Source organism: Arthrobacter sp. AG258 (assembly GCF_004364695.1).
Taxonomy (GTDB): Bacteria; Actinomycetota; Actinomycetes; order Actinomycetales; family Micrococcaceae; genus Arthrobacter.
In genome coordinates this window covers 1-230,686 of record NZ_SOBI01000006.1, presented here as the reverse complement: position 1 = coordinate 230,686, position 230,686 = coordinate 1, and the positions used below count along the sequence as shown (strand labels likewise).

204 protein-coding genes and 1 tRNA gene (1 of these 205 cut by a window edge) are annotated in these 230,686 nt (G+C 65.7%); 87 read left to right on the top strand and 118 right to left on the bottom strand.

Annotated features, from left to right (window positions below; translation table 11 throughout):
- Positions 1-384: the 3' end of a galactokinase gene (gene galK, locus DFO47_RS14600; protein WP_133832128.1), read on the top strand. It extends 798 nt beyond the left edge of the window; the window shows 384 of its 1,182 coding nt (coding positions 799-1,182); its start codon lies beyond the left edge, outside the window; its stop codon occupies positions 382-384.
- A 109-nt stretch (positions 385-493) separates the two neighbouring features.
- Here the strand turns inward: galK and DFO47_RS14595 are convergent, their stop codons facing one another.
- The 28 genes from DFO47_RS14595 to DFO47_RS14460 form a co-directional block, all read right to left on the bottom strand.
- A complete protein-coding gene (locus DFO47_RS14595; protein ID WP_133832127.1) occupies positions 494-1,393 on the bottom strand; it encodes a Bax inhibitor-1/YccA family protein in 900 nt (299 codons plus the stop codon).
- Positions 1,394-1,541: 148 nt separating this feature from the next.
- Positions 1,542-2,255: an ABC transporter ATP-binding protein gene (locus tag DFO47_RS14590; protein WP_018761901.1), complete on the bottom strand. Its 714-nt coding sequence runs from the start codon at positions 2,253-2,255 to the stop codon at positions 1,542-1,544.
- Positions 2,242-3,189 carry an ABC transporter ATP-binding protein gene (locus DFO47_RS14585; RefSeq protein ID WP_133832126.1) on the bottom strand — a complete coding sequence of 316 codons (948 nt, stop codon included), beginning with the start codon at positions 3,187-3,189 and terminating at the stop codon, positions 2,242-2,244. The genes DFO47_RS14590 and DFO47_RS14585 overlap by 14 nt, the downstream gene beginning before the upstream one ends.
- Positions 3,186-4,430 (bottom strand): branched-chain amino acid ABC transporter permease, encoded by a 1,245-nt coding sequence (locus DFO47_RS14580; protein WP_133832125.1) that lies wholly within the window; start codon positions 4,428-4,430, stop codon positions 3,186-3,188. Before DFO47_RS14580 ends, DFO47_RS14585 begins: the two co-directional genes overlap by 4 nt.
- Entirely contained in the window at positions 4,427-5,434 is a 1,008-nt protein-coding gene (locus tag DFO47_RS14575; RefSeq protein WP_018761904.1) for a branched-chain amino acid ABC transporter permease, read from the bottom strand. Before DFO47_RS14575 ends, DFO47_RS14580 begins: the two co-directional genes overlap by 4 nt.
- A gap of 153 nt (positions 5,435-5,587) precedes the next feature.
- Positions 5,588-6,820 (bottom strand): branched-chain amino acid ABC transporter substrate-binding protein, encoded by a 1,233-nt coding sequence (locus DFO47_RS14570; RefSeq protein ID WP_018761905.1) that lies wholly within the window; start codon positions 6,818-6,820, stop codon positions 5,588-5,590.
- Between the two features lie 246 nt (positions 6,821-7,066).
- Positions 7,067-7,140 (bottom strand) — tRNA-Leu (locus tag DFO47_RS14565).
- A 97-nt stretch (positions 7,141-7,237) separates the two neighbouring features.
- On the bottom strand, positions 7,238-8,704 hold the full coding sequence (locus DFO47_RS14560) for an FAD-dependent oxidoreductase (protein WP_018761906.1): 1,467 nt from the start codon (positions 8,702-8,704) through the stop codon (positions 7,238-7,240).
- A gap of 34 nt (positions 8,705-8,738) precedes the next feature.
- Positions 8,739-10,154, bottom strand: coding sequence for a S8 family serine peptidase (locus DFO47_RS14555; RefSeq protein ID WP_133832124.1), 1,416 nt, complete (start codon positions 10,152-10,154; stop codon positions 8,739-8,741).
- 4 nt (positions 10,155-10,158) lie between these two features.
- Positions 10,159-11,106, bottom strand: a complete 948-nt coding sequence (locus DFO47_RS14550) for a Ppx/GppA phosphatase family protein (RefSeq protein ID WP_133832123.1) — start codon at positions 11,104-11,106, stop codon at positions 10,159-10,161.
- Complete coding sequence (locus DFO47_RS14545; protein ID WP_133832122.1) at positions 11,103-11,774, bottom strand: DUF501 domain-containing protein; 672 nt, start codon at positions 11,772-11,774, stop codon at positions 11,103-11,105. The genes DFO47_RS14550 and DFO47_RS14545 overlap by 4 nt, the downstream gene beginning before the upstream one ends.
- A gap of 27 nt (positions 11,775-11,801) precedes the next feature.
- Positions 11,802-12,482 (bottom strand): septum formation initiator family protein, encoded by a 681-nt coding sequence (locus tag DFO47_RS14540; RefSeq protein ID WP_133832121.1) that lies wholly within the window; start codon positions 12,480-12,482, stop codon positions 11,802-11,804.
- Between the two features lie 137 nt (positions 12,483-12,619).
- A complete protein-coding gene (gene eno / locus DFO47_RS14535; RefSeq protein ID WP_018761911.1) occupies positions 12,620-13,900 on the bottom strand; it encodes a phosphopyruvate hydratase in 1,281 nt (426 codons plus the stop codon).
- Positions 13,901-14,018: 118 nt separating this feature from the next.
- Entirely contained in the window at positions 14,019-14,591 is a 573-nt protein-coding gene (locus DFO47_RS14530) for a MazG nucleotide pyrophosphohydrolase domain-containing protein (RefSeq protein WP_081624148.1), read from the bottom strand.
- A 79-nt stretch (positions 14,592-14,670) separates the two neighbouring features.
- Positions 14,671-15,807, bottom strand: a complete 1,137-nt coding sequence (locus DFO47_RS14525) for an adenosine deaminase (RefSeq protein ID WP_018761913.1) — start codon at positions 15,805-15,807, stop codon at positions 14,671-14,673.
- 39 nt (positions 15,808-15,846) lie between these two features.
- Positions 15,847-16,578 carry a DedA family protein gene (locus DFO47_RS14520; RefSeq protein WP_018761914.1) on the bottom strand — a complete coding sequence of 244 codons (732 nt, stop codon included), beginning with the start codon at positions 16,576-16,578 and terminating at the stop codon, positions 15,847-15,849.
- Positions 16,579-16,713: 135 nt separating this feature from the next.
- Complete coding sequence (locus DFO47_RS14515; RefSeq protein WP_133832120.1) at positions 16,714-17,343, bottom strand: VTT domain-containing protein; 630 nt, start codon at positions 17,341-17,343, stop codon at positions 16,714-16,716.
- Positions 17,344-17,349: 6 nt separating this feature from the next.
- Positions 17,350-18,672 (bottom strand): thymidine phosphorylase, encoded by a 1,323-nt coding sequence (locus DFO47_RS14510; RefSeq protein WP_018761916.1) that lies wholly within the window; start codon positions 18,670-18,672, stop codon positions 17,350-17,352.
- Positions 18,669-19,112 carry a cytidine deaminase gene (locus tag DFO47_RS14505; RefSeq protein ID WP_279586712.1) on the bottom strand — a complete coding sequence of 148 codons (444 nt, stop codon included), beginning with the start codon at positions 19,110-19,112 and terminating at the stop codon, positions 18,669-18,671. Before DFO47_RS14505 ends, DFO47_RS14510 begins: the two co-directional genes overlap by 4 nt.
- 5 nt (positions 19,113-19,117) lie before the next feature.
- Positions 19,118-20,626, bottom strand: a complete 1,509-nt coding sequence (locus DFO47_RS14500) for an ABC transporter permease (protein ID WP_109863480.1) — start codon at positions 20,624-20,626, stop codon at positions 19,118-19,120.
- On the bottom strand, positions 20,623-22,017 hold the full coding sequence (locus DFO47_RS14495) for an ABC transporter permease (RefSeq protein ID WP_018761919.1): 1,395 nt from the start codon (positions 22,015-22,017) through the stop codon (positions 20,623-20,625). The genes DFO47_RS14500 and DFO47_RS14495 overlap by 4 nt, the downstream gene beginning before the upstream one ends.
- Positions 22,010-23,605, bottom strand: a complete 1,596-nt coding sequence (locus tag DFO47_RS14490; protein ID WP_133832118.1) for an ABC transporter ATP-binding protein — start codon at positions 23,603-23,605, stop codon at positions 22,010-22,012. The genes DFO47_RS14495 and DFO47_RS14490 overlap by 8 nt, the downstream gene beginning before the upstream one ends.
- Positions 23,606-23,830: 225 nt before the next feature.
- On the bottom strand, positions 23,831-24,943 hold the full coding sequence (locus DFO47_RS14485; protein ID WP_133832117.1) for a BMP family ABC transporter substrate-binding protein: 1,113 nt from the start codon (positions 24,941-24,943) through the stop codon (positions 23,831-23,833).
- 264 nt (positions 24,944-25,207) lie between these two features.
- Entirely contained in the window at positions 25,208-26,224 is a 1,017-nt protein-coding gene (locus DFO47_RS14480; RefSeq protein WP_133832116.1) for an NADP-dependent oxidoreductase, read from the bottom strand.
- On the bottom strand, positions 26,221-26,652 hold the full coding sequence (locus DFO47_RS14475; RefSeq protein ID WP_133832115.1) for an organic hydroperoxide resistance protein: 432 nt from the start codon (positions 26,650-26,652) through the stop codon (positions 26,221-26,223). Before DFO47_RS14475 ends, DFO47_RS14480 begins: the two co-directional genes overlap by 4 nt.
- A gap of 47 nt (positions 26,653-26,699) precedes the next feature.
- Positions 26,700-27,134: a MarR family transcriptional regulator gene (locus DFO47_RS14470; protein ID WP_133832114.1), complete on the bottom strand. Its 435-nt coding sequence runs from the start codon at positions 27,132-27,134 to the stop codon at positions 26,700-26,702.
- A gap of 152 nt (positions 27,135-27,286) precedes the next feature.
- Positions 27,287-28,504, bottom strand: coding sequence for an amidohydrolase (locus DFO47_RS14465; RefSeq protein ID WP_109863486.1), 1,218 nt, complete (start codon positions 28,502-28,504; stop codon positions 27,287-27,289).
- A gap of 100 nt (positions 28,505-28,604) precedes the next feature.
- Positions 28,605-29,738: a mannose-1-phosphate guanylyltransferase gene (locus DFO47_RS14460; protein WP_026264626.1), complete on the bottom strand. Its 1,134-nt coding sequence runs from the start codon at positions 29,736-29,738 to the stop codon at positions 28,605-28,607.
- A 282-nt stretch (positions 29,739-30,020) separates the two neighbouring features.
- Here DFO47_RS14460 and sdhC point away from each other — a divergent pair, with 282 nt between their 5' ends.
- From sdhC to DFO47_RS14435, 5 genes are all read left to right on the top strand, one after another.
- Entirely contained in the window at positions 30,021-30,401 is a 381-nt protein-coding gene (gene sdhC / locus DFO47_RS14455) for a succinate dehydrogenase, cytochrome b556 subunit (protein ID WP_081624141.1), read from the top strand.
- 3 nt (positions 30,402-30,404) lie between these two features.
- The gene (locus DFO47_RS14450) at positions 30,405-30,866 is read left to right on the top strand and encodes a succinate dehydrogenase hydrophobic membrane anchor subunit (RefSeq protein ID WP_018761927.1); all 462 of its coding nucleotides are present in this window, start codon (positions 30,405-30,407) and stop codon (positions 30,864-30,866) included.
- 108 nt (positions 30,867-30,974) lie between these two features.
- Positions 30,975-32,774 (top strand): succinate dehydrogenase flavoprotein subunit, encoded by a 1,800-nt coding sequence (sdhA, locus tag DFO47_RS14445; RefSeq protein WP_018761928.1) that lies wholly within the window; start codon positions 30,975-30,977, stop codon positions 32,772-32,774.
- A 1-nt stretch (position 32,775) separates the two neighbouring features.
- Positions 32,776-33,558: a succinate dehydrogenase iron-sulfur subunit gene (locus DFO47_RS14440; RefSeq protein ID WP_018761929.1), complete on the top strand. Its 783-nt coding sequence runs from the start codon at positions 32,776-32,778 to the stop codon at positions 33,556-33,558.
- Positions 33,559-33,719: 161 nt separating this feature from the next.
- Complete coding sequence (locus DFO47_RS14435; RefSeq protein ID WP_133832113.1) at positions 33,720-34,484, top strand: alpha/beta hydrolase; 765 nt, start codon at positions 33,720-33,722, stop codon at positions 34,482-34,484.
- 37 nt (positions 34,485-34,521) lie between these two features.
- Here DFO47_RS14435 and DFO47_RS14430 read toward each other — a convergent pair whose 3' ends face one another.
- Positions 34,522-35,823 carry an extracellular solute-binding protein gene (locus tag DFO47_RS14430; protein WP_133832112.1) on the bottom strand — a complete coding sequence of 434 codons (1,302 nt, stop codon included), beginning with the start codon at positions 35,821-35,823 and terminating at the stop codon, positions 34,522-34,524.
- Positions 35,824-36,298: 475 nt separating this feature from the next.
- On the opposite strand from DFO47_RS14430, the gene DFO47_RS14425 reads away from it, so the two are divergent.
- Positions 36,299-38,401 (top strand): hypothetical protein, encoded by a 2,103-nt coding sequence (locus DFO47_RS14425; protein ID WP_243835495.1) that lies wholly within the window; start codon positions 36,299-36,301, stop codon positions 38,399-38,401.
- A gap of 17 nt (positions 38,402-38,418) precedes the next feature.
- Here the strand turns inward: DFO47_RS14425 and DFO47_RS14420 are convergent, their stop codons facing one another.
- The 10 genes from DFO47_RS14420 to glyA all read right to left on the bottom strand — a co-directional run bounded on the left by DFO47_RS14420 (position 38,419) and on the right by glyA (position 47,671).
- A complete protein-coding gene (locus DFO47_RS14420) occupies positions 38,419-39,342 on the bottom strand; it encodes a YihY/virulence factor BrkB family protein (RefSeq protein ID WP_208294410.1) in 924 nt (307 codons plus the stop codon).
- Between the two features lie 106 nt (positions 39,343-39,448).
- Complete coding sequence (locus tag DFO47_RS14415) at positions 39,449-40,153, bottom strand: 2'-5' RNA ligase family protein (protein ID WP_133832111.1); 705 nt, start codon at positions 40,151-40,153, stop codon at positions 39,449-39,451.
- 4 nt (positions 40,154-40,157) lie between these two features.
- Positions 40,158-41,201, bottom strand: a complete 1,044-nt coding sequence (trpS, locus tag DFO47_RS14410; RefSeq protein WP_018761936.1) for a tryptophan--tRNA ligase — start codon at positions 41,199-41,201, stop codon at positions 40,158-40,160.
- 16 nt (positions 41,202-41,217) lie between these two features.
- A complete protein-coding gene (locus DFO47_RS14405; RefSeq protein ID WP_026264634.1) occupies positions 41,218-42,051 on the bottom strand; it encodes an exodeoxyribonuclease III in 834 nt (277 codons plus the stop codon).
- A gap of 10 nt (positions 42,052-42,061) precedes the next feature.
- Positions 42,062-42,625: a hypothetical protein gene (locus DFO47_RS14400; RefSeq protein WP_133832110.1), complete on the bottom strand. Its 564-nt coding sequence runs from the start codon at positions 42,623-42,625 to the stop codon at positions 42,062-42,064.
- A 65-nt stretch (positions 42,626-42,690) separates the two neighbouring features.
- Positions 42,691-43,527 (bottom strand): ABC transporter permease, encoded by an 837-nt coding sequence (locus tag DFO47_RS14395; protein ID WP_109863490.1) that lies wholly within the window; start codon positions 43,525-43,527, stop codon positions 42,691-42,693.
- Positions 43,524-44,372 (bottom strand): ABC transporter permease, encoded by an 849-nt coding sequence (locus DFO47_RS14390; RefSeq protein WP_133832109.1) that lies wholly within the window; start codon positions 44,370-44,372, stop codon positions 43,524-43,526. Before DFO47_RS14390 ends, DFO47_RS14395 begins: the two co-directional genes overlap by 4 nt.
- Entirely contained in the window at positions 44,365-45,306 is a 942-nt protein-coding gene (locus DFO47_RS14385) for an ABC transporter ATP-binding protein (RefSeq protein ID WP_208294415.1), read from the bottom strand. Before DFO47_RS14385 ends, DFO47_RS14390 begins: the two co-directional genes overlap by 8 nt.
- A 160-nt stretch (positions 45,307-45,466) precedes the next feature.
- Complete coding sequence (locus DFO47_RS14380; RefSeq protein ID WP_018761942.1) at positions 45,467-46,369, bottom strand: bifunctional methylenetetrahydrofolate dehydrogenase/methenyltetrahydrofolate cyclohydrolase; 903 nt, start codon at positions 46,367-46,369, stop codon at positions 45,467-45,469.
- Positions 46,370-46,372: 3 nt separating this feature from the next.
- Complete coding sequence (gene glyA, locus DFO47_RS14375) at positions 46,373-47,671, bottom strand: serine hydroxymethyltransferase (RefSeq protein WP_133832107.1); 1,299 nt, start codon at positions 47,669-47,671, stop codon at positions 46,373-46,375.
- 277 nt (positions 47,672-47,948) lie between these two features.
- On the opposite strand from glyA, the gene purU reads away from it, so the two are divergent.
- Both purU and DFO47_RS14365 read left to right on the top strand, forming a co-directional pair.
- Positions 47,949-48,809 (top strand): formyltetrahydrofolate deformylase, encoded by an 861-nt coding sequence (gene purU / locus DFO47_RS14370; protein ID WP_018761944.1) that lies wholly within the window; start codon positions 47,949-47,951, stop codon positions 48,807-48,809.
- 108 nt (positions 48,810-48,917) lie between these two features.
- A complete protein-coding gene (locus DFO47_RS14365; protein WP_133832106.1) occupies positions 48,918-49,436 on the top strand; it encodes a gamma carbonic anhydrase family protein in 519 nt (172 codons plus the stop codon).
- Positions 49,437-49,456: 20 nt separating this feature from the next.
- Here the strand turns inward: DFO47_RS14365 and DFO47_RS14360 are convergent, their stop codons facing one another.
- Together DFO47_RS14360 and DFO47_RS14355 are read right to left on the bottom strand one after the other, a co-directional pair.
- Positions 49,457-51,190 (bottom strand): NAD(P)/FAD-dependent oxidoreductase, encoded by a 1,734-nt coding sequence (locus tag DFO47_RS14360; protein WP_208294409.1) that lies wholly within the window; start codon positions 51,188-51,190, stop codon positions 49,457-49,459.
- On the bottom strand, positions 51,187-52,617 hold the full coding sequence (locus DFO47_RS14355) for an amino acid permease (RefSeq protein ID WP_243835494.1): 1,431 nt from the start codon (positions 52,615-52,617) through the stop codon (positions 51,187-51,189). The genes DFO47_RS14360 and DFO47_RS14355 overlap by 4 nt, the downstream gene beginning before the upstream one ends.
- 268 nt (positions 52,618-52,885) lie before the next feature.
- Here DFO47_RS14355 and DFO47_RS14350 point away from each other — a divergent pair, with 268 nt between their 5' ends.
- Complete coding sequence (locus DFO47_RS14350) at positions 52,886-54,499, top strand: PucR family transcriptional regulator (RefSeq protein WP_133832104.1); 1,614 nt, start codon at positions 52,886-52,888, stop codon at positions 54,497-54,499.
- On the opposite strand, the gene DFO47_RS14345 is transcribed toward DFO47_RS14350, so the two are convergent.
- The gene (locus DFO47_RS14345; protein ID WP_133832103.1) at positions 54,496-55,404 is read right to left on the bottom strand and encodes a nitrilase-related carbon-nitrogen hydrolase; all 909 of its coding nucleotides are present in this window, start codon (positions 55,402-55,404) and stop codon (positions 54,496-54,498) included. The two genes, DFO47_RS14350 and DFO47_RS14345, sit on opposite strands and share 4 nt — an antisense overlap.
- 237 nt (positions 55,405-55,641) lie before the next feature.
- Between DFO47_RS14345 and DFO47_RS14340 the strand changes: the two genes are divergently transcribed.
- The 4 genes from DFO47_RS14340 to DFO47_RS14325 all read left to right on the top strand — a co-directional run bounded on the left by DFO47_RS14340 (position 55,642) and on the right by DFO47_RS14325 (position 60,996).
- Positions 55,642-56,832 (top strand): ROK family transcriptional regulator, encoded by a 1,191-nt coding sequence (locus DFO47_RS14340; protein WP_018761950.1) that lies wholly within the window; start codon positions 55,642-55,644, stop codon positions 56,830-56,832.
- Positions 56,833-56,963: 131 nt separating this feature from the next.
- Complete coding sequence (mmsA, locus tag DFO47_RS14335; protein WP_018761951.1) at positions 56,964-58,523, top strand: multiple monosaccharide ABC transporter ATP-binding protein; 1,560 nt, start codon at positions 56,964-56,966, stop codon at positions 58,521-58,523.
- Positions 58,524-58,568: 45 nt separating this feature from the next.
- Positions 58,569-59,852, top strand: a complete 1,284-nt coding sequence (gene mmsB / locus DFO47_RS14330) for a multiple monosaccharide ABC transporter permease (protein ID WP_018761952.1) — start codon at positions 58,569-58,571, stop codon at positions 59,850-59,852.
- Positions 59,853-59,901: 49 nt separating this feature from the next.
- On the top strand, positions 59,902-60,996 hold the full coding sequence (locus tag DFO47_RS14325) for a sugar-binding protein (protein ID WP_043424015.1): 1,095 nt from the start codon (positions 59,902-59,904) through the stop codon (positions 60,994-60,996).
- 77 nt (positions 60,997-61,073) lie between these two features.
- Here DFO47_RS14325 and DFO47_RS14320 read toward each other — a convergent pair whose 3' ends face one another.
- Positions 61,074-62,567 carry a polysaccharide lyase family 1 protein gene (locus DFO47_RS14320; protein ID WP_243835490.1) on the bottom strand — a complete coding sequence of 498 codons (1,494 nt, stop codon included), beginning with the start codon at positions 62,565-62,567 and terminating at the stop codon, positions 61,074-61,076.
- A 243-nt stretch (positions 62,568-62,810) separates the two neighbouring features.
- Here DFO47_RS14320 and DFO47_RS14315 point away from each other — a divergent pair, with 243 nt between their 5' ends.
- The 7 genes from DFO47_RS14315 to DFO47_RS14285 all read left to right on the top strand — a co-directional run bounded on the left by DFO47_RS14315 (position 62,811) and on the right by DFO47_RS14285 (position 70,220).
- Positions 62,811-64,256, top strand: coding sequence for an FtsX-like permease family protein (locus tag DFO47_RS14315; protein ID WP_133832102.1), 1,446 nt, complete (start codon positions 62,811-62,813; stop codon positions 64,254-64,256).
- Between the two features lie 2 nt (positions 64,257-64,258).
- Positions 64,259-64,966 carry an ABC transporter ATP-binding protein gene (locus DFO47_RS14310; protein WP_133832101.1) on the top strand — a complete coding sequence of 236 codons (708 nt, stop codon included), beginning with the start codon at positions 64,259-64,261 and terminating at the stop codon, positions 64,964-64,966.
- Between the two features lie 119 nt (positions 64,967-65,085).
- On the top strand, positions 65,086-66,156 hold the full coding sequence (locus tag DFO47_RS14305) for a Gfo/Idh/MocA family oxidoreductase (RefSeq protein ID WP_133832100.1): 1,071 nt from the start codon (positions 65,086-65,088) through the stop codon (positions 66,154-66,156).
- A 270-nt stretch (positions 66,157-66,426) separates the two neighbouring features.
- The gene (locus DFO47_RS14300; RefSeq protein WP_243835485.1) at positions 66,427-67,221 is read left to right on the top strand and encodes a hypothetical protein; all 795 of its coding nucleotides are present in this window, start codon (positions 66,427-66,429) and stop codon (positions 67,219-67,221) included.
- Positions 67,222-67,312: 91 nt separating this feature from the next.
- The gene (locus DFO47_RS14295) at positions 67,313-68,260 is read left to right on the top strand and encodes a hypothetical protein (protein ID WP_166651723.1); all 948 of its coding nucleotides are present in this window, start codon (positions 67,313-67,315) and stop codon (positions 68,258-68,260) included.
- 272 nt (positions 68,261-68,532) lie between these two features.
- Complete coding sequence (locus tag DFO47_RS14290) at positions 68,533-69,729, top strand: serine/threonine-protein kinase (protein WP_133832098.1); 1,197 nt, start codon at positions 68,533-68,535, stop codon at positions 69,727-69,729.
- Entirely contained in the window at positions 69,726-70,220 is a 495-nt protein-coding gene (locus DFO47_RS14285; protein ID WP_133832097.1) for a hypothetical protein, read from the top strand. Before DFO47_RS14290 ends, DFO47_RS14285 begins: the two co-directional genes overlap by 4 nt.
- An 88-nt stretch (positions 70,221-70,308) precedes the next feature.
- Here DFO47_RS14285 and DFO47_RS14280 read toward each other — a convergent pair whose 3' ends face one another.
- Complete coding sequence (locus DFO47_RS14280) at positions 70,309-72,528, bottom strand: NADP-dependent isocitrate dehydrogenase (RefSeq protein ID WP_133832096.1); 2,220 nt, start codon at positions 72,526-72,528, stop codon at positions 70,309-70,311.
- 325 nt (positions 72,529-72,853) lie between these two features.
- Here DFO47_RS14280 and DFO47_RS14275 point away from each other — a divergent pair, with 325 nt between their 5' ends.
- Positions 72,854-73,816 (top strand): hypothetical protein, encoded by a 963-nt coding sequence (locus tag DFO47_RS14275; RefSeq protein WP_018761962.1) that lies wholly within the window; start codon positions 72,854-72,856, stop codon positions 73,814-73,816.
- The gene (locus tag DFO47_RS21135; protein ID WP_166651730.1) at positions 73,800-73,973 is read left to right on the top strand and encodes a hypothetical protein; all 174 of its coding nucleotides are present in this window, start codon (positions 73,800-73,802) and stop codon (positions 73,971-73,973) included. Before DFO47_RS14275 ends, DFO47_RS21135 begins: the two co-directional genes overlap by 17 nt.
- A gap of 109 nt (positions 73,974-74,082) precedes the next feature.
- Here DFO47_RS21135 and purH read toward each other — a convergent pair whose 3' ends face one another.
- Complete coding sequence (gene purH / locus DFO47_RS14270; RefSeq protein ID WP_133832095.1) at positions 74,083-75,768, bottom strand: bifunctional phosphoribosylaminoimidazolecarboxamide formyltransferase/IMP cyclohydrolase; 1,686 nt, start codon at positions 75,766-75,768, stop codon at positions 74,083-74,085.
- Positions 75,769-75,911: 143 nt separating this feature from the next.
- Here purH and DFO47_RS14265 point away from each other — a divergent pair, with 143 nt between their 5' ends.
- Entirely contained in the window at positions 75,912-77,264 is a 1,353-nt protein-coding gene (locus DFO47_RS14265) for an MFS transporter (protein WP_133832094.1), read from the top strand.
- Positions 77,265-77,273: 9 nt separating this feature from the next.
- Here DFO47_RS14265 and purN read toward each other — a convergent pair whose 3' ends face one another.
- Positions 77,274-77,849: a phosphoribosylglycinamide formyltransferase gene (purN, locus tag DFO47_RS14260; protein WP_133832093.1), complete on the bottom strand. Its 576-nt coding sequence runs from the start codon at positions 77,847-77,849 to the stop codon at positions 77,274-77,276.
- A 39-nt stretch (positions 77,850-77,888) separates the two neighbouring features.
- Between purN and DFO47_RS14255 the strand changes: the two genes are divergently transcribed.
- A complete protein-coding gene (locus tag DFO47_RS14255) occupies positions 77,889-78,320 on the top strand; it encodes a hypothetical protein (protein WP_133832092.1) in 432 nt (143 codons plus the stop codon).
- A 16-nt stretch (positions 78,321-78,336) separates the two neighbouring features.
- Here the strand turns inward: DFO47_RS14255 and DFO47_RS14250 are convergent, their stop codons facing one another.
- Positions 78,337-79,653: a DUF6350 family protein gene (locus DFO47_RS14250; RefSeq protein WP_133832091.1), complete on the bottom strand. Its 1,317-nt coding sequence runs from the start codon at positions 79,651-79,653 to the stop codon at positions 78,337-78,339.
- A gap of 380 nt (positions 79,654-80,033) precedes the next feature.
- On the bottom strand, positions 80,034-80,501 hold the full coding sequence (locus DFO47_RS14245) for a PRC-barrel domain-containing protein (RefSeq protein ID WP_133832090.1): 468 nt from the start codon (positions 80,499-80,501) through the stop codon (positions 80,034-80,036).
- A 255-nt stretch (positions 80,502-80,756) separates the two neighbouring features.
- Between DFO47_RS14245 and DFO47_RS14240 the strand changes: the two genes are divergently transcribed.
- Together DFO47_RS14240 and DFO47_RS14235 are read left to right on the top strand one after the other, a co-directional pair.
- Positions 80,757-81,911: a glycosyltransferase family 1 protein gene (locus DFO47_RS14240; protein WP_026264643.1), complete on the top strand. Its 1,155-nt coding sequence runs from the start codon at positions 80,757-80,759 to the stop codon at positions 81,909-81,911.
- Complete coding sequence (locus tag DFO47_RS14235) at positions 81,908-83,275, top strand: UDP-glucose/GDP-mannose dehydrogenase family protein (protein ID WP_133832089.1); 1,368 nt, start codon at positions 81,908-81,910, stop codon at positions 83,273-83,275. The genes DFO47_RS14240 and DFO47_RS14235 overlap by 4 nt, the downstream gene beginning before the upstream one ends.
- A gap of 3 nt (positions 83,276-83,278) precedes the next feature.
- Here DFO47_RS14235 and DFO47_RS14230 read toward each other — a convergent pair whose 3' ends face one another.
- The gene (locus DFO47_RS14230) at positions 83,279-84,142 is read right to left on the bottom strand and encodes an HAD family hydrolase (RefSeq protein WP_133832088.1); all 864 of its coding nucleotides are present in this window, start codon (positions 84,140-84,142) and stop codon (positions 83,279-83,281) included.
- A 203-nt stretch (positions 84,143-84,345) separates the two neighbouring features.
- Between DFO47_RS14230 and DFO47_RS14225 the strand changes: the two genes are divergently transcribed.
- Positions 84,346-84,615, top strand: coding sequence for a GlsB/YeaQ/YmgE family stress response membrane protein (locus tag DFO47_RS14225; RefSeq protein WP_133832087.1), 270 nt, complete (start codon positions 84,346-84,348; stop codon positions 84,613-84,615).
- A 172-nt stretch (positions 84,616-84,787) separates the two neighbouring features.
- Positions 84,788-86,959 (top strand): EAL domain-containing protein, encoded by a 2,172-nt coding sequence (locus DFO47_RS14220; protein ID WP_279586711.1) that lies wholly within the window; start codon positions 84,788-84,790, stop codon positions 86,957-86,959.
- An 11-nt stretch (positions 86,960-86,970) separates the two neighbouring features.
- On the opposite strand, the gene DFO47_RS14215 is transcribed toward DFO47_RS14220, so the two are convergent.
- A complete protein-coding gene (locus DFO47_RS14215; RefSeq protein ID WP_133832085.1) occupies positions 86,971-87,411 on the bottom strand; it encodes a hypothetical protein in 441 nt (146 codons plus the stop codon).
- Between the two features lie 220 nt (positions 87,412-87,631).
- Between DFO47_RS14215 and DFO47_RS14210 the strand changes: the two genes are divergently transcribed.
- The gene (locus DFO47_RS14210; protein ID WP_133832084.1) at positions 87,632-88,183 is read left to right on the top strand and encodes a dihydrofolate reductase family protein; all 552 of its coding nucleotides are present in this window, start codon (positions 87,632-87,634) and stop codon (positions 88,181-88,183) included.
- A 1-nt stretch (position 88,184) separates the two neighbouring features.
- Here DFO47_RS14210 and DFO47_RS14205 read toward each other — a convergent pair whose 3' ends face one another.
- Positions 88,185-88,535 (bottom strand): hypothetical protein, encoded by a 351-nt coding sequence (locus DFO47_RS14205; RefSeq protein WP_109863508.1) that lies wholly within the window; start codon positions 88,533-88,535, stop codon positions 88,185-88,187.
- A gap of 85 nt (positions 88,536-88,620) precedes the next feature.
- Positions 88,621-89,562 (bottom strand): homocysteine S-methyltransferase, encoded by a 942-nt coding sequence (gene mmuM, locus DFO47_RS14200; protein ID WP_133832083.1) that lies wholly within the window; start codon positions 89,560-89,562, stop codon positions 88,621-88,623.
- 116 nt (positions 89,563-89,678) lie between these two features.
- On the opposite strand from mmuM, the gene DFO47_RS14195 reads away from it, so the two are divergent.
- Genes DFO47_RS14195 through DFO47_RS14185 form a run of 3 tightly spaced genes read left to right on the top strand, consistent with a single transcriptional unit; the run spans position 89,679 to position 91,678 of the window.
- On the top strand, positions 89,679-90,125 hold the full coding sequence (locus tag DFO47_RS14195; protein WP_243835483.1) for a hypothetical protein: 447 nt from the start codon (positions 89,679-89,681) through the stop codon (positions 90,123-90,125).
- Positions 90,122-90,871: a cyclase family protein gene (locus tag DFO47_RS14190; RefSeq protein WP_133832081.1), complete on the top strand. Its 750-nt coding sequence runs from the start codon at positions 90,122-90,124 to the stop codon at positions 90,869-90,871. Before DFO47_RS14195 ends, DFO47_RS14190 begins: the two co-directional genes overlap by 4 nt.
- 30 nt (positions 90,872-90,901) lie before the next feature.
- Positions 90,902-91,678 carry an IclR family transcriptional regulator gene (locus DFO47_RS14185; protein WP_166651729.1) on the top strand — a complete coding sequence of 259 codons (777 nt, stop codon included), beginning with the start codon at positions 90,902-90,904 and terminating at the stop codon, positions 91,676-91,678.
- Positions 91,679-91,693: 15 nt separating this feature from the next.
- Here DFO47_RS14185 and DFO47_RS14180 read toward each other — a convergent pair whose 3' ends face one another.
- Together DFO47_RS14180 and DFO47_RS14175 are read right to left on the bottom strand one after the other, a co-directional pair.
- Positions 91,694-92,467 carry an IclR family transcriptional regulator C-terminal domain-containing protein gene (locus DFO47_RS14180; RefSeq protein WP_018761982.1) on the bottom strand — a complete coding sequence of 258 codons (774 nt, stop codon included), beginning with the start codon at positions 92,465-92,467 and terminating at the stop codon, positions 91,694-91,696.
- A 148-nt stretch (positions 92,468-92,615) separates the two neighbouring features.
- The gene (locus tag DFO47_RS14175) at positions 92,616-94,055 is read right to left on the bottom strand and encodes an amino acid permease (protein WP_133832080.1); all 1,440 of its coding nucleotides are present in this window, start codon (positions 94,053-94,055) and stop codon (positions 92,616-92,618) included.
- Between the two features lie 289 nt (positions 94,056-94,344).
- Here DFO47_RS14175 and DFO47_RS14170 point away from each other — a divergent pair, with 289 nt between their 5' ends.
- Genes DFO47_RS14170 through DFO47_RS14160 form a run of 3 tightly spaced genes read left to right on the top strand, consistent with a single transcriptional unit; the run spans position 94,345 to position 98,273 of the window.
- Positions 94,345-95,397, top strand: a complete 1,053-nt coding sequence (locus DFO47_RS14170; RefSeq protein WP_018761984.1) for a homoserine dehydrogenase — start codon at positions 94,345-94,347, stop codon at positions 95,395-95,397.
- A complete protein-coding gene (locus DFO47_RS14165; protein WP_133832079.1) occupies positions 95,390-96,805 on the top strand; it encodes an aldehyde dehydrogenase family protein in 1,416 nt (471 codons plus the stop codon). The genes DFO47_RS14170 and DFO47_RS14165 overlap by 8 nt, the downstream gene beginning before the upstream one ends.
- Positions 96,806-96,860: 55 nt before the next feature.
- A complete protein-coding gene (locus DFO47_RS14160) occupies positions 96,861-98,273 on the top strand; it encodes an aspartate ammonia-lyase (protein WP_133832078.1) in 1,413 nt (470 codons plus the stop codon).
- Here DFO47_RS14160 and DFO47_RS14155 read toward each other — a convergent pair.
- The gene (locus tag DFO47_RS14155; RefSeq protein WP_018761987.1) at positions 98,270-98,731 is read right to left on the bottom strand and encodes an Lrp/AsnC family transcriptional regulator; all 462 of its coding nucleotides are present in this window, start codon (positions 98,729-98,731) and stop codon (positions 98,270-98,272) included. The genes DFO47_RS14160 and DFO47_RS14155 overlap by 4 nt on opposite strands.
- Positions 98,732-98,804: 73 nt before the next feature.
- Between DFO47_RS14155 and DFO47_RS14150 the strand changes: the two genes are divergently transcribed.
- Both DFO47_RS14150 and rlmC read left to right on the top strand, forming a co-directional pair.
- Positions 98,805-99,539 carry an HAD hydrolase-like protein gene (locus DFO47_RS14150; protein ID WP_133832077.1) on the top strand — a complete coding sequence of 245 codons (735 nt, stop codon included), beginning with the start codon at positions 98,805-98,807 and terminating at the stop codon, positions 99,537-99,539.
- Between the two features lie 85 nt (positions 99,540-99,624).
- Positions 99,625-100,752 (top strand): 23S rRNA (uracil(747)-C(5))-methyltransferase RlmC, encoded by a 1,128-nt coding sequence (rlmC, locus tag DFO47_RS14145; RefSeq protein WP_133832076.1) that lies wholly within the window; start codon positions 99,625-99,627, stop codon positions 100,750-100,752.
- A gap of 12 nt (positions 100,753-100,764) precedes the next feature.
- Here the strand turns inward: rlmC and DFO47_RS14140 are convergent, their stop codons facing one another.
- On the bottom strand, positions 100,765-101,388 hold the full coding sequence (locus tag DFO47_RS14140; protein ID WP_133832075.1) for an FMN-binding negative transcriptional regulator: 624 nt from the start codon (positions 101,386-101,388) through the stop codon (positions 100,765-100,767).
- A gap of 17 nt (positions 101,389-101,405) precedes the next feature.
- Positions 101,406-102,335, bottom strand: coding sequence for a DMT family transporter (locus DFO47_RS14135; protein ID WP_133832074.1), 930 nt, complete (start codon positions 102,333-102,335; stop codon positions 101,406-101,408).
- Between DFO47_RS14135 and DFO47_RS14130 the strand changes: the two genes are divergently transcribed.
- The 3 genes from DFO47_RS14130 (at position 102,334) to DFO47_RS14120 (ending at position 106,682) form a co-directional block, all read left to right on the top strand.
- Positions 102,334-103,746 (top strand): PLP-dependent aminotransferase family protein, encoded by a 1,413-nt coding sequence (locus tag DFO47_RS14130; RefSeq protein WP_133832073.1) that lies wholly within the window; start codon positions 102,334-102,336, stop codon positions 103,744-103,746. The two genes, DFO47_RS14135 and DFO47_RS14130, sit on opposite strands and share 2 nt — an antisense overlap.
- A gap of 139 nt (positions 103,747-103,885) precedes the next feature.
- Positions 103,886-104,902 (top strand): DUF6454 family protein, encoded by a 1,017-nt coding sequence (locus DFO47_RS14125; RefSeq protein ID WP_133832072.1) that lies wholly within the window; start codon positions 103,886-103,888, stop codon positions 104,900-104,902.
- Between the two features lie 61 nt (positions 104,903-104,963).
- On the top strand, positions 104,964-106,682 hold the full coding sequence (locus tag DFO47_RS14120) for an alkaline phosphatase family protein (RefSeq protein WP_133832071.1): 1,719 nt from the start codon (positions 104,964-104,966) through the stop codon (positions 106,680-106,682).
- Positions 106,683-107,083: 401 nt separating this feature from the next.
- Here DFO47_RS14120 and DFO47_RS14115 read toward each other — a convergent pair whose 3' ends face one another.
- A complete protein-coding gene (locus tag DFO47_RS14115; RefSeq protein ID WP_133832070.1) occupies positions 107,084-107,908 on the bottom strand; it encodes an SDR family NAD(P)-dependent oxidoreductase in 825 nt (274 codons plus the stop codon).
- 190 nt (positions 107,909-108,098) lie between these two features.
- Positions 108,099-109,052 (bottom strand): plastocyanin/azurin family copper-binding protein, encoded by a 954-nt coding sequence (locus DFO47_RS14110; protein ID WP_018761997.1) that lies wholly within the window; start codon positions 109,050-109,052, stop codon positions 108,099-108,101.
- A gap of 387 nt (positions 109,053-109,439) precedes the next feature.
- Here DFO47_RS14110 and DFO47_RS14105 point away from each other — a divergent pair, with 387 nt between their 5' ends.
- A complete protein-coding gene (locus DFO47_RS14105) occupies positions 109,440-110,705 on the top strand; it encodes an MFS transporter (protein WP_208294413.1) in 1,266 nt (421 codons plus the stop codon).
- Positions 110,706-110,839: 134 nt separating this feature from the next.
- Positions 110,840-111,274 (top strand): YdeI/OmpD-associated family protein, encoded by a 435-nt coding sequence (locus tag DFO47_RS14100; protein ID WP_133832069.1) that lies wholly within the window; start codon positions 110,840-110,842, stop codon positions 111,272-111,274.
- A 204-nt stretch (positions 111,275-111,478) separates the two neighbouring features.
- On the opposite strand, the gene DFO47_RS14095 is transcribed toward DFO47_RS14100, so the two are convergent.
- On the bottom strand, positions 111,479-111,682 hold the full coding sequence (locus tag DFO47_RS14095) for a cold-shock protein (RefSeq protein WP_009372930.1): 204 nt from the start codon (positions 111,680-111,682) through the stop codon (positions 111,479-111,481).
- Positions 111,683-112,035: 353 nt separating this feature from the next.
- Here DFO47_RS14095 and DFO47_RS14090 point away from each other — a divergent pair, with 353 nt between their 5' ends.
- Both DFO47_RS14090 and DFO47_RS14085 read left to right on the top strand, forming a co-directional pair.
- On the top strand, positions 112,036-112,437 hold the full coding sequence (locus DFO47_RS14090) for a TfoX/Sxy family protein (protein WP_133832068.1): 402 nt from the start codon (positions 112,036-112,038) through the stop codon (positions 112,435-112,437).
- A 2-nt stretch (positions 112,438-112,439) separates the two neighbouring features.
- Positions 112,440-113,705 carry an NAD(P)/FAD-dependent oxidoreductase gene (locus DFO47_RS14085; protein ID WP_133832067.1) on the top strand — a complete coding sequence of 422 codons (1,266 nt, stop codon included), beginning with the start codon at positions 112,440-112,442 and terminating at the stop codon, positions 113,703-113,705.
- 59 nt (positions 113,706-113,764) lie between these two features.
- Here the strand turns inward: DFO47_RS14085 and DFO47_RS14080 are convergent, their stop codons facing one another.
- Positions 113,765-114,469, bottom strand: coding sequence for a hypothetical protein (locus tag DFO47_RS14080; protein WP_133832066.1), 705 nt, complete (start codon positions 114,467-114,469; stop codon positions 113,765-113,767).
- 253 nt (positions 114,470-114,722) lie between these two features.
- Here DFO47_RS14080 and DFO47_RS14075 point away from each other — a divergent pair, with 253 nt between their 5' ends.
- The gene (locus DFO47_RS14075) at positions 114,723-115,406 is read left to right on the top strand and encodes a response regulator transcription factor (RefSeq protein ID WP_166651728.1); all 684 of its coding nucleotides are present in this window, start codon (positions 114,723-114,725) and stop codon (positions 115,404-115,406) included.
- A 27-nt stretch (positions 115,407-115,433) separates the two neighbouring features.
- Here DFO47_RS14075 and DFO47_RS14070 read toward each other — a convergent pair whose 3' ends face one another.
- The 3 genes from DFO47_RS14070 to DFO47_RS21335 all read right to left on the bottom strand — a co-directional run bounded on the left by DFO47_RS14070 (position 115,434) and on the right by DFO47_RS21335 (position 120,770).
- A complete protein-coding gene (locus DFO47_RS14070) occupies positions 115,434-117,110 on the bottom strand; it encodes a GAF domain-containing protein (protein WP_133832065.1) in 1,677 nt (558 codons plus the stop codon).
- A gap of 95 nt (positions 117,111-117,205) precedes the next feature.
- Complete coding sequence (mgtA, locus tag DFO47_RS14065; protein WP_133832064.1) at positions 117,206-119,953, bottom strand: magnesium-translocating P-type ATPase; 2,748 nt, start codon at positions 119,951-119,953, stop codon at positions 117,206-117,208.
- A 109-nt stretch (positions 119,954-120,062) separates the two neighbouring features.
- Positions 120,063-120,770: a hypothetical protein gene (locus DFO47_RS21335; RefSeq protein WP_243835482.1), complete on the bottom strand. Its 708-nt coding sequence runs from the start codon at positions 120,768-120,770 to the stop codon at positions 120,063-120,065.
- A gap of 202 nt (positions 120,771-120,972) precedes the next feature.
- Between DFO47_RS21335 and DFO47_RS14055 the strand changes: the two genes are divergently transcribed.
- Complete coding sequence (locus DFO47_RS14055) at positions 120,973-122,562, top strand: alkaline phosphatase D family protein (protein ID WP_133832063.1); 1,590 nt, start codon at positions 120,973-120,975, stop codon at positions 122,560-122,562.
- A gap of 127 nt (positions 122,563-122,689) precedes the next feature.
- Positions 122,690-123,415 carry a hemerythrin domain-containing protein gene (locus DFO47_RS14050; RefSeq protein WP_133832062.1) on the top strand — a complete coding sequence of 242 codons (726 nt, stop codon included), beginning with the start codon at positions 122,690-122,692 and terminating at the stop codon, positions 123,413-123,415.
- 93 nt (positions 123,416-123,508) lie between these two features.
- Here DFO47_RS14050 and DFO47_RS14045 read toward each other — a convergent pair whose 3' ends face one another.
- The 3 genes from DFO47_RS14045 to DFO47_RS14035 form a co-directional block, all read right to left on the bottom strand.
- Positions 123,509-124,351 (bottom strand): alpha/beta fold hydrolase, encoded by an 843-nt coding sequence (locus DFO47_RS14045; protein ID WP_133832061.1) that lies wholly within the window; start codon positions 124,349-124,351, stop codon positions 123,509-123,511.
- 420 nt (positions 124,352-124,771) lie between these two features.
- Entirely contained in the window at positions 124,772-125,809 is a 1,038-nt protein-coding gene (locus tag DFO47_RS14040) for an AAA family ATPase (protein ID WP_133832060.1), read from the bottom strand.
- Between the two features lie 96 nt (positions 125,810-125,905).
- On the bottom strand, positions 125,906-126,919 hold the full coding sequence (locus DFO47_RS14035) for a hypothetical protein (protein WP_133832059.1): 1,014 nt from the start codon (positions 126,917-126,919) through the stop codon (positions 125,906-125,908).
- A gap of 446 nt (positions 126,920-127,365) precedes the next feature.
- Here DFO47_RS14035 and DFO47_RS14030 point away from each other — a divergent pair, with 446 nt between their 5' ends.
- On the top strand, positions 127,366-127,872 hold the full coding sequence (locus DFO47_RS14030; protein WP_133832058.1) for a hypothetical protein: 507 nt from the start codon (positions 127,366-127,368) through the stop codon (positions 127,870-127,872).
- A gap of 78 nt (positions 127,873-127,950) precedes the next feature.
- On the opposite strand, the gene DFO47_RS14025 is transcribed toward DFO47_RS14030, so the two are convergent.
- Both DFO47_RS14025 and DFO47_RS14020 read right to left on the bottom strand, forming a co-directional pair.
- Entirely contained in the window at positions 127,951-128,262 is a 312-nt protein-coding gene (locus DFO47_RS14025) for a putative quinol monooxygenase (RefSeq protein ID WP_133832057.1), read from the bottom strand.
- Positions 128,263-128,274: 12 nt separating this feature from the next.
- On the bottom strand, positions 128,275-129,309 hold the full coding sequence (locus DFO47_RS14020) for a LacI family DNA-binding transcriptional regulator (RefSeq protein WP_133832056.1): 1,035 nt from the start codon (positions 129,307-129,309) through the stop codon (positions 128,275-128,277).
- 237 nt (positions 129,310-129,546) lie between these two features.
- Here DFO47_RS14020 and DFO47_RS14015 point away from each other — a divergent pair, with 237 nt between their 5' ends.
- From DFO47_RS14015 to DFO47_RS14000, 4 genes are all read left to right on the top strand, one after another.
- Entirely contained in the window at positions 129,547-130,899 is a 1,353-nt protein-coding gene (locus tag DFO47_RS14015) for a Gfo/Idh/MocA family oxidoreductase (RefSeq protein ID WP_133832055.1), read from the top strand.
- Positions 130,900-130,944: 45 nt separating this feature from the next.
- Positions 130,945-131,979: a DctP family TRAP transporter solute-binding subunit gene (locus DFO47_RS14010; protein WP_133832054.1), complete on the top strand. Its 1,035-nt coding sequence runs from the start codon at positions 130,945-130,947 to the stop codon at positions 131,977-131,979.
- Between the two features lie 78 nt (positions 131,980-132,057).
- The gene (locus DFO47_RS14005) at positions 132,058-133,977 is read left to right on the top strand and encodes a TRAP transporter large permease subunit (RefSeq protein ID WP_133832053.1); all 1,920 of its coding nucleotides are present in this window, start codon (positions 132,058-132,060) and stop codon (positions 133,975-133,977) included.
- A gap of 5 nt (positions 133,978-133,982) precedes the next feature.
- Positions 133,983-134,891, top strand: a complete 909-nt coding sequence (locus DFO47_RS14000; RefSeq protein ID WP_133832052.1) for an NAD(P)-dependent oxidoreductase — start codon at positions 133,983-133,985, stop codon at positions 134,889-134,891.
- On the opposite strand, the gene DFO47_RS13995 is transcribed toward DFO47_RS14000, so the two are convergent.
- Both DFO47_RS13995 and DFO47_RS13990 read right to left on the bottom strand, forming a co-directional pair.
- Entirely contained in the window at positions 134,888-135,775 is an 888-nt protein-coding gene (locus DFO47_RS13995) for an SDR family oxidoreductase (protein WP_133832051.1), read from the bottom strand. The genes DFO47_RS14000 and DFO47_RS13995 overlap by 4 nt on opposite strands.
- The gene (locus DFO47_RS13990) at positions 135,772-136,221 is read right to left on the bottom strand and encodes a nuclear transport factor 2 family protein (RefSeq protein WP_133832050.1); all 450 of its coding nucleotides are present in this window, start codon (positions 136,219-136,221) and stop codon (positions 135,772-135,774) included. The genes DFO47_RS13995 and DFO47_RS13990 overlap by 4 nt, the downstream gene beginning before the upstream one ends.
- Positions 136,222-136,319: 98 nt before the next feature.
- Between DFO47_RS13990 and DFO47_RS13985 the strand changes: the two genes are divergently transcribed.
- Positions 136,320-136,988, top strand: coding sequence for a TetR/AcrR family transcriptional regulator (locus tag DFO47_RS13985; RefSeq protein WP_133832049.1), 669 nt, complete (start codon positions 136,320-136,322; stop codon positions 136,986-136,988).
- A gap of 82 nt (positions 136,989-137,070) precedes the next feature.
- On the top strand, positions 137,071-137,373 hold the full coding sequence (locus DFO47_RS13980) for a YciI-like protein (RefSeq protein ID WP_133832048.1): 303 nt from the start codon (positions 137,071-137,073) through the stop codon (positions 137,371-137,373).
- Between the two features lie 64 nt (positions 137,374-137,437).
- Here DFO47_RS13980 and DFO47_RS13975 read toward each other — a convergent pair whose 3' ends face one another.
- Positions 137,438-138,241, bottom strand: a complete 804-nt coding sequence (locus tag DFO47_RS13975; protein WP_133832047.1) for an IclR family transcriptional regulator — start codon at positions 138,239-138,241, stop codon at positions 137,438-137,440.
- A 58-nt stretch (positions 138,242-138,299) separates the two neighbouring features.
- Here DFO47_RS13975 and DFO47_RS13970 point away from each other — a divergent pair, with 58 nt between their 5' ends.
- The 5 genes from DFO47_RS13970 (at position 138,300) to DFO47_RS13950 (ending at position 143,525) form a co-directional block, all read left to right on the top strand.
- Complete coding sequence (locus DFO47_RS13970) at positions 138,300-139,322, top strand: 2-dehydro-3-deoxygalactonokinase (RefSeq protein ID WP_166651727.1); 1,023 nt, start codon at positions 138,300-138,302, stop codon at positions 139,320-139,322.
- Positions 139,323-139,331: 9 nt separating this feature from the next.
- On the top strand, positions 139,332-139,949 hold the full coding sequence (locus DFO47_RS13965) for a 2-dehydro-3-deoxy-6-phosphogalactonate aldolase (RefSeq protein WP_133832045.1): 618 nt from the start codon (positions 139,332-139,334) through the stop codon (positions 139,947-139,949).
- A gap of 36 nt (positions 139,950-139,985) precedes the next feature.
- Positions 139,986-141,134: a galactonate dehydratase gene (gene dgoD / locus DFO47_RS13960; RefSeq protein ID WP_133832044.1), complete on the top strand. Its 1,149-nt coding sequence runs from the start codon at positions 139,986-139,988 to the stop codon at positions 141,132-141,134.
- Positions 141,135-141,201: 67 nt separating this feature from the next.
- On the top strand, positions 141,202-142,557 hold the full coding sequence (locus DFO47_RS13955; protein ID WP_133832043.1) for an MFS transporter: 1,356 nt from the start codon (positions 141,202-141,204) through the stop codon (positions 142,555-142,557).
- Positions 142,554-143,525, top strand: coding sequence for a 2-hydroxyacid dehydrogenase (locus tag DFO47_RS13950; protein WP_133832042.1), 972 nt, complete (start codon positions 142,554-142,556; stop codon positions 143,523-143,525). Before DFO47_RS13955 ends, DFO47_RS13950 begins: the two co-directional genes overlap by 4 nt.
- 183 nt (positions 143,526-143,708) lie before the next feature.
- Here the strand turns inward: DFO47_RS13950 and DFO47_RS13945 are convergent, their stop codons facing one another.
- Positions 143,709-144,188, bottom strand: a complete 480-nt coding sequence (locus tag DFO47_RS13945) for a nucleoside deaminase (RefSeq protein WP_133832041.1) — start codon at positions 144,186-144,188, stop codon at positions 143,709-143,711.
- A complete protein-coding gene (locus tag DFO47_RS13940; protein ID WP_133832040.1) occupies positions 144,185-144,691 on the bottom strand; it encodes an SRPBCC family protein in 507 nt (168 codons plus the stop codon). Before DFO47_RS13940 ends, DFO47_RS13945 begins: the two co-directional genes overlap by 4 nt.
- Positions 144,692-144,883: 192 nt before the next feature.
- On the opposite strand from DFO47_RS13940, the gene DFO47_RS13935 reads away from it, so the two are divergent.
- Positions 144,884-145,459, top strand: a complete 576-nt coding sequence (locus tag DFO47_RS13935; protein WP_133832039.1) for an HNH endonuclease signature motif containing protein — start codon at positions 144,884-144,886, stop codon at positions 145,457-145,459.
- 27 nt (positions 145,460-145,486) lie between these two features.
- On the opposite strand, the gene DFO47_RS13930 is transcribed toward DFO47_RS13935, so the two are convergent.
- The 3 genes from DFO47_RS13930 to DFO47_RS13920 form a co-directional block, all read right to left on the bottom strand.
- Positions 145,487-146,368, bottom strand: a complete 882-nt coding sequence (locus DFO47_RS13930; RefSeq protein ID WP_133832038.1) for a class I SAM-dependent methyltransferase — start codon at positions 146,366-146,368, stop codon at positions 145,487-145,489.
- A 109-nt stretch (positions 146,369-146,477) separates the two neighbouring features.
- Entirely contained in the window at positions 146,478-147,533 is a 1,056-nt protein-coding gene (locus DFO47_RS13925; RefSeq protein ID WP_133832037.1) for a 2,3-butanediol dehydrogenase, read from the bottom strand.
- Positions 147,534-147,548: 15 nt separating this feature from the next.
- Positions 147,549-149,348, bottom strand: a complete 1,800-nt coding sequence (locus DFO47_RS13920; protein WP_133832036.1) for an NAD(P)/FAD-dependent oxidoreductase — start codon at positions 149,346-149,348, stop codon at positions 147,549-147,551.
- 167 nt (positions 149,349-149,515) lie between these two features.
- On the opposite strand from DFO47_RS13920, the gene DFO47_RS13915 reads away from it, so the two are divergent.
- A complete protein-coding gene (locus DFO47_RS13915; protein ID WP_133832035.1) occupies positions 149,516-150,796 on the top strand; it encodes a GAF domain-containing protein in 1,281 nt (426 codons plus the stop codon).
- Between the two features lie 307 nt (positions 150,797-151,103).
- On the opposite strand, the gene DFO47_RS13910 is transcribed toward DFO47_RS13915, so the two are convergent.
- The 6 genes from DFO47_RS13910 to DFO47_RS13885 all read right to left on the bottom strand — a co-directional run bounded on the left by DFO47_RS13910 (position 151,104) and on the right by DFO47_RS13885 (position 160,695).
- The gene (locus tag DFO47_RS13910; protein ID WP_133832034.1) at positions 151,104-151,970 is read right to left on the bottom strand and encodes a DUF5677 domain-containing protein; all 867 of its coding nucleotides are present in this window, start codon (positions 151,968-151,970) and stop codon (positions 151,104-151,106) included.
- A gap of 231 nt (positions 151,971-152,201) precedes the next feature.
- On the bottom strand, positions 152,202-153,287 hold the full coding sequence (locus DFO47_RS13905; RefSeq protein WP_133832033.1) for a PD-(D/E)XK motif protein: 1,086 nt from the start codon (positions 153,285-153,287) through the stop codon (positions 152,202-152,204).
- A 12-nt stretch (positions 153,288-153,299) separates the two neighbouring features.
- Positions 153,300-156,116, bottom strand: a complete 2,817-nt coding sequence (locus DFO47_RS13900) for a Z1 domain-containing protein (RefSeq protein WP_133832032.1) — start codon at positions 156,114-156,116, stop codon at positions 153,300-153,302.
- Positions 156,117-156,123: 7 nt separating this feature from the next.
- Entirely contained in the window at positions 156,124-158,022 is a 1,899-nt protein-coding gene (locus tag DFO47_RS13895; RefSeq protein WP_133832031.1) for a DUF262 domain-containing protein, read from the bottom strand.
- A 32-nt stretch (positions 158,023-158,054) separates the two neighbouring features.
- The gene (dcm, locus tag DFO47_RS13890) at positions 158,055-159,428 is read right to left on the bottom strand and encodes a DNA (cytosine-5-)-methyltransferase (protein WP_208294407.1); all 1,374 of its coding nucleotides are present in this window, start codon (positions 159,426-159,428) and stop codon (positions 158,055-158,057) included.
- Positions 159,429-159,825: 397 nt separating this feature from the next.
- Positions 159,826-160,695 (bottom strand): DUF3883 domain-containing protein, encoded by an 870-nt coding sequence (locus DFO47_RS13885; protein WP_133832029.1) that lies wholly within the window; start codon positions 160,693-160,695, stop codon positions 159,826-159,828.
- 306 nt (positions 160,696-161,001) lie between these two features.
- On the opposite strand from DFO47_RS13885, the gene DFO47_RS13880 reads away from it, so the two are divergent.
- Positions 161,002-164,412 (top strand): serine/threonine-protein kinase, encoded by a 3,411-nt coding sequence (locus DFO47_RS13880; protein ID WP_166651726.1) that lies wholly within the window; start codon positions 161,002-161,004, stop codon positions 164,410-164,412.
- Positions 164,409-165,785 carry a hypothetical protein gene (locus DFO47_RS13875; RefSeq protein WP_133832027.1) on the top strand — a complete coding sequence of 459 codons (1,377 nt, stop codon included), beginning with the start codon at positions 164,409-164,411 and terminating at the stop codon, positions 165,783-165,785. The genes DFO47_RS13880 and DFO47_RS13875 overlap by 4 nt, the downstream gene beginning before the upstream one ends.
- A gap of 714 nt (positions 165,786-166,499) precedes the next feature.
- Here DFO47_RS13875 and DFO47_RS13870 read toward each other — a convergent pair.
- The 5 genes from DFO47_RS13870 to DFO47_RS13845 all read right to left on the bottom strand — a co-directional run bounded on the left by DFO47_RS13870 (position 166,500) and on the right by DFO47_RS13845 (position 172,628).
- A complete protein-coding gene (locus DFO47_RS13870; protein ID WP_133832026.1) occupies positions 166,500-167,135 on the bottom strand; it encodes an HNH endonuclease in 636 nt (211 codons plus the stop codon).
- Entirely contained in the window at positions 167,125-168,390 is a 1,266-nt protein-coding gene (locus DFO47_RS13865) for an AAA family ATPase (protein WP_243835493.1), read from the bottom strand. The genes DFO47_RS13870 and DFO47_RS13865 overlap by 11 nt, the downstream gene beginning before the upstream one ends.
- Before the next feature lie 1,172 nt (positions 168,391-169,562).
- Positions 169,563-170,342, bottom strand: coding sequence for a carbon-nitrogen hydrolase family protein (locus DFO47_RS13855; protein ID WP_133832024.1), 780 nt, complete (start codon positions 170,340-170,342; stop codon positions 169,563-169,565).
- A 48-nt stretch (positions 170,343-170,390) separates the two neighbouring features.
- Positions 170,391-171,740 (bottom strand): APC family permease, encoded by a 1,350-nt coding sequence (locus tag DFO47_RS13850; RefSeq protein WP_133832023.1) that lies wholly within the window; start codon positions 171,738-171,740, stop codon positions 170,391-170,393.
- 9 nt (positions 171,741-171,749) lie between these two features.
- On the bottom strand, positions 171,750-172,628 hold the full coding sequence (locus DFO47_RS13845; protein WP_133832022.1) for a carbon-nitrogen hydrolase family protein: 879 nt from the start codon (positions 172,626-172,628) through the stop codon (positions 171,750-171,752).
- Positions 172,629-172,724: 96 nt separating this feature from the next.
- On the opposite strand from DFO47_RS13845, the gene DFO47_RS13840 reads away from it, so the two are divergent.
- The 3 genes from DFO47_RS13840 to DFO47_RS13830 all read left to right on the top strand — a co-directional run bounded on the left by DFO47_RS13840 (position 172,725) and on the right by DFO47_RS13830 (position 174,694).
- On the top strand, positions 172,725-173,474 hold the full coding sequence (locus tag DFO47_RS13840; protein ID WP_133832021.1) for an FCD domain-containing protein: 750 nt from the start codon (positions 172,725-172,727) through the stop codon (positions 173,472-173,474).
- 367 nt (positions 173,475-173,841) lie between these two features.
- The gene (locus DFO47_RS13835) at positions 173,842-174,327 is read left to right on the top strand and encodes a hypothetical protein (protein ID WP_133832020.1); all 486 of its coding nucleotides are present in this window, start codon (positions 173,842-173,844) and stop codon (positions 174,325-174,327) included.
- A 1-nt stretch (position 174,328) separates the two neighbouring features.
- The gene (locus tag DFO47_RS13830; protein ID WP_133832019.1) at positions 174,329-174,694 is read left to right on the top strand and encodes a hypothetical protein; all 366 of its coding nucleotides are present in this window, start codon (positions 174,329-174,331) and stop codon (positions 174,692-174,694) included.
- Positions 174,695-175,172: 478 nt separating this feature from the next.
- On the opposite strand, the gene DFO47_RS13825 is transcribed toward DFO47_RS13830, so the two are convergent.
- Together DFO47_RS13825 and hisC are read right to left on the bottom strand one after the other, a co-directional pair.
- The gene (locus DFO47_RS13825; RefSeq protein ID WP_133832018.1) at positions 175,173-176,582 is read right to left on the bottom strand and encodes an amino acid permease; all 1,410 of its coding nucleotides are present in this window, start codon (positions 176,580-176,582) and stop codon (positions 175,173-175,175) included.
- Between the two features lie 47 nt (positions 176,583-176,629).
- Complete coding sequence (gene hisC / locus DFO47_RS13820; RefSeq protein WP_133832017.1) at positions 176,630-177,739, bottom strand: histidinol-phosphate transaminase; 1,110 nt, start codon at positions 177,737-177,739, stop codon at positions 176,630-176,632.
- A 93-nt stretch (positions 177,740-177,832) separates the two neighbouring features.
- Here hisC and DFO47_RS13815 point away from each other — a divergent pair, with 93 nt between their 5' ends.
- From DFO47_RS13815 to DFO47_RS13790, 6 genes are all read left to right on the top strand, one after another.
- Positions 177,833-178,336, top strand: a complete 504-nt coding sequence (locus DFO47_RS13815) for an Lrp/AsnC family transcriptional regulator (RefSeq protein WP_133832016.1) — start codon at positions 177,833-177,835, stop codon at positions 178,334-178,336.
- 94 nt (positions 178,337-178,430) lie between these two features.
- On the top strand, positions 178,431-178,856 hold the full coding sequence (locus tag DFO47_RS13810) for an SRPBCC domain-containing protein (protein ID WP_133832015.1): 426 nt from the start codon (positions 178,431-178,433) through the stop codon (positions 178,854-178,856).
- Positions 178,857-178,966: 110 nt separating this feature from the next.
- A complete protein-coding gene (locus DFO47_RS13805; RefSeq protein ID WP_133832014.1) occupies positions 178,967-180,625 on the top strand; it encodes a thiamine pyrophosphate-binding protein in 1,659 nt (552 codons plus the stop codon).
- A gap of 65 nt (positions 180,626-180,690) precedes the next feature.
- The gene (locus DFO47_RS13800; protein WP_133832013.1) at positions 180,691-181,440 is read left to right on the top strand and encodes an NAD(P)H-binding protein; all 750 of its coding nucleotides are present in this window, start codon (positions 180,691-180,693) and stop codon (positions 181,438-181,440) included.
- 84 nt (positions 181,441-181,524) lie between these two features.
- Complete coding sequence (locus DFO47_RS13795) at positions 181,525-182,280, top strand: hypothetical protein (RefSeq protein WP_133832012.1); 756 nt, start codon at positions 181,525-181,527, stop codon at positions 182,278-182,280.
- Between the two features lie 60 nt (positions 182,281-182,340).
- Positions 182,341-183,882 carry an HD domain-containing phosphohydrolase gene (locus tag DFO47_RS13790; RefSeq protein WP_133832183.1) on the top strand — a complete coding sequence of 514 codons (1,542 nt, stop codon included), beginning with the start codon at positions 182,341-182,343 and terminating at the stop codon, positions 183,880-183,882.
- Positions 183,883-183,932: 50 nt separating this feature from the next.
- On the opposite strand, the gene DFO47_RS13785 is transcribed toward DFO47_RS13790, so the two are convergent.
- A complete protein-coding gene (locus DFO47_RS13785; protein WP_133832182.1) occupies positions 183,933-185,006 on the bottom strand; it encodes a class I SAM-dependent methyltransferase in 1,074 nt (357 codons plus the stop codon).
- Between the two features lie 360 nt (positions 185,007-185,366).
- On the opposite strand from DFO47_RS13785, the gene DFO47_RS13780 reads away from it, so the two are divergent.
- Together DFO47_RS13780 and DFO47_RS13775 are read left to right on the top strand one after the other, a co-directional pair.
- Positions 185,367-185,783: an SRPBCC family protein gene (locus DFO47_RS13780; RefSeq protein ID WP_133832011.1), complete on the top strand. Its 417-nt coding sequence runs from the start codon at positions 185,367-185,369 to the stop codon at positions 185,781-185,783.
- Entirely contained in the window at positions 185,783-186,265 is a 483-nt protein-coding gene (locus tag DFO47_RS13775) for a MarR family winged helix-turn-helix transcriptional regulator (protein WP_133832010.1), read from the top strand. The genes DFO47_RS13780 and DFO47_RS13775 overlap by 1 nt, the downstream gene beginning before the upstream one ends.
- On the opposite strand, the gene DFO47_RS13770 is transcribed toward DFO47_RS13775, so the two are convergent.
- From DFO47_RS13770 to DFO47_RS13730, 9 genes are all read right to left on the bottom strand, one after another.
- A complete protein-coding gene (locus tag DFO47_RS13770; protein ID WP_133832009.1) occupies positions 186,258-187,694 on the bottom strand; it encodes an MmgE/PrpD family protein in 1,437 nt (478 codons plus the stop codon). The genes DFO47_RS13775 and DFO47_RS13770 overlap by 8 nt on opposite strands.
- On the bottom strand, positions 187,691-188,599 hold the full coding sequence (locus DFO47_RS13765; protein ID WP_133832008.1) for a polysaccharide deacetylase: 909 nt from the start codon (positions 188,597-188,599) through the stop codon (positions 187,691-187,693). Before DFO47_RS13765 ends, DFO47_RS13770 begins: the two co-directional genes overlap by 4 nt.
- Positions 188,596-189,456 carry a polysaccharide deacetylase gene (locus DFO47_RS13760; protein WP_208294406.1) on the bottom strand — a complete coding sequence of 287 codons (861 nt, stop codon included), beginning with the start codon at positions 189,454-189,456 and terminating at the stop codon, positions 188,596-188,598. The genes DFO47_RS13765 and DFO47_RS13760 overlap by 4 nt, the downstream gene beginning before the upstream one ends.
- Positions 189,453-190,325: an ABC transporter substrate-binding protein gene (locus DFO47_RS13755; protein ID WP_018762061.1), complete on the bottom strand. Its 873-nt coding sequence runs from the start codon at positions 190,323-190,325 to the stop codon at positions 189,453-189,455. The genes DFO47_RS13760 and DFO47_RS13755 overlap by 4 nt, the downstream gene beginning before the upstream one ends.
- A 29-nt stretch (positions 190,326-190,354) precedes the next feature.
- The gene (locus tag DFO47_RS13750) at positions 190,355-191,122 is read right to left on the bottom strand and encodes an amino acid ABC transporter ATP-binding protein (protein ID WP_018762062.1); all 768 of its coding nucleotides are present in this window, start codon (positions 191,120-191,122) and stop codon (positions 190,355-190,357) included.
- Complete coding sequence (locus tag DFO47_RS13745) at positions 191,119-192,036, bottom strand: amino acid ABC transporter permease (RefSeq protein ID WP_133832007.1); 918 nt, start codon at positions 192,034-192,036, stop codon at positions 191,119-191,121. Before DFO47_RS13745 ends, DFO47_RS13750 begins: the two co-directional genes overlap by 4 nt.
- Positions 192,037-192,102: 66 nt before the next feature.
- Positions 192,103-193,545, bottom strand: coding sequence for an argininosuccinate lyase (gene argH, locus DFO47_RS13740; RefSeq protein ID WP_133832006.1), 1,443 nt, complete (start codon positions 193,543-193,545; stop codon positions 192,103-192,105).
- Positions 193,546-193,868: 323 nt separating this feature from the next.
- Positions 193,869-194,930 (bottom strand): LacI family DNA-binding transcriptional regulator, encoded by a 1,062-nt coding sequence (locus tag DFO47_RS13735; protein WP_133832005.1) that lies wholly within the window; start codon positions 194,928-194,930, stop codon positions 193,869-193,871.
- A gap of 575 nt (positions 194,931-195,505) precedes the next feature.
- Positions 195,506-196,729: a hypothetical protein gene (locus tag DFO47_RS13730; RefSeq protein ID WP_133832004.1), complete on the bottom strand. Its 1,224-nt coding sequence runs from the start codon at positions 196,727-196,729 to the stop codon at positions 195,506-195,508.
- Positions 196,730-196,977: 248 nt separating this feature from the next.
- Here DFO47_RS13730 and DFO47_RS13725 point away from each other — a divergent pair, with 248 nt between their 5' ends.
- On the top strand, positions 196,978-198,204 hold the full coding sequence (locus DFO47_RS13725) for an amidohydrolase (RefSeq protein WP_133832003.1): 1,227 nt from the start codon (positions 196,978-196,980) through the stop codon (positions 198,202-198,204).
- 1 nt (position 198,205) lies between these two features.
- Here DFO47_RS13725 and DFO47_RS13720 read toward each other — a convergent pair whose 3' ends face one another.
- Positions 198,206-198,472, bottom strand: a complete 267-nt coding sequence (locus DFO47_RS13720; RefSeq protein ID WP_133832002.1) for a hypothetical protein — start codon at positions 198,470-198,472, stop codon at positions 198,206-198,208.
- A gap of 164 nt (positions 198,473-198,636) precedes the next feature.
- Here DFO47_RS13720 and DFO47_RS13715 point away from each other — a divergent pair, with 164 nt between their 5' ends.
- Complete coding sequence (locus DFO47_RS13715; RefSeq protein WP_018762069.1) at positions 198,637-199,368, top strand: YoaK family protein; 732 nt, start codon at positions 198,637-198,639, stop codon at positions 199,366-199,368.
- A gap of 27 nt (positions 199,369-199,395) precedes the next feature.
- Here the strand turns inward: DFO47_RS13715 and DFO47_RS13710 are convergent, their stop codons facing one another.
- The 3 genes from DFO47_RS13710 to DFO47_RS13700 all read right to left on the bottom strand — a co-directional run bounded on the left by DFO47_RS13710 (position 199,396) and on the right by DFO47_RS13700 (position 202,065).
- Positions 199,396-200,412, bottom strand: coding sequence for a squalene cyclase (locus tag DFO47_RS13710; RefSeq protein WP_133832001.1), 1,017 nt, complete (start codon positions 200,410-200,412; stop codon positions 199,396-199,398).
- Between the two features lie 65 nt (positions 200,413-200,477).
- Positions 200,478-201,065: a hypothetical protein gene (locus DFO47_RS13705; RefSeq protein WP_243835481.1), complete on the bottom strand. Its 588-nt coding sequence runs from the start codon at positions 201,063-201,065 to the stop codon at positions 200,478-200,480.
- A gap of 130 nt (positions 201,066-201,195) precedes the next feature.
- Positions 201,196-202,065, bottom strand: a complete 870-nt coding sequence (locus DFO47_RS13700; RefSeq protein WP_018762072.1) for a DUF1295 domain-containing protein — start codon at positions 202,063-202,065, stop codon at positions 201,196-201,198.
- Positions 202,066-202,205: 140 nt separating this feature from the next.
- Here DFO47_RS13700 and DFO47_RS13695 point away from each other — a divergent pair, with 140 nt between their 5' ends.
- The 3 genes from DFO47_RS13695 to DFO47_RS13685 are packed head-to-tail and all read left to right on the top strand — an operon-like array spanning position 202,206 to position 204,957.
- Positions 202,206-202,664 carry a MarR family transcriptional regulator gene (locus DFO47_RS13695; protein WP_133832000.1) on the top strand — a complete coding sequence of 153 codons (459 nt, stop codon included), beginning with the start codon at positions 202,206-202,208 and terminating at the stop codon, positions 202,662-202,664.
- Positions 202,661-204,529, top strand: a complete 1,869-nt coding sequence (locus DFO47_RS13690) for an AMP-dependent synthetase/ligase (RefSeq protein WP_166651725.1) — start codon at positions 202,661-202,663, stop codon at positions 204,527-204,529. Before DFO47_RS13695 ends, DFO47_RS13690 begins: the two co-directional genes overlap by 4 nt.
- A complete protein-coding gene (locus DFO47_RS13685; RefSeq protein WP_133831999.1) occupies positions 204,526-204,957 on the top strand; it encodes a DUF2177 family protein in 432 nt (143 codons plus the stop codon). Before DFO47_RS13690 ends, DFO47_RS13685 begins: the two co-directional genes overlap by 4 nt.
- A 134-nt stretch (positions 204,958-205,091) precedes the next feature.
- On the opposite strand, the gene DFO47_RS21130 is transcribed toward DFO47_RS13685, so the two are convergent.
- Positions 205,092-205,235 carry a hypothetical protein gene (locus DFO47_RS21130; RefSeq protein WP_018762076.1) on the bottom strand — a complete coding sequence of 48 codons (144 nt, stop codon included), beginning with the start codon at positions 205,233-205,235 and terminating at the stop codon, positions 205,092-205,094.
- 1 nt (position 205,236) lies between these two features.
- Positions 205,237-206,622 (bottom strand): OFA family MFS transporter, encoded by a 1,386-nt coding sequence (locus DFO47_RS13680; protein WP_133831998.1) that lies wholly within the window; start codon positions 206,620-206,622, stop codon positions 205,237-205,239.
- Positions 206,623-206,903: 281 nt separating this feature from the next.
- Here DFO47_RS13680 and DFO47_RS13675 point away from each other — a divergent pair, with 281 nt between their 5' ends.
- The 3 genes from DFO47_RS13675 (at position 206,904) to DFO47_RS13665 (ending at position 208,478) form a co-directional block, all read left to right on the top strand.
- Positions 206,904-207,425 (top strand): hypothetical protein, encoded by a 522-nt coding sequence (locus DFO47_RS13675; protein ID WP_018762080.1) that lies wholly within the window; start codon positions 206,904-206,906, stop codon positions 207,423-207,425.
- A 256-nt stretch (positions 207,426-207,681) separates the two neighbouring features.
- Entirely contained in the window at positions 207,682-208,122 is a 441-nt protein-coding gene (locus DFO47_RS13670; protein WP_240617818.1) for a hypothetical protein, read from the top strand.
- Between the two features lie 98 nt (positions 208,123-208,220).
- Positions 208,221-208,478, top strand: coding sequence for a hypothetical protein (locus DFO47_RS13665; RefSeq protein ID WP_133831997.1), 258 nt, complete (start codon positions 208,221-208,223; stop codon positions 208,476-208,478).
- 65 nt (positions 208,479-208,543) lie between these two features.
- Here the strand turns inward: DFO47_RS13665 and DFO47_RS13660 are convergent, their stop codons facing one another.
- Positions 208,544-209,440: a diacylglycerol kinase family protein gene (locus DFO47_RS13660; protein WP_133831996.1), complete on the bottom strand. Its 897-nt coding sequence runs from the start codon at positions 209,438-209,440 to the stop codon at positions 208,544-208,546.
- A 124-nt stretch (positions 209,441-209,564) separates the two neighbouring features.
- Between DFO47_RS13660 and DFO47_RS13655 the strand changes: the two genes are divergently transcribed.
- Positions 209,565-211,241: an FAD-binding dehydrogenase gene (locus DFO47_RS13655; RefSeq protein WP_133832178.1), complete on the top strand. Its 1,677-nt coding sequence runs from the start codon at positions 209,565-209,567 to the stop codon at positions 211,239-211,241.
- A 34-nt stretch (positions 211,242-211,275) separates the two neighbouring features.
- The gene (locus tag DFO47_RS13650; RefSeq protein WP_109863600.1) at positions 211,276-211,782 is read left to right on the top strand and encodes a DinB family protein; all 507 of its coding nucleotides are present in this window, start codon (positions 211,276-211,278) and stop codon (positions 211,780-211,782) included.
- Positions 211,783-211,822: 40 nt separating this feature from the next.
- On the opposite strand, the gene ppsA is transcribed toward DFO47_RS13650, so the two are convergent.
- From ppsA to DFO47_RS13635, 3 genes are all read right to left on the bottom strand, one after another.
- Positions 211,823-214,243: a phosphoenolpyruvate synthase gene (ppsA, locus tag DFO47_RS13645; RefSeq protein ID WP_133831995.1), complete on the bottom strand. Its 2,421-nt coding sequence runs from the start codon at positions 214,241-214,243 to the stop codon at positions 211,823-211,825.
- 142 nt (positions 214,244-214,385) lie between these two features.
- A complete protein-coding gene (locus DFO47_RS13640; protein ID WP_026264675.1) occupies positions 214,386-215,204 on the bottom strand; it encodes a pyruvate, water dikinase regulatory protein in 819 nt (272 codons plus the stop codon).
- A 94-nt stretch (positions 215,205-215,298) separates the two neighbouring features.
- Positions 215,299-216,108 carry a slipin family protein gene (locus tag DFO47_RS13635; RefSeq protein WP_133831994.1) on the bottom strand — a complete coding sequence of 270 codons (810 nt, stop codon included), beginning with the start codon at positions 216,106-216,108 and terminating at the stop codon, positions 215,299-215,301.
- Positions 216,109-216,871: 763 nt separating this feature from the next.
- Between DFO47_RS13635 and DFO47_RS13625 the strand changes: the two genes are divergently transcribed.
- Complete coding sequence (locus DFO47_RS13625; protein ID WP_133831993.1) at positions 216,872-219,649, top strand: hypothetical protein; 2,778 nt, start codon at positions 216,872-216,874, stop codon at positions 219,647-219,649.
- A gap of 80 nt (positions 219,650-219,729) precedes the next feature.
- On the opposite strand, the gene DFO47_RS13620 is transcribed toward DFO47_RS13625, so the two are convergent.
- The 4 genes from DFO47_RS13620 to DFO47_RS13605 form a co-directional block, all read right to left on the bottom strand.
- A complete protein-coding gene (locus DFO47_RS13620; protein WP_133831992.1) occupies positions 219,730-220,827 on the bottom strand; it encodes a DUF2891 family protein in 1,098 nt (365 codons plus the stop codon).
- A 34-nt stretch (positions 220,828-220,861) separates the two neighbouring features.
- Positions 220,862-221,833, bottom strand: a complete 972-nt coding sequence (locus tag DFO47_RS13615) for a DUF979 domain-containing protein (protein ID WP_018762091.1) — start codon at positions 221,831-221,833, stop codon at positions 220,862-220,864.
- Positions 221,830-222,543, bottom strand: a complete 714-nt coding sequence (locus DFO47_RS13610) for a DUF969 domain-containing protein (RefSeq protein WP_018762092.1) — start codon at positions 222,541-222,543, stop codon at positions 221,830-221,832. Before DFO47_RS13610 ends, DFO47_RS13615 begins: the two co-directional genes overlap by 4 nt.
- 211 nt (positions 222,544-222,754) lie before the next feature.
- A complete protein-coding gene (locus DFO47_RS13605) occupies positions 222,755-223,432 on the bottom strand; it encodes a GntR family transcriptional regulator (protein ID WP_133831991.1) in 678 nt (225 codons plus the stop codon).
- A 59-nt stretch (positions 223,433-223,491) separates the two neighbouring features.
- Between DFO47_RS13605 and DFO47_RS13600 the strand changes: the two genes are divergently transcribed.
- Positions 223,492-224,505: a prenyltransferase/squalene oxidase repeat-containing protein gene (locus tag DFO47_RS13600; protein WP_243835479.1), complete on the top strand. Its 1,014-nt coding sequence runs from the start codon at positions 223,492-223,494 to the stop codon at positions 224,503-224,505.
- Here the strand turns inward: DFO47_RS13600 and DFO47_RS13595 are convergent.
- The 4 genes from DFO47_RS13595 to DFO47_RS13580 form a co-directional block, all read right to left on the bottom strand.
- Positions 224,502-226,250 (bottom strand): biotin carboxylase N-terminal domain-containing protein, encoded by a 1,749-nt coding sequence (locus DFO47_RS13595; protein ID WP_133831990.1) that lies wholly within the window; start codon positions 226,248-226,250, stop codon positions 224,502-224,504. The genes DFO47_RS13600 and DFO47_RS13595 overlap by 4 nt on opposite strands.
- Entirely contained in the window at positions 226,243-227,892 is a 1,650-nt protein-coding gene (locus DFO47_RS13590; RefSeq protein ID WP_133831989.1) for a 5-oxoprolinase/urea amidolyase family protein, read from the bottom strand. The genes DFO47_RS13595 and DFO47_RS13590 overlap by 8 nt, the downstream gene beginning before the upstream one ends.
- Positions 227,893-227,894: 2 nt before the next feature.
- On the bottom strand, positions 227,895-228,653 hold the full coding sequence (locus DFO47_RS13585; protein WP_133831988.1) for a 5-oxoprolinase subunit PxpA: 759 nt from the start codon (positions 228,651-228,653) through the stop codon (positions 227,895-227,897).
- A gap of 92 nt (positions 228,654-228,745) precedes the next feature.
- Entirely contained in the window at positions 228,746-230,185 is a 1,440-nt protein-coding gene (locus tag DFO47_RS13580) for a hypothetical protein (RefSeq protein ID WP_243835478.1), read from the bottom strand.
- Between the last annotated feature and the right edge of the window lie 501 nt (positions 230,186-230,686).

Here is a 230,686-nt window from a genome sequence, read left to right as displayed (position 1 = left end):
GGGCTGCTCGATGAGGTGACGTTCAGGCGGGTGCGGCACGTGGTGACTGAAAACGACAGGGTGCTCCAGACGGTCGAACTCCTGGACGGTGCCGGCCCGGTTGCCATCGGACCCCTGCTGGATGCCAGCCACGCCTCCATGCGGGATGATTTTGAAATTTCGTGCCCGGAGCTGGACCTGGCCGTGGACACGTCACGGGCGAACGGGGCCATCGGTGCCCGCATGACCGGAGGCGGGTTCGGCGGGGCAGCGATCGCCCTGACCCCCGTGGATGCGGAGCAGCAGGTTCGGACCGCCGTCGCGAAGGCCTTCTCCGACGCCGGCTTCACGGCACCGGACATCTTCACTGTGTCCCCTGCCGCCGGCGCCATGCGTATTGCCTAGGCGGGCGACCGCTCAGCCCTGACGCGCTGCGGACGCAAAAGGCCGTGGGCCCCATCGTTTGGTGGGGACCACGGCCTTTGCTGACGACGGCGGCAGTTGCCGCCGGTGCCTAGTCGTCGCCGCGCAGGATGGCCAGCAGGCGGATGATTTCCACGTACAGCCAGACCAGCGTGACGGTGAGGCCGAAGGCCGCCGTCCAGGAGAAGCGCTGCGGAGCGCCACTGCGGACTCCGGCCTCGATGCTGGTGAAGTCCATGACCAGCGAGAAGGCGGCAAGCCCAATCGCCAGCAGGCCGATGACGACGCCGATCATGCCGCTGCGCAGGCCGAAGGGCTCCTGCGTCAGGCCGGTCATCATCATGACAAGGTTGACGATGGAGAACAGGGCGTAGCCGCCGAGTGCGATCATGAAGAAGCGCATGGCCTTGGGTGTTGCACGCACCTTGCCACTCTTGAACAGCAGGAGGGTTACGGCGAAGACCGAAAGCGTGCCGACGACTGCCTGCAGGCCCACACCTGGGTACTGCGTGTCCAGGATCCGGGTCAGGCCGCCAAGGAAGAGTCCTTCCAGGGCGGCATAGGCGAGGATGAGTGCGGGCGAGGGCTGCTTCTTGAACGTGTTGACCAGGGCCAGCACGAAACCGCCCAGGGCTCCGACAATCATCAGCAGGGAGGCCAGCCCCAGGCCAACGGTCAGCGTGATGGCTGCGCCTACCAGCACGGCGCCGAGGCAGGCCGCGGTCTTCATGATGACGTCGTCGAACGTCATCCTGCCGGTGTCGGCGGGGCCGGCAGACGGCTGGTTGTACATCTGCTGGAGTTGTTCGTCCGTCATGCCCTGGGATTGGGTGCCCCACCCCTGCTGGCCGTAGGACGGCTGGCCGTACGGCTGCTGACCGTACGGCGCCTGGCCGTAAGGAGCACCGTACGGAGCCTGCGGGACAGGCGGTGCCTGGGTGGCGCCACGGAAACTCTGTCCGTTGAAGATCGGGTTGCCGCCAAGTGCCATTGCGGAATTCCTCCATGTGGGTGTGGGTGATGAGCTGATTGTTACGCTACCAAGTCCCACGTGGAGGCCGTGGTGAAAGTTCCCGCGGGGCCCGGTTGCAACCGAACCGTGACCGTTGCCTCCCGGACAACCGGGCCCCGCAGGGGAGCTATCCCACGCCCAGGTAGGCCTCTTTGATGGAGGGATCTTCCAGCAATTGCTTGCCGGTGCCACTGTGCGTGATCTCGCCGGTCTCCAGGACGAAGGCCCGGTGCGCTCCCGCCAGGGCCTGGTTGGCGTTCTGCTCCACCATCAGGACGGTGGTGCCTTGGTTGTTGATCTCCTTGATGATCTTGAAGATCTGCCGGATGAACTGCGGTGCCAGCCCCATGGACGGCTCGTCCAGCAGGAGCAGCTTCGGGTTGGACATCAGGGCCCGTCCGATGGCGAGCATCTGCTGCTCGCCCCCGGACATGGTTCCGCCGAACTGCTTTTCGCGTTCCTTCAGCCGCGGGAACAAGTCGAAGACGCGGTCCAGGTCCTTGGATACGCCGCTTCTGTCCTTGCGCCCGAAGGTGCCCATGTCGAGGTTTTCCATCACCGTCATGCCCGGGAAGATCCCACGGCCCTCGGGCGCCTGCGAAATCCCGTGCACCACCCGGATGTGCGCCTTCATCTTGGTGATGTCCTGGCCCGCGAAGGTGATCTTTCCCTCGGAGCAGTTCAACAGGCCGGAGATGGTGCGCATGGTGGTGGTCTTGCCGGCGCCGTTGGCGCCGATCAGCGCCACCACTTCGCCTTCTTCCACCGTGAAGGAGATGTTCCGCAGCGCCTGGATGCGGCCGTAGTGGACGGAAACGTCCTCAAGTTCAAGCAACGTCATCTTCGGGCTCTCCTAGGTAGGCGGCAATGACCCTCGGGTCTTCGCGGATCTCGCGCGGCAGTCCGTCCGCGATCTTCTTCCCGAACTCCAGCACCACGATCCGGTCGGTGACACCCATCACGAGCTTCATGTCGTGCTCGATCAGCAGTACGGTGTAACCCTCGTCCCTGATGGTGCGGATGAGCGCCATCAGCTCCTCTTTCTCGGCCGGGTTGAAGCCGGCGGCCGGCTCGTCGAGGCAGAGTACCTTCGGATCGGTAGCCAGTGCCCGGGCGATCTCCAGCCGGCGCTGGAAACCGTAAGGCAGCTGGCGGGACAGGACGTGGGCGTGGCTGCTGATGCCCACGAAGTCAAGCAGTGCCATGCCGCGCTCGATGGCGGACTTTTCCTCCTTGATGTGGGTGGGCAGTCGCAGCAGGGCCCCGCCAACGCTGGTCCGGTGCCGCGCGTCCAGGCCCACGACCACGTTTTCCAACGCCGTCATTTCGCCGAAGAGCCGGATGTTCTGGAAAGTGCGGGACAAGCCCAGGCGGGTGATCTTATGCTGCTTGATGCCGTTCAGGACCTGGCCCTCCAACACCACCTTCCCGCTGGTGGGCTTGTAGACCCCGGTCATGGCGTTGAAGCAGGTCGTCTTGCCGGCGCCGTTGGGACCGATAAGCCCCAGGATCTCGCCGCGCTTGATGTTGAAGCTGACGTTGTCCAATGCCACGAGGCCGCCGAACTTGATGGTGAGGTTCTGGACCTCCACGATGTTGTCGCCCACCGCAACCGCGATATCGCGGTCCTGTGCCACTTTCTCGGCCAGTTCCTGGTCCACCCCGGCTTCGGCCAGGGCTTCGATGTCCATTTCGGGTGCTGCAACTGCCGGGCTGCCCTTGTCCGGCTGCTCCTCGACGCTGCCGGAGCCGGCCTGCCGTTCCTCGGAACTCATGCCTCCGCTCCCCTCTCTCCGGCCGTGCGGGTCCCGGGGCCGGCTGTTGGATTGTCCGTGTCTTTGGTTTGCGTGTCCCGGGCCGTGACCTTGTTGAAAGCTGTCCGGCCATAGGCGAGCAGGCGCTGCCGTGCCGGGAGCAGCCCCTGCGAGCGGAAGATCATGATCAGGACCAGGGCGATGCCAAAGATCAGGTATTTGTACTCGGCGATGGCCGTGAACCTCAACGGAATGTAGCTGACCAGGGCCCCACCCAGGATGGCGCCGACCTTGTTGCCGGCCCCGCCGAGCACGACGGCAGCGAGGAACAGGATTGAGGTGGTGACGTCGAACTTCTGGTTATTGACGAACCCCACCTGCCCGGCAAAAAGCGCGCCGGAAAGGCCGCCGATCGCGGCGCCGATGGCAAATGCCCACACCTTGTACTTGAAGGTGGGAACACCCATGATTTCAGCTGCGTCCTCATCCTCGCGGATGGCGATCCAGGCGCGGCCAACCCGGCTGCGCTCCAGGTTGCCCACCAGGAGGGTGACGATGATGATGATGGTCAGGGTCAGCCAGTACCAGGGCACACCGTTCGAGTTGGAGAAGATGGGCGTACCGTCAGCTTCGGTACCGGGCGGATGGCCGACGTTCTGGAAACCGACCTGGCCCTTCATGGCGGGAATGATCGTGGCCAGGATGCGGACGATCTCACCAAATCCAAGCGTCACGATGGCCAGGTAGTCGCCCCGAAGCCGGAGGGTGGGGACACCCAGCACCACGCCGAAGAACATTGTCACGGCCATGGCCACCGGAATGGTCCACAGGTAAGGGATGTGCAGGAAGGGTGAATCGGGGCTGGTCAGCATCGCCGCACAGTATGAGCCAACGGCGAAGAAGGCAACATACCCAAGGTCCAGCAGGCCTGCGTATCCCACCACCACGTTGAGGCCTACCGCGATGAGGGCAAACCGTGCCATATCGAAGCATGCCAAGGCGAAATTGTTGCCCGGCTCGGTGGTGATGATGGGCGGGTTGAGCAGCGGGAGCAGGTAGGCCAGGACAACGACGATGACCAGGAATGCCCACTGCTGCTGGCGCGACAGGGCGTGCCACCGGTCGGAGAAGTACCCGGACTTGCGTTTCCCGCGCTGGCGCAGATCGCTCCTGCCGGCCGCCTTGGACGAGGCTTCCCGGTCCTCAGCAGCCTGTGCGGCGGCCGCCGTCTGCAGCGGCGTGGGTCCATCCGTCATGCTCATGCTTTGCTCCTTCCAAGGGACGTGCCCAGGATGCCTTCGGGCCGCAGCAGCAGCACGAGCACCAGCACCACGAAGGCCACGACGTCGGTCCACTGCGAGTTTCCGAGCAGGATCTGGCCGTAGTTGCCGATCAAGCCGAGCAGCAGTCCACCCAGCAGGGCGCCGCGGACGTTGCCGATGCCCCCGAGCACGGCTGCGGCGAAGGCCTTGATGCCGAGGACGAATCCGCCGCTGTACTGGACACCGGAGGGGATTTTCATGACGTAGAACAATGCTGCGGCTCCTGCGAGCAGGCCCCCGATGATGAAGGTGGTAATAATGATGCGCTCTTTGTTGACACCCATCAACGTCGCGGTGTCCGGGTCCTGGGCGACTGCCCTGATGCCGCGGCCGGTGCGGGACTTGCTGATGAAACGGTCGATGCCGACCATCATGATGACGGCTGCGATGATGATCACCAGCTGCTGGGAATCGACGATGGTGCCGAAGACATCAAAGATGGGGGTGGGCCGGAACATTGTCAGCGCAAGTTCGGGGCTGGGACCGCGCCACAGGTAGATGAGGTACTGGATGGTGAACGAGGCGCCAATGGCGGTGATCAGGAAGACCAGGCGCGGGGCGTTGCGTTGCCGGAGCGGTTTATAGGCAATGCGCTCAAGCAGGAAGGCCGTGACTGCGGAGGCCAGCATGGCAAGGACCAAGGCCAGCAGCAGGTTCAGGATGATGGCCCAGATGTCGAGGCGGGGAACGGACGGGCCGAAGCCCAGGCTGCTCAGGGTGAAGAAGACGGCGTAGCAGCCAACGATGAACACTTCAGAGTGTGCGAAGTTAATCAAGTTCAGGACGCCGTACACGAGGGTGTAGCCAAGGGCGACCAGCGCGTAGATGGCGCCGAACGTCAGGCCGTCAAAGGTGGCACTCCAGAAATTCTGGGCCAGGGACGGTATATCGAAAGTGATCCAGTCATTTTCAGTCGGGAGCAGTGGGACGAGAGAGGGAAGCATGGGAACATCCTGATCCAGTTGCACGGGGCCTTGTGGGCCCGGCCGAGGGACTTATGTCTAGTGACGTAGCTTGGTCCTGGGTTTGTTGCCAAGCGAAGAAAAGGCTGTGGGGGCCTGCAGTGCTGGCCCCCACAGCCGATTCCCGCCGGTTTGCTACTCCCCGATGGGGCCGATCGGAACGATCTTCCCGTTTTCCACCTTGTAGCCGTAGACGGTCGGAGCCTGGAGCTCGCCCTTGGCATCCCACTTGTAGTGCTTGCTGAAGCCGTCCTTGTCGTAGGACTTCACCCACGACAGCAGATCTGCGCGGCTCTGCTTGCCCGCGTCGATGCCGGACAGGAGCACCGTTGCGGCATCGTAGCCTTCGATGGAGTACGTACCGGGCTCGGCGCCCTTGGAGACGTCCTTGTAAGCGGATGCGAAGTCCGGGATCAGTTCACCCGGGAGGCAGGGGCAGGTGAAGTAGGCGTTGTTCGAGGCATCGCCTGCCTGCTTGATGAACTGGTCATCCTTGACACCGTCGGGTGCCACGAATGTTCCGGTGAATCCCTTTCCGACCAGCTGCTGGTCGAACGGTGCGCCTTCGGCGTAGTAGCCGGCGTAGAAGACGGCGTCGGCCTTGGCGTTCATGATCTTGGAAATGACTGCGGAGAAGTCCTTCTGCCCCGTGGTTACCTTCTCCGTGCCGGCCAGGGCGCTGCCCAGGCCTGCAGAGGTGGAGGTGCCCAGGCCGATGCCGTAGTCGGAGTCATCCTGGACCAGGTAGACCTTCTTGGCCCCGAGCTTGCCGGTGAGGAACTTCGCGGCGGCCGGGCCTTGGACGGCGTCGTTGCCGAGGCCGCGGAAGAAAGTGGTCCAGCCGTTTTCGGTCAGCGTGGGGTTGGTGGCCGACGGGGTGATGTGGACCAGGCCCTTCTGCTCGAAAATGTTGCCGGTTGCCTTGGACTCGCCGGAGAACGGCAGGCCGATGACACCAAGGATGTCGGGCTCGCTCACCAACTGGGTCACCGGACCGGTGGCCTTGTTCGGGTCACCTTCGGTGTCGAACTTCTTGAACTGGACCTGGCAGCCCGGATTGGCCTTGTTGTGCTGGTCGATGGCGAGCTGGATGCCGTTGAAGATGTTGACGCCCAGCTGTGCGTTCGGGCCGGTCTGAGCGCCGGCATAGGCCAGCGTGGTGGTGGCCGGGCAGGTTGCCTTGCCGTCGCCGGCCGGCTTCACCGCGCCGGAAGGAACATCCACCTTCGAAATGGCGGGGATGTTCACTTTGCTGGAGGAGCCGGAGCTTTCGGTGGTGCCGGGGCCCGCCTGGTTGGCGCAGGCCGACAGCAGCATGCTGAATGTGGCTGCTGCTGCCAACGAGGTGAGGACTTTCTTTCGGTACATTTGTCTGCCTTCCGAAACAGGGCCATGCGATGCGCGTGCGGATCAATGGGGCGCTGCGGCGCCCGAAAATGGGACCAGGTATTCCTGATTTAGGTTCAAGCTAGTGCATGGAAGGCAGCGAATCTAAGTGACTGAGGTCACAGCCTTATAACAGTCGTTGCCTATGTGGAATTAAATGGCGAAAGCCGCCTGCAATGCAGGCGGCTTTCGATGGTGGGGGCGTCAGTTCCCCGTGCGTGGCAGTTGTACCCCAGGTGGGACTCGAACCCACAACACGCGGATTTTAAGTCCGCTGCCTCTGCCAATTGGGCTACTGGGGCGCCGGGTCAATGGTACCTGCCGGCGGCGTATTGCCGGGAAACGCCGACGGCGGCCGTCCCCGGAAAGGGGGACAGCCGCCGTCGGCGTGCTGAAGCGCTACTTGGCGTTTGCCGCCACCGTTTCCTTAGGAGCGGTCGTGGCGGATGAACCGGAGCCGGACGCAGGAACGGCTGCGGGTGCAGCCGCAGGCTTGGGAGCCGGGGTGGCCGCCGCGACGAAGGCGCCGCGCGGGTTGTCCAGGTCCAGCAGCTGCGTGGTGTCGCGGCCGGCAAAGAAGCTGATGATCCAGTTCAGGATGACGCGGAACTTGCGCTCAACGGTGGGCATGGCCATGCCGTGGTAACCGCGGTGTGCCAGCCAGGCAAGACCGCCCTTGAGGCCGATCCGGCCCAGGAGATTGATGTTGGCAACACCCTTCCATTCGCCGAAGCCGGCCACGGCACCGAGGTTCTTGTGCTTGTAGTCCCCCAGCGGCTTTTCCCAGCGCGAGGCCCAGAGGTTCTTCGCGAGGCGCTTGGCCTGGCGGAGGGCGTGCTGGGCGTTCGGGACGCAGGTGCCGTCCGGGAGGCCCTTCCCGGTGAGGTCCGGAACAGCCGCGATGTCACCGGCTGCCCAGGCGTTCTCCACGATGCCTTCGTCGCCGGCGATGCGCAGGTCCGGCAGGACGCGGACGCGGCCGCGCGGCTCGAGCGGGAAGTCGGTGGAACGGACCATGGGGTTGGCCTGCACGCCTGCAGTCCACACCAGGGTGTCGGCCTCGAATTCCTGCGCGGGCGTCTTGTCCGGCAGGTTGATGAGTTTCAGGCTGCCCTCGGCGCTGTCCAGCGACGTGTTCAGCAGGACCTCGATGCCACGGCTGCGGAGGTGCTCCACGACCCAGTCGGCCTGCTTGGCGGTGACCTCGGGCATGATGCGGCCCATGGCTTCAACCAGGACGAAGCGGATTTCCTCCTGCTTGACGCGCGGGTTGTTGCGCACGGCGGCGCGGGCGAGGTCTTCCATTTCGGTAATGCACTCGATGCCGGCGAAGCCGCCGCCGACCACCACGAAGGTGAGGGCCTTGGCGCGAGCAGCGGGGTCCGTCATGGTGGAGGCAACTTCGATGCGCTCCAGCAGCTTGTTGCGCAGGGCAACGGCTTCTTCGATGGTCTTCAGGCCGATGCCCTTGTCCGCCAGGCCCTTGATGGGGAACGTGCGGGTGATGGCGCCGGCTGCGAGGACGACGTCGAAATAGGGAACCTCAAAGTTTTCGCCGCCGTCGGCGGGTGCCACCACAGCCGTCCGGTTGACGTGGTCGATCGAGGTGACGCGGCCCTGGATCAGTTCCGTCTGCTTGAGGTGCTGGCGGTGGGACACCACCGCGTGGCGGGCTTCGATGTTGCCGCCGGCCACTTCGGGAAGGAAGGGCTGGTAAGTCATGTAGGGCAGGGGATCAACGACGGTGACGATGCCACCGGCATTCGCGATCTTCTTCTGCAGTTTCAGTGCTACGTACAAGCCGACGTACCCGCCGCCGACGACGAGTACCCTGGGACGGTCCTGGAGCTGTGGGGTGGTTGCCATAGTTTAAGGATAGCGCAGTTTGTGAAAATCTTCACTAACTTGGTCGCTGGTCCGTAACGTGACGTTCCCGGGGCAGATCCACCCGTTCCACCACTCCTGTGTCCGGGTCCTCCCTGGCCAGGGCCGGGTTGCGGGATGCCCGCCTGAGCTGGAAGGCCGCTGCCGCGATGATGGCCACGAACAGGGCGGCGAAACCAATCACGACGGCGGCGCCGATGGCACTGTCGCGCTGCGAGGGGGCCTTGGCGGCGGGGACGGTTGCCTCCGGCAGGGTTGGCGCGGCGCTGGGCACCGGGGTGGCGGAGGGAAGCGGGGTTGCCGGTGCTGCGTTGCCGCGCCGGTGGACCCGGATCCATTCGGCAATGGTGCCCAGCGGGTTCACCGACACTTCCGGGACCTCTGCCTTGAGGGCGGCCTCCGCGTTGAGGATGCCGTAGCCGTACAGCGGGTCCTTTCCGGGGGCGCCGGCATCCTTCGCCGTTGAGACGATCCTGTTAATGACCTGCTCGGCACTCATGTCCGGCCATTTGGACCGGATCAGGGCGGCCACCCCGGCAACGATCGGCGTGGACCCTGACGTTCCGGCCCACTCCGCGTAGCTCCCGCCGGGGAGCCCGCCCACCAGGTTCTCCGCAGGCGCGGCCACCCCGATGCTGATCCCTTGCGAGGAAGCATCCACGCTGGCGGTGTTCTTGCGGTCCAGGCCGGCGACGGTGAGGACACCGGGAATGGTTGCGGGAGCGCCCACCTGGGTGTTGCCGCCTACCCGGTTGCCGGCCGCGGCCACGATGACCACGTCCTTTTGTTCGGCATACAGGAACGCCGCATCCCAGCTTTGGGGCCATTGGGGTGTGGTGCTGCCGAGCGAAATGTTGATGACCTTGGCACCGTTGTCCACGGCCCAGCGGACGGCCTCTGGAATCTGGTCCTGGTCGCTCTTGCCGGAAGGGTTCGGCGAACCCAGCCAGGTGGAAACGGAAAGGAGCTGCGCTTCCGGCGCCACGCCCATGATCCCGTCCGGCGGCGTGCCGGCGGGCCCGGGGCTGGGGCTGGGGCTGGGCGAGGGACTGGCCGGCTGGTGCCCGCGGCCTGCCAGCATGGTGGCCACCAAGGTGCCGTGTTCGGGCTTGGAACCGACGCTTTTCTGGCCGTCCGGCTGGCCGGATCCGGACGCGTCATGGCCGCCGGTGACCACACCTTTGAGGTCCGGGTGCTGGGCGTCTATGCCGCTGTCGATGACGGCTACCTTGACTCCGGCGCCCTTGGAGACCTCCCAGGCCTTGGTGATGCCGGAATCTGCCAGCCAATATTCCTTGTCGCGCCAATCGTCGGCCTTGGCGGCCGGGGCGGTAAAGAGGCCGGCGCACAGGCAACATGCTGCGAGCAGGACAGCGACAAGGGCCGCGGCGGCCCGGCGCGCAGGCGGGGTCGGAGCTGGGGTGGACTGCATGCGGCTAGCCCATGCCCAGGGCGATGCCGTCAAGGATGTCGTGCTCGCTCGCGGTGGCGGAGGTGATCCTGCCGCCGGTCAGCGTGCCCATCCGTTCCAGGATGCGGCGCCATACCAGTCCCCCGGCGCCAATCACATCCACCCGGCCCGGATGCATGTACGGCAGGTCCGCGCGCCGGGCGCGGGTCATCTCGAGCAGGTCACCGGCCGCGGCCGTGACGACCTCGATGGGCAGCTCAGCGCCGTGGATGGCCTGCGGCGAATATTCGGGCAGGCGGAGGGCGTGCGCAGTGATGGTGGTGACGGACCCGGCCACACCGACGACGGCGGTGGCGCGTTCGAGCGGAACGTCGCGTCCGGCGCGGGCCAGGGCTGCGTCAACGTCGGCTTCGGCGGCCGCCACCTGTTCGGCGGTGGGCGGATCATCGCGCAGGTGCCGCTCCGTGAGGCGGACACAGCCAATGTCCACGGACTTGGCGGCCGTGACCCCGGCCGCGGTGCCGAGGACGAATTCGGTGCTTCCGCCGCCGAGGTCGACCACCAGGACTTCGTGGCCGTCCAGGATGGGCAGCACACTGCTGGCGCCGGCGAAGGACAAGGCCGCTTCCTCATCACCGGAAATGACCTCCGGTTCAACTCCCAGCAGGTCCCGGATGCCGTCTACGAAGACGTCGCGGTTGCGTGCGTCGCGGGTTGCCGAGGTCGCAACGAACCGGGTGCGTTCCGCGCCGTGCTCACGGATGAGGCGGGCATAGTCTGCGGCGGCGGCAAAGGTGCGTTCCAGCGCTTCCGGAGCCAGTTCGCCGGTGGCGTCCACCCCCTGGCCCAGCCGGACCACGCGCATTTCCCGGACGACGTCGGTCAAGGCCGCACTGCCGCTGCTCCGGTCGATGTCCGCGATCAGGAGCCGGATGGAGTTGGTGCCGCAGTCGATGGCGGCCACGCGCGTCATTCCGCCACCCCGGCGTCGCGGGCAGGCTTTCGCACGGGCGCGGGGCGGCCAACGATGTCCGGCAGGCCCTGGGGGCCGTGGCGGCTGAGATCCCGGGACGGCGCTGCCCCGGTGGTGTCCCAGGCGCCGTCGCAGTAGCATTTGTCCGCCGTCCACCACTCGCTGATCATTCCAAGGGCCTGGTCGCCGAGCGGGTTGACGCCGGGACCGGACGCCAGGGAGTGGCCCACGAGGACGTGCAGGCACTTGACGCGTACGGGCATGCCGCCGGCCGAGACGCCGTCGATTTCCGGCACCGGGCCGATGCCGGAACGCTCTCCGATCGCATTCCGGGCGGCCAGGTATTCGTCATGGGCCGACCGGTAAGCCGCAGCGAGGGCGGGGTCCCCGGCGAGCTGGTCATTCATCTCATTCATGACGCCGGCGGCTTCCAGCCTGGACACCGCGGAGGTGATCACCGGATGGGTCAGGTAGAACGTGGTGGGGAACGGGGTCCCGTTGCTGAGACGGGGGGCGGTCGCGGCGACGAGCGGGTTGCCGCAGACGCACCGTGCCGGAATTTCCACGACATCGCGGACAGGACGTCCCAGCTGCCTGCTCAGTACGTCAAGGTCGTGTGCTGTCGGTTGGCGGGATTCGTCCCGGGCGGCTTCCGTGCTGTGTTCCATTGTCGCGGGCCGTCCTTCCTGTGCGGTTCAGTCTGTGGCCGCGCGCCTGATGGACTCCCACAGGGAATCCACCCACGGCAGATCGGCGGGGTCTTGTGCTGTTGCGCCGGCGGGGCTACTGCTCTCTCCGGCCGGTTCATCGCTGCCAAAAACCCAGTAGCCGGTTTCGCCCGGCATAACCATGTTAATGCGGTCGCGGGCCTGCTGCTTGACGTAGTTGGGGTCCTGCCACCGCGAAACCTGCTGCCGGAGGGCATCCCCCTGGGCCTGGCGTGCGGCGATATCGGCATTCAGCGCGTCGATTTCGGCCTTTTTGTCGAAGAAGATCTTCACCGTGGGCGCCAGCATGATGGTGATGGCCACCATCACCACGGCCAGGGCCAGCATGCGGCCGGAGAACGCTTTGGCGGGGACGGGGTGCTGATCGCCATCGCTGTCCCGGCCGTCCTTGCCGTCAATGGAGCTGCTGCCCTTGCGTCCGGCGGACGCCTTGGGCGTGGTTGGCTCCCCCGACTTTCCGGCCGGGCGGCCTGCAGTTCCGCGGCTGCCGGCGCCATGTCCCGGTGACGCGCCTGCTGCGCCGGTGTCCTTGGCCGGACGGAAATCCGCCCGGATGACCTCGGCCCCGCCGGAGGTACCGTCGTCGGCCGTATCCTTTGCCGGACGGGCGGGGGCGACCTTGGGAACTTTGGGGCGGCGGGTAGCCATGACACTCCTGAAACGCAGCCTCCCTGGGCCGCCACTATCTGTGCTGGACAAACACTGCTGGGACCATTGCTGCGAAAAGCAACAGCGGTGGCTATGGTCTTCCAACCATAGCCACCGCCGATGGGTTTAGCCGGTTACTAGCCCTTGAAACGCGGGAACGCGCTGCGGCCGGCGTAGCGTGCGGCGTCGTCGAGTTCCTCTTCGATGCGCAGCAGCTGGTTGTACTTGGCAACGCGCTCGGAGCGGGCAGGTGCGCCGGTCTTGATCTGGCCTGCGTTGGTGGCCACCGCGATGTCGGCGATGGTGGTGTCCTCGGTTTCACCGGAGCGGTGCGAGGTGATGGTGGTATAGCCGGCGCGCTGGGCCAGGCTGACGGCGTCCAGGGTCTCGGTCAGGGAACCGATCTGGTTGACCTTGACCAGCAGGGAGTTGGCCGTCTTGGTGTCGATGCCGCGCTGCAGGATGGACGGGTTGGTGACGAAGAGGTCATCGCCCACCAGCTGGACCTTGTCGCCGATGGCGTCGGTGAGGGTCTTCCAGCCTTCCCAGTCGTTCTCGTCCAGCGGGTCCTCGATGGACACCAGCGGGTAGTCGGCAACGAGTTCGGCGTAGTAGGCGCTCATCTCGCTGGCGGACAGGGCCTTGCCTTCGAACTGGTAGGCACCGTCCTTGAAGAACTCGGAGGAGGCGACGTCCAGGGCCAGGGCGATGTCCTTGCCCGGGGTGTAGCCGGCGTTCTTGATGGCTTCCTGGATCAGGTCCAGTGCCGCGCGGTTGGACGGCAGGTTCGGGGCGAAGCCGCCCTCGTCGCCCAGGCCGGTGGACAGGCCCTGTTCCTTCAGGACGGACTTGAGGTTGTGGTACACCTCAACGCCCCAGCGCAGGCCCTCGGAGAAGGTTTCGGCGCCGATGGGGGCGATCATGAATTCCTGGATGTCGACGTCGGAGTCGGCGTGGGACCCACCGTTGAGGATGTTCATCAGCGGCACGGGCAGGACGTGGGCGTTCGGGCCGCCCAGGTACTTGTAGAGGGGCAGGTCGGCGGATGCTGCGGCAGCGTTGGCGACGGCCAGGGAGACGCCCAGGATGGCGTTGGCGCCGAGTTTGCCCTTGTTGGGGGTGCCGTCCAGGTCCAGCATGGCCTGGTCGATGCTGCGCTGGTCGGTGGCGTCGAAGCCGGTCAGGGCGGGGGCGATCTGGTCGATCACGGCGTCGACGGCCTTCTGCACGCCCTTGCCGAGGTAGCGGCCCTTGTCGCCGTCGCGCAGTTCAACGGCTTCGTGCTCACCGGTGGAAGCACCGGAGGGAACTGCGGCGCGGCCGATCTGGCCGTCGGACAGCAGGACTTCAACTTCAACAGTGGGGTTGCCGCGGGAATCAAGGATCTCGCGGGCGTGGATGGCATCGATAAGCGCCATGAATTTGCTCCTTATGGGCGATTAACGGGGGGAATCAGGCAGAAAACTCGACGTACTCGTCAGGGACTAGCGTAGTCGAGAGTGCTCCGGGTTACTCAAACCGGTCAAGGCCCGGACGTCATGATGCCGCTTGGTCGCCGTGGTAGCGGCGTACGGCGGTACGGAGGGCGCGCTCGGCGTCCATGCCGCGGTCCCGGGCCGAACGCACGACGGCGAGCAGCAGGGTTCCCAGTTCTTCCTCGCTTTCGGGGACGGGAACCCCGTCGGGCAGCCCGAGCCCTGCCCGGGCCGCCCGGTCAAGGGATTTTTGCGCCTTGGCCAGCGCCGGGAGGGCAGCGGGGACTCCTTCGAAGGCATGGCGCCGCTCCGGGCGCTCTGCACGTTTGACCGCATCCCACGTCTGCTCGATTTCCGCCACCGTTGCGGGGAAGGTGTCCTGCAGGGAACCGTCGGGCCGGAAGACGTGGGGGTTCCGGCGGACCATTTTGGCAGCCAGTCCGCGCGCGACGTCGTCGAACGTGAACGCGCCTCGTTCCTCGGCAAGGCGGGCGTGCAGCACCACCTGGAGCAGGACGTCACCGAGCTCGCCCTGGAGTTCGGCGTCGGGGTGGCCCTCCTCGATGGTCTCAGCCACCTCGTAGGCCTCCTCGAGGAGGTATTCCACCAGCGAGGCGTGCGTCAGGGCACCCATCCAGGGGCAGTGCTCGCGCAGCTGGGCCATCTTTTCCAGCAGCTCCGCAGTGGCGGAGCTGCCGGGGGGAGGATCCTGGTCAGCCAAGGTTGGCGTAGGCGTCGTTGATGTATTCCACCAGTGCTTCCTTCTCCTCCAAGGGCAGGAAGGACGCCTCGGCCGCGTTCAGGGTCAGCTCCAGCAGGTCGTCAAGGTCGTAGTCGAACGTCTCCACCAGCAGGTTGAACTCGTCCGTCAGCGTGACGCCGCTCATCAGGCGGTTGTCGGTGTTGATGGTGACGTTGAAACCCAGCTGGTACAGCATGTCCAGCGGGTGGCTCTCGATACCCTCGCCAAATTCGGCGATGGCTCCGGTCTGGAGGTTGGAGGACGGGCAGATTTCCAGGGCGATGCCGCGGTCACGAACCCAGCTGGAGAGGTCGCCGAGGGTGACCAGGCCGACGGTGTCGCCGGCCTCGTCGTCATCGTCGAATTCCACCATGATGTCCTCGGCGATCCGGACGCCGTGCCCCAGGCGGAGGGCGCGGCCGTCCACCAGTGCAGACTGGATGCTCTCCAGCCCCGCAGCCTCGCCGGCGTGCACCGTGGCGGGGAAGTTGTGCTGGGCCAGGTAGGTGAACGCGTCCTTGAAACGGCTGGGCAGGAAGCCGTCCTCCGCCCCTGCGATGTCAAAGCCCACTGCGCCCTGGTTGCGGTGGCGCACGGCGAGTTCGGCGATTTCCTGGCCGCGGTCCGCGTGGCGCATGGCGGTGATCAGCTGGCCCACCTGGATCTCCCGGCCGCTCTCCGACACGGCCTCGACGCCGGCTTCCAGGCCGTCCTGGACCGCTTCCACGGCTTCATCCAGGCTGAGCCCCTTCTGCAGGTGCTGCTCCGGCGCCCACCGGACCTCGCCGTAGACCACGCCGTCATCCGCCAGGTCTTCGACGAACTCCTTGGCCACGCGGAACAGGCCGTCGTAGGTCTGCATTACGGCCACGGTGTGGTCGAAGGTTTCCAGGTAGCGGACCAGGGACCCGGAGTCGGCGGATTCGCGGAACCACTCCCCCAGGGCAACCGGGTCCGTCGAGGGGAGGGTGTGCCCCACGGCTTCCGCCAGCTCGATAATCGTGGCCGGACGGAGTCCCCCGTCCAAGTGGTCGTGAAGGGAAACCTTGGGCAGGCTCTTCAGGTCGAAATCAATGGCAGGGGCAGCGTCAAGAATGGGCTCAGTCACGTTCCCACCTTAGGGTGGGGCGGGGTTCAAAGCCAGCCGCTACTTGGCTGCGGGACCCGCATCGGCCGATGGCACCGTTAGGGGCCGGGTGCCGGGCCGTCCTTCCTGGCCCGGGGTGTTTTCGGCCCATCCGTCCACGTCGGCGTCAGCCTCGGGCGCATCGTGGCGTCCGAGCCGTTTGTGCCACCAGCGCAGGGCGTGGTCGATCACGACGCCCAGGACTATCGCGAAGACGACGGCGATGCCGGCGCTCAGGAGCGGGTTGTGGTGCAGCCATGGGAAGGAGCTGGCCAGCACCCCGATGCCCAGGGAGTAGCCCACCCATGTGACGCAGGCAAAGGCGTCGAAGACGAAGAACCTGCGGTGTGAGAACCCGGTGCTGCCGGCCACGTAGTTGACAGCCACCCGGCCCCAAGGGATGTACCGGGCGGTGAAGATGAGGACCGCCCCGCGCTTCTCGAGCTCGTAGCGGGCCCAGGCGAAGACTTTCCGGACCTTGGGCCGGCGCATCCACGCCCACCGGTCCAGTCCGATCTTTCGGCCGAGCATATAGGCCATGTTGTCGCCGCAGATCGCGCCGATCAGGGCGGTCAGACCAAGGATCCAAAGATTGGGTTCGCCGCTGTGCCGCGAGAAAGCCGCCAAAGCCACAATGAGGGTCTCACTGGGCACCACCATGGCGAAGCCGTCCACGAAGAAGAACACCAGCAGTACGGGGTAGATCCACCACTGGCCCGCTGCATGGAGCACGGCCTCATTAATAAACTCCACGCGGTGTTGCTCCTGTAAAAAAAATGGCACGGCCGAAGCGCCGCAGCCAAAGCGGAAATCGTTCCTAAGTGTCCCATGGCGGGGACGCAGTACGCTACGCCCCGGCGCCCGGAATTATCCGGTTAAACGCGGGGCTCAGGTCCCGGGTTCCCGGATCCGTTCCACCACGTTGGGTTTACCCCGGAATTTGTTGATCACCAGGTCCACCAGGATGCCCAGGGCTACGGCACAGACAATGGCGATCGCGGCGCCCAGGACGTGGTTGTCCTCGAACCATTGGCCGAAGAACAGCCCGATCGTCACGGAGTATCCGGCCCACAGGCTTGCGGAAAGGACCGTCAGACCCACGAACCGCAGGTGGGGATAGTGGGTGACTCCGGCGGTCAGGTTGACCGCCACGCGGCCGATCGGAACGAACCGGGCCACCAGGATCAGCGACGCCGGCCGTTTGCGCAGTTCCCGGCCCGCCCAGCGGAAGGCGGCCTGCATCCGCGGTCCGCGCATCCAGGCCCAGCGGGTGGTGCCCACCCGCTGGCCCAGGAGGTAGGCAATGTTGTCGCCCGCGAAGGCTCCGGCGGCAGCCACCCCGGCCAGGAGCAAGGGGTTGGGAACGTCCGCGGTGGCGGCGACGGCGGCGAGGCCCACCACCACGGATTCACTTGGCACGGGCGGGAAGAAGCCGTCAATGACGCAGCACGCCAGCACCAGGACCAGCACCCAGGGCTGTCCGGCTGCGGCGAGGATGAAGTCGTTGATGGCCTGCATTGGTACCTATGCTATGCGGTCAATGATGAGCTGCTGGGCAGGCCGTGAACCATCCGGCGCGATGACCACCGCGTGTTCGAGGGCTTCCCGGGCGCGGGCAAACCGGTCCGGTGTGTCCGTGAGCAGGGTCATCAAGGGTTCCCCGGCCCTGACGGTGGCGCCCGGTTTGGCGTGCATCCGCACCCCGGCTCCGGCTTGGACGGCATCCTCCTTGCGGGCACGGCCGGCCCCCAGCCGCCAGGCGGCCACCCCGACGGCCAGGGCGTCGAGTTCCACCAGCACTCCGTCTGCGGGGGCGTAGACGACATCGGATTCCCTGGCTGCCGGGAGGGGGGCATGCGGATCGCCACCCTGGGCGGAGATCATCCGGTTCCAGACGTCCATGGCGCGGCCGTCCTTGAGCGCGGCGGCGGGGTCGGCGTCGTGCACTCCCGCAGCGGCGAGCATCTCTTCGGCGAGCCTGACGGTCAACTCCACCACGTCTTCCGGTCCGCCACCGGCGAGGACCTCCACGGACTCCTCGACTTCGATGGCGTTGCCGGCTGTGAGGCCCAGTGGCGTGTTCATGTTGGTCAGCAGCGCAACCGTGTTGACGCCGGCGTCCTTGCCCAGGGCCACCATGGTCTCGGCCAGTTCCCGGGCCCGGGACTCATCCTTCATGAACGCTCCGCTGCCCACTTTGACGTCCAGGACCAGCGAGCCCGTGCCCTCGGCGATCTTCTTGCTCATGATGGACGAGGCGATGAGCGGGATGGCTTCCACGGTGCCGGTCACGTCACGCAGCGCGTAAAGCTTCTTGTCCGCCGGGGCCAGGCCTGCGCCGGCGGCGCAGATCACTGCCCCGACGTCCTGGAGTTGGGCCAGGATCTCACCGTTGGTCAGGTTTGCGCGCCACCCGGGAATCGACTCAAGCTTGTCCAGGGTGCCGCCCGTGTGGCCCAGGCCGCGGCCGGAGAGCTGCGGGACGGCGACGCCGAACACCGCCACGAGCGGGGCCAGCGGCAGGGTGATCTTGTCCCCTACCCCGCCGGTGGAGTGCTTGTCCGTGGTGTACTTCAGGCCGCCGTCGGGGCGCCGAAGGCTGGAGAAGTCCATTCGCTCCCCTGACGCGATCATGGCGGCGGTCCAGCGGGCAATTTCCGCCCGGTCCATGCCGTTGAGCAGGATGGCCATGTTCAAGGCCGCCATCTGTTCATCGGCAATGGCTCCACGCGTGTAGGCGTCGATGGTCCAGTCGATCTGTTCGGGGCTCAGAGTGCCTTTGTCCCGCTTGATGCGGATGATGTCCACGGCATCGAATGCCTCGGCGTTGCTGGTGGTTTGGGTCACCGGGTCTCCTCCAGATGTTGGGGGCCAAATGCGTCGGGCAGCACCTGATCCATCGTCCTGATGCCTTGGGTGGTCATGACTTCCATGTCCGGGGCGCGGAATTCGTACAGCAGCTGGCGGCAGCGGCCGCACGGCATCAGGACCGTGCCGCCGGCGTCGACGCAGTAGAAGGCGCGCAATTGGCCGCCGCCGGTCATGTGCAGATTGCCTACCAAGGCGCATTCGGCGCAGAGGGTGAGGCCGTAGCTGGCGTTCTCGACGTTGCAGCCGCTGACGATCCGGCCATCCGTGGTGAGGGCGGCCGCCCCCACCGCGAAATTCGAATACGGCGCGTAGGCATTTGCCATGGCGGCAACGGCGGCAGCCTCGAGGGCGGCCCAATCGACGCCGGTACCTCCGCCGGGCTTGCCTTGGTTGCCGGGGGCTCCGGTTTCTGTCACCGTGGTCACCCCTTGACGTACGGGATGCCGTCGGCCGCGGGCGGCCGGGAACGCCCCACCAGGCCTGCCACGGCGATGACGGTCAGGGCGTAGGGGAGCATCGCCATGAACTGGCTGGGCACTGGCGAGCCAATGATGGTGATGATGCTCTGCAGGTTGTCGGCGAACCCGAAGAGCAGGGCGGCCAGGAAGGCCCCGATGGGATTCCAGCGCCCGAAGATCATGGCGGCAAGGGCGATGTAGCCGCGACCGCCGGACATGTCCTTGCTGAAGGCGTCCACCGACACCAGGGTGAAGAAGGAACCGCCGATTCCAGCGATCGCGCCGCCCATCAGGACGTTGATGAAGCGGGTGCGGTTGACATTGATGCCCACGGTGTCCGCCGCCTGCGGGTGTTCGCCGACGGCGCGCACCCGCAGGCCCCATTTGGTGTGGAACAGCCCGACGTAGACCACGATCACGGCCACGTACATGAGGTAGCCCACCAGGGACTGGCGGAACAGGATGGGTCCGATGATCGGGATGTCGGCAAGGAACGGGATATCCACTGCCTGGAGCCGGCCGGGCTTGTTGAGGTGTTCCGGGTCCGCCGTGAGCAGGGTGGAGAACAGGAAGCTGGTGAGGCCGCTGATCAGGACGTTGAGGACCACGCCGACGATGATCTGGTTGACGAGGTACTTGATGCTCACCACGGCCAGGACCAGGGACACGAGTGCGCCGGCGACGGCCGCCGAAATGAGTCCCACGTAGACATTGCCTGTCACGGTGGCTACGACGGCGGCGGAGAACGCACCGAGCAGGAGCTGCCCTTCGATGGCGATGTTGACCACGCCGGCCCGTTCGCACAGCACTCCGGACAGCGAGCCGAACACCAGTGGTACGGCCAGTGTCACCGCTCCTGCCATCAGGCCGCCCAGGGAAATGGACGGTTCGGGGTCACGGCCGCCGGCGACGATCCAGATCATGAACCCGACCAGGAAGACGACGGCGAAGAGACCGCCCAGCCATCCGGGGGTGCGCCGCCGCTGCAGGGTCAGCAGGATGGCGTACCCGGCCAGGCCGAGCAGCAAGAGGGCGCAAATCCAGCCGAAGACCATCGAGGGCACGGTGATCTTCTCCACCTGGGCAACGCCGAGGGCCGCGAGGCCCAGGACGACGACGGCAGCGATGGTGGTGGCGGGAATCCAGCGGTCCACTCCCCCGCCCTCGCGGCGCTGGCTGATCCAGCGGTAGCCGAGGTATCCGGCGGCAGCCAGCGCCACGACAAGGGTGATCCAGGCTGCGGTGGACGAGGCGTTTGGGTCGCGGGCTTCGGCGATCCGGAACCCGGCGGATTTTGTGTTGGCGAGGAATCCAAACAGCACGGTGCCCAGGATGGCGAGCAGGCCCAGGCCGACGCCGGCCTTCCAGCTCACCAGTTCCGTTGTCCCTGCCCGGCCTGCGGCACGGTTGGCTCCGGTGGTTTTCCCGGTTCCAGGTTGTTTGCTCGCGGGAGATTGTGTGGTGGCGCTCATGCTGCCGCTCCGCTCTTGACGCCGCCGGTATGCGAACCTGCGGTCCCACTTGTGGTGGTCTTCTTCTTACGGGGGTTGAGTCCGAATATCGCACGGACCAGCGGCGGTGCTGCGATGAACAACACGATCAGGGACTGGATGACGAGCACAATGTCGATGGGGGTTTGCGTCTGTGCCTGCATTGCCACGCCGCCGGCGCGGAAGGCGCCGAACAGCAGGCCCGCAAAGAAGGTTCCCCACGGCGTGGAGCGTCCCAGCAGAGCGACGGTGATGGCGTCAAAGCCGATGGAAGCGGCCACACCGCCGGAGAGGTACTTTTCCGTGCCGGACACCTGCGCCACCCCGGCCAGGCCGGCCAGCGCACCCGCGATCGCCATCACCAGGATGGTGCTGCGGGCAACGTTGATTCCGGCGGTACGGGCCGCGTTCGGGTTCGCCCCAACGGCGCGGAACTCAAAACCGACCGTGGAGCGGTTCAACAGCCACCAGACGAAGGCGGTGGCCGCTATCGCAACCAGGAACCCGGCGTGCAGGCGGAACTGGGGTCCGAGCAGTTCGGGGAACAACGCGGTGGAGTCAAGGAACGGGGAGATCGGGTTGGTGGAACCCTTGCGCTGGAAAGCGGGGGTGGTGAGCAGGAAGAGCAGCAGGAAGTTGGCGATGTAGTTGAGCATGATGGTCACGATCACCTCGTGGGCGCCGGTCCGCGCCTTCAGCAGGCCCACGACGCCACCCCAGACCGCGCCGCCAACCAGGCCGGCGAGGATGACGACCAGCAGGTGCAGGCCGATGGGCAGGTGCCAGGCGAAGCCAACGTAGGCGCCGAAGAGCGCACCGAAGATGATCTGCCCCTGGGCGCCAATGTTGAACAGGCCGGCGCGGAACGCCAACGCGACGCCGAGCCCGGCACAAATAAGCGGAGTTGCGACCGTGAGGGTCTCGGTGATCGGGTACAGCTGGGCGGCCAGGTCGGCGCCGGCCCAGTTGAAGATGGACCCCTGCACCAGTGCGGTATAGGGACGGATGACCTCGGTCAGGAGGTCTCCGGGCTGGGCAAAAAAGTAACCGGCCGTGACGGCGACCTTGGGGTTGGTCACCGCCATCAGGATGCCGCCGAGCACGATGGCCAGCAGCACGGAGAGGAAGGAGACCATGGCGTTGCCGGTGAAGATCTGGTGCAGGACGGATCCGTCACCGTCCCGGTGGTCCCGGCCGCGCAGCTGGGTGGCCGCCGGAACGGCGGACGGCGGCATCTGGCCGCCGGCGGTGTCCAGCGCGACGTCGGAGGCGACGGCCTCGGAGGTGGTGCCGCCTGGCACCTGGGTCGGGGCGGGCTCCGGGGCGCTGTTATTGCCTGTGGCCAGCGGGTCCGGGGTTGTCTTCTCAGACATGGGTTTCTCCTTCGTGGCCGGCAGGCTCAGATACCGTCGGTGCGGCCGTTACGCCGGAAGCATGGGCGGAGGCGTTGGCTTCGGCTTCCGCGGCCGGGACACCGGCCATCATCAGGCCCAGGACGTCGCGGGACGTGGTGGCGGGGACGATTCCCACCAGCCGGCCGCGGTAGAGCACCGCGATCCGGTCTGCCAGCTGCAGTACTTCGTCAAGTTCCGTGGACACGATCATGACGGGCGTTCCGTGGTCGCGTTCGGCGATGACGCGCTTGTGGACGAATTCGATCGAGCCGACGTCAAGCCCGCGCGTGGGCTGCGAGGCAATAAACAGGCGGAGCGGGCGGGAGAGCTCACGGGCCAGGACGACCTTCTGCTGGTTGCCGCCGGAGAGGGTGCCCACCGCGGCGGATACGGAGGGCGTGCGGACATCGAATTCCTCGACCTTCTTGGCAGCGTTCTCCGCGATGACGCCCGGTTTCATCCCCACGCCGCGGGCGAAGGGTGCCTTGTCGTAGAGGTCCAGGATCATGTTCTCGGCGATGGTGAACGTGCCTACCAGGCCGTCAAGGGTGCGGTCCTCGGGGACGAAGCCCACACCCGCACCGAGCACATGCTTAACGCTCGCGCCCAACAATTCCTCGCCGTCGAGCGTGATGGACCCGGCCACGTGCGGCTGCACGCCAAGGATCGCCTCGGTCAGCTCCGTCTGGCCGTTGCCTTGCACTCCGGCGATGGCGAGCACCTCGCCCTTGGCGATGTCGAATGACAGGTCATCGACCACATGCTGTCCATTGTGGTCGGTGACGGTCAGGTTGCGGACCTTGAAGGTCACCTCACCCGTCTTGGCCGGCGCCTTGTCAAGCGTCAGGCTCACGGTGCGGCCCACCATGGCGGACGCCAGTTCGGTGGGGGAAGCTGTGGGGTCCGCCTGCCCCACCACCTTGCCGCGCCGGATGACTGTGATGGTGTCCGAGATGGCTTTGACTTCGCGCAGTTTGTGGGAGATGAAGACGATCGATTTCCCGTCGCGCTTCAGCTGCCGGATGATGTCCAGGAGTTCGTCGGTCTCCTGCGGCGTCAACACGGCGGTGGGTTCGTCGAGGATGAGCACCTCGGCATCTCGAACCAGTGCCTTGATGATCTCGACCCGCTGCTGGACGCCAACGGGCAGGTCCTCCACCATGGCGTCGGGGTCGACGTCGAAGCCGTACTGGTCCGAAATGCGGCGGATCTTCTCGCGCGTAGCTTCCAGGTTGAGCAGGCCGGCGGCCTTGGTGGTCTCATTGCCCAGCGCCACATTCTCGGCCACGCTGAAGACCGGGATGAGCATGAAGTGCTGGTGGACCATTCCGATGCCGGCCGCCATGGCCTCGCCGGGGTCTTTGAAGACGACAGGCTTGCCATCGACCAGGATTTCGCCTTCGGTCGGATCGTACAGGCCGTAGAGCACGTTCATCAGGGTGGATTTCCCTGCGCCGTTCTCGCCCAGGAGGCAGTGCACCTGCCCCGGTTCGACGACCAAATCGATGTGGTCATTGGCTACCAGGGACCCGAATCGCTTCGTGATCCCCTTCAGTTCGAGTTTCAAAACCCCAACCAATCTGTGTGTGTATGGATCTGCTCCGCCGCGCTGTCGGCGGCAAGGCAGCGGGTAGTCCCAGCCTAGTGTTACGGGTGGTTTCTGGGCAGGGCGGGCAGGCAGGAAAAGTAACGCCTGCATGGCGCTGGCAAGCGTGCGTTGCCAGCAAAACAGAACGCGCTGCCCTCCGGCCGGGGTAACGGCGGAAGGGCAGCGCGCCCCGCTGTTCAGTGCTTACTTGGTGGGGCTGGACTTCGACTCGACCTTGACGGTGCCGGAGATGATGTCCTTCTTCAGCTGGTCCAGTTCGCCCTTGAGGTCCGCCGGCACGGCGGAATCGAGGTCGTGGAAGGGAGCCAGGGCAACACCGCCGTTTGCAAGGGTTCCGATGTACGGCGAGGCGTCGAACTTGCCGTCCTTGTCGTCCTTGATGACCGTCTCCACAGCGGTGGCCATGGTCTTCTGGACAGAAGAAAGGATCACGGACTTGTAGTCGGGGGCCGTCAGGTAGCCATCGGAGTCAACCCAGATGAGCTTGGCATCCTTGCCCTTGGACTTGGCTTCGAGGATCGCGCTGCCCGCGCCGCTGCCGACGGGTCCGGCCACGGGAAGGACGATGTCTGCGCCCTGGTCGAGGAAGCCCTGGGTGAGGACCTTGCCCTTGTCCACCTGCTTGAAGTCGCCGACGAAGGTGCCGTCCTGCTTGTCCTTGTCCCAGCCGATGAGCTGGACGCTCTTGCCCTTCTTTTCGTTGTAGTACTTCACGCCGTCGGCAAAACCGTCCATGAAGATGGTGACGGTGGGGATGTTGATGCCGCCGAAGGTTGCCACCTTGCCGGTCTTGGACGTGCCTGCTGCCAGGTAGCCGGCCAGGAACGCGGCCTGGGCCGTGTCATAGACGATCGGCTTGACGTTCTTGGGGAAGGTGGGGTCGTTGTAGTCGATGATCGCGAAGTGGCTGTTCGGGTTGGCCGTCGCGATGGACTTGGTGGCATCGCCGAGCAGGAACCCGACGGTCACGGTGAGCTTGCAGCCCTGCTGGACCATGGAGCGGAGGTTCGGGTCGTAGTCGGTGTCAGCCTTGGACTGGACGTGCTTCTCCTTGATGCCAAGGTCCTTGACGGCGGCCTGCAGTCCCTCGTAGCCGGACTGGTTGAACGACTTGTCGTCGAATCCACCGGAGTCGGACACCATGCAGGCGGTGTAGTCCGAGGCGGTGGCTGAACCCGAGGGGCCGGACGCGGACGGGGCGGCCCCGCAGCCGGTCAGCAGCAAGGCGGACGCACCGAGGGTGGCCACACCGGCCATTGAACCGCGCTTGAAGCCGGCACGCAGTGATTTCTTCAATTTTCCTCCAGGGATGATGCGAGTGGCACTACGGGCTGAGATTCAATGAGTGTCCGTTTCGGCGCTGAAATTCTGTTTTCACTGAAGGCACGCAGCACTGCGCCGGAGCGCACTGATGGCACTTACTTTAGTGGCCTGCGCCACGTCCCCATAGCACGTCGGAAGCTGACCCCGAAGATTGTTTACAAGTTGTTACCAAGCAGTAGGGGCGCCTCCAAAGGAGGCGCCCCTACTGCTGATTGTTCTTTAGTTGTGAGCGCCGGGCTACAGCCGGACGAGCATCTTTCCGGTGTTCGCACCGTCCAGGAGATCCATGAACGCCTGCGGCGCGTTCTCCAGTCCGTCCACGATCGTCTCGTCGTAGCGCACGGTGCCGTCGGCCAGCCAGCCGGACATCTTCTCGGCAAACTCCGCCGCGTGCTGCCGCTGACCGCCTACCAGGAAGCCGCGGAGCGTCAGTTGCTTGCCGATGGCCTGCATCAGGTTGTGGGGCGCCGGAGTCGGTTCGGTGGAGTTGTACTGCGCGATGGCACCGCACATTGCCACCCGGCCGCCGACGTTGAGGACTGCCAGGGCCGCCTCGAGGTGTTCGCCGCCGACGTTGTCGAAGTAGACGTCGATGCCGGCTGGGCCGGCGGCCTTCTGCAGCTGGTCCAGCACGGGACCATCGTGGTAGTCGAAGGCTGCGTCGAAACCGAGCTCCAGCAGCCGGGCCACCTTGGCCGGCGAACCGGCGGAGCCGATCACGCGGGAGGCGCCCATGGCCTTGGCGATCTGGCCAACCAGGGAGCCCACCGCACCGGCGGCACCGGAGACGAACACGGCGTCCCCCGGCTTGAATTCGGCGACCTTCAAGAGGCCGGAGTAGGCGGTCAGCCCGGTCATGCCCAGGGCGCCAAGGAAGGCGGAAGCCGGGGCCAGGTCAGTTCGGGCCGGGGTGGCTGCAGCGCCGTCAACCACGGCGTACTCCCGCCAGCCGAGGGAATGCACGACGACGTCGCCCTCCTTGTGTGCCGACGAACGGGACGCGACCACCTCGCCTACCGCGCCGCCGTCGAGCGCCTTGCCCACGGCAAACGGCGCGGAGTAGGACTTCACATCATTCATCCGGCCCCGCATGTAGGGGTCGACCGACACGAAGAGGTTCCGGACCAGGATCTGGCCGTCCTCGAGGGCGGGCAGCGGGGACTCGGCGAGCTCGAAGTTATCGCTGGCAGGACGGCCTACAGGGCGCGAGGCCAGGCGGATTTCACGGGTGCTGGTGGCAAGTGCGGTGCTCATGCTGCGTACTCCAAAATCTTGATGTCGACGATGATGTTGCCCCGGGTGGCGTTCGAGTAGGGGCACACTTCATGCGCCTTGGCCACCAGTTCCTCGGCGGTGGAAAGGTCCAGCGCCGGGAGGGCGATTTCCAGTTCGGCGGCAAGCCCGAAGCCCGTTCCGCCGTCCAGCTGTCCCAGGTGGACTTTCGCCGCAACGGCCGAATCGGTGAGGTCGGCGCCTGCCTTGCGGCCCACCAGGCGCAGTGCGGAGTGGAAGCAGGCGGCGTACCCGGCGGCGAAAAGCTGTTCAGGGTTGGTCCCGCGGCCGCTGCCGCCCAACTCCGCGGGGCTGGCCAGGTCCACGGCCAGCTTGCCGTCATTGCTGCGTGCAGTGCCGTCACGGCCTTCGCCGGAGGCAAGCGCCTCGGCGGTGTAGAGAGTCTTCACGAAAAATGTCCGTCCTGTAGGTGGGATGGTGCAGGGTGGCGCGCCGCTTAGAGCGACTGGTGCAGTGCGGCCGTGAGCTTGCCCAGGGTGGCGCGCAGTTGTTCGAGCTCTCCGTGCGAGAGCCCTGCGGCGTCAGCCAGCCGCTGCGGGATGGCCCGGGCCGGGACGCTGAGTTCCCGGCCTGCCGTCGTGAGGTGAATGGCAACGCGCCGTTCGTCCTCGCCTGACCGGCGGCGTTCCACGAGCCCCAGTGCTTCCAGCCGCTTGAGAAGGGGCGACAGGGTCCCCGAGTCCAGCCCGAGCTCCCCGCCAAGTTTCTTGACCCCGCGGGGCTCGTCCTCCCACAGCACCAGCATCACCAAGTACTGCGGGTAAGTGAGCCCCAGTTCATCCAGCACTGGCCGGTACACGGCGGTGGCTGCCCGGGAAGCCGAATACAAGGCAAAACACACTTGGCGGTCCAGGCGGGGAGCTTCGGTCATGAGAAAACAATAGCCCACAATTAAATTGTGCACAACTCAACTGGCCTCAGGAGACCATCCCGTTGACCGTCGTCGTGATCCACCAGCGTTACCGGCGCCGGCGCAAACAAGCCGCCAAGGCACGGACGCGGCGTGGACGGTGTGCCGGGCGGCTACAGCGCGGGTGGCTGCTCGATGTCCCTGATGGTCCTCAACGCTGCCGCGGTGAGCACGCGGATCCCCAGGCCCAGCGATCGCTCGTCCAGGATGTAATCGCCGCGGTGGAGGTCGTAGTCCTCCCCGCCCGGCGTCTTGGTGCCCAGGCGCATCATGGCTCCCGGAAGTTCCGCAAGGAACCAGGCAAAGTCCTCGCCACCCATGGATTGCGGGGTCAGCACCACGGCGCTTTCGCCGATCTCTGCGCGCGCAGCCGCCTCGATAATTGCCGTTTCGTGTTCCGAGTTCACTACGGGCGGCACTCCCCTGGTGTGCTCCAGGTGGACGTCCACCCCATACGGCGCGGCCACCTGGTGGACCACCTCGTCGAGGAGTTCGCCGGCGGCGTGCCAGGCGTCACGGTCCAGGCAGCGCATGGTTCCGGCCATGTAGCCCGAGCCGGGAATGGCATTGGGCGCCGATCCGGCGGTGATCTGGCCCCACACCACGGACACGCCACTGCGGACGTCCACCCGGCGGGACAGGACGGCCGGAACGTTGACGGCGATCTGGGCAAGCGCGAAGACGAGGTCCTCGGTGAGGTGCGGTCGGGACGTGTGGCCGCCGCGGCCGGACAGTTCAATCCGGATGGTGTCCGAGGCCGAGGTGATGGCGCCAATCCGGGTTCCGACCTTGCCCACTTCGATGCGGGGGTCGCAGTGCAGCGCGAGGATCCGGGGAACTCCCTCCAGCACGCCCTGCTCAATGCACGCGTGCGCCCCGCCGGGCATGGTTTCCTCTGCGGGCTGGAAGATGATCCGCACCGTCGCGCCCAGGGGCGATTCCTGGTGCATGCGCTGCAACACCAGGGCAATGCCCAGCATGGTGGTGGTGTGCACGTCGTGGCCGCAGGCGTGGGTGACGCCGTGGTTCTTGGACGCGAAAGCCAGGCCGGTTTCCTCGATGATGGGGAGGGCGTCGATGTCACCCCGCAGCGCGGTGGCGATGGGGCCTTCGCCGACGTCCACGGTCAGGCCGGTGCCTTCGAGCCGGCGGGGGCTCAGCCCGGCGGCCTCCAGCCGCTCCGCAAGCTTGTCGGTGGTGCGGAACTCCTTGAAGGAAAGCTCCGGGTGCGCATGGAGGTCCCGCCGGAATTCGATCAGTTCCGGCAGGAGCGGTTCAAGCCACGGCGCCACCAAGGCGGTGGGCTCGGCTTCAGTAGTGTAATTGCGCACTGTTTTACTCTAGCGATCACGGCCCCGATAAGGGCCATTCACTGACGCCCCGTTACAACGTGAACCTGCCGGCGCCGTGACGCGCCGGCAGGTAGGGCGATCAAAGGACGTCCGTGTCCCCGCTGGCCTTGAGGGCGTCGACCGCTGCCTTGACCCGCTGGGAGTTGGCCATGGTGGTGACCAGCAGCGCGTCCGGCGTATCCACGATGACCACATCCTGGATGCCGATCAGGGCGATGACCCGCTTGGTGTCTGTGACCACCACACCGCTTGAGTTCTCCGTGAATACCCGCGCTCCTTCGCCCAGGACGGTGACGTCGTCCACTTCCTTGGCGCTGTTGAGCCGCCCGACGGAGGCAAAGTCGCCAACGTCGTCCCAGCGGAAGGTCCCGGGCACGACGGCGACGTCCCCGGCTTCGGCGGCGGGCTCGGCCACTGCGTAGTCGATGGCGATCTTGGGCAGGGTGGGCCAGATCCGGGCAGTGACCTCGTCGCGTTCGGGGGTGTCCCAGGCCTGCGCGATTTCCTGCAGGCCCTTGAACAGCTCCGGCTGGTTGGCCTCGAGGTGCTTGAGCATCAGTGCCACGGGGGCTACGAACATGCCGGCGTTCCACACGTAGTCACCGCTGTCGACGTACTGCTGGGCCACCACTTCGTCGGGCTTTTCGACGAATTCCACCACATCGTGGGCGCTCGGAGCTCCGTCGATGTGCAATTCCTTGCCGGAGCGGATGTACCCGAACCCGGTGGACGGGTGCGTGGGCTTGATGCCGATGGTCACGATCTTGCCGGCCGCGGCGGTATGGATTGCCTCCCGGACGGCGTCCTGGAAGAGGTGGTCCGGGCTGATCACCTGGTCGGCGGCGAAGGACCCCATGATGGTGTCCGGGTCCCGCGCGTGCAGGATGGCTGCGGCGAGGCCGATCGCCGCTGCGGAGTCCTTGGGCTCCGATTCCAGGACAAGGTCCGCGTCCTGGACCTCGGGAAGCTGGCGGCACACGGCGTCGCGGTGCGCTTTTCCGGTGACCACCAGCACCCGGCTGCCCGCGAGCGGGTGGAGCCGGTCGTAGGTGGCACGCAGCAGGGTGCTGCCCGATCCTGTGAGATCGTGAAGGAACTTGGGAGCTGCTGCTCGTGACAGGGGCCAGAGGCGGGTCCCCACTCCGCCTGCCGGAATCACCGCAATGAAGCGGTCAAGGGGTGAGGCCGGGCTTGTCACTTTGTCTGTACTCATCACCGCTACTTTAGCTGACGGCCCACGGCCGGCGGCGGCGGCCCGCCACGGGCTGTCTACCGGCGCGCTCCGTCATCGCATGGCCCAAATCACCACATCCGTGTGGCGTTCGTCTCATTCTCGCCGAAAAACCGCCCCAGCACTGGTCTCCAAGAATCTCCTAAATTGAATAAGCTGTAAGCGAAGCCTAGATTTAGGCCTGAGCTACGAGTGCTCTCGCAGCAGGCGTTCCCCCCGCATGGATCTCATGCCAGCGCCGCTGTGTTGCAGGGAGGTTTATCAGTGCCGACAAAACCAGCTGGCACCTTGTACCGCGGCCGTGAAGGCATGTGGTCCTGGGTAGGACACCGCATAACCGGTGTAGTGATCTTTTTCTTCTTGTTGGTCCACGTCCTGGACACCTCCTTGGTGCGTGTGTCGCCGGAGGCCTACACCGCTGTGATCGGCGCCTACAAGAACCCGCTGATGGCGCTGGGCGAGACCGGGCTTGTGGCCGCGATCGTGTTCCACGCCTTCAATGGCTTGCGGATCATCGCGGTCGACTTCTGGAAGAAGGGCGCCAAGTACCAGCGGCAGATGCTGTGGGCAGTCCTGGCCCTCTGGATCGTGACCATGCTTGCGTTCTCCATCCGCCACCTGTCCCTCGCCCTCGGAGGTCACTAAGCCATGACTGCAACCATCGAGAGCCCCCGCAGCGGCCGGGTAGCTCCCCAGTACCGCCGCAGCGGCGGTTCGCGCGGCAACTTCGAGATGATCGCCTGGCTGTTCATGCGCCTCTCCGGCGTGGTGCTGGTGGTCCTCATCTTCGGGCACCTGTTCGTGAACCTCATGGTCGGCGAAGGCATCCATGCCATTGACTTCGGTTTCGTCGCCGGCAAGTGGGCGGACCCGTTCTGGCAGTTCTGGGACCTGGCCATGCTGTGGCTGGCAATGCTGCACGGCACCAATGGCGTGCGGACCATCATTAACGACTACGCCGAAAAGACGGGGACGCGGCGCTGGTTGAAGACCGTCCTCTACGCAGCCGCCGTGGTCATCATCCTGCTGGGCACCCTGGTGATCTTCACCTTCAACCCCTGCCCCGTTGTGGACGGCGTGGCCCTTCCGGGCGGATTCTGCCCTGCCTAGTCCAGGCACAACCCCGGGCCCGCGGGCTTACCCGCGGGCCCTGTTTTGCGGAGCAGGCGAAGCCGCCCCGTTGTTTGATAGCGAATTTTGAGAGAAAGAGCGTCTGGTATGCAGGTCCATAAGTACGACGTCGTCATCGTCGGTGCCGGTGGCGCTGGCATGCGCGCCGCGATCGAGTCCGGTCAGCGCGCGCGCACAGCAGTACTGACCAAGCTCTACCCCACCCGCTCGCACACGGGTGCGGCGCAGGGTGGCATGTGTGCAGCCCTTGCCAATGTCGAGGAAGACAACTGGGAATGGCACACGTTCGACACCGTCAAGGGCGGCGACTACCTGGTTGACCAGGACGCTGCAGAGGTCATGGCGAAGGAAGCCATCGACGCCGTGCTGGACCTCGAGAAGATGGGCCTGCCGTTTAACCGCACGCCCGAGGGACGCATTGACCAGCGGCGCTTCGGCGGCCACACCCGCGACCACGGCAAGGCTCCCGTGCGCCGCGCCTGCTACGCCGCAGACCGCACCGGCCACATGATCCTGCAGACCCTGTACCAAAACTGTGTCAAGCACAACGTTGAGTTCTACAACGAGTACTACGTCCTGGACCTGCTGACGGTCGAAGAGGATGCTGTCCGCGAGGACGGCACGCCCTACAAGCAGAAGCGTGTGGCCGGCGTCGTGTCCTACGACCTCGCCTCCGGTGAACTGCACGTCTTCCAGGCCAAGTCCGTGGTCTTCGCCTCCGGCGGCGCCGGCAAGGTCTTCAAGACCACCTCGAACGCACACACCCTCACGGGTGACGGCATGGGCATCGCCTTCCGCCGCGGCATCCCGCTGGAGGACATGGAATTCTTCCAGTTCCACCCCACCGGCCTTGCCGGCCTCGGAATCCTGCTCTCCGAAGCAGCCCGTGGTGAAGGTGCCATCCTGCGCAACTCCGAGGGTGAGCGCTTCATGGAGCGCTACGCTCCCACCATCAAGGACCTGGCGCCCCGCGACATCGTGGCCCGCTCCATGGCCAACGAAGTCCGTGAAGGCCGCGGCTGCGGTCCGAACAAGGATTACGTGCTCCTGGACCTGACCCACCTGGAACCGGCGCACATTGACGCCAAGCTCCCGGACATCACCGAGTTCGCCCGGACCTACCTGGGGGTGGAACCGTACACCGAGCCCGTACCGGTGTTCCCCACGGCCCACTACGCCATGGGCGGTATTCCGACGAACATTCAAACCGAGGTACTGCAGGACAACGACACCGTGGTGCCGGGCCTCTACGCCGCCGGTGAAGTGGCATGCGTGTCCGTCCACGGTTCCAACCGCCTGGGCACCAACTCCCTGCTGGACATCAACGTTTTCGGCAAGCGGGCCGGCGTGGCCGCCGCCGAGTACGCGAAGACTGCCGACTTCGTGGAACTGCCGGAGAACCCGTTGGCTTACACCACCGAGCTTCTGGACATTGCCCGCAACGGCACCGGTGACGAAAAGGTTGCCCAGATCCGCAAGGAACTGCAGGACACCATGGACGCCAACATGCAGGTGTTCCGTACCGCCGATACCCTGAACCAGGTGCTGCGCGACATCGCCTCCTTCGAGGAGCGGTACAAGCGCATCAACGTCCAGGACAAGGGCAAGCGGTTCAACCTGGACCTGCTCGAGGCCGTTGAGCTCGGCTTCCTGCTGGAACTGGCCAAGGTGATGACCGTGGCTGCCCTGCACCGTGAGGAATCCCGCGGCGGCCACTTCCGCGAGGACTTCCCCGAGCGTGACGACGAGAAATTCATGAAGCACTCCATGGCGTACAAGGATGACCATGCGCCGGCCGACGGATCGGCGGAATCAATCGCCGGCATCCGCCTCGCCACCAAGCCGGTTGTCTTTACCCGCTACGAGCCGATGGTGAGGAAGTACTAAGATGACCGCTGAAATCGCTGAGCCAGCCTCAAAGGTTGAACTGCCTGCCGGCGTTGGCGGGGGCGGGGAAATCCCCACGTTCGATGTCCACCTGCGGGTCCGCCGGTACAACCCGGAGGTTTCCGAGGAAGCCACCTGGGACGACTTTCACCTCACCATGTACGGCACGGACCGTGTCCTGGACGCCCTGCACAAGGTGAAGTGGGAGACGGACGGAACCCTCTCCTTCCGGCGCTCCTGTGCCCACGGCGTGTGCGGTTCCGATGCCATGCGCATTAATGGCCGCAACCGCCTCGCGTGCAAGACCCTCCTGAAGGACCTGGATACGTCCAAGCCCATCACGGTGGAGCCCATCAAGGGCCTGCCGGTGGAGAAGGACTTGATCGTGGACATGGAGCCGTTCTTCCAGTCATACCGCGAAGTCATGCCCTTCCTGATCAACAAGGGCCACGAGCCCACCCGGGAGCGCCTGCAGTCCGCCGAGGACCGTGAACGCTTCGACGACACCACCAAGTGCATCCTGTGTGCTGCGTGCACGTCCTCCTGCCCGGTGTTCTGGACGGACGGGCAGTACTTCGGGCCCGCCGCGATCGTCAACGCCCACCGTTTCATCTTCGATTCCCGTGATGACGCCGGCGACATGCGCCTGGAGATCCTGAACGACAAGGAAGGCGTGTGGCGCTGCCGCACCACCTTCAACTGCTCAGAGGCTTGCCCCCGCGGCATCCAGGTGACCCAGGCCATCGCAGAGGTCAAGCAGGCCATCCTCGCCCGCAAGATCTAGCAAGTCCAACAACAGCAAGAACGGCCGACGGCGTCACTCACCACATGTGGTGGGGGCGCCGTCGTCGTTTCTCCCCACCCGTCCCCTGACCGTGCACGCCTGGCCCGGGAACCCGGCGGGCGTGGGCGCACAGCCATTCCTACCAAGCGAAAGGGAACAGCATGTCCCGCTCCGAAAAAGTATCCTTCGCAGGCTCAACCGGTGAGACGCTGTCCGGAATAATCGACGTCCCGGAAGGCGTGGTCAAGGGCTGGGGAGTGTTTTCGCATGGGTTCACGCTCGGCAAGGACAGCCCGTCCGCGTCCCGGATGTGCAAGGCACTGGCGGACAGCGGCATTGGCATGCTGCGGTTCGACAACCTTGGCCTGGGCGGCTCGGCCGGCGAATGGTCCGCCGGCTCGTTCAGCCACAAGGTGGCCGACACGGTGAAGGCCGCGGAGTTCATGCGTGCGGAGGGGAAGGAAATCTCCCTGTTGGTGGGCCATTCCTTTGGTGGTGCCGCCGTGCTGGCGGCCGCACGGGAGATCCCCGAGCTCGACGCCGTGGCGACGGTGGGCGCGCCCTTCTCCCCCAAGCATGTGGCACATGTCTTTGACGCCGCCCTGGACCGGATCCTCAGCGAGGGGAGCGCCGAGGTGGACCTGGGCGGGAAGCGGGTGGAGATCCGCCGGCACTTCGTGGAAGACCTGGAGAACGCCGACTTGACTGACTGCATCCGGCAGCTGCACAAACCGCTGATGGTGCTGCACTCCCCCACCGACAACACCGTGGGGATCGAGAACGCCAGCACGATTTTCCAGACCGCCCGGCACCCGCGCAATTTCGTCTCCCTCGAGGGTAGCGACCATCTGCTGACAGGCAAGGGCCAGGCCGCCCGCGCCGCCCGGATCATCGCGGCGTGGGCCGACCAGTACCTCGACGCCTGAATCACACCCCGTTCCAGGGAGCGCCCGGGCACCCGGTCTATTTGCCGATGGCAGCCTTGCTCTCGCTGATCCACTGCTCGGCGGCCTTGTCCGGCGCCAGCCTCTTGAACAGGACATCGGTGTTGATCCGGGCCGTGATTTCGGAGACGGCCGTCGAGCCGGTGGGTCCGATGTATGTGGGGGCGAAGTCCATCTTGCCGATCTGGTTGATGTAGTCGGCCTCCACCTTCCCCTGCGGCGTGAGCATGTCCTTGATGGCGTTGCGCATGTCGGCGTTACTGGGAACGCCCCGGTCGCTCTGGATGATTTTGGCCGCCGACTGGTCGTTGACCAGGAAGCTCACGAGCTTTGCCGCCGCGTCAGCGTGCTTGCTGCGGGCCGAGATGGTGTAGAACTGCGAGGACTGGAGCCAGATGCCGGGCGTGGGTTTTTCACCCGGGAGCTTGAGCAGCTTGAGGTCGGCGCCGGATGCCTTGCTGAGGGCGGACAACGAGTTGCTCCAGGTCAGCATCATGGCCGCTTTGCCCATGCCCAGGAGGGTTTGCTCGGTGCTGACGTTGAGCTTCTCGACGGTCTCGGAGGCGCTTGGGGCCGCCCCGGTTTCGCTCAACTTCAGTGAGTAGTCGAAGTAGTCCTGGACCGTTTCCTTGCCGAGCCCCAACTGACCGTCCTGGGTGTACAGCGATTCACCCCGCTGGCGGGCGAAGGCGTCCAGGGAGTCGTGTGTGAGCACGGTGGCGGTTCCGTAGGTCCCCTTGGGACTGTGGGCCGTGACATCCGCCGCGATCTTCGCGAAGTCCTCCCAGCTCCAGGAAGTATCGTCCGGCAGCGGGACTCCCGCCGCCGAGAACACCGCCGGATTGGCGACAATCGCCAGGGAATTGGCACCGGTGGACACCCCGTATTGCTTGCCCTTGACCTGACCGTTTTCCAGTGCGCCCTGGTCCATCCTTGACAGATCCAGCGGGCCCTTGACCGTGGCCAAATCCAGCAGGGCACCCCGGTTGGCGTACTCCGCCGGATAGGCGCCACCCATGGTGATGACGTCGGGAGCATCATTGGCCGCCACCTGGGTGGCAAGCTTGTCGAAGTATCCGCCGATGTCGCCGTACTCCGGCTTGACCTTGATGTTCGGGTTGGCCTTCTCGAATTCGGCGATGGCCTTGTTGGTCAGGTCGGCGCGGCCAGCGTTGCCCCACCAGGAGAAACGGATTTCGACAGGGCCGTCCTCAGGCTTGTTGGATGGGGTACTGGAGCATGCCGCGGTGAGGCCAAGGAGTGCCGCGGCCGTGAGGATGGCAGTTAATTTACGAAGGGTTCGGATAACTTTTCGCGTCATTGGGCAAGCTTCTTCCGAGATGAGAAAGCGATTTCGTGAAACGTATCAAAGGCCTGCTTCCGACGTCAAGGGCTCATTCCCACCCGAATGTGCACCATGGCTTCACCTGCCAATGCCGTGAGTTTTCTGACGCGCAAAACGCGTACCAAGGGTTGACAGTCGCCCCGGCGCGCCGCAAGGATAAAGGCGGGAAAACGCTTTCTGATTCCTCGCCTTTCCCGCACCACGCCTTTCCCGCAGGGTAAGTTACCCGTCAGGCGGCTTGTCGTAATGGTGCTTTACCCCCGCATTCCCCAGGAGGCCGTTCAGCGTGCACAGCCAAGGCACCACCGACCGCGCGGTGACGCCCAAAGCCTCGCCGGGCAGCACCGCGCCCATCGACAGGAGGGCCTTGGTCACGAGGCACAACGTCAGCCAGCGAACAGTGGACCCGCGAAGCCCGGTGTCGGTGGGCAACGGCGAGTTTGCCTTCACAATGGACCTGACCGGCGTCCAGACCTTCCCGGCCGACTATCCGGTGGGTGCCCGCGACGACGCCCTCCCGCCCGGGACACTCCTCGGTACGCAGTCCCAGTGGGGCTGGCATTCCCGTCCCGCCGAGGAACCCTACGGACTGGCCGGCTCCACCGTTTCCTACGATTCCCCCCGCGGGCCTGTGCCCTACGTGGACATGGTGGGAGACATCGTCAACGACCGCGAGACCGGTTCCTCGGCCGCCGAAACATGGCTGCGGGCCAATCCGCACCGGCTGGACCTGGCACGCATCGGCTTCATGCTGGCGCCAGGCTCAACCGAACAGGCCATCAGCCGAACAGACCTGGCAGGCACCGTGCAGACCCTCGACCTGTGGACTGGCACCGTCCACAGCCGCTTCACCCTTGGTGGCCGGCCGGTCGACGTCCTCACCGCATGCCATCCGCGTCGCGATGAACTGGGCCTCCACGTGGAATCACCCGCCCTCCACGAGGGGCTGGTGCTCTGCATTGATTTCCCTTACGGATCCGAGGCCTGGCACAACGCCGCCGACTGGAGCCGGCCCGAGGCCCATACCACCACCCTCGGGAAGCCTGTCGCGTCAGAGGTCCATCCCGGCTCGACAACGTGGACCGTTCACCGTGAACTGGACAACGCCCGGTACCGGATGGTGGTCAGCGGCAGCGGACTCGTCGTGGAGCAAACGGGCAGGCACCGGATCCGGATCAGCACATTGCCTGGGGAACCAGGAGTTCTGGACGTCGCGCTGGCCTTTGTACCCGCCGGCGACGGCGACTGTATCCCGCGACCCGGGGATGACGCCCTCCTGCCGGCGGACCTGCCGCGCGGAGACGCAAGGGCCAGTGCCGCCGTCGGGCCCCTCCCCGGCAGCAACAGCCCCGGCAACGGCATTGCCGCTGCCTCCGCGGCCCGTTGGGAGGGGTTTTGGACCACGGGCGCGGCCGTGGAACTGGGTGCGACCGGAGACGCCCGCGCCAAGGAACTCGAGCGCCGCATTGTCCTCTCCCAGTACCTGACGGCGGTCAACTGCGCCGGCTCCCTCCCGCCCCAGGAAACCGGGCTCGTCTGCAATTCGTGGCGCGGACGGTTCCATCTGGAGATGCATTGGTGGCACGCTGCACACTTCGCCCTCTGGGGCCGTTCGGAACTCCTGCTGCCGTCCCTGCGGTGGTACGCCACGGTCCTCGAAACATCGCGGCAGACGGCGAGGGCCCAAGGGTTCGACGGCGTCCGCTGGCCCAAGCAAGTGGGCCCGGACGGGCGGGAGAGCCCCAGTCCGATCGGCACCTTCCTTCTCTGGCAGCAGCCGCACCCCATCTACCTGGCAGAACTTGTCTATCGCGCCAATCCCTGCAAGGAGATCCTGGATGAGTTCGCGGAGATCGTGTTCGAGTCGGCCTCGTTCATGGCCAGCTTCGCGCACCCCACGGCGCGCGGATTCGAATTGGGGCCGCCCATCGTACCGGCCCAGGAAAGCTACGGCCCGATCCGGGCCTCCGTCACGAATCCCACCTTTGAACTGGCGTACTGGCAGTGGGGCCTCCGGACCGCCGCCTCATGGCGGGAACGGATGGGCCTGGAACCTGTGGCGGCGTGGCAGGACGTTGCGGGAGGACTCGTTCCGCCGCGGGTCATCGACGGCGCCTACGCAGCGATAGACGTGGAGCCGTTCACCATCAGGACCGACCACCCGTCAATGCTGTGCGCTTTGGGGGTCCTGCCGCGGACGGACCTCATTGACGAAGACATCATGCGGGCCACGCTGGCCGATGTCCTGGCCGGCTGGGATTGGGAAAGTACCTGGGGTTGGGATTACCCGGTCATGGCCATGACCGCTGCCCGCCTGGGCGATCCGGAGGCCGCTGTGGACGTCCTTTTGCAGGATGCGGGCAAGAATACGGTCCTGCCCAACGGGCACAACCGCCAAACCGATTCCTTGCCGTTGTACCTGCCCGGCAACGGCGGCCTCCTGGCCGCCACAGCATTGATGGCTGCCGGATGGGACAACGGCCCTGACCATCGCTCCCCCGGTTTCCCGCCGGGCTGGACGGTGCGGTGGGAAGGGCTGCTGCCCTTTCCCTAGGTGCCCGTTCGCCCGGGTCAGGTTTGGGGTGTCGCCCGGCGGGCACCAAGGATCGTCTTGCGGGGCTTGCCGCCGGACGCGAGGTCGGCCTCGCGCACCGCTGACCACCCTGCGGAGACGAGGTAGGCCTGGCTGACCAGGTTGAACCAGATGAGCAGGCCGATGATGATGGCAAACGGCGCCAGGATGGGGTTCCGGCTGGCTCCGCCCAGCAGTTCCGTGCTGAAGATCTGCAGCACGGTGGTGCCCACGGCAGCAAGGATGGTCCCCTCGAGCAGGGCCTGGCGGGAAAGCTTCAACCCGGCAGCCAGCCGGAACATGATCAGCGCGGTGACCCAGTTCAGGACCATTGGCACCACAATCTTGACGGACGTGGTCAGCGGGCCGGCCAAGGCGTCACTGAGATGCAGGAAATCGGCAACCCAACCTGCGGCGGTGCCGAACACCAGCGATGCGCCAGCGCTGATCACCAGCGCCACGCCCAGCAGGAGCAGGGTCCCGGCGTCGCGCAGCTTGAGCAGGATGGGATTGACCACCAGCGGAGGCAACTCAACAATCCCGCGGAGGCCGTCCCGGAGGCCGTTGATCCAGCCGAGCGAAGTAACCACGGTGACCACGGCGCTGATCACGGCCGTCCAGCCCAGTCCGCTGGGATCCAGCAAGTCCTTGGGGTCCACCAGGCCATCGCCGCCATTGACCTTCAACAGACCCGGGGCGCTCCTGGCCACGCTGCTGATGATGGTGTCCAGCAAGGCCGGCTGGCCGCGGAGTACCAGGCCGGCCACGGAAAAGCCGGTGGCCAGCAGGCCCGTGATGGAGAAGAACATGTTGAAGCCGATGCCCGCGCTCATCAACGGTCCGTAATGGAGTCCGTAATGCCTGAAGGCCCGCATGGGCCGCACGACGTTCAGCCGGGCAGTGAACAACTGTATCCACGCCATCAGGGCAGGAATCTTGCCGCCGGAGCGGCGCGCCTTATGCCAGTCGCTGCGTTTCTGGATGACGTCCAGCTTCAGCCGGGCGATTTCAGTAGGCAGGGGCTGCTGGTCAGCCGGCGTCCGTTGCGGTGTTCGCGGCAGCGTCCGTGAAGGGGGTGCCGGCGTCGTTGTTAGTTTCGGTCCCAAAATCCAGCTCTTCCCTTAGCTGCCAGATGCCGTTGGCATCATGCTCATAGAGTCCCATGCTAACCACGGGGAAGGTTGCCTTATAGTTCTTTAGTGCCGTTTCGGCCTCGTCCAGGCTTTCCGGGGCGACATCGTGGGCAATCGTGACGTGCGGATGGTAGGCGAACGGCAGCTCGCGGTGCAGGGGACCCTGCTGCAGCCTGCGGTGCAGATCCACGCAGTGTTCGAACCCGTCCTCCACTTTGATGAAGACAACAGGCGAGACGGGACGGAACGTTCCCGTCCCGGCGATGGTGACCGTGAAAGGCCTTTGGCAGCGGGCAACCTCGCGGACGTGCTGTCGGGTTGCCTCCCAATCCTGCGTGGGCGTGGTGGTGATCAGGGTGATGTGCGCCGGTATCACTCCGGCCATCGGGTCACCAAATGACGCGCGCCAGCGCTGCAGCTCCGCGGCAATCTCGTCCGGGAAACCCAGGATGACGCCCACGCTGACGTCTTCGGTCCCGGCCGCGCCGCCTTCCGCCACGGCATCCTGGCCGGGCTGGTCCTCGTAACGGTTACGCCGGGTCCGCTCCGCCTCGCCGGCAGAGCACGCGCTTCCCCTGGCGGTAGCGTTTTTCGAAGACATGGCGCTAGCGGACTCCAGCGAGGGTGAGGGACGGCAGGAAGCCCATGCGCTCGTACACCCGTGCGAGGGTGACCGAAGCGATCTCCCGGGCCCGGTCGGCGCCCAGGGCCAGCAGCCGGTCGAGCTCGGCGGGATCAGCCATGAGCTCGTTCGTGCGGTTGCGGATCGGTGTGATGAAATCCACCACCACCTCGGCGAGGTCCACCTTGAGGTGGCCGTACATCTTCCCCTGGTACTCGGCTTCCAGCTCGGTGACCGTTTTGCCGGTGAGGGCGGAGTAGATGGTCAACAGATTGGACACACCGGGCTTTTCCTCGGCGTCAAAGCGGATCTCCGTTCCGGCGTCGGTGACAGCGGACTTGATGCGCTTGGCTGCGATCTTGGGATCTTCCAGCAGCTGGATGGCACCGTTGGGCGACTCACCCGTCTTGGACATCTTGGCGCTGGGGTTTTGGAGATCGTAGATCTTGGCGCTTTCCTTGACGATCGTTGCCTCGGGCACGGTGAAGGTCTGGCCGAACCGGGTGTTGAAACGCTGGGCCAGGTTGCGGGTCAGCTCAAGGTGCTGGCGCTGGTCCTCGCCAACGGGCACGAGGTCGCTCTGGTACAGCAGGATGTCGGCCGCCATCAGCGTGGGGTAGGCGAACAGGCCCAGCGTGGCGGAATCCGCTCCGGACTTCTGGGTCTTGTCCTTGAACTGGGTCATCCGCGACGCCTCGCCGAAGCCCGTGATGCAGTTCAGGGCCCAGGCAAGCTGCGCGTGCTCGGGCACATGTGACTGGACGAAGAAGATGCTCTTGTCCGGGTCGATACCGGCGGCGATGTACTGGGCCGCGACGATGCGGGTCCGTTTGGCAAGTTCCCCGGGCTCAAAGTCCACCGTAATGGCGTGCAGGTCCGGGACGAAGAATACGGCGTCGTACTCCGCCTGCATATCCACCCAGTTGCGCACGGCTCCGATGTAGTTGCCCAGGTGGAGGGAATCGGCGGTCGGCTTGGCGCCGGAGAGTATGCGCTTCTTGGCTGGCTGGGAAGTCTGGCTGGTCATGGAAGAACTTTCGGGCTCAGAGCTGGTAGTCCACTACCAGCGGGGCGTGGTCGGAGAAGCGGGTGTCCCACGAGGCGGCACGGTCGACGACGGCGGACAGGGCACCGGACGCCAGCCCTGCGGTGGCCAGGTGGTAGTCGATGCGCCAGCCGGTGTCATTGTCGAAGGCCTTTCCGCGCTGCGACCACCAGGTGTAGGGGCCGTCCATCTCGCCAGACAGGTTCCGGTGGACGTCGTGCCAGCCGATTTCCTCGCCCAGGAAGCGGTCGAAGTATGCGCGTTCCGCCGGCAGGAAACCGGCCTTCTTCACGTTGCCCTTGGCGTTCCGGATATCGAACGGTGTGTGGGCGACGTTCAGGTCTCCCACCACCAGCGCATGGTCGCTGTGCTTGGCCAGCTCCGGCAGCCGGGTGATCATGGCGTCCAGGAAACGGAATTTGTCGTCCTGCTTTGGCGTCCCCACCTCGCCCGAGTGCACGTAGGCGCTGGCTACGGTGAGCTGGACGGGGTTGCCGGCGGCATCCGGGTACCGGAAGTCGGCCTCCACCCAGCGCCCGGCCGTGGCAAAGTAGTCGTCGCCGATGCCGTTCCTGGTGGCGAGGGGTTCCTGCCGGGACGCGATGGCGACGCCGGCACGGCCTTTCGCTTCCGCTTCGGCGTGCAGGATATGCCAGTCATCCCCGAGCAGCTGCCGGACGATCGCGTCAGGGGCGCGTACCTCCTGCAGGCAGAGAATGTCCACGTCCCGCGGCTCAAGCCACGCCGCCATCCCGTTCTTGTAGGCAGCCCGAAGGCCGTTTACGTTGACGGATGCGATGCGAAGGTGGTCCTTGTTCAATGCCGAGCTCACCCGCTCCACTCTAGTCGATGATGGTTCCGGCGACCGGCTCTCCGCTGCCGCCGGAGGACTTGATCATGTCCCGGGCGTTGGTGGCTGTGATCTCGATGGTCTCCAGGGCACGGTTGATGGTGTCCTGGTTGGCGGACGCACCCTTGGCGCGCTCCTCTTCCACCACGCGGACCTGCACCTGGACGATCTTGAAGGAGTGGTCAAGCTTGAGGTCACGTACTTCCTCAGCTTCGGAGCGTTCGTAGATCACGCGGGTTCCGCCATGGTCGGCGGAAGCGGGCGCGGGAGCGCGGCCGGCGGCGGCGTTGAAGGCGCTCTGCGCCTCGGTGAGCTTTGCCCCCGCCTTCCTGGCGGCCCGTTGGATGCTGAAGACCACGAACGCAGCCAGGGCCAGCCAGAAGCCGGCAATGATGGCAACAACCCAACCCACGACGTCGTTCTGGTTTGCCGCAAAGAGGACGGCAACGATGAACGCCGTTACCAGGACCATCAGGCCCGGCCCGCTGATGCGGAACATCGAAAAGCCGCCCCTGGCGGGTTTGGAGGATGACGGTGAGCTGCCCAAAGTTCGCATGCAGCCATTGTCTCAAATGGCGGGCAGTGCTCCGGCCGTCTTCCACCCCGGGCGAACAGGGGCTGCTACCTGAGGAAGAGGCTCCGCAGGCGGAGGGTGGTCAGGAGCATTCCGACGGCGGTCATGGCCAGGTAGTAGCCCACGTGCAACGGTGTGGCGGCCGTGAAGCTTCCCACGCTGATCTGCCGCAGCAGTTCCACCCCGTGCCACAGCGGCATGGCCTGGATGAACCACTGGATGGGCTCGGGGTAGACGCTCAGCGGGTAGAACGTGGCGCTGAACAGGAACATGGGCAGCAGGATGAAGTTGATCCAGTCCATTTGTTGGAATGTCTTGAGGAAGCTGGTGATCCCCATGCCGAGGCTGGCGAAGCCGAAGGCAATCAGCACCGAAGCCGGAATCATGAGCAGCGCCCAGGCCGTGGTAATCAGCCCCATGGCTCCCATGACGGCGGTGAAGCCGGTGGCGTAGAGCATGCCCCGCAGCAGGGCCAGGAAGATCTCCCCCACCGCAACGTCCAGGGGCCCCAACGACGTGTAGAGCATGCCCTGGTAGAGCTTGGCGAAGTTCATTTTGAAGAAGACGTTCCAGGTGGAGTCGTACACGGCGCCGTTCATCGCCGACACGGCAAGCAGGGCAGGGGCGATGTACGCCGCGTAGCTGATGGAAGTCCCGTCGGGTCCGCGGACGTCTCCCACGATGGCACCCAGGCCCACCCCCATGGACACGAGGAACAGCACTGGTTCGAAGAATCCGGACACCATCACCAGCCAGTTGGTGCTGCGCGTCGCCATCAGTCCCCGGGAGATGACGGCCTTTGCATTGCGCGAGTACAGCGGCCCGAACGTCCGGTTGCGCGCCGCCTCGGTCACGCTGGCGGCGCGGCCTGAGACGGCGCTCATTGGCCCATCCTCAGGGCAAAGCGGCGCCGGGTCAGGAGCCAACCCAACGCGGCCAGTCCGCCGAGGACGGCGATGTGCAGGATGGTCAGCAGTGGCGCTTCGTGGTAGCCGAAGCTGAGTACCCGGCCAAGTTCGGTACCGTGCCAGATGGGCGAGATCCATCCGACCCAGCGCACTGCCGGCGGGAGGTTCTCGAGCGGGAAAAATGTCCCGGAGAAAAGGAACAGCGGCATTACGATGAACCGCATCACCAGCGCAAACTGGCCCTTGTCTTCCGTGATCGACGCGGAGTAGGCCATCAGCGGAAGCCCAAAGGCAAGGCCCGTCAGGGTGGCCACCAGGATCCCGGCCCAGCCCCAGCCGGACGGTGAGGCGCCGAACAGCGCCACGGCGGCGAAGTAGATGGCAGACTGCAGCAGCAGGCGCAGTGTTACGGCCATGATCTGTCCTGCCGCGATCTGCTGTGGAGTCAGCGGTGACGCGTGCGGCCCGAAGTAGATTCGGCGCCACTTGAAACCGTCCATGACGGGGAACGTGAACTCGTTCGCGGCCGTCATCACGGCAGCGGAGACCAGCAGCGCCGGGGCGATGAAGGCCAGGTAGGACACGCCGCCGAACGCCGCATTGCCGGAGTCCACCAGGGTGGCCAGGCCCACGCCCATGGCAAACAGGTACGCCACGGGCTGGCCCACGCTGTACATCACAATGGACCAGGAGTACCCCTTCATGACCCGGAGCACCTGCTCCGCATAGTAGAAGGCGCCCCAGCGCCGGGCCTTGGCAGCCGAGATGTCGGGCCGGTGCGCCCTAAGGGCGGACTGCGGAGCGGCCAGTGGTTCAGTCAACGAGGCTCCGCCCGGTGAGCCGGAGGAAGACGTCCTCCAGCGAGGACCTGCGCACCAGCGACGTCAGCGGCCTCAGGCCGCGGGCCGAGACCTGCTCAAGGGCAGACTCGCCGTCGTGCGCGTACATCAGCACCCGGTCCGGCAGGACTTCGAGGCGGTCACCGATGCCTTCAAGCCGGGACGCGATGGCTGCGTTGCGTTCCGAGCCAAAACGCAACTCCACCACTTCCTTGGTGGAGTGCTCACGGATCAACTGCGCCGGTGACCCTTCAGCCATGATCCGGCCTTTGTCCACGACGATCAGCCGGTCGCAGAGCTGTTCGGCCTCATCCATGTAGTGGGTGGTCAGGATCAGGGTGACGCCTTGTTCCTTGAGCCGGAAGAGCCGGTCCCAGAGGATGTGCCGCGCCTGCGGGTCCAGGCCTGTGGTGGGTTCGTCCAGCAGCAGGATCCTGGGCTCGTTGATGAGGGACCGGGCAATCGTCAGGCGCCGCTTCATGCCGCCGGAGAGCGCGTCCACCTTGGACTTGGCTTTGTCCGTCAGCTGCGCGAACTCCAGCAGTTCGTCGGCTTTTGGCTTCAGGTAGCTCATGGGCAGGCCAAAGTAGCGGCCGTAGACCAGGAGGTTGTCGCGGACGCGCAGTTCTTCGTCGAGGTTGTCCTGCTGCGGCACCACGCCCAGGTGCGCGCGCACTTCCGGCCCGTGCGTGTCCGGGTCCAGTCCCATGATGCTGAGGTTGCCCGAGGTGCGCCGGGTGACCCCGCCGATCATCTTCATGGTGGTGGACTTGCCTGCCCCGTTCGGACCCAGCAGCCCGAAGGACTCCCCCGCCGGAACGCTGAAGGTGATGCCGTCCACGGCCGCCACATCGCCGTACGTCTTGGTCAGGTTCTCTGCGGAGATGACCACTCCGGATGGCCGATGCGCGGTCATGGTGCCGGAGGGCAGGATGGCTTCGTTGTGCACCTGTGCAGACTAGTTGAGGTGCGGCGCATGTGGAAGTGCGCTTGCAGTTTCGTTATAACGGCCGACGGCGGCACGGCGCCTTTCCTGCGAAAGGTGCCGTGCCGCCGTCGTGCGCCCGGTGGCGGGACTACTGCGCGATGCCGGCTGCGCGTTCTGCCGCTTCCACCACGTTGGTCATCAGCAGCGCCACGGTCATGGGTCCGACGCCGCCAGGGTTCGGCGAGATCCAGCCGGCCACCTCCGCAGCGGCGGGATCGATGTCGCCGTAGACGCGGCTCTTGCCCGTCTCAGGATCGGTCTCGCGGGTAACTCCGACATCCAGCAACGCGGCGCCGGGCTTGACGTCCGCCGCCTTGACGATGTGCTTGACGCCGGCAGCACCCACGATCACGTCCGCCTGCCGGAGCAGTTCGGAGAGGTTCGTGGTGCCGGTGTGGGTCAGGGTCACCGTGGCGTTGACGTCCCGGCGGGTCAGCAGCAGGCCGATGGACCGGCCGATCGTGACGCCGCGGCCCACCACCACAACATGCTTGCCTGCCAGGCTGTATCCGTTGCGCTCAAGGAGCTCGATGACGCCGCGGGGGGTGCACGGCAGCGGTGTGGTGATCTTGTGGTTGACGTTCAGCACCAGCCGGCCAAGGTTGGTCGGGTGCAGCCCGTCGGCGTCCTTGGCGGGATCGATGCGTTCCAGGATCGCGTCGGTATCCAGGTGCTTGGGCAGCGGCAGCTGCACAATGTACCCGTGGCAGGCAGGGTCCGCATTGAGTTCGTCAATGAGGGCCTCCACCTGCTCCTGGGTGGCGTCCGCGGGAAGTTCGCGCTGGATGGAGTTCATCCCGATCTGCGCAGATTGCTTGTGCTTCATGGACACATACAACTGCGAGGCGGGATCCGCACCGACCAGTACGGTGGCGATCCCCGGAATGACGCCCTTGGCCTTGAGTGCGGCCACGCGGTCAGTCAGCTCGGCCTTGATGGCAGCGGCGGTGGCCTTGCCGTCAAGGATCTGCGCGGTGGTGGTTTCAGTCATTGGTCACCACTGCTCGTGCTGCGGGTACAGCGGGAAATCGGCGGCCAGCTTGTCAACGCGGGACTGCAGGGCCTCGACGTCGGCGCCGGTGCCGGCCTTGAGCGCGGTGGCGATGATCTCGGCGACCTCGGTGAACTCGGCAGCGCCGAACCCGCGAGTGGCCAGGGCCGGGGTACCGATGCGCAGGCCGGAGGTGACCATCGGCGGGCGGGGGTCGAAAGGCACGGCGTTGCGGTTGACGGTGATGCCGACCGAGTGCAGGAGGTCCTCGGCCTGCTGTCCGTCCAGCTGGGAGTTGCGCAGGTCAACCAGTACCAGGTGGACGTCGGTGCCGCCGGTGAGGACGGAGACGCCTGCCTCGGCGACATCGGCCTGGTTCAGCCGGTCGGCGATGATCCTGGCGCCCTCGAGGACACGCTCCTGGCGCTCCTTGAATTCCTGGGTGCCGGCGATCTTGAAGGCAACGGCCTTGGCGGCGATGACGTGCATGAGCGGGCCGCCCTGCTGGCCCGGGAAGACGTTGGAGTTCAGCTTCTTGGCCCACTGTTCCTTCGCCAGGATCACACCCGAGCGGGGACCGGCGAGGGTCTTGTGCACGGTGGAGGTGACGACGTCGGAGTGCGGCACCGGGCTGGGGTGCAGTCCGGCGGCAACCAGGCCCGCGAAGTGTGCCATGTCGGTCCAGAGCAGCGCGCCCACCTCATCGGCGATGGAGCGGAACGCGGCGAAGTCCAGGTGGCGGGGGTAGGCGGACCAGCCGGCGATGATGACCTGCGGCTTTTCGGCGATGGCCTGCTCACGCAGCTTGTCCATGTCGATGCGGAAGTTGTCTTCCTCGACCTGGTACGCGGCAACCTGGTACAGCTTGCCGGAGAAGTTCAGCTTCATGCCGTGGGTCAGGTGGCCGCCGTGCGCCAGGGACAGGCCGAGGATCTTGTCGCCCGGGGTGATCATGGCGGAGAGCGCAGCGGCGTTGGCCTGGGCACCGGAGTGCGGCTGGACGTTGGCGTACTCCGCACCGAACAAGGCCTTGACCCTGTCGATGGCCAGTTGCTCGGCGACGTCGACATACTCGCAGCCGCCGTAGTAGCGGCGGCCCGGGTAGCCTTCGGCGTACTTGTTGGTGAGGACGGAGCCCTGGGCTTCCATCACGGCGCGGGGCGCGAAGTTCTCGGAGGCAATCATTTCCAGTGTGCCGCGCTGGCGGCCAAGCTCCTGGTCCAGGACTGCGGCGATTTCGGGGTCGAGCTCTGCCAGCGGCTGGTTGCTGACGGCTGTGGTTGAGGTGGCTGTAGTAGTCACGAAGAACTCCTGGCTAGGGATACGGGCACTGCTTAGGTCAGGCTACCGGCTGGCGCGCCCCCGCACCGCGTTGATGACAGCGCGTGGAAGCACTGGGCATGGTGCTGCTGCACTGACGCAGGAGCAGCCCCACAACCGGCAAAACATGACCCTCGGCCCAGGCGTACGATCCGTGGTCTTCGTGATTGCCGCTCCCTGGTGGTTAGCCACCCAACGCCAGTTGCGACCACTTCAGCCTATCAAAAGCACCGTCCGCAGCGCGGGTAGGCTATTACGCGTGAATGAACAGCTGCTGAACCAAGCGTATGTGGTAACCCTGTCCTGCCCGGACCGTCCCGGAATCGTCCACGCGGTGGCCGGCGCCCTTCTGGTGGCAGGATGCAACATTACGGATTCACAGCAGTACGGCAGCCCCTCAACCGGCAACTTCTTCATGCGCGTCGAGGTCACCACACCCGCCGCCAAGTCCGAACTGCGTGCGGCCCTTGAACCGGTGGCGGAGGCCTTCTCCATGCAGTGGAGCCTGAACACCGTCGGCGACAAGGTGCGCACCCTGGTGCTTGCCAGTACCGCCGCCCACTGCCTCAACGACCTTCTCTTCCAGCAGCGCTCCGGGACACTGCCCATCGAGATCCCCGCCATCGTGTCAAACCACCGGGACCTGGCCGGACTCGCGGAGTTCTACGGCATCCCGTTCCATTACATCCCCGTCACCAAGGACACCAAGGTGCAGGCGGAAGACAAGCTTCGTGGCATCATCGCCGAACACGGCATCGAACTGACGGTCCTGGCCCGTTACATGCAGATCCTGTCCGACGACCTCTGCACCGAGCTGACCGGCAAGGCCATCAACATCCACCACTCGTTCCTGCCGTCCTTCAAGGGCGCCAAGCCGTACCACCAGGCCCACGCGCGCGGCGTGAAGCTGATCGGCGCCACGGCCCACTACGTGACCGCAGCCCTGGACGAGGGTCCGATCATCGAGCAGGAAGTCATCCGGGTGGATCACGCCCGCACGGCGGAGCAGTTCGTCCAGATGGGCCGTGACGTGGAGGGGCGGACCCTGGTCCAGGCCGTGCAGTGGCATGCCGAGCACCGGGTGCTGCTGGACGGCAACCGGACAGTGGTCTTCAACTGACGCGGTCTTCGACTGGCTTCAACCAGCTGGCAGAGGATGCCGTTTTGGGGCCGCAAAACGGCATCTGCCGCGAGTCAGTTGGGCGCAGGCGTGGCTTAGGGTGAAGCCATGGCTCCTCTGTACCCTTTCGCCGGCAACTCCCCGGCTGTCCATGAAACAGCGTTCGTAGCGCCCTCAGCCTCCATCGTTGGCCGGGCGACCCTGGACCAGGATTCCAGTGCCTTCTACGGCGTTTCCGTCCGCGCCGACACCGCGGCCATCACCGTGGGTGCCGGCAGCAACCTGCAGGACAACGTGGTGCTGCACGCCGACCCCGGCTTCCCCTGCACGGTGGGCCGGGGTGTCAGCGTGGGGCACGCCGCCGTCGTGCATGGCTGCACGGTGGAGGACGACTGCCTGATCGGCATGGGCGCCACCGTCCTTAACGGCGCCGTGATCGGTGCCGGCTCGCTGGTGGCGGCCGGCGCCGTCGTCCTGGAAGGAACCGTGGTTCCGCCGCGGTCCCTGGTTGCCGGGGTACCCGCCAAGGTGCGCCGCGAACTCACGGAGGAAGAGTTCGACGGCGTCCGCGCCAATGCGGCGCACTACGTGGAGCTCGCAGCGAAACACCGCGAGCTCCACCAGTAGGTTTCGACGCCGAGCCGGCGCTAGTCCAGGCTGATTGGCCCCATTGCGTCCAGCAGGTCACCCGGGCCGGGGTTGCCGGGCGCGGATGTCCCGCCCAGGTGCTTCACCACGCCCCATACGGCGTTCAGCCCGGTGGTGACGGCGCCTTCAGCCCAGCCGGCTGTGAAAGAGACGTCGTCGCCGGCCAGGAAGATGCCGCGCTGGGATTCGGGCAGCGCGTCCTGCTTGAAGTGCGTGAACAGCCGCTGCTGGTATCGGTAGTGCCCCGGCAGGTTGGCTTTGAAGGCGCCCATGAAGTTGGGGTCGGCTTCCCAGGACACGGTAATGGGCTGCCCCACGATGTGCCCGGCGATATCCACGCCGGGGTAGATCTGTTCCAGTGAGTGCAGCATCAGCTCCACGCGTTCGTCCGCGTCCAGGGCAAGCCATTTCAGGGCGTCGTCGTTCCAGGTGTAGGAGAGCAGGATGACGGCGGGCTGGTCCGGGCCGTTGTCCAGCAGGTACGTGGCGCGGTTCAGCCGGTCCGTCAAGGTCATGGACAGGACCTCGTGCCCGGTGTCCGGGTCGATGTCCTTCCAGAACGGCCGGTCCACCATGACGAACGTCTTGGACGACTGCATGTAGTGCGAGCGCTCCATGGCGGTCCACAGCTCAGCCGGGAACAATGCTTCCTCGGTGTGGATGCGGGTGGACAGCAGCCACGACTGGCACGTGCTCACCACCGCCGGGTAGCTGGCCTCGCGGCCCCAGCGTTCACGGATCCGCAGGTTTCCGTCCGGGTCGCGGCTGATCTTCCCCACAGCGCCGCGGGGCGAGCCGGAGTGGAGCGAAGCAAGGGAGGTGCCGTCGGGCCAGTGCACCAGGTCCGACGGCGCGTGCTGCCAGAGTGCCTCGGGGAGCCGCTGCGCTCCTCCGCGGATGAACCGGTGCTGGTCGTCCGCGTCGGTGTAGACCACGCGGAGGATCTCCAGGATGGAGTTGGGAAAGTCCGTATCCCAGCCGCCCGTGCCGAATCCCACTTGGCCGAAAGCCTCGCGGTGCGCGAACCCTGCCTCCTTGAACGAATCGCTCGCGGCGATGAACCCGTAGAAGGTCTGCTCATCCATGAGCGGGAGCAGTTCGTTCCACAGTTCCTTGATCCGGGCCGTGTCGCGGGAGCGGATGGCGTCCTGCATTTCGGTGAACTTGGCGCCGTCGTTGACGGCCGCTTTCCAGGCGTCCGCAACCTCACGGAAAAAAGGCGGGAGGTCTCCCGGCTTTTCCGCGTAGTGCTTCTTACCTGCCAGCTCGATCACTGTGCTGGAGGTGGCCTCGGCCAGGGGGTTGGGGAACTCACAGGTTTCCAGGCCCAGCAGGTCAACGTAGTGGTAGAAAGCCTTGCCCGAGACCGGGAACCGCATACCGCCGAGGTCCGCCACCACGCCGGGAGCTGCCGGGAAGGCTGCCGTGCGGAGGCGGCCGCCGATCTGGTCTGCCTCGTAGACCACCGGGCGCAGGCCGAGTTTCATCAGCTCGTAGGCGGTCACCAGGCCGGAGAGCCCGGCTCCGATGACGGCCACTTCCGTGCCGTAGAGCTCCGGCGGGACGGAGCCCATGCCGTCCGGGTGGGCCAGGTAGTGGTCGTAGCTGAAGGGGAAATCGGGGTTCAGCATGGTGATGGGCGCCCGGCCGTCGGGGCCCTGCCCGGTTGCTGTGTCCGGCCCGGTTGAGGTGCTGGAGGGATCAGGGGCCGGCAGTTCGGTGGCGGTGGTCATGAGTGTTCTGCTTTCACAGGTTCCTGGCGCGGGGCCTTGGCGGTCAGTTCACGGTAGTCGAGCTCGCTCAGGGCCGCTACCTTCGAGTTTCGGCGTCCGTAGCCGAAGTAAATGGCAATCCCTACGAGCATCCAGGCGCCGAAGACCAGCCAGGTATCGGCACCAAGGTTCGCCATGAGGTAGGCGCACATGAGCGTTCCCAGCACGGGCGTGACCGGATACAGGGGCACCCGGAAACTGCGCTCCAGGTCCGGGCGGTTGCGCCGCAGGTAGATGACGGCGACGTTGACCAGGGCGAAGGCGAACAGCGTTCCGATGCTGGTGGCGTCCGCCAGCGCGCCGAGCGGCACGAGGCCTGCGGTCAGGGCGACGGCGGTTCCCACGATGAGCGTTCCGGCGGCAGGGGTACCGGTCCGGGCGGAGACGCGGCCGAAGACCCTGGGCACCAGGCCGTCCCGGGACATCGAGAGCAGGATGCGCGTCTGGCCGTACAGCACGGTGAGGACGATGCTGGCGATGGCCAGGACGGCGCCGATGGAGAAGACCAGCGCAATCCACGGCTGGTGGGTGGTCTCCTCCAGGATCTGGACGAGGGCGGCCTCGGTACCGTCGAACCAGCCCCAGGGCCGGGCCCCGATGGCGGCAACCGCCACGAGGACATAGACGCTGGTGACGATCACCATCGAGAGCAGGATGGCCCGGGGAAGGTCGCGCTTGGGGTTCCGGGCCTCTTCGCCGGCGGTGGAGGCCGCGTCAAAGCCGATGTAGGAGAAGAACACCCGCGAGGCAGCTGCGGAAACACCGGCGGCTCCCATGGGCAGGAGCGGTTCGAAATTGCCCGCGTTGAACGCGGTGAAGGCAACGGCGCAGAAGAAGAGCAGGATGCCGATCTTGATGATCACCACTGCCGTGTTGATCCAGGCGCTTTCCCGGGCGCCGCGGACCAGCAGGACCATGGCCAGGACCACGATGGCCATCGCCGGGATGTTCACCAGTCCGCCGTCGCCGGGAGGCTGGGACATCGCATCCGGCAGCACCTGCCCAAACGCCGCCAGCGCTTCATTGACGTACTGGCCGGCACCTACGGCTACGGCGGCCACGGAAACGGCGTACTCAAGGACAAGGCACCACCCGCAGATCCACGCCATGCCTTCGCCCATGGTGGCGTAGGAGTAGGAATAGCTGGAGCCCGCTACCGGAACCAGGCCGGCCATTTCGGCATACGACACCGCCGAGAGGAGCGCGGCCAGGCCGGCAATGACGAACGAGATCCAGATGGCCGGCCCGGCCAGCGGCACCGACTCGCCAAGGATCACCAGGATCCCGGTCCCGAGCGTGGCGCCAACACTGATCATGGTGAGGTGGAGGACGCCGAAGCTGCGGACCAGCGCAGTGCCGCCCTCGCCGCTTCCGGCTTCGCTGACCATCTGGCCGATTGGCTTGCGGCGCTGGAGCTGGTCTGCCAGGCGCGGCCGGGAGGCACCCGGCGCAATGGGTTTTTCGGTGGTCACAGGCACAGTCACCGTTGACGTCCCTTCAGAGTAGTTTTCGGTTTCCCCTCCCCAAGGTTGGCATGTGAGCCAACTCTCAAGGCGGTGCAATATGACCTATAGTTGCCAACCATGAGACTATCTGCACACCGCCACCACGGGTCAACCGCGGCCCGGGCGGGCCGCTCCGCCGGGTCGGTCCGCCATGCCCACTGAGCCCGCAGCAGCCGGCCGGCTGAGCTTCGTCACGCTCCAGCAGTTCCTCGACCAACTGCCGCCGGTGTTGAAGACGCTCCACGACGGCGGCAGCGGCGACCGGCTGCTGCGCTGGGTGGAACCCAGTGAGCTGGAGGATCCGACGCCCTACCTGCCCGAGGGTGAGTTCCTGCTGACCGCCGGCCTTCCCTTCCTGGGCAACGGCGGGGCGCCCGCCAGCGCGGACGCGTATGTCCGGCGGTTGGTAGACGCCAAGGTAGCGGCCTTGGGATTCGGAATCAGGCCCTACTTCGACGCCGTCCCGGACGTGGTCATCGACGCGTGCCGGCACCACAACCTCACCTTGTTCGAAGTACCGGAATCGCTCCCGTTCGCGGCCATCGGCCTCCAATTCTCCCAGCTGCTGGAGTCCGATACTGCGCGGGTCTTCCGGCAACTGGCGGAAACCAACCGGCAGTTGATGCGCGCAGTCCTCTCCCCCAGGCCGGAACACGAACTGCTGGCGGCGCTGGTGCAGCGCGTGCCCGTCTGGGCAGTGATGGTGGGAGCGGACGGCCGGGTCCGGGCCCGCGGCACCAGCGGCGGCGGCAGCCCCGCCGTCGAGCTTTCCCTGCTGGAACCCATGCTCAAACGTTTGTTCTCCGGCAGCGGCCCCCGGGTGGAGATGGACGGGTTTGACCTGCCGGGCTCGGCCTTGGTGGTTGGCCATCCGCTGCGCAGCACCAAGGACGCGAACCTGGGGGCACTGGTCCTGGGTTCAGACGTACCCTTGACGCCGGCGCAGAACAACGTGGTCCAGACCGCCGTCGGACTCCTCGAACTGTTGGTCCGGCAGCGAACCAGCGGTTCGCTGGCACCCAGCCAACTGGCTACGGCTGTGCTGCTGCACCCCGAAAGCCTCACCAGCGGGAGCGCCAGGCACCTGAACGCACTCAGGGACCTGATGGCGCAGAGCCTGTCCTCCACCCGGTCCGCGGCCATGCGCGTGGTGCAGGGCATCAAGATGGACGCACCGGAGTGGCCCGCCGGGGACAGCCCGGTCCGGGAGCTCCTCCAGTGGCGGCGCCTGTTCGATACCAAGCTGGTGGAAATCACCGATTACGGATTCGCTGCAGTGACCCGGTTGAAGGTGGACGACTCCCTGCTCGCCGAGGTCGAAAAGCTCGGGTGGCGCCTGGTGGTTGGCGAACCCACCGAACTCACCGGCCTTGCCGCCGCATATCAGGATGCGGGTTCCCTGCGGAGCCGCGTGCAGAGGAGCGGGCAAAGCGTCCGCGCCGACGAGGTTCAATGGTCGGTGGCCGGGCTGCTGGGCCGCGAAGCAGGGACCATGCTGGCGGAACGGCTCCTTCATCCGGTGCTGTCCCTGGAACCGGACCGGCGCGATCCGCTGCTGGCGGTGCTTCGCGGCTGGCTTACCGAGAACGGCAGCTGGGACGGCTCCGCCAAGCTGCTGGGACTTCACCGCAACAGCGTGCGGCGCCAGGTCGGGGTCCTTGCAGACCTCCTCGGGATGGACTTGAACCAGGCGCAGGTGCGGGCAGAGCTGTGGATTGCACTGCAGTACGCGGACGCATTGACCGGCCCGACGGCGGGCAGCTAGGTCAGGTGATCCGCGGACCGGGCCGGGCCGGACGCAAGCCCGGCCTCCCACGCGCGGTACAGCTCCGGCCGGCGCTCCCTCAGGTAGGGCACGTCGTTCCTGGCGGCGCGGACAGCCTCCGTGCCTACGGTGGCGAACAGCAGTTCCGGAGCATTGCCCGCCGCAGCCAGCACGCCGCCATCCGGCCCCGCCACCACGCTTCCCCCGCCGAACGTATAGGAATCCTCGGCGCCACAGTGGTTGGCATAGGCCACGTTGAGCTGGCTTTCCAGCGCACGGGCGCGGACAAGGACCTGGGGCACCGCCCCATAGCCCGCGGACAAGGCGGTGGGCACCAGCAGCAGTTCCGCGCCGCGCGCGGCTGCGGCCCTCGCGGCTTCCGGGAATTCGATGTCGTAACAGATCAGCAATGAGGTGCGGATGCCGAGGAAGTCGACGACGGCGGGCGGCTCGCTGGCCGCGACGAATGCCTTGCGTTCCTCGTCGCCGAAGAGGTGCACCTTGGCGTACCGAAGAAGTTCCGCGCCGGTGGCGTCCACCAGGGACGCGGAAATGTGCCAGCCGGGACCGCCCGCGCGGTCCATGTCCCGGGAGCCGTTCCCCTTTTGGGCGGCGGCAGCGCCGTCACCTGCGCCACCGGCGGCTTCGGCCGGGAGGCTGTAAACGAGGCCAATCCCGTTGCGGCGGGCAATCCCCGCGAGGCTTTCGCGGAGTGCGGGAAGGGTTGCCGGGTCCAGTTCGCAGCCCAGCCGCAGTGGCGCGTAGCCCACCGGAAACAGCTCCGGCGTAAGGAGCAGGCCGGCGCCGGCGCGGGCGGCCCGGTTGGCAGCCTCGTCAATGGTCCGGAGATTCGCCTCAACGTCCAGGACCGCGGCGTTCGCCTGCAGGACGGACAGCAGCATCATTACCACCTTCTGTATGCCTGTCCGTGGTGACTGGACGGGCCGGACTGTTCACTCCCTCCAGCCTAGCCAGCGCCGCAGGGAAGGGGACGGGTCGTTTGGACCCGTCCGCCCCCTGCCGCGGGACGGAATGCCCACGGCCGGCTCGCAACAGAGGTCAGACGCGTTTACCGGACACCCGCCCGACGTTATGCGTTAACTTCTTGACTACAAGAGGAACGATAGGGCAATCTTCTTAGCATGTCCGCAACCACGCGCTCAACGAGGAGCAAGCCCAAGAATCCCGGCTCGCAGTCAGCCCTGCGGCAGCTGAACCAGCAGCGGATCATTGAGGCCCTTATGGGGGGTCCGTCCACGCAGGCGGAGCTCGCCCGGCAGACGGGGCTTTCCACTGCCACCGTCTCGAACATCGTCAAAATCATGCTGGACTCCGGCTTGGCCTCCACCGAACCGATTACCAGTTCCGGCCGCCGGGCATTGAACGTGCGGCTCAACAGCAATGGCGCCGTTGCGGTCGGCATCGACTTCGGCCGCCGGCACCTGCGGGTGGTCTTGGCCTCCCTCAGCTACCACGTCATTGCCGAAGAGTCGGTGATGCTTCCGCTGGGCCACCAGGCGGACGACGGCATCCAGGCGGCGGTGGTGCTGCTGGAGAAACTGCTCCGGGAAAGCGGGGTGGAACGGAGCTATATGGTGGGCGCCGGCGTCGGAATTCCAGGCCCGATCGACCGGCGGACCGGCACCGTCGCGCAGGGGGCAATCCTTCCCGAATGGGTGGGCATCAACATCCTCCAGCATCTTGAGGAAACCTTGAGAATCCCCGTGTTTGTGGACAATGACGCGAATCTGGGCGCATGGTCAGAAGTGACCTGGGGGCAGCATTCGGGGGTCAGCAACCTGCTGTTCCTGAAGATCGGTTCCGGTATCGGCGCCGGCCTGATCCTCAACGGAGCGCCGTACTACGGCAACGTGGGAATCACCGGCGAAATCGGCCATGCCACCATCCACGAGCAAGGGCTGGTGTGCCGGTGCGGGAACCGCGGATGCCTGGAAACCATCGCGTCCACCACCACCATGATCGAGCTCCTGAGCCGCGGCGAGGACCGGCCGTTGACGCCCGCCGACATCGTCAGGAAAGCCCTGAACCGGGACTCGGCAACCCTCCGCGTGGTGGACGACGCAGGCCTGGCGGTGGGGCGTGCCCTGGGCAACGTGGCCAATCTGATCAACCCCGAAGTCATCGTGGTGGGCGGGCCGCTGGCAGGCCTGGGCGACATCCTGCTGGACCCTATCCGCAGGGGGCTGATCCGGCACGCCGTGCCGGTCATCGGCGAAACAACCACCTTGGCCATGTCCTCGCTGGGCGACCGCGCCGAGGCCCTGGGGGCGGCCGCTTTGGTGTTCCAGCATGCAGGTATCCGACGCTCGTAGACCATTTCGTTATCCGGCAATTGCGTTAAAGACTTGACGACAACAGCTGTGATCCAGTTTACTTTTGGTTCAGACGGCCCTGCGCTTTGCCGGCCGGACAAAGAAGTCATTGCATTGGAGGGTTAGGGCTCATGACGTCCCAGACCACGCATACGGATCCGATCATCCTTGAGATGCGGTCCATCACCAAGGAATTCCCCGGCGTTAAAGCCTTGTCGAACGTGAGCCTCCGGGTCAGGGCCGGCGAAATCCACGCCATCTGCGGCGAAAACGGCGCCGGCAAGTCCACCCTCATGAAGGTCCTCTCGGGCGTCTACCCCTACGGCAGCTACGACGGCGACATCGTGTACCAGGGCCAGGTCCAGCAGTTCAAGGACATCAGGGCCAGCGAGCATGCCGGAATCGTCATCATCCACCAGGAACTGGCGCTGATCCCCGAGCTGTCCATCATGGAGAACATCTTCCTGGGCAACGAACCCACCAAGCGGGGCGTCATCGACTGGGCCGAGGCCCGGCTGCGGTCCCTGGACCTGCTGGCGCGGGTAGGCCTCCGGGATGACCCGGACACCCCCATCAAGGAAATCGGCGTCGGCAAGCAGCAACTGGTGGAAATCGCCAAGGCGCTGAACAAGTCCGTGAAGATCCTGATCCTGGACGAGCCCACTGCAGCCCTTAATGAATCCGACTCCCAGCATCTGCTGGATTTGATGCTGGGCCTGAAGGCGAAGGGCATCACGTCGATCATCATTTCGCACAAGCTCAACGAGATTGAGCAGGTGGCCGATTCGATCACCATCATCCGCGACGGCAAGTCAATCGAGACGCTGGACGTCAAGAAGGACGGCGTGGACGAGGACCGGATCATCAAGGGCATGGTGGGCCGGACACTGGAATCCCGGTTCCCGGACCACACACCCAAGATCGGCGAGGTGTTCTTCGAGGTCAAGGACTGGACTGTTGGCCACCCGGCCATCCAGGACCGCCTGGTCTGCAAGGGCTCGAACTTCTTTGTCCGCCGTGGCGAAATCGTCGGCTTCGCCGGGCTCATGGGTGCCGGGCGCACCGAACTGGCCCGCTCGGTCTTCGGCCGGTCCTACGGCCGCTTCATCGACGGCCACATCTACAAGGATGGCAAGGAAGTCGTCCTCAAGAACGTCCGGCAGGCCATCGACGCCGGACTGGGCTACGTCACCGAGGACCGCAAGTCGCTGGGCCTGAACCTCCTGGATGACATCAAGACGACCACCGTGGCGGCCAACCTGCGCAAGATCAGCCACAACTTCGTGGTGGACGCCAACCAGGAATTCACGGTTGCGGAGCAGTACCGCAAGTCGCTGCGGACCAAGACGCCCTCTGTCGAGGAAGGTGTCGCCAAGCTCTCCGGCGGCAACCAGCAGAAGGTGGTCCTCGCCAAGTGGATGTTCACGGACCCCGACCTGCTGATCCTCGACGAGCCGACGCGCGGCATCGACGTCGGCGCCAAGTATGAGATCTACGGCATCATCCAGCAGCTCGCCAACCAGGGCAAGGGCGTCATCGTTATTTCCTCGGAGCTACCCGAGCTCCTGGGCCTGTCCGACCGCATCTACACCATTTTCGAAGGCGCCATCACCGGTGTCCTGACCAAAGACGAGGCCAGCCAGGAAAGCCTGATGAAACTGATGACCTCCGCTACCCGAAAAGCCGCCTGACCTTCTGGCAATCCCCAGAACCTTCCGGACACAAGGACTGACACCATGAACGCCCTCAAAAAGCTGTTTGGCGGCAACACCCGCCAATTCGGCATGATCTTCGCCCTGGTTGCGCTGATTATTTTCTTCCAGATCTTCACCGACGGCCGCACCCTCACTCCCGGCAACGTCATCAACCTCTTCAACGGCAACTCCTACATCCTGATCCTGGCGATCGGCATGGTCCTGGTGATTATCGCCGGCCACATCGATCTTTCCGTCGGTTCGGTCGCGGCGTTTGTCGGGGTCAGCGTCGCCCTGGCCATCCGCGACTGGGGAATCCCCTGGTATGCGGGCGTGCTCCTGGGCCTGCTGCTCGGAGCCCTGATCGGAGCCTGGCAAGGCCTGTGGACAGCGTATGTGGGCATTCCGGCCTTCATCGTCACCCTGGCCGGCATGCTCCTGTTCCGCGGCTTCAACCAGTTCGTAGGCAAGTCCAACACCATTCCCGTCCCGGAAGACTTCCAGTACCTCGGCTCCGGCTACCTCCCCGAGGTAGGACCGGACACCGGGTTCAACAACCTGACACTCCTGATGGGCATCGCCGTTGCGGTCTTCGTCGTCGTAGGTGAACTCCGGGCCCGGGCACGGGCCAAGGCGCTGGGCGCAGGCGTCCCCGAAATGTGGGTGACCGTGGTGAAGCTGGTGCTGATCTGCGCCGCCATCCTTTACGCCACGTACCTGTTCGCCACGGGCCGGCCCGGCACGTCCTTCCCCATCCCCGGCCTGATCCTGGCCGTCCTGGTCCTGATCTACGGCTTCATCTCCTCGCGCACCGTCGTTGGCCGCCACGTCTACGCTGTCGGTGGCAACCGCCACGCAGCCGAACTGTCCGGCGTCCAGTCCAAGAAGGTCAACTTCCTGGTCATGATGAACATGTCCATCCTGGCCGGGCTGGCCGGCATGATCTTCGTGGGCCGCTCCACCGCGTCCGGCCCCTTTGACGGCGTCGGCTGGGAACTGGACGCCATCGCCGCTGTCTTCATCGGCGGCGCGGCAGTGACAGGCGGCGTGGGCACCGTGGTCGGCTCCATCATCGGTGGCCTGGTCATGGCCGTGCTCAACAACGGCCTGCAGCTCCTGGGCGTCGGCGCCGACCTCACCCAGATCATCAAGGGCCTGGTCCTCCTGATCGCCGTCGCCTTCGACGTCTACAACAAGTCCCAGGGCAAGCGGTCCATCATCGGCATGCTGACCCGGAACATGAACCGCAACACCGCCGGCCCCAGCGGCCCCATCCAGCCTGACGAAACAACCTCCACCAAGGAAGCGATCGCCAGGGAAGCCTGAAGTTTGCAGCCTGAATACTGTTCCATCACACAAAGAAAGAGAACCAACAATGCGAATGTTTGGTAAAGCAGGGAAGGCCGCAGCGGTTGCTGCCATCGCAGCACTGGCGCTGACGGGCTGTGGACGCTCGGAACCCTCCGGTGGTTCCAGCAGCGGTGCCGCGGGATTCGACCAGAACTCCTCCATCGGCGTCGCGCTTCCGCAGAAGACCAGTGAGAACTGGGTCCTGGCCGAGAAGCTGTTCAACGACGGCCTGAACGGCGCAGGGTTCAAGGCTGACGTCCAGTTCGCCAACGGCGGCGTTTCCGAGCAGCAGAACCAGATCAGCGCCATGGTCACCAAGGGTGCCAAGGTCATCATCGTGGGCGCCATCGACGGCTCCCAGCTGGGTACCCAGCTCAAGCAGGCAAAGGACGCAGGCGCCACCATCATCGCCTACGACCGCCTCCTGCTGAACACCGCCAACGTGGACTACTACGTGGCGTATGACAACTTCAAGGTCGGCGTTCTCCAGGGCCAGGCCCTGCTGGACGGCCTCAAGGCCAAGAAGCCGTCCGGTCCCTACAACATCGAACTGTTCGCGGGTTCACCGGACGATGCCAACGCCAAGGTGTTCTTCGACGGCGCCATGAGCGTCCTGAAGCCCAAGATCGACGACGGCACCCTCAAGGTTGTCTCCGGACAGGCCAGCTTCGAGCAGGCCGTAACCCAGGGCTGGAAGGCTGAGAACGCCCAGCGCCGCATGGACACCCTGCTCAGCGGCAGCTACAGCAGCGCCAACGTTGACGGCGTCCTGTCCCCCAACGACACCCTGGCCCGCGCGATCCTGACCTCCGTCAAGGCCGCAGGCAAGCCGATCCCGGTGGTCACCGGCCAGGACTCCGAGGTTGAGTCGGTCAAGTCCATCCTCGCCGGCGAGCAGTACTCCACCATCAACAAGGACACCCGCAAGCTCGTTGAGCACGCAATCACCATGGTCAAGGACCTGCAGGCCGGCAAGAAGCCTGAGGTCAACGACGACAAGTCCTACAACAACGGCAACAAGGTTGTACCCGCCTACCTGCTGGAGCCGGTCATCGTGACCTCCGCCAACGTGAAGACGGCCTACACGGACGACCCCGTACTCGGCCCGATCACCAAGTAGCACCCGTGCAACAGCCGGCGTAAACCGGCTACAGGAAAGCCCGGTCCCTTCGTGGGGCCGGGCTTTCCTGCGTCTGCCTAGCGCTGGACCCGGAGCACTCCCGGACCGGTGAACTGCAGCGCGTGGTTCTTCACGGCCGCAGGGGTGGTAAACGCCTTGTAGGCGTAGGCGTCGGCGGGGTTCCAGCCCACATCCGTGGTGAAGTCCCAACCGGTCCAGTCCGGGGCAATAGTTCCGGTCTCTTCTGCTTCGGCAAGGGCTTGCGCACGATGATGGTCGAAGGAGGCACGGGCTATGGCATTCAGGTCTGCTTCGGCCCCGTTGAACCAGGACCCGGTATCGCTGAAGCGGTTGCCGTTGTAGCTGCTGACCATGACGCTCTGGTCAGCCCCGGGACCGGTGTATTCGAACGCGTTTCGCTCTGAAAAGATTCGTGATTCATATCCGGCGCCGAGGAAGTAGCTGTGACCGCCTTGCCCCTCGCTGATCATGGGGTAGTCGGGGTTGTCTGTGCTGCCGACGAAGTAGTTATTGACTACATGGACTTCGCCGAAGCGAACTCTCGGTCCCCGCTGCTGGATGTTCTCGAACAGGTTGCCGATGTATGTGACATGAAGCTTGCCGCCATCTTTGTCCACGTGCTCATCGCCCGACCCCAGGAGCATGGTCTTGTCGTGATTGGACAGCCTGCTGTTCGAAACGGTGACGAAATCCGTGCCGTCCTTCAGGTCCAGCAGTCCATCGTGCCGGTTCGCAGGCTTGCCCCGGAAGCCCATCGGCGCCTCCGCATCGGGGAACCTGCCGTCAGAGAACTGGACGTGGTCTATCCACACGTGGTGGGACGTCACCGAAGAAACAGCATCGAAGCGCGCATTCCAGGCTCCGTCGCCGTCATCGGGAGACCATGTGGTGAAGAAATCCACCGGCGCTTCGATGCTGAGGTTTCGAATCACCACGTTCGAGGCGTTCAGGATGACGATGTTTGCACCTACGAAGCCGGCGCCCCCATCCGCCCCTACGAGGGTGGTGTTGCTGGGGATGCTGATCTCAATCTGCCGCTTCATGTTGTTGCTGCCGGTCTGCCGGAGTTGGCGCTGCTTTTTGCAGTAATCGAAGGTTTGGTCGCTCCACACCCTTCCCTCCGGTCCGAAGCAGGACATGTATTTGGTGATGTCGTATCCGGACGCGTAATCCTGCTCCCCGAGGATTCGGCCGTCCGGGGCTTGGTTTCCGTCGATAGTGCCGCGGACGTAAACCACCTTCGGCGCGCTTGGCTCGCCATGGTTGGCGAGCGCAGCCTTCAGCCCGGCAAGGGTATTCACCTCGTAGGTGTTTGCGGCGGGTGCGCCGGCACCCCCATTGGTACCGCTTCCGACGGCGGCCCAACCGGCAGGTGCCGCATCATCAGCGCGGATGGTGCCGCCGCCGGTTGGTGCCGGGGTGGCCGGGGCGGGGGCTGCCACGGAAAGTCCGACGGCCAGTGCGCAGCCGAGGGAGGTGGCGATCATAGCGAGGCGCGGGAGGCCCCGCTGCATGGATGGGAAAGGTCGGAGGGTGTTCAGGGACGTCATTGGCCTGGTTTCCGGCATGCCAAATAGACCACATGCCTTGGTACGTGGTGCATCGGATGGGTTGCAACTCAATCCAGAAAGCGTTTTCTGGCGAGTTCCTTAATTTCTAGTACTCCTGTGACAAAGCTGTCAATAGCGCTTCACAGCGCAAACACAGGTGTGGCCGGATTCACGCACAGCATGCCCGGCGAGTGTTGAGGCGAAGCCGGCCCTCCGCGCCGGCACCTGAGTCATAGGAGTAACGTGAGCGTCCTTGCCCGAAGCGTAGGCAATGCCTTCAGAAACAAGGTCCGCACCGCAGCTGTTGTCGCGGTGCTGGCCGTCGCCATCGGACTGGCCCTGGCCATGCTGGTGGCCAACCAGGCGGTCGGAGCCAAAGTCCGGGAGCTGAACGCCTCCGTAGGCACCGTCCTGACTGTCAACCCGGCCGGCGGCCAAGGCTTTGAAGGCGGCGGGGAGCCCCTCACCGCCGCCCAGGCAGCCGCCGCGGCCGCCGTACCCAACGTCAGTGCCGTCGTCGGGACCTCATCGCTCCGCCTCCGCAATGCCGCTGAAGCCGCAGCGCAGGCAGCCGCTGGCCAGACAGGCCAGGCGGGTCCCGGGGGCGGGCAGGGCGGCCCCGGCGGCCAGTCCGCAACCACCTTGACCACCAGCCTGACCGCTGCGGTGGACGCCGGAACGCTGGGCAACCGTAACCAGCAGGCCAACGGAACCACCGGTTCCACCGGTTCCACCGAGGGCACCCAGGCCGTCAGGTCCCTGCCCATCACTGCCACGGGGATCGGCGCAGAGGTGGACACTACGGGCAAAGCCTTGAACATCACGCAGGGCTCCGGACTCGGAAACTACTCAGCCGCTTCGACCAGCGCGCTGCTCGGCACCACACTGGCTGAGAAGAACAACCTCACGATCGGTTCCACCTTCACCATCAATGACCAGGCCTACACAGTGGCGGGACTGTTCGATGCAGGCACCGCGTTCGGCAACAACGCCGTATACGTGACACTGCCTACTGCCCAGACCCTGGCCGGGACGCAAAATGAGCTGTCCAGCATGATTGTCACGGTCAACTCGATGGACAATGTGGCCTCCACCAAGACAGCGCTGCAATCGGCTCTCGGCACCGACAAGGCTGACGTCACCCAAGGCCAGAACCTGCAGACGGCGGTCAGCTCCCTGGACAGCGTCAAGAACATTTCCTTGATCGCATTCATCGCCGCCCTTGGCACGGCAGGCCTGATCATCCTGCTCATTATGGTCATGCTGGTCCGCGAGCGCCGCCGCGAGATCGGCGTACTGAAGGCTATCGGGGCACCCAACCGCACCATCGGACTGCAGTTCGTGCTGGAAGCACTGGTCCTCGCCGCACTGGGCAGCGCGGTGGGAGCCGGCATCGCATCATTCGCCAGCGGCGGCATTGCCTCTGCCCTGATCAGCAGCAACACCACCACGACGGCGGCCACAACCACCGGCCGCGGATTCCCGGGCGGGGCCGGTGGCTTCCCCGGTGGCCAGGGCGGTCCCCTGGGTGGCGCCTCCCAGCTGTTGAACTCCGTGACCGCGAGCGCATCGCCGGGAGTCATCGCCGGTGGTATTGCGGCCGTCTTCGGCGTCGCCATCGTCGGCGCCCTGGTTCCCGCGCTGCTCACGGCGCGTATCCGTCCCATCGAAGTCCTGCGAGGAGAATAGCCATGATTGAAGTCAAGAACCTGATCCGTACTTTCAACTCCGGTGACCGCACCATCAAGCCGGTCAACGATGTCAGCTTCGCCTTGGAGCAAGGAACCCTTGCCTCGATTGTTGGCAAGAGCGGCAGTGGCAAGAGCACCCTCTTGTCCCTCCTGGGCGCGCTTGACAAGCCCACCAGCGGTGACGTGCTGGTCAACGGGGTCAGCCTCGCCGGGATGCCCGACGCAAAGCTGACCGAGTACCGCCGGCGCGATATCGGTTTCGTTTTCCAGCAGTTCAACCTGATCCCCAACTTATCGGCCGTGGACAACGTCATGCTGCCCATGGAGTTCGCCGGCATGCGCAAGGCAGCCCGGCTGCAGCGGGCAAAGGAGTTGCTGGAGCAGGTCCAGCTGGACCCTTCCAAGCATGAGCGGCGCATCAACCGGCTCTCCGGTGGCGAGCAGCAGCGCGTGGCCATTGCCCGGGCACTGGCCAACGAACCCAAGCTCATCCTGGCCGACGAGCCCACCGGGAACCTGGACGAGCAAACCGGCGACCACATCATCGAGCTCCTCAGTTCGCTGAGCCGGGACCACAACACCACCATCCTGGTGGTGACGCACGACCGCGCCTTGGCCAACAAGACCGACCGCCGTTTCCGGCTCCAGCAGGGCAAGTTGACGGAGGAACCCGTCCGCGGCCGGGCCGCCGTCGCCGCTTCTGCCTGAGGCGTCCGGGGCTCGAGGCGGGGCACCGCGCCCCCGCCTTGAGCCCGTTGTGCTGGTGCCGTCCTCCCTCGTGGGGCGCACTCCCCCACCCCGCAGCGCGCTGTGACAGGATGGCAGTTATGACTGCTCCCATCGCCACGCCATGGCTGGCCGGCCAGCCTGACCAGGACCCCCGCTCCGCCACCGGAACGCCCCTGCGCTGGGGAATCATCGCAACAGGCAGCATTGCCCGCGCCGTCTCACAAGATCTTGCGTTGCTCCAGGACGCCCGGCTGTACGCGGTCAGTTCCCGGGCCCAGGACTCTGCGGACGCGTTCGCTGTCGCCTACGACTTTGAGAAAGCCTACGGGGACGACGACAGCGTGCCGGGCTACCAACGGCTCCTCGCCGATGACGCCGTGGACATCGTCTACGTCGCAACGCCCCATGCGCAGCACCACGAGATTGTCCTCGCCGCCCTCAACGCCGGCAAGCACGTGCTGTGCGAAAAAGCCTTCACCATCAACGCCCGGGAAGCGGCCGAACTCATCGACGTCGCCCGCAAACACAAGCTCTTCCTGATGGAGGCGGTCTGGAGCCGGTTCCTGCCGTCAATGCAGCGGGCTTTCGAAATTGCCGCATCGGGTGAACTGGGCGACATCCACTGGATCAGCGCCGACCTCGGCTTTCCTGCACCGTACTCCCCCACCGCCCGGCTCTGGGCGCGCGAAGACGGCGGGGGTGCGCTGCTGGATCTGTCGGTTTATCCGCTTCTCTGGGCCTTGGGGACCCTCGGTTTTCCGCAGACCGTGAGCGCCACCGGATTCGTGAACGACGACGGCGTGGACGCCCAGAACGCGATGACCCTCGGCTACAGCCACGCGGCCCAGGTCCAGCTCACCTCATCGCTGCTGGCGCATGGGCCCCGTACCGCCACCGTTGCCGGAAGCCTGGGGTTCCTGCAGAGCGTTGGGTCGATCAACAGTCCGCGCGAACTCATCATCGCCAACGGGTGGGAGAACCGCCGGACGGAAACGTTCGACGTCGTCGGAAAGGGCTACACCTACGAGCTGCGCGAAGTGATGAGGTGCGTCCAACAGGGGCTCACGGAGAGCCCGGTGATGCCGCTGGAGGATTCACTGAACACCATGCGGCTGTTCGACGGTGTTCGCGCGCAGCTGGGCGTCACCTACCCGAACGACAACCGCTAGGGCTTGGGGCGGAGTTCCCAGATTGTTTGCGCCAACCCCTAGACTTCCCGGAATGCCCGGTCCTACCCTGTAGGCAGCATCGATTGCGCCGGTCACTGGGGGGTGGTACGCATGGCTCGAAGGAGTTCGCCATGGTGTGCCCTGCGCCCTGCGCTCCTCGCCGGAGCGGCCGCAGTCTTGTGGCTGACGCTGTCATCAGCCACAGCGTCGGCGGATTCCGGTCCTGGCTCCCCGCCCGTGCTCGGCGACGTGACCGGCTCGGTTTCAGCAATGACCCACGATCTTGCGAATCCGGCTTCCCCAGTGGCCCCTCCGGCCGGACCTGCTCCAGCACCCGGACTGGTGCAGACGGTGGCACCGCCGGTATCCGAGGCTGGGTACACCACCATTTCCACGGTTCCCGTGGTGGACCAGCTTGTTCCGGCGGGAAGCGTTTCCGCTGTCTCCGCTGCAGTTGGTGGCATGGCCGACCAGATAGCGGCCGGGGCGACGGAGGTTGTTGCGGTCCCTGCGGCCGAGGCCGTCCCGGCACTCGAACCGGTTGCTGATCTTCTGACCCGTGCCACCGCAACACCGCTTCCGCTTCCCGCTCCAACCGTCGACGCTGTGCTGGCAGATCTGCCTTCCGTGGTTGCTCCTGTTCCCGCAGCTGGGCCCGAGGCCTTGGAAGCGCTTCCGGATGTACCTGGAATGCTCCCGGAAGCGAATCAGGGAGCAGGGGCGTTGCCCACGGCGCCGGCCGGCAGCAGCAGCGCTGGCTTTGCGACGGTACGCAGCGCAGCCTTGGCGAACACGTCTGCCCCGCAGGCTGGCATGTCTGTCCCTGCTGGGCCCGCTTCAGGACAGCCCCTTCCCGTCGATCCGGCACCGCTGCCTGCCCAGGTTCCTGCCGCACCGGCATCCGGCACGGGCAGCGGTGCATCATCCGGCGGTGCAGCCGGTGCCGCAGCATGGCTGAGCCCTGCCTACTTTGGCTTTGAACGTCCCGGCGCTGTTCCCGCCGGTGAGACCTTCGAGCACGCCCCTGCGCCGGTGTCATTCGACCCCGGTTCTTCCCCTGACTAGTTGAGGCCGCCTGCCCTCTAACGGGCAGCACGTGGCTTTACGGGCAGCTGATCAGCGCCCGAACAACATCAACCATTCAGGAGTCACCATCATGAACTGCACCCTTCGCAGGGGGCTGCTTAGCACCCTCTTTGCCGGCGGCCTTCTGGCCTTTGGCTGCGCTGCCGCCAACGCGGCGGACACAACCAGCGGAACGGATCTTTCCGCGTCCGCCCTGATCTCGGCGGCGCCCGCTGACTCGACGTCGTTGGGCCTGCTGGGTGGCCCAACGCCGTCCAGCTCAACGGGCGTCGCCGCTGCAGTGGATGTCAACCTCGGCCTCGGCACCAACGGCACCGGGACCACAGACGGCACAACCGCCGACCTCGGCACAACGGTAGACCTGGGACTCGCCAGCGCCCCCGCAACCGGCACCACCGACCTCGCAGCCGCAGCCGACGTCAACCTCGGCCTCGGCACCAACGGCACCGGGACCACAGACGGCACAACCGCCGACCTCGGCACAGCCGTAAACCTCGACACCGCCACCACCCCCGCAACCAGCACCATCGACCTCGCAGCCGCAGCCGACGTCAACCTCGGCCTCGGCACCAACGGCACCGGGACTACAGACGGCACAACCGCCGACCTCGGCGCAACCGTAAACCTCGGCACCGCCACCACCCCCGCAACCGGCACCACCGACCTCGCAGCCGCAGCCGACGTCAACCTCGGCCTGGGCACCAACGGCACCGGGACTACAGACGGCACCGCCGGAGACGCCGGAACAGCTGATCCGGGAACAAGCACCCCCGGCGTAAGCAATGCTGCCTCCGGCGACGTCCCGGCGGCCTCCGCAGGCTCCAGGGCCGTCAGCGGAGCCATCGCACCTGTCACTGTCCCGCTCAGCAACCCCGCGCAGGGCCGTCCCGGCCTCGCCACCACGGGAACCGCGAACACCGGCCTCGCCAAGACCGGCTGGGATGGATCCGTGGCGCCTCTGGCACTGCTGCTCCTGGTGGCAGGACTTCTGGTGCTCCGGAAACGCAAGGTCTCCTAGGGGTTCGTCTTTCAATAGGCAGCGCCCGCGCGGAGGCGCCTGAAAGGGCTGCCTCGCGCGGGCCGGCGAGAGGAGGACATCCACCCGGAACAAACCTGAGCACAACACAAAACGTGTCATCAGCACACATGTCCTTGTAGCCAATGGTCCGGCGGAAATGCTTCAACACACCGCCGGACCGTTGGCATGCGCACCGCCAAATCTGTGGTTTAACCGCGCCCCTCGTATAATTTGGGGTACGACAGTGCCGCAGCGCACCGGGAGGAACGGTCATGGTGGCGGAATCGCCTAGCTCCATCAAGAATGAAGTGGTCGGCGGACGTTACCGTTTGAGCGAAGTAATCGGCCGCGGCGGAATGTCATCGGTGTACTGTGCCCGCGACGAAAACCTTGGCCGCGACGTCGCCTTGAAACTCTTCGCTCCGCAGGCCCCGGACGCGGACGAACTCAAGCGCCAGGAAGCCGAGATCCAGCTCCTTGCCACGCTCAACCATCCCGGCCTGGTCACGCTCTTCGACGCCGGGATTGATGACCGGATCCCGGACGAACCACGGCCCTTCCTGACCATGGAGCTCGTCGACGGACAAGACCTCCGCAGCCGCATCCGGCACAGCCGGGTGCCCCTGGAAGAATTGTCCGTCATCGGTGCCGGCATCGCCGATGCCCTGGCCTACGTCCACGGCCTGGGCATCATCCACCGCGACATCAAACCCGGCAACATCCTGCTGGTCCAGATCCGTCCCGGCGAGCCGCTGCGCCCGAAACTCACGGACTTCGGCATCGCCAGGATCGTGGATTCCACCAGGCTCACTGCCACCGGGACCATGGTGGGCACCGCCGCCTACCTCAGCCCCGAGCAGGCACTCGGCAAGCCCCTGTCCCCCGCAACCGACATTTACTCGCTGGGGCTGGTGTTGCTCGAGTGCATTAAGGGCACCGTGGAGTATCCCGGCAGTGCGGTGGAATCGGCTGTGGCGCGGCTGCACCGCGCCCCTGAAATTCCCGACGACGTGCCCTCCGAATGGGCTGAGCTCATCCGCTCCATGACGTCCATCGAGCCGCTTGAACGGCCAACGGCTGCCGACATCGAGACCTCGTTGCGCCAGGCCCTCGTCTCGCCCGCCTCCACCCCCGGGGAACTGGCTGCGGAGACCACCCGGGTGCTGCCCGCCATGCCCTTCCACCCGCCGTCCATCACTGCCGAAGAATCGATGGATGAGCTGCGGGAAGCGGCTGCCCCTGGGAGCGCGCGACGCCCAGTAAAGAAGAGCGCCTCTTCGCTGCGCCGGTTCCTGTGGAGCAAGCGAATCTGGCTGGCCGTGGTCCTCGGCGTACTGGTGGTTGCCGCTGCTGCGGCAGCGGTGATGATCAGCGTCTCCGCCCGGCCCGCCGACGTCGTCCCTTATCCCGCGGTCACAGGCACCTTGGGTGACCATCTGAAGGAACTCCAAAAGAGCGTGGCCCCGTGACGTTGCACCCGACCACAGTGGCGCGGTTTGCCCTGGCCGGCACCGCGGCGCTGCTTGTGTCCGGTTTCCTGGGCGCGTGTGCCTCGCCCGGTTCCGGCCTGCAGCGGGAGGCCGCCACACAGTTCCAGGCGCGGGTACTTGAGGTTACCCAGGCGGCCTCGCAGGACGATCCTGCCTCGGCCCTGAAGGCGCTGGACGGGCTTGAATCCGACCTCTCGGCGGCAACGGCGAAGGGCCAGGTCTCCGAGGAGCGGAGCCGCAGCATCACCACGGTCGCCAGCGCCGTCAGGGCAGACCTCAACGAGGCCGTTGCCGCCCAGCAGGCTGCCGCCAAGGCCGCCGAGGACGCGCGGACAGCAGCACAGCAAGCGGCGCAGAGCGCGTCCCCCACGGCGGATGCGCCCGTGCCCCAGCCTGCCCCCGCCCAAGGTGGTTCCGGCAGCGGCGGCGCAAAGAACAGCGGCGGCGACAAGGGCAAGGGCAAGAACTGACCTGCACCCATCCGCCGACATGCAAAGGGGCGGTGCCCCGGAATCATCCGGAGCACCGCCCCTGTCATTGCTGCCGACGCCGCGGCGGCTAGGCCAGGCTGGCGATGACCTTGTTGAGGGTGGCGGAAGGACGCATCACGGCGGAGGCCTTGGCGTCATCCGGGCGGTAGTATCCTCCGATGTCTACGGGCGAGCCCTGGACGGCAGCCAGCTCGCCAACGATCGTTTCCTCGTTGGAAGAAAGCTCGTTGGCGACCGAGCTGAACGCGGCGGCAAGGTCGGCGTCGGACGTCTGCTTGGCCAGCTCCTCAGCCCAGTAACGGGCCAGGAAGTAGTGGCTGCCGCGGTTGTCCAACTCGCCGGCGCGGCGGCTGGGCGACTTGTTCTCGAGCAGGAACGTGCCGGTGGCGCGGTCCAGGGTGTCTGCGAGGACCTGGGCGCGGGCGTTGCCGGTGGTGGTGGCCAGGTGCTCGAAGCTGACGGCAAGGGCCAGGAACTCACCCAGGCTGTCCCAGCGAAGGTGGTTTTCCTTGAGCAGCTGCTGGACGTGCTTGGGGGCGGAACCGCCGGCGCCGGTCTCGAAGAGGCCGCCACCATTCATCAGCGGCACAACTGAGAGCATCTTGGCGCTGGTGCCCAGTTCCAGGATGGGGAACAGGTCCGTGAGGTAGTCGCGGAGCACGTTGCCGGTGACGGAGATGGTGTCCTCGCCCTTGCGGATCCGCTCCAGGGTGAAGGCGATTGCCTTGACCGGGGACATGATCTGGATGTCCAGGCCCTCGGTGTCGTGGTCCTTCAGGTATTCGTTGACCTTGGCGATGAGGTTGGCGTCGTGGGCACGCTCCTCATCCAGCCAGAACACGGCGGGGGTCTGCGAGGCGCGGGCGCGGGTGACAGCCAGCTTGACCCAGTCGCGGATGGGGGCGTCCTTGGTCTGGCAGGCGCGCCAGATGTCACCGGGGACGACGTCGTGTTCGATCAGGACGTTGCCGTTGCCGTCAACGATCTGCACCGTACCGGCTTCCTGGATTTCGAACGTCTTGTCATGGCTGCCGTATTCTTCGGCGGCCTGGGCCATCAGGCCAACGTTCGGGACGGTGCCCATGGTGGTGGGGTCGTAGGCGCCGTTGGCGCGGCAGTCATCGATGACCACCTGGTAGATGCCGGCGTAGGAGCTGTCCGGCAGGACGGCCAGGGTGTCGGCTTCCTTGCCGTCCGGGCCCCACATGTGGCCGGAGGTGCGGATCATGGCCGGCATGGAGGCGTCGACAATGATGTCTGAGGGCACGTTGAGGCTGGTGATGCCCTTGTCGGAGTCCACCATGGCCAGCGCGGGGCCATCGTCCAGGCCCTTCTTGATCAGGTTCTGGACGCCGTCGCGGACATCCGCCGGCAGGTCCTCGAGGCTGCTCAGGATGGCGGCGAGGCCGTTGTTGGGGCTGATGCCGGCGGCGGAAAGCTGCTTGCCGTAGGTCTCGAAAAGTTCGGAGAAGTAGGCCTTGACCACGTGGCCGAAGATGATGGGGTCCGAGACCTTCATCATGGTGGCCTTCAGGTGCGCGGAGAACAGCACGCCCTCTTCCTTGGCACGGGCCACCTGGGCCTTGAGGAACTCGTCAAGGGCGGCGGCGCGCATCACGGTGCCGTCGATGACCTCGCCGGCCAGGACGGGGAAGGCCTTTTTCAGGACCTTGACCGAGCCGTCCTCACGGACCAACTGGATGGCGATGGTGCCGTCGGCCTCGATGACCACGGACTTCTCGTTGGAGCGGAAGTCGTCCTGGCCCATGGTGGCCACGTTGGTCTTGGAGTCTGCGGTCCAGGCGCCCATGGAGTGCGGGTTCTGCCGGGCGTAGTTCTTGACGGACAGCGGTGCACGGCGGTCCGAGTTGCCTTCGCGCAGGACGGGGTTCACGGCGGAGCCCTTGATCTTGTCATAGCGGGAGCGGATGGCGGTCTCTTCGTCCGAGGTGGGGTTGTCCGGGTAATCCGGCAGTGCATAGCCCTGGCCCTGCAGCTCGGCGATGGCCGCCTTCAGCTGCGGGATGGAGGCGCTGATGTTGGGCAGCTTGATGATGTTGGCTTCCGGCGTCTTCGCCAGCTCACCAAGTTCAGCAAGGGCGTCACCGATCTGCTGTTCCGGGGTGAGGTAGTCACCGAACACGGCAATGATGCGGCCGGCGAGCGAGATGTCGCGGGTCTCCACCTCCACACCTGCAGTCGAAGCGAAGGCCTCGATGATGGGCAGGAACGAATAGGTAGCCAGCATCGGCGCTTCGTCGGTGTGGGTGTAGATAATCTTGGACATGCGCGGGCGTCTCCCTGAAGGTCGGCTTGGTTGTGAAATCTTTGTCTATTTCACCAAGTACAACTTACCCGAGGACGCCGGTTTGAACCTTAACGGGCCTCCCGGATTACCCCGGTGAGAGCAGCATTACAGCGATGGAGAACGCCCGGCGACGGCACGCTTCCGGGTGCACCGCCGCCGTTGCCAGAGGTGGGGCGGTACCGGGCGGCCGCCCGGCTCGTGCCGCCTGATGATTGGTCACGAGTGTGTACAAACGCCGCGCGCGGCGATAAGTTCGCTAAGTCACTCCCGATCCCGGGCCCAACCCCGTTCAGACAGGACAACAATGACACGTACCAGGTCCCTGGCATCCGGCTTCCTGACCTTCTCCGCAGCCGCGGTGCTGGCACTCACGTCCGCCGGCGGGGCTTCCGCCACCCCCGCACCGTCCGACGGTACGTCGAATCCCTCGGTTGCCAGCATCTCTGTCGACGCCGGCGGAGCAGCCGACTACTGGACGCCCGAACGGATGCAAAGCGCCCTTCCGGGTGACACCCTGGCAGGGAAGGCGCTCGAGCGCGGCAACCGCTCCAGCCTTGCCGTGGTGGAGAAGGGCAAGCCCTCCACCACCAAGGGAACCAAGGGAAAGCCCACCATCGCCAAGAGTGAAAACCCCGTCGCCCACATCGGCAAGGTCTTCTTCACCATGGGCACAACCAACTACGTGTGCTCGGGCAACGCCGTCTCCTCCGCGAACGGCAGCACTGTGGCAACGGCCGGACACTGCGTTAACGAAAGTGGCGCCTACGCCACCAACTTCGTCTTCGTGCCCGCCTACGACAACGGCGCAGCCCCCTACGGCAAGTGGACCGCCAAGGCCCTCTACGCCCCCACCCAGTGGGTTTCAACCGGGGACATGACCTATGACACCGGCTTCGCGGTCATGAACCCCTTGAACGGCCAGAAGCTGACAGACGTCGTTGGCGGCTCGGGCACTGCCTTTAACCAGGCCCGCGGCCTGACCTACACGGCCTACGGCTACCCGCAGGCCTCACCGTTCGACGGCACGTCCCTGTGGAGCTGCACCGGCACGGCCAGCAACGATCCCAACAACCCGCAGTTCGGCACCCAGGGCATTCCGTGCGACATGACCGGCGGTTCCTCGGGCGGTCCGTGGTTCATCGGCATCGGGTCCGACGGGCTGCAGAACTCGATCAACAGTTACGGCTACAACGGCTCCGCCGTCATGTACGGCCCTTACTGGGGCTCGGTTATCGAGGCCACGTACACAAATGCAGCGAAATCCTAAAGAACCCGCACCGGACCAGGACCCCGTCAGCCACGTCGACCTTGAACAGTCCAGCGAGGAAGTCCTCGAATACTGGACCGAGGAGCGGATGGCTGAAGCCCGGCCCCGGGAGGTAAAGCTTCCGGAACCCGGCCCCGGCCCGGCGGCCCAGGACTAACCGCACAACAGACGACGGCGCCCGTCCCCTTCTCAGGGGACGGGCGCCGTCGTCGGTTCAATCCGCCATCGATTGCTCCGTACCCGTGGGGAGCAATCGATGCAGCCGATCAGTGGAAGAAGTGCCGGGCCCCGGTGAAATACATGGTGATGCCGGCCGCGTTGGCTGCCGCGATGACTTCCTCGTCGCGGACCGAGCCACCGGGCTGGACAACGGCGCGGACACCGGCGTCGATCAGGATCTGCAGGCCATCTGCGAATGGAAAGAACGCGTCCGAAGCCGCCACGGCACCGCGGGCCCGCTCAGGTGCGCCGCTCGCGTCCGCATTCGAGGCACCGCCGGCGCCATCGACGTCGGAGGCAACCTCCACGCCCAGCGTGTTGGCCCGCTCAACGGCCAGGCGGCAGGAATCGAGCCGGTTCACCTGGCCCATGCCGATGCCCACGGCTGCGCCGTTGTCGGCAATCAGGATGGCGTTCGACTTCGCGGCCCGGCACGCGGTCCAGGCGAAGGCGAGGTCTGCGAGGGTCTTCTCATCCGCGGCCTCACCGGCGGCGAGGGTCCAGTTGGCGGGGTTGTCGCCGTCGGCGTCCACCTTGTCGCTGACCTGAACCAGCATGCCACCGGATACCTGGCGGAACTCCGTCGGATACCGGCCGTAGCCTTCGGGGAGGGCAAGCAGGCGGATGTTCTTCTTTTTGGACAGGATCTCCACGGCCTCGGGTTCAAAGCCGGGGGCGATGACGACCTCGGTGAAGATGTCCTTGACGGTGTTGGCCATGCCGGCGGTGACGGTGCGGTTGGCCGCGATGACGCCGCCGAATGCGGAGACGGGGTCGCAGGCGTGGGCCTTGGCGTGTGCGTCGGCGATGGGGTCGGCGGCGTCCGCGGAGCCGACGGCAACACCGCAGGGGTTGGCGTGCTTAATGATGGCGACGGCGGGTTCGCTGAAGTCGTAGGCGGCGCGCAGGGCGGCGTCGGCGTCCACGAAGTTGTTGTAACTCATGGCTTTGCCGTGCAGCTGGTCCGCCTGGGCGATGCCCACCGGCGCAGCCTTGTCCACGTAGAGTGCCGCCTGCTGGTGCGGGTTCTCGCCGTAGCGCAGGACCTCCGAGCGTTCCAGGGAGAGGCCCGCGTAGGCGGGCCAGTCGATGACGCCGTCGCCGTCTTCATCCAGGAACTGGCTGGCGGTCCAGGTGGCCACTGCGTTGTCGTACGCGGCGGTGTGGGCGAACGCCTTGGCAGCGAGGCGGCGGCGGGTCTTCAGGTCGAAGCCGCCGGCGGCGGCCGCAGCCACCACCTGGCCGTAGAAGGTCGGGTCCACCACAATGGCGACGGCGGCATGGTTCTTCGCGGCAGAACGGACCATGGCGGGGCCCCCGATGTCGATCTGCTCGACGACATCGTCCTGCGCGGCACCGGACTTCACCGTCTCGACGAACGGGTAGAGGTTCACCACCACCAGGTCAAAAGCCTCAATGTCCATGCTTTCGAGCGTCTCCATGTGGGCGGGGACGCGGCGGTCGGCCAGGATGCCGCCGTGGACGCGGGGGTGCAGCGTCTTGACGCGTCCATCCAGCATTTCCGGGGAACCGGTGACTTCCTCAACCTCTTGCACGGGGATGCCGGCGGCGGCGATCTTCTTGGCCGTGGAACCGGTGGAGACGAGCTTCACGCCGGCCGCGTGCAGGCCCGTAGCGAGTTCCTCCAGACCGGTTTTGTCGTACACCGAGATGAGGGCCCGGCGGATGGGTACACGGTCAATGGATACGCGCTCATGCTGCGTGAAGCTCACAAATGTCTCCGTCTTATCTCGCGGAACAGGGCCGCGGTTGGTGGGGATACGGCCAGTTTATCGCGAAGGCAGCGGTTACCCCCTGTGTGCTCCGGAGTGTGAACGTCCGCGGGCCCGGATAGAGTCTTCAGCAGGAGGCGGCGATGAATACTTACACCACTGTGCCCAGCGGCGAACAGGTGGTCCAGGAACTGCCCTGGCGATGGAAAGTCCAGGGCAGGATATTCCTGATCGGGGGCCTCGGCTTCATGTTCGACGCCTGGGACGTGACCCTTAACGGCATCCTCATCCCGCTGCTGTCCACGCACTGGGCCCTGACACCGGGCGAGGCCGCATGGGTGGGTACGGCCAACCTGATCGGGATGGCCCTCGGGGCGTTCGCCTGGGGAACCATTGCGGACACCGTGGGCCGCAAAAAGGCGTTCACGGCCACGCTGCTCCTGTTTTCCATCTTCACCGTACTGGGCGCTTTCTCACCCGACTTCATGTGGTTCTGCATCTTCAGGTTCCTGGCTGGTTTCGGACTGGGCGGCTGCATTCCGGTGGACTACGCCCTGGTGGGTGAGTTCACGCCGCGGAAGCAGCGCGGCAAGGTCCTGACGGCCATGGACGGCTGGTGGCCCATTGGCGCGGCCCTGGCCGGGTTCGTCTCGGCCGGCCTGGTGGCCCTGAACGGTGACTGGCGACTGACCATGCTGGTGATGGTGCTCCCGGCCCTGCTGGTGTTCTGGGTCCGGCGGAGCGTCCCCGAGTCCCCCTTGTTCCTGATCCGAAAGGGCCGGCGGGAAGAAGCGGCCAGGATTATTGACGGGCTGGTGGTGGCCACAGGCGCCGAAGCCCGGGCCTACAGCCTGCCCGATGCCAAGGATGCCCCGAGGCTTTCGGCCGGCAGCGCCTGGACCCAGCTGCGCTCTGTCTGGCAGTTCAACTGGAAAATCACCACCGCCGCCTGGGCCCTGTTCTTCAGCATCCTGCTGGTCTATTACCTGTCCCTGACCTGGATGCCCAGGATCCTGATCGGCGCCGGATTCGCCGAGTACAAGGCGTTCGTCACCACGGCGTCCATGGCCGCCGTCGGCTTCCTCGGCGTGGTGGCGGCAGCGCTGCTCGTGGAACGTGTGGGGCGCAAGTGGATCCTGGCCATCACCGGACCGCTGTCCGCCCTGACCCTGGTGATCGTGGCGTTCGTGGTGGACATTCCCACGGCCGCGGTGTTCTGGCTGCTGGTCTTCGGGTTCGTGGTGCAGGTGGCCATCCCGGTGCTCTATGCGTACGTCTCCGAGCTCTACCCCACGGAACTGCGGGGCAGCGGCTTTGGCTGGGCATCAACGTTTTCCCGCCTGGGCGCCGGCTTTGGGCCGCTGATCTTCGCCAACTACTTTTGGCCGGAACTGGGCCTCGCCACGTCCTTTGCGCTGGCGGGTGCCCTGGTGCTGCTGTCGGTGCTGTGGATGGCTTTCTTCTCCCCGGAAACCCGCCAGCGCCGCCTCCAGTAGGGTTGACCGCTACGCGTACGAGGGGTCTGCGGCGAGGGCGGCCAGGGTGGACACCAGCAGCCGGCGCTCCACGACCTTGATGCGCTCGTGCAGCGTCTCCTCGGTGTCCGAGTCCTCGATGGTCACAGCCTCCTGGGCAATGATGGGCCCGGTGTCAACGCCGGCGTCGGCCCAGTGCACGGTGCAGCCGGTCACCTTCACGCCGTAGGCCATGGCATCCCGTACGCCGTGGGCCCCGGGAAAGGCCGGCAGCAGGGCGGGGTGGGTGTTCAGGTACCTGCCCTTGAATGCGTCAATGAACTCGGGGCTGACGATCCGCATGAAGCCGGAGGACACCACCACGTCCGGCTTGAAGGCGGCCACGGCCTCGGTCAGGGCGGCGTTCCAGTCTGCGCGGTCCCGGTACGACCTGAAGTCCACCACAAACGTGGGGATGCCTGCCGCGGCGGAACGTTCGACGCCGAAGGTCCCCTCCCTGTCGGCCCCCACCGCGGCGATTTCCACGCCGAGTTCCCCCGCCTTGACGGCGTCGATGACTGCTTGGAGATTGGACCCGGTGCCAGAGACGAGGACGACGATACGCATTGGTCCAGCTTAGGTGCACGCTCGCGTACGCTGGAAAACATGAACAGCCAACCGGGCCGGGGCGTCCAGCAAGAGGCCAAACCCCCGCTCAGCGAGGCAGCAAAGGCCTCCCGCACCAAGACCTTTGCCCTGTTCCGGATGTTCCTGGTTTCGGTCCTCGGCGCTCTGTTCGTCTACCAGTTGGACGTCAACTACCTGTGGTTGGCAACTGTCCTCACGGCAGCCGGCCTGGCCCTGGGGATCTCCCTGCTGGTCAGGGCTATCCGGTTGAAGGAATCCAAACTGGTCCTGGTTGGCACCATCTCGGGCCTGGTGATGGCCGTGGTCATGGTGCCGCTGCTCGTGACCGCCATGGTCTTCTTCAACCAGGTGCGCGACTACCAAGGATGCATGGGACGGGCGCTGACGGACCGGGCGACTAATGCGTGCGTGACGCAGTTCCAAAATGTCTTACCCACCAAAGTGGGTTAGCGCGCCGGCGAAGCGCCTAGCTGACGAGTTCGGCGTCCCGTTCCGCGGCCCCGCTTTCCTCACGTTCCAGCCACGGCCCGGCCGCGTAGCCAATGACGACGCCGATGCCGACCTCGGCCGCCACCCACAGGCCGGTCCAGAGCGGGTCGGGTCCGATATCCGTTAGTCGGCCGATTCCCGCGGACCCCCTCGCCACCCAGGAAAGGCACATCGTCAACACCCCGGCGGCCAGCCCGGTGAGTGCCCCGAGCACCAGGGTGGAAACGGTGGCGGTGAACCAGCGTGCATGGATCTTGATGGCGAGCCATTCGTCGAAGTGGTTCTCCCCTTCCCGGAGGAACCACCACCCGGCCACGACGCCGGCCAGCACCGGTACGAGCAACGCCACGAAAGCGTAGTCCATGGGGCCGGACGGGATGGCCGCCAGGACCGGAACGGATGGCATGGGCCCCACCGCGGTGCCCAGCGGCCCCGCCTGGGACCCCACGCCCATGGCGAAACCGGCGCCTGAGGTCCAGGCGAGGGCGAAAACCACCAGGTTCGGCAGGAATCCGAGCTGCGCGATGGTGAGGGCGGCGCCTCCTACCGGACCGGCGTCGAGCGCCTCATAGACAGAAACCACGAGGTTCCAGTGGATGAACAGGTCCACGGCCAGCAGCACTGCGGCCAAGGTAAGGGCCGACACCACGGCCACGAAGCCGGCCTTCGCGGCAGAGCCAAAGTATGAGCCCGCCCAGCGGGAGTGCTGGCTGGTGCGCGAAATCCAGTCCACCGCGTCGACGCCGATGAGCCGGCTCCAGGAGCCTGCTTCCCTGCGGGCGCCGATCACCATGCCGAGTCCGTAGGGAATGAGCGGCACCAGCATGGCATACCAGAGATTGATGACGACGTCGGTGCTGCGGCACACGAAACCGGTGGCTGCACCGAAGGCGGCGTAAACCAGCCATGAGCCCAGCAGGGCCTGCCATAGCTGGTCGGTGTAGGAGGCCAGGGCCAGGCGGCGGCCGGCGCGCCAGGCCAGCAGGAAGGGGATCAGGGTCAGGCCGAGGGGAATCAGGTTCAGGATGTCCGAGCCGGCATGAGCTGCCGGGGCCGGCCCCGCTCCCGTGAGTTCCAGTGGCACGCCATGGACCAGGAGCCAGGACTGGCCGGCCAAGCGGGCCAATACCTCGAACTGCCCGTTCTGGAAACCCGCAGTGGCCCAGACGGCGACAATGGGGGCTATCACCACCAGCGCGGAAATGACGGCCGCCTGTGCTGTTTCAAGGGCGCCCTGCAGCCACAACGGCATGGGGAGGCCACGGTTTCCGGTCTGATCAGCACGCAGTTTCATCGTCTTCCATGGTGTCACGCCGGGTGCCTCCTGCCCGCGAACGACAGGCTCCGCGGCGGCACTGGGTGAACAATCAAGTGGGGATGCGACCGGTGCTTTTCCAAGGGCCTCGCCGTAAAATTGGTATCTAAACCAACACCCGCCCACCCGGGCGCAGTGCGATGTGTTTCGGCGCCGGACATTTGCCGCGCCGGCCAATGACCCGGATCCGTAAACCGGGAAACAGGAGCCGCGAATGAGAGATGAACCGTAAGTTCTGACGATATTCGTCCTACTGGCTGGTGCACCCATGGCATACAGCGTGGTTGCACCAGCGCTTAACGGTGCGGCGCCGGGAACCCCCAAGGTTCCCGGCGCCGTTCACTGCCAAAGGGGCCAGGTCAGTGGCCGTACTTCCGAAGCCGGGGTGCGGTGTCCCGTTCGGAGCTGATTCCGGCGGTGGGGGTGCCGGCGTTCAGGTCGGCGTCGCCCTGCAGGTCCACGTCTCCGGCGTCGGAGTCCATGCCGGTCCGGGCTTCCGAATACGTCCGTGCGCCGCGGTCGTAGTACGTGTACAGCCGGTCCTCTTCTTCAGGGGTGAGGTGGCCGTCAGCGTCCACCCGGGGAGCGTCCTTCACGTGCTCCTTGGTGAACGGGATCACCAGGTCCTCTCCCTCGCTGCGGGCCCCTTCGACCGGGACGAAGGTCTCGGACGTGCCAAAGAGGCCGGTTTTGACGGTGACCCAAGTGGGCTCGCCCGTGTCGTCGTCAGCGTACAGCTGGCCGATCGAGCCGATCTTCGCCCCATCGGTACCCACGACGTTGCCGCCCTTGGCAAGCAGGCTTTCGAGGTTTTCCCTGTTGAGCATGACGTCTCCTTGGTTGTGTCTTTGTACCGGGTTTGCCAGCCCGGAGCCCGGGCACCGGGTCACCCCGGTGTCCGGCCCCTGCCCCGGCTGCTTGAGGCTAGTGCTGGCTACCCGTTTAACGTAAGCATGCTTAGCATCAAATGCCAAGCTTACTTAGTAGTTTTCCTGGTTGAGGGGGCAGCTGTTCACCCAACCTTTCCCTGCGGGTCATGCCCCCTCCCCCGCCATTTCAAGGCGGCCACCCACGGTTGAAGGGTGAGGATCGCAATCGTTGCCGAATCATTTTTGCCGCTGATGAATGGCGTCACCCATTCAATCCTGCGGGTCCTGGACCACCTCCAGGACCGGGGCGACGACGTCCTGGTCATCGCCCCGTCCGCCCATGACGGACAGGCGCCGGGACGGGTCAAGGGCGCTGCGGTCCACCGGCTTCCCGCGGTTCCGCTGGCGGGATACACGAACGTGCGGGTGGCACTGGGAGGTGTGTACCGGGTCAAGCGAATCCTTGCCGAGTACGCCCCTGACGTGGTGCACCTTGCCTCGCCGTTCGTGCTGGGCTGGCGGGCCGCCCAGGCTGCCCATCAGCTCGGCATTCCGTCGGTGGCCATCTACCAGACCGAGGTTCCCAGTTACGCCGCCCGGTACGGAGTGCCGTTCCTGGAGAACTGGGCCTGGAACCGGGTCGAGAACATCCACCTGCTGGCCACCCGCACCCTGGTGCCGTCCACGTTCGCGCTGAACCAGTTGCGCGGGCGGGGGATCCCCCGGGTGCGGATGTGGCGCCGCGGGGTGGACACCGCGCGGTTCTCGCCGGGAAAGCGCGACGACGGGTGGCGGGCTTCGGTTGCCCCCGGCGGCGAGCGGATCATCGGCTACGTCGGCCGGCTCGCGGTGGAAAAGCAGGTGGAAGACCTTGCCGCGCTGGCCGGGCTCCCCAACTCGAAGCTGGTGGTGGTGGGCGACGGGCCGCAGCGGGCCGCATTGGAAGCCGCGCTTCCCGGTGCAGCCTTCACGGGATTCCTGGGCGGTGATGAGTTGGCACGCGCCGTGGCGTCGTTCGACTTGTTCGTCCATCCGGGCGAGTTCGAAACCTTCTGCCAAACCATCCAGGAGGCCATGGCATCGGGCGTGCCGGTGGTGGCCACGGGCCGGGGCGGCCCCCTGGATCTGGTCGAGAATTCACGGACGGGTTGGCTGTACGAGCCGGGCGACTTGTCCGCCATGCGTGCCCGTGTGCAGGACCTGATGGGCGACGATGCCAAGCGCCGCGCGTTCGCCGCCGCCGCACACGCCTCCGTACAGGACCGAACCTGGCCCGCCCTCTGCACCGAACTGGTGCAGCACTACGCCGACGTCATCGCGGACGTCCAGATGGCAACGGCGGTCAACAGCAAGGGAGCAACCCTGTGAAAATCTCCGTGATCGGCTGCGGTTACCTCGGAGCAGTCCACGCTGCAACGCTGGCTTCCATGGGCCATACCGTGGTGGGCATCGACGTCGATCCCCGCAAGGTGGCGCAACTGTCCAGCGGCGCGGCACCGTTCCACGAGCCCGGACTCGATGAGCTCCTCCGGGACGGCCTCGCCACCGGCCGGCTGCGCTTCTCCACCGACCCCGCCGGGGCCAAGGCAGCGCAGGTGCACTTCCTGTGCGTGGGGACGCCGCAGGAGAAGACGTCCGACGCCGCCGACCTCACCTTCCTCGTCTCCGCTTCGGAAGCCTTGCTGCCGCACCTGGCCGCGGGCGCCGTCGTCGTTGGCAAATCAACCGTGCCCGTGGGCACCGTGGACATGCTCCGCGGTGTGCTGGCGCCGCGGCCTGACGTACTGGTGGGTTGGAATCCCGAGTTCCTGCGGCAGGGAACCGCCGTCAAGGATTCCCTGGTGCCGGACCGGCTGGTGTACGGCGTGGAAGGGGGCCGGGCCACCGCCTTCAACCGCGACACCGGCGCGCCGCTGGGCGTGACGGCGGCACTGGACGCCGTCTACGAACCGCTGCTTCGCGCCGGAATCCCCCGGCTGGTCTGCAACTTTGCCACGGCGGAACTCATCAAGTCGGCCGCGAACGCATACCTTGCCACCAAGGTCAGCTTCATCAATGCCGTCGCCGAATTGTGCGACGCCGCGGGAGCCGATGTCAGCGAACTCGGCGAAGCGATGGGGCTGGATCCGAGGATCGGCAGCCGCTACCTGCACGCGGGCCTGGGCTTCGGCGGAGGCTGCCTTCCCAAGGACATCCGCAGTTTCCGGACCCAGGCCGCGGCGCTGGGCGTCCCTGCCGTGGAGGATTGGATGGGCCTGGTCGACTCGGTGAACCTGGACCAACGGGCGCGCACGGTGGGCCTGGCAGCGGCTATGTGCGGAGGCTCGCTGGCAGGGCGTTCCATCACAGTGCTCGGAGCCTCCTTCAAGCCGGACACGGATGACATCCGCGACTCCCCCGCCCTGGACGTGGCGGACCGGCTGGCCGCCGCCGGCGCGCACGTTACCGTGACGGACCCCAAGGCGGTGAACCACGCGTGGCGCCGCTACCCCGGGCTCCGGTTCGAGGTGTCCACCAGGCGGGCACTCCAGGACGCCGAACTGGTGCTGCTGCTGACCGAATGGGACGAGTACCGGCAGCTTTGCCCTGCCGCCACCGGCAGGCTGGTCCGACGCCGGGCGGTCCTGGACGCGCGGAACGTGCTGGACGCCGCGGCATGGCAGGCAGACGGCTGGACCGTGCGGGGGCTTGGAACGTCCGCCGCGGTCATGGCCGCAGCTGCGGCCGGCTGAGGTTCAGCCCAGGAGCCCCAGATCGGCGAACGCCAACGCGACACCTGCCCCTGCCGGTCCGGCGGTGGTCCTGTCGGCCACGGCGAGGACTGCCGGGTGGCCGCCTTCGACGGCAATGCCCACCCCGGCGTATTCGAGCATTTCAATATCGTTGGCACTGTCACCGATGGCAACAATGTCCGCCCGGTGGAGGCCAAGCCGGGCCTCCACCACCTGGATGCCCACCGCTTTGTGCGTGCCCGCCATGAAGATCTCCCCCGCGCGGTCTCCCAGAGCCGAGAGCGAACTGGGGATCAGCCCGACGCCGGGACCGAGCTTATCCATCAGCCGCCTCAGCGGGACCGTCGAATCGAAGACCGAGATCTTGGCATAGGAGGTGCTGCGGAGGTCGTCGCTGTACTGCATCGGCCCCAGGATGTCCTCCAGCGGATCAACGTCGGTGCTGAGGATTCCATCGTGCCGGGGGCGGCCGGCGAAGATGGGCCCCAGGACCTCCCTCAGCCGCCGGTCCACGCCGGTGCGGCCGTGCAGGGCCTCGGGTGCTTCCAGGATGTAGGCGGACCCGTGGGCATCGAGGGTTTCCACGATGAGCGCCGCCAGGTCCGGCTCAAAGCGCTGGTCCCGAAGGACCTCACCGTTGACTTCCACCCTGGCACCGGCCCCGGTGATGGTCCCGTCGAAGCCGGCGTCCAGGATGTGGCCGGGCACCATGGACAGCGGGCGCCCGGTGCAGACGAACACCAGATGGCCCAGCCCGCGGGCGGTCCGGACCGCGTCCACATGGGCATCCGGGGCCAGGCCGTGGTCCGCATACGTACCGTCGATGTCGAGGAACACGGCACGCGGCCTGGCGGTCTGGCTTGGCATGCCTGGGCTCCTTCGTCAGTTGCGGGACATCCAAATCCTATCCCCGGCCCCTGGTTCACCAGGGTGGACTACGGTGGCCAGTTCCGCCTTAAGTGACAGCCATCCTGTGATATTCAAAGCCTTGCCTAACAAATAAGCCTGCTGATTGAATAAGGGAACCGGAAATGGGGGCCCGGCACAACTTACTGACAAGGAGTGACAACATGGGCATTCTCGGATTTCTCATTTTGGGCCTGATCGCCGGCGCTATTGCCAAGGCCATCCTTCCGGGCCGCCAAGGCGGCGGCTGGGTGGTAACCCTGGTTCTCGGAGTTGTGGGGGCCATCCTGGGCGGCTGGATCGGATCGCTGATTTTCGGCGGCGGACTGGCCGAATTCTTCGACCTGCGGACATGGCTGCTGGCGATCCTCGGCTCGATCATCGTGCTGCTGGTCTACGGAGCAATCACCAACCGCAGCGGCCGCAGGGCATAGCCGCACCACCGTCTTTACCATCAGTAAAAAGGCGCCGGACTCTGCGCAGGAGACCGGCGCCTTTTCACGTTCCCGAAGAACGCATCCGCAAAAAGGAAACCCGCCCAACAGCTTTGCCGGTGAGCCGCCCAATTTGGGGATCTGCCCTTTATGATGGCCAAGGGGTGGTGTTATGACCGGTATTTCGGGCCGTGGCAATGATGTGGCATTACAAATTTTTGGCGCGGCCATGAATGCCAGTCCGGACGCCCTCCTGGCACTGGACGCCGACGGCATGGTTCTCTGCGCCAACGCCGCTGCGGCCCGGCTCTTTGGGTTGCCCCAGGACGCGTTTGCCGGCCTGGACCACCGGCCCCTGATCGCCGAAGGATTCCGCGGTGAGGTGGCGAACCTGTTCCGGCAGCTCCTGGCCCACCCCGACCAACCGCAGCCGCCGCGTGAGATCGCGGGCCTCCGCAGCGATGGATCCGAGTTCCCCCTGGAGGTTGCCGCTGCGGTCCTCCCCGCCGGGCCGCGGTCCGATCCCGCCCTCATTCCTGCCGGGGACACCGGCCCTGCCGGAGCACGCCTCCTGCTCTCCGCCCGGGGCACAGCACACCGCCAAGCCACCAACGAAAGCCTTCGCGAAGCCATGTCACTGCTCACGGCCACCCTGGAATCCACGGCGGACGGAATCCTGGTGATGGGCGTTGATGGCAGTGTGGCCGGATTCAACGAGCAGTTCCTCACCATGTGGGGCATCCCGCCCGCCTTGTTGGAAGCGGACAGCGAGGAGCCTGCGGTCCGGGTGGTGATGGCCCAGGTGGCCGACCCTGTTTCCTTCACGGCCCGGCTGAACGAGGTCCAGAAGGACCCGTCTGCCGAAAGCCACGACGTCGTCGAGTTGCTCGACGGGCGGACCTTTGAACGGTACTCACGCCCGCAACGGGTGGGTGAGAAGATCGTAGGCCGGGTGTGGAGTTTCCGGGATGCGACGCCCCGGCGGAAGGCACAGGAACAGGTGCACCAGGCGTTGAAGGACCTCGCGGAACAGGCCGAGAAGCTACGGGCCATGGCTTTCCAGGACCCGCTGACCGGGCTCGCCAACCGGGCGGTGTTCAACGAGGCCTTGGCCAACTCGCTGGCGGAGCCACGGCTGAAGACGGTCGACGTCCTGCTCCTTGACCTGGACGACTTCAAGGAGGTCAATGACATCCTTGGCCACCAGGCCGGCGACGACATGCTGGTGGAGGTGGCGCGCCGGCTCCGCGGCTGTACACCCACGGCGGACGTGGTGGCACGCCTTGGCGGCGACGAATTCGTGGTGCTCCTGACGGCCTGCCCCGACCCCGACGAGATCGCGGCGTGCATTGTGCGCTGCCTGCATGTGCCGGTGACCATCGGTGGCACCGTCCTGCGTCCGAGCCTGAGCCTGGGGCTTGCCTCCCTGGGGCAGGACAGCGTGGGTCCCTCCGAACTGCTCAGGCACGCGGACATCGCCATGTACGCGGCCAAGGCTGCGGGCAAGAACCGTTTCCTGCGCTTCCACCCGGACATGATGCAGGCGCTGGTGCAGCGGACGCACATGGAAAGCGGCCTGCAATTGGCGGTTCCGCGCGGCGAGATCACGGTCGATTTCCAACCGATCGTTTCGCACCGCATGGGGCAGGTAGTCCAGCTGGAGGCGCTGGCCCGGTGGGACCGCGGCGGTGAACGGGTGCCGCCGTCGATCTTCATTCCGCTCGCCGAGCGCACCGGCCTGATCAACGAGATCGGAGCAGAGGTGATGGCCAGCGGCATGGTGCAGCTGGCGCGCTGGCTGAGCGAGGATCCGTCCCGGTCGCTCGCCGTGAACGTCTCCGGGGTCCAACTGCAGGAGCGGGACTTTGCCGGGACGGTCCTCAGGCTCGCGGAAGCCAGCGGGGTGGCCCCCTACCAGCTTGTCCTGGAAGTCACCGAAAGTGTCTTCTTCGACGCGGACGGCGACCTGATCGACCAGCTGGGAACCCTGCGCGCCGCCGGCGCCCGGGTGGCGCTGGACGACTTCGGCACTGGGTATTCCTCGCTTGGCCGGCTGCAGGACCTGCCCGTGGACACGGTCAAGATCGACAAAACCTTTGTCTCAATGGTGCGCACCGGAAACGAGCGGCTGCCGATCCTCAGCTCCATGATCAACATGGCCCACAGCCTGGGCCTGACCGTCACCGCGGAAGGGATCGAGACGGCGGCGCAAGCAGACTATCTGACCGCCCTGGACTGCGACTCCCTTCAGGGCTACCTGTTCTCATTGCCGGAGCCGGGCGACCGGCTGATACCGGCCCTGCATCACGCCGAAGAGGCGCTCAATGCTTTGAAAGGACGTTAGGGCGGGAAGGCCTAGGCCGCTTCCCGGCCGGATTGCCGCGGCTTCTTCGCGGGCAGAGGAGGGCGTGAGGCTTGCGCCGCAGCGGGAGAAGGCGTCACGGCATCTGCCTCCGCTGGGCCCGCAGGCACGGCGGAGGGCGCAGTAGTGGATTCCGACGGTGCCTCACCGCTGAAGGTCTCCGCCTCGAATTCCGTGCGGGCTTCAGGAGCGGCGGCGCGGTTGCGGCGCCAGCGGCGGACCAGGTCGATGCCGGCCACCAGTCCGGCGACGGGGCTGAGGACTGCAGCGGAGTAGACGAACAGCAGCCAGGTCAGGGTGGTCAGCGGCGGCTGGTTGTTGTTCAGCAGCGACAGCCCGCCGAGCAATCCCACCACCCAGAAGAGCAGCACGGCCGCCAGCACGGATCCGGCAGGAAAATACTGGTTGGTCACGATTTTCTTCAGGGTTTCCATGCACTTCCTCCTGCCTGGCCCGGGGACGGCAAAGGCCGTTCAAGACAAGTATGGGGCCCGGCCCGTGCGAAACTGCGCAAGACGCCACGGCGAGTGACCAAACTAACCCGGCCGCCCGGCGTCGTACGGATTTCCGGGCCGAAGAAGCCCTGCAGAACCCTTCCGCCCGGCGCCTCCGGACACATAGCGTAGGGCTGACCACTCGATCAATGGAGGACCCATGCGCAAAGTCACTGCCGGCCTGTTCCACTCAGTCGACGGGGTGGTGTCAGAACCATTCAAGTTCCAGTTCGACAGCTTCGATGAGGAACTCGGCCACGGGCTGACCCGGATGATGAACACCGTGGACACGGTGGTGCTGGGCCGTGTCAGCTACCAGGAGTGGGCGGGCTACTGGCCCAACGCCTCCGCCGACCAGGACTTTGCCGCCTTCATCAACCCCGTGGAGAAGTACGTGGCGTCGCGGACACTGGCGGGGCCGCTGGAGTGGGAGAACTCCCGGCTGATGGATGCACCGCTCGAGAACTTCGTGGCGGCCCTGAAGGAGCGCGAAGGCGGTGAGATCGCCGTGTGCGGCAGCATCTCCGTGGTGCGGCAGCTGCTGTTTGCCGGGCTGCTGGATTCGCTTCAACTGATGACCCACCCGGTCATTGCGGGCACCGGCCGCCGCCTGTTTGAGGACGGCGACCCGTTGACCCGCCTGGAGCTGCAGGAGCAGTCCCGGACCAGCAAGGGGAACGTGCTCAGCACGTACGGAGTCCGCGCCGGCTAGGTCATGCCGCCAGCCGTGCCCCGAACAGCTCCTCCGCGAGCCGGGGCAGGTGTTCCGGTACGTCCGCTTCGGTTCCGTGTTCGCCGCGGCCGAGGAAGACGGCGGTGCCGCGGATCCCGTCCAGGTCCAGGCCGCATTCGTGCATGAGCTGGCCTGCACGGAAATTCACCGGCAGCAGCATGGCCACGCTTTCGGCGTTCAGGTACACGTGCCAGTCGCCGCGGATCACGGATTCAAGGGGCCCGTCCACCAGGGATTCCAGGGCCTGCGGCTCCGCTCCCACCTGCTCCATGCGGATGGGCTCGGCGTTGTTGGCCGGTACAACGAGTGCTTGGTACGTTCTGCTGTCCATGATTGGTCTCTCCACAGGGTTTAACATGCGGGGAGGGTGTGGTGTTCCCCGGCCGGGCGCGGGCGAGTGGACCGTGCCCGGCCGACTACAAAGCGGCGACGGCGGCGATGTCACCCGGAGTTGTCCGGCAACAACCCCCGATGATCCGGGCACCCTCTTCGCGCCAGGCAGGGACTCCGCCGGCGAGGTCCTGTGGTGCCCCGTCCGGCGTCCCGCCGATTCCGGGCGCACCCCACGTCTTGGTGTCCGCGTGGTACGTTTCGCCGGAATTCGGGTAAGCCAGCAGGGGCTTGTCCGTGTACTGCCGCAAGGCTGCGAGTGCCGGAGCCACCAGGTGCAGGGGCACGCAATTGACCCCGAGTGCGGCAACGTGAGGGTGCATATCGAGAAGCCTGGCCACGTCCGTCAGGGGTGTGCCGTCGCTGATACTGGCGCCGTCGCGCAGCGTAAAGGAAAACCAGGACTCGACGCCGGCTTCCGCAGTGAGCGCCAGCAAGGCCTCCGCCTCGGCGAAGGAGGGCAGCGTTTCACAGGCCAGGACGTCGACGCCGGACTGAACCAGGGCGTTGATGCGGGGTCCGTGGAACGCACGGAATTCCGCAGGGCTGAGGACGTAATCTCCGCGGTACTCAGACCCATCTGCGAGGTAGGCGCTGTACGGACCCACCGATCCAGCGATGAGCAGCGGACGGGCGTCAGGGTGGTCCGCCAGGTGCTCCCGCCGGGCCTCCTCCGCGAGCCGGACCGACAAACCAACAAGGTCCAAGGCCTCCTGCCGGCCGATCCCCCGGGCAGCAAATCCTTGCGGCGTGGCCTGGTAGCTGGCGGTGGTTGCGATGTTCGCCCCGGCGGCGAAGTAGTCCCGGTGCACGTCCCTGATGAGTTCGGGTTGCTCCAGGAGGACCTTGGCGGACCACAGCGGATCGTTCAGGTCGCAGCCGCGCGCTTCAAGTTCGGTGGCGAGGGCGCCATCGGAGACTAGGGTCCTGCCTTCAAGCGAGGTGGCAAGGGAAAGACGGTGAGGCATCGCAACTCCGGTCGATTTATGCGGTTTTACTCATTATAGACAAGTTTACATGCTTGTAATGAATATCACTCTGTGTCACCATGACTGCATTGATGACCACCCCAGAGGAGAATTTCGTGAGTGTGCACCTGAACAGCGTCCGTAAGCTGCGGGTCCATTGGCCCATCAGCGCCGAAACCTTCAGCCGCATCGCAGCCGGAAACGCTGACGCGGTCCAGCAGGATCCAGGGCTGGCAAAACTCCTGAAGGCCGTTGAACAGTTTCCCGACCTTGGTGATTTCGGAAACTACAAGCACGTCTTCGAATCCGGAATCGGGTTCGAGGGATTCTCCTGCGGCGAGGGGGCGACGCCCACCCTCGGCCGGGTAGGCGAGCAAACGCTTTCGCCTACGTTCGTCTTCACCACCTATTTTGATTCCGCCTTGGACGATTCCGTCCTGGAGCGTGCCATGCAGGAACTTGTGGCCATCCACCCGTGGGAACTGCCCGTCATCGAGGTGACCGGCCCACTCAGCGTTGCCGGAGGACTGCACCGCAAAACTCCTTCAAAGGCGGCATCATGACCCTCACCACCACCGCCGCTTGGCCGGCACTGCAGTCCGCGCTGGCAGGCAGGACGTTTACGGACCTCACCCACGCCTTCCACCCGGGCCAGCCCCGTTTCGCCGCTTTTCCGGACGAAAGCCGGGAAGCGCTTTTCGATCTTGAAAAAGGCGACGGATTCACGGCCCACCGGTATTCGATCGTGGGGCAATGGGGAACGCATGTGGACCCCCCGTCCCACTTCATCCGCGGGGGCCGCACCCTCGACCGGATTCCGGTCCAGGACATGATCCTGCCCCTTGTGGTGCTGGACATCACCCGGCGCGTTGAGGAAGATCCTGACGCCACCCCTGCCTTGGAGGATGTGCGGGCGTGGGAGGACCGGAACGGAACCATACCCGCAGAATCCTTCGTCGCCCTGAGGACCGGCTGGAGCCGGCGGTGGCCGGACGGGGAGGCCATGGCCAACAGGGATGCAGACGGCGTGAGCCATACACCGGGCTGGTCCCGGGAGGTGCTTTCCTTCCTGATCGAGGAACGTTCGGTCTCGGCTGTCGGGCACGAGCAGACGGATACGGACCCGGGGTTGGCAACGTCCCGGGGAGACTTCGCCCTGGAAACCTATATCCTCGCCCAGGACCGCTGGCAGATAGAGCTGTTGGCGGACCTGGCCGGGCTCCCGGAGTCCGGGGCCGTGGTGGTGGCCAGCTGGGCAAAGCCACGCGAAGGCAGCGGCTTTCCCGCCCGCGTCTTCGCCATCTCCTGACCGCCACAAAGGGTCATCTAGACTCGGACCATGTTGAGGACAACAAGCATGGGGCGGGGAATCATGGCAGTCCTGGCGGCCGGGGAGCGCCACGCGCGCGGCCTCCCCGGCGGCACGGTGGCCGAGATCGCCGCAGACCTCGGCAAGGACCGCAGCCAGGTCTCCAGGAGCCTGCGGACAGCGGAGCAGGAGGGTTTCCTGCAGCGGACGCCACAGCGCACTTTTGCCTTGGACTGGAGTGTCTTGACGGACGCCCATCTGCTGACCCGCCGTCGGCTGCATTCGGACGGGGCGGCCGCGCTGGACCACCTTGCGGGCCAGACCGACGAGGGGTGTTTCCTGGGGGTTCTCAGCGGCAACAGCACTGTGACTGTGGGGGAAAGCATCCCCGCCAGCAGCAGAATGGTGGGGTCCTGGCTGGGCCGGCCCTACCCTGCCTACTGCAGTGACGCCGGGCAGGCGCTCTTTTGGGAAACCTCCGATGACGCAGTCCGTACGATCTTCGCGGGCGTAACTTTCCAACAGCACGGCCCCAACACTCCGGCCAACGTTGAGGAATTCCTGGAGCGCCTAAGGATGGCACGTCTGCGCGGTTATTCAGTCGTCGACGAGGAAGCCGAACCGGGTCTCTACTCCCTGGCCGTGCCCGTGAGGGATTTCAGGGGTGGAGTCGTGGCCGCGCTCCAGGTGGTTGGGCTGAAAAGCCGCATCGAACCCAGGCAAGCCGAACATGCAAAGGCGCTCCGAAGCGAAGGTGAATGGCTTGAAGCCATGCTCGGAGGGCATTCGCCGAACGACCATCCGTAGGCCCTGCGGACGGCATTACCGGGGCACGGGGAGACGGCCGGATCCGAGCCTGTCTGCGGCCCCGGCGAGGATATCCGCCACTTCCCCGGCCCGGCCGTCAACATCGGCACGGCCACCCAGCACACTGAGCGACGCCAGGATGCCGCCCTCCGGATCGCGGATGGGTACGGCCACTTCAGTGATGCCGTGCTCGAACTCTTCGGCCGCTACGACGTAACCCTTGGGCTTGTCCCTGGCCATCAGCTCCCAGGCCTCCGCGCTGGAATGCGGGGCTCCGGGGCCTCCGACCCCTACGAAGTTCACGTCGGCAAGCAACGCCTCAAAACCTCGCCGCCTATGGTCCCACAGCAGGGCCCGCCCCGCTCCCGTGCACCAGACGGGGGTGACCATGCCGGGCTGGACGAAGCTGCCGGCCTGCGAATCGTTGCTGGACGCCAGCAGCAGGATGGCCCGGTAACCGTCACGGACGGATACCCGGGCACGCAGCCCCGTGGAGGCCACCAGGGTCTCGAGTTCCGCTCCCGCGTCCCGTACCCAACCGGTGTTAAGTGTGGCGGCAAGGCTGAAGAAGCCGCTTCCCACCCGGAACGGGCCCCGCTCGCGCCGCTCCAGCAGGCCAAGGTCGCAGAGCTCCTGAGTCAGGCGGGAGACGCGGCTCTGGTCCATATCCAGTTCGGCGGCCAGTTGCGAGACGCCTAAGAGCTGCTTGCCGGCCTTTTCCCGGTCAACCACCAGGCGCACGATCCGCAGCCCCTGCGCCAGGGATGACGCCTCAGGGGAGTTATCCACGCTTACTGCTCCTTCCGACCGGCAACCACCCTATCCTCACACGGGCTTGGCTTTCACGGCCCCAAAGCGCACCGGGCCCCGCCCAACAGGCGGGGCCCGGTGCTGGTGGTTCAGCTGTCCTCATCAGGCCCCAATACGACCTTTTGCGCTAGTCTGCCCTGTCAGCCCGGGACTTCCGTCCGTACCTGAAGTGGAAATAGCCGTAGCAGACGGCCACGAAAGGAACACCAAAGTACAGCGCCGCGACTTGGGCCGGGTCCAAAGCGATGCCGACGAGGGAAAGTACGCAGAGGGAAAACGCCAGGACCGGTACCACCGGGAAGAGCGGGGCACGGTATGGCAACGTGGAAACGTCGCCGCCGTTCCGGACGAAAGACCGTCGATGGAAGAAATGCGAGGCTGTGATGGACATCCACACCCCCACCACGGCGAAGCCCGCAACCGAGACGAGCGCCAGGTAAACCGACTCCGGGGCGACCACGCTGCTGATGAGTGAGGCCAGGCCGCCGAGCATGCTCACCGAGAGTGCGATCATGGGAATGCCGCGCCCCGTCAACCGCTTCAGTGCCTGCGGTGCGTGGCCTTCGTCGGCGAGGGAATAGAGCATCCTGGCGCATGAGAACAAGCCGCTGTTGCCGGCAGACAACAGCGCCGTAATGATGACGAAGTTCATCAGGTCTGCGGCGAACGGGACACCGGTCGCCGTGAACACGGTAACGAAGGGGCTCTCGTCGAGCCCAACTTCCTGGTACGGAATGGTGGCCGCAATGACAGCGATGGCACCCACGAAGAACACCAGGAGGCGGATAACCGTACTCCGCATCGCCTTGGGGATGCTGGTGGCGGGGTCCTTCGTCTCGCCCGCCGCCACACCAATCAGCTCGGAGCCGGAGAAGGCGTAAAAGACTGCGAGCGCGGTCACGAGGACGCCGGTAAACCCGTTGGGAAACAGCCCGCCGTCGGTGTTGAAATTCTCGAACAGGAAAGGATGGGCGCCGGATGCGCTCAGCGGATGGAAGCCCAGAAGGGCCGCCCCGCCAAGGACGATGAGCGCAATGATGGCGCCTACCTTGATGATGGCAAACCAGAATTCCGACTCACCGAAGAACTTGGACGACACCGCGTTGAGTCCGAACAGCGTAGCGGCGAACACGAGGCACCAAACCCACACGTCAACGCCGGGGAACCACCGCTGCATCAGCAAGCCCGAGGCGGTGAACTCGGATCCGATGGCAACGGCCCAGCACAACCAGTAGAGCCAGGCTGTGGCGAATCCGGTGGCGGGACCGATGGACCGCGCAGCATAGATATGGAAAGCGCCGGACACCGGGTACGCAATGGCGAGCTCACCCAGGCAGGCCATCACCAAATAGACCACGAAGGCGCCCACGAGGTAGGCAAGCACGGCGCCCAGGGGGCCGGCCTGGGAAATGGTGTATCCCGAGCTGAGGAACAGGCCGGAACCGATCACGCCGCCCATGGCGATCATGACCAGGTGCCGGGGTCCCATGGAGCGGCGCAGGCCCGACTCTGTGGCCGGCGGTGCACCCGGCTCCGGCTTGAGGGTTAGGGGGGTCGAAGATTCCAAGAGATGCCTCCAGTGGGGAACGGTAGGAAGGAAGGACGGCCGCGGTCGGATGGCCCGTCCGAGAGGAGCTGTTAGCGCGTCGACAGTGACGAAAGTAACACGAAAAGGAAGTTTTAGTCATCAAAATCATATGAAATTGCGAATGTTGCACGCATCCGCAATTACGCCGGATGTCGATGTGGTTCTCCAATGGTCGATATGGCCGCCCGATAGTGCGTTTGGACATGTCCCGACGGACAGCGGCCTGGGCCACGATGGGAACACCAAACCACCACATCAAAGGAGCACCATGACCACCTACGACATCGCATTGATCGGGTTCGGCGGCGTCAACCGAACGCTGGCCGAACTGATCGCAAACCGGGGCGATGACCTCAACCGTGAATTGGGCTTCGGCCTGCGGGTTGTGGCCATCACGGACCTTCGGCTCGGTTCCCTGGTCCGGGACGGCGGAATCGACATGGACATGGCCCTGCGGATAAACCCGGCGGAGGAGACCTTCGCAGCGCACGGAGGATCCGCGGACCCGGACAACGAGCGCGTCATCAGGACGTGTTCCGCCGACATCATTTGCGAGGCGACCTTCACCAACCCCGCAACCGGGGAGCCGGCCGCTTCGCATGTGCGGTGGGCCCTCGAATCGGGGAAGAGTGTCTGCACCACCAACAAGGGCCCTGTCGCCCTGCACGGTGCCGAACTCACCGGACTTGCACAGCGGAACGGGTTGCATTTCGAATTCGAAGGCGCGGTCATGAGCGGGACCCCCGTCATCCGCTTCGCCAAACAACTGTTTCCCGGTCTGGCCCTTAACGGGTTCGAGGGCATCCTCAACGGCACCAGCAACTATGTCCTGGGCCGGATGGAAGAAGGCCTCGGGTTCGAGGAGTCGGTCCGGGAAGCCCAGGAGCGCGGGTATGCCGAGGCGGATCCCACGGCCGACATCGACGGCTATGACGTCCAGCTCAAGGTCCTGATCCTGGCCAACGAACTGCTCGGCGCGGACCTTCGGCTGGCGGACGTTGAGCGCCAAGGTATCTCGTCCCTGACCCCGGAGGACCTCAGCAACGCAAGGAACGAGGGCCGCCGCTGGAAACTCGTGGGCTCAGCACGGAGGAACCCGGACGGAACCGTCAGCGCCTCGGTATCCCCCGCGGCCCTCCCCCTGGACCACGGCCTCGCGGGAGTGTCCGGCGCAAATAACGCCGTCTCGTTCAATACCAACCTCCTCGGTCCAGTGACCGTTTCAGGGCCAGGAGCCGGACGGGTGGAGACTGCGTTCGCCCTCCTGTCGGACATCATCGCCATGCACGGTGCACGGAACCAGGTGGCTGCAGATGCGTGAATCGGTGATTGCACCCCTTGGCGCCGAATCAGCCGTCTTCCGCGACGTTGTGAGCCCCTACGATGGCCGGGTGGTGGGGACAGTCGCCATGGCCCAACCGGAATCCGTGGACGCGATCGTCGCGTCGGCCCGGGCCGGAGCGAGGCAGGCGCGGGCGATGTCCCGCCATGCCCGGGGAAGAATCCTGGACAGCGCCGCCTCGAAGATCGAGGAACGGCGCACGCAATTTGCCCGCACCATCACAGCCGAAAGCGGAAAAACCATCCGCCAGGCACGCAAGGAGGTGTTGCGCGCAGTCAACACCCTGCGCCTCTCCGCGGCTGAGGCCCGCCGCAACGCCGGCGAGACCATACCTTTCGATTCCTATGAGGGCTCGGAGGACCGCACGGGTTGGTTCTCCCGCGAACCCCTGGGGATCATCGCGGCCATAACGCCCTACAACGATCCCCTGAACCTGGTAGTGCACAAAGTAGGGCCCGCCATCGCGGGAGGAAACGCCGTCATCCTCAAGCCATCCGCCCTGACGCCTTTGTGCGCGGAACTGCTGGCGGAGGTCCTTTCCGAAGCCGGCCTGCCGCCCGGGGTGCTTACGGTGGTCCACGGGGACAGGGGCGTTGCGGAGGCGATCGTGGCAAACCGCGGGATCCGCATGGTGTCCTTCACCGGCGGTTTTTCCACCGGCGAAGCCATCGCCAGGACCGCAGGCCTGAAGAAGCTCTCCATGGATCTTGGTGGGAATGCCCCGGTGATCATCATGGATGACGCGGACATCGACGCTGCCGTGGAGGCCTGCGTCTCGGGCGCTTTTTGGGCGGCAGGCCAGAACTGCGTGGGTGTGCAGCGCATCCTTGTCGCCGAATCCCGCTACCAGGATTTCCGCCGCGACTTCCTGCATGCGACGGCGCACCTCGTATCCGGTGACCCGGACGACGAAGCAACCGACATGGGGCCGATGATCACTGGCGCAGCCGTGGATCAGCTCACGGCAAAGATAGGAACGGCCGTCGCCGCCGGGGCTGCCGTCCTCGCGGGAAACACCAGGATTGGCAACGTCTTCCAGCCCACGGTCCTGGAGAAAGTCAGCCCGTCCAGCCGGCTGTGGATGGAGGAGGTTTTCGGGCCGGTGGCCATGCTCCAGCCGTTTTCAACCCTTGACGAGGCGCTGGAGATGGCCAACGCCGTGGACTTCAGCCTCCACGCCGGAATCTTCACGCGGTCGCTGGAAACAGCGCTGCAGGCGGCGTCCCGCCTCGAGGCGGGCGGCGTCATGGTCAACGACTCGTCCGACTACCGCTTCGACGGCATGCCGTTCGGGGGATCCAAGTACGGCAGCGTGGGCCGCGAAGGCGTGCGTTTCGCCTACGAGGAGATGACCCAGCCCAAGGTTGTCTGCATCAAGCGCCCATGACGGAGTGCACCCGCCGTTCCCAACAACCACAAGATTCTTCCCTGCGAAAGAAACCATGGAATATCGCATCGAGACGGACACACTAGGGCCCATCGCCGTTCCGGCGTCCGCCTATTGGGGAGCCCACACCGCGCGGGCCCTGCAAAACTTCGCCATCAGCGGCATCCCCGTATCCGCCCATCCGCACCTTGTCCGGGCACTGGCGATGGTCAAGAGCGCTGATGCCCGCGCCAACGGAGAACTCGGCGTGCTCTCACAGGACAAGGTCCGTGCAATCCGGCAGGCGTGCCAGGAGATCCTGGCCGGAAAGCATCACGGGCAGTTCTGCGTGGACGTCATCCAAGGTGGGGCCGGCACCAGCACCAATATGGATGCGAACGAGGTCATCGCCAACCTGGCGCTGGAGAAGTTGGGCCACGGCCGCGGTGACTACGGGCACCTGCATCCGATTGACCACGTCAACAAGTGCCAGTCAACCAATGACACCTATCCCACGGCCCTCCGGCTGGCGCTGGCCGCCGGTGCGCTGGAACTGGCCGAGGAACTGGAACAGCTTGCGTCCGCGGCCATGGCCAAGGGAACCCAGTTCAGCGGCGTGGTGAAGATTGGGCGCACCCAACTGCAGGACGCCGTCCCCATGACGCTGGGGCAGGAGTTCCGAGCCTTCGGCAACACTGTCCGGGAAGACTGCGCCCGCATCCTGGAAGCCGTTGACCTGATGCTCGAATGCAACCTCGGCGGGACGGCTGTGGGGACCGGCATCACGGCCGAAGACGGATTCCAGCGGCGGGCTTTGGCCGCCCTCGCGGAGATCTCCGGCCTTCCGGTCCGTGCCGCCGACGATCTGTTCCAGGCCACATGGGACGTGGGCGCCTTCATGCACTTATCCGGAATGCTGAAACGCGCCGCGATACGACTCTCAAAGATCTGCAGCGATCTGCGGTTGCTGGCGAGCGGGCCGCAAAACGGGCTCGGCGAAATATCCCTGCCGGCGCGCCAGGCCGGTTCTTCCATCATGCCCGGCAAGGTGAATCCGGTCATTCCGGAGGCCGTCAACCAGATCGCCTTTGCCGTGGCCGGAGCGGACACCACGGTGACAATGGCCGCGGACAACGGGCAGTTGCAACTCAACGCCTTCGAGCCCGTGATGGCCCATGTCCTGCTGCAGTCCATTGGCTGGCTGGGAGCGGGTGCTGCGAGCCTCCGCACCCTCTGCATCGATGGAATCGAAGCCAACAGCCAGATGCTTCGGACTCGCACCGAGGCATCTGCCGGCGTCGCGACAGCCTTGGTACCGAGCATCGGATACGCGGCCGCTGCGGCGGTGGCAAAGGAGGCCCTCCGGAGCGGGGAAGCCGTGGTGGACATCGTGGCCGGGAAGCAACTGATGGACCTTGTGTCAGCCAAGTCCGTGGTGGATGCGGCCATGGCGGGAGGTGGCACCCGGATGCCCGGTTCCGTTGGCTAGGCCGGCAGCACTCCTGCGCCGCGCCGGACATAATTGGACAGGGTCATTGCCGTTACCGTGTCCGTTACGCCGGGTGTGGCCGCAATCTGCTCCCAGATCTCCTGGATCCGTTCAAGCGAACGCGCTTCAACGCGCACCAGGAGGTCAAAGTCGCCACTGACTACATCGCACAGAACCACCTCCGGGATCGACTGCAGCACCGCAATAACGTCGGCCCCGCGAACCCTGTCCTTCCGGTAGACCATCAGGAAGGCCGAAACTGTGCCCTGTCCCGGAGCGCCGGCCACCACGGTATAGCCCTGGATGTAGCCCTGCCGTTCCATTCGGTCGATCCGTTGCCGGACGGCATTGCGGGAGAGCATGACCTTCGCTGCAAGTTCCGCATGACTGATGCGGGCGTTGCGCGTCAGTTCCGCCAGGATGCTCTGATCGATCCGGTCAAGACTAGCCCGATCCATGTCCACCCTTCACCGTATGAACTCCCAACAGCAGACACGAGTCGGCCCGGCTCCAGAATGAAAGCACAAAGAGATGATACTTCGGCACCAGAGCCTCCAACGCACGGCAGCCTTCGGTTGCGTGCTGTTCGACATGGACGGGACGCTGCTCGATTCGGCACCGGGTGTCACGGCCAGTGCCGCCCTCGCCTTGGCTGCCGTCGGGGCGCCGGTTCCAGCGCCTGCAGGGCTGCTCCGCTTGGTGGGGCCGCCCATGCTCGAATCCCTTAGGGAGATACTGGGACACGATGAAGTCCTCGCCCGCCGGGCCCTCACCCATTACCGGCAGGCCTATGCGGACGTCGGCGCGCACCAGTCGGTTCCGTACCCGGGCGTCCGGGAAATGCTGGAACAACTGCGCCTTGCCGGCATACCGATGGCGGTGGCGACGTCCAAAGCCGAAGACCAGGCCGTCCGGATGGCACGCCGTTTTGGGCTGGACCACTACTTCACCACCATTTGTGGTGCGTCGGACCTGGACGCGAGGTGGAGCAAGGCGGATGTTATTGCCGAAGCGCTGGTCAGGCTGGAGGCTGCAAAGGTGGACCTCCGCGCCCCGCTCATGGTGGGCGACCGCAGCTACGACGTTGCCGGAGCCACAATCCATGGCATTCCCGCAGTGTTCGCAAGCTGGGGCTACGGCTGCTCGGGAGAAGAAGAAGGAGCCAGCCTCGTGGCTGCCTCCCCGGCCGCAGTGCTCGCTGCGGTCATAGGCCCCGACGGAAGCACCGGACAGATGGCACGGCGCACACCGCGTCACCACGCATAAAGGTACGACGGCGGCGCTGAGCCAAGTGCCGCCGTCGTCCGTGCACTTCGAGGCTGCCAAAGGCAGCGGGTAAACTTGTCCGGTCATGGACTGCTCCTATTTCGATGCCGGCGCCTGCCGTTCCTGCACCCACATGGGCATGCCCTACGGCGAGCAGCTGGCCGGCAAGCAACGCCACTGCCAGGGCCTCCTGTCGGGCCACACCGGACTGGAATGGCTGCCGCCGGTGGCCAGCCGGGAGTCAGGCTTCCGCAACAAGGCCAAGATGGTGATCGGCGGGACGGCCCAGAACCCCACCATCGGAATCCTCGACGCCGACGGCCACGGCGTGGACCTGCGCCGGTGCGGCGTCTGCTCCCCAGGCCTGTTGGCCTGCTTCCCGGTCCTGGCGAACTTCATCCGCCGGATCCGCCTGACGCCCTACGATGTGCCGGGCCGGACCGGCGAACTCAAGCACGTCATTATCACCGAATCCCCCGACGGCGAGGTCATGCTCCGCCTGGTCCTGCGCTCCGAACAGGTGCTGCCGCGTATCCGCAAACACCTGCCGGAACTGCTGGCGGCGCTTCCCCAGGTGAAAGTGGTCTCGGTCAACCTGCATCCGGAGCACAAGGCCGTCCTGGAAGGTGACCGGGAGATCCTGTTGACCAGCCGGGAAACCTTAGCCATGCGCGTCAACGACGTCACCCTGCACCTGCGCCCGCAGAGCTTCTTCCAGACCAACAGCGAGATGGCCGCGGCGTTGTACCGGCAGGGCCGCGAGTGGGTCAACGAGCTCGCGCCCGCATCCGTCTGGGACCTGTACTGCGGGGTGGGCGGTTTCGCCCTGCACTGCGCCGCCCCGGCCCGCACCGTCACCGGCATTGAAACCAGCAGCGAGGCAATCGTGTCCGCCCGGCTCAGCAGCGGGGAGGCAGGCCTGGAGGGAATGGAGTTCCAGGCCGGCGACGCCACCGCCTTCGCCCTGGCTGCTGATGAGTCGCCGGACCTGGTGATTGTGAACCCGCCCCGCCGCGGCATCGGCACGGAACTGTGCGGCTGGCTGGAAGCCTCGGACGTGCAGCACGTGGTGTACTCCAGCTGCAATGCACAGTCACTGGCCCGCGACCTGGCGAACCTTCCGTCCTTCACGGCGCGCCGGGCCCGCGTCCTGGACATGTTCCCGCAGACCACGCACTACGAGGTGATGGTGCTCCTGGAACGGGCAGCATAGGGCCCTCAGGCGTCAGTTTCGGCGGGCGCGTTCGACGGCGGCCGCCCCGGCTTCGCGCCCCTCGGCCCGAAGACCCGCTGCCACTCCTTCAGCGTCGGCGTCGGACCGGTTTTGGCTCATCTTTTCCTTCGCCTCGATCCGGCTGACCAGCAATTCCACGCCGACAACCGCCCGCAGCTGGCCGGCGACGAACTTCTCCGGGGCGTCGTCCACGGCCCAGGGATGCTCCCGGCCGTCCTCGTGCAGGCCGGTCAGGTGCCGGACGTGCCGTGCCAGCCAGCCGGCGTCGTCATGGATCACTAATTCGCCGTAGACATGCAGCGTGGCGTAGTTCCAGGTGGGCACCACCCGGCCGTGCTCGGCCTTGGCGGCGTACCACGACGGCGAGATGTAGTCGTCGGGGCCCTGGATGATGGCCAGCGCTTCGCCGGTGGGCAGGGCGGTCCACTGCGGGTTGTTCCGCGCCATGTGCGCCTGCAGGGAACCGTGCGCCCCCACGCCGGGGTTGAAGGCGAAGGGCAGCAGCGTGGCCAGTGGGCCCTGGTCCGTCATGGTGATGAGGTTGGCTGCGCCGGGCTTTGCCAGCAGGCTGTGGACGGTTTCGGGGGCGGCAGCGAAGTGGGCGGGAATGTACATGGGCGCTCCTTTTCGGGCTAGCGGGCGGGACGGTTGAGGCGGACGCGGACGGCCGCGGCGGCGCAGAGGATGACGGCAAGGGCGCCCAGAAGGGTGGTCCAGGTGAGCGCCTCCCCCAGCAGCAGCGCCGCCCAGCCAATGCTGAGGACCGGCTGCAGCAGCTGGATCTGGCTGACCTGCGCCATTGGCCCGATGGCCAGCCCGCGGTACCAGGCGACGAATCCCAGGAACATGCTGACCACTGCCAGGTAGCCGAAGGCCGCCCACTGGACGGGCGTGGCCGACGGCGGCTGGCTGAGGACGGAGGCAACCGCCAGGACCAGCATGGCCGGGGCGGCGAGGACCAGTGCCCAGGCGATGGTTTGCCACGATCCGAGTTCGCGGGCCAGCAGTCCCCCTTCGGCGTATCCGACGGCGGCGCAGGCCACCGCACCCAGCAGCAGCAGGTCTGCCCACTGCAGGTGCCCCGCTCCCCCGGACTGCAGGAAGGCGAAGGCGATCGCCGCCAGCGAGCCAAGCGCCATGACCACCCAGAAGGCGGCGGCCGGCCGCTCGCCGGTGCGGAGCACGGCTGCCGTCGCCGTCGCCGCCGGCAGGAGGGCGATGACCACGGCACCGTGCCCTGCGGGAACCGCGGTGAGGGCGTAGGACGTCAGTAGCGGGAAGCCGGCGACGACGCCCCCGGCCACGAGGGCAAGGCGCAGCCAGGTGCCGCGCCGGGGCAGCCGCTGCCGGGTCACGGCAAGCGCTGCGGCGGCGAGGAGTGCGGCGACGACGGCACGGCCTGAGCCGATGAACAGTGGCGGGATCCCGGCAACGGCCACACGGGTGAAGGGCACGGTGAAGGAAAACGCTGCCACGCCGAGGAGTCCCCACCACACTCCGGCCGACATTCCCAGCGGTATCGCTGGGCGCTCAAGGACAGTAGCGCTACTATGTTCTTTCATGAACAACGATAGCAGTTCGCGCATCACTGCGGCACTCCGTCAGTGGATCAGCAGTGCGGCTCCCGGTGCGCGGCTGCCGTCCACCCGGCAACTGGTGGCCGAACACCAGGCAAGCCCCGTGACGGTGCAGAAAGCCCTGCAGGCCCTGGCCGCCCAGGAACTGATTGAAAGCCGCCCCGGTGTGGGAACCTTCGTCCGCGCGGTCAGGACGGCCCGGCCGTCCGACTATGCCTGGCAGACCGCAGCGCTGCGGTCCCCGTCCTCGCCGCTGCCGTCGCCGTCGAGCACCATGCGCAACGTTCCCGGCGATGCCATCTGGCTGCATTCGGGGTACCCGGACCGGGAGCTGCTGCCCGAACGGCTGGTGCGGGCAGCCCTGGCCCGTGCTGCCCGCGGGGATGCCGCGTTGTCGCGCCCGCCCGCCGCGGGCATGCCGGAGCTGCAGCAATGGTTCGCCCGCGAGCTGGGGCAGGCCACACCGGTAGGGGTCACCCCGCCTACGCCCAATGACGTCATCGTGCTGCCGGGCAGCCAGAGCGGCCTCAGCTCCATCTTCCGCGCCCTCGTGGGCGCCGGTCAGCCGCTGCTTATCGAATCGCCGTCCTACTGGGGCGCCATCCTGGCCGCCGCGCAGACCGGGGTGCGCCTGGTGCCGGTTCCCGCCGGGCCGGACGGACCCGACCCCGCGGACGTGGACCGCGCCTTCGCCGAGACCGGGGCACGGGCCTTCTATGTGCAACCCAACTACGCCAACCCCACCGGCACGCAGTGGGCGGCGGGACGCGGCGGCGAAATCCTGGACGCGGCCCGCCGGCACGGCGCGTTCCTGGTGGAGGACGATTGGGCGCACGACTTCGGCATCACCTCCGATCCCGTGCCACTGGCCACCCGGGATGATTCCGGGCATGTGGTGTACATCCGGTCGCTGACCAAAAGCGTCTCCACTGCCATCCGCATCGCGGCAGTTATTGCCCGGGGTCCGGCGCGGGAACGCATCCTCGGCCAGCGTGCGGCGGAATCCATGTACGTCAGCGGGTTCCTCCAGGCCGCAGCCCTGGATGTGGTCACGCAGCCCGGCTGGCACACACACCTGCGCAGCCTCCGCCAGCAGCTCCAGTCGCGCCGGGACCTGCTGGCCACCAGCATCGGCGAACACGTCCCGCAAGCACACATCGACAACCTGCCCCGCGGCGGATTGAACCTGTGGGTGCGCCTGCCCCATGGCACGGACCTCCCGCGGCTGGCGCGCGACTGCGAAGATGCCGGCGTCATCATCGCCGCCGGCACCGAGTGGTTCCCCGCGGAGCCCGCCGGGGCCTTCATCAGGCTGAACTTTTCCGGCCCCAACCCGGGCGCGTATCCGGACGGTGCACGAGTCATCGGCGAGGCGCTGGCCCGGCAGGACCGCTGAGGCATTCCGTGGCCTCCTGACGGCAACGCGCCAACCGGACAGTCGGGCGCCAACGGCAGTTCACCGGGGCGCCATGCCCGGTTCATTACCCATTAGTAACTTGAGAGCTCCTGTTGAGACCCCAACCTTAAGAGGCCCCATGAGCTCCACTCCCACGCGGCGCGCCCTCACCGTTGCCGCGTCCCTGATCGTTGCAGCCTGTGCGGCCGCCGGTACAGCGGCCGCACAAGCGGACACCCCGGACAACGGCAGCCCCGCTTCCGGGACCCGCCACGAAACAAACACCGATCTGGCGGACGCCTTCGACTCAATCAGCCGGACCACAGCCTGGCAGCAAACGTCCAAGCTGAAACTGAACTTCCCCACGTACCACACCGAGGGAATCGCCTACAGCCAGGACCACATCTTCCTCTCCGCCGTCCAGATCCTCGAACCCACGGTCAAGTACCCCGCCCCGCAGGACGGCTACGACCGCACACCGGGCAAGGGCATCGGCCACCTGTTCGTCATGGACAAGGCAGGCAACCTGCAAAAGGACATCATCCTGGGCGAAGGCGACATGTACCACCCCGGCGGCATCGATTTCGATGGCACCAACGTCTGGGTGCCGGTAGCTCAATACCGGCCGGACAGCAGCGCCATCATCTACAGGGTTGATGCGGAAACCCTGGACGTCCACAAGCAGTTCGAGGTCAAGGACCACTTCGGCGGCATCGTGCTGGACAAACAGACCGGCCACCTGCTCGGGAACACCTGGGGCTCCCGGCGGTTCGCGGAGTGGGACCTGCAGGGCAAGGAATTGTCCACCTGGGAAAACCCGAACTACTTCATCGATTACCAGGACTGCCAGTACGTCCCCAACGCCAAAATGCTCTGCGCAGGAGTCACCAACCTCCCGCAAACCCCGCCGGCCGGCGGGACCGCAGCCACCTACGAACTCGGCGGCATGGCAATGATCGACCTGAAGTCCCATGAGGTCACCCGCGAGGTCCCGTTCCAGCAGTGGTCCACCGCCGGGCACGTGGCCACCCGCAACCCATTCAAGATGACCGCCAACGGCGGGCACCTGACCATGACGGTGGCCCCGGACAACGGCGATGAGGGCAACGGCACCGAAATCCTCACCTACGAAGCCGACGCCGCCCCCGCAAAGTAGCACTCCCCCGCACCCGCCGCAGGCCGCGGCGGTGCACCCACCAGGAATGATTGGATACCCCATGCCTTATCCGGCACCCAGATTCACCAGGAAGAGCGTCACCGCCGCCACCGGTGCGGCCGCCCTGGCGGCCACCGCCCTGACGGCCGGACTGGCCGGCTTCGGCGCCGCCCCGGCGAGCGCCGGCACCCACAACGACACGGCGACGCCGATCAAGCACGTCGTGGTGCTCTTCCAGGAGAACGTTTCGTTCGACCACTACTTCGCCACCTACCCCAACGCGGCCAACACCCCCGGCGAAACCCAGCAGGGCTCCGGTGCCCCGGCGGCCAAATTCACCGCGTCCACGGACACGCCCAAGGACATCAACACCCTGGCCAATGCAGGACTGCTGGCACCGAAGAACCCCAATTCGGTCCAGCCCTCGCGGCTGTCCCCGATGCAGGCCGTCACGTGCGACCAGGACCACGGCTACAAAGCCGAACAGAACGCCTACAACGGCGGCGCGATGGACAAGTTCGTCCAGTTCACCAGCCGTGACGCGTGCGGGACCAACCAGTACGGACGCCCCGGCCTGACCATGGACTACTACGACGGGAACACCGTCACCGGAATGTGGAACTACGCCCAGAACTACGCGATGAGCGACAACCACTTCAGCACCGTCTTCGGCCCCTCGACTCCGGGCGCGCTCAACCTGATCTCGGGCCAAACCCACGGCGTCAAGGAATACAACGCCGCCGGGGCACCCGTGGCCACACCGGCCGCCGGGAGCAGCGCCGTCCGCCAGCCGGACGCCAACGGCGTGGGCACCGTGATCAACGACCCCGACCCTGTCTACGACGACTGCTCCAACAGCAGCCACACCAAGGCCAACAACCTTGCCGGCATGACCGGCCGGAACATCGGCGACCTGCTCAACGCCCAGGGAACATCCTGGGGCTGGTTCCAGGGCGGCTTCGCCCCCACCACCGCGGCCACCGGCAGCGCTCCCGCATCCTGCCTGGCCGCGCACACCAACGCCGCCGGCGCCTCCGTGGTGGACTACTCCCCGCACCACCAGCCGTTCCAGTACTACGCCTCCACCGCCAACCCGCACCACCTTCCGCCCGCTTCGGACGCGGAAATCGGGCACAACGGCCAGGCCAACCACCAGTACGACCTCGCCGACTTCAGCAAGGTGGTGGACAGCGACAATATGCCTGCCGTGTCCTTCCTGAAGGCCTCCGAGTTCCAGGACGGCCACGCCGCGTACTCGGATCCGGTGGACGAACAGAACTTCATCACCAAGACCGTCAACCAGATCCAGCAGTCCAAGAACTGGGACAACACCGCCGTCGTGCTCGCGTATGACGACTCCGACGGCTGGTACGACCACGTCGCCGCCCAGCCGAAGAACGCCTCCACCGGGTCCGACGACGCCGCATGGTGCTTGAATGCCGCAGCGAACGGTGTGCCGGTGGCAGGGGGCTACGCCGACCGGTGCGGCCCCGGCCCCCGCCAGCCGCTGGTGGTCATCTCCCCGTACGCGAAGAAGAACTTCGTGGACCACACCGAGACGGACCAGGCCTCCATCCTGCGGTTCATCGAGGACAACTGGCACACCGGCCAGATCGGTGACTCCTCGGCCGACGCGACGGCAGGATCCGTGGACGCGATGTTCAACTTCCACCACGAGCGCAACGACAAGGTGCTGCTGGACGAACAGTCCGGCGCCGTGGCCTCCATCAGCCACAACGGCAACGTCCAGGGCGGCGGAGCGGACAACTCCGGCCACTGACCGTCCCGCGAGGCCTAAGGTCCGCGGCGCCGGCAATGCGTCACTTATCAGCCAAGGTCAGGACATGGCACCCGTCTTCGTGGGGCCATGACCTGCCAGGGCGCTGATAAGTGGCGCATTTCTGCGTCAGCCGACATCTCCGGTTCCGCAGTGGGCCGGTCACAGAATCCGCCACTGCAACCCCCAGGGCAACACCCATTGCCGGTACGGCGTACATTTCTGTCCCCGGGCTCGAAGCCACCCAGTCCAAGCGCTTAACCGAGAAGCCTGCCGCCGCGGCGGCGGCAATGGACCGGCCCACGTCCGGGTCCCGGTGCAGGTTATCGGCCGCGAAATCTATGGACTGGACGCGGACCACGACGGCGTGGGATGCGAGTAGGCCCCACGGCCCGAGCCGCGGGTCAGGCGGCGGCTTTGACCAGCTCCTCGCTCTTCTCCCACAGCCCTCGTGCCAGGTCAGCGTCATACGCCTGGCGGTTGGCTTTGGCCAGGGCCCGCTTGGCGTAGTAGGCCCCGGAAATCCAGTCGGTGCCGGCCGTCTCGTTGATCAGCCACAGCATAGTGTCGGCACCCTGGTCCGGGCTGAGCATGAAGCGGTTGGCCACGCTCTTGTACAAGTGCCGGAACGGGCTGCTGGAACCCGCCGCGAAGTTGGTGCGGACCACGCCCGGGTGGAAGGCCGCCGTCGTGATTCCCTGGTCGTGGAAGCGGCGGTGCAGCTCGGACGTGAAGAGGATGTTGGCCAGCTTGCCGGTGCCGTAGGCACGGAAGGTGCGGTACCCGTGCTCGGCGTTGAGGTCGAACAAATCCACCTTGCCGGAGAAGTTCGCGGCGCTGGCGGTGTTGATGATCTTCGCGTGGCTGGCGGTCAGCGTGTCCATCAGGGAGGTGGTGAGCAGGAACGGCGCCAGGTGGTTGACCTGGAACGTCAGCTCGTGGCCGTCCACGGTGAGCGTGCGCTTGCCCATCATGCCGCCGGCGTTGTTCGCCAGGACGTCGATGTGCGGATAGGTGGAGCGCAGGGTGTCGGCCAGCGCGCGGACCTGGGCCAGGTCGGCGAAGTCGGCGAGGTGGTGGTCCGCGCCGATCTCAGCAGCCAGGGCGCGGGTCTTCTCCGCAGACCGGCCGACGACGACCACCCGCTCCCCTGCCTTGGCCAGCGTCCTGGCGGCTGCCGCGCCGATGCCGTCGCTGGCGCCGGTGATCACGATGGTGCGAGGAGTCAAGGGGTGTCCTTTGGTCGGCGGGCGGCGCACCGGGAGGGCACACCAAGGGAAACAACGACGGCGGGGCGCCAGGTGTTCCCCGGACTGCAGGTGGCGGGACTTCCCACACGGCCTGAAACGCGGCTGGCCCGGCCGAAGCCTCCGCTTCGGCCGGGCCAGCGCATCCGTCAGTTGATGTCAGTCAATGGTGTCAGTCGACCACCCGCACCTGGCCCACCATGCCCATGAAGTCATGGAGTGCGCAGATGTACTTGAACGTGCCTGCCGTCTTGAAGGTCACCGAGAACTCCCCGCCCGGCGGAATGATGCCGGAGTTGAGGTCGCCACCGGTGAAGTTGGACGGCGTACCCGACGGCGCAAAGACATTCGCCGGTTCGGTGCCGAAGGTGACCGTGTGGGGTGCTCCCATGCCGGTGTTGGCGAACACCACTGTTTCGCCGACATGCACCGTCACGCTGGGCCGGACGAAGCGCATGACCATTGCAACGCCGTCGTCACCGCCTGCCAGGACCCTGTGGTTGCTGGCTTGTTCGGCCAGCGAGGCGTCAAGCTGGTGCCCGTCCCGAAGGATGGCCCGCGCCTGGGCCCGTGATGCCTTGTTGTAGTCCGCTTGGCTGTAAGGATAATCCGTGCCCTGCTCGCGGACGTGGACGGTCCCCTTCATCATCTCGCCGTGGACCAGGCAGTAGTAGGTGAAGTCGCCCTCCCGCGGGAAGGTCAGGCTGTAGCTCGTCGTGACAGGGAACCCGGGCACCTCCACGTTCGAAAGGAGGCCTGAGTTGTAGTACGAGTGCCCGTCGTAGCTGTCCCCTCCGCGCTTGAGAAGTTCATCCTCGTTGAACGGATTGAACGGCTGCAGCGACTGGCCGGCCGCCAGGAATGTCACCGTGTGGATCTCGGCGGCGTTTGCCGCCCAGTCGATGGTGTCATGCTCATTGATGAAGATCTCCGAAGGGAGGAACGACATTCCCTGGATTTCCTGGTCACGGGACTCGGAGCCCACTTGGACCTGCCAGGTCCGATGGCCCCAGCCGCTGGCCGATGCCGGACCGGCAGCGGCCAGTGAGGCCAGCAGCGCAACGGCGAAGGCGACAATTAGTGCGAGTTTGTTGAATCTTGTGGTGTTTCCCCGGTTTTGCTTCATGGCAACGCTCTCTTGAACGGTATTCGGCCGAAAAGCCGATGCAGCGGTGGCCGGTTCAACTCAACCCACGGGCCAAACAGGCCACTGATTTCGGAGTAAAAGGTGCCGGACGCCCGGGCTGGGGAGCACGGGACCCGGTTCCGGCGCATCAACACGCCGGACATGCACCACCCCAACTGGTGTCGCAGAGGTTGAATATGGTTTGTCCGCGCGCCGCCGCCGTGGCTTGCCACGCGGCAGAGGCCCGCACCTTTTAGATTGCTCCTTCAACCGAACTTTGTCGAGAAGGAAAACCTTCGGCGGATGGGGGTTCCAGCAGGGACTCCCACCGCTGCCGCATTAGCTGGTTGGGTTGTAGGCGTGGCAGTCCCCAAGGAAGACAACGAGTTGCAGACCGAATCGTCCGCAGGCCCGGCATCGGAACCGGCCACCGGGCCGGCGGCTGTCCCCGTTCCGGGGCGCCCCGCGAGGATCCCCCGCGCGGGGCTTCTTGTGCTGTCCGCGGCAGGCTTCACCGCGGTCACCACCGAGCTGCTGCCCTCGGGCCTCTTGCCGGAAATCAGCCGTGACCTTGGCGTCCAGGAATCAGCCGTGGGCGCACTGACAGCGGTTTACGCTGCGGTCATCGTGTTCACGGCGCTCCCGCTCTCGCGGCTGCTCGCCGGTCGCATCCCCCGGAAGACGCTGCTGATCGCCACGATCCTGGCGTTTGGCCTGAGCAACGTGCTGCTCGCGGCCAGCCCCACGCTGCCGCTGGCCATTGCTGCCAGGCTCCTGGGCGGGGTGGCCCACGGGCTCCTGTGGTCCAGCATGGCGCCCTATGTAGCGAGAATCGTGCCGGCGCATTCCGTGGGCAAGGCCATGGCCATCGTGTTCAGCGGCAACAGCATTGCCTTGGCCGTCGGTGCGCCGCTGGGCACCATGATGGGTGCCGTGCTGTCATGGCGCAGCTCATTCCTGGCCCTGGCCGGAGTCGCGGCACTCCTCGCGTTGCTCGCCATGTACCTGCTGCCGGCGGCCACGGATTCCGGGCGGGAAGCACGGCCGTCGCTGCGTGCGGCCCTTGCCGTGCGCGGAGTGGTTGCCGTTGCCGTTGCATGGCCGCTCCTGGTCCTGGCGCACTTCACGCTGTTCACCTACATCGCGCCGTTCCTGCTGGCCTCCGGACTGCCGGCCGGCGCGGTCAGCATTTCGCTGTCCGTCATCGGAGTGGCCAGCCTGGTGGGAATCTGGATCGCGGGCGTCACCACCGATTCCAGGCCACGGCGCTCCCTTCTCGTCACGGTGGCCGGACTGCTGGCGGTCTTCGGCCTGCTCCCGTTGCTGGGCGCCACCTGGCCCGGAGCCATGGTCCTGCTGTCACTGTGGGGAATAGCGTTTGGCGCCATCGGCATCTACAACCAGGCAGCGATCCTCCGCGCGGGAGGCGAGCACCGGGACGCCGCCAACAGCCTGACGGTGGTCACCATCCAGCTGGGCATCGCCGTCGGCGCCTCCTACGGCGGCCTTGCGTTCACTGCGTTTGGTGCCGGCCTGGTGCCGTACGCCGCCGCCATCCCGGTGGCCGCGGCCCTGGCCATCATTGCAGCGAGCCGCGAGGGCGGCTACCCGGCAGGTCCACGGGAATCGTCGCGTCGCGGGGGAGCACCGTAAGCCGCATGGCCGGGTGCCGGCCCGGCGGCTCCCAATTCTTGAAAAGCGTGGATATTGATGGCCATGGCGGCGTGCTCCATGCTGAACTTGGTTCCAGCAGCATTCCCTGCCCGCAAGCCTGACAGGAGCCAGCCATGAAGTTCACGACCATCCTCCAGCTCGACGGCGCCACCGCCACCGGAATCCGCGTCCCCGACGACGTCGTCGCCGCCCTCGGCGGAGGCAAGCGTTTCCCTGTCCAGGTCACGATCAACGGGGTTACTTACCCGAGCACGGTGGCCACCATGAAGGGCGAGCCCAAGGTCCCGGTGAGCTCGGAGATCCGCAAGCTCGCCGGCATCAAGGCCGGCGATGAAGTCACAGTGGAGCTCTCTGCGGACGACAAGCCGCGCTCGGTGGATGTTCCTGAGGACCTTGCCGCCGCCCTCGCTGCGGATTCAGCCGCGGCGGAACGCTTCCAGTCCCTCTCCTACAGCAACCAGCGGCGCCATGTGCTCGCGGTGACCGGCGCGCGCACCGAGGAAACGCGCTCCCGCAGGATCGCCGCGGTCCTCGCCGAACTCGGATAGCCCACCGCTGCCCGGCCACGGAACGGCGGACCGGGCGCATCCGCCAGCCTGGGCGGCACTGACGGCGGGGCTGGCGGGACCGCACTGGCGGCCGGTGAGCCGCAGAAGGCAAGGGAGTTCGCACACCCGGGTTAACAAAAAGCAGGGCTTGCCTGTGACGGCAAGCCCTGCTTGGAAACCTAACGGTCCCGGAACCCTAAGAAATTAGAGAGCCTGGATGTTGGTGGCCTGGGGACCCTTGGGGCCCTGCTCGGTGTCGAAGGAAACCTTCTGGTTCTCTTCGAGGGAGCGGAAGCCGTTGGAGTTGATCGCGGAGTAGTGCGCGAAAACATCCTGCGAGGAGTCGTCCGGGGAGATGAAGCCGAAGCCCTTTTCAGCGTTAAACCATTTGACGGTACCAGTAGCCATTATTTTTGTCCTTCGTGAAGGTGGAGGGAAAATCCCGACTTTCGGGCCCTCCGGTGTGGGGTGTTCAAAAACCGCTACTTCAGAAGAACACGGACTTTCGACCGCGCGTACTGCCTGAACTACCAACTGCATAAACACAACAACAGGATCAACACTACAGGAGATTCGGCCCACGCCTAATTAAGCCGGGGCCACCGCCGTACGCCGTCATCCGGGACCGGACTCTTGCCGGAGTGTCCCCCGACGAATGGGCCGCCGAAACGGAGGGCAGCCGCCCCTCGACCAGTGTTCCAAACAGGCATATCCTGCATCCATATCCGCGGACAACCACGCTGCCACCGGGAGGTCACGCCATGGAAATGCCCAAAGCGACGGAGGAAGAAAAGGAACGCTTCCGGCGCCTTGTGCCGGACAATCCGGGCGTGGTGGTGAAGCCGATGTTCGGCAACCTTGGCGCGTTCGTCAACGGCAACATGTTCGCGGGCTTGTTCGGCTCCACCATCGGGCTGAAACTCTCCCGCGAGGACAAGGAACTGTTGGAGTCCTCCGAGCGGACTGTTCCGTTCGGGCCCGCGGAGCGGCCCATGGGCGGCTACACCGGGCTGCCTGAAGCCTGGAACGAAGAGGGCGACGGCGACGACACGCGGGCGCGTGCCTGGGCCGGGAAAGCCCTGGACTACGTGGCCACCCTGCCGCCTAAGGAACCCAAAACCCGGGCGCCCCGGACCAGCGTCCGCGGGACAGCGGCGCGGTAGCCGTGTCCGCCTCCGCAGTTCCCCGGCAGGACACCAACACCCTGGTGGTGGGTGCGGGCCAGGCGGGCCTGGCCACCAGCTACTGGCTGGCGCAGCGCGGCGTGGAACACCGCATCCTGGAGCAGCGGCCCGCCCTCGGCGGCGCCTGGCAGGACCGGTGGGATTCCTTCTACCTGAACACGCCGAACTTCTCCGTCGCCCTGCCGGGGTCCCCCTATGCAGGGCCTGACCCGGACGGGTTCCTGACCAAGGACGCCACCATCGGGTTCTTCCGCGGCTACGCCATGGACATCCAGGCCCCGGTGGAACTGGACACCGGGGTTACCCGGATCACCCCGACGGAAGGCGGCTTCGACGTCCTGACAAGCCAGGGCACCTGGACGGCCCGGAATGTGGTGCTCGCCAGCGGCGCGTTCCAGCGCCCGCGGATCCCTGCCGCCGCCGTCGGCATCTCCCCGGAGGTCCTGCAACTGCACAGCCATGACTACCGCAACCCGGACCAACTGCCGCCCGGGGCCGTCCTGGTGGTGGGGACGGGGCAGTCCGGCGGCCAGATCACGGAGGACCTGCTCGCCGCCGGCCGGACCGTGCACCTGTCCGTGTCGTCCTGCCCGGAGGCACCGCGCCGTTACCGCGGCCAGGACATCTTCCACTGGATCTGGGAGGTAAACGTCCATGGCCCCGACTTCGGCATCAACGCGCTGCTGGTGGACCAGTTGCCCTCCCCCGCCGGGCGGTTCCTGTGCAACCCGCTGCTGTCCGGCACCGGGGGCGGGCACAGCGTCCGGCTGCGCGGACTGGGCCGGCGCGGGGTCCGGCTGCACGGCCGGTTTGAGGGGGTCGACGACGGTGTCCCCGTCTTCACTGACGACCTCGCCCAGCGCCTGGCTGCCGCGGAGGCGGGGTTCGGCCAGCGGTTCAAGAAGCTCTTTGACGCCTACATCGACGCCGCGGGGATCGACGCCCCCGAGGCCGAGGCGGCGCAACCGGACAGCTGGCAGCCGGACGGGCCGGGTTCCCGGCTGGACCTGCGGGAGGAAGGAATCACCTCCATCATCTGGTCCACCGGGTATGGCCTGGACTTCAGCATGCTGGACCTTCCGCTCCTGGACGAGTGGAACTACCCGCGCCACAGCAAAGGCGTGACGGAGCACCCGGGCCTGTACGCCGTCGGGCTTCCCTGGCTTACCCGGCATATTTCCGCCACGTTGGTGGGGGTGGGCCCGGACGCCGAATACGTGACTGAACACTTGGCAGCGCGGGGCTGACCGGATCCACGACCTTGCTTGAACTGGCCACCGCTCCGGATGGAGCGGCCGGCTGATCCTTACCCTGCCGTGGGGCCGGGACCGTGCGCCTTCTGCCGTCCGTCGCGGTGGGCGAGGTAGGCGTAGACCATCAAGGCGAGCCCTGCCAGGATCATGACCGCCGGGAACGCGAAGTCCAACGGGATGAGCACCGCCGCGGACTGGAGGATGAAGATTGCGCCCATGGCCGCGAGCATTCCGGCCGGGACCAGCGGCCACTTCATCCGCTCCGCCTGGTTGCCGGCAGGGCCCGCTGCATGGACCGGAACCAGGGACAGCAAACCAAACGTGGCTGCCAGGCCGAGGAAGAGCACGGCGGCGGTGGGGGTGCCCTGCATCGCCTGCGGAAGGGCCACGATGGCCGCCAGGGTGAACATGACTCCGGACGGGATCAGGGCCCACCAGTTGGCGCGCTCCCGCAGGTAAACGGCCGCGAATCCACCGCCCATGAAGACGAACAGGAAGGCCGCGCCCCAGGCACCGTCCGTCAGTTGGGTCGCGACGATGACGGCCGCCAGCCCAAGGAAGACCGAGCCCGGGATGGCCGCCCACCAGTTTTCCCGGCGTCGCACGAACAGGGAAGCGAACAGGCCCCCCACCGCCGCGAATATCAGTGGTGCCACAAAGGCCCCGCTGTCCGTGACGCCAAGCCGGTCCAGCAGCAGCAACCCACCCAACGCGATGAGGACGATGCCTGCGATGATGCTTGCATTTGTCGATTTCACCGTGCGCCTCCCGGATCAGGCAGGCGGCGTGGCACCGCGCTGCTCATCTCAGGCTAGGGCGGCCGCATTGGCCGAAACAGGGCACAAAGCCCTCCGCTTCCCGCCCTCTTAATCGGTGAAGAAACTGGCTACGGACTTTGGACCCTGCCAGCTGGGGACGATGCTGCGGGATGATAATTGAGGTTCCTTCCACCAGGGGCGGCTGAGTCAGACCGGCGGCCGGGAAGGGCCACGACCCGACGAGAGCATACAGATGGAATCACCCGCAGCACCCCGGGATGTGTTCCGGTCCCCCGGGTCCGCCCGGATCTTCATCCTCAACGACCACGAACCGGTGCGCCGGGGCCTTCGGGACCTGCTCGAAAACGATGGCTTCGCCGTGGCAGGAGAAAGTGGTTCAGCCGCGGAGGCATGCCGCCTCATCCCCAGCCTGAGCCCGGACCTGGCCGTCTTGGACGACCGGTTGCCGGACGGTACCGGGATAGAGGTCTGCCGGGACCTCCGCGTGACAGCCCCGGCGGTGAAATCCCTGATCCTGACCGGCTGGGACGAACAGCATGCGGCGCGCGCCACGGTTCTGGCAGGCGCCTCCGGGTACCTCCTCAAACAGGTAAAGGACCACAAGGAACTGCTGAGCCGCATCCGGCGGGCCACCGAAGGCGACACCTTGTTCACCACCGAAAACAGGGACCGGGTAGCCGAGAGCCTCTACGCCGCGTCCCACGCATCGTGGCTGAAGAGTCTCACTGACGTGGAACGGAACGTGCTCGCCTTCATGGCGAGGGGGTTGACCAATGGGCAGATCGGGCAAGAGCTGCGGCTGCCCGACGATGCCGTCATCGGCAGCGTGTCCTCTGTCCTGCAGAAGCTGGGTTTCCGGCGCCGGAGCCCATTGATCCCGGCCCCTATCCCCAGGGCCTGGGAGGTGGTGTCCTGACGTCCGCACACCCGCACACGGCGGCCTTCACACCACCACGGGCACCGTCCAGACCACGCTGGTTCCCTTTCCGGGGGCGCTGTCAACGACGCAGGTACCGCCAAGGCGTGAGGCACGGGTCTTCATGTTCTCCAACCCGCTGACCCTCTCAGGATGGTCGAACCCGTTCCCATGGTCGCGCACGGTGAGGACGACTTCGCCGTCCTGCGCCGCCAGCAGCACATGGATATCCTCGGAGCCGGAATGGCGCACCGCGTTGCTGACGCTTTCGGTCAGCACGGGCAGGAGTTGCTCGGCAACCTCATCCCCCACCAGGTCGATGGGTCCGGAGAGCTGGACTCTCGGCAGGAATCCGGCGGCGTTGGCGGCTTCCAGGACGGCGCGCAGGACCCGCCCGCTGAGCAGTTCCCGGTCGGGTTGCCTGGCCTGGAGCGAGTAAATGGTGTCGCGGAGCTGGTGGACGCAGTCGTCAAGCTCTGCGGTGATGCCGGCAATACGGCGTTCATGGGCATCCGGGTCAGAGGTGTAGCGGCGCAGGCTTTGGATGCTGAGTCCGGCCGCGAACAGCCGCTGGATGACGAGGTCGTGCAGGTCCGCCGCAATCCGCTCACGGTCGATGAACAATGCGTGTTCTTCCCGCAGCTGATTGGCCTTCAACAGTTCAAGCGTCAGCCCGATCCGGGAAGCGAACACTGCGCTTTGTTCAAGATCCAGGTCTGTGTAGCGTGCTCCGCCGGCAGCCCTGGCCAGGATGAGCACCGTGTCACGCTGGCCGTCCGTGTCGCTGCCCAGGGCCGCCACCAGGACAGGGCCGAGTTTTTCTGCCGATTCCGGGTCGAATACCTTCCGGGGATCGGTGAAGGACTTCGATTGCCTGGACGAGAGGACCTGGCTGAAGACTGCTGCGGGCGGGAGTTCCTGCCCTGCGGGTATCGATTGCACCCCCAGGGAGGTCCGGCATCTGAGGCTTCCGTCGCCCGCAACCGATGCAATAAGGGCCAACGCGGAGGCGGACGCGTGCATTGACCCTTCCGCGATCATCTCCAAATTCTCGGTGTCGGAGCGCGGGCTGGCCTTCAGCCGGTCGCTGACCTCGATCCCTGCTTCGAGCCAGCGCTGGCGGCTGCTGCTGTCCTCGTACAACCGCGCGTTCTGGATCGCCACACCTGCGGCTGAGGCGAGGGCAACGGCCAGGTCCTCGTCCTCTGCGGTGAAGTCCTGGCCGTCGATTTTCTCGGTCAGGTAGAGGTTTCCGAAGACGGTGTCCCGGACGCGCACCGGAACGCCAAGGAAGGTCTTCATGGGCGGGTGGTTGGCCGGGAAGCCGACAGCCATCGGGTGCTCGCCCAGGTCATGGAGCCGCAAGGGCTTGGGTTCGCGGATCAGCTGCCCAAGAACGCCGTGGCCGGTGGGGAGGTCACCAATGACGCGGATGCCGTCGTCGTCGATGCCGACGGTGATGAAGTGGCTGAGCTGCTGGTCGTCGCCGATGACGCCCAGCGCTCCGTAGCGCGCGCCGACGAGTTCGCAGGCGGATTGCACCACCCGGTCAAGGACCGCTTCGAGGCTGAGGTCTTCCGCGAGGGACACCACCGCACCGAGGAGGCCCTCCACATGCTCCTGTGTCCGCACCAGCTCGTCTGCCCGGTCCACGAACTCGCGGAGGAGTTCGCGGGTCCGCCGCCTGATAGGTTCACGCCACACGATAAGACACCTCGGTCGGTTGACCAGCATGATCCACGGCGGGCTTCATCGCCTGAATCCATATGAGACAGCTTAAAATCCCTCTTCCAGCCATGTTAGCCCCCGGAGCGCCGCATCGTTCCCTGTTCTGGCGAGGCGGATCGGATCCGCTCCGTCCGCCGCCTCCCGGGACGCCGGAGTCCCCCGGGACCGGGAGTGAAGGGGGGCATTTTGACAGGGATGCTGAAGCGGAAGGCGCGGCGGGCGATGTGGTGGGTGTCCGCGCGGCGCCGGACCGGGACAGTTGGCACCTGCTGGGCGGCGCGGGCGAAGAACCACGCCTTGGCGATCTCCACCAGCACCAGGTACAGCACGATCATGCCCAGCAGTGCAAGGAAGAACGGGACGGGAAGGGGATCGAACCCGAGCACGCCCTGCAGCGGCGAGAGGGGCAGGAGGATGCCCAACGCCACCACGCCCAGGGACGCCGTGATCAGCCCGGCGGACGGCCGGCTCCGCACGAACGGCACGCGCCGGGTGCGGATGGCGAAGATGATCAGTGTCTGGGTGGCGATGGACTCGATGAACCAGCCGGCCCGGAACTCCCCCGGTACGGCATCGAACACGAACAGCATCAGGGCAAACGTGGCGAAGTCGAACAGCGAACTGATGGGCCCGAAGAGGAACATGAACCGGCGGATGAAGGCGATGTTCCAGTGCGAGGGGGCGCGGAGCTGTTCTTTGTCCACGCGGTCGCCCGGGATGGCCAGCTGGCCGCTGTCATACAGCAGGTTGTTGAGCAGGATCTGGCCGGGGAGCATGGGCAGGAAGCTCAGCACCACGGACGCGACGGCGGCGCTGAACATGTTGCCGAAGTTGCTGGAGGTGCCCATCAGGACGTACTTGATGGTGTTCGCGAAGATCCGCCGTCCCTCCATCACCCCTTCGGCCAGGACGCCGAGGTCCTTGTCCAGGAGGACGACGTCGGCCGCGTCCTTGGCGACGTCCGTGGCACTGTCCACGGAGATGCCGATGTCCGCCTTGTGCAGGGCGAGGGCGTCGTTGACGCCGTCGCCCATGAACCCGACGGAGCCGCCGCTTTGGCGCAGCAAGGCGATGATGCGGGCTTTTTGTTCGGGCGATACCCGGGCGAAGATGGTGGCCGTCCGGGCGGAGGCGGCAAGGTCGGCGTCGGACAGGGCGTCGATATCCGCCCCGGTGAGTGTGCCACCCGAGATGACGTCCAAGTCGGCGCAGACTTTCTCGGCCACCTTGGCGTTGTCACCCGTGGCGATCTTGACCGAGATGCCCAGTTCCTCCAGCCGGTCCAGCGATTGCCGGGCATTGGCCTTGGGCCGGTCCAGGAATACCAGGAAACCCGCCAGGGTGAGGCCGCGTTCATCGGCCGCGGTCAGCGTGCCCGGTCCGTCGGCCGGGCGGGTGGCGACGGCCACCACCCTGGATCCGGCGTCGAACTGTTCATCCAGCAGGGCCTGCACGGCCGGGGCGACAGGGCCGCACAGGGCGAGGACGTCCTCGGGGGCGCCCTTGGTGACCAGTTGCGGCGGCCCGCCGGCTTCCCGCACCAGCACGGTGGTGCGGCGGCGCTGGTGGTCGAAGCCGATCATGTCCAGCCGCTCGTAACGGCCGGGGTCGAACCCGGAGGCGCCCGGGCTGTCCCAGAGGGCGGCGTCCAGCGGGTTTTGCCCGGCGGAGGTGAGCTTCGCGTCGGTGTAGTCCGCCTCGGTGGCCAGCAGGCCCAGGGTGAGCAGGGCGTCGCCGGGCAGCTCCGCCGTGGCGGGGAGGGCAGCGGTGAAGCTGATCTTCCCTTCGGTGAGGGTGCCGGTTTTGTCCGTGACCAGGATGTCCATGTCCCCCAGGTCCTCGATGCACACCAGCCGCTTGACCAGGACCTTCCGCTTCGCGAGCTGGCGGGTTCCGGTGGCCAGGGAGGTACTGACGACGGCGGGGAGTAGCTGCGGAGTGATGCCCACCGCGATGGCCAGGGAGAACAGCAGCGATTCGATCAGCGGCCGCTGCAGCAGCAGGTTGGCGATGAAGATGAGCGTGGTGAGTCCGATGGCCACCTGGAGCAGCAGGAAGGAGAACCGTTTGAGGCCCAGCTGGAATTCAGTTTGCGGCTGCCGTTCGCCCAGGCCCAGGGCGATCCGGCCGAATTCGGCCCGGCCGCCGGTGGCCACCACCACGCCGGTGCAGTTGCCGGACTGGATGACGGTGCACATGAACGCGCATGAAGAGAGGTCCGCCAGCGCCGCGCCGGCCTGCACGGCGGCGGGGTCCTTGGCGGCGGGCAGGGACTCCCCCGTCAGGATGCTTTCGTCGCAGAGGAGGTTGCCGGTGGCCAGGAGGCGGATGTCCGCCGGGATGATGGCACCCAGGGAGAGATGGACGACGTCGCCGGGCACCAGCGCGGTGACGTCCACTTCCGTGGTGGCTCCGTCGCGGAGCACCACGGCACGGTGGGTGACGCGGTCGTGCAGGGCCTCGGACGCGTGCTCGGCCCGGAACTCGTTGGTGAATCCGAGTCCCACGCTGACCAGAAGGATCACGCCGATGACGATCGAGTTGGTGGCGTCCCCCAGGAAGAGGGACAGCCCGGCGGTGATGAGCAGCAGGATCAGGATGGGGCTGGCGAACTGGCGGCCCAGCACGGCCCACCCGTTGGCCCGGTGGGTGCGGACGGCGTTGGGCCCGATCTCCGCCAGGCGCCGTTCCGCTTCCTCGCCGGTGAGCCCACCCGGACCGGATCCCAGCCGTGCGAGTGCCTGGTCCGTCGTCAGGCCCGCTGCCTCGGTAATGGGCAGCAGGAGGGATGTCCGCTCCTGCACGTTCAGCTCTGGCATCTGGGTCCGTTCGCACACTTAGGTAGTGGATGGATCCAAGAGTACGACGCCGGGCCGACAGTGGCGCTGCACGTGCTCCTATGCCTTTAAGCGGTCGGGGCTGACGGCGCTACTTAAGGCTGAGGACCTCATCAATGGGGCGGCCGTTGACGAACACTTGCGCGCTGGTGGCACCGGAGGCGGCCATGGCGGTGTACTCCAGTTGGGCCTTTGCCCGCGGGATGTCGCACACGCCGCCCAGCATGAACTGCCCGGTCAGCCAGATGGTGATGGTGCTGCCGTCCAGCTCACCGGCCACGTACGTCAGGTTCGACTGGTACAGCGCGTTGATCAGTCCGGACATGCCCACGTCCCGGCTCTTGTTCGCGAGCAGGGTCCCGACGCTGGGGCCCACCTGGTCCGTGAAGCGGACCGGCCCGGTGGTGGTGGCCACCAGGCTGTCGCCGCAGCCGATCTTGGGACCGGACACACCGTTGTCATCGACGGCCACGTAGTAGATGGTCAGCGGGCCCACCTGCTCCGGGAGGCCGGTTGGGCTGGGTTCCTGCGTAGCCGTCGGGCTGGCAGGGGCGGACGACGGCGGCGCGGCGGCGGTGGTGCCCGGCGCGGCTGCCGTCGTGGCGGGCGCTGTGGTGGCGGCTGTAGAGGTTGGCGCGGCGGAAGGGCTTGCCGTGGCACTCGGGGTGGGGGCCGTCGTCGTACTTGGTGCCGCGGAACTGGTGCTGGGGGACGGGGCCGGCGGGCCAAAGCACCCGGTCAGCATGATCGTGGCGCTAAGCCCCAAAACACTGAGAACCGAAAGCCCGGCCTTGGCCATGATGCCCCCTACTAACGCGGTTCCCGCAGGCGCGGGATCCACTGTCGACGGTACTCCCGGGGGTTACTCCAGAACAGGGACTAAAGTCCGGCGGCTCCTTCCGGGATCCGCCCGAACTAGCAGTCATTTCTTGTCATGCCGTTAACCAGCCATTCATACGCTCCTAAAATCCTGTACAAGGGCTGGAAATACGGTGGGAGTCATGGACAACATTTCCCGCAGATCCCTTATCTCCGCCGGCCTCGGGGCCGGCCTGGTCGCCGCATTGCCGGGTGCCGCCGTCGCCGTTTCCACCGTGGACGACGCCGGACTCCGCACCGACCCCTTCATGCTCGGCATCGCGTCGGGCGAGCCCTGGCCGGACGGCTTCGTCCTGTGGACCCGGCTGGCCGTCAACCCGGTAGCGGAGGACGGGCTGGGCGGCATGCCGTCCCGGCCGGTGGCCGTGCAATGGGAAGTTGCCGAGGACGCAGGCATGCGCAGCGTGGTGGCCCGCGGCGTGGAGCAGGCCAGGATCGAGACCGCACACTCGGTGCACGTGGAGCTGCGGGGCCTGAAGCCGGGCCGCGAATACTTCTACCGGTTCCGCACCGGCAAGCACGTCAGCCCGGTGGGACGGACCCTCACCAGCCCCGCCCTGCACGAGACCCCCGCGGCGCTGGCCATGGCGTTCGCCAGCTGCGCGCAGTACGAGCACGGCTACTTCACCGCGTACCGGCGCCTGGCGGAGGACCACCCGGACCTGGTGCTGCACCTGGGCGACTACCTGTACGAGTACAAAAAGGACAGCTACGTGATCGGCGGCGGCAATCCGCGCGACCACGAGGGCCCGGAGACGGTCTCGCTGGCAAGCTACCGCCAGCGGCACGCGCAGTACAAGGTCGACGGCGACCTCCAGGCTGCGCATGCCGCCGCGCCGTGGCTGGTGGTCTGGGATGACCACGAGGTGGACAACAACTGGGCGGACGACGTTCCGGAGAACAAGGACGCCGGCCAGCTCAATGACAGCGTGGAGCATTTCCGCCAGCGCCGCGCCGCCGCGTTCCAGGCGTACTACGAGAACATGCCGCTGCGCCCGTCCTCGCTGCCGGCCGGACCGGATATGAAGATCTACCGCAGGGTCCAGTGGGGCCAGCTCGCCAACTTCCACATGATGGACACCAGGCAGTACCGGGACAACCAGCTGGCAGGCGACGGCTGGCAGAAGAATGTGGCCGAACGGCTTGCCGAGGACCGGACCATCACCGGCGCCGAGCAGGAAAAGTGGCTGCTGGACGGGTTCCGCAGCTCCACCCAGCGCTGGGACATCCTGGGCCAGCAGGTCTTCTTCGCGGAGCGCGACCGGAACAAGGCCCCGGACATCGACGACGTTTCCATGGACGGCTGGGACGGGTACGCCGCCTCCCGCCGCCGCATCACCCAGGGGTGGGTGGACGCGAACGTCCGCAACGCCGTGGTGCTGACGGGCGATGTGCACCGCAACTGGGCCAACGACGTCAAAGTGGACTACAAGGACCCCGCCTCCCCCGTGGTGGGCTCGGAACTGGTGTGCACCTCGATCACCTCCACCGGTGACGGCACCGGCTCCACCACGGATGCCACCATGGCCTGGAACCCGCACCTGAAGTTCTACAACGACAACCGCGGCTACGTGGCCACCCGCATCACCAGGGACGCGATCACCGCGGACTTCCGGGTGCTGGACCACGTGACCACGCCCGGCGCACCGGTGTCCACGAAAGCCTCCTTCGAAATCCGCGACGGCGTTCCCGGGTTGCAGGCGCGGGCCTGACGGGTCCCAAACTACGCCGTCGCCGCCTGGAGCCCGTTGCGGTGCGCATTGTGTGCGCCGGGGCGCAGGACTAGGATGCTCGCGGGGAGAGGTCCTTAGTCTCGCGAGACTGGAAAGGGCCACGCTCATGACCGACTTCTTCACCATGCAGCCCGGTGAGACCGCAGCTCCGCTGCCGCCCGGACCGGTGCTGTGCACCGGAACCGCTGCCATGCGCCGCATCCACCGCTTCTTCCTCTGGGCCTACGGCGAGGCACCGGGACTGGTGCGCTCCGCCGCCCCCGGCGACACTGCGCGGGCAGCCTACGTGGGCGAAGTGCTGGGCAACTTCGACAAGGTGCTGCATATCCACCACGAAGGCGAAGACCTCCTGATGTACCCGCAACTGAAGGAGCGGGCACCGGCATGCGCACTTCATGTGGGGCAGATGCTCGAGCAGCACAGGCAGGTCACGCAGAGGCTGCAGGCCATAGAGCCGGTCCGGCTGCGCTGGATGCAGACGGCGGATGAGGAGTCCGGCGCGGAACTCGCGGCCCGCTATGAAGACCTGTCCGGCGTCCTCAATGTCCATCTGCGCCGCGAGGTCACGGAGATGATGCCGGTTGCGGACAGGGTGATGACAGAGAAGGAAGCTGCCGCGGTCGGCCAGCACGGGATCCAGGAACTCGACAAGAAATTCCTGGTGGGGTACCTCGGCATGGTGCTTGCGACGAATCCGCGGGAAGACCAGGTTGAACTGTTCAAGGAGATCCCCGCACCCGTCCGGCTTGCCTACAAGCTGGTTGGGCGGCGGATGTACCGGAAACAGTATGCCGCGCTCTTTCCGGGACGGCCCATTCCCCCAACGCTCTAGGCCTCTTGGCCGGGTACGACGGCGGGCGGCCGGCGTGGGTGCCGGCCGCCCGCCGTCGTTATTGCTGTCAGGGGTTAGGCGTTGTTTCAGGGGCTAGAGGCAGACGGGCTGGAACGCCGGGTCCGCCGGGCCGGACGGCTGGCCCAGGGCGTTGCCCACGAGCTGGTGGACCACGGGATCATTGGGCGTTTGATCGTGTTCGAAGACGTCCGCCGGGCACTTGTCCTGGATGGTGATGTTGGTGACCTGCCGCGCACTCCCATTCAGGAATTGGCTGTTGTACGGGATGACCACCTCGTCGTGGGTGGTGGAGATGACCGTGTAGGCGGGACCGGCCATGGTGTCGCCGATGGAGTTGAGTTCCTGCATGAACGGCGAGCCTGCCTGCTGGTCGGCGCAGGCGGCGCAGCCGGCGGCCGTGTAGTCGGGAGTGGGAACCAGGTCCGGCGGCGGCAGGATCACGCCTTTGGTGCCGTGGTTGGACGGGGCGATGCCGACGAGCTGGTGGACGTACTTGGCGCCGCCGAGGAAGCCCATGTAGTACCGGGGCATCATGCCGCCCTGGCTGTGGCCCACCAGGTCCACCTGCTTGGCGCCGGTGGCCGAGCGGACAGAGTCCACGAACGGGGCGAGCTCCTTCGCGGATTCGGTGACCGGAGCCGTGGCGTACACACCGTTGGTGGCGCCGTAGTTGAGGGCGAAGACACAGTAGCCCTGGCTCTTGAGGTACGGCGCCATGGTGGACCAGTTTTTCTCCATGCTCTCGAACGTGCCGGGAACAAGGATGACCGGATATGGGTGTTGCGCAGATGGCTTGCAGGTCCAGTCGTTGGCGCCCGGCGGAGAGACATCAACGGCCTGGGCAGGGACTGCCATCAGGGAGGAGGAAAGGACGGCGGCTGCCGCAACGGACAGGGCCCGGGTTAGGAGTGACATGAAAACCTCTTTGTTCATCAGTCTGCGGGGCGCCGGGCCTCATGGTTTTGGGGGATCCATGAGGCCCGGCCGAGGTTTTCCATGCTTGCAGCGATGCCTTCCCTGCGCAGCGGAACTGCACGGACGTGCGGCCAAAATCCCTTCCCTGCAGCGCGGCCATGTACACCTGATGTGACCCACGGCACAGGCATTGTTACTGGTGAGTAGCTATTTTGGGTCTTATCGCGGCGTGGACGGGCTCCCAGCGGCGTTTGCACAAATGTGCAGTTTTGCGGCTCGCGCCGAGATCGCCGGAGGGGTGTCCGGGTCGCCGGAGCGGTGCGAACTCGCCGGAACGTTCCGGCGGGCTCGCACCGCTCCGGCGATCTCGAGGGCTGGCGGATTCAGGGCGGCCGGGATCCAGGCGGGGCTGAAACTGCGTCAGGCCAACAGCCAGCGTTTCCAGCGTGGCTGCTCGGGTGCCGGCGTCGGTTCCGGTTCCGGCTCCTCGCCCAACGCCATCGCGGCCTGGACGAGGTCGTCAGCGGTGAGCGTCATGACGGCCTCCCGGTCGAGCGCGTCGAGGCTTTGGTCCTCGTCGAGGGAGAGCCGCAGCGCCTGCCTGTTGAGCGCTTGCTCGAACAGCGTGCGGGCGAACCGTGCGTTGCCGGAGTCTTCGCCGGCGTGGAGCCCGGTGAAGATGCGGCGCAGCATCTGGTCCGCGTCCGGCTCCAGGATGTACTCGTGCTGGGCCAGCATCTGGCTGAAGATGGCCAGGAGTGCGTCCACGGAGTAGTCCGGGAACGTGATCTCGCGGGCGAACCGGGAGCGGAGTCCGGGGTTGGAGAGCAGGAAAGCCTCCATCAGCCGCGGGTACCCGGCCACGATCACCACCAGGCGGTGGCGGTGGTCCTCCATGCGTTTGAGCAGGACCTCGATGGCTTCCGGGCCGAAGTCCATTCGGCCGTCCTCCGGGGCCAGCGCATAGGCCTCGTCGATGAACAGGACGCCGTCCAGTGCGCGCCGGATCACCCGGTCCGTCTTGATCGCGGTCTGGCCGACGTATTGCCCCACCAGGCCCGAACGGTCCACCTCGACCAGGTGGCCCTTCTGCAGCAGGCCAACCGCCCGGTACATCTCGGCCAGGAGCCGCGCCACGGTGGTTTTGCCCGTACCCGGGTTTCCGAGGAACACCAGGTGCTGAGAGGTGGCCACTTCCGGCAGGCCGTGCGCCTTGCGGCGTGCCTGGACCTGGAGCAGCGCGACCAGGGCACGCACCTGTTCCTTGACGGTCTCCAGTCCCACCAACGCATCGAGCTCGGCTTGCAGCTCGGACAGCGGCCGCGCCGGCCCGGGCCTGGCACCCATAAGATCGCCGACGAGGTCGTCGACGCGTTCCGAACCGGGCAGCTTGAGTTGATCGGCGAGGTGGCCGATGGTTTCACGCAGGTCATCGAGCGGATTGCGGCTGAGAGCCATGCCTCCACTGTAGACCTCGATTCGCCACCGGGGCGGATGGGTCATGGGTGCGCTGGAGGATGGGGAGCACGCGCGGGGTTCTGCCTGGCGGACAGATCAGGGTGCCGACCGCGAACCTGTGTCCGTGCTCTGCCCTGTGGTCGGGACGAAGTTCCAGTCGAACGAACCGTCACCATGCAGCGTCAGCCGGAGAAACCCGTGGGTGTCGCTGAACCGCTTGGCGATGTATTTTGGGCTGCTGGTGAACGGGCGGAGGGTGCGGCCTCCCGTTGAAACCTGGAAGGCTGTCATGCCGTCATCGACGCACGTATCCGCATTATCCACGGGGCAGGACCGCTCGTAGTTGTGTTGTGAGGCGGACAGGGTCAGCCGGACCCGGTGCTTCCACATCACGTTGATCCAGGGCTTATGGTTTGCGGCCCGCTCATGTTCGTCCGTGTCCGACGTGAAGTAGGGCTCGTGGTATACCACCGCAAGGTGTTTGCCTGCTGCCCTGGCGGCACCGAGGTCAGTGTCCAGCCATGTTGTCGCGGCGGAAGCCGCTGCCTTGTCGTACCGCCACAGCCCGGAAGGCAGGAATGCGAAGTGCCAGTTCCCAAAGTCCTTTGAATACGGTTTTTCGTTGGGAATGAAGCCCCTTTCCTCGTTGATGGCCGCTTTCGCGTCCGAGCCCGGGCACTGGCCGTTCATGAAATCATCAAGGTCTTCGTTGCGGCCCGGTTGCCAGTCGTGGTTGGGGGCGGACACCCAGTACAGCTTGGGCATCGTGCCGCCCCACAGCTGCGTCCAGTAGTCCACGTAGTCCCGGCAGTAGGCGGTGTCGTACTGGAAGTCGCCGAGCCCGAGGAACGCATCGATCTCATTGTCCTTAACCAGCCGGGAGATGGCCGCACCGTTCCGGCCAGACCTGCTGTCCGGGTCCGCGTTCCCCTCGGGGTTCATGTCCCCGACGGCGGCGATCCGGACATCCGCCGCGGGGCCCGCGGTGCCGCCGGGCGGGCCAGGAGGTTCCGGGGCACCGGTGCAGCCCGCGGCGGCGGCCACCAGGAGGGCCGCAGCGATTGCGGCCACACCTCGAACGCGCTTGAGGCGACGGAGCGCTGACTGCATCCGGTAACCCCCTGGAGAAGTCGAACCGATGGCCGGCCCGCGACGGACAAGCCGAACCCCACCGGAACTCTGATGGTCCTAAGGGCGGCCCCGGGTGTCAAGGCCTGGCGCTTCCAAGCGGCGGCGTGGGCCGCCAAGGTGCGCCGGATCTTCGGGCCAGGCAAGTGCCGGCTTGACGCGATCAGCATCTCCGGCGCCGCGTTCGTGGAACGCGCCCAAACCCCTTTACCGGCAGCTGGGCTTCCGTCGAGCGCCGCAACAGGACCGGCACTTTCGGAGAGCGCTCTTCGGATTAGGGGCACAGACGCGGGTAACCCCTAACTTCCATATGCGCGTATCAATTACTCGTGATGGCGTTTGGCCGCCCTCTTAGACTCCAAGTCCTTGCAGTCAGGGACTTGTCCCGTTCCCGGGGAATCATTCAACCGCTACAACGGAGTACTTCAATGAGGAACTGGCTCACCCGCATCGCCATTCCGATCACAATCGCAGCAACCGCAACGCTCGCCGGAGTCGCCGGCCCTGCCGCCGCCGCACCATCCACACCAAACCCCACGGACCCCTTCTCGCTCCAGGACGTCTTCGGAAACGACTGTCCCGGCTTCAACGTGACCGCCCAGCTGACAGGCAAATCGAAGGAGATATCCCACGGAAACGAGGGAGTCATTTCGATCTCGCCGGGCATGACAATTACGTTGACCGCGAATGGAAAGACCGTGAAGTACCTGATCACGGGTACGACCCATGCGCAGACCTTGCCCGACGGGAGCAAAGAGGTCGTCTCGGTCGGGGAGAATCTCCTCATCGTTCCCGCAGTCGACGGACAGCATGCAGAAGGGCTCTTCTATACGACAGGAAATGTCAATTATGCCCTCACCCCAACCGGAGGAGAAGGAAGGCTGTTCTCGGGCCCGGGCCAGGTGGTAGATGTCTGCGCATTGCTCGCACCCTAGGATTGCTCTCCCGGCAGGCTGCTCCCAGAGAACCGGGAGCGGCCTGCCGCCTGAAAGCAGGAACCCAAAACGCAGCGGTCAGAGCTCTCCTTGGTGCGCCGTTCCGGCGGGCATCGGGGTCAGCCTGGTGACGTCCACCGGCTCCTGCAGGAGGCCCTCAAGAGAGGCGTTAAGCCGCGCGACGGCTTCTCCCGCGCCGTGTGCGTCCAGCAGTTCGGCCGAGTCCCATTTTTCGATCATGACGATCTGGCCGTTGGGGGCCTCATGGATGGCGTAGAGCTCGCAGCCCGGCTCCTTATGCACCTCGGCGATGGCAGGGGCAAGGGCTGAGGCAACGGCGTCGAAGGCTCCGTCCTTGGGCGTGAAGACGGCGGTGACGATGACGGTCATGGTGGGTATTCCTTATCTGGTTGGGGTGAGCACGACTGGTGAGCAGCTGTTGCGCGGAACAAAGTCCGCTTTGACCTCGATGGTCCGCTGGCCGTCGGGCAACTTGCCCTGCATCCGCCCCAGCACCAATTCCAGGGAGTGAAGCGCGAGCATGCCGATGGGCTGCCGGATGATGCTGAGCGGCGGGCTGGTCAGTTCGGTCCAGGGACTGTCGTCAAAGACGATGACCGAAAGGTCGTTGGGGATGCGGGTGCCTGTCTGGACCAGGCGCCGGACGGCGCTCTGGACCTGGGCGGTGTTGGCCACGATGATCCCGGTGGGACGGTCCGGCAGCGCCAGCAGGGACCCCACGGCGTCGCCCCCTCCGTCACCGCGGAACGGCACGTCCCGGATCAGCTGCGGGTCCACCGTGACGGAGCAGCTGTCGTGGGCGGCTTGGTACCCCTGGATCCTGGACCGTCCCGTGGACGTGCTGACAGGCCCGGTAATCAGACCGATCCGGGTGTGCCCCAGTCCGAGCATGTATTCGGTGGCACGGCGGGCCGAGTCCACGTTTTCGATGCTCACAACGTCAACGTCCGCCAGCTCCGGAATGGTGCGGTCGACGAAGACGACGTTGACGCCCAGGGACTGCAGGCGCGCCCACTTTTCCACGTTCGCTCCGGTGGGCGTGGCAATTACGCCGCCGACGGACCGGTCAAGGAGCGTGTCCAGGGAGTCCGCTTCAAGGTGCGGATCTTCCTGCGTGGTCATGACCACCACCTGGACTCCATGGCTGCGCGCCTCCCAGACAATCCTGTCCGCCAGCTGGGCGAAGAAAGGGTTGGCCAGGTCGGCCACCACCAGCCCCACGGTGGGGGCATGGCCCACGCTCAGTTCACGGGCGGCGGCACGCGGCCGGTAACCGAGATCCTCGATGACCCTGAGCACCATGTCCCGCTTGGCCGGTGCAACCGGGCCGGACTCAGGGTTAAGGACCCGGGACACCACGGAAACCGACACTCCCGCGGCGGACGCGACGTCGCGGATTGTTGGAGCCTTCTTCACTTCTCCTCCTCATTGAAGGTTCTACCCGATCGCCGGCATCGATAGTTGCGCCGTCATGAAAGGCGCCCAAAAAAGCGTTTTCGTTGTGACCGTTGACACAGCCTAGCACCCGCTGGTACAAAAGTGGAACCGGTTCCACTCCGGCCCTCGAATTCACATCCCGCGACAAAGAAGTTGCCCCACCCGTGCGGTGGAGGTGCTTCCCGGACGCGGAAACGCCAATCAGAGAGATCCCCCATGAACCTTCACAAGCTCCTCAGCGACCGCGAGCAGCAGGGCCGTCCCATTCGAGTGGGACTCATCGGCGCCGGCAGGTACGGCACCATGTACCTCGCCCAGGCGAACAACATCCCCGGGATCCATGTGGTGGCCATCGCCGACATCAACGTCAAGCGCGCCGAAGGAGCCTTCGAACTGGTCGGCTGGCCCAGGAACCAGATCGCACCGGACATCGCCACCGCCCTCCGCGACCGAAGCACAGCGATCATTGCGAACGCGGACGAGCTGTTCGACGTCGACATCGACGTCATCGTCGAAGCCACCGGCAACCCGATCGTGGGGGTGAAGCACGCGCTGCGGGCCATCGAGACGAAGAAGCACATCATCATGGTGACCGTTGAAGCCGATGCCCTGGCGGGGCCGGCACTGGCCCGCCGTGCGGAGGCCGCCGGCGTGGTGTACTCCATGGCCTACGGTGACCAGCCGGCCCTGATCATGGAACTCGTGGACTGGGCGAGGACCAGCGGCTTCGACGTTGTCTGCGCCGGCAAGGGCGCCAAGTACCTTGAGCACTATCACGAGATGAACCCGGACAACGTCTGGGAAAACTGGGAATTCTCGAAGGAACTCACCGACTCCGGCCAGCTGAACCCGTACATGCACACCTCGTTCCGGGACGGCACCAAGGCATCCATCGAGATGGCCGCCGTCGCCAACGGCGCCGGGCTGGTCCCCTCCGATAACGGGCTGAGCTTCACCCCGGGCGACGTCGAGCAGATCGCCACGGTCTGCCGGCCAAGCGATGTGGGCGGGGCCCTCGTCCACGAAGGCAGCGTCGACGTCATGTCCAGCGTCAACCGCGACGGCACCTGGATCCCCCACAACACGCAGGAAGGCGTCTTCGTGGTGGTGAAGGCGACGAACGGATATGTTTCCGGCTGCTTCACCGAATACCCCTGGCACCCGGACCCCACCGGGCAGTACGCGGCACTGTACCGTCCGTACCACTATGTCGGCCTGGAACTCAACGTCTCCATCGCCAACGCCGCCCTCCGCGGCATTGCCACCGGCTCGCCTGTGGGATTCTTCGGCGACGTGGTGGCAACGGCCAAGAAGGACCTCAAGGCCGGCGAGTTCCTCGACGGCGAAGGCGGCTACACCGTCTGGGGCAAGCTCGTTTCGGCCCGGCACTCCGTGGAAACCGGGGCACTGCCGGTGGCCCTGGCCCACCACGTGGAACTGCGCAATGACATCGCCAAGGGCGCAACCGTGGGCTGGGACGACGTCATCATGGACGGCTCCCTGGCCCAGGCCCTGGAACTGCGCCGGGAAACCGAAGCGCTCGTCACCGCATCTGCCCTCACCGCCTGACCGGCCCGTTTTGCACTGACTCCTTCCAACGAAGAAAGGCTTCACATGAATTCGAAATTCCGCGCCCTCACCGGAGCGCTGGCCTGCACCCTCGCCGCGTCCCTCCTGGCCGGTTGCGCCTCCGGCGCTGCCGGCGGGACCGGCGGCGCAGCCCCGGCGAAGATCCAGCTCTCCATCCCGGACCCCATCGACTCGTCCGTTGGCGTTTCGGCCCAGCACTTTGCGGACCAGGTCAAGAAGACCTCCAACGGGTCCGTCCAGGTCACCGTGGTTCCCAACGGAACAAGCTTCAGCGGCGACCAGAACGCGGCCGTGACCCGCCTGCAGGGTGGTTCCCTGGACGCCCTGATCCTGTCAACATCGGTTTATGCCTCCGTGGTGCCGGAGATGAACGGCATCAGCATCCCGTACCTGTTCAAGGACACCACCCAGGAGGCGGCCTTCCTTAACGGCAAGCCGGGCCAGGTCCTGAAGGACAAGCTGGCCCAGAAGGACACCGTGGCGCTCAGCTTCATGACCAGGACGGGCCGCGTGATCACCAACTCGGTGCGCCCCATCCAGCAGCCGGCTGACCTGAAGGGCATGAAGATCCGCGTTCCGGGCAACCCGCTCTGGACGGACTACTTCGGCTCCCTCGGTGCGAGTCCCACCACCATGGCCTTCTCCGAGGTGTTCACCGGCCTGCAGACCGGGACCATCAACGGGCAGGAAAACCCGATCGAGGTGCCGTGGACCAACAAGTTCTCCGAGGTGCAGAAGTACGTCTCCCTGACCAACCACATCAATGACGCGTGGGTCCTGGCCCTGTCATCGAAGAAGTGGGGCACGCTCTCGGACGACCAAAAGAAGGCCCTCACCGACGCTTCCACCGAAACGGCCACGTTCAAGACCGGCTACGACCAGGAGCAGTCCAAGAAGCAGCTGGACGACCTCAAGGCCAAAGGCATGCAGGCCAACGAGCTCAGCGCCTCCGCCATCGAGGAATTCAAGACCGCGTCCAAGGGCCTGTACCCGAAGTTCTCCGAGCTGATCGGCAAGGACTTCTTCGACCAGGCGATTGCCTTCACCGCCTCCAACTAACCGTAAGCGGGTGCCGGGGCGTACTGCCCCGGCACCCGTGCGCCACATCCGCTCTCAACGTCGACAGTCTGGAAGAACATGAAACGCACCCTCCCTCCCGAGGAACTTGAGGAGGTCCTCCCCTCTGACGCGGAGGAGATCCTGCACCACGGCCACGTCCCGCCGCGCTGGAGCGGTGCCGTGTGGTTCGACAAGGTCCTCGAAGGCACCGTCGGCGCGGCGATTATCGCCGAGCTCCTGGTCATCCTGCTGAACATCATGGTCCGGCTGGTCACCGGCGATTCCGTGCTCTGGACCCAGGAAGTGTCGGAGATCGCGCTCCTGACCATCGCCTTCATCGGCGGCGCGATCGCCTATCCCAAGGGTGCACACATGTCAGTCCAGGCGCTCATCATGCGGCTGCCGGCCACCTGGAAGCCATACCTTGCGGCCCTGGTCGACTGCCTGGTCTTCGTCATGAGCGCGGGATCGTTTGCCCTCTACGTCCCCACCCTGGTCCAGCAGATCGAAGAGAAGACCCCTATTCTCCAGCTGCCCGTGTTTTGGGTGTCCCTTCCCTTCTCGGCAGGGATGGTCCTCATAGCCTGGTTCGCCCTGGTCAAGATGAAGCGGCAGGAGCGACGCCCTGTGTTCGTGGCGGCCGGCATCACCGCGGCACTCAGTGCCTTGGTGGTCCTCAGCCAGCCGCTCTTCTACTACGCGTCTCCCAACCTTCTCCTCGGCGTCGTCCTTGCGGTGCTGTTCATCCTGCTCTTCCTGGGCCTTCCCATCGCCTTCGTCCTGGCCCTGGCCTCCGGCATCTACCTTTACCTCGGCGGCATCTCGGACGTCAGCGCCATCCCTATCGGCATGGCTTCCGGCGCCAAGGGCTTCGTGCTCCTCGCCATCCCGTTCTTCATTCTCGCCGGGACGGTGATGAACTCCGCCGGGCTGACGCTCCCCTTGGCCAAACTCGTCGACGCCCTCATCGGGCACCTGCGCGGCGGCCTGCTTCAGGTGGTGGTCGTGACGATGTACATTTTCTCCGGCATCTCGGGTTCCAAGGTGGCTGACGTTGCCGCCGTCGGCACCACCATGCGGAACATGCTCGAAGAGCGCAAGTACCCACGCGGCGAGGTGGTGGCGGTCCTGTCGGCCTCCGCCATCATGGGCGAAACGATCCCGCCGAGCATCGTCCTGCTCGTCCTTGGATCCATCACCACCATCTCCACCACCACCCTGTTCCTGGCCGGATTCCTGCCGGCGGCCTTCCTGGCCCTGGTGGTGATGGCGCTCGTGTTCGTCCGCGCCCGTAAACAGGGCGGCGTCGCCAGCACGAAGGCAACGTGGCGGACCCGCGGCTCTGCCACCTTCTTCGCGATTCCCACGCTGCTGCTTCCGGTGGGCATGGTGGCCGGGATCCTGAGCGGCTTCGCGACCCCCACCGAGGTGTCCTCCGTCGCCGTCGCGTACGCCTTCATCCTGGCCGCCGCCTACCGCCGCGGCAGCAAGCGGCTGCTGGGGGACACGTTGCGGGAAACCACCACGACGGCGGGCATGGTGCTGTTCATCATCGCCGCCGCCTCGCCCCTGGCGCAGACGCTCGCCCTTGCCGGCGTCTCCCAGCAGATCCACGACCTGATGTCCAGCCTCGGTGACTCGCCGGTCCTCTTCATGCTCTTCACGGTGGTGCTGCTGATCATCATGGGCCAGCTGCTCGAGGGCCTGCCGGCCGTCCTGATCTTCGCGCCCCTGCTGCTGCCCATCGCCACCAGCTTCGGCGTCAACCCGGTGCAGTACGCCATGGTGCTGATCATCTCGATGGGCATCGGGTCCTTCGCGCCACCGGCCGGCGTCGGATTCTATGTAGCCTGCGCCACCGGACACGAAACCGTCGAGAAGAGCCTCAAGCACTTCTGGCCCTACCTCATCGCGGTGTTCATCGGCCTGCTCGTCCTCGCGGCCGTGCCCTGGTTCAGCACATTCCTCCCCGCCCTCGCCGGCCTCATCCCCTTCTAGAGAACATGACCATATTGACAGTTGAGCAACAGCAGCGGCCCGCCATCCACGGGTCCGTGGCCCTCCTGGGCACCGGACCGATGGGGGCACCCATCGCACGGAACATCCTGGCCGGCGGGGTCCCGCTGGCACTGTGGAACAGGACACCGGACAAGGCCCGAGCCATTGCCGGTGCCAGCCTCGCGGCCTCCCCCGCCGGCGCCGCCCGGGACATTGTCCTGACGGTCCTGCCGGACCTGCCGCAGGTCGAGGCCCTGCTGGCGGGCGACGACGGGCTGCTGGCGGGGTGGCAGCGCGCCGGCACCGAGCAGCCCATCCTCGTGATCCACGGGACGGTCTCGCCCGTGGCCGTCGCTGCGTTCGGTGAGAAGTGCCGGACGAACTGGGGCGTCACGGTGGTTGACGCGCCCCTGAGCGGCGGAACCATCGGTGCGGCGGAGGGCCGGCTCAGCATCATGGCCGGCGGGCCGCGGGAGGCCTACGAACGCTGCGTACCGCTGTTTGGGTTGTACGGCACCAAAGTGGCGTGGTTCGGGGAAACCGGAGCCGGATCAACCGTCAAGGCGTGCAACCAGATTGTGGTTGCCGCCACCGTGACAGCGTTGGCCGAGGCCATGGCCCTGGCTGCGGCGTCAGGCCTGGACCTGGCGGGCGTGCAGTCTGTCTTGGCCGGCGGCCTGGCCAACTCGGAGGTGCTGGTCCAGAAGGGACAGCGCCTCATCGACCAGGATTTCGACGGCGGCGGCTCGGCAAAGAACCAGCTGAAAGACCTTAACTTCATCGCAGAGACTGCCGGGGCTTCGGGCGTGAAACTCCCGTTGGCAGGCTGCTTGCGGGGCGTCTTCGAAAAGATGATCGCGGCAGGCGACGGCGACCTGGACCACACGGGGATCTACCGGACCATCCAGGGTTAGGTCCTTCGATTCAGCGGAGCCGCCTCGAGGACCTGCTGCAGCCCGGTGACCGGGATGTCAGGAAACTCGGCCCGCGCTGGCGCATACTCAAAAGAAGCAGCCCCCGATTCCTCCCAGGCCGCAGCGTCCGCCACCCGGGCCAGGAACGGCGAAAAGGGCTTTGCAGCCACGGAGAGAGCCCGCGCGGCGGCCGCCGGGATCCGTTGGACCGACCCACGGCCGGCCCGGGCGAACACGGCCTCCGCCATCTCGTTGGCAGTGAGCGTCTGCGAGCCCCAGTCGATGACGCGGTTCCGCAGCGCAGGGTCCCGGAGGGCACGGACCACGACGGCGGCCGCGTCCCGGACCGAGGTATAGGTCACCGGGACTGACCCCGAGCCGAACACGGGCACCTTGCCCTTCGATTCAAGCGGGGCCGCCATGATCTCCAATCGCTGTTCCAGGAGCGCCCCCATCCTGATGACCGTCCAGTCCATGCCGGATGAACGGACCGCATCCTCGGCGGCCGCTTTGCAGCGCAGGTAGTCAATCGGTCCGTCCGGGGCAGCGCCGTGCATGGACATCATCACCAGGTGCCGGACTCCGGCTGCGGCGGCCGCACGGATCAGCCGGATGGCGCCGTCGCGGTCAACCGCGCGCGGGTTTGTGTCCTTGGCCCCAAATCCGGAGGCCGCGAACACCACCCCGGTGCAGCCCGCCACCGCTTGCCGGCAGTCCTCGTCCGAGGCGAGGTCCGCACGGAAGAGTTCGACGCCGTCGCCCATCTTTTGGGGGAAAGGCTGGGACGTGCCGCGGGCCATGACACGGACCTGCTGGCCCGCCTGCAGCAGGAGGGGAACCACGGCGCGGCCAAGGCGGCCCGTGCCGCCGACCACCAGGATCATGGCCGGCCACCTCCCGCAGCGCCCTGGATTGCTTCCCGGACGGCCTGGTTCACGTCGCCGGAGTCCTGGTCCACGGGCTCAAGGTAGAACTGGGCCGCGGCGATCTTGTCGTGCCGAAGGGTGAAAATGGCCACCCCCGCGGCGCGCTGTACGGATCCGTCCGGCCGGGTGCCGCGGTTGCTCCATTCCAGCCAGAGTTTGCCGTCCGGTCCGGTGGCAGCGTCATGGACGGTGAGGGTGAGGTCCGGCAGGCCGGCAAAGAGTGCCGTCCAGTTCTTCCGGACCTGGGCGGAGCCGGAGAAGCTGCGGGCCGGGTGGACGGGGGTGGTGTTGCGGTAGTCATCCGCGAACTGGGACACCATGTCCTCGACGTCGTGGCGGCCGGCCGCGGCCAGCATGCGCCGGACCGGGCCTTCGGGGACGCGGTCGATTCCTGAAGCGTCCATGATCTGCTCCTTAGGTTCCGTCGCGGGAGGCGGAGAGGCTGGTACGCTGAATTTGATACAGTCAGCTGTATCTAACTGATACAAGGAGCTTAAGCCCGATGGGACCCGCGGTCAATGGTGCGCCACCCCGCTCCCGCGGCTACGACGCCCGCCGCCGGCAGGAGGCGGCCGAGGAGTCCAGGAAACGGGTGCTCGCCGAGTCTCGCGCGCTGTTCCTCGCGAAGGGATACGGCCGGACCACCATCGCCGCCATCGCCCATGCCGCCGGCGTGTCCAAGGAGTCGGTGTACAAGGGGTTCGGCGGGAAGCCCGGGCTGGTCCGGGCCATCTACGAGCAAAGCCTCCTGGGATCCGGCGGCCCTCCCGCTGAAGAGCGGTCGGACCGTGCGAAGGCCACCGCCGTCGATGCCCGCGAGCTTCTGGAGCAGTTCGGCCGGTTCATTTCCGAAGTGAGCCCGCTGGGCTCGCCCGTCTACCTGCTCATCCGGGACGCCGCGTCGAGCGGAGACCAGGACATGGCCGCACTCCTGCGCCACGTGGATGACGAGCGGTACCAGCGGATGCTGCACAACGCGCACCAGGTGCTCGGACGGGGATTCCTGCGCCCGGGCCTGACGGCGGAGGAGGTGGCCGACGTCTTCTTCATGAGCACCTCGGCCGAGCTGTACGAGACCCTGGTCCTCAAGCGCGGCTGGAGCGCCGAGCGCTTCGGGACGTTCATGGCCAGGACCCTGGCCGCCAACCTCCTGCCGCCGGGCGGCGGTTGAGCCTGCCGAAACCCAGCCTGTCGAAACCCCGCGTAGGCTACTGCTACACCTCGCCAAAGCCCTGACCGGAACGGAGACCCGCATGCACGCCGTGCTCGAATACACCTACGCTGACGACTATCTTGAGAGCCGCGAACAGTACCGCGCCGACCACCTCCGCGCAGGGTGGGAAGCCGTGGAACGCGGCGAGCTTCTGCTGGGCGGAGCAGCCGGCGAAGGCCCCTTCAAGGGATTGCTGATTTTCACCGGCGAGAACCCACTGGAGGCCGCCAAAGCGTTTGCTGAAGCGGACCCCTACGTCATCAACGGCGTCGTGACGTCGTGGGCCGCCAGCCCGTGGACCACGGTGCTCGGAAACGAAGCGGCCACTCCCGTTCGGCCTTGAGGTTCAACACCGTGTGACCTCAGCAGCTGGCGATCCGACGCACGTTGCGGATTCGCGCCGCGGTCTACCGTGCCGGCCTGAAGCCCATCTCCCCCGAAATGGCTGCAGCAACGCCCTGCACCGGAAGCAGGAGTTCCCGCATGCGGTTCGCCGGCATGTAAGGCGCCGTTGCCGAGACACTGATGGCACCCACGATTGACCCTGAACCGTCGCGGATGGGGGCGGCGACGCAGCGGATTCCCGGTTCGTTTTCCTCCATGTCGTACGAGTAACCGCCCTTGCGGTAGTGATGCATCCGCGCCACGAAGTCATCCTCAGCCTTTGCGCCCGCAGTGCTGGCCGCAGGTGCCGCGGCCGTCTCGTCAGCCGGCGTCTCCGCGCGCCAACGCTCCACCCATGCCGCGGCATCGTCGTCCAGCAGCAACGCCTTGCCGATACCCGTACGTGTCAGGGGCATGCGCAGGCCGACCCGCGAGCGCATCTCCGCTCCCCGCTGTCCCGAAATTTTGACGAGATAGAGGACCGAGCCGTGATCGCGGACGGCCAGGTGCACGGTGTCCAACACCTGGGCTGCCAAGTTGTCCAGATGCGGTCCGGCGACGGCGGCGAGCGGGTTGGATGAGAGGGCGCTGAACCCCAGCTCAATCAAGGTGGCACCAAGGCCCAAGCCCGCGGGGGTATCCCGCAGGTAGCCCTCGCTTTTGAGTGCCTGCAGGAGCCGATGCACCGTGCTGCGTGGCAGCCCGGTGACGCGCTGAAGCTCCGGGGCGTCCTTGGCACCGCCAGCAACGAGGCGCACAAGGGACAGTCCGTTCAGCAGCGTTTGGGCGCCTTTCGGGGCCATGTCGTTCTTTTGCACTCCATCCATGATCCCACTATATGGGTTGCTGTTGAACAGTGTGGGACGTGCCGCATACTTTCGTTCCATGCCTCACCCCTCATCACCCGGAGAGCCAGCCCTCGTGGCCCTCGACTGGGGTACGTCCTCCCTTCGCGCCTGGGCGCTCGACGGCGGCGGCGCCGTGTTGTCGGCGACCACGTCTCGTGACGGTCTGCGCGCCGTAGGCGAGCGCGCCGCCGCGGACGGGACTGACCCCGGGCACGCGTTCACCCAAACCCTTGCCGCGCTCTGTGACCGCCTGGGGGCAGCGGGCGTACCCGCGCTGGCCTGCGGAATGGTCGGCGCCGACGGCGGCTGGACAACGGCCGGGCGCCTCGATCTCCCGGTTCCCGCCGAGGCCCGGGCCTTCCAACCGACCGCTGTTCCGGGCGCCTCCCCCGTGGTCAGTATCGTTCCCGGACTCAAGACGGCTCCGGATATGACGGGCGCCTGCGATGTGATTCGCGGGGAGGAGACCCAAGTCCTTGGAGCCTTGGCCCGTCTCGGCAACCCGTCCGAAGCGAGCCTCATCCTTCCCGGTACGCACACCAAGTGGCTTCGAGTAGCCGGCGGCGAAATTGTTGACTTCACCACAGCCATGACCGGAGAGTTGCACGCCGCGCTGCTGGAGGCGACGATTCTGGGCGACCCGGTCCGGCGCGGCGGGGCGGAGGGGGCTGCGTCAGCGCAGGGGGATGCCGACGCCTTCGATTCCGGCGTGATGCACTCGCTTTCACACCCCGGCCACCCGTTCGCAGCGCGTCTCTTCAGCGCCCGTACGCGGTACCTTTCCGGGGAGCTGGCAGCCGCTGGCGTCTCGTCCTACTTGTCCGGCCTGCTGATCGGCGACGAGACAGCTGCGATGCTTCCTGCAGCCCTGGCATCAGGCGCCCCCCTGGCCTTGTGTGCAGACGGCCCGCTGGGTGGCCTATACCAGCGAGCTCTATCAGCTCAAGGCACGCAAGTGCAGCTGCTGCAGTACACCGCCCTCGATGGGTTGCGCGCTGTAGCCCGGGCATGGGGCCTCCTGCCCATCGCCGTTACCACTCCCGCGAACCCCTTCTCCTAAAGGATCCCCGTGACTTCCACTCCCACCGGACTCATCGCCATCCTGCGCGGACTCACCCCCCAGGAGGCGCCCGCCGTCGGCCGCGCTCTCTACCGCGCCGGTATCCGCACCCTCGAGGTCCCGCTCAATTCCCCTGACCCGCTTGAGTCCATCCGCCGGCTGCGGGAAGATTTGCCCCACGACGCCCGCGTGGGCGCCGGCACCGTCCTCACCCGGACGCACGCGACGGATGTGGCAGAAGCCGGCGGCCAGCTGATCGTGTCTCCCAACGCCAACGCCGAGGTTATCGCTGCCACGGTATCCCTGGGCCTGGCCAGCTACCCGGGCGTGGCCACGCCCAGCGAAGCATTTGCCGCACTCGAGGCCGGTGCCACCGCCCTGAAGATCTTCCCCTCAGAGACTGTCGGCATCGCCGGCATGAGGGCCTGGACTTCCGTTCTTCCCGAGGAAACCCAGCTGCTGCCCGTAGGCGGCATCGACGACCAGACGCTCACTCCCTGGCTGGAGGCGGGAGCCGCCGGGGCGGGTATTGGCTCCTGGCTGTACAAGCCGGGCCGCTCTGTCGAGGAGGTCGCGGCGCGCGCGGGTTCCCTCGTGGCTCTCTGGAACACCCACGCCGCCTCCTAAAACACCTATACCCTGCATCCGAAAGGCGACGCTTCGATGAAGATCGAGTCCATTACCACCTACACCGTTCCGCCACGGTGGCTCTTCGTAAAGGTTGAGACCGATACCGGCGTAATCGGCTGGGGCGAGCCCGTCCTGGAAGGTCGAGCGGCTACCGTCGCAGCGGCGGTGGAGGAACTGGGCGACTACCTGATCGGCAAGGATCCACGCCGTATCGAGGACCATTGGACGGTGATGTACCGCTCCGGTTTCTATCGGGGCGGCGGCATCCACATGTCCGCTCTGGCCGGACTCGACCAAGCCCTGTGGGACATCAAGGGCAAAGCCCTGGGCGTACCCGTGCACGAGTTGCTCGGCGGGCAACTGCGCGATTCCATCAAGGTGTACTCGTGGATCGGCGGTGACCGGCCGGGCGAGACCGCCGCGCAGGCCCGGGACGCCGTAGACCGGGGATTCAGTGCCGTGAAGATGAACGGGCCTGAGGAACTCCAGTACATCGACACTTGGGACAAGGTGGAGCGGGTGGTGCACAACGTCTCCGAGATCCGCGACGCCGTGGGACCGAACATAGGCATTGGGGTGGACTTCCATGGGCGGGTGCACCGTCCGATGGCCCGCGTGCTGCTCCGGGAACTGGAGCCTTACCATCTCATGTTCATTGAGGAACCTGTGCTCTCGGAGCACGTGAACGGCATCGCGGACGTTCTCCGGGAGTCTTCCACGCCCATCGCGCTTGGCGAGCGCCTGTTTTCGCGCTGGGACTTCCGTCAAGTGCTGGAGTCCGGTGTCGTGGACATCATCCAGCCGGACCTCTCCCATGCAGGAGGAATTACCGAAGTCCGCAAGATCGCTGCCATGGCCGAGACCTACGACGTCGCGTTGGCACCGCACTGCCCCTTGGGGCCAATCGCTTTGGCGGCGTGCCTGGCTGTGGACGCCGTCAGCTACAACGCGGTGATCCAGGAACAAAGCCTGGGCATCCACTACAACAAGTCCAACGACCTGCTGGACTACGTCACCGATCCGAGCGTCTTTGACTACGCAGACGGCATGGTCAAGATCCCGTCCGGGCCGGGCCTGGGTGTGGAGATCAACGAGGACTATGTCATCGAGCGGGCCAGGGAAGGCCATCGCTGGCGCAACCCCGTGTGGCGCCACGCGGACGGTTCCTTCGCCGAATGGTGACCTTACAAAGCAATTTCTTTCTGTCCTAAGACACCGTTATCCAGCTTCTCACAACGAGGTGACCCGCATGAGTACAACCCTCGCGCCGTCGACACTGCGCAAACTGAACTTGAAGATCATCCCCCTGGTGATCATCTGCTATTTCATCGCCAACCTGGACAAGACGAACATCTCCATCGCGGCGCTCGACATGAACGCCGATCTGGGCATGACGGCCACCATGTTTGGCGTCGGCGTCTCCGTCTTCTACATCACATACCTGATTTTCGAGGTGCCCTCCAACCTGCTGATGACGAAGGTAGGACCCCGCATCTGGATCGCCCGCATCATGATCTCCTGGGGGCTGGTCAGTTCGCTGATGTGCCTGGTCCAGGCGCCATGGCAGCTCTATACTTTGCGGCTGCTTCTCGGTGCGGCCGAGGCCGGCTTCGCCCCGGGCATCATCTACTACCTCTCGCAGTGGTTCCCGCAAGCCAACCGTGCCCGTGCCATGTCCTTCTTCTACATGGGTTCGGTGGGCGCCTCCGTGGTGGGCCTGCCCCTGGGCGGCGCGATCCTCAACCTCCAAGGTTTCCTGGGGGTGAGCGGCTGGCGCTGGCTGTTCCTGATCGAAGGCATCCCTGCCGTGGCGCTGGGCATCATCGTCCTCTTTGTCATGCGTGACACCCCGCACAAGGCGCCTTGGCTTTCCCGGAGTGAGGCAGACGATCTGGTGGCAGTCCTCGACGCTGAACGCGGCACCGCCACCATCGGGGCCCACGTGCCGTGGTACAAAGCCATCGCCAACCGGACGGTTCTCGGGCTTTCCCTGGTGTGGCTGTTCCAGGCGTTCTGCACCATCGGCGTCACCTTGTTCATGCCGCTGATCCTCAAGGGCCTGGTCCCGGACTCCGGCAGCGTCCTTGTCGGAGTGCTGTCCGCGGTACCGTTCCTGGCCGCCATCTTCTTCATGCACTTCAACGGCCGCAGCTCCGACCGGACCGGCGAGCGTTCCAAGCACCTCGCGCTGCCGCTCATCGCGGCCGGCGTCTGCATGGCCTTGGCTCCCTACAGCCCGGCTGCGGTTGCTTACGTCCTGCTGATTCTTGCCGTCGGGCTGACCTTCGCCCTGACCCCGGTGTTCTGGGCCGTAACCACCGAGAAGATCGTAGGTGTCGCAGCCGCAGCGTCCATTGCCGTGATCAACACCGTGGCCCAGTTCGCCGGACTTGGCCTGCCACCCGTCCTCGGCGCCATCAAAGACAGCACCGGCAACTACAACGGCGGCCTGCTCCTCATCGCTGCGGCGTTGATTTTGGGCGGAGTGCTGGGACTCCTGATCACCCGCAACCACCGGTCGCACAACCAGCCAACGGTCCTGGTAGGCCCGGACGGGACGGAACTACTGGGCGAACCCGCCACGGACGAAGCCTCCAAGCCATGACTACACATTCCGGCGCCAGACCGGACACGACAGTGCGCAGGACTCCCCTCCTACAACACGCACCACTCCCGGACATGCTGCTCGAGGCGCTCAGCCAGGACCACGAGATCGTGGACTTCAATACCCTTACCGCCGCAGCCTTCAGGGAACGGGCGCCGGAATTCGAGATCCTGCTGACCAACGGTGAAGACACCGTGGCACGTGAGCGGATGCAGTCACTGCCCGCCCTTGGGCTGATCGCCAACTTCGGCGTGGGCTATGACGGGATTGATATGCAGGCAGCAGCGGACCACGGCGTCCGGGTCAGCAACACTCCCGATGTACTGACGGATGACGTTGCCGACCTTGCCATGGGCCTGCTGCTCGCGGCGTCACGCCAATTCCCGGCGGCCCAGCGCTTCCTGGAGTCCGGGGGGTGGGCGGCCGGCGGCTTCACCTGGACGCGCAGGGTGTCCGGGTCCCGGCTGGGCATCGTCGGAATGGGCAGGATCGGTGAGGCAGTTGCACGGCGGGCGTGGGCCTTTGACATGCCGGTCCGCTACTTCTCCCGCCGACAAAAACCGGGCATGGGCTACGAGTGTGAACCATTGTTGATGGGTCTGGCCACGTGGGCGGACGCCTTGGTCGTTTGCCTTCCCGGGGGCAAAGAAACCAAGGGCCTCATCGACGCCAAGATACTGCAAGCACTCGGCCCGCAGGGCATTCTGGTCAATGTCGGACGCGGCTCGGTCGTCGAGGAGGACGCGCTGATTCGCACGCTGCACGCGGGTGAACTCGGCGGGGCCGGATTGGACGTTTTCGCGACCGAGCCGCGTGTGCCAAACGAGTTGCAAGGACTGCCCAACGTCGTGCTTACTCCGCACATCGGCAGCGCAACGTGGCAGACGCGGCAGGCCATGTCCGCGCTTGTCGTGGAGAACATCAGGGCCTATCAGCAGGGCCTGCCGCTGGTGACACCAGTCGGCTAAGTCCGTCCCTTGATTGAGGATGGGCCCGAGACCCGGTGGAGCGTTCGCTCCGGGCTGGCGACGACAGCCGTTTGCCAACCCGGCATCGACAACTACGCTCACCCTTGAAAGGGAAAACGCGGTTTACTGCAGAGCAGGGCGCTTCCGGCAATGCCGGGAGCGCCCTGCTCATTTTGTACGCACCTACTCGGCGATGTCCTCGGCCCACAGCTCCGGCTTGTCGGACTGGAACGAGCGCATCATGTCCACGCAGCGCTGATCGTCCAGGACCACCACCTCAACCCCACGTGCGCGCAGGAGGTCCAGTTCGCCGTCGAACGTGCGCGCCTCCCCCACCACCACGCGGGGGATCTTGAACTGGATGATGGTCCCGGCGCACATGGCACAAGGGGCCAGCGTGGTGTAGAGCGTGGTGTCCCGGTAGCTCTTCTGCCGGCCGGCGGCGCGGAGAGCTGACATCTCGCCGTGCGCGATCGGATCGGCGTTCTGGACCCGTTCGTTGTGCCCGCTGGCGAACACCACGCCGTCTCGGGCGATCGCAGCCCCGATGGGGATGCCGCCCTCGGCCAGGCTCTTCCGGGCGGCCTGGTAGGCGGCCTCGAATGCCGAAAGATCGTTGCTGTCCAGTGCCGCCGCGGCGGTTTCGTGCTGTTCGTGGGTCATCGCGGGGACCTTACGTCGTCGTGTGCGGCGATGGACTCGGCGATCCGTTTGATTGCCTCGAGTGTTTTCGGGATTCCGTCCAGCGCTTGCTGGGTGCGCTCGGCGATCTGCGCGTCGGCGTCGGCGCCGTACTTTTCTCCGAACATGGCGATCCCTTCGGGCAGGAATTCCCAGGACTCGGTCAGGACGGTTCCGGCGCCTGCCGGGGTGAGGGTGAAGCCCCAGCGGACGTATTTGCCGCCCACCACCCAGGCGAACTCGCGCCCCCGGTCGGCTGCCACCACCTGCGAGCGGGTCTCCCAGGTCCGGTGCGGGAGCTCGTTCCGCCCGGTGAACCAGGCGCCAACGTGGCCGGCGCTGGTCTCGTCGTCCCACCAGCACGCTTTGCAGACCGGGCTCCACTCACCGGTGCGGGTGACGTCGGAGACCAGGCTGTAGAGCGTCTCGGCTGATGCGTTGACCGTGACGGAATCCTGGTGTTGGCGGGGGCTGCTCTGGTTCATGGCTCCATCCTTGCAGACGGGCACTTCTCGCGACGGCTTCACACCGGCAACTGCTCCCGGGAAGGAAGAGAGCCCGGCGCGGAAGCTCGGCAAAAACTGAGCCAACCCTGAGGCATCGGAGTGCACCCGGCTTATACGCTTTCCTGGACACCCGGGACCATGGGACCCGGGCGACCACACTTGGGGGAATTTATGCCGGAATTGGGCCGGATTTATTGGACGCGGCAGGGGCTTCGCCTGGGGTACACGGCGGTACTGCTGTGGCTCGCCTTCTCCGTGCTGACGGGCTTGATGGCAAAGGCAGCGCCAGTTGGCGGGGTGGGAGTGGCCGTCGCCGCTGACGTGTTTCAGGGCATTCTCGGCCGTGTTGGCTCCGCAGCAGTGCTTCCGGGCGCAGCCGCAGCGGTCCTGGCTATCGTTGCGGCCGTCACGACGAGCCAAGATGTCCGACGCCGGGATCCGGTACGCCGTTTCACCCGCCAGCAGCGCCGCGAAGGGATGGCCCGGGCCGGTAGCCTGTGCGAGCTGGAAGCAGGCTTCGGGCGCCGCTGTGGCCGCCCCGCCGAGCATGGCGACCACTTTTACCCCTGGTCCAAGGGCGGCTCCACGAGTCTCCAGAACTTTGTTGCCGCGTGCGCCAGGTGCAACCGCGCCAAGCGGGCGAGGATCCCTTCTCCGGGCCAGCAGCGCCGGATGGAACGACGACGGCGTGACTACCTTCCGGCGTCGGCCTCAGTCAGCGTGGGCGAGCGTCAGCCGCTGCCCTGAACCCAGGGCCGGAGCGGGCGCTTCCGGTCAGTCAGCTTCGGCTGAGGTGTTTGGCCCGGTTTCCGGCCCCCTCTCCCCAGCCTTGGTGAGCGTGAAGATCCCGTAGCGCATGGCACCGGTGCGGTAGGCCAGGATCAGGCGCGGGATGCTGAGGACGAAGACGCGGTTGCGGGCGCGAAGGGCCATCCGGCGCATCTCGGGATCCACGAGCAGGGCCTTCACCAGCCGGCGAGCGCAGATCGGCCAGGTGCGGGCGACGCGGCGGCTGACATCCTCATAGCCGGTGACCTCAAAGCCGGCCGCCATAGCCATCGCCTCATACTCTTCGCGCGTGCCCATCGAGGGCAGGCGACCCTCGCGGCAGATCGGCTCCAGCAGGTGGCGGATTTTCCAACGGCCCGCATCGGTCTCGGCGAGCCACGCGCAGATGACGAACTGTCCGCCTGGTACCAGCACGCGGTGCGCCTCGGCGAAAAACCGGGACTTGCCCACCATGTGCTCGCTCGATTCGATGGCCCACGCGGCGTCGGCCGAGGAGTTGGCCAGCCCGTTGGCGAGCCAGTCGCGGACCTGGATGTCCACACCGGCCACGGGATGCGCGGCGGCATACTGGGCCTGCTCAGCGGACAGGGTGAAGCCGGTGACGCTAACCCCGCGCGTCACAGCGAGCCGCCGTGCCGTGGAGCCGTAGCCACAGCCGATGTCAACGCATTCTTGGCCCGGCATGAGGCCCAGCCGGTCGCCAACAGTGTCCACCAGCGCCTCGACGGCCTCGGCGGGTGACTCGCGGCCCGTCGTCCACAGCCCGTGGTGGACATGCTCGCCCCACACCCGGCGGTAGACGGGATCAAGCTCGTCGTAGTGATCCGCCACGGCCACGGCGTCCTGGGAGATATCGGGGACGATCACGCCCCGACCCTACAACGGCGCTCCGCAGCGAAGGAAGGGGAAGGACGACGGCGGCACTTGCGTCCCGCCGTCGTCCGTCCTCCCATGCCAAGTGGCTGCCTACCAGAACCTACGGATGCACCAGCACCTTCACCGCCGTGTCCTTGTGGTTGATCAGGGTATCGAAGCCCTGCTCCACCAGGTCCTCCAGCGCGATCCGGCCGGTGATGAACGGCTTGAGGTCCACCTTGCCCTCCTGCACCATCTTGATCACCGCGGGGTGGTCGCGGACGTAGGCGATGGTGCCGCGCAGGTCGATCTCCTTGAGCACAATCTTCTGCATGTCCACGGTAGCGGGCGCGCCCCAGATGGACACGTTGACCACCACGGCGCCGGGCCGGACGGCGTCGAGCATGGTGTCCAGCACCGCGTTCACGCCGGCGCATTCGAAGGCGACGTCGGCCCCGGTGCCGCCGGTGAGTTCCCGCACCCGCTCCGGCACGTCCTCCTTGCTCGGGTCCAGGACGTGGTCCGCCGCACCGCTTGAGGTGGCCTTCTCCTTCCGCGCCTGGGTGAGCTCGCTGATGATCGTGGTCACGCCCATGCCCTTCAGGACCGCGGCGGTGAGCAGCCCGATGGGCCCGGAGCCGCCCACCAGCGCCGTGTCGCCGGCCTTCACGCCGCTGCGCGCCACCGCGTGGTGCGCCACGGACAGCGGCTCGATCAGCGCCGCCTCATCGAGCGGGATGTCCCCGATGGGGTGCACCCACTGCTGGTCCACCACGATCTTCTCGCTCAGCCCTCCCCCGCCGCCGGACAGCCCGATGAAGCCCATCTGCCGGCACAGGTGGTAGCTGCCCGCCTGGCACATGTCGCAGGTTCCGTCCACAAAATAGGGTTCGACGACGACGTTGTCCCCCTTCGCCAGGCCCGTCACCCCTTCGCCCACCTCGGAGACAGTCCCGGAGAATTCGTGCCCCAGCGTCACCGGGGATTCCTCGTGCGAGAGCGGGTGCGGGTGGCCCGGCGCCGGGCAGAAGATGGGCCCTTCCAGGTACTCGTGCAGGTCAGTGCCGCAGATGCCGCACCACGCGACGTCGATCTTCACCGCCCCGGCGCGGAGTTCGGGTTCCGGGATGTCCTCGATGCGGATGTCCTTGCGGGCGTGGAATCGTGCTGCCTTCATGGTGGGCTGTTCCTTTCAGCGGGTGTGGTGGCTGGGCTGCAGTTCGTACACCGGCGTCTCCAGCCGTTCCATCCGGGCCTTGAGCTGCAGGGCCAGGTAGGAGGAGTAGTGCCGGCTCTGGTGCAGGTTGCCGCCGTGGATCCAGAGGTTGGGGACGTTGGTTGGTTTCCACATATTGCGCAGCTCTCCCTCCCACGGGCCAGGGTCTTTCGGCGTGTCCGAGCCGTAGCCCCAGCATTTGCCCACTTTGTCGGCGATCTGGGGCGAGACCAGGTCCGCCAGCCAGCCGTTCATGGAGCCGTAGCCGGTGGCGTAGACGATGAGGTCGGCCTCCAGCTCGGTGCCGTCGTCCATCACCACGGCGTTGCCGGTGATCTTAGCAACCTGGCCTGACTTCAGCTTCACCCTGCCGTCGATGATCAGCTGGGAGGCGCCGACGTCGATGTAGTAGCCGGAGCCGCGCCGCAGGTACTTCAGGAACAGGCCGGACCCGTCCACGCCGAAGTCCAGGTCGAACCCGGCGGCCTCCAGCTGGGAGTAGAACTCCGCGTCCCGCTTGGCCATCTCCTGGTACACGGGCACCTGTGCCTCGGGCAGGATCCGGTACGGCAGGGACGCGAACAGCAGGTCGGCCTTCTCGGTGGTGACGCCGTTGGCCAGCGCCTTTTCCGAGTACAGGTCCCCCAGCGCCAGGTCCATCAGCGATTCGCTGCGGGCGATGTGGGTGGAGGAACGCTGCACCATGGTGACGTCGGCGCCGTGCTCCCAGAGGTCGGCGCAGATATCGTGCGCTGAGTTGTTGGAGCCGATCACCACGGCCTTCTTCCCCGTCCAGTCCCCGCCGCCGGGGTGCTGGGAGGAGTGCCGCTGCTCCCCAAGGAAGGACTGCGCGCCGTCGAACGCGGGGATGTTCGGGTAGCCGGAGACGCCAAGGGCGAAGACCAGCTGCTTGGGCCGCAACGTCACAGGCGACCCGTTGCGGAGGACGCTGACCGCCCATTCCTGCGTGCCGTCGTCGTACTCCGCGCCCACGCACTCGGTGCCGGACCAGTAGTTCAGCTCCATGATGCGGGTGTAGTGCTCCAGCCAGTCGCCGATCTTGTCCTTGGCGGCGAAGACCGGCCAGTCGTCCGGGAACTTCAGGTACGGCAGGTGGTCGTACCAGACGGGGTCGTGCAGGTGCAGGGACTTGTAGCGGTTGCGCCAGGAGTCGCCCGGGTTCTCGTTCTTCTCGATCACGATGGTGGGCACTCCCAGCCGCCGCAGCCGCGCCGCGAGGCCGATGCCGCCCTGCCCGCCGCCGATGATCACGCAGTAGGGCTGCTCCTCGTAGCCCAGCCGCGCCTCCTGCTCCTCCTTGAGCTCCTTCCAGGAGCGGCGGCCGCGGATGATCTCGTGCGCCACGCCCTGCTCGCGGCGCGGGCCCTTCTTCTCCTCGAAGCCCTTCAGCTCCTGCATGGTGGTGAGCAGCGTCCAGCATTTGCCGTTGCGCAGCCGGAGGTGGCCGTAGCCGCGGGCGGCACCGGTCTCGAACGTCATCCAGGCTTCAACGGTTCCGTCAGGGTCGGCGCTGCCGGTGGCGTCCTCCGCGAGCGCCCAGTTGGCGGGCTGCACGTGGTCCAGCGTGGCTTGGAGCATCCGGCGGATGTCCGCCTTGCCTTCGAGGGTCTTCAGGTTCCAGGTGAATGCCACGAAGTCGCGCCAATAGCTTTCCTCCTCGAAGAGGTCCAGCGCGGCGTCCACGTCGCGGCGCTGGAGCGCGCCGTCCAGGCTGCTCAGCCAGGCCTGCGCGGCGGCGGTGGGTGTTTCAGTCATCTCCACTCCTTTGTGTGCGGTCCCTCCGGTGGTCCGGGCGGCTCCCGCCGGGGTCCCTGCGGTATGCTGGGGCGGGCGTGAGCTGCATCACTATTGGAACGCGGCGGGGGTAACAAGCGCGTTACACGGGCACTGCCGGCAAGGACGCCGGCGGTGAGGAGGAGACGGTGGACTACGGCCTGAGGTTTTCGGACCCGGCAAAGTACGCGCGTGCCCTGTGCCGCGCCCATGAACTGGTGATCTCCGGTGTCCCGCGCCCGGAGATCCCCGTGCCGCTGGCGGAGTCGTGGCGGCGGTCCATGGCGCTGGGCATCAGCCCGGACCAGCACAGCCCCCGGCACCTGCACGATCCGTCCGAGGTGCTGCAGCTGCGGCGCGAGCACCGGCTGCAGCGGGTGATGCCGGCGCTGCAGGACCTGCTGGCCGACGATTCCAGTTCCGGCCGGCACCTGCTGGTACTCACCGACGCGACCGGCGAGATCCTGTGGAGGGTGGGCAGCCGGGAGGCGCTGCGGCGGGCGGACCGGCTGGAGTTCTCCGAGGGGGCAGACTGGTCCGAGGCGGGGATAGGCACCAACGCCATCAGCGAGGCGTTGGTCACCGGCGGGCCGGTGCAGCTGTTCTCCGCCGAACACCTGGTCCGAACCCACCACGACTGGGCCTGCACCGCGGCGCCCATCACTGACCCTTTGACTGGCGCATTGCTGGGCGTGCTGGACGTCTCCGGTCCGCTGGACACCATCAGCGCGGATACCCTGCGGATGGTGCGGTGCGCGGTCCGGGTGGCGGAAACGATGTTGGTAACGTCCGACGGCGGCGCCTCCTTGGGTGCGTCGTCTTCCGCGCGTGCCTCCCGGCAGGGTGTGCGGCCGGCTGGTGCTGCTGTTTCGTCGCTGGAACTGCTCGGCGACCGGCCCGCGGCGGTGTTTACCGACGGGAGAAGGGTGCCTCTGACGCTACGCCGGGCGGAGATCCTGGCGCTGCTGGACTCGCGGTCGCAAGGGTGGAGCGCCGAGGAACTGGCCTATGAACTGCATGGCGATGCAGGGACGCCGCAGGCAATCCGGACCGAAATGTTCCGGGTCCGCTCGCTGCTGGGCGATGCTGTGGCGTCAAACCCGTACCGGCTTGCTGCCGGCGTGGCCGGGTGTTCTGACTCGGGCCGGGTGCTGGGGCTGCTCCGCGAGGGACGGGTGGCGGAGGCGCTGGATGCGTACACCGCTCCCCTGCTCAGCCGGTCGGGAGTACTTGCCGTTCAGCTGTTGCGGGACCAGCTGGACTTGGCCGTTGGCGCGGCGGTGAGGGCCAGCAGAGATGCAGGGCTGCTGGTCCGGTGGCTGTCCACGGATATGGGGGCCGGGGATCCGCGCGCAGTGGAAGCCTTCAGCCAGGTTGTCGGACGCGCCGATGCCCGGTACCTCGCGTTTCGCGCATCCTTCGGTAGTTGAACTGACGGCCCCTGGGGTCAGTAGAAGACTGTTGATGGAAGGAGCCGGTGGCGGCCCAGCCCGGCTCACCGCTGCGGTTGATGTTCTACTCGCGGATTGCGTTGGCACAACTGGGCCACTACGTGAAGCGCACTGCAGCTGAGTACCTCCACTGGGACAGTGGAGATTACATATTTGGCATGTCCGGATTCACCAAGAGACCACACCTGATATATCCCGCCGATAGCTAGCGAGCATGCCTGGTCCGTATGATGAGCGGACGGTTGAACATTTCCGGGCTTCCTCGTAGGCGTATCGCCGCTTGAGTCTATTTGCTTGCCGGTTCGCCGGGCTCGAACTCCGCCCCGTCATGGCCCTGCGATGCCGACCTAGCCGGCCGAGCCTTCGCTCTTGCCTGCTTTTCCTTCTTCGGAGTCTTTACGAAGTTCAAGGACATACCCATCCTCTTCGCTGCGCGGTCGAGTTGAGACTTGAGGCCGCCCTTGTGGTCAATGTTGTCGCACAGCTTCATAGAAATAATGAGCATCGAGACGGCAGTGCCGAGCCATGCTTCATGATTTTCGAGCCTGGCATCCGGTATTCGCTCCAACCCTGGGTCTTCTTCGATTTCCCCGAGATAGAAATCTCCTAATGCCATCCCCGCATGGGAATAGGAGCTCATCACGCGGTAGGCAACGTATATGGCCTTTCCGCCTTCTATGTCTGCACACCTCTGCTCGAAGGGCGGGAGCGTTGTGCTGTCCAGGGACTCCAGTATTTGATCGATCTCATCGAGATCGGAGTTATCGAACCCTTCGCCCTCGATCTCAATCACACCCTTGATTGCAGCTCTTCTCTTCTGGAAACCTTCGGTGAGGATGGCCCAAGTATTGCTGGGCTCCAAGTAGAGCCACATGCCGGTCATAGTGTTCTCGACCATGAGCCGGATGAGCGGGACGGCGATGATGCCGCGGTCTTTTTCGGATAAATCCAAGACCGTGCGCATCAGGTTTACGACGTGATTAGTGAAGCTCCAAAGGATCGGGCCGCCTACCTCGTACTCACCCTTCATGTGGAAGGGTTTCATCTGCCATCTGTCCCAATGCTCGATGAGCTTACGGGCGAAAGCCCGCAGATCTGCAAGGTCATGAAAGCCTTGATGAACCGCTGCCCCGTTGTACAACTCCTCAGCCATCTGGTCCTCTCTTTACGCGGATCGGTTAGATCAATATTGAGCGCTATGGGCTTCGCGGGATGCGTCGCGGGTTGGAGCGCGTTCGAGGGCAGTCCCTTTCTTCGTCTCCTAGGATGCAGTTAGTGCCACGATTATTGGGAAAGCCCTGATGACAGCGGACATTACGTCGTAGCTATTCTTTGCCCACAAGTTCCAGTCAGGGTGCGGAACTCTAAGCAGGTTTCAAGCACATCACGGATCTGTCTGGTTGACGTATGGAGCGGTGTCGAGGATGACCTGAGCCACCTGGTTCGCGCCCCCGATGGGGTTGCCTGGACTCGCAGTTATCGGGAGATCCACGCGGAATTTCACAGAACTGACATCCACGTGATGGCGAACCGCGACGTCGCCCCTGCGCAACACCTCGACAGCGCTGTCAGACATGTCATACGCACGAAAGAAGTTCGTGAGGAAGGGTGCTGTGTAAGAGGGGTCGGGCACCTGGTTGCCGTGCTGGTATCCGCCGCCCACGCTCGCGCCATATTCCGCGACGTGAGCGAGGAACATGTCAACCACTGCCTGACTAGCCCCTGCTCCCTCGATCCGCGCAATGATCCGATCCACCAGCCGCGGAATTGTGAAGGCGTTGCCCCCCGGCTCCGCAGACCGCAGACCGATGCTCACCAAGAACAGCCGGTCCTCCCGCGCGCCTCCATCGAAGCCGTCCCTCCGCTCGACTTGATGGATCCCCTCAACGAGATGCGAGGAATGGCTCCGGGTTGTAGTCTTCACCTCCACGCCGGTGGAGCACCAGGAGAAGTCCCTCGACGACCTCTTCCAACCGTCCCACGATCCGATGATCGGGGCTATTTGCTGATCATCGGCCTGGTGACACAGGGCGTCAAGCAAGAGAAGTTCGCCAGCTAGACCGAGGATGGCCTCGTTGGATAGGCGGAGTCTCTCAATAGCCAGCTCGATGATCGGCTCGGTCTGAGCGAACGCCTGCCTCAGGGATACATCAGCACCGCCCCGCAGCAACTCGGTGCAGATGAACGCGGCCACCTGATCGAAGTACCCGAGCGAAGGGAGCAGAAGTCGGTTCGCTTCGAACGGCGGGGCCTGATCGCGGTGCCAGGCGCGGAACTCGATCGCGTCGCCGACCACCTTCGACAAAGGTTTCAGTTCGGCGCCACTGAGAAACACCTCGACATGGCCCAGGTGGTCTCTCGATACACCGACCACATGAGCCCCGGTCACCCACTTGATATCGCGGACACCGACTGATAACGCGCTCGGTACGCGTGTGATGAGATCGAGAACTGTCTCGTAAGTTGTCATCTTGGCTCCTCGTCAGGCTACGCTCAGCGTCCCCGTGCGTGTCGCAGCGAACTGCTCGGGGCCGCCCGATGGAATGCAGATACCGACCGCCACGGCAGGATGTGCCTGGCCCGGCAGTTGGTTCACGTAGAAGAGAATCTGACCGTGTGACCCCGGGGGCCGCCACGGAGCACCATTGGTCACCACCGGGATTTGCTCGCCGCGGTGATAGTAGTCAAAGAACTCGTCGCCGCGGTATTCACGCGGGCCTGCACTCGGGTCGTTCGCGCCCCACGTCGTCTCGAGTTCTCCGTTGGCTCCGACGCGCTTTGTCGTCGCAGGAATTTGGAAACCCAGGTCTGCGAGACGGCCGCTACTGATTGGCGCGCCAGCGCCGAAACGGATACCCACCGAGAATCTCGGCTGCTGCAGGCGCTTTTCGTGTAGGTTCGCCATCGACCAAAGGTCGGCCGGTGAGCCCGTCACAAAAAGACCACGGACGGGCCGAGTTAAGCATGCCTCCCACAAACGCAGGTAAGCCGGGATCGTATAGGGGCAGTCTTGCCGCCCCTGCGATGGCGCGCCAGAAGTCGGTGCGGGTGGTTTGTATAACTGCGCGCCACTTGGTAGTGGGTGGATCGCCGAAACGCGGGCCTGCAACTGCGACCAGAGGTACCCCAACTGGTTATCAGCACCGGGGTGGTAGAAGTCGTACGTGAGGTCATCCAGGAGGTTCGCGGCCTCCGCTAGTGACAGAGTCTCGCGGAGCGCGCGCCCTCTCGTTCTCTGTCCCACAGTCAGTTCGGTAGAGTCGCGGGTTGAAAAGAGGTCAGCGATGAGTTGCGCATTCGGGTCGGGCGTGCAGCCGTCGTTGATCAGCGTTACGAAGGGCTTAGAACTCGGACACAGCGGCTTCCGACCGAGGTTCGCGATCTTCCCTGTAGCTAGAAACTGCAAGCCGTGCAGTACGACCGGGTCGGGGGCGTCGCCCTCCATCGCTTCACATATGGCAACGCGGACCGATTCATCGATGTCGTGATAGGCCCTGAACAGATCAATCTGAGAGCGCGTCGCGAACAGGCGGCACAACTCAATGTGTGGCCCTCGGTACCCGAACCAGCGCTGCATCTGCATCTGAGTATCCGCAAGTGGATTCGCAGATCCTCGCTGGAACAGCGCCGTTGTCATCCCCTCCAGGGTCAGCCCACGAGCCATCACATTGCCGGAAACGAAGATGGTGGACAGGTCGCGCGCCGCGCGCCACCTCCCGGTGGTCTCGTCCAAGGACGGCGTGTATTCGGGGCGGTCGTCGGCAGTCGGGTCACTATTGACCACTGAGACTCGCGTGCCCGGAATTATCTCGGTTACCAATAAGTCCCTGACCGTGGGCCAGTCCGGCACCTCGCGCGCGTTCAGGACATTGAACTCGGTGGTGATCTGGCTCAGAGAGCGGCTGTATCTGTCCACCCACACAGACCACAGAGCCTGCTCGTTAAGCATCTTCTTGACGAGGCTGGCCGGGAGGCGCGCGTCTCCCGATTCCAGGAGTTCTCGGGCGGCTGTGCGGTCGCTGATGCCTGCCCATAGCAGCACGTCCTCGGCGCCTCTGAAATGCCCGTCAATGTCAGCAGACGGATGAAAGAGCATGGAGTGGGGCGCCGATGAGGCGGTCAGCGCATCCTCGCGGCAGTCGAAGTCGACCCGTGCCGCGGAGTGCGGTCCCAGCTTCCCGGAGGCTGCCCGGTTGAGCCTGATGGCGCCTGCTACTAGGTAAGCGCGCAACGACTCTCCTAGGTCATCATCAGGCTGACCGATGAGTTCCACGCACAGTTCCGCCGATGCGCCCCGCCGGTAGTACACCTCGCCGCCCGTATAGAAGCTGTCGAGCCCAGCCGGTTCGGGGTAGGTCGACGACCTTGGCGCTCGGTCATTGCTGAGGTCGACAGGGTACCCGCTGTCGAGCGGCGTCCGCAGAGAGATAACGAAGTCACGCGGTGCTAAGGGGTTGTGGTCTTCCTGCAACAAGTTCGCCTGCGGCGTCGCGGTGTAGCCGACATAGGTAGCGAACAGGTTGGATGGTGGGCTCATCGCGCGGGGATCCCAGAGATCGGCAATGGCGCGAGGGATCTGCTTGAGATTCCCAGAGATTGGGTCCTGGCCCGCCTCCACAACGGCGTCCAGGACCGAGCCGTCGTCCGCCTCGTCATCGAGCACGAGCATGTGTACCGGGCGCGGGAGCCCCCTCACCGCACTGAAGACGCTGGTGCGGAGGGAACTGCCGAGCGCGTAGAGGTGGTTGGTCTGTTTCATTGCGACAACGATCAGCGGCTGCTTAGCGTTAAGGTTCCGCCGAATCTGCGCGGACGTGATCCGGTACGTTTCCGTCAGTGATGCTGCGGCCCCGGACAGCACGATTCCGGGGCGGGGGCACAGAATACGCCGTGCAGCTCGCTCGGCATCGTCCGCTCCTGCATCGAGTTGCGCGGTCAGACGCTCATATGTCTGGCGCCAGAGTGATAGGCGTGTGCCCGCGAGGATAACAACAATGTCGATGCCGTGGTCGAGAGCGAGTGCTGTCACACCCAACATCGACGCGGTCTTGCCCGATTGGACTGAGCCCATGACCAAGCCGGTCCGAACTCTATCCGCAGGCCATGTGGCAAAATTGGGTTCACCAACGCCGAAGATGCCGCGATTCAAGATGTACTTGCAGTCGGCTTCTAGCGCTTCGCCGGACGTCACCGTGAGCCCGTTCAGTTCCGCAGCGTACCGTTGCCACCACGAACGGCTTGTGTCTGCGGGCGAAGGCGGTGGATTGAGGTAAACCCGCTCTGTTACGTCTTCTGTCATGCCGCCACTACTGCGCTTTTGACGGGAGGATCGAATTGAGGAGCGACTCGACACCGGATGAGCCGAACCGTGCCCTGATCGCCTCCGACGCCATGGAGATATCGACGCCTAGCTCTTCAACGACGCCCTGAGCGATCCTCGCGATGTAGTCCCACTGGGTACGCGTCTGAGTTTTTTCAATCCGTTGCCACGCCTTTGTGGTTGTCGCTTCGCGGATCTTATTCGCGGAGGCCGTGATACGGTCCTCGATGTCGTCCGGTGCGCCGGCTGCGGCGATCGCGACGCCGACCAATGAGCCGACGAGTTGCAACTCCTGCCACTTATTTCCTTTGCCGCCATCCTTGAACTTGTCCGACCAGAGTTCGTCGTGCGCCGCGTGGAGCTCTGCCGCTCGGGCTATCCAGCCGAACAGGTCGGCGAGCTTTGCCTCGTTGCGCAGTATATGCGAATTGCTGTCCTGGACACGGGCGAGGAGGAGGTCGATGTGCCGTGCTGTTGACGGCAGGTCTTTCTTTTTGGTGTCGTTCAGGAGCACGGACACCACCCAGCCAAGAACCTTGGTCCGGCGATAGCGCGAGTCTCCGAAGCCGTATTCCTTAAGAGTCGTTCTCAGTTCCTGGATGCCTGCGACGTTTACCAGAGAGGGGGCGACATCTGCGGTGTTGCTCCGCGAACTGGCATCTCCTGCGGCGACGAGGATTGCGCGTGTGAGTTCGATATCGTGGTAGATCGCGTTGCGGATTTCCTCGGCATTCAGGTGCATGCCCTGTTTGTTATAGAGCTTGAACACCTCGTGGATTTGGCGTTGGCTCGCCTTGGTGTACTCGATGACCGGTACCTTGTACCGGGGAACCGCTCCAAAGAGGTTCTTGACCGTCACTTCCTGATCTGCGACGTTGACGATGTTGTTCTTGATCTGTGTGAAGTACTTTCCGCGTAGGGGTTGCAGGGTGGGGCCCACCAGTCCGCCCCGTCCATCAGCCCGAAGCTTAAAGGGAAAATAATACTCATCCTCGAGTTTCCCCGTCAGCGGCTCTCCCACGACCTGCTTCCAAGCCCTGCGGAATTTGGGGTAATCAGAGTCGAAAAGCGTACTCAACCCAGCCGTCGGGTACTTCTTGTCCGCCTCGGCGATCTTCTCGAGGGCGACGGGGTGTTTTCCGATGAATCGCAGTATCGCCGTCAGACGCTGCTTTCCGTCGACGACTTCATGCGGTGTAGCCGCCCCCGTGTTGAGCAAGATGATCGAGGGCAATGGTATACCTCGCAGGACGGACTCGATCAGGGCCTGACGGTCGCCCGTGCGCCACACATCGCCTCGTTGGTAGGAAGGAGCCAGGTTCAAGTCCGTGCCACTCAGCACGGAGATAGCCCAGACATCGGCGCTAGCAGTCACGGGCTCCGGAGCTACCGCTTCGGCACTATCCTCCTCGGTCGACCAGGCCTGTGCCCATGCCGTAGTTGCAGACGCTCGGTTGGCGCCTTCAACGTCCAGTTCGGCGAGGAACGCTTGCTGCTGCCGGGCGGCCAGTTCAGCGCGTTCACTCAGCCGTTCCAACGCGACGTCCGTCAGCCAAGGCGCGATCCCCGTGGTGTCGATGCCTTCCGACTCCTCCTCGAAGCCCAAAGCAGCGGCAAGGCTTGCGACGAATGCCTCACCGTCGGACGTTGGCAGGTCATCGCTGAAGTGAAGCCAGCCCTGGACGTCGGCAAGCCTGGACATCCATGCGTCCGATTGGAAGTCGACGTCGCTCGCGGTGAACTGGGGGCAGAGCTGGAGGCCGGATGGCGCATCCGTCGCCTCTGAAAGTTCTGCCAGCGACTCCGCTATCTTGCCCTGGAGCTGCGTGCGCCAATCTTCGTCAGGAAGATCGTCTTCGGTCTCTTCGGTGCTGTAAGGCTCCATCAGGAACTCCCTAATCTCCGTGTTGCAGCGGGTTACGCTGCTTGCGGGCGCTTCGCAATCTGTGTGGACATTTCAAGATCTATGAGCAAAGGTTCGGCAATGGCTTTGACTACGCTTGCATTCACGGCGTTGCCGAGAGCTTTATACGCGTGGATGTCGCTCTCCGGCAGGTCAATACCGCCCAGACTCTGCAACTCAGCGCACTCGCCCGGCGTCATATATCGACGGTTACCCGTCGGAGAGATTCTTGCCCCGAGGATCGGCACCTGCGTGTTCGTCATCGCGATCAAACTGGGTGCCGTAGTCGGCCGCTTCGCCCGAATTCCGGAGGCCCGCACTTGCAAGACATACTCGTCGATGTCGCGCACTCCGCCCTGAGCGTTCCACTCGAACTTCTGGAAGCTGGACGGGAATTCCCACGGCTGCCATTCGTACAGCCATGGCTCGATCCACTTCCGGTTGGTGAGAAAGAATTCGCGATTCTGACGGATAAATGACTGCTTCCATGCCGGAAATTCCATATCGCCATCACGGCGTGAGTGACTCGGGATAAGTTCGCGCTGCCCTTCGCTGCTGAGCCGCTCGAGCGGAAAACCGAAAGAACCAGTGAAGCCGTCAAGTTCACGTGGACGACTCCTAGCCCACGAGTTCGGTGGGGTCGTGGTCTCGTACGGATACGTGGCCCTAAACTCCATTGACCAGATCGGGAACCACGGCAGCTTGACATCAGCGGGTGAGCGGCGCAGGAAGTCGCCCCACATGTCGATTGCCCGCAAAGTCTGCTTATGAATGTCGCGGGAGGGCGCGGCATCGGAGTGTAGAACCGAAGCAATGCTGGTCGTACCTTCGAACTCGGTGGGCCACGTGAAAGTGTCGAGGCCGTCTAGAGATCCGACAAAGTAGGCCCGCTCCCGAACCTGCGGGATCCCGAACTGGTGCGGAGAGAGGCGGTGGACCTGAACCTCATAACCGAGTTCTTCGAGCTTGGCCACAATAGTTGCGGCAGTCCTTCCGCCATCGTGCCGGAGTATATTCGGGACATTCTCCAGGATGAGGCGCCGGGGACGCTTCACGCTGAGAACGTCGAACACCTTGAAGAACAGCCGGCCCTGCAACGTGTGCTCGAAACCAAGTTGTACCCCTGCCTTTGAAAACGGCTGACAGGGGAACCCTGCCGTGAGGACATCGTGGTCCGGCACCTTTTGAGAGATTATTTCGTCGGAGCCCAGTTCATTCACATCAGACCACGGCGTGATGCCGAAGTTGTGGTCGTAGAGCTTATTCAGGGTGGGTTCCCATTCGGCCGCGAATACGCCTTTGCCGCCGAGGTCGCTGAGTGCGACGTGGAACCCACCGAGCCCCGCAAAAAGGTCGACAAAACGGAATCTGGCGTGGGGCTGGTCCACCGATCCCCCTTTCAAATTTGAAGTTCCAAGGCGTGAGTCTGCACAACGCATGTCCCGCTCCCCTCCGGGACTCCGTTGAGTTCCTGCAAATCTCCGAAATTTAGCCGGTCTCGTCCCGATACAGCCAGCGTGGGGCCACGCGAAGTGACCAGGCGCTTGCATTCTCCCGTTGTACTCTAGCGGGGGCCCACGACATCGAAGGAATGCCGCGCCGAACACGGTTAGCCCCGGATGCCCGGCCTCTTCCTGCTTCTACCCTTCCGCGTGGTCCAGTCGCTTCAACGTGCCTGTGATGAGTGGAACTCGGCCCAGGGCTAAGTGTCGGCAAAGGAAGTAGAATTTATGTCGGCCCCGATGCGAAGCAGATTCAAAGTCCCACTGGCCCACACGTTTCAGACTATGCAACACCCAAATGTTGCTTTGGCGCAGCTTCAAAAGAAACGGCGTCCAGGTTACACGATTTCGCCAGGTCTCCTGCGAGCCGATACAGGCCCGGTCCTTTGGGCGAACCGAATTGGTAAAGCCGGTAAAGGTGGTAGAACTCTGGAGCGGCACCAGAGACCCGAACTTCCCCTCGCGTTACGAAGAACGGCACGTCAATAGCGTACTTGGTGGTTTTGACTTCGATCCACTTTTCGCGGCCTGCTGGGTCAAAAGAAAGTACGTCATAGCCAAGGCCATCGCCCCTTGTTTGGGCAACGTGCTCAACGCGATCTGCAAGCTTCGTTCGTCCGATGCTGTGAAGAAAGGACTGCTCCCTCCTTGCTACGGCCAACTCGCCCGCCAAGCCGAGCGCTCGGTTAGCAGCTTCCAATTGGAGATAGTCGCGCCTATACGGCCGCGCCATTCCCCGCCCATGCAAGATATCCGTGATCACCTCGAGCGGCGCATCAGCTTCCCGCGTAATGTCAGTGGGCCCTAACGGCGAATCATCCATGAGCCTAGATTCCAATATCACATCAAGTGATTTTCTATGTCCTAGTTCGCTAAGGACGGCCTCTACTAGACTGCCCTGATAATTAGCCAACGGCGACAGGCCAGGCAGGTGTGGGTAGCCGAGACCAACGAGAACGGCGCTGATGTTGCTCATTTTGAATGATATCGATTTCAAGCTTCGCGAACGGAATTGTTCCGACAGTTCGCGATAGACATTGGCCTTGACGAATTTCTGCCCGCGTAAGTCCATCAAAAGCAGGTCAAAGTACTTTGTCACAGTGGCCCTAACTTCATAGTCGGTCCACGGTTTTCCAGTCTCCCCCATAATCATGCTGCCAGGCTATAGCACTACGCGACATTGCGCGCAGCGCAATCCGCCGACCAGTTCCACACGCAGTTCTCTTCCTGATGGTTACGGCAGCCCTTTATCTTTCCGAGGACCGCCTCGGGCACGAGAGAACCGCGACCTATAACAAGCTCAAAGCTCTCCCTTATGATCCTCCCCGGAAGGCTTGTTTTGATTTGCCTGACTTGATCGGTGTGGCGGAACCCATTTTCCCGCTGCTGTCTGTCCATAGTGGAAAGATTGCTGTTATCGCCGCCGCCGGAGGCGCACCAGTTACATCGAGGAGAGATTTTGGCGGATGAAGTTGGGGGGCACTTCACCCTGCTCGAAGTTGGTTCCCGAAGGGGAAACTTTGGGGTAGTTCGCAAGGGGATTGATCGACGCGACGGATCATTCGTGGCTGTTAAGTTTGTAAACAGCCAGTCCGATGATCTGAGTCTTAAGGTTTTTCGACGTGAAACGAGGACACTCGGAGAGCTCACTCACCCCAACATCGTCCGCTACCGCGGTTCCGGAATTGACGAGACAGGCACCTACTACATCGTTTTGGACTGGGTCGAACGCAACCTCGACGACGTTCTCAAGGAGACGGGCCCTTGGACCTCATGGGACCGCCTTTACACGGAGTTCGCCCTGCCCCTCGTGGAGGCTCTGGCCTATACGCACCTTAAGCAGGTCGAGCATCGGGACATCAAGCCGAAGAACGTGCTTATGTCCTCCAGTGGTGTACCCATGTTGGCCGATTTCGGCATCGCCAAAATCCGTGGCGACGAGGAGGAAACCACCAATACCGTGGCGGACTGGCACTCCCGTCCCTACGCCCCGCCGGAGCTGAACGCCGACGCTCGGTATGTCCGCGACGTCTACTCTATTGGTGTTTTGTTACTTCAGTGCTTGAGCAAGAACCAGCTAACCTCCTTGGCGGACGTTGAGCATGCAGTGCAGGGCGTTGATGTACCACCTGCGATTCGTAAAATCCTAGACGCTTGTATCGCCACTGATCCGAGCGAGCGTCCAAAGAATGCCAGTGATTTATTGGGCCTTCTCGCAACTGCGCAGAAGCGCCGCGTCACCACAGCGGCTTCCAGCAAGGCCATCTGGTTAAGGATGCAAGGCAGCGCCGCCGCTGCACTCGCCGGGGATAGGGACAACCGACAGGAGGCGCAAGCGATCGCTCAGGCTGACCTAGCCGGGGAGGTCTATTCGGCTTTCTTCTTCGACCGAGACACAGGTGAACCACAGCGTGACTCCCTCTTTATTGTGGGGGAGACCTGGCGCTTCCATATCAAGCCAGATGGCGAAGGCGCGGTGCTCGTCTCCGCGAAAAAGCTTGAGTTCGATGAGCTGGAGCGTTTTCGACGCCGAGCACTCCTGCTCTCTCGCCGGTATCAATGGGCTTTCTACCGGCCCACTAACCTCACTGCTGCAAGGGAGGCCGTAGGGGAGCTGATCGACGCACTTGATGATTTTTACAATGAGCAAGCCGAGAGCATCGCTGCCGGAGCAGTGGACCGTGAGGGCGATGACCTGTTCGATACCTGGCTTCGGGTACTCACTGCCCGCGAAGAGCTTGCCCGGGGCGAAAAAAAGCCGATTGCTTACACCAAGTGCACAACTAAGGGCCGCGAGGCGACTTTCACTCTCGTTGATCCTGTGGAACAAGATCTCGTCAACACGGAATGGCGAGTCAAGGACCAGTACAGCGAACGACGCTTCGGCTGGGGTGAGGTCGTTGACCATGACGGGGACAAAGTCGTCATCCTAGGCAACCGTTGGGGCAGCTTGCCCGATCGCGGGCATCTCATCCCGCATATCGGCCCGGACGAGATTGCTATCGGAAGGCAACGCGAGGCAGTTATTGCAGTCAAGAACGGCGCAGCTGCTCGTCCAGAGTTGCGAGAACTGTTGCTGCGCCCAGAGGGCGCCAAGGAGCCTTGCCCGGCAGCCATCACCAACTGGAGCCGCAACCTTGATAGCAGCAAGAAGGAAGCTGTCAGTAAGGCGATTGGAGCCTCGGACCTATTCTTAGTCCAAGGTCCCCCAGGCACTGGCAAGACAAGTTTTATTGCCGAACTTGTTGAGCAAACGCTTCTTGCCAAACCGGATGCCCGGATATTGATAGCGTCACAAACTAATGTCGCGGTGGACAACGCTTTGGAGAAGCTTGATGCAGGCGGCTTCTCCAATCTTGTCCGACTCACTAGTGCAGACGTAACTCGCGTCAGCAATTCCGTACGCCACCTATTACTAGAAGCCCAGATGAAGCGCTGGGCGCAGCTGGTTCGCAAGCGGGCTGAAGCGCAACTGGGGGCTCGCGCGGAAGCTGCTGGCATTCCTAGCGCCCACCTTCGTGCCGCACTCGCCCTGCAGCAGTTTGTAGGGACCGTTAACGAGATCACCATGCTGCAGTCGCGGGCACTGATTGAAGACCAGAAGGAGACCGAGGAGACGGAGCTTACCACCGCCCTGGGACCAAGTGAGTCGACGTCGTCCGTCCAAGAGCGGGTCGATGCGCTCATCGACTTGCGGGATGAGCTAGTCGAGGAGGCTCAGTCTCTGCTAGCGAGCGACCTCACTCTTTCCCGCAACATGACAAGTCAGGACGCGCTCAACGCCGTCGAGTTGCTTGTCGGTGACGGCGACGCCGAGCGCGCGCTACTGGCCCGCCTACGGCTTCAAGGCCAGTGGCTGCAGCGCATCGCTTCTGACGAACGCCTAGCCACGACCTTTCTTGACCAGACCAGCGTTATTGCGGGTACTTGCACAGGTTTTCTGCGTCATCCTGCCGTTCGCCATCTCGATATTGACCTATGCATTGTCGACGAAGCCTCGCGCGCAACCTTGACCGAGGCCCTGGTGCCTGTGTCTCGCGCCAACCGTTGGGTCTTCGTTGGAGATACGAAACAGTTGCCTCCTACAGATGAAGAATTGCTCCGAAGCCGCGAGCTCCTGACTGAGCAACAACTCTCGGAGGAGGACATCAAGGAGACACTCTTTCAGCGCCTGGCCGACAAGCTGCCTCCTCATTCCCAGATGATGCTTAGTCAGCAGTACCGCATGATTCGCCCCATTGGAGACCTCATCTCATCCTGCTTCTACGATGAAAAACTCAGCTCAAACCGTGAGAATGGGTTGGATGGTTACGAAGTCGGCTATGGCAAGCCGGTGATGTGGGTAGACACCTCTGCCCTCGGCGATATCCGAAGGGAGTCCGCACCCCAGGGTCAGGCGACCAGCTATGCCAACCGCGCGGAGGTCCGAGTACTGATGGATCGCTTGAGAATTCTCAACAATGCCATCGACCATAAGGTCATCAAGCTTCCTAAGGAAAGCAAAGCCTTGGAGGTGCTCGTTATTGCGCCTTACGTAAGCCAGGTCACCGAATTAAAGGTGCAAGTCGCTCCCTTATTGAGCCGCCTCCCTCACTTGAACGTCACCATCATGTCCGTCGATGCCGTGCAAGGACGGGAATCGGATGTTGCCTTGCTTTCAGTCACCCGCAGTAATGCGGGCGGACACCTGGGTTTCCTGGGTCCCGAGTATTGGCGACGTATCAATGTAGCCTTGTCACGCGCAAAATTCGGCTTGACGATTGTCGGCGACGCTGGATTCATCAAGGGAACGACGGGGGCACTGCGCCAAGTCCTCACATATATAGAAATGCACCACGAGGATTGCGAAATCAGAATGGCTGAACGATGACCGTCACTGCTTCTGAACAGATCCGGCGTCGCTTTGGTAATCAGCGTCCTGGTCTTGAGCTACTTGGACTCGTCGAGGCTGCCCTGCCAATAACGGTACTTCGGCTCGATGTGCTCGCCCAGGAGCGCAAGCAACTTCCATTGTTAGACGAATTCATCATTCGCTTCATCCATGAAGGCGTCGAGCATATCGACGAGTTGACGGAACTGCTCGGACTTGAACGGGAACAGGTGCTCAATGCCACCGCTGAGCAGGTTAGCGAAGGCAACGTTAGGCGCTTGGGTGGCGGACTGGCGCTGACTGCCCAAGGTTTGGAAACTGCACGAAGCTTAGCTGCCATTCAGCCGGTGCTTAGGCAGTTGCCGGTCCCATTTGATCGCTTGACTTGGAGCATCGAGAACTATCCGCAGATCACCTTGGTGCGTAAGAAAGAAGCCGAGGACCTCGGTTACCTCCTGCTGCCGGCCAAGAAACACTCTCGAGTGACCTTGGAGGATCTGACGGTCGAACGTTTCAACCAGATCTTTCGTAGTCGCGATGACCGAAATCGGCTCATTGAGATCATCAGAATCCGAAAAATTGCCTCCCAAAACCAGTTTCTCTACCTTCCAGCGAAACTGCTCATCTACGGCAACCCTGACTCAGGGGAAGTAGAACTCGCCCTTTGTATCGATGGCGAGCTTCAGACAACGCATGGGCTGGAGTTGGCAGCAATGGATGCGGTGTCTAAGCTCGGTATCCAAGTCGGCCAGCCCGAGCCGCGCCCCAGACTTGAACCAGCGTTGGAAAAGCTGCGTGTGTCAGCCGAACAGGTCGAAGTCTTGGCCCAAGGGATTAAGACCTCGCTCCCTGATGTCGAGAGCGTCGAACCGTCTAGCACCGAAGCGCCTCCGAAAGTGTCCGAAATGCCTGTCCGCAGTGTCAGCGTTTTCGAGCACCCGGATCATTTGACCGCGGCCCTAGAGTCAGCCAAAAAACGGCTTCTGATCATCTCGCCGTGGGTAAAAGGTGGCGTTGTAAACACTGACTTTGCCGCCAAACTTGAGCGGCGCCTTCGAGCCGACGTTGAAGTCTACATCGGTCATGGAATCGGTCCGGACGATCGTGATTCAGACGATTGGGCACTGAGGAAACTGCACAATCTGTCGAAACGCTACCCAAGCAAGTTCCATTTCATACGGCTAAAGAACACGCATGCCAAAATCCTTATCTACGACGGCATATGGATCAATACCAGCTTCAACTGGCTGTCCTTCAAGGGCGATCCGGACAGAACCTTTCGAATGGAAGAAGGCACACTGGTTCAAATTCCTAGTGAGGTCGAGAAGGCATACAAACAATACGTGACGATCCTTCAGCAAGACGCCAAGTAATCGAACTCTTCCGTGCGACGCCCCCGAAGGTCTGTTTTCGTAACCGGTGTGCGTCAAGCCGATTGGGCTACTACCGGCCAGGTCAGCGGCCTCCCAAGGAGAGTGACATCAACAGGGATTCCGATGTCAGTAGAAGGACTTGTGCGGCGACATAGTCAGCTGCTATAGAATGTTTGGCTTTTTGTGCTTCCTTCATTAGCGCTGTCAGGGACGCCGCCTGGGCCTTGACCAAGGGTGCAGGAAGGCCCGTCAGTGATGCTATGTGCTGATAACGGAGACCTCGCGTGGGCCGCTTTTCATGCAACTCCTCCGCTGGCCGGCCTGATTCGTGATGCCAATTCAGCACCTCTCGCTCTGGAGCCGCAGATCGAAGAGAGCGGTCGAGCATTTCCACTACGGCGTTGGCGATTTTGATTGTCGCCGCGGGACCCTTCAGCGATAGGTCGTGCCAGGCGCCGTCGATAAATATAGGGACTGCCGGATTTAGAAGCTCGAGCTTGCTGTAGAGATGCTCACCCGCGTATACGTGAGATGTCTCACCGGCAGAAAACCCCGCCGTACAGCGAGACAACTTTCCAAGACAACGAGATGCTCTTCCCGACGCCGCTCCAGTTGGGCTTCTCCAGAGAGGATGCAATGTCTTGAAAAGCTTGAACAGCCACTGGATCCAGCCAACCTAGAATTCGGCGGAACGGGAAGCAATCTCACCTGTGATCAATTACCAGAATTTCTGTGAAATAGATCATCCAGGATCTGTTCCTTCAAAGCAGCTGCCCCCACATCGCCGATGAGGATCAAATTCACCTCGTCCTCATAACGCTTATCTGCAGGCGAAAGCGGCCATTTGATGTGATCCGCCGCGAAACGAAGTAGGTCGCAGGCGTAGATTGTAAATTTTCCCTTGTCATCCTTGGGCTGGTAGACAAAATTGCGCCGTACGATGTGATCGGCAAACTCATCATGATGGGGATGGATAATTTTGAATCGCAAAGACTTGGTCGGATAGTTCTTGACAGAGGAATTCATCAGAACGCGCTTGTCCGACTTGTGAATGTTGCAATCCGGGCAACTGATCGCCCAATTCTCGGGAAGGAAGGAGAACTCGCTTTTCTCATTGCGCGGAACTATGTGATCAAGAGTCCATGAATTTCCGTTGGAGGTGCGGTTTTCCTGGTCGCAGTAACAGCACCTGTAGCCCTGGCCCGTAATGTAGTACTTTTTCGCCCGTGACCGGATTGGCTTGAACTTCTCATGATTCCATGGGTCGTCACCAGTGACCGCGCACTCATCCAAAGCGTGCTGAATATTTTCATGGTCGGATTCCTTCAGAGAAAATGCTTCAAGAGGCATAAGAGCCTCCAATTTGGATTTCTGCAAGATCCACCACAAGGCTCCTCATCGGACTTTCGACGTCGAGGCGCTCAACGGCCGATCTGAGAAGTGTGATGATTGACCCAAATCTCTCCCCTTTAGTTTCCCCGTCCGCAGCAAGTCTGAGCGCCTCGATCAGTTTCTGCTTGATATAGAGGTTGTTCTCGGTCGTCACACCAAATGTGGTAACGAGTAGTTCGTCGATCGATTCGCCAGAGGCCTCGTCTGGATTGCTTGTGTCAAGTGAGACCACGTTGGCCGCCCCTTCTGGAACACTGGAGACGATGAGGGGCGAATGAGTTGCGATTACGAAATGCCCCCCTCTGAACTCAGAGAACATGTCGGCAATCAAGCTGATATAGCGCGACTGCCATTCGGGGTGAAGACTGACCTCTGGCTCATCTATCAGCACCAGGGAGTCATCATCCATGTTCGCCGCTAGAGCGAGGAATGATGTGGCCAGAGCTAGTTCTCCTGAGCTTGTCTCCTGAAGGTCCACCCTGACTCCCGAGTCGACTCGCTTCAATTCCACAGACTTGAGGCGCAACAATCCATGCCGCTTTAGGAATTGAATGTCTTCGAAAGATTCACGCGAACTTCCGCCGGATTGACTCAGATCAATAGTCAAGAGCGTGCTCGACTTCGAGTCTTGGTTGATCTCGAATGCCTTTATTCCGCGAATCAATCGCTCCGCTAGGTCGGACTCAAGTAAAAGTCGATTTCTAAGCCGCGAGAGGTGTCCAGAGAATGCTCGTGACGTTTGTGCCCAGTTTGTGAACTCACCGGGATCGCGGGGAGCGTTGGCGATCGCGTAGTGCCACCTGTAGCGATGACGTAGCCTCGGTTCGTAACCAAGGAAAGAGAAAATTCGGACAATTCTCGCACGCTGGAACGCGCCGTACTCTGAGGCGGCAGTTAATGACTCAATTGCCTGAATTGCAACAGCAGTAGAGGATGCGCGACCCGATCTATCTCGGAGACCGAGGTAGGAATAGGAGGATCGGGATATTTCCTCCTCACGATGGTCTCCAAGTGGGAACTTGTCGGCCACCGTAGTGGTGAGCGCAATGACTCGGCGCGGACGAGGAAGCTCCGATGGATCAACTGCTACTCCGTCGCGGGACCCAAAGATGTAACCACGTTCACCCGACCAAAGCTCACACAAGCTTCCGTTTGCCCAATACCTCACCTTCCACTTCCATGCATCCGATTTCTGCAGTCTAGGCGTGGCCATATCAAGAGTCGCGAAAAGTCTTGCCGCACCCCCGAGCGCCCTGCTCTTTCCTAAACCATTTCGCCCTACAATCACGGACGTCCAAGAGCCTTGGCCATCAGGGCGCATTTCCATAGGAGAAACGGGTATCTTCCGGGCCTCTAGCCTTTCACTGGAGGCATAAGGGCCTGGATCTTCTTCGATACTAAGAAGTCGAAATGACATCTCTCCCTTTCTTTCGTACACATATCCCCCGAGACTAACCCACTATGTTCGACCACGAGGGGCCTGGCGGCGGTACGAGCCTTGGATGTCGAAGATCATGGATTTGGACACCGGTTGCGCGAGGTGGCAACCTAACTCAACGACCGCTGCGCAAGACCCGCGGCGGCACCATTCCCGCACACGCCCTCCCTTTCGTTTGAACAATGCACGAGATGGCGCGGGCGAGGCGACGGGCTCAACGGCCAATCGGGCTTCACCGGCCTCCGCTAAGCCTCTGGCAAATCAGCTGTTCCAACGACAGAACAACGGTACTTTCGGCAGAAAGGTCGCGGCCGCTGCTCAAATTCTCCTGTGCGAACTTGCGACGGAAGACTGCGTTCTCTCGACGAAAACGTTCTGGTCGAGATCTGCTTGGCCGGGCCTCGACACAAGGAAAGGGTAATGAACAGCAGACTGCCACCGATAGTCAAGGGAGGTTGCACCAGGTCTTGACGTTTACCCCGAACCCTGCCATGAACCGGGCCTGCATCCTCGAAATGGTGGACCACGCGCGCACAAAATGTCGAGAAACTGGAATTCGATCTAACGCCTGGCGGGGAGCGGTTCTATGACTACCAAAGCATGCCATTCTTCGCCGCAGCCAAGAACACGGGCAACAGTCAATGTGGGGCCTTTACCTGGATTACCTCGGGCTGGATGAATACATCCTCACGCACACTGCACCCATCCAGTTCGACGGGGCCTTCATCGGAGTAGCTGGCTACGACATCCGAATACGGAAACAGGAAGAGCTCTTCCAGGGCGGCGCCCGGAACGGCCACCAGGTTTCAGGCGGTAAGCCTCGACGATGCCCTGGAGGCCCGGCGGGATCTTGCTGAACGTCGGAACAAGGCGTGGTCTGCACTGGCGCCAGCCGCTGACCAGTGGTTGGGTCCCCACACGGGGAACCCGCCAACCACCGCAAGGTCCTACAGCCGCCGCTGCCGGAACATCGGGAACGACCCCCGCACCCGGTCCACCGTCTCCAGCGAAACCTCCACCGCCCGGACACCAGCGGCAAGACCAAGGTCAGCCTCAACAACCCCCATCGGGTCCACCAGGACGCTCCGTCCCACGGACACCGGCGGCGCTTGGCACACCCCGGCCACGTACACGCTGTTCTCGATCGCCCGCGCCGCGTTCAGCGCCAGCCACTGCTCGGTCTTGTGCTCACCCGGAACCCAGGACGAGCAGACCAGCAGGACCTGCGCGCCGGCGTCGGCCAGTGACCTGGCCAGCTCCGGGAACCGCAGGTCGTAGCAGGTCATCAGCCCGAACCGCACTCCCCCGTGCTCGAACACCACCGGGGCGGTTGACGGGCCCGGCTTGATGAACTCCGACTCCCCGAAGCCCTGCGCGTCGAAAAGGTGGATCTTCCGGTAGAAAGCCAGCCGGCCGCCGTCGGGCCCGAAGGCCACCAGCGTGTTGTACGCCCTGCCCGGCTCCTCCGAGGTTTCCACCACGCCCGCCACCACCGCGATCCGGTGACGGCGGGCGGTAGCGGCAAGCTCCCCGCAGACGGGCCCGTCCAGCGGCTCCGCCACCGCGGGGAACGTCGCGTCCACTTTCTTCTTCTCGTAGGTGGCGTACTCCGGGAAGGCGACCAGCGCGGCGCCGTCGCGCGCTGCCTCGGCGGCAAACCGGTCGATCGCGGCCAGGTTGGCCCAGATGTCGGCGCCCGACTCCAGCTGCCCCAGCGCTATCCTCATGAACGTTCCTTCCATCGGCCCAGCAGCCGAAACCAAGCTAACCAAAACTCAGGCGGCCGCTTCGACCGTCGCCTTCTCCGTGGCCGCCATCTCCGGCGGCGAGGCCATGAACCCGCGGGTGATCAGGGCCAGAACCAGGACGCCCAGCACCAGCCAGGACAGTCCCAGCGTAATGGCGTTGCTGTCCAGCTGGGAGAGCAGGTAGGCGCAGATGATGGCGCCGATCACCGGGACCACCACGTAGGACACCGGGTTCAGCTGCTGCCCGGCCCGGCGCTGGCGCACATAGTGGAACACCACGGAGGCGTTCACCAGTGTGAAGGCGGTGAAGGCACCAAAGTTGATGAACGACGTCGACGTGGCCACGTCCAGGAAGATCGCGATCAAGCCCACGATGCCGGTGATCACCAGGTTCGCTACGGGGGTGTGGAACTTCTCGCTGAGCCGCCCGAAGACCGCTTTGGGAATGACTGAGTCGCGGCCCATCGCGTACAGCAGGCGGGAGGCGCTGGCCTGCGCAGCAAGGCCGGAGGCGAACTGCGCCACCACCAAGCCGGCCAGGAACACGGCACCGAACAGCTGCCCGCCGATCTGCAGGGCGATGGCGCTGGCCGCGGAGGCCGAGTCTTCGAACACGCCGCCGGGGTGGACCAGCTGGGTCACGTAGGAGACCGCCACGAAGATGCCGCCGCCGATCAGGGCCACGAGCATGATGGCGCGCGGCACGGTGCGGCGCGGGTTAATGGTTTCCTCGGTGAGGGTGGTGACGGCGTCGAACCCCAGGAACGAGTACGCGGCGATGGCGGCGCCGGCGGAGATGGTGGTGAAGCTGGCGGTGTCGTTGAAGAACGGCTGGCTACTCACCAGTCCCCCGGCACCAGAGGTGGACACCACGTTGCCGACGGCCAGCGCCACGAAGAACACGATGACCAGCAGCTGGAACGCCATCAGCACGTAGTTGGCCTTGTCTGCCACCTTGATGCCCAGGATGTTCAGCAGCGTGGTGACCACGATGAAGCCCACCACCCAGACGCCGATGGGGATGCCGGGGAACTGGGCGGTCAGGTAGGAGCCGCCGATGAGCCAGATGACCATGGGCAGGAAGAGGTAGTCCAGCAGTACGGCCCAGCCCACCAGGAACCCGACGCGGGAATCGATGGAGCGGCGGACGTAGGTGTAGGCGGAGCCGGCCACGGGGTAGGCGACGGCCATCCGGCCGTAGCTGTGCGCGGTGAACAGCATGGCCACGAGCGCCACGAGGTACGCGGCGGGCGCGGCGCCGCCGGTGGTTTCGGCGATGATGCCGAAGATCCCCAGGACGATGATCGGGGTCAGGTACGCCAGGCCGAACAGGACCAGCGAGGGCAGCTTCAGCGTGCGGGTGAGGGTTGTTGTCACGGTGTTTCCTTAGGGCTTGTAGGACGGCGGTGTCCAGGTGGCCGGGTTGATGCGGCCTTGGTAGACGGAAAGTTCGACGGCGGGCTCCCCCTCGCGGAACTGGGACCAGGGGCGGTTGAGGTTCTCCGTGCCGTGCGTGCGGACGCGGTCGACGGCGGCCAGGTCCAGTTCCGCGGTGAGCAGCTGCGGTTTATCGTCGGTTGCCTCGGCGAGGGTGTTGCCCTCCGGGTCCACGATGATGCTCTTGCCCTGGCCGGTGGGGCCGGCGCAGTTGACGCTGACCATAAAGACCTGGTTGACGATGGCGTTGGCCTTGGCGAGGATCAGTTCCTGTTTGCGGTCCGGCGTGGTGGTCTTGACGACGTTGAGGATCACGTCGGCGCCCATCCAGGCGAGCTGGCGGGAGACCTCCGGGTACCAGGCGTCGTAGCAGATGTTCAGGCCCACCCTGCCGATGCCGGGCAGGTCCACGGTGGTGAACCTGTCGCCGGGGTCGTAGGGCTCGAACGGGCGCCAGGGGAAGATCTTCCGGTAGTAGCCGGCGAGCTCCCCTTCCGGGGACAGGACCAGCTGGGTGTTAAACAGCTGCCCTTCGGGGCCGCGTTCGCAGACGCTGCCGGGGACGAGCCAGATGTTGAGGTCTTTGGCGAGCTGCTTGAGCTCTTGGACTCTTGGTCCGTCGAGCGGTTCTGCGGATGCCTGCAGCATTTCGGTTCTTTGCAGGTCCGGGTTTTCGTCGCCGAACAGGTGCAGTTCGGGGAAGACGACCAGCTTGCTGTGCGGCTGGGCTTCAAGGGCTGCTTTGACCTTATCGGCGAAGGCCGAGACGGGTTCGCCAATGAGCCGCGGCCGGGCCTGGGCAGCGATGAGGGGAAGGATGCGTTGCATGGGTTTTTCTCCGCGTTGGGGTGTGATCCGGGTTATATTAGATCAGAATGATCTAATAAAGGGAAGGGGGCCGGTGTGGGCCGTAAAGTAGCGGATATGAGCCAGCAGCTGGAGGACACCGCCGAGCCCCCGCGCCTTAGTGCCGGCAGGATGCCCGGGATGGAGCGCCGCAGTGCAATGGACGCGGTGAGGATGCGGATCGGGATGGCAATTTCCCTCGGGCTACTGAAGCCGGGCGAGCGACTGCCTGACCAGGAGGACGTGGCCCTGGGCCTTTCAGTCAGCCCGATCACCGCCCGCCGTGCGTTGGCCAGCCTGGCTGAGCAGGGCGTGGTGGTGCGCCGGCGCGGCCGGGCCGGCGGAACATTTGTTGCGGATTCGCCGCCAACGGATGTTTTGGCGGAACTCTCGGCGTCACCGGCGGAGTCCCAGGCCGTGAACCGGCTGGTGGACCGTCGGCTGCTGTTCGAGTGTGCGGTCACGCACTATGCCGCCGTTAACGCCACCGTTGAGCAGCTGGATGAACTGGAGCGGCTGACCCGGGAAATGGCTGACGCGACCGATTGGTCCTACTACCACCGCATGGACGAGCAGTTCCATCAACTGGTGGGCACTGCGTCATGCCTGGACTCCGCCGTCGAGGTCTATCACGAGACCCTCGCCGAGCTGTACGACTACTTCATCCCTTACCCCATCGAAAAGCTGCACAAATCCAACCAGGACCACATCGCCTTAGTGGCAGCCCTCCGAGCCGGCGAGGTTGAGGCAGCGGTGGAGGTTTCCCGGAAGCACGTGGACATCCTGCACAGGACGATGTTTATGGGGCTGGCGCAGGGCGCGACCTAAACACATCGACTCATGACTAACGTGCCGCCTCTGGCTACAGCTGCGTCCGAAGCCAACGGCAATCATTGGGAGCCTGGATCAAGTCGGCTATCAAAGACACTTCCGACAGCCGCCGTTGTACTGGAGGCGATCATCCAGGCGATGACTCTGCTACTGGCTTTTCTCGCAGTGCGCATAGCCGGCAGGCAGGGCTCCGTGCAATCGAAGTCCAAGTCGCCCTGCCACTGACGTCGAAGTGGCCGTTCGATTCGCGCCGCGACCATTAGCTCAGAAGGACCCCACCGTCGCCGGCCTGTAAGTTCTAACGCCGCTGCCAGTCGAAACAGTCTTTTCGTGTAGGCTCCCCCATTGAAGGACGGAGAGCTGCATGAGTGATTTCCTTAGCATCGTTGGAACGGTGGTAACGCTAGCGGGCTTCGCCATAACCATTAGGCAGCTAGTTAAGACCAGGGATGCAACAGACGCCGCGCGCCTGGCATTTGAGCGAGCGGAAGCCCGCCTAGGCGCCAACCACCTCTTGATCCTGCTCCCGCAATTGAGAGCCATTGAAATGGACCTAGACACAGCAACATCCAACGATGATCTGAACCTAGCGATTCGAACGCTTCTCGCTTACAGCCACGCTGCTAACCAAATTGCTGAGTGGCTCGAACAGGACCAAGCTGATGAACACGCAGACATGATTTTGGAGCTTCGAAGCAGCGCAACCACCGCAAGCACCGCCAAGGCAGCCCTAGTTTCTGGCACAAGAAAGTCATTGGCCACCGTTCTAAAACCCGCCGCCGAGCGTATCAGCGCGCTGTCTAGCCAAGCGGCAGGTTTGACTACTAGATATCAAGCGAAAGTGAGCTGAGATGAACCTACTTACTCCAGATCAGCAGATGGAACTGCTCCGCAAAGTGCTCGCCCTTACAACGAGCGGCAAGCTCGAATGGGGCGAAAGCGATGACCCGAAGATCTACGCCGCGGATGTTGGAGAAAAGTACCTTTACAACGTGATGAGCAGGGACGGCGACGACGTCGCTCCCTTCGCTTTCCACATCTACGACAAGACGAAAGGGGAAGATGCTAGCGCTGTAGCTTCCGTGGAAACCGTTCGTTACGGAAGCGCAAACGAACTCCTTGAAGAGTTGTATACCGCAGCAAAGCGAGATGCCATAAACGCTGATGCACTCGTCGAAGACATCTTCAGCCAGCTCAAAACACTGGAGGACACCTAGGCTACTCTGCCCTGCGCCGAATCGGCCCTCTTGACGGGATCTTCTACAAGGGTCCTTGTGCTCGACCCCTAGGTATGTGGCCCTGTATATGCCCGCAGCTTTGAGGTTCCTCTCAGGGGCTGTTGCTTTCGTGACGATGGCCGAAGATACGCGACTGCGCAAGTACCATTGTCGCGCTCTCTCTTGCTTACTCCGTTATCAGGACACCATCCAGGATGGCTGCAAACACCATCGATTGCCCACGAGCTAGATATTGGTGGTCCACGCTTCCCTGCCGCCACCGCCGGCAAAAGTGTTTCCGGTGTTGCAAAGCGAAAGTTTCACAACCCATGTGTGGCGAGATCATTGCCAACTCAGGCAGCCGGGGATGTGTCTCGCTTTTTAACGACCGGCAGCTAAATCGAAAAGCGCGACCTGCCAAAGCGAGTCGCGCCCTCCGTGTGAAGCGAGCCCTATGAAGCAGTTCGCAGCATCTCTGTCAGTCGACAAGCACCCGTTGTTTGGCAGTGTCCGATTCGACCCCCGCCGGAACGTCCCGGTTCCGGTGGTTCAGCCAGTTCGCCACCGCCAAGAGCGCCACGAGTCCGAAGGTGCTCAGGAGTTGGGGACGGGAATCCTCGCCAATGAAGCCCACCGTGAAGATCGCCGCGAGGATGACCAGGCCAAAGCCCGTGAGCCACGGGAAGCCGGGCATCCGAAGGGGAAGGTCTGCCCCCTCACGGTCGGCACGGAGGCGCAACGCGAGCTGGGCCAGGAGCGCGGACGTCCACACCAGCAGGCACGTCGAGCCCACGATGTTCAGCAGCACGCCGAGGACCATCTCGGGGAACGCCAGCTCCAGCACCACCGTGACAACACCGAAGGCAACGCTCGCCAGCACTGCGACCACCGGAACCCGCGCCTTGGACACCGCAGCCAGCAGCCGTGGCGCTTCACCCCGCTCCGCGAGGGAGTACGCCATCCGGGAGGCACCGTAGAGGTTGGCATTGAGCGCGGACAGCAGTGCCGCCACGGCCACCAACGTTATGGCGGTGGCCGCACCGGGCATCCCGGCGGCCTCAAGCACTGCGGCGAAGGGGCTCTTCAATCCTTCAGAACCCACGGGAACTACGGCCGCGATGATGAAGATGGCACCGATGTAGAACACCAGGATGCGCCACAGCACCGTCCGGACTGCTTTCTTTACGCTCCGGGCCGGCTCGGCGGTCTCAGCTGCGGCCACGGACACAATCTCGGTGCCGCCGAACGCGAACGCCACCACAAAGAGAGCTGTGGCGATACCGGCGAAACCGCTCGGGGCAAAGCCCTCGCCCATGAAGTTGGACAGGCCCGGCGACTGGACGCCCGGCACCAAGCCGAAGAGCAGTGCGAAGCCCACCAGCAGGAACGCCACGATTGCCGCCACCTTCAGCAGGGCAAACCAGAACTCGAACTCACCGAAGTTCTTCACGCTGGTCAGGTTCACGGCGGTGAGCACCACGATGAATACGAACGCCATCAACCACACCGGCAAGGCCGGGAAGATCGTCGCCAGCAAGCCAGCCGCACCCAGCGCCTCGGCCGCGATGACCACCACCAGCTGCAGCCACCACAACCAGCCCACCGTGGCGCCCGCCACCGGCCCGTACGCCTTCGCGGTGTAGACGGAGAAGGCGCCGCTGTCCGGGTTGGCGGCGGCCATCTCGCCGAGCGCCCACATCACCAGGATGATGAGCGTGCCGGCCACGAGGTAGGAGATCAGCACCGCCGGGCCGGCGGCCTGGATGCCGGCGCCGGAGCCGATGAACAGGCCCGCACCGATGGCGCTGCCCAGGCCCATCATGGTCAGCTGACGGGGTTTGAGGGCCGCGCCGAGTGCGCGGGCAGACGTCGTTGTCTGGTGTTCCATAAAGGGATTCCTCTTACTTGGTAGGTGGAACGGAAGGAGAAAAGAGATTAGGAAGTCGCTAGGGGCGCGTGGGTTTCGAGGAGCCGGAGCACGCGGTCGTTGGAAGCGGGATCGGCCACGGTAATGCGGACGCCGTCGCCCTGGTATGCGCGGACCATGATGCCGGCGGCCTCGAACGCCTCCATCAGCGTCGCCAGAAGCTGGCCGTCGGCGCGGATCCACAGGAAGTTCCCTTGGCTCGGCTGCAGCGCCCAGCCCTGGGCTTCCAACTCGGCTGCCATCCGGGCACGCTCCTGCTTCACCAGGGAAACCCGCGCCGCCATCTCCTCCCCCGCATCCAGCGACGCGGTCGCCGCCTTCTGGGCCAGCGCGCTCACGCCGAAGGGCAGGGCGGTGCGGCGCAAACCTTCGGCGATCGCCGCCGTCGTAATGGCATACCCGACGCGCAGGCCGGCGAGTCCGTACGCCTTGGAAAAGGTGCGCAGGATGCAGACGTTCGGGTACCGGCGGTAGAGCGCAAGGGAATCGGGGCCGCTGCCGGCGTCGGCGTACTCCACGTAGGCCTCGTCGATCACCACCAGGACGTCGGAGCGGACGGACTGCAGGAAGGCCTCGAGCCGGCCGTGGCTGATCGGCACGCCGGTGGGGTTGTTGGGCGTGCAGAGAAGGATCACCTTGGTGCGGCCGGTGACGGCGGCGGCCATGGCCTCAAGGTCGTGGCCCTCGGAGCCGTCCAGCGGCACGCGGACCGGCCGGGCGCCCGCCAGCTCCACCAGGATGGGGTACGCCTCGAAGGAGCGCCACGCGAACACCACCTCATCCCCGGCGTCGCACAGTCCGGTGATGATCTGCTGGAGGACGCCCACGCTGCCGGGTCCCACCGCAACCTCTCCGGCGGTGACGCCGACGTGGAGGGCAAGCCGTTCACGGAGTTCGACGGCGGCGCAGTCCGGGTAGCGGTTCATGGTGCCTGCCGCCGCGGCCACCGCAGCGGCGGCAGCGGGCAGCGGTTCGTAATGGCTTTCGTTGCTGGCAAGGGCGGCGATGTCCATGCCGGCGCTGCGCCGGCCCGGGACGTAGGCCGGAAGTCCGGCCACGGCGCCACGCAGGGAGGGCAACGCAGTTTCGGGAGCGGCAACAAGCTGATCACTGGTCATGAAGTCCGATCTTGGAAGTGACCCGGACCACAATGCAAGGTAGGCTCCGGTGCTTGGGACTTCTGCTCAACTTCTAGTACCTCTGGTGAAAATATGACCATCGCAAACTCTCGCACCCTCGATTCGCTCGACGGCCGCATCATCCTTGCCCTGGACAAGGACCCCGAAGCCAGCGCCTTGGCACTCTCCCGGACCCTCGGCGTCGCCCGCAACACCGTCCACGCCCGGCTGGCGCGGCTGGAGCGCAGCGGCGCGCTCCGCTCCTTCAGCCGCAGGCTGGACCCCGCCGCGCTCGGCTACGAACTCATGGCCTTCCTCTCGCTGTCCATCAGCCAGACCCGGACCGGGTCGGTGGAGAACGGGCTGGCCGCGATCCCTGAGGTCATCGAGGTGCACGCCACCACCGGCGACGCGGACCTCATGGCCAAGGTGGTGGCCCGCGGCACCACCGACCTCTACCGCATCACCAACCAGATCCTGGAGATCGACGGCATCCAGCGGACCAGCACGGCCATCTCCATCCTGGAACTCATGCCGCCCCGCTACGACGGCCTCATCAGCCGGCTGTCCGAGCAGGAATCGCGGCCTGCGGACTGACTGCATCGGGCGGAGTACGTCCCTGCGGCCTCCCCGGCGGGAAGGGCAAGCCGCTACCCTCGCCTCCGCATGCCGGTGGGAGCATACTGAACGTATGCCAACCTTCCGGCTGTCCACGTTTGCAGCAGCGCCGCCGGAGCGTGTCTTCGCCATGTGGACGGACGCCGACAGGTTCCCTGAGTGGATTGGCGGAGTCACCGGCGTCATCGACCGCGTTGGCCCGGCCAGTGCGGCCGGCAGCCGCTACACGGTGCAGTTCGGGCGGATGGCGAGCCCCACCGAGGTCCTCGAGGCCGAGCGGCCCCGCCACATCCGCACCCGCTTCGGCAACGCCATCCTGAAGGGCGAGTCGGACGTGACCTTCACCCCCGATGGTGCGGGCACCCGCATCGACCAGGTGATCACCACCCGCGGGTTCGTGTCCGCGGTTTTCGGTTGGATCTTCTCCACGGGCTCGTATCAAGGCAGCTTTCAGGGCGAGCTGGAGACGTTCCGGAAGCTCGTTGAGCGGGAGGCGTGATACGCACCACAACTGGGCATTTTGTCAGTTAGCCCGCTCCTCCGCCGCCAAAAGTACCAACTGAATTTCCGTGTGTTGCCTGTTTCCGCGCCAGGCCACACGATGCCTGCATGACTTCACTTACCGTCTCCGGCCGCGTGGCGCAGGTTCTCAGCAGCTATGTCAGCGACGTCTTCGGCGTCATGGGCAACGGCAACGTCTACTTCCTGGACGCCGCGGAGAAGCAGGGCCTGCGCTTCACCGCCGTCCGGCACGAGGGCGCCGCCATCGCCGCGGCCGACGCCTACTACCGGACCTCGGGACGGCTCGCCGCGGGCACCACCACTTACGGCCCCGGCTACACCAACGCGCTCACCGCCCTCGCCGAGTCCGTCCAGGCGCAGATCCCGGTGGTGCTGGTCACCGGCGACGCCCCCACCACCGGCGCCCGGCCCTGGGACGTGGACCAGGCCGCCATCGCCACCGGCCTCGGCGCGGCCACCTTCACCGTCACCCGCGGCGCCGCGGGCGCCATCACCCGGCAGGCGGTGGAGTATGCACTCACCCGGCGTACCGCCGTCGTGATTGCCATTCCGTACGACCTCGCCGCGCTCGAGGCTCCGGACGAGGACCTTCCGGAAGCAGCGGCACCAAAGGTGACGGACGACGTCGACGGCGGCCTTGGGCAGGTTGCCCGCCTCCTCGCCGGTGCCAGGCGGCCGCTGATCCTCGCCGGCCGCGGCGCGCACCTGGCCGGAGCCGGCCCGGAGCTCCGCGAGCTCGCCGACCGGCTCGGCGCGCTGACCGCCGGGACCGCCCTGGCGCTCAACCTCCTCAATGGCGAGGGGTACCTGGGCGTGGCCGGCGGTTTCGGCACCGACACCGCGGCCGGGCTCATGGGCGAGGCCGACGTGGTCCTGGTGGCCGGCGCCAGCCTGAGCCCGTTCACCATGCGGTTCGGGCACCTGCTGGGCCCGGACAGCACCGTCATCCAGATCGACACCGCGCTGCAGCCGACCAACCGGCGGGTGGACCTGTTCGTCAGCGCGGACGCGAAGGCTGCTGCTACGCGGCTGTTGTCGCTGCTTGACGGCGAGGCTGCTGTGGCCGGCTGGCGGGCGGAAGCTTCCCGGCGACTGGCTGCGGGGCCGGGGCATGACTTGGGTTCGGTCGAGACTGAGGACGGCCGGCTGGACCCGCGCGCCCTCGCCACCGCCCTCGACGCCGTGCTGCCGGAGCGCCGCACGGTGGTCCAGGACGGCGGGCACTTCATCGGCTGGGCACCCATGTACTGGAACATCCCGCGGCCGCAGGACCTGGTGATGGTGGGCACCGCTTTCCAGTCGATCGGGCTGGGCCTGGCCAGCGCCGTCGGGGCCGCCCGTGCGCTGGAAGACGGCCGCACCCTGGTGCTGGCCTCCGGTGATGGAGGGTTCCTGATGGGCCTGTCGGATCTTGAATCGCTGATCGGTGCGGCGCGTAGCGCGATCGTGGTGATCTACAACGACGCCGCCTACGGGGCCGAGATCCACCAGTACGGCTCGCAGGGCCTCACCGAGAAGCCCATGCTGATCCCCGAGGTGGACTTCAGCGGGGTTGCCCGGGCTTTGGGTGCCGAGTCGGCTGTCATTCGCTCCCTTGGCGACCTGTCCGCGCTGCAGGAGTGGATCGACGCCGGCGCTCATGGGACTTTTGTTGCGGACTGCCGGATCACGTCCAGCGTCCGGGCCCCATGGCTGACTGAGTGGATGAATGCAACGCGGGCGGCGAAGGCGGCGGTGGCGGGGTAGAGTCCGTCGGGACGCCGCGCGGCGGGCACCCGTTTTTGTCAGTCATCCCGCATAGGATTCCAACCATGAGGATTGCCGTTGCAGGGGGAACCGGGACAGTAGGACGCTACGTGGTGGCCATCGCCAGGGAGCGCGGGCACAACGTGGTCAGCCTAAGCCGCGCGGAAGGGGTGGACCTCATCACCGGGCGCGGCCTGGACCAGGCACTCCAGGGCGTCGACACCGTCATCGACGTCTCCGGCATCCAGGTCCTGTCCACCAAGAAGGCCGTGGATTTCTTCACCAACGCCACCCAGAACCTGGTGGCGGCCGGGAAGAAAGCAGGCGTAACGCACCACGTGGTGCTGTCCATTGTGGGCATCGATAAAGCCAACTCGGGACTGTACGCCGGGAAGCTGGTGCAGGAGGACGAAGTCAGGCACGGCGGCGTTCCCTGGACCATCCTCCGGTCCACACAGTTCCACGAGTTCGTGCCGATGTCCATCAAGGCCGCCTCCGTGGGCCCGCTGGCCTTCGTGCCCACCATGGTCACCCAGCCGGTGGCGGCGAAGGAGGTGGCCGCGGCCCTGGTTGACGCGGCCGAGGCCGGGCCGAAGGGACGGCTCCCGGACCTCGGCGGCCCGCGGACCGAACAGCTCAAGGACCTGGTCTCGGCCTATCTGGCCAAGACCAGGCAGAAGAAACGGATCATTCCGCTCCGCGTCCCAGGCGCCATGGGCAAGGCCATGCGCACAGGCGCGCTGATCCCGGCACCGGGCTCCGCCGTCGGACGCCAAACGTTCCAGGAGTGGCTCGACGCCATCGATGCCGCGTAAAAGCCAACCCTAAATGGGGCACTTGCCCCATGCCCCTGCCGCGGCCCGCTCCTAGTCTCAGGTCATAGAGACAAGGAGGCGGCCATGACCATCTACCAGCCGCAGTCATCAGCACAGGCAACACCCAAACTTGCCGACCTTCCCGAGGACCCCGCCGAACACTTCGCCGGCAGCGCCGTCTTCGGGCTGCCCTTCGCCAGCGGCCACTACCTGGCGTTCCGGGATTTCCCGGTAAGCTCCGTCGGCCCCGGCTACCGCTCCGTCTGGCACCGCACGCCCGGCGGCGAATGGACCCTCTACGCCAACGTCCCGCCGCAATTCAGCTGCGCCCGCTACTTCGGACTGGCGTTCCACCGCACGGTGGAAACCGACGTCGACATCACCTGGAGCGGCCCGTCCAGCGCCGTGATCACGGTCCCCGGAGTCCTGGACTGGGACCTGCAGCTGGGCACCTCCGCGGCCACGAAGATGCTGACCGCCATGGCCGTGCAGATGCCCGAAAGGTTGTGGCGCAGCGAGCCCGTCCTCAGGGCCATGGGGGCGTTCGCCGGGCCGCTGCTCGGCGCCGGCCGGATGAAAATGTCCGGCCGCGTGCCCAACGGCCAGACGTTCCAGGCCCAGCCCCGGCAGCTGTGGCTCGTCACCGATTCCAGGGCAACGGTCCTGGGCGAGGGCGCCGGACGGCCCGGCCCGCTCAAGGTCCAGGACCACCTGGCGGACTTCTGGCTTCCGCAGCGTGGACTGTTCGGAGCGCAGGTGGGCGTCAGGTTCCCCTCCACCGCCCATCCCGCCGGACCAGGCGCTGCCCAGGGACGGACCGGGAGAAGCCAGGCGGCATAACGGCCGACGGCGCGCGGTCCCTACTGCCCAGGCTGGCGGCTTCCTAGAATGGCAGGTGTGATGCAGTCACCGGCTGCGCCCCGCCGCAGCGAAGTCCTGGCCGCACTGTCGCTCGCCATCGACCTGGGGCTGGGGCAGCCGATGGAGCACATGCTGCGTGCGTCCCTGCTGGCGCTGCGGATCGCCGGGGCGGCGGGCGTTGACGCCGCAGGCCAGGGCAGGATCTACTACGCCAACCAGCTGGCCTGGATCGGCTGCCACGCGGATTCCTTTGAACTGGCCGCGCTGTTCACGGACGATATCGGCTTCCGCGCCGACTACTACCGCCGGGACCAGCATGGCCTGCCCATGTACGCCGGCATGTTCAGCCACGCCGGCGCCGGCCTCCCGCCACTCCCCCGCCTCGCCCGCTGGACGCGTTTCGCCGCGACAGGCAGCGGAGCGGTACGCACCATGATTGCCTCGCACTGCGTCTCCGCCGGGGTGCTGGCCAGCAGTGTAGGGCTCGACGACGGCGTGGCAGGACTGCTCACCCACACCTTTGAGCGGTGGGACGGCAAAGGGCTGCCGGAGGGAGTGGCGGGGCCGGACATTCCATTAGAGATGCGGATTATGCATTTGGCCGATACCGCCGAGGTGTTCCTGCGGACGGAGGGCGTGGCCGGCGCGGTGGCCATGGTGCGGGCGCGCCGCGGGAGCCAGTTCGATCCGGCACTGGCCGGGCTGTTCATCGACCACGCCGAGGTTCTCACCGATGGACTTCTCGACGTCGACTGCTGGCAGGCGGCCCTGGACCTCGCCCCCAACGACGCTCCCTTGTCCGGCAGCCAGCTCGATACGGTGCTGCGCGCCATCGGCGACTTCGCAGACCTCAAGTCCCCCTACACTGCCGGACACTCCCGCGCGGTGGCGGCGCTGGCGGCCGCCGCCGGCGAGGAGCATGGGCTGCCGGCGGAGGACGTCAGGGAGCTCCGCCGCGCGGGATGGGTGCACGACCTGGGCCGGTTGGGGGTGTCCAACCAGGTGTGGGACAAGAAAGAGCCACTCTCCGCCCTGGAGCAGGAACGCATCCGCATGCACCCGTATCTGGGCGAACGGATCCTCAGCCGCGTGCCCGGGCTGAAGGGCGAGGCGGCTTTGACCGGCTCACACCACGAGCGGCTCGACGGATCCGGTTATCCGCGTGGGATTGGCGGAGCCGAGCTGGGGATCAAACAGCGAATCCTGGCGGCTGCTGACTCGTACCATGCCTCCGCGGAGCCACGCCCGCACCGGCCCGCACTGACGCCAGCTGATGCGGCGGCAAGGCTGCGGCAGGAAGTTTCGGCCGGGAGGCTCGCCGCCGGCGCTGTGGAGGCCGTGCTCGTGGCGGCCGGCCAGCAGCCCCGCCGACCGCATTCGGCCGCGGGCGGACTCACCCCCCGCGAAGTCGAAATCCTCGGGATGCTGTGCCGCGGCCTGACGCCGGCCCAGATCGCGGAGAGCCTCTTCCTTTCCCGGAAGACCGTCCGCAACCACGTGGAGCACATCTACACCAAGATCGGCGCCACCAACCGGGTGGGGGCCACGTTGTTCGCGATCAGGAATGGGCTGACCGAATAGGAGAGCCCAATTGGACCATTCCGCGCTGGCCCGGGACACATCCCTTATGACTACCGGCCCACCAGCCGCCACAATGACGTGACCTCGGCCGAGCGCGCCGCGAACAAGGGATCGTCGCGGTCCGAGGCCTTCGGATGCGTTGGCTTGGTGTCCAGCCGCTCCGTCACCGTCAGCCCGGCCGCTTCGATGGCGGCCAGCAGGTCCGCACGCGAGCGCAGGCCCAGGTGCTCGGCGAGGTCGGACAGAACCAACCAGCCCTCACCGCCCGGCTCCAGATGGCCGGGGAGCTCTGCCAGGAAGCGGAACAGCATCCTGCTTCCGGGGTCGTAGACGGCGCTGTCCAGGCTGGAATGCGGCGTGGCCGGGATCCAGGGCGGGTTGCACACGATCAGCGGTGCCCGTCCGGGCGGGAACATGTCGGTCAGCACTGCCTCGGCCCGGTCGTCGACTCCGAGGTTACGGAAGTTCTCCGCGGCGCAGGCAATGGCACGCGGTTCATTGTCCGTCGCCACCACGCGGCGGACGCCGCGGCGGGCGAGGACGGCGGCGAGCACTCCGGTGCCCGTTCCGACGTCGAACGCGAGCGTGTCCGCGGGCAGCGCGGCCGCTGCCACGAGATCCACATACTCGCTGCGGGTGGGAAAGAACGTACCGTAATGCGGGTGGATGCGGTCCTGCAGGGCATCGACGTAGACGCCGGTCCGCCGCCACTCGTGGGCGCCGATGGCCCCGACGAGCTCATGCAGGGACACCACGGACGCTTCGCCGATGTCTCCGTACGCTTCGGCTGCTGCTTCCCGAATATCCGGTGCACGGCGCAGCGGGACCACCGGGCCCGGATCGAGGGGAATCAGCACCAGGCCGAGAATGCGTGCGCGGTGCGAGGCGGACTGCCGGTGCCGGTAGAACTGCTCGGCAGGGGTTCCTGCGGTCTTCTTTCCGGCGCCTATCCGGCGGTCCAGGGCGTTGAGGATCTGCCGCGCGTTGTGGAAGTCTCCGTGCCAGAGCATCGCGATGCCCTGGGATGCCATGCGGTACGCCTCGTCGGCCGTGAGGGCGTCGTCCACCACCTCCACCCGCCCGGGCGCCGGCCTGCCGTTGGCCGACCGCCACCGCGCGGACATCCCGGTGCCGGCGTCCTGCCAGGTCACGTGCCCGGCCGCCGCGGCTGTGTTCAAAGGGGTGGGGTCAAAGGGCGGGACTTCCGCCGGAGCTGGGGTGCCAGTAGGGATGAAGTTCCATTCCAAGATGTTGGGTGCGATCGGATTCGGGCTGATTACAGCGGGGGTTCGACGACGTCGAAGGGGACGGTGCCAAGAGACCAGACCATCCGCCGGCAACAAACGCGGGATGAGTGAATGGAGGGCGCTGAAGCCCGGAACCTACTGTGTCAGGGTACAGGTAAAACATGCGGTTTCCCTCTGGACAAGAAATAGTCCGCGCACAGATAATCTTTGTATAGACCATCTTCCGAGGAGAACACCATGTGGGAATACGAGCACGGCATCGACACCAACGCCACGCCAGAGGCCATCTGGCGGCTCTGGTCCGACGTCGAGAACTGGGGCGCCTGGAACGGGGAGATCGAGAAGATCGAGATCAACGGCCCCTTCGCTGAAGGCACCCAGATCCTGATGGCGCCTCCGGGGGACGATCCGATCCCCTTGGTCATCGTCGAGGCGGTCGAAAACGAACGCTTCGTGGACGAGGCCCGCTTCGGCGGCCTGCTCCTGCACACCACCCACCGCATCGATCCAGCCGGCGAGGGCCGGAACCGCCTGGTGTACCGGATGGAGATCACGGGCGACGGCGCCGACGAGGCCGGCCCGCAGATCGGGCCCGGCATCACCGCCGACTGGCCGGAAACCATGGCCGCGCTGGTCAAGATGGCAGGCGGCTGATGCCACTCAACCCCGGCGAAAGCCCCGGATTCCTGCTCTGGCACGCCACGCTGCGCTGGCAGCGGGAGATCGCCGCAGCTCTCGCCCCGCTCGACCTCACCCATGTGCAGTTTGTGCTGCTCGCCTGCGCCTGGTGGCTCAACAACCAGGGCGAGCACCCGAACCAGCTGGCCCTCGCCCGGCAGGCGGGCACCGACGTCAAGATGGCCTCCCAGGTCCTGCGCGCCCTGGAAGCGAAGGGACTCATCGAGCGGGAAGTCGACCCGGCGGACACCCGGGCCAAACGGCTGCGCGTCACCGACGCCGGAGCCGAGCTGGCTCCCCGGGCCATCGCCGCCGTCGAACTCGCCGACGCCAAGTTCTTCGAACCGGTGTCCGTGGACGACGCCGTGTCCCTGCTCCGGCGCCTGGCCCGGCCCGGGCCGGGCACACCGCCAGCGGCCGGCGGTGACCGCACGGAACCCGAGGCACGGGCTACCTAAGGACGGCCGGCTCCGAATCTGCCGCGAGCAGCCCCAGGAGCGTGCCGGCGTCGGCCACGGATTCCAGGCCCAGCACCAGCTTGCTAATGGCTTTGACGCGGTCGCCAGGCAGCCTGGTGCCAGCCAGTCCCTCGAACTTGCCGATGGTCTCCTGGTCGCTGAGCCGGTTGGTGGCGGCCCCCTTTGCCTTGACCGCCTGCACCCCGAACGAGTCCGTATCCGTCTGCACGGTGAGGAAGGGTTCGGCCGATCCGCCGTGCTGCTCCGGGTCCACTTCCACGTGGATGCGGCCCATCAGCTCCCTCAGCCGGGGATCGTTCCGGCCCTGTTCCGCCACCTCGTCCAGTCCCACGGTGCCGTGCATCAGCGCGGCGGCGAGCGCGAACTGCATGCTCAGCTGGGTCGAGACGAGGGAACGGACATCGGCGGTGCCGCACATGTCCGCGATGAGGGCGCTGGTCCGCACCGTGATTTTCTGCGTTGCCTCCGCGGTGATCCCCCGGTCACGGAGCTCCAGGATCGCGTCGATGGCCGAGTGGGTGCTCCGGCAGGTGGCGTACGGCTTGATGGACGCGCGCTGGACCTGCCAGTCCTCCCCCAGGGTGTCAAAGAGCCGTGACTCCTGGACGTCGCCCGGCTGGCCGTAGAGCTTGAGGAAGCTGCCCCACGGAGCGGAGAACACATCCCGCGGCCCCGTGAATCCGGCCTTGGCCAGCAGCGCACTGTTCAGCCCGGCTTCGGCCGCGCGCCCCACATGCATGCGCTTGGACATGGCCCCGTCCCCGATGAACGCCCAGGTGCCGCCGGTGAAGGAGCCGGCCAGGCCGATGGCGGACACCAGTTGCGGCGCATCAAGCCCCAGGACCACGCCCGCCGCCACCGCGGCCGCGAACGTGCCGGTCACCCCCGTGGAGTGCCAGCCCTGGTTGTTCACCGGGTCGTAGCCGCCCAGGGCGTCCTGCACCCGGCGGCCCACCTCATACCCGCTGACGACGGCGTGAAGGAGCCTTCCGCCGTCAACTCCCGTGCCGCCGTCGTCCGCTCCGCCCGCGGAACCGCCGGCCCGGACGGCCAGGGCGGCGAGCGCAGCCGGAACCACCACGGCTCCGGAATGGTCGCACCCGCCGGAATCGTCCAGCTCAAACGCGTGGCACGCCACGCCGTTGACGAAGGCGGCCGCCAGCGGCGGCAGCCCGGCGGGCGTGCCCCACACCGGCGAGCCCGTTCCGGGCGACGGGGTTCCGTGCGCTGCGGCGAGCGCCGACCTGCTGAGGAGGACTTCCCGCGACGCCGCCCCGGCAATGCCTGCGCCCAGGGTGTCCAACAGGTGGAGTTTCGCCCGCTGCAGGACCTCGGGAGGGATGTCCTCCGGCCGCAATGCCGTGAGAAACTCCGCTATGCGTTCTGATGCTGTCCGCTCTGGGCTCATGCCGGGGTGCCTCCACGTGTGAGGGAATGGAAGATTTCTGCCGGGTGCGAAGGGCTGTTGGGCGCGGCGGTGTCCCGCCACCACCGGGCCACGTCCCCGCCGGTGGCGTGCCAGACGTCGCCGTACGAGTGGACGTGGTCCAGGAACGCCCGGAGCATCCCGATCCGCCCGGGAGTGGCGATGATCTCCGGATGCAGGGTCAGGACGAAGCAGAGTCCTTCGGCGCGGTAGGCCTCGAATTCCAGGATCCAGTTGCGCAGCACCTCCCGGCTGGACGCGATCCGCGGGCTGCCCTTGGGGATGGGCGGGTCCAGGTTGAAGACGAAATAGGGAAAGTCGTCCAGTTCATGGTGCCGTGGCACCTCCACCAGTCCTGCAGCGCGGCCGGCATGGAAATGGGGCAGGTCGTCGCCGTGCCACGAGGAGGACCAGGTGAACCCCAGGTCCAGCAGGTCACCGGGCAGGCCGTGCGCCATGGATCCGCGGCCCGCCCGGAAGCCCTGCGGCCGCACGCCAAGGAGCGCCTCGAAAGCGTCCTGGCCCCGGCCGATGCTGTCCAGTTGTTCCGGCAGCGGCTGCAGCCCCATGTCCTCCAGCGCCCAGCCCATGTTGGCAAGTTCGTGCCCGGCCGCCGCCACGGCTTCAACCTGGCGCGGGTAGGTGCCGAGGTTGGCCCCGGGAATGAACCAGCTCGCAGTGGTGCCCGTGCGCCCGAGCTCCGCCAGGAGCCGGTCCACGCCGCGGGTGGCGCCGTACTGGCCAACGGACAGGCTTTTGGTGCGGTCGACGGCGTCCGGTGCCGCCGCGAGCACCGACAGTTCCGCTTCAAATGCCACGGTGACCACGAAGGCGCACCGGTTCGCCCCGGGCCAGCGCCCCGCCGGCGGTTCCTGCGTGAACGTCATGCTGCCTGCTCCGTTCCGTGCTGTTGCTGCCACCAGGTGGCGATCTCCGCGCACGTGCCGAACCACACGCCGTCGGCCTCTTTCATGTGCTGGATCCAGCGGTCCAGGAGCGCTGCCCGGCCGGGCTTCCCCACCACCTTCGGATGGAAGATGGTGGAAAGGCACAGCCCCTCGGCGTGGTACCCGTCAAACTCCCTGGTCCAGTTGTCCAGGGTGGGCTCGTAGCCGGCGATCCGGTCACCGCCGGAGGGCCAGTCCGGGTTGGTGGTGTAGGCCAGGGAGGCGTAATCGTCCATGTCTGACCTGGCCGGGATCTCGATAAGCTTCCCGCCGGCATGGAGGTAGGGCCGGTCATCGCCCCGCATGGAGCTGGAGTAAAGGAAGCCCATCTCCGCGAGCAGGGCGGGGGTCTGGGGACGCCAGTCACCGGAGGGGGTGCGGAAACCGACGGCCGTAGTGCCCAGGACGTCCTGGAAGATCCGCTGGCTGGTCTCGACCACCTGGCGCTGTTCGTCAGTGCTGAGGTCCCAGTACTTTTCATGTTTATAGCCGTGGTGTGCTACTTCGTGGCCGTGCTCCACGATCCGCCGGCACTGTTCGGGCCAGGTTTCCACCACCCAGGCGGGAGTAAAAAAAGTTGCCGGGACCTGGTGGGCGTCCAGGAGCCGGAGGATCCGGTCCAGGGCCCGCCACGGTCCGTAGGCACCTTGGCTGAAATACTCCGGCCGGGTCCAGATGGTGCCTTTCAACATGGCATCGCCGGTGGGACCGTCAAGATCGAAGGCCAGGGCGACGGCGCTGCGGTTGCCTTCCGGCCACCGCACCGCCGCCCCCGCCTCCATGGACTGCTGGCTCACTTAACCCCGTTGATCTCGGGCTTCATGGCGCCGTAGCCGATGCCCCACTTGTCCAGGATCTTCTGGTAGTCACCGCTGTCCGTGACCTTGGTCAGGGCATCCTTGACCGCGTTGGCCAGCTGGGTGTTGTCCTTCTGCATCAGGATGCCGAAGGGCTTGGCCGGCAGCGGATCGAGCACGGCCGCGTACTTTCCGGGATCGGTCTTGTCGAAGTAGGCGAGGTTCTCGGCACCCTGGGCGGCCAGGTCCACGCGGCCCTGGTCGATCTGCAACCGCGCGGCCGCGCCGGAGTCCGTGGGCAGGATGCTCAGTTCCGGAAGGCCCTTGTCCGTGCAGATGGTCTTGCTCAGGGTTTTCACCTGTTCGAAGTAATCGGTCTTGCCGCTTACCGCGAGGGTCTTGCCGCAGAGATCGCTCTCCTGCTTGAACTCACCTGCCCGGGTGCCCGAAGTGTACAGGCGGCCCTGGGACTTGAAGTAGTCAACGAAGTCGGCCGTCTTCTGCCGTTCCACGGTGTCCGAGATGCCGGACATGACCAAGTCCACGCGGCCGGTCTGGACGGAGTTGATCAGCTGGTCAAAGGGAGATTCCACCACTTCGACCTGAACCCCGAGCGCCTCGCCCAGCTTTTGCTGCAGCTCGATGTCCACGCCTGCCAGCTTCTTGTCGGAGTCGCGGAATTCCATGGGCGGGAAGTCCGGGGACAGGCCGATCCTGATCTTCCCGGCGTCCTTGATGGCCTGGGGCAGGCCGGTGCTGCCGGCGCTGGTGTCCGCGGTGGTTTCGGCGCCGCCGACGCAGCCGGTGAGGCCGAACGCTGCAACTGCCGTGATGGCCGCAACGCGGGCGGCCGTGGTGAACTTCTTCATGGATGGCTCCAAAGGGGTTGGGGTGATGTTTAGAAGACGCGGGAAAGGAAGGCTTTGGTCCGCTCGTGCTGCGGGTTGCCCAGGACCTCGGCCGGAGGACCGATTTCGACGATTTCGCCGCCGTGCATGAACGCCACACGGTCGGCCACTTCCTTGGCAAAGCCAATCTCGTGGGTCACCACGATCATGGTGAGGCCGGACTTTGCCAGGTCCTTCATGACGTCCAGCACTTCGCCCACCAGTTCGGGGTCCAGTGCCGACGTCGGTTCGTCAAACAGGATCAGCTCGGGTTTCATGGCCAGGGCCCTGGCGATCGCCACGCGCTGCTGCTGGCCGCCGGAGAGCTGCCGCGGGTAGGACCCTTCGCGTCCTTCCAGGCCCACCCGGGCCAGCAGTTCGGAGGCGTGCCGTTTGGCCTCGGCCGGTTTGACCTTGTTGACGAGGACCGGGCCTTCGATGATGTTTTCCAGCACGGTCATGTGTGGGAAGAGGTTGAACCGCTGGAACACCATGCCGATGGACCGGCGCTGGCGGGCGGCTTCCTTGTCGGAGAGCTCAAAGAGGCGGTTGCCGTCCTGGCGGTAACCCACCACCTTGTCCCCCACCCAGATCCGCCCGTTGGACAGCGTTTCCAAGTGGTTGATGCAGCGCAGGAAGGTGCTCTTTCCGGACCCTGAAGCACCGAGCAGGCAGACCACCTCGCCGCTGTTGACCTCGAGGTTGATGCCCTTGAGGACCTCGTTGAGGCCAAAACTCTTGTGGACGTTTTCGGCGCGGACCAGAACGTTGGTGGTCATGACTGTGCCTTCCTTTTGGTACCGAAAATGCTCGACAGCCGCTGGAGGGGCGTCATGGGCAGCTGGCGGCTTGACGATCCCTTGGCGAAGAACCGTTCCAGGTAGAACTGCCCGATGCTCAGGATGGACACGGCGCCCAGGTACCAGACGGCGCAGACGATCAGGAGCTCCATGATCCGGTTGTTGACGTAGTAGATGTGCTGGGCCTCGGAAAGGATCTCGCTCACGCCGATCGCGGAAGCCAGCGATGTGGTCTTCAGCATCCCGATGACCTCGTTGCCCACGGGCGGGATGATGACCCGCATGGCCTGCGGCAGGACGATCCGCCGCATGGCCTGCAGCCGCGTCATCCCGACAGCCTGCGCGGCCTCCAATTGCCCCTCATCAACGGAGAGGATGCCGCCGCGGACCACCTCGGAGGTGTAGGCGCCCTGGTTCAGCCCCAGGCCGATGGAGGCGGCGACGAAGGGGGTCAGGATGTCGATCATGCGGCCCGAGTAGAGCCCCGGGATGCCGATCACCGGGAAAATGAGGGCCAGGTTGAACCACATCAACAGCTGCAGGTACACCGGGGTGCCTCGGAAGACCCAGATGTAGAGCCACGCAACGCCAGAGACCACCGGGTTCTTCGACAGGCGCATCACGGCGGTGACCACGCCAAGAACCAGTCCGATCGCCATGGCGACGGCGGTAAGGATTAGGGCTACTCCGATTCCCTGGATCAGGACGGGAACGGCCAGGTATTCCTGCACGGTGGGCCAGTTGATCTTGGCCCGTGAGAAGGAGACGGCCAGCCAGACCAGGAGCAGCACCACGGCCGCAGCACCAATCCACCTCCCGATATGCCGGCGCGGGACGATTTTCAGATCTGCCGCTGCAGTGCCTGTGATGCTGGGCGCTGGTTGAGTCTTCATGGCGTTTTCCTGATCGTGGAGGGTTTTAAGGTCGCCGCGGGGACCGGCGTTGGTGGGCGCCACGGGTCAGCCCGCTGCGCCGGACGGGACGCGAAGCCCCTGGTAGTCGGCCGCCCAGCTTCGTGCCTGGTCAAGCTTCGCCCGGAGACGCGTCAGTTGTTCGGCGACTCGTTCCGGGGCGGTACCGCCAAACCCGGAGTGGGCCGCGAGGGCAGCTTCAAGGGTGAGGACCTCCCTGATATCCGGCGTCAGCCGCGAATCCACGGCAGCGAGCTGTTCGTCAGTGAGGTCGTCGTACTCCAGGCCGTGTGACTCGCAGAACCGCACCAGCGCTCCGGAAATCTCGTGCGCCTCGCTGAACGGAATTCCCTGCCGCGCCAGCCAGTCGGCAACCTCGGTGGCCAGGGTGTAGCCGGCGGTTGCCTGCCGGCGGACCTCCTCGACGTTGACCGAGAACGTCCGTACCAGGCCGGACAGGGCGGGCAGGGCGACCTCGATGGTCTCGACCGCGTCGATGACCGCGTTCTTGTCCTCGGCAAGGTCGCGGTTGTAGGCGAGCGGCAGCGACTTGACCGAAGCCATCAGCCCCATGAGGTCCCCCAGGACCCGGCCGGCCTTGCCCCTGGCGAGTTCGGCGATGTCCGGATTCTTCTTCTGCGGCATGATCGAGCTGCCTGTGCAGTAGGCATCGTCCATGGTGATCCAACGGAACTGCTGGGACGCCCAGGAGATGATCTCCTCGCAGAGCCGGGAGATATCGATGAGCGTCAGGGAGCAGACGAACAGGAACTCGATGGCGGCATCGCGGCTTCCCACGGCATCGATCGAGTTTTCCGCGCTCGAATCGTAGCCCTGGTCCAGGGCTGCGAGTTCCGGAGACAGGGCGAAGGTGGATCCGGCCAGCGCTGCCGCGCCCAGGGGCGAGACGGCTGCCCTGCGGTCCCAGTCCCGGAACCGGTCCAGGTCCCGGACCAGGGGTTGGGCGTGGGCCAGCAGCTGGTGCGCGAACACAACGGGCTGCGCCGACTGCAGGTGGGTGAATCCCGGGACCGGAGTGTGGAGGTGCCGGTCTGCCTGGGAGGCCAGTGCCCCGGCCAGTTCCACCAGGAGGTCGGCGATCAGCCGGACCTTGTCCCGCATGTAGAGCCGGAGGTCGTTGGCGGCCTGGTCATTGCGGGAGCGGCCGGCGCGGATCTTTCCGCCCACCGGACCCATGCGTTCGATCAGCAGCCGCTCCAGAAACGTGTGGACGTCCTCGTCCGCTTCCTGCGGGTGGACCAGGTCCGCTTCAATGTCCCTGGCCAGGAGATCGATCGTGTCGAGGAACAGCGCGAGTTCGGCGTCATCGATGAGGCCCGACCGGTTGAGTTCGCGCACGTGGGCCCGGGAACCATGCAGGTCGTAGGGGGCCATCCGGAAGTAGCGCGGATCGGACCGTGAGAAGCGGGAGAGTTCGGGACTGGAGGCACCAGCAAACCGGCCGCCCCACAGCTTTGTCTGTTCTTGCATATGCGTCTAGCTCCTTGGGAAGACTGCCCGGGAAGTGATCCGTATCACTTCGTGCAACGAAAGTATTTCTGGGGTAAACCCTAACTGTCAATGATTTCCGCTTTGTTTCGCTGCTATTAATTTGATGACACCGATTTTGTGACACCGGTTTCAGAAGATAAATCATTGTGGCTGAGACACCGGTATCCTGACCACTCCTCCGCTCCAGGTGACCGGAAAACTTGGTGTTTGTTACGGGTCCGGAAGGCGCGTCGAAGCACCAGGGCACACTGAACGAACAGGACGCCACGCGGCGCAGAGCCCCCGGAGGAACTGCCCTGCCGTTACGCGCCTGCGGGAATTTTCGCCACGGAGCCACGCTCCGTGAACGTGGCCGGCAGCAGATGGTCCCTCTGGTCCGGACCCGAGTGCTCGATCCGGCCAACCAGGACCTCCGCCGCCTTCAGCCCCAACTCATAAGCGGGCAAGGCAAAAGCCGTCACCTCGGGGCTGCTGACGGTCATCCACTCAGCGTCGTCCAGGCATACCAGGGAGATGTCCCGGGGAACCTCCATGCCTGCCTCCCGGATGGCTTGGAACGCCGGCAGCGCCAGGCGGCTGTAGGAAGCAATGACGGCGCTGGGCCGGTCAGGGCGGCGGAGGAGGGAGGCAACAATCTCATGGGCCCGCTCCGGGGACATGGCGTCGGAGATGAACTCATACCGGATCCCCGCGGCCCGGGCCACCGTGCGGACGGCGCGCACCCTGTCCGCAATGGTGGAAATGGGGAGCGGATGCCCGGATTCCAGCTCCGCCGGCGTCTTTGTGGTGGCCGAAAGGAACACGATGTTCGTGTGGCCGCGGCCGATGAGGTACTCCATGACCGCAGTGGCGTCGGCATAGCAGTCAGTCCCCACCCAGTCGGCTTCCACGTTGTCCGGGCGCCGGTCAAAAAGGACCAGCGGCCGGCCCATCCGCACCACGTCCAGTAAATGCGCGGAGTCGCTTCGACTCGTGGAGGCTACGATCAGCCCATCCACCCGCTTGTCCAGGAACACCTGGACGGCTGCCCGTTCGGCGTCCAGGTTCTCATCCGTATTGGCCAGGATGACGTCGAACCCGGCTGCCTTCGCGGCATCGGTCATGCCCCGGACGGCTTTGGCGAAGTGGGGATTCTCAATGTCGCTGATGACCACCCCAATGGTGTGCGAACGTCCGGAGCTCACGCTCCGGGCCAAGGCGTTCCCCCGGTAACCCAACGCTTCGGCAGCAGCCGCCACCATCGACTGCAGCTCATGGCTTACCGAGCCGTAGCCGCCGAGCGCCCTGGCCGCGGTGGACCGGGAGACGCCGGCCATGCGCGCGACATCCAGCAAGGTAGCGCTGCCATACCGTCGAGATTCCATTCAAGAAATTTACCCCAGAATTTTCGACCGGATGGAAAAGGGGTCTATTGACACCGGTTTCATTGACATGTTTCGCAGCAGTTGTCAGCTCTTCTCCGGGAAGCGCTGGCCTCCCGCCGTGGCCCAGCTCCGGCCGCCCACGCTCCGGCCGGCCGAGGCCCGGCACGTACTGGGCGATCTCAAGATTCGCGCAATTAATCCCCGTCATGGATAAATCCCCTTCCCCGCCACAGCACAGGTCCCTATGGTGTTCAGACAAGCTCGCCCAAGGGGGTCCCTCTTGAAATTCACGGATGAATCTTCAGGCACAAGCTGCAACGCATCGGATGCGGCAGAGCACGCAGGCACAGCCAAACCAGCGGTGTCCAAGGAGCAGCGACCGGCGGCACCGGCAGCCCACCGGCGGCCTGTCCCTGCTCCCCCACGCACCAAGCTCACACCCATCCAAGGCCAGCCTTCCCGGGCAAGGAACCGGGAGCATGAGGTGCGGCGCCTGATCCACGATCTCGCCGCCCTCGCGTCAAGGCAGTGCCCGCAGTAGTTACCAGCCCGGCACCCCGGACTGGGAGCCGGGCCTAGTCCAGCGACCAGGCCGCGGGGGCCTCGGCCACGCCGGTTTTCCTGCGCCGCCTGAGCACCACCACAAGGAGCGCAGCACTGGCGAGGAGCCCAACACCCGCCACAGCGGCAACTGCCGCAACGGGCACGTTGAAGGACGCCTTGGCAACAATCGCACCGTCTGACGCGCCGCCGTCGGCCGCTGCTTCCGCTGGCTCGTCCCCACCCGTGGCGGGGGCCGCAACGGCGCCGGCCTGTCCGGCGTCGAGCACTGTCAGCGATCTGCTCCGCCTGTTGACCACCACCACGGACCCGTCAGCCCGCTGGGCCATGCGGCCCGGATCATCGCCGGCGGCAACCGTCTGCGCGGCGGCAGCACCGGCCGGGATGACGGACACAGTATCGTCCATGCTGTTGGTCACGTACACGGTCCCGTCCGCGGCGGCCAGGACCTCCTGCGGCGCCTGGCCTACGGGGATCCGCCGCGCCACCGTGGTCCCGCCCGGCTCGATCACCGCCACATCGGCGGTCATGATGTTGGCAACGTAGACGGTCCCGTCCGGCCCGACGGCAATCCCGTGCGGGTGGGCCTCGGCTTGCACGTCGATGGTGTGCGACGGCCACGGCGCACCGGCCGGAATCACGGTCACGGTGCCTGCGGCTTCGTTAACGGCGTAGGCTGTCCCGTCCTTGGCCACCGCCAGCCTCACCGGATGCGGGCCGGCCTGGATGGTCCGCTGGACCCACGCGTCGCCCGGCTTGACGACTGACACCGAGTGCTCGTCCGGATTCACCACATACAGCGATCCCTCCGGGCCCACGGTCAGCCAGTGGGTCCCGGAAGACACCTTCATCACCAGGGAAACCTCGCCGGCGCCCGGGGCAACGACGCCGATCTGGGACTGGGCGCCCTCGCTTTGGGACACGTACAGGGTCCCGTCGGCGGTCACCGCCAGCGAGGTAGGGCCGCGCCCGGTCTTGATGGTGCGGGACGGTGCGGTCTCCCCGGGCGCGTAGGCGTTGACAACCCCGGCATAGGCGTCGTCGCTGACGTACAGGGTGCCGTCCGGCCCGGTGGCGATGCCCAGGGGCTGGCCGACGGCGTCAAGCGACTTGGCGTCGTCGGCGGCGGCAGGCGGAGGCACGACGGCGGAGGCCAGGACCAGCGTGGCGCCGGCCAGCAGTGCCATCCCGGCAGAAGAGACCGCGCCGGCGGCACGGCGAAGCGGCTGATGGATCACGATATTCCCCCATATTCCTGCCGACCCCCGCGGCAGTCCTCCGATCCTACCTACGCGGCGCAGCAGACTCAGTGGCGGGCCGCACCCCCATCAGGAAGCCTTGCCACACGGACCGGCCGGGGCACGGCACCAGGCGGCACCAGGCCGCTCCTGGCACCCGGGTGGGGCCCGTCGTCGTACCCTCCGCCGCCGGCCCTAAACTGAAGTCCGAACCCTGCCGCCGACTTTCCCATGACAGGACCGCGCCCATGACCCTCGTCCTCCACAACGTCCGCCCCTGGGGCGGGGACGCCGCCGACGTGACGCTCGACGGCGGGGTGATCACCGCCGTCGGCCCCGTTGCCGTGGAAGGGGCTGCTCCAGGGGACCCGGGCTCCAATCCCGCCGCCACCGTCGACGGGCGCGGCCGGATCCTGCTGCCGTCTTTCTCCGACGTCCACGTCCACCTCGACTCCACCCGGCTGGGGCTGCCGTTCCGCCCGCACACCGGAACGCCCGGGGTGTGGAACATGATGCTCAACGACCGGAACAACTGGCACGACGCCGAAGCGTCCATCACCGAGCGGGCCACGCACACCCTGGGCGCGATGATCGGGCGCGGCACCACCCGGGTGCGCAGCTACGCGCAGGTGGACGCCGACGCCGGGCTGGAACGCTTTGAGGCGGTCCTCGCCACCCGGGAAACGCACCGCAGCCGGGCGGACGTCGCGGTGATCGCGTTCCCGCAGGCCGGGCTGCTTCGGGAGCCCGGAAGCGCCGAGGTACTGGAGGAGGCGCTGAAGCTCGGCGCGGACGTGGTGGGCGGGATCGACCCCTGCGCACTGGACCGCGACCCGGTCCGGCACCTGGACATCGTCTTTGGCCTGGCCGAAAAGTACGGCAAGCCCGTGGACATCCACCTGCACGAGCCGGGCCAGCTGGGCCTGTTCAGTACCCAGCTGATCCTGGAACGCACCAAGGCGCTGGGCATGCAGGGGCTGGTGACCATCTCGCATGCCTTCTGCCTCGGTGAGCTGCCGGACGCCCAACTCGACGAGCTCCTGGCGGACATGGCCGAGCTGGACGTCTCCGTGGCAACGGTTGCGCCCGCGTCCCCGCTGCCGCTGGAACGGCTCACCGCCGCCGGCATCCGGGTGGGCCTGGGCGAGGATGGCCAGCGCGACTACTGGTCCCCCTACGGCAACGCGGACATGCTGGACCGGACCTGGCAGCTGGCGTTCACCAACAAGTTCCGGGCGGATGGGCTGATCGAGCACTGTGCGGCTGTGGCCACCATTGGCGGGGCAAGCATCATCGACCCCGCGGCACAGCGGCTTGGTTCCGTGGCGGACCGGCCCGGCCTGGCAGTGGGCGACCCCGCGGAACTGGTGCTGCTGGAGGGCGACACCGTCACCGCCGCCGTGATGGACAAGCTCCCCGGCCGCACGGTGATCCACCGCGGCACCGTGGTGGCGGACGGGCTGCAGCTGGCCTGAGCTACTCCCCCATGCCAGGATGCACCGGAACGTAGTCCACGGTGTTGCCGGAGTTGGTCCGGCCGGCAGGGGCACGGTTGAACCCCCGCGCGTCGAGCCAGTTCTTGGCCCGGAATTCCGCGAGCGCAGCATCGTAGGCGTTGTTGAGGGTCCGGCCGGAGAATTCACCGGTGCTGCCATCGGCGAAAGCGATCCGGATGCGGATACCGGCCGGGTAGTGCCGGCTCATCCGGATAAAGCCTTCGGCGTCCTGGTGCAAGGTAATCAAGGGGGCTGCTTTCGGTCGTGGATCAGCCTCAAGTCTGCCACCCCTCCGCGACGCCCGACGGCGGCACCCCGGGTTCCGCGGGCGGCGACGGTCCGGCGCATACTGGAAGAGCCGCCCCACCACGCGCGCATCCCCTCCGGACCCGGACCCCGAAAGGCACCCGCATGCCCGCCAGCACCTCCCCCGCCAATCCGGCCAAGCTGCACCTGGTGCTCATGCTGGTCCTGACGTTCTCCACCGGGGTGCTCGACGCCGTCGGCTACCTGGGCCTGGACCGCGTGTTTACGGCGAACATGACCGGCAACGTGGTGATCCTGGGCATGGCCCTGCTGGGCGCGGACAACCTCCCCATCCTGGGCCCCATCGGTGCCCTGGCCGGGTTTATGACAGGTGCCCTCATCGCGGGACGGGCACTGCGGCCTACCAAGTCCGGCTGGAACCACCGCACCACCGTCCTGCTGGCGGGGGTCAGCACCGTCATGGCGGCCGTGGCCATCCTCCTGCTCAGCGGTGCGAACCCCAGGAGCAGCGAAACCGCCACCGTAGCCATCACCGGCACCCTGGCCGTTGCCATGGGCGTGCAGGCCGCCACCGCCCGGCACCTGAACGTCAAGGACGTCCCCACCGTGGTGGTCACCTCCACCATCACCGGCCTGGCGGCCGATTCCCACCTTGGCGCCCGCACGCACCCCTTCTGGGGCCGGCGCCTTGCCGCAGTGGGCCTGATCATGGCAGGAGCCGCGGTCGGCGCGGGCTGCGTGCATCTCCACCTGGGCCTCGGGGTCCTGCTGACAGCGCTGCTCACGCTCGGCGTGGCACTGTTCGGACGGACCACCGTCCCCCAACACGGGCACGAAGTGGCGACGCCGGCAGCCACCCGGGTCCCGCCGTCGTGAGCCGTGGCCGAACGAACCCCGCCTGACCTACCGCCGGTCTGGGGCGGGGGCAGCGACGGCCGGAGCCACGGCGCCGCCCTGGTCCCACCAATCCAGCACCCTCATTGCGGTGAATGTCAGCCACTTGGACGGCTGGCCGGGTGGAACGTCCGTTTCAAACCAGACCCGGCCGGGGTGGCGCCGCTCCTGGACCCACGTGCCGTCAGCTTGCCGGGCGGACCTGACCAACGAAACGGCCTCCGCCAGCCGCGGATCGGGCGCCGCGGCGTCGTGCAACGCGGCGGCGCGGAAGTAGTCCAGCGCATTCAACGCGCTGTAAAACCAGCGAAACGGATAGACGAACCGCGACGCCCAGGTCGCCACAGGCTCGCCCGTGGTTTTCCGGTACAGCAACCGCCGCTCCAGCAGATACTCCTGGCCACGATTCCTGGCGGCCCGGAGCTCCCTTGACCCGCCAATGGCTGCCTCGTAGGACAAGAGGCCTTTGAGGGAATTGATTGTTGAATGGAACGAGGACCGCGTTGACCCGTCCACCCACTCACAGTTCCAGCCGCCGTCGTCCTGCTGATGCTCCAGGAACCACTCGGCAAGCCCGGCCACGTCCGCACCCAGCCACGCACCGTTGGCCAGGGTGAATGCGTTGATGCAGCAATCCACTTCGCCCTCCCAGTACGGCAGGTTCTGGTATTCCCACCGGCTGTTGGCGGCAAGCTTTTCGGCGGTACCGCGGAGTGCGTCCGCCTCCAGCCCCCACTCACGCAGCATGTTCAAGGACCAGGTGGTGGCGGTGTACGGCTGGCCGGCGTCGGCCGACGCCTCCGGGCCTTCGAAGTCAAAGTCCGCCGGGAAGTATGCGCCGCCGGCCCACTGCCCGTCCGGGTCTTGCAGCGCCAAGAGCATGGCCCCGAACCCCTCCGTCCGAACTTTGGCCCGGGTGGCTTCCCAGCTGGACGGCGGGGCGCCTCCCAGATCCCTTTGCACCTGCCATCGCAGGGCGGGATCGGAGTCGAGCAGCCAGTCCAGCAATGCAGGGTCCACGGCCATAGCGGGGAGACTACCACGGCCCGGGACTGGGCTGTTTGAAGTCCAGCGCTGCGGCCGGGCGTGGACTATTTGAGGCTCAGCGCCACCACGAGGCCGATGACCACGGCGGCCACAACCCCCAGCGAAATGTAGAGTCCGGCCTTCATCGAACTCTTCTGCACCGTGGCTCCGGCGTTGGGGAGCGCTTCCTGCCATGCCTTGATGGCGTCCAGGCCCTGGTAGTAGGCGAACATCATGGCGGCTCCGCCGGCCGCGCCCGCCACAGCACCCAGGCCGCCCGCGCCGCTCATGGCGGCTCCGGCGGAACCGGCGCGGCTCAAGCCGGTAGCGTCCGTGCGGCCATCCGCACCGGCGGCCATCTCCGCGAGTTGCCAGGAGGACGGGCTGGGCGACAAGGACGCGCCCACGCCCACGATGTCGTACTTCCGGCCGTTCGCTGTGACCACCATCGTCCCCATGCTTGTGAACCGGACCGCCGCCTGGGCTGCCGGCACGGAAAATACCGGCACCCCGTCAGCATCATGCATGCTGAACGTTCCCGCGCTGTCCATGGCCACGATGGCAGGTACTGTCTTGGCTCCGTTGATCATGCTCTTGCGCCAGTAGAGCAAGGACTTCATTGGGGGCGCGGAAGCTGAGGGTGTTATCTCCATGACCACAGCTTAGGCGGCACCCTCCCCTGCCCACCCGCAGCCGGCATGGGGAGATCTTCCCTTGCCGGGCCGCCGGCCCTGTATATCGGCACCCGGGGCGCGCGCCGTCGTCGTACGTCCTTCCGGGGCGCTATTTAAGTTTTGGCACCAGCACCGGCGTGTTCTTCTTGTACGCCTCGTAGTCCGGCTGGCCGCCCCACTTCTTGTCCGCCTTCTTCTCCAGGGGCGGGACGCCACTGCCCTTGGTGAGCAGCAGGGCCACGAACACCGGGGAGATCAGCGCGGCCCACTGCCAGCCCTGCAGTACGGGCAGCGCGATGATGGCCACCCCCACCCACAGGGTGATTTCGCCGAAGTAGTTCGGGTGGCGGGACTTTGACCACAGCCCGGTATTGATGAAGCGTCCCTTGTTGGCGGGATCTGCCTTGAACCGGTTCTTCTCAATATCCGCCAGGGTTTCCACCGTGATGCCCGCGGCCCACACCAGCAGGCCCACCCAGAAGAACCCGTCCAGGCCAACCTTTTTGTCCGAGGTGATGGCCACCCATGCCAGCGCCGCCGTGAGCACCACCCACAAGCCCTGGATGGTCCAGGTGTTCAGGAAGCGGAGGAAGTCCGGCTTGAGCTCATCGAACCGGTCATCCTTGCCGTGCTTGCTGATCCGCAGGAACAGGAAGCTGCCCAGGCGCGCGGCCCACAGCACCACCATGGCCGCCAGGAGCAGGCCGCGTGCATCGACGCCGGGGGAAGCCAGCACCAGGAATACGGTGATGGAGATGTAGGTAAGGGCCCCGGTGAGGTCATAGAACTTCTCGGTCTGCGCCTTGAAGCTGGGGATGAACACCAGCCACTGGATCACGAACGCCGCGGCAACCCCCAGCGCAAACACCGGGAACCCGCCAATCCGGGAACCTCCCTGGCTTCCGGCGAGGGCGATGAGGACCGCCACCACCACGGCGATGACAGTACTGACGAGCGCCTTGCGGCTGCTTCCATTCACGGACAGGCTCCTTTCCCGGGGCCTCAGCGCGATCCTGCGCTGACGATACCCTCTTATCCTGCTAGTCTCTCATGTATTCAAATCTATTTGATCACTAGAGGACAATAACTACAATATGGGAAGGCCTAGGAGGAGGACCCGTGGACGCACAGCACCATCCGGCCGCCGCCGCGCTCCAGAACTTGTTCAACCTCGCCAATGAGACAGAGCGCGAGGTGGCCCGCCATCTTGAACTGAACCTCACGGACTACCGGGCACTTAGCGCCCTGGTCCAGTCCGGACCGCTCACCGCCGGCGCTCTCGGGGAAACTTTGGGCGCCACCGCGGCCACCACCACCGCCATTGTCGGCCGGCTCGAAGCCCGCGGCTACGCTGAACGCCTGCGCTCCGCCGAGGACAGGCGGCATGTCCATGTCAGCGCCACCCCCGCCGCCGCCGAGAGGATCCTGCACCTGATGCTCCCCCTCATGGATGCCACCAACCAACACATCCACACGCTCCCCGCGGACGAACAGGCAGCCATCGCCGGATTCCTGGACGTCGCCTTGACCCTCATGCAGGACCATCTGCATTCCCTTTCCGAGAAGGACACCCCTTGAGAGAGTTCACCTCGCCGCCCCTGGCCGACCTGTCCACCCACCGGAACGCCACCGATCTTCTAATGCACCGGTACCGCACCTCCCCGGAGCACGTCGCTTTCGAGGTGCGGGCCAACGGTGCCGACATCACCGCCCCCTGGCGCCAGGTGACCACCCGCCAGTTCGTTTCTGAGGTCCGGGCCCTTGCCAAGGGCCTGATCGCGGCCGGCCTGCAACCCGGCGAAACCATGGCCATCATGTCCCCCACCCGGTACGAATGGGCGGTGGCGGACATGGCGGCGTGGTTCGCGGCCGCCGTCGTGGTCCCCATCTACGAAACCTCCGCCCAGCCCCAAGTCACCGCCGTGCTGTCCGACGCCGACGTCCGCCTGGCAATTGCCGGCACCACAGCGCACGCCGCGCTGCTGGAGCAGGGGTACGCCCGGACGGGAACTCCAAACTTGGGCATTTGGACCATGGACGCCCGCCCCGGCGCTGACCTTCAGGCGCTGGTGGAACTGGGCACCGACGTTCCGGACCGCGACGTGGAGGAACGGCGCCTGCTGCCGGACCAGGAGTCCGTGGCCACGATCGTCTACACCTCGGGCACCACCGCAGACCCGAAGGGCGCGTTGATCACCCATGGCAACTTTGTGGGCCAGATCCTCAACGTCGGCGCCGCCTACACCAGCGTGGTCCGCGAGGGCGGCAACACCATCATCTTCCTTCCCATGGCGCACGTCCTGGCCCGCGGCCTGCAGCTCATCTGCCTGGCCAACGGCATGCGCATCGCACACCTCGCCGATCCCCGTGAAGTAGTGCCGGCCCTGGGCGCCCTCAAGCCCACGTTCCTGGTGGTGGTGCCCCGCGTCCTGCAGAAGATCCAGGCGTCCGCGGCGGCCGCCGCGGCGCAAAAGCATCTGGGCCGGGTCTGGGCGCTGGCGCAACGCACCGCGGTGGAATGGGGCAGGTTCGCGGAAGCGCACGACGCCGACCCCGCAGTGCGTGCCCCGCTGGGCCTGCGGGCCCGCCGGGCCGTGTTCGACCGTGTTTTTTACGCGCGTCTCCGCGCGCTGGTGGGCGGACGCCTTGACTACCTGCTGTCCGGCGCCGGCGCACTGGACACAGAATTGTCCCTGTTCTTCCGGGGCCTCGGGCTGCCCGTCATCGAAGGCTACGGACTCACCGAAACCACAGCCCCGCTCACCGGCAATCTTCCAGGCGCCATCCATTCCGGGTCCGTGGGCGTCCCCATGCCCGGCACCACCGTAAGGATCTCCGATCAAGGCGAAGTGCTGGCCAGCGGGGTGGGCGTGTTTGCCGGGTACCGCCGCGTTTCCGACAACGACGAAGCGTTCGTGGACGGATTTTTCCGTACCGGGGACCTGGGCGAACTGGACTCCCACGGCCGGCTCACCCTCAAAGGCCGCATCAAGGACGTGATTGTGACCGCCGGCGGCAAGACCGTCACACCCGCCATCTGGGAAGGTTATGTGGAGGGCGATCCCCTGGTGGCCCACGCCATCATGGTGGGCGAAGGCAAGCCCTACCTTGGCGGCCTGGTGCTGCTGGACCCGGAGTCCGTGACGGCGTGGGCCGAGCGCGAAGGCATTGCAGACCTTAGCGGGCTCAAGATTCCGGATGACGGCGGCGCCGTCCGGATCGAGGACGCCCGGCTGCTCAGCGTGGTGGGCAAGGCGGTCAGTGCCGCAAACGCCCGGCTGGCCCGGTCCGAACAGGTGCGCAAATTTGTCCTGCTGCTGGCGGACCTCAACGAGGCGCACGGCAATGTCACGCCCACGATGAAACTCAAACGCACCGTGTTTGCCGAACGCGCCCGGCATTTCGTGGACCACCTGTACACCGATTCAAGGAGCCAAGCATGAACCCCCGCACCAAGAACTGGCTGACCGCCTACGTTGTCAGTGCCGTTATTTTCGCCGTCCTGGACGTGGCGTGGATCCTGCTGGTGGCCAACCCGCTGTACCAGAACCAGATCGGCGGCCTGCTCGCTCCCAAGGCCAACCTGGCCGGGGCCGTGCTGTTCTATGTCATCTTCGTCGCCGGAATGGTGCACTACGGTGTCCGCCCCAACACCCCCGACGCCACGGTACGCCAGCGCGTCACGGGAGCAGCCTTGTTCGGGTTCTTCACCTACGCCACGTGGGCGCTGACCGGGTTCGCCGTGCTGAAGGATTTCCCTGCCCTGGTGGCCGTCACGGACATCCTTTGGGGAGCCGCGGCCTGCAGCATCGTCACCTGGGCCACCGCCGCCTTGCTGCGGCGCCGGCTCGCCCGCCCCGCCAAAGCCTGAGTCTTCGTGGCGCCCGCGTCACGGACAGCACGCTTTAGACCCAGGAACGGCGGCGGAACCCCGTAAAGCCGGGACCCGCCGTCGTCCGCCCCTGCTAAAGCCTGCCCTGCGTGACGCGGGACGGCGCGCAGGGCTCATCCGAACAGCGCCGCCACCTGGGTCAGCGTCTGGAACACCCCGTACGCCAGCGGGATCCCCACCAGGATCCAGCCCAGGACCAGCCTGCCGGTGGACCTTTGGACCGGTTCCTGCCCGCTGTGGGTATGTGCTGTGGTCATCTCAGGCCTCCATGGCTGGTTCGTGCCGCGCGGGGCGGGGTTCGTGGAATCGGGCGTCGACGGGGGTGACCAGCAGGTTGGCCACGAAGCCCACAACCAGCAGGGCCACCATGGTCAGCAAGGCCGGCTGGTAGGACGCGCCGGTCAGCTGGCCCGGTTTCCCCTGCGCGTCCAGGATGCCGTTGACGATCAGCGGACCGGCCACCCCGGCCGCTGACCAGGCCGTCAGCAGCCGGCCGTGGATGGCACCCACCTGGAACGTCCCGAACAGGTCCCGCAGGTACGCCGGGGCGGTGGCGAAACCGCCGCCGTAGAACGAAATGATCAGGAACGCCAGCACCACATAGAGGAACGTGGCCGTGGCACCGGCCAGCGCCAGCACGGTGTACAGGACCGCGCCGACGCCCAGGTACACCATGTAGATCCGCTTGCGGCCGGTGATGTCCGAGGTGGCGGACCAGGCGAACCGCCCTGCCATGTTGCCGATGGACAGCAGCCCCACGAAGCCCGCGGCGACGCCGGCGCTGACCAAGGAGCCGCCGTCGGCCTTCCGGAAGAAGTCCTGGATCATGGGCGCCGCCTGCTCCAGGATGCCGATGCCGGCGGTGACGTTGCAGAACAAGGCCACCCATACCAGCCAGAACTGCCGGGTCTTGATGGCGTTCTTGGCGGAGACGTTCTCCGTGGTGACCAGCTTGGCGGCCTTGACCTTGGCGGGGTCGAACCCGGCCGGGCGCCAGCCGTCTGCGGGGACCTTGATGGTGAAGGCGCCGAACAGCATGTAGGCGAGATAGACGACGGCGAGCGTCAGGAAGAGCCTCCCCACGGCATCGCCGCTGGCCACCCAGCCCTGCGCACCGGAGTTGGGATCGTAGGCCTTGAGCAGGGCCTGGGACACGGGGCTGGCGATCAGCGCGCCGCCGCCGAAGCCCATGATCGCCATGCCGGTGGCCAGGCCGGGGCGGTCCGGGAACCATTTTATGAGCGTGGACACGGGCGAGATGTAGCCAATGCCAAGCCCGATGCCGCCCACCACGCCGTAACCCAGGTAGACCAGCCAAAGCTGGTGCGTGAAGATGCCCAGGGAGCCGACCAGGAAGCCGCCCACCCAGAACATGGCCGAGGTGAACATCGCCTTCCGCGGACCGTTCCGGTCCACCCACGTGCCCATGACCGCCGCGGAGAGGCCCAGCATCACGATGGCGATGGAGAAGATCACCCCGATCTCGGTCAAGCTGGCGCCGAAATGCTTGACCAGCGCGGTTTTGTACACGCTGGTGGCATAGGCCTGGCCAATACAGAGGTGGACAGCGAGCGCTGCCGGCGGGACAAGCCAGCGGTTGAAGCCCGGTGGGGCGATGGTTCGGTCACGGTCCAGGAAGCCCATGATGATGATTCCCTTGCTCGGTGGAAGACGACGGTGTCCAGCGGCGAAGGGCCCGGCCCGTTGCCTCCGGCAATCATCATGCAAATCATCAGCAAACGTACTGTTGGCGCGCCGACCGGTAGTGAATATACGGCGAGCGGCACCACGGGACCCTCCACAGGCCGACCCTGGACGGACGGCGCCCAGCTGCAGCCCACGGTTTGCCGGGTCCATTGCTGTTCCGCGGCCGATGCGTTATGGCGACGTTAGGAAAGGGTGGCGGCGAGGCGCATAGTTAGGAGATGACAAGCCCTTACACCCGCGGCGACTCCTTCAGCAGCGAGGCTTCCCGGAAGCACATCAGGCAGGCGCTCACGGACTACGGGGCGACGGACATCCTGTTCACCCAGCGAGGGGACCGGAGCGCTGTGGCTTTCAGGGGCACCGGACGGCAATTCCGGATTGTCATGCCATTGCTGCAGTCCGACGGCGCCCTGGCCATTCGTGGCGACATCGCGGACAGCCGGGTTCACGAAGCCAACGCGAAAATCCTCGAACGCGCCAACCGCAAATCATGGCATGCCCTGGCCCTGGCCATTGACGCCAAACTCGGAGCCGTGGCCGCGGGAATCGCCTCCCTCGAATCGGAATTCCTGGCCCACGTGGTGCTCCCCGGAAACCACACCGTGCTGGACGAACTCGCATCCGTGATTGATTCCGCCTACCGTTCCGGCCGGCGTCCGACCTTCGGCGGGCCGGTTCCGCATCCCGGCCCGGAAGAGTCGCTGATGAGCGTAGACTCAAAGTATCTCGGGACATCGTGACAGGACATCCGTTGCCCCGAAAATGAGCCCGATTCCCGGTTGCCTTCCACGGCCGCCGGCGCGCCGTACCGAGTAGCCTCGACGCCGGCGCAGCAGGGAATCGGTACGACGAGGGGCCGCACCACAACACCGGCCGGAACGGGTTAACACCGTTCACCTCCACTGCAGCCGATCCGGCCCCGGATCCCCTGCCCCAGCCACTCCGCCCCGCGTCCCGGGATCCGGCAGTGCACCCTTCAGAACGCTGGTAGACACCATGACCACCATCCAAGACTCTGTTATACGCGCCGACTCGGCGCTATCGGTCAGCGGAGTCCTCGCATCCGCGTTGCCACCGAACCTGGGCACCGCCCAAGGCCCCACGCGGTACACCGTCCCGGCTGTATTTTCCCGCCGGCCGCAGCCCCGCGAAATCGAGCTGCTGCACGGCGAAGCGACGAAACAGCGCCTGGCCGACGCCGGGTACAGCGATGTGGAACTCCGCGTCTCAGACCGCCGCCTCCTGATCACCAACACCAACCTGGTGGACCTCAAAGCAGGCCTGGCCCATCTTGTAGGCGTGATCCTGCGCGACATTTCAGCCCAAGCCGCCCAGGAACGGACCCACCGAACCGACGAACTCGAAGCGTTGGGCCTGGTGGAAGAAGAGCGCCTTGAGTCGCTGCGCAAGGCGGCCGCAGACATCCACTTCGATTAAGCCTTTCCTCCTCGTGTGCCGGCTGCGCAAACCGCGACCGGCACCGGCGCATCCCGGGCCTGGGGGCGTCCTTGACACCATTACGAAAGGCACACCCCATGACTGACATCAGTATTCGCGAGCAGTGGAACCTGCTTCCCGCTCCAGTCACCCAATGGCTGCTGGCGAACCCAGGCTGCATGATTCTGCCACGGACAATTTCCGCCCAGATCAGTACAGCCGCCGGCGAGGGAGCCAACGGAGATCCCCACGGTGAGACCACGCTGTCCCGGGAGGACGTGGACTTTATCAGGATGAAATCCCATGAGGCCGGGCCGAATCCGGAATACACGTTCTTCGACTCCGTACAGCCGTAGCTGGTCCCGGGGTACTGCCGCCCGGCGGCGGTACCCCGGCCCGCGCGTCACTCCGACCTAAGACGTCAGACGGTGGCCAGGGCTCCCTTGGCGCTTTCCACCAGGACATGGGTTCCCGCCTCGACGTAGACCACCTCACCATCAATCTGGCAGGGCACCGTATCGCTGGTGGAGAAGGCATAGCGGCTGACGCTCGGTTGATGCCCCAGCCCCAGGGTGACCGCGCGGAGCGTCATCAGGGCCATCTTCATCAACCCGGCGTGGGGCAGCGTCACCACTTCGAACCGCCCATCGTCCGGGTAATGCGACTCGCTGACGGTGCCGTACTTGGCCATGCGCGAGACGTTGGCCAGGATCAGGCTGTCGAACCGGGCGGTGGCCCCGTCATCCCGGACAAGCTCGAAGGGCTTCAATCTCGAGAGGGTGCGGGCCACGGAGACGAGCTCCAGGACCTTACCCTTGCCGCCCTGTTCAATGCCGATGGCCATCAGCGAGGTCAGCCCGAACCCCACGTAGGAATGCGCGTACAGGACCCGTTCCTGCGTTCCGGTGCGGAGCGTGATCCGCAGCAGGTCAATGCGCCGGCCCACACCGGCTGACACTGCTTCCGCGAAGGTTCGCACCGGCAGGCTCCGGTAGTGGTCGTTGGCATTACCGGCGGGAATGACAGTGCATACGGCCTTGCTGCCAAGCACGTCCATCACGCCGTTGACCACCTCGTTGTACCCGCCGTCGCCGCTGACGGACAGGATGAGGGGCGTGCCGCGGCCCGCCTCCCCCCGCGCAAGTTCACGGGCATGTCCGGCAAATTCCGTAGGCAACAGCTCAACGGGCAGGCCCGGCAGGTCGGTGGCCAGTTCCCGCTGCAACGCCTCGATCCGCTGGCCCATTCCAGGCCGGCCGGGATTGAAGATCAGGACGGCACGGTCGAAAGGTGCGGCAGGTGCTCCGTCATCAGCCATGGCGTACGTGTTCTCCGGGTTCCTGGTGCGGGTGCCTCCAGCCTAACCCGCGGCCTTGGTTTCCGAAGGCCCGTTCGGATGGCAGAGTGGGACGATGAGTGGACAACCCGCCGGGCAGGCACGCATGGATGCGGACGTGATCATCATTGGTGGCGGGTTGGCCGGGCTGGTGGCCTGCAACGAGCTGGTCCGTGCGGGAAAGCGCGTCGCCATCCTGGACCAGGAGAACCAGGCCAACCTGGGCGGCCAGGCATTCTGGTCGCTGGGCGGCTTGTTTCTGGTGGACACCCCCATGCAGCGCCGGCTGGGCGTTAAGGATTCCTTCGAGCTGGCGTGGCAGGACTGGCAGGGCTCAGCGCAATGGGACCGGCTTTCCGGACCGCACCCGGAGGACGAATGGGCCGCGCAGTGGGGCCGCGCCTACGTGGAGTTCGCCGCCGGCGACAAGCGCGCCTGGCTGCAGGAGCAGGGCATCCGGTTCACGCCGCTGGTGGGCTGGGCCGAGCGCGGAGACGGCAGGGCCGGCGGCCACGGCAACTCGGTCCCCCGCTTCCACGTCCCGTGGGGCACCGGCACCGGGGTGTCCGAACCGTTCGCGGACAAGGCGCGGGAGGCGGCCGCGGCGGGCAGCGTCACGTTCTTCTTCCGGCACCGGGTGGACGGTTTAACGTACGACGACGGTACGGTCACCGGGGTGCGTGGCGCAGTGCTGGCACCTGATGCGTCGCCGCGTGGGGTGTCCTCCAACCGGGACATTGTTGGGGACTTTGAATTGCGGGCGCAGGCTGTGGTGATCGCTTCCGGCGGGATCGGCGGCAACCATGAGCAGGTGCGGCGCTGGTGGCCGGACCGGCTGGGGACACCGCCGCGCAGGATGGTCACCGGGGTGCCGCAGCATGTGGACGGGCGGATGCTGGACATCGCCGACGGGTCCGGAGTCCGGCTGGTGAACCGGGACCGAATGTGGCATTACACCGAGGGGATCCAGAACTGGAATCCCATCTGGCCGGACCACGCCATCCGGATCCTGCCCGGCCCCTCCTCATTGTGGTTCGATGCTCTGGGCCGGCGGCTCCCCTCCCCCGGCCTGCCCGGTTACGACACGCTGGGCACCCTCCGCTTGCTGCGGACCACCCCGGACATCCAGCAATACGACCATTCCTGGTTCATCCTCAACCAGCGGATCATCGAAAAGGAGTTCGCCCTTTCCGGCTCCGAACAGAACCCGGACATTACCAACCGGGACCTCAAGCTGCTGCTGAAGACCCGGCTGGGCCGGGGCGCGTCCGGTCCCATCGAGGCGTTCAAGGAGCACGGCGCGGACTTTGTGGTGGCGGACAACCTGCCGGACCTGGTCCGCGGCATGAACGGGCTCACCGCGGAACCGCTGCTGGACGGTGCGCTGCTTCGGCGCCAGATCGGGGAACGCGACGCCGAGATCCGTAATGCCTATTCCAAGGACGCCCAGGTGGCGGGCATCCGCAACAGCCGCCGCTATCTGGGTGACCGGCTCTTCCGGACGGTGAAGCCGCACCGGATCCTGGATCCGAAGGCGGGCCCGCTGATCGCGGTGCGGCTCCACGTCGTCACCCGGAAAACGCTCGGCGGCATCCAGACGAATTTGTCCGGGCAGGCCCTCGGACAGGAAGGCGCCCCCATTCCCGGGCTGTACGCCGCCGGGGAGGCCGCCGGGTTCGGCGGCGGCGGCGCCCACGGATACAACGCCCTCGAGGGCACCTTCCTGGGCGGCTGCATCTTCACCGGCAGGACGGTGGGGCGTTCCCTGGCCCGGGCGTTGTAGCCGCGCATCCTTTCCGGCTTGCTAGGGTCGGCGTATGGCCATCCTCCCCCGTTCCATGGACGACGTGATTTCCGAGCCGCTGCGTGCCCAGTTCGAGTTCTTCCTGGACGAGCACCGGGCTGCGCTCGACGACTGCCTGGACGGCTTGACCGAAGAGCAGGCCCGGCGCCGGCTGGTTCCGTCCCGCACCACGCTGCTGGGCCTGGTGAAGCACGCCACCTTCGTGGAGAAGGTCTGGTTCGACGAAGCCGTCACGGGCCGCGCGCGCAGTGAGATCGGCATCCCGGCCACCCCGGACGAATCGTTCATGCTTGACGACGCCGACACGGTGGCGTCCGTCCGGTCAGCCCACCGGGAGGCGTGCGCCGCTTCCCGGGCGGCCGCGGCCGGGCTGGGCCTGGACGATGTGCTCACCGGCAACCGGCGGGGCCCGCTTCCGCTGCGCTGGGTGTACCTTCATATGCTGCGGGAACTGGCCCAGCACTGCGGCCACGCGGACATCCTGCGCGAGCAGGTGCTGGCGGTCCCGTCCCGGCGATGACACCGCGGCGGGACCGCCCATGCACCTTCCGGCGCTCTGGTCAGGCTGCGCCGGCCGCGGCAGCCACTGCCCCGGCGGACGAGTCTTCCGCCGCGCCCGCGAGCCGCAGCCAGGTGTCCACCACCGTGTCCGGGTTCAGGGAGACGGAGTTGACGCCTTCCTTCACCAGCCATTCAGCGAAGTCCGGGTGGTCGCTGGGGCCCTGGCCGCAGATGCCCACGTACTTGCCGTGCGCCCGGCAGGCCTTGATGGCCATGCTGAGCAGCTTTTTCACTGCCGCGTCCCGTTCGTCGAAACTGTTGGCCACGATGGCCGAGTCACGGTCAAGGCCCAGGGTCAGCTGGGTCATGTCGTTCGAGCCGATGGAAAAGCCGTCGAAGTACTCCAGGAAGTCGTCGGCGAGCAGCGCGTTGGAAGGCAGTTCGCACATCATGATGACCTCAAGGCCGTTTTCGCCGCGGCGCAGGCCGTTCTCGGCGAGCAGGTCGATGACGCCGCGTGCCTCGTCCAGTGTCCGCACGAACGGGATCATCAACTTGACGTTGGTCAGGCCCATCTCGTTGCGGACGAAGGACAGGGCCTCGCATTCAAGGTCGAAGCAGTCCCGGAAGGATGGTTCCAGGTAGCGGGACGCGCCGCGGAACCCAATCATCGGGTTCTCCTCGTGCGGTTCGTACGCCGGGCCGCCGATCAGGTTGGCGTACTCGTTGGACTTGAAGTCGGACATGCGGACGATCACCGGTTCGGGCGCAAAGGCGGCGGCAATGGTGGCCACGCCCTCGGCCAGTCGCTTGATGTAGTAGTCGCGGGGGCTGTCGTACGCGGCAATCCGCCCGCGGATCTCGGCGGCCACCTCCTCCGGCTGGCTGTCCAGGTTCAGGAGCGCCTTGGGGTGGATGCCGATCTGCCGGTTGATGATGAACTCCAGCCGGGCCAGCCCCACACCGTGGTTGGGCAATTGCGCAAAAGTGAACGCCTGTTCCGGCGTGCCGACGTTCATCATGACCTTCACCGGCGCCTCGGGCAGATCGGTGACCCCGGTCTCCTCGACGCTGAAGTCCAGCAGGCCTTCGTAGATGGTGCCGGTCTCGCCGTCGGCGCAGGAGACGGTCACCTCCTGGCCGTCGGCCAGCGCGTCAGTGGCGTTGCCGGTGCCCACGACGGCGGGAATCCCCAGCTCGCGGGCGATGATGGCCGCGTGGCAGGTGCGTCCGCCGCGGTTGGTGACGATCGCGGAGGCACGCTTCATGATCGGTTCCCAGTCAGGGTCGGTCATGTCCGCCACCAGGACGTCGCCGGTCTGGAACGAGGCCATCTGGTCGATCGCGGTGAGGATCCGGACCTTGCCGGCGCCGATCCGCTGGCCGATGGCGCGGCCCTCCACCAGCACCGGGCCGGTCGCGTTCAGGCGGAACCGGCTCATGCTGCCCGGGGCCCGGCGGGACTGCACGGTTTCCGGGCGGGCCTGCAGGATGTACAGTCCACCGTCGATGCCGTCCTTGCCCCACTCAATGTCCATCGGGCGGCCGTAATGCTTCTCAATGGCGACGGCGTGGCGCGCCAGCTGCTCGACGTCGTCGTCCGTGAGGCTGAAGCGCGAGCGCTGGGACTCCTCCACCGGCACGAAGTCGATGGTGCGGCCGATCTCGTTGTTGGTGGTGTAGGTCATCTGGAGGGCCTTCTCGCCCAGGCCCCGCTTGAGGATGGCCGGCCGGCCGGCTTCCAGGGCGGGCTTGTACACATAGAACTCATCGGGGTTCACGGCGCCCTGGACCACTGCTTCGCCCAGCCCGTAGGAGGAGGTGACGAACACGGCGTCCTGGAAGCCGGACTCGGTGTCCATGGTGAACATGACGCCGGAAGCGCCGACGTCGGAACGCACCATGCGCTGGATGCCCGCCGAGAGTGCCACCTCGGCGTGCTCGAACTTGTGGTGCACGCGGTAGGCGATGGCGCGGTCGTTGTAGAGCGAGGCAAAGACGTCCTTGATGGCCTGCAGGATGTTCTCGATGCCGCGGACGTTTAGGAAGGTCTCCTGCTGCCCGGCGAACGAGGCGTCGGGAAGGTCTTCTGCCGTGGCGCTGGAGCGCACCGCCCAAGAAAGATCCTGCGAGCCGGCGTGCTTGTCCACCAGCTGCTGGTACGCCTCGCGGACCTGCGCCTCGAAATCCGCCAGGAACGGCGTGTCGCGGACCAGGGACCGGATCTCCTGGCCGGCAGCCGCCAGCGCCGTCACGTCATCGGTGTCCAGGCCAACGAGCCGGTCGGCGATCTTCTGGTCCAGGCCGGAATCGGACAGGAACCGGCGGTACGCGTCCGCCGTGGTGGCGAATCCGTCCGGGACCTGGACGCCGGCGGACGTCAGGTTCTGCACCATCTCGCCCAGGGAGGCGTTTTTGCCGCCCACCTTGTCCAAGTCCTCAAGCCCGAGTTCGGAGAACCAAAGAACGTCTGTGGTCATGTTTACTGCTCCTTTGCAGAGGTGGCTTAGGCATTGCTGGCCGCCACGGTAGTGCCGGCCGGAAGAAAAACCTTGTCAACAGTGGCAGGTCTGCCGCGCACTTTCCACATCATGTGCGCCACGCCACGTTTGTGAATTGTTGCTAATGCTTGAGATTCATCCGCTGCAGGATGGTGGCCGCCATCTCCTCCACGGACACGGTGGCGGAGTTCAGGTACGGGATCCGGTGGGATACGTACAGCTGCTCGGCGCTGCGCAACTCAAAGCCGCACTGACGCAAGGATGCGTAGGGCGAGCTGGGCCGCCGTTCGGTGCGGATCTGGCTCAGGCGCAGCGGGTTGGACGACAGGCCGAAACACTTGGACACGAAGGGCTGCAGCGGCTTCGGCAGGCCGTCCCGCTGGAAGTCCTCGTCAACGAGCGGAAAGTTGGCGGCGAAGATCCCGTGCTGGAGTGCCAAATACATGGTGGTGGGCGTCTTGCCGCACCGGGACGGGGCTACCAGGATCACCTGCGCCTTCTCCAGGGCACGCAGGCTCTGGCCGTCGTCGTGCTCCATCGCGTACTCCACAGCCGCCATCCGGGACTGGTAGCGCGCGGCGTTGCCCAGGCCGTGCGCCCTGCCGGGTTCGCCACTGGCAGGCGCGCCGAGCGCCTGTTCCAGCACGCCCACGTGCGTGCCGATCAGGTCCACGATCACGCCTTTGCAGCCGGCCAGGATCTGCCGGATTTCGCTGCTGACGGCGGTGGAGAAGACCAGCGGCCGGGGCCCGGTGGCGGCAAGGCCGTCGATGGTGCGCACCACCGCCCGTGCCTGCTCGGCCGTGGTGATGAAGGGGATGGTGACACGGTCAAAGTCGGCCACCGGGAACTGGGTCAGCAGCGTATTGCCCAACGTTTCCGCGGTGATGCCCGTACTGTCCGAGAGGAAGTAGACAGGGCGTAGAGCAGCAGTGGTCATGGCACGACTTTAGCGGCCGCTGTGGTGCGGACCCGAAGTCTGGACCGGCGCGGGCCCGGCCGACGCGTTGATTGTACGCGGGCCGGTTCGCCGGTCAGGCCGCTTTCACAGGGGACGGCCCGGCGGCGGACGCTGCCTTGTTCTCGCGGGCCAGGAAGGCGGAGAGTTCACCGATGGTGCTCATCAGCGGGGCGGGGAACACCACCGTGGAGTTCTTGTCGACGGCGATTTCCACCAGGGACTGCAGGTTGCGGAGCTGCAACGCGAGTGGGTGCGCCATCATGGTGTCGGACGCATCGCCGAGCGCTGAAGCGGCGATGGCCTCGCCTTCGGCGGCAATGATCTTCGCTCGCTTCTCGCGTTCGGCTTCTGCCTGGCGGGCCATGGCACGCTTCATGCTTTCGGGCAGCTGGATGTCCTTGAGCTCCACCAGGGTGACTTCCACGCCCCATTCGACGGTGAGCACGTCGAGGATTTCGCGGATGTCGCCGTTGATCCGTTCGGTTTCGGACAAGGTCTGGTCCAAGGTATGGCGGCCAACCACCTTCCGCAACGTGGTCTGGGCGATCTGGTCGATGGCCGCGGCCACGTTCTCGATGGCGATGACGGATTTCACGGCGTCCACCACCCGGTAGTAGGCCACCGCTGACACGTCCACGCTGACGTTGTCCTGGGTAATGATGCCCTGCGACTGGATGGGCATGGTCACGATCCTGAGGCTTACCAGCGGCAGCCGGTCGATAACAGGAATGATCAACCGCAGGCCGGGGTCTCTTACGCCGACCACCCTGCCAAGCCGGAACAGTACGCCCTTCTCATATTGGCGGACGATCCGGATGGACATCCGCGCAGCAACGAGAATAAGAATAACGAGGACAATGACAGTCACGGTGGTGGGGTCCATCGGGATCCCCTCCTGGTCTTTGCGCGGGCCGTGCCGGCACCTGGCTGGCGCCGTGACAGGGGCCCTGCACTTATTGTCCCACCAAAGGCGTCAGGGAGCTTGGAACCGGAGCATACTGGACGTGTGAATGCGACAGGCGCCGCCTTGTGGTTGCCTTGGGGCGTGGTGGGCGGAGTTGTGTGGCTCGTGGCCGGTCGTCCGCGGCCGCCCGGGCTTCGGCGTCGAACCTAAACCGCAGAAACGATGCTTCCGTACCCCTGCAAGAACATCCTGCGGCCCTGGCCTTCATCGGTCCACACCCAGATGATCGAATAATCGGAGGTCACAGCGTCCACGACCCCGGTGCCGGCCAAGGTTCCTTCGGCAAAACTGACCCGGTCCCCCACCGCAAGCCGGGGGGTGCCTGGTCCGCTTCCGCCGGGGCTTGAGGGTGGCGGTGTCCCCTGCCACGGCAGGGTCTGGCAGGCATGTACTGACGTGCTGGCGCATCGGTTTCCTCCGGGCTCATGGGCGGACAGTCAGCTCATTACAACCCTGCCCGCTGCTCCCAGGTCACGCACGCCGGCGTGGTGCAGCAAGACTAACGCGCCATGGCACAGCATGCATGGTCCGGAGGCTTTGGACGGAGTGTGACTGCGGGAGTTTCGTCAACCGTATTGTTCGAAAACCGAATCTCCATCGAGTTGATGTTTTCCGCGATTTTTCGCCATAAACTGGGCAGGCTGTGCTGAACAGCTTTGGGGGCGCGGCTGAGGCCGCCTGATTGAAAGGCGGCAGCGTGCTTCGCACTGCTTCGCTACGTGTGGTGGCTGGGATTACTTTTGCACTTGTATCGCTCCTGGCCGGTGGGAGCGTGAAGGCCACGGCCGATGACTGGAACCCGGTGAAATATGTCGAAGGCATCATCACGGGGCCGCCGGGTACGCACCTCGATCATCTGAAAGTGCAGCTTACCGACGTGCAAAGCGACATGCTCAGGACTGCCGAACCCGTATCCGCCGATGGTCATTTTCGGGTGCCATACACCGGGATGGACTACGGCAATCTGCTGGTTTCGGGAGGCGACAGCGGACTGGCGACGACATGGTACGGCGATGTGGCCCGGCAAGAGGAAGCAACCACACTCCCCCTAAGCAACCGCGGCGCGCAAGGCATCGACGTGACAATGGCTCCGGGTTCCACCATTTCCGGCACTGTTTCCGCGCCACCCGGGACTGATTACAGCCAGTTGGCGGTGGTTGCAAGCAGCACTTTCGTCTCCCGGTACGGGGGCGTCCCCCGCACCGCCGTTGAGCGGACAGCCCACGTGGCGCCCGACGGAAGCTACACCGTCACAGGGCTCGGGGCGGACAGCTTTACCCTCCGAGTGACCCCAGGCTCGAGCGGCCTTTTGGAAACGTGGTACGGCGGTGGAGCAGACAAGAAGGCGGCAAAATCGCTGGGTCTACAGGCAGGGAGCCACACAACGGACGTGAACATCAGCCTGCTCACACCCTCAAGCGTTAGTGGCAGGGCTGTCTTTCCCCCGGGATCTACTCCGGAAGCAGGCTTCGTGCGCATCTATTCCGACGCCGGCAACGTTGTCAGCTCTACGACCTTTGGCGAGGACGGCGCATACAGCCTGCCACAGGTTCCTGCGGGACCTGCCAGGATTTCCTTCGGGGGTACCACCAAGAACGGCGCTTTCGCGACCATGTGGTATCCGAATGCAGGACAATTCGCGGCAGCTGGGGCACTAAACTTCGGACAGGGGGAAAAGCGCTCCGGCCTGGATCTGCTCATGGCACCCGCGGGGGCACTATCAGGAACTGTCACCGGTTCAACCTCGCCTGTGTCCGTTAATTTGTACGATTCCCTGGGTCGCTTTGTCAGGGGCACCACCACGGACGCTTCCGGCAACTACCTCATTGGCAACACAGGCCCGGGCGCCTATAAGGTCCGTTTCAATGAACCGTGGCAGTACGGCCCCTCGTTGCTGACACAGTACTATCCCGGAGTTCCAGAAAATGAAGGATATGCAAAGGGTGCCGATGTCACCGTCGCGCTGGGAAAGACGACTTCCGGCATCAATGCCGCGATGACCGGTGGCGGTTCCATTACCGGCCTCATCCAGAGCCGAGCCGGGAGCCCGCTCGGGTATCACAGTGTCAAAGCCATGGCCACAAACGGTTCCGCTGATGAACGAATAGCCACCACGGACCCATCGGGAAGGTTTGTTGTCGGCGGGCTTGCTGACGGCGACTACATTCTGGAGACCAACGTGGACGTCTACACGAGTTACCTTATTCCCCTCGGGAAGGTCTACTCCGGCAATGTGCGCGACCGCCAGCAGGCACAGGTCATGTCAATCCGCAACGGACAGACCATTGATGCGGGGACATTGTCGTACGACACGGCAGGGCTCAAAGCCTCTCCGGCGGCCGGAAAGTTTGTTCCCGTTCAGCCGGCAAGGCTGCTGGATACCCGGGAGTTGTCCACGCCCCTGCCGATCCAAACAAGTCGGGTGGTCCAAGTCAGCGGACGGGCCGGGGTACCGGCCGATGCAAGCGCCGTGGCGCTGAACGTGACCGTCACGGACCCGACCTCGTATGGATTCGTGGCTGCCTTCCCGTTCGGCCAGCAAAGTACCAACACGTCCACAGTCAATTTCCGGGAGCGCCAAACGGTCGCCAATTCCATAGTGGTGCCTGTCCATGACGGCCGGATTAATTTGGAGAACGCCGGCTACGACGGAAACCTTCATCTGATCGTCGATATAGCCGGGTACTTCACAGGCGGAATTCCCACGGACAGCGGGGCATACCAGGCAGTAACGCCTTTCCGCGCCGCAGACAGCCGTGGAACGCTTGGGACCCGCAGCGGCGAGGTGTTTGACATTCAAATGATTGGCCTGGCGCCTCTACCCGCAGAGGTCGGCGCCGTTGTTGTGAACATTACGGCGGCCAACATCTACCGCGACAACGTCCACACCAGCCACGGACATTTGACCGCTTACGCGAGCGGCACCAGTCGCCCGGCAACGTCCAACGTCAACTATGACTGGACCACCGGCGACACCCCGAATCTTGCAATCGTTCCGGTGGGCGCTGACGGCAAGATCAGTATCGCGAATACATCCCCGGGGCCGGTGGGCATCGTTGTCGACGTGGTGGGATATTTCCGGAAGGGCGCGGGTTCAACTCCGGGCGCTTTCGAGTCCTTGGCGCCCAAGCGGCTCCTGGACACCCGGACGACAGCTTCCCCCTTGGACGCCAACGCAGACGCCGCTGTGACCATAAGCGGCGCTAACGGCATTCCGGCTGGAGCCAAGGCGGCGCTGATCAACCTGACTGTTACGGACCCAACATCCGTTGGGCACTTGAGGGCTTATCCAAGCGGAGGCTCCCTCCCGGGAACATCGAACGTCAACTTCGAGGCGACTCAGACCCGGGCCAGCTTCTCCGTGGTTCCCATCGGGCCGGACGGCAAGATCGCCATCAGGAATACCTCCGCCGGTCGATCGCACGTCATTGTCGACATTGTTGGCTACATTCGCGGCTAGGCCGCTCTGGGACCCGGCCAGTGGAGCCGGGCAGCAGGCCAGTGGAGCCGGGCAGCTGTCCGGCCCCGGCCAGCGAAGAATCAGTCCAGCGCCGCCACGGATCCCAGCGCGTCCCAGGCGAAGCTCGCCAACCAGTGCGTGGACATGAAGTCACCGCTCTCCAGCCCGGAGAGCCCGGCCTTCAACAGCGGATCGAGTGCCTCGCTGAGGACGGCCGCCGCGGCGGATGCCTCGGGCTTGGAGGATTCGCGCAGGGCGGCGATGATGCGCGCCACCTGGCCGGCCCGGGTCAGGTTCAGTCCGTGCAGGTGCACCAGGTAGCCGTCGGTCTCATCCGTCACGCTCACCGGCTGCAAGATCCGCGACGCCGTGGAGAGCTCAGGCAGGAACCCCGCGAACCAGCCTGCGAACTCGTCCGCGGAAAGCACGCGGCGCATCAGGTCCGCCTCGCTGAGGCCGGCGGAGAGGAAGTCCTGGCCGCTGAGCTCCCAGTCCCCCGGCCAGCCGCGGTCATCCGCGAACCAGCCGCGCGCCGCTTCCTCGCACGCCGTCGCGGCGTCCTCGCGGCCCAAGGATCGGAAGGCATCGAGCATGTAGCCCACGCCGAAGGCCGCGTTGGTGTGCAGCCCGTGCCGGACGGGGTATTGCGCCTTGGCCATCCACGCCACGCTGAGTTCCGCCACTGCATCCACCAGCGGCTCCAAGGCGGAGCCCCATTCGCGGATCTGCGCATCGGAGGACGCGGAACAGGTGGCCGCAAGCCGCATGAGCCACGCCCAGCCATACGGACGTTCCCAGGACGGGTTGGCCAGCAGGTAGTCCCGTTCCACCGCCAGCTTGGCCGGGGTCAGGTTGGCGCCCAGGGCTTCCCGCAGCGACGCGGCAGTCGGGCCGTCCACCCAAGCCGCCGTCCCGCCGTCGGACGCCCCCTCCGGAGCAGCCCCGGACGAAGGCGACCCGGAGGCGGCCCCCAGCAGGCTGGTCCCCAGCCAGTGCATGTGGACGCAGGAGTGCCAGTCGAAGGAGGTGTAGAACGCGGGGTGGATCTGCTCCGGCGTGGGACGGTCGTCGGCGGACACCTGGGTGTGGTGTGCCGAGTGCGGGTAGGGCTCCGAAAGGTTGCCCAGCACCACGGCGGCGTAGTCCGGGGCCGCCTGTACGCGAAGATCGTTGTCCATCATGCTCCTTTGAAAGCCGGGATGAGCGGAAGGTTTAGTGGAAGGCCAGGAAGTACATCAGCACGATGTTGACTGCCAGCAGCGGGATGGCCGTGCCCACTTGGGCCGTGATGACGCCGTACTTGTTCTTCATCTCCAGCAGCGCGGACGGCACCAGGTTGAAGTTGGCTGCCATGGGCGTGCAGAGGGTGCCGCAGAATCCGGCGAGCATGCCGATCGCGAAGATGATGGCGGGGTCACCGTGGAAGGTCTGCACCAGTACGGGCCAGCCGATGGCGGCGGTCATGATCGGGAAGGCCGCGAAGCCGTTGCCCATCAGCACGGTGAAGAGGAACATGCCGATGCAGTACACCAGCACGCCCGCGATCAGCGAGCCCTTGGGCAGCAGCCCTGACGCCAGGGTGCCCACCGCGGTACCGACCCCGGCCTTGGTGAAGAGGATGCCCAGCGTGGTGAGCATCTGCGGCAGCAATGCGGCCCAGCCGATGGATTCGAGGATCCGGCGGCTTTCGAAGAGGGGCGTGGCCGGGTTCTTGGGCTTGAGGATGACAAGGGCGACGACGACGGCGGCTACGGCGCCGATGGCCAGCGCCACGAGCGTGGTGTTCTTGGGATCCAGCAGCGGGGTGCCGCCGATCACCAGCACAGGAGCTGCCAGCACCAGGATCACAGTGACCAGGGGCAGCGTCAGGGCGGGGATAAAGAGCTTGTTGCCGAAGCGTTTGGCGTAGGCCTCGCGCTCGGGCCCGGTGGAGGTGCGGTGCTTGCCGTGGCCCAGCAGGCCGGTGGATGCCAGTACCACCAGGACCAGGACGGCGACGCCCAGGATCCAGGCGGGTGCGGTTCCTGCCTGGACCCAGGTGCTGTAGAAGAAGCACAGGCCCAGCAGGCCCCAGAAGGCCGAGCTGCCCCAGCGGCGGGGGTGGTTGGTGTCGGCGGCGATCAGCGACGCCCATGCGACGAACAGAATGCCGACCAGCCAGTAAACGGCTTCAACGTTGATCATTTGGCTTCTCCTGCGGTTTCCTTCTGGGCGGTGAGCTCAAACTCGCGGTATTCCTTGTCCAGTTGCTTGTCCAGGCGCAGCAGCCTGAAGCCGTGGATGAGGAAGGCGGCGATGGCGGTGGGGATGGCCCAGAGCGCCAGCTGGAGCGGTTCCAGGTGCAGGTGGTAGGTGGTGTCCACGAACGTGGTGATCAGCAGGATGGAGCCGACCGCCACGAACACGTCCTCGCCGAAGAACACACCAACGTTGTCGGCGCCGGCGGCGTGGCCCTTGATCTTCTCGCTGATCTTTTCCGGCACGTGGCCGTAGCGGCGCAGCGCTGCGCCCTCCGCCATGGGGAACACCAGCGGGCGGACGGTCTGTGCGTGGCCGCCGATGCTGGTCAGGCCCACGGCGGCGGTGATCTGGCGGACGGCCAGGTAGCCGATCAGGACACGCCCGGCGGTCAGTTTGGCGAGCCGGCCGATGAGGGTTTTGGCCTGCTCCTGCAGCCCGAAGAACTCGATAATGCCCACCACGGGCAGCACCGCCACGAAGATGGTGACGGAGCGGCTGCTGGCGAAGCCGGTGCCGAACGACTCGAGGATCTGCGCGGGGTTCATGCCGCCCAGCAGCGCGGTGACGATGCCCGCGACGGTGACGACAATCAGGGGGTTCAGGCGGATGGCGAAGCCAACGATCACCAGCAGCACCCCGATGAGTACAAGCATGATTATCCCTTCCCAGGGGACCCGTGACGGGTCTGCGAAAGTGGGGGCCGGCGCGTCCGTGCCCAGGTTTAGTCGGTGGGGCGGCGCCGAGGGGCGGGAGCCCCGGTCACGTTAGGGCTGCAGGATTGTGTGTGCTGCAGGACAACGGTGTGATCCACAGCATAGCGTTTTGTTCAACAATCCCGCAACCCCTCCTACGGAAGGGATCAGGTCAGCGGTCGACGGCGGCGAGCAGTTGCGCTTCGGCGCGCTCCAGGTAGCCGGCCAGGAAGTCCGCTGCCGCGGCCAGTTCCCCGGCCTCCAGGAGCTCGACGATCTTCGCGTTGTCCTCCACGTAGGGTTCGTGGAAGGCGGGATTGGCGGCCATGGAGTGGAATACCAGCCGCATCTCGGCCAGCACCTGGTCCATGAGGCTGTTGAGGCGTTCGCTGCCGGCGCGGTCCACGATGGCGCGGTGGAAGTCCTGGTTGGCGCCGGCCATGCCCGGGATGTCGCCGTCGGCGGCGGCAGCCCTCGCTGCCTTGACGATTGCCGCCAGGGGCTCCGTGGAGACTGGGCCGGACCACAGGACCGCTGACGGCTCCAGGAAGCGGCGGACCCGGTAGATCTCGCGGATGTCCTCGGCCGTGGGGTGCGCGACGAACACGCCGCGGTTGGGAATGCGGGTGACGATGTGTTCCGAGTGCAGGGCTGCGAACGCCTCCCGGAGGGTGTTCCGGGACACGCCGAGGGCCTCGCGGAGGGCTTCCTCGGCGAGCTTGGAGCCGGGCTTGAGCTGGCCGGCCTCAATGCGGCTGCGAAGCTGTGCGGCCACCCACAGCCCGGTTTCGGCGTGCTTGGTGGTCCTGGCCTGGGCTTGAAGATCGGCCAGCACCTCGTCAAACGTCATGGCACCACGATATCGGCAGGGCACGGGTACCCTGTCCGCGCCTGACGTATTCCGCCATTATGGTGACCATGACATGGCTGCACGGCCTGCGCTTCGACCCGATCAGTCCGCTGCTGTCGAGCGGGCACCCGGCCGTGCGTTTCTGGGCTGCCAGAGAACTGCCCCCGCCACCGTCAGGCCCTGCCGCCGGCCCGGCGGGAACGCTTGAAGCGGCACTCTGGGACCTTCCGATCCCGCGCCGGATCCTGCGGCGCCAGGCGGCGGACGGGTCGTGGACCTACCCGGGGAGGCGGCCCCGGGCGCGGACGGATTACGACCTGCTGGAAACTTACCGGCAACTCGGGTTCCTGGTGGAGATGTTCGGGCTCACGCACCGGCATCCCGCCCTCGCGGCAGCGGCCGACTATGTCCTCTCACGCCAGTCCGCCGAAGGTGATCTTCGGGGGATTTACGGCAACCAAGTGTCTCCCAACTACACGGCGGCCCTCATCGGGCTCCTCAGCAAGGCGGGCTACAGCGGAGACCCCCGGGTGGAACGTGCCTTCAGTTGGCTTGAGGCGTCGCGGCAGGACGACGGCGGCTGGGCCCTTCCGTTCCGCACCCGGGGAAGAAACCTCGACGCGCTCGACGACCAGCGGACCATCAGCGGCGACCCGGCCCGGCCCTTCTCACACCTGATCACCGGGGTAGTCCTCAGGGCGTACGCGGCCCATCCTAGGCACCGCGCAGGTGCCTCCGCACAACACGCTGCGGCGCTGCTTGCGGGCCGCTTCTTCGAGCCGGATGCCTACCCGGACAAGGGCCGCGTCTCCGACTGGACCGAGTTCAGTTTTCCCTTTTGGATGACGGACCTCGTGTCCGCCCTCGACGCAATCAGTGTCATCAGTCCCAACCTCCAATCGGAAAAGACCGACAGGGCGCGCGACTGGCTGTCCGCTCACCAGGAACCCTCGGGGCTCTTCACCGGCCATCTGCTCCGGGACCGGTTCCACGACCTCCAGCTCTGGTTCAGCCTCGCGGTGTGCCGGGTGTTCGCGCGCATGCCGTCGCCAGGTGCCCCGCCGGCCGCCTAACCGATGGTGGTGAGCGCCTGGCCGGGCCCGACGGCGTCTCCGGGCGCCGCGTACAGCTCCCCGACCGTGCCGGCACGGTGGGCGGCCACGGCCGTTTCCATCTTCATGGCTTCGAGCACCAGCACCGCCTCGCCTTCCTCGACGAGTGTTCCGGGCTCAGCGAGCCACTTGACCACGGTGCCGGCCATGGTGGCCAGCAGGTCGCCGTCGTTCTTCCCGGCCGGAGCAGCCGCGCTCCCCTCCGCCGCGTCGGAACGGCCGCGGCCACCGCCGTTGAGCAGCGAGTCCAGCAGCACGGCAGGAAGTCCGAGCTCCATCCGCTTGCCGTCCACTTCGATGCCGATCGTCCGGCGCGGTTCCTCGGGTGCGGCGGGGCTGAACGCGGGGTCCGCTTCCAGCTCGGCGGCGAATTCACTCTCGATCCAGGTGGTGTAAACGCCCAGGGAATCGGTGCCGGTGAAGTCTGGAGCCTCCACCACGGCGCGGTGGAACGGCAGGACGGTGGCCAGCCCGCCAACACGGAGCTCGCGCAGGGCGCGGCGGGCGCGGCGGAGGGCCTGTTGCCGGTCCGCGCCGGTCACCACCAGTTTGGCGAGCAGCGAATCGAATTGTCCCGGCACTGTTGACCCGGCCCGCACACCGGTATCCAGCCGGATTCCCGGCCCGGTGGGCACCTCGAAGGAATCCACGGTGCCCGGGGACGGCAGGAATCCGCGGCCCGGGTCCTCGGCGTTGATCCGGAACTCAAACGCGTGGCCGTGCGGCTCGGGGTCGTCAAGAATGGGCAGCACCTCCCCTGCCGCGATGGACAGTTGGGCGGCCACCAGGTCCACGCCGGAGGTTTCCTCCGTGATGGGGTGCTCCACCTGGAGCCGGGTGTTGACTTCCAGGAAGCTCAGGAAACCGGAGCCATCCAGCAGGTACTCCACGGTGCCGGCGCCCACATATCCGGCTTCCTTACAGATGGCCTTGGCCGAGGCATGGATGGCGGCCCGCTGGTCCGGCGTAAGGAATGGCGCCGGGGCCTCCTCGACGAGCTTCTGGTGCCGGCGCTGCAGCGAGCAGTCGCGGGTGCCGACCACCACCACGTTGCCGTGTGTGTCCGCGATGACCTGCGCCTCCACGTGCCGGGGGCGGTCCAGGAATTTCTCCACGTAGCATTCGCTGCGGCCGAAGGCTGCAAGGGATTCGCGTACCGCAGAGTCGAAGCTTTCCTCGATGTCGGCAAGGTTCCGGACCACTTTCAGGCCGCGTCCGCCGCCGCCGAAGGCCGCCTTGATGGCTACCGGAAGGCCAACCTGTTCCGCGAACGCACGGACTTCTGCGGCGTTGGCCACCGGGCCGTCGCTTCCCGGTGCAAGCGGGGCACCGGCGCGGACGGCAACCTCGCGGGCGCTGACCTTGTCGCCGAGCAGCCGGATGGTGTCCGGCGAGGGCCCGATCCAGGTCAGGCCGGCGTCGATCACGGCTTGGGCGAACCCGGCGTTCTCGGACAGGAAGCCGTATCCGGGGTGGACGGCGTCGGCACCGCTTGTGGCCGCGATCGCCAGGATCTTTTCAATGTCCAGGTAGGTTTCCTGCGGCCGGGAACCGGCCAGCGAGTACGCCTCGGTGGCGGCGGAAACGTGCAGCGCATCGGCATCCGGATCGGCGTAGACGGCAACGCTCTCCAGGCCCGCGTCGTCGCAGGCCCGGGCGATCCGGACGGCAATCTCGCCGCGATTGGCAATGAGGACTTTACGCATGGAAGCTTTCCTTCGGTGTTTCGGGCTGGTCTGCCGGGGATGCTGCGGTGAACCGCACCGTGGCACCCGGCGGAAGTTGGGCGGCTTTGTCCAGGTCAGCGTGGACGACGACGGCAATCACCGGATACCCGCCGGTCACCGGATGATCGGAGAGGAAAAGGACCGGCTGGCCTTCCGGGGGCACCTGCACGGCGCCGCGGACAGTGCCTTCACTCGCCAGTTCACCCTCCTTGCTCCGTGTCAGTCCTTGTCCGTCCAGGCGCAGGCCGATCCGGTTGGACTTGGGTGTCACGGTCCACTCCTGGGACAGGAAGCTTCGCAGGGTTTCAGTGTTGAACCAGTGCTGCCGCGGTCCAGGAACCACGCGGAGCACTGTGGCGTGGCCTTGGTCCGGGAGGGGTGAGATTTCGGGGTTGCCCACAATGCTGCCCGGTTTGGCGGCATGCACGGGCAGGATGGTTCCTGCGGTGAGCGGTTCGGGACCGATCCCCGACATGGTGTCGGTGGATCGGCTGCCCAGTGCGGCCGGGCCCGCGACCCCGCCACGGACGGCCAGGTAGCAGCGCAGCCCTGCCGTGGGCGCACCCACGGTAAGCCGCTCCCCTGCCAGCAGCGCGAACGGGGCGTCGCACGCCGGATGCCGCACCGCCGTCGTCGTTTGGGCATCGTTCGACGACGTCACCTCCAATGGCGCGCTGGCGCCGGTGACGGCGAGGACCTGGTCGGTCAGGGCTTCGAGTTCCAGGCCGCCGAAGAGGGTTTCGATTCCCGCGGCGTCCTCCGGGTTGCCCACCAAGCGGTTGGCGCGGCGCAGGGCACCCCGGTCCATGGCACCGGAGCTGCTGACACCCAGGGCTGCGTAGCCCGGCCGGCCGAGGTCCTGGATGGTGGCCTGGAGGCCAGGCTTTCGCACGGCCAGGCCCGCCGAGGCATGTTCCTCGTGAGCCTCCGCGCTGGCAGCAGTTTCGGTGTGCCGCCGAACGGTGGCTTGAGCCCGGACGGCGGCGAAACGGACGGTATCGCCCGGGCGGATGAGCGCCGGGTTTTCCCGTTCAAGGTCCCAGAGTGCGGCGTCGGTCCGTCCGATCAGCTGCCATCCGCCCGGTGACTGCCGGGGATAGATCGCCGAGTATTGTCCACCCAGGGCCACCGCCCCGGCGGGTACCGCGGTTCGCGGGGAGCGCCGGCGCGGCACGTCAAGGGTGGAATTCTCGCCGGTGAGGTAGGCGAAGCCCGGAGCGAATCCGGCGAAGGCTGCCGTCCACAGCTGGCCTGTGTGGGCTGCCACGACGCCTTCGCGGCCGAGGCCGGTGAGCGCCGCGGCCTCGTCCAGGTCGTCGCCGTCGTACACCACCTCAATGGTGACCAGTGTGCTGTCGGCCTCCGCGGGCGCGTCAAGGTCCAGGCCGCGAACGTGCGCGGCCAGCTCCTGCAGGGTACGCGGCGAATCGGCGGTGATCAGCACGGTCCCGGCGGCGGCAATGACGTCGATCTGGCCCGGCCTGGGGTGCGCCATAAGTTGTGCCTGGAGGCTGAGCACCGCGTCCAGGGAGGAGAGCTCAACCAGGATTGCCCGGTCTCCTGCAGGCCTGATCGCGGTAAGGACCGGCGCCGTGGCCGGGCGCTGTTGTGTGGCAGCCATGGCTACGCGAAGCTTTGGATGGTGATGCCGGCATCGGCCAGGGCGGCGCGGACGGCGGCGGCCATGGCCACAGCGCCGGCGGTGTCGCCGTGCAGGCAGATGCTTTCCGCTTTGACCGGGACCAGTGAACCGTCCACGGCGCGGACCACGCCATCGGTGGCCAGGCGCAGGACGTGCTCGACGACGTCCTTCACCTCGTGCAGCACGGCTCCGGGTTCGCGCCGGGAGACCAGGGTGCCGTCAGGGTTGTAGGCACGGTCGGCGAAGGCCTCCGTGACCGTGCGCAGCCCGGCGGCGTCGGCCTGGCGCTGGATCTCGGAGTTCGGCAGGACCATGAGGGGAAGGGTGGGGTCCACGGCAAGGATGGCGGCCACCACGGCGCCGGCCTGCCGGGGGTGGTTGACGATGGTGTTGTACAGCGCACCGTGGGGTTTGACGTAGCGGACTGCGGTTCCGGCGGCGAGGGCTACGGCCTGGACGGCGCCGATCTGGTAGACCACGTCAGCGGTCAGTTCCGCCGGGGTCATGTCCACGAACCGGCGGCCGAAGCCGGCCAGGTCGCGGTAGCCGGGGTGGGCGCCCACCGTGACGCCGGCCTTGGCGGCGGCCTGGCAGGTGGCCATGATGCCCACGGGATCGCCTGCGTGGAAGCCGCAGGCCACGTTGGCGCTGGAAACACTTTCGAAAATGGCGGCGTCATCGCCGAAGGACCAGTTTCCAAACGATTCGCCGACGTCGCTGTTCAAGTCGATGCTGGGCATGTGATCTCCGTCTCGGATTGGTGGTACTCCAAGAATGCCCTATAAATCAGGATTGTTCAACAATCCTGATGGTTGGCGCTGCCGTACCAGCCTCAGGCCTTGGGGGCAAGGAGAATCTGCACGGCCTCAATCCGTTTGCCAACGCCCGTCGTTCCCGCCGTTCCCCCATCGGCCACCCAGGACTGCCAACCCAAATCCTGCACGCGGGCACGGTAATAAATGCTGTAGTTGTTCGCCAGCTCGCCGGTCAGCCTGATTTCGAAGGCTTCCAAACGCAGCCCCCGCCCCACGGTACCGATGGGGTTGGCCGAGGAGGTCCAAGGCTGCCAGCCAACGTCCTGCACGTGCCCCCGCCACAGGATGTCTCCGCCGTAGGACATGCTGGCCACACTGAGGCGCAGCGCCTCGACTCGAAGGGCCTGGCCCGTGGTCCCGGCGACGGTGCCATCGGAAACGTTCGCCATCCAGCCGATGTCCTGGACGTGGGCGGCGTATACGGCCGTGAATGCCGGCGCCACCTTGGGAACCAGCTCAATCGTCACCGCCTCCACCCGCAGACCCTGCCCGACAGTGCCGGCCGTGGCCCCGTCCATCCGGTAGGGCTGCCAGCCGAGGTTCTGCACGTGGGCGCGATACTTGATGCTGTACTTCGAGGCCAGATCCCCGGTCAAGCGCAGCTCAAACGCCTCCAGTCGCAGGCCCAGGCCCGTGGTTCCAATGGGGGACGCCGACGTGGTCCACGGCTGCCAGCCGATGTCCTGTACATGCCCCCGCCAGAGAATGTCACCCGGGAGGCGGTCCCCCGCTACCGACAGGCGCAACGACTCCAGCGGCAGCGACCGGCCGGTGGTGCCCGCGATCGCACCGTTGGCGACGCTCGGCTGCCAGCCAATCGTCGCGACGTGGGCCTGGTAGACGCCACTGCACGTCATGTCGTAGTCGTAAGTGCCGTCGGTCCACTGCGTGATGTGGACGGCGCCGCCGGAGAAGCTCGGGTTCACGCAGAGGTCGGACGCTTCACTGGCGTAGTCGAGTCGGCCTGCCGGTGACCAGACAGGCACGTCGGCGAGCTGCCACGACCTGGTAATGGCTTCCCACGCGCTCGCGTAAGAGTAGATCCCGTGCGGGTATCCGGCGTCTGCCAGCGCGGCCAGGAGTCCGGCGATGACGTAACGGTTCTCCTGCTGCTCAGCTGGCGACGAGCTGGGCCAGGGCTGTTGCGGGCGGGGTTCGACGTCGACCCAGATTCTCTCCGGCCGCCATCCCACCTTGGCAAGGGATGCCAGGGCGGCGAGACCCTCCGCATACCCGACGTTCCGCAGCCGGTCCGGACGGGTGATGGCGGGATAGGGGCCGTCGTCTCCGTAGGCCTCATACTGCGCCCCGGTGGGAAAGGTCGCCATGGCATATGCCTGGGCCCTGACCCCGTGGTCGAGAACCCATTGGAACTGGCCTGCCAGGCAGGGGTTTTCGGTAAAGGCGAGTCCGCGCGTCAGGCCAACGACGACGAACCCGGTATCTTCGGGCGGCATCGGAAGGCCACCCGGACACTGCGGCCAGGAAATGTCGTGTCCATAGTCGACAGCCCGTGCGGGAGGAGCGAACAGCACCCCGATCGCGAACACGAGTACAACCGCCAGGAGCCTGGGCACGGATGCCCGGGAGCGGCGGCCAGGTTGGAGAACTCCCAGGCCGGCCATGATGGCCCCCCCCTATTCAAAGGATGACCAAATTCTCCCACTCCGCCGGTGCCGCCGCCAGCCTCCCCGACGCCCGCTCACTTCCTGCAGCCCCAACCCAAACGCCCGCTCACTTCCTGCAGCCTCAACCCCAACGCCCGCTCACTTCCTGCAGCTCCAACCCCGACGCCCGCTCAGGTGTGAGCGGACGCTGATCGATTTTCTGCAAGGGGTGAGCGGGGGTTGCCTGTGGTGGGTGGGTGGTGTTTTTAAATGTGGGAGGCCCCAACCGTGTTGGTTGGGGCCTCGACCAATGTGTGTGTCCGGCGGTGTCCTACTCTCCCACACCCTCCC

Coding starts and splice junctions, on each gene's coding strand:
- DFO47_RS14595 (WP_133832127.1), bottom strand. CDS start 1,393: ATGGCACTTGGCGGCAACCCGATCTTCAACGGACAGAGTTTCCGTGGC.
- DFO47_RS14590 (WP_018761901.1), bottom strand. CDS start 2,255: ATGACGTTGCTTGAACTTGAGGACGTTTCCGTCCACTACGGCCGCATC.
- DFO47_RS14585 (WP_133832126.1), bottom strand. CDS start 3,189: ATGAGTTCCGAGGAACGGCAGGCCGGCTCCGGCAGCGTCGAGGAGCAG.
- DFO47_RS14580 (WP_133832125.1), bottom strand. CDS start 4,430: ATGAGCATGACGGATGGACCCACGCCGCTGCAGACGGCGGCCGCCGCA.
- DFO47_RS14575 (WP_018761904.1), bottom strand. CDS start 5,434: ATGCTTCCCTCTCTCGTCCCACTGCTCCCGACTGAAAATGACTGGATC.
- DFO47_RS14570 (WP_018761905.1), bottom strand. CDS start 6,820: ATGTACCGAAAGAAAGTCCTCACCTCGTTGGCAGCAGCAGCCACATTC.
- DFO47_RS14560 (WP_018761906.1), bottom strand. CDS start 8,704: ATGGCAACCACCCCACAGCTCCAGGACCGTCCCAGGGTACTCGTCGTC.
- DFO47_RS14555 (WP_133832124.1), bottom strand. CDS start 10,154: ATGCAGTCCACCCCAGCTCCGACCCCGCCTGCGCGCCGGGCCGCCGCG.
- DFO47_RS14550 (WP_133832123.1), bottom strand. CDS start 11,106: ATGACGCGCGTGGCCGCCATCGACTGCGGCACCAACTCCATCCGGCTC.
- DFO47_RS14545 (WP_133832122.1), bottom strand. CDS start 11,774: ATGGAACACAGCACGGAAGCCGCCCGGGACGAATCCCGCCAACCGACA.
- DFO47_RS14540 (WP_133832121.1), bottom strand. CDS start 12,482: ATGGCTACCCGCCGCCCCAAAGTTCCCAAGGTCGCCCCCGCCCGTCCG.
- eno (WP_018761911.1), bottom strand. CDS start 13,900: ATGGCGCTTATCGATGCCATCCACGCCCGCGAGATCCTTGATTCCCGC.
- DFO47_RS14530 (WP_081624148.1), bottom strand. CDS start 14,591: ATGGGTGCCCTGACGCACGCCTCGCTGGTGGAATACCTCCTCGAGGAG.
- DFO47_RS14515 (WP_133832120.1), bottom strand. CDS start 17,343: ATGCAGGCCATCAACGACTTCATCCTCGCCGCAGCCGGACAGCCCTGG.
- DFO47_RS14500 (WP_109863480.1), bottom strand. CDS start 20,626: ATGAGCGCCACCACACAATCTCCCGCGAGCAAACAACCTGGAACCGGG.
- DFO47_RS14495 (WP_018761919.1), bottom strand. CDS start 22,017: ATGTCTGAGAAGACAACCCCGGACCCGCTGGCCACAGGCAATAACAGC.
- DFO47_RS14480 (WP_133832116.1), bottom strand. CDS start 26,224: ATGAGCACCGCACTTGCCACCAGCACCCGTGAAATCCGCCTGGCCTCG.
- DFO47_RS14470 (WP_133832114.1), bottom strand. CDS start 27,134: ATGACCGAAGCTCCCCGCCTGGACCGCCAAGTGTGTTTTGCCTTGTAT.
- DFO47_RS14460 (WP_026264626.1), bottom strand. CDS start 29,738: ATGAGTACAGACAAAGTGACAAGCCCGGCCTCACCCCTTGACCGCTTC.
- DFO47_RS14450 (WP_018761927.1), top strand. CDS start 30,405: ATGACTGCAACCATCGAGAGCCCCCGCAGCGGCCGGGTAGCTCCCCAG.
- sdhA (WP_018761928.1), top strand. CDS start 30,975: ATGCAGGTCCATAAGTACGACGTCGTCATCGTCGGTGCCGGTGGCGCT.
- DFO47_RS14440 (WP_018761929.1), top strand. CDS start 32,776: ATGACCGCTGAAATCGCTGAGCCAGCCTCAAAGGTTGAACTGCCTGCC.
- DFO47_RS14435 (WP_133832113.1), top strand. CDS start 33,720: ATGTCCCGCTCCGAAAAAGTATCCTTCGCAGGCTCAACCGGTGAGACG.
- DFO47_RS14430 (WP_133832112.1), bottom strand. CDS start 35,823: ATGACGCGAAAAGTTATCCGAACCCTTCGTAAATTAACTGCCATCCTC.
- DFO47_RS14425 (WP_243835495.1), top strand. CDS start 36,299: ATGGACCTGACCGGCGTCCAGACCTTCCCGGCCGACTATCCGGTGGGT.
- DFO47_RS14420 (WP_208294410.1), bottom strand. CDS start 39,342: ATGGCGTGGATACAGTTGTTCACTGCCCGGCTGAACGTCGTGCGGCCC.
- DFO47_RS14415 (WP_133832111.1), bottom strand. CDS start 40,153: ATGTCTTCGAAAAACGCTACCGCCAGGGGAAGCGCGTGCTCTGCCGGC.
- trpS (WP_018761936.1), bottom strand. CDS start 41,201: ATGACCAGCCAGACTTCCCAGCCAGCCAAGAAGCGCATACTCTCCGGC.
- DFO47_RS14400 (WP_133832110.1), bottom strand. CDS start 42,625: ATGCGAACTTTGGGCAGCTCACCGTCATCCTCCAAACCCGCCAGGGGC.
- DFO47_RS14395 (WP_109863490.1), bottom strand. CDS start 43,527: ATGAGCGCCGTCTCAGGCCGCGCCGCCAGCGTGACCGAGGCGGCGCGC.
- DFO47_RS14385 (WP_208294415.1), bottom strand. CDS start 45,306: ATGACCGCGCATCGGCCATCCGGAGTGGTCATCTCCGCAGAGAACCTG.
- DFO47_RS14380 (WP_018761942.1), bottom strand. CDS start 46,369: ATGACTGAAACCACCACCGCGCAGATCCTTGACGGCAAGGCCACCGCC.
- DFO47_RS14365 (WP_133832106.1), top strand. CDS start 48,918: ATGGCTCCTCTGTACCCTTTCGCCGGCAACTCCCCGGCTGTCCATGAA.
- DFO47_RS14360 (WP_208294409.1), bottom strand. CDS start 51,190: ATGACCACCGCCACCGAACTGCCGGCCCCTGATCCCTCCAGCACCTCA.
- DFO47_RS14355 (WP_243835494.1), bottom strand. CDS start 52,617: ATGGTCAGCGAAGCCGGAAGCGGCGAGGGCGGCACTGCGCTGGTCCGC.
- DFO47_RS14350 (WP_133832104.1), top strand. CDS start 52,886: ATGCCCACTGAGCCCGCAGCAGCCGGCCGGCTGAGCTTCGTCACGCTC.
- DFO47_RS14345 (WP_133832103.1), bottom strand. CDS start 55,404: ATGATGCTGCTGTCCGTCCTGCAGGCGAACGCCGCGGTCCTGGACGTT.
- DFO47_RS14340 (WP_018761950.1), top strand. CDS start 55,642: ATGTCCGCAACCACGCGCTCAACGAGGAGCAAGCCCAAGAATCCCGGC.
- mmsA (WP_018761951.1), top strand. CDS start 56,964: ATGACGTCCCAGACCACGCATACGGATCCGATCATCCTTGAGATGCGG.
- mmsB (WP_018761952.1), top strand. CDS start 58,569: ATGAACGCCCTCAAAAAGCTGTTTGGCGGCAACACCCGCCAATTCGGC.
- DFO47_RS14325 (WP_043424015.1), top strand. CDS start 59,902: ATGCGAATGTTTGGTAAAGCAGGGAAGGCCGCAGCGGTTGCTGCCATC.
- DFO47_RS14320 (WP_243835490.1), bottom strand. CDS start 62,567: ATGACGTCCCTGAACACCCTCCGACCTTTCCCATCCATGCAGCGGGGC.
- DFO47_RS14310 (WP_133832101.1), top strand. CDS start 64,259: ATGATTGAAGTCAAGAACCTGATCCGTACTTTCAACTCCGGTGACCGC.
- DFO47_RS14305 (WP_133832100.1), top strand. CDS start 65,086: ATGACTGCTCCCATCGCCACGCCATGGCTGGCCGGCCAGCCTGACCAG.
- DFO47_RS14300 (WP_243835485.1), top strand. CDS start 66,427: ATGACCCACGATCTTGCGAATCCGGCTTCCCCAGTGGCCCCTCCGGCC.
- DFO47_RS14295 (WP_166651723.1), top strand. CDS start 67,313: ATGAACTGCACCCTTCGCAGGGGGCTGCTTAGCACCCTCTTTGCCGGC.
- DFO47_RS14290 (WP_133832098.1), top strand. CDS start 68,533: ATGGTGGCGGAATCGCCTAGCTCCATCAAGAATGAAGTGGTCGGCGGA.
- DFO47_RS14280 (WP_133832096.1), bottom strand. CDS start 72,528: ATGTCCAAGATTATCTACACCCACACCGACGAAGCGCCGATGCTGGCT.
- DFO47_RS14275 (WP_018761962.1), top strand. CDS start 72,854: ATGACACGTACCAGGTCCCTGGCATCCGGCTTCCTGACCTTCTCCGCA.
- DFO47_RS21135 (WP_166651730.1), top strand. CDS start 73,800: ATGCAGCGAAATCCTAAAGAACCCGCACCGGACCAGGACCCCGTCAGC.
- DFO47_RS14265 (WP_133832094.1), top strand. CDS start 75,912: ATGAATACTTACACCACTGTGCCCAGCGGCGAACAGGTGGTCCAGGAA.
- purN (WP_133832093.1), bottom strand. CDS start 77,849: ATGCGTATCGTCGTCCTCGTCTCTGGCACCGGGTCCAATCTCCAAGCA.
- DFO47_RS14255 (WP_133832092.1), top strand. CDS start 77,889: ATGAACAGCCAACCGGGCCGGGGCGTCCAGCAAGAGGCCAAACCCCCG.
- DFO47_RS14250 (WP_133832091.1), bottom strand. CDS start 79,653: ATGAAACTGCGTGCTGATCAGACCGGAAACCGTGGCCTCCCCATGCCG.
- DFO47_RS14245 (WP_133832090.1), bottom strand. CDS start 80,501: ATGCTCAACAGGGAAAACCTCGAAAGCCTGCTTGCCAAGGGCGGCAAC.
- DFO47_RS14230 (WP_133832088.1), bottom strand. CDS start 84,142: ATGCCAAGCCAGACCGCCAGGCCGCGTGCCGTGTTCCTCGACATCGAC.
- DFO47_RS14225 (WP_133832087.1), top strand. CDS start 84,346: ATGGGCATTCTCGGATTTCTCATTTTGGGCCTGATCGCCGGCGCTATT.
- DFO47_RS14220 (WP_279586711.1), top strand. CDS start 84,788: ATGACCGGTATTTCGGGCCGTGGCAATGATGTGGCATTACAAATTTTT.
- DFO47_RS14215 (WP_133832085.1), bottom strand. CDS start 87,411: ATGGAAACCCTGAAGAAAATCGTGACCAACCAGTATTTTCCTGCCGGA.
- DFO47_RS14210 (WP_133832084.1), top strand. CDS start 87,632: ATGCGCAAAGTCACTGCCGGCCTGTTCCACTCAGTCGACGGGGTGGTG.
- DFO47_RS14205 (WP_109863508.1), bottom strand. CDS start 88,535: ATGGACAGCAGAACGTACCAAGCACTCGTTGTACCGGCCAACAACGCC.
- mmuM (WP_133832083.1), bottom strand. CDS start 89,562: ATGCCTCACCGTCTTTCCCTTGCCACCTCGCTTGAAGGCAGGACCCTA.
- DFO47_RS14190 (WP_133832081.1), top strand. CDS start 90,122: ATGACCCTCACCACCACCGCCGCTTGGCCGGCACTGCAGTCCGCGCTG.
- DFO47_RS14185 (WP_166651729.1), top strand. CDS start 90,902: ATGTTGAGGACAACAAGCATGGGGCGGGGAATCATGGCAGTCCTGGCG.
- DFO47_RS14170 (WP_018761984.1), top strand. CDS start 94,345: ATGACCACCTACGACATCGCATTGATCGGGTTCGGCGGCGTCAACCGA.
- DFO47_RS14165 (WP_133832079.1), top strand. CDS start 95,390: ATGCGTGAATCGGTGATTGCACCCCTTGGCGCCGAATCAGCCGTCTTC.
- DFO47_RS14160 (WP_133832078.1), top strand. CDS start 96,861: ATGGAATATCGCATCGAGACGGACACACTAGGGCCCATCGCCGTTCCG.
- DFO47_RS14155 (WP_018761987.1), bottom strand. CDS start 98,731: ATGGATCGGGCTAGTCTTGACCGGATCGATCAGAGCATCCTGGCGGAA.
- DFO47_RS14150 (WP_133832077.1), top strand. CDS start 98,805: ATGATACTTCGGCACCAGAGCCTCCAACGCACGGCAGCCTTCGGTTGC.
- rlmC (WP_133832076.1), top strand. CDS start 99,625: ATGGACTGCTCCTATTTCGATGCCGGCGCCTGCCGTTCCTGCACCCAC.
- DFO47_RS14140 (WP_133832075.1), bottom strand. CDS start 101,388: ATGTACATTCCCGCCCACTTCGCTGCCGCCCCCGAAACCGTCCACAGC.
- DFO47_RS14130 (WP_133832073.1), top strand. CDS start 102,334: ATGAACAACGATAGCAGTTCGCGCATCACTGCGGCACTCCGTCAGTGG.
- DFO47_RS14135 (WP_133832074.1), bottom strand. CDS start 102,335: ATGAAAGAACATAGTAGCGCTACTGTCCTTGAGCGCCCAGCGATACCG.
- DFO47_RS14125 (WP_133832072.1), top strand. CDS start 103,886: ATGAGCTCCACTCCCACGCGGCGCGCCCTCACCGTTGCCGCGTCCCTG.
- DFO47_RS14120 (WP_133832071.1), top strand. CDS start 104,964: ATGCCTTATCCGGCACCCAGATTCACCAGGAAGAGCGTCACCGCCGCC.
- DFO47_RS14110 (WP_018761997.1), bottom strand. CDS start 109,052: ATGAAGCAAAACCGGGGAAACACCACAAGATTCAACAAACTCGCACTA.
- DFO47_RS14100 (WP_133832069.1), top strand. CDS start 110,840: ATGAAGTTCACGACCATCCTCCAGCTCGACGGCGCCACCGCCACCGGA.
- DFO47_RS14095 (WP_009372930.1), bottom strand. CDS start 111,682: ATGGCTACTGGTACCGTCAAATGGTTTAACGCTGAAAAGGGCTTCGGC.
- DFO47_RS14090 (WP_133832068.1), top strand. CDS start 112,036: ATGGAAATGCCCAAAGCGACGGAGGAAGAAAAGGAACGCTTCCGGCGC.
- DFO47_RS14075 (WP_166651728.1), top strand. CDS start 114,723: ATGGAATCACCCGCAGCACCCCGGGATGTGTTCCGGTCCCCCGGGTCC.
- mgtA (WP_133832064.1), bottom strand. CDS start 119,953: ATGCCAGAGCTGAACGTGCAGGAGCGGACATCCCTCCTGCTGCCCATT.
- DFO47_RS21335 (WP_243835482.1), bottom strand. CDS start 120,770: ATGGCCAAGGCCGGGCTTTCGGTTCTCAGTGTTTTGGGGCTTAGCGCC.
- DFO47_RS14055 (WP_133832063.1), top strand. CDS start 120,973: ATGGACAACATTTCCCGCAGATCCCTTATCTCCGCCGGCCTCGGGGCC.
- DFO47_RS14050 (WP_133832062.1), top strand. CDS start 122,690: ATGACCGACTTCTTCACCATGCAGCCCGGTGAGACCGCAGCTCCGCTG.
- DFO47_RS14045 (WP_133832061.1), bottom strand. CDS start 124,351: ATGTCACTCCTAACCCGGGCCCTGTCCGTTGCGGCAGCCGCCGTCCTT.
- DFO47_RS14040 (WP_133832060.1), bottom strand. CDS start 125,809: ATGGCTCTCAGCCGCAATCCGCTCGATGACCTGCGTGAAACCATCGGC.
- DFO47_RS14035 (WP_133832059.1), bottom strand. CDS start 126,919: ATGCAGTCAGCGCTCCGTCGCCTCAAGCGCGTTCGAGGTGTGGCCGCA.
- DFO47_RS14030 (WP_133832058.1), top strand. CDS start 127,366: ATGAGGAACTGGCTCACCCGCATCGCCATTCCGATCACAATCGCAGCA.
- DFO47_RS14025 (WP_133832057.1), bottom strand. CDS start 128,262: ATGACCGTCATCGTCACCGCCGTCTTCACGCCCAAGGACGGAGCCTTC.
- DFO47_RS14015 (WP_133832055.1), top strand. CDS start 129,547: ATGAACCTTCACAAGCTCCTCAGCGACCGCGAGCAGCAGGGCCGTCCC.
- DFO47_RS14010 (WP_133832054.1), top strand. CDS start 130,945: ATGAATTCGAAATTCCGCGCCCTCACCGGAGCGCTGGCCTGCACCCTC.
- DFO47_RS14005 (WP_133832053.1), top strand. CDS start 132,058: ATGAAACGCACCCTCCCTCCCGAGGAACTTGAGGAGGTCCTCCCCTCT.
- DFO47_RS14000 (WP_133832052.1), top strand. CDS start 133,983: ATGACCATATTGACAGTTGAGCAACAGCAGCGGCCCGCCATCCACGGG.
- DFO47_RS13995 (WP_133832051.1), bottom strand. CDS start 135,775: ATGATCCTGGTGGTCGGCGGCACGGGCCGCCTTGGCCGCGCCGTGGTT.
- DFO47_RS13990 (WP_133832050.1), bottom strand. CDS start 136,221: ATGGACGCTTCAGGAATCGACCGCGTCCCCGAAGGCCCGGTCCGGCGC.
- DFO47_RS13985 (WP_133832049.1), top strand. CDS start 136,320: ATGGGACCCGCGGTCAATGGTGCGCCACCCCGCTCCCGCGGCTACGAC.
- DFO47_RS13980 (WP_133832048.1), top strand. CDS start 137,071: ATGCACGCCGTGCTCGAATACACCTACGCTGACGACTATCTTGAGAGC.
- DFO47_RS13975 (WP_133832047.1), bottom strand. CDS start 138,241: ATGGATGGAGTGCAAAAGAACGACATGGCCCCGAAAGGCGCCCAAACG.
- DFO47_RS13970 (WP_166651727.1), top strand. CDS start 138,300: ATGCCTCACCCCTCATCACCCGGAGAGCCAGCCCTCGTGGCCCTCGAC.
- dgoD (WP_133832044.1), top strand. CDS start 139,986: ATGAAGATCGAGTCCATTACCACCTACACCGTTCCGCCACGGTGGCTC.
- DFO47_RS13955 (WP_133832043.1), top strand. CDS start 141,202: ATGAGTACAACCCTCGCGCCGTCGACACTGCGCAAACTGAACTTGAAG.
- DFO47_RS13950 (WP_133832042.1), top strand. CDS start 142,554: ATGACTACACATTCCGGCGCCAGACCGGACACGACAGTGCGCAGGACT.
- DFO47_RS13945 (WP_133832041.1), bottom strand. CDS start 144,188: ATGACCCACGAACAGCACGAAACCGCCGCGGCGGCACTGGACAGCAAC.
- DFO47_RS13940 (WP_133832040.1), bottom strand. CDS start 144,691: ATGAACCAGAGCAGCCCCCGCCAACACCAGGATTCCGTCACGGTCAAC.
- DFO47_RS13935 (WP_133832039.1), top strand. CDS start 144,884: ATGCCGGAATTGGGCCGGATTTATTGGACGCGGCAGGGGCTTCGCCTG.
- DFO47_RS13925 (WP_133832037.1), bottom strand. CDS start 147,533: ATGAAGGCAGCACGATTCCACGCCCGCAAGGACATCCGCATCGAGGAC.
- DFO47_RS13920 (WP_133832036.1), bottom strand. CDS start 149,348: ATGACTGAAACACCCACCGCCGCCGCGCAGGCCTGGCTGAGCAGCCTG.
- DFO47_RS13910 (WP_133832034.1), bottom strand. CDS start 151,970: ATGGCTGAGGAGTTGTACAACGGGGCAGCGGTTCATCAAGGCTTTCAT.
- DFO47_RS13905 (WP_133832033.1), bottom strand. CDS start 153,287: ATGACAACTTACGAGACAGTTCTCGATCTCATCACACGCGTACCGAGC.
- DFO47_RS13900 (WP_133832032.1), bottom strand. CDS start 156,116: ATGACAGAAGACGTAACAGAGCGGGTTTACCTCAATCCACCGCCTTCG.
- DFO47_RS13895 (WP_133832031.1), bottom strand. CDS start 158,022: ATGGAGCCTTACAGCACCGAAGAGACCGAAGACGATCTTCCTGACGAA.
- DFO47_RS13885 (WP_133832029.1), bottom strand. CDS start 160,695: ATGATTATGGGGGAGACTGGAAAACCGTGGACCGACTATGAAGTTAGG.
- DFO47_RS13875 (WP_133832027.1), top strand. CDS start 164,409: ATGACCGTCACTGCTTCTGAACAGATCCGGCGTCGCTTTGGTAATCAG.
- DFO47_RS13870 (WP_133832026.1), bottom strand. CDS start 167,135: ATGCCTCTTGAAGCATTTTCTCTGAAGGAATCCGACCATGAAAATATT.
- DFO47_RS13865 (WP_243835493.1), bottom strand. CDS start 168,390: ATGGCCACGCCTAGACTGCAGAAATCGGATGCATGGAAGTGGAAGGTG.
- DFO47_RS13855 (WP_133832024.1), bottom strand. CDS start 170,342: ATGAGGATAGCGCTGGGGCAGCTGGAGTCGGGCGCCGACATCTGGGCC.
- DFO47_RS13845 (WP_133832022.1), bottom strand. CDS start 172,628: ATGCAACGCATCCTTCCCCTCATCGCTGCCCAGGCCCGGCCGCGGCTC.
- DFO47_RS13840 (WP_133832021.1), top strand. CDS start 172,725: ATGAGCCAGCAGCTGGAGGACACCGCCGAGCCCCCGCGCCTTAGTGCC.
- DFO47_RS13835 (WP_133832020.1), top strand. CDS start 173,842: ATGAGTGATTTCCTTAGCATCGTTGGAACGGTGGTAACGCTAGCGGGC.
- DFO47_RS13830 (WP_133832019.1), top strand. CDS start 174,329: ATGAACCTACTTACTCCAGATCAGCAGATGGAACTGCTCCGCAAAGTG.
- DFO47_RS13825 (WP_133832018.1), bottom strand. CDS start 176,582: ATGGAACACCAGACAACGACGTCTGCCCGCGCACTCGGCGCGGCCCTC.
- hisC (WP_133832017.1), bottom strand. CDS start 177,739: ATGACCAGTGATCAGCTTGTTGCCGCTCCCGAAACTGCGTTGCCCTCC.
- DFO47_RS13815 (WP_133832016.1), top strand. CDS start 177,833: ATGACCATCGCAAACTCTCGCACCCTCGATTCGCTCGACGGCCGCATC.
- DFO47_RS13810 (WP_133832015.1), top strand. CDS start 178,431: ATGCCAACCTTCCGGCTGTCCACGTTTGCAGCAGCGCCGCCGGAGCGT.
- DFO47_RS13805 (WP_133832014.1), top strand. CDS start 178,967: ATGACTTCACTTACCGTCTCCGGCCGCGTGGCGCAGGTTCTCAGCAGC.
- DFO47_RS13800 (WP_133832013.1), top strand. CDS start 180,691: ATGAGGATTGCCGTTGCAGGGGGAACCGGGACAGTAGGACGCTACGTG.
- DFO47_RS13795 (WP_133832012.1), top strand. CDS start 181,525: ATGACCATCTACCAGCCGCAGTCATCAGCACAGGCAACACCCAAACTT.
- DFO47_RS13790 (WP_133832183.1), top strand. CDS start 182,341: ATGCAGTCACCGGCTGCGCCCCGCCGCAGCGAAGTCCTGGCCGCACTG.
- DFO47_RS13785 (WP_133832182.1), bottom strand. CDS start 185,006: ATGTCCGCGCGGTGGCGGTCGGCCAACGGCAGGCCGGCGCCCGGGCGG.
- DFO47_RS13780 (WP_133832011.1), top strand. CDS start 185,367: ATGTGGGAATACGAGCACGGCATCGACACCAACGCCACGCCAGAGGCC.
- DFO47_RS13775 (WP_133832010.1), top strand. CDS start 185,783: ATGCCACTCAACCCCGGCGAAAGCCCCGGATTCCTGCTCTGGCACGCC.
- DFO47_RS13770 (WP_133832009.1), bottom strand. CDS start 187,694: ATGAGCCCAGAGCGGACAGCATCAGAACGCATAGCGGAGTTTCTCACG.
- DFO47_RS13765 (WP_133832008.1), bottom strand. CDS start 188,599: ATGACGTTCACGCAGGAACCGCCGGCGGGGCGCTGGCCCGGGGCGAAC.
- DFO47_RS13755 (WP_018762061.1), bottom strand. CDS start 190,325: ATGAAGAAGTTCACCACGGCCGCCCGCGTTGCGGCCATCACGGCAGTT.
- DFO47_RS13750 (WP_018762062.1), bottom strand. CDS start 191,122: ATGACCACCAACGTTCTGGTCCGCGCCGAAAACGTCCACAAGAGTTTT.
- DFO47_RS13745 (WP_133832007.1), bottom strand. CDS start 192,036: ATGAAGACTCAACCAGCGCCCAGCATCACAGGCACTGCAGCGGCAGAT.
- argH (WP_133832006.1), bottom strand. CDS start 193,545: ATGCAAGAACAGACAAAGCTGTGGGGCGGCCGGTTTGCTGGTGCCTCC.
- DFO47_RS13735 (WP_133832005.1), bottom strand. CDS start 194,930: ATGGAATCTCGACGGTATGGCAGCGCTACCTTGCTGGATGTCGCGCGC.
- DFO47_RS13725 (WP_133832003.1), top strand. CDS start 196,978: ATGACCCTCGTCCTCCACAACGTCCGCCCCTGGGGCGGGGACGCCGCC.
- DFO47_RS13715 (WP_018762069.1), top strand. CDS start 198,637: ATGCCCGCCAGCACCTCCCCCGCCAATCCGGCCAAGCTGCACCTGGTG.
- DFO47_RS13710 (WP_133832001.1), bottom strand. CDS start 200,412: ATGGCCGTGGACCCTGCATTGCTGGACTGGCTGCTCGACTCCGATCCC.
- DFO47_RS13705 (WP_243835481.1), bottom strand. CDS start 201,065: ATGGAGATAACACCCTCAGCTTCCGCGCCCCCAATGAAGTCCTTGCTC.
- DFO47_RS13685 (WP_133831999.1), top strand. CDS start 204,526: ATGAACCCCCGCACCAAGAACTGGCTGACCGCCTACGTTGTCAGTGCC.
- DFO47_RS21130 (WP_018762076.1), bottom strand. CDS start 205,235: ATGACCACAGCACATACCCACAGCGGGCAGGAACCGGTCCAAAGGTCC.
- DFO47_RS13680 (WP_133831998.1), bottom strand. CDS start 206,622: ATGGGCTTCCTGGACCGTGACCGAACCATCGCCCCACCGGGCTTCAAC.
- DFO47_RS13675 (WP_018762080.1), top strand. CDS start 206,904: ATGACAAGCCCTTACACCCGCGGCGACTCCTTCAGCAGCGAGGCTTCC.
- DFO47_RS13670 (WP_240617818.1), top strand. CDS start 207,682: ATGACCACCATCCAAGACTCTGTTATACGCGCCGACTCGGCGCTATCG.
- DFO47_RS13665 (WP_133831997.1), top strand. CDS start 208,221: ATGACTGACATCAGTATTCGCGAGCAGTGGAACCTGCTTCCCGCTCCA.
- DFO47_RS13660 (WP_133831996.1), bottom strand. CDS start 209,440: ATGGCTGATGACGGAGCACCTGCCGCACCTTTCGACCGTGCCGTCCTG.
- DFO47_RS13655 (WP_133832178.1), top strand. CDS start 209,565: ATGGATGCGGACGTGATCATCATTGGTGGCGGGTTGGCCGGGCTGGTG.
- DFO47_RS13650 (WP_109863600.1), top strand. CDS start 211,276: ATGGCCATCCTCCCCCGTTCCATGGACGACGTGATTTCCGAGCCGCTG.
- ppsA (WP_133831995.1), bottom strand. CDS start 214,243: ATGACCACAGACGTTCTTTGGTTCTCCGAACTCGGGCTTGAGGACTTG.
- DFO47_RS13640 (WP_026264675.1), bottom strand. CDS start 215,204: ATGACCACTGCTGCTCTACGCCCTGTCTACTTCCTCTCGGACAGTACG.
- DFO47_RS13635 (WP_133831994.1), bottom strand. CDS start 216,108: ATGGACCCCACCACCGTGACTGTCATTGTCCTCGTTATTCTTATTCTC.
- DFO47_RS13620 (WP_133831992.1), bottom strand. CDS start 220,827: ATGGACAACGATCTTCGCGTACAGGCGGCCCCGGACTACGCCGCCGTG.
- DFO47_RS13615 (WP_018762091.1), bottom strand. CDS start 221,833: ATGATCAACGTTGAAGCCGTTTACTGGCTGGTCGGCATTCTGTTCGTC.
- DFO47_RS13610 (WP_018762092.1), bottom strand. CDS start 222,543: ATGCTTGTACTCATCGGGGTGCTGCTGGTGATCGTTGGCTTCGCCATC.
- DFO47_RS13605 (WP_133831991.1), bottom strand. CDS start 223,432: ATGACGTTTGACGAGGTGCTGGCCGATCTTCAAGCCCAGGCCAGGACC.
- DFO47_RS13600 (WP_243835479.1), top strand. CDS start 223,492: ATGGTGACCATGACATGGCTGCACGGCCTGCGCTTCGACCCGATCAGT.
- DFO47_RS13595 (WP_133831990.1), bottom strand. CDS start 226,250: ATGCGTAAAGTCCTCATTGCCAATCGCGGCGAGATTGCCGTCCGGATC.
- DFO47_RS13590 (WP_133831989.1), bottom strand. CDS start 227,892: ATGGCTGCCACACAACAGCGCCCGGCCACGGCGCCGGTCCTTACCGCG.
- DFO47_RS13585 (WP_133831988.1), bottom strand. CDS start 228,653: ATGCCCAGCATCGACTTGAACAGCGACGTCGGCGAATCGTTTGGAAAC.
- DFO47_RS13580 (WP_243835478.1), bottom strand. CDS start 230,185: ATGCCGCCCGAAGATACCGGGTTCGTCGTCGTTGGCCTGACGCGCGGA.